This window comes from Devosia algicola, assembly GCF_028816455.1.
Lineage (GTDB): Bacteria > Pseudomonadota > Alphaproteobacteria > Rhizobiales > Devosiaceae > Devosia > Devosia algicola.
This window is the reverse complement of sequence record NZ_CP118246.1, coordinates 168,627-399,312: the sequence shown is the minus strand read 5'-3', so window position 1 is coordinate 399,312 and position 230,686 is coordinate 168,627. Positions and strand designations below refer to the sequence as shown.

205 protein-coding genes, 1 tRNA gene, 25 pseudogenes and 1 riboswitch (2 of these 232 only partly in view) are annotated in these 230,686 nt (G+C 57.8%); of the genes and pseudogenes, 113 read left to right on the top strand and 118 right to left on the bottom strand.

From position 1 onward, the window contains the following. The 3 pseudogenes from PSQ19_RS02070 to PSQ19_RS02060 all read left to right on the top strand — a co-directional run. Positions 1-520: pseudogene (locus tag PSQ19_RS02070) on the top strand (ABC transporter substrate-binding protein) (it extends 808 nt beyond the left edge of the window). A 64-nt stretch (positions 521-584) separates the two neighbouring features. Then, a pseudogene (locus PSQ19_RS02065) lies at positions 585-1,461 on the top strand (carbohydrate ABC transporter permease). Then, positions 1,458-2,280 (top strand): annotated as a pseudogene (locus PSQ19_RS02060) (carbohydrate ABC transporter permease). The pseudogenes PSQ19_RS02065 and PSQ19_RS02060 overlap by 4 nt, the downstream one beginning before the upstream one ends. Here PSQ19_RS02060 and PSQ19_RS02055 read toward each other — a convergent pair. After that, the gene (locus PSQ19_RS02055; RefSeq protein ID WP_282219420.1) at positions 2,270-4,375 is read right to left on the bottom strand and encodes a CHASE2 domain-containing protein; all 2,106 of its coding nucleotides are present in this window, start codon (positions 4,373-4,375) and stop codon (positions 2,270-2,272) included. The pseudogene PSQ19_RS02060 and the gene PSQ19_RS02055 sit on opposite strands and share 11 nt — an antisense overlap. A 26-nt stretch (positions 4,376-4,401) precedes the next feature. After that, positions 4,402-5,368 (bottom strand): annotated as a pseudogene (locus tag PSQ19_RS02050) (helix-turn-helix domain-containing protein). 180 nt (positions 5,369-5,548) lie between these two features. Between PSQ19_RS02050 and PSQ19_RS02045 the strand changes: the two are divergent. The 4 genes from PSQ19_RS02045 to PSQ19_RS02030 all read left to right on the top strand — a co-directional run bounded on the left by PSQ19_RS02045 (position 5,549) and on the right by PSQ19_RS02030 (position 10,523). After that, the gene (locus PSQ19_RS02045) at positions 5,549-7,558 is read left to right on the top strand and encodes an aldo/keto reductase (protein WP_282219419.1); all 2,010 of its coding nucleotides are present in this window, start codon (positions 5,549-5,551) and stop codon (positions 7,556-7,558) included. A 730-nt stretch (positions 7,559-8,288) separates the two neighbouring features. Then, a complete protein-coding gene (locus tag PSQ19_RS02040; RefSeq protein ID WP_282219418.1) occupies positions 8,289-8,957 on the top strand; it encodes a L,D-transpeptidase in 669 nt (222 codons plus the stop codon). 89 nt (positions 8,958-9,046) lie between these two features. Then, a riboswitch (FMN riboswitch) is annotated at positions 9,047-9,195 on the top strand. 113 nt (positions 9,196-9,308) lie between these two features. Next, entirely contained in the window at positions 9,309-10,202 is an 894-nt protein-coding gene (locus PSQ19_RS02035; RefSeq protein ID WP_282220775.1) for a DMT family transporter, read from the top strand. 102 nt (positions 10,203-10,304) lie between these two features. Next, a complete protein-coding gene (locus tag PSQ19_RS02030; protein WP_282219417.1) occupies positions 10,305-10,523 on the top strand; it encodes a DUF3329 domain-containing protein in 219 nt (72 codons plus the stop codon). A 6-nt stretch (positions 10,524-10,529) separates the two neighbouring features. Here the strand turns inward: PSQ19_RS02030 and PSQ19_RS02025 are convergent, their stop codons facing one another. Then, positions 10,530-11,465: an AEC family transporter gene (locus tag PSQ19_RS02025; RefSeq protein WP_282219416.1), complete on the bottom strand. Its 936-nt coding sequence runs from the start codon at positions 11,463-11,465 to the stop codon at positions 10,530-10,532. A 193-nt stretch (positions 11,466-11,658) separates the two neighbouring features. Here PSQ19_RS02025 and glpD point away from each other — a divergent pair. Then, a pseudogene (glpD, locus tag PSQ19_RS02020) lies at positions 11,659-13,207 on the top strand (glycerol-3-phosphate dehydrogenase). Continuing rightward, a pseudogene (glpK, locus tag PSQ19_RS02015) lies at positions 13,182-14,670 on the top strand (glycerol kinase GlpK). The pseudogenes glpD and glpK overlap by 26 nt, the downstream one beginning before the upstream one ends. A 24-nt stretch (positions 14,671-14,694) precedes the next feature. Here glpK and PSQ19_RS02010 read toward each other — a convergent pair. From PSQ19_RS02010 to PSQ19_RS01985, 6 genes are all read right to left on the bottom strand, one after another. After that, a complete protein-coding gene (locus tag PSQ19_RS02010) occupies positions 14,695-15,156 on the bottom strand; it encodes a MerR family transcriptional regulator (RefSeq protein ID WP_282219415.1) in 462 nt (153 codons plus the stop codon). A 24-nt stretch (positions 15,157-15,180) separates the two neighbouring features. After that, the gene (locus tag PSQ19_RS02005) at positions 15,181-15,492 is read right to left on the bottom strand and encodes an integration host factor subunit alpha (RefSeq protein WP_282219414.1); all 312 of its coding nucleotides are present in this window, start codon (positions 15,490-15,492) and stop codon (positions 15,181-15,183) included. A 227-nt stretch (positions 15,493-15,719) separates the two neighbouring features. Next, positions 15,720-16,682: a beta-ketoacyl-ACP synthase III gene (locus PSQ19_RS02000; protein ID WP_282219413.1), complete on the bottom strand. Its 963-nt coding sequence runs from the start codon at positions 16,680-16,682 to the stop codon at positions 15,720-15,722. Beyond that, on the bottom strand, positions 16,679-17,749 hold the full coding sequence (plsX, locus tag PSQ19_RS01995; RefSeq protein WP_282219412.1) for a phosphate acyltransferase PlsX: 1,071 nt from the start codon (positions 17,747-17,749) through the stop codon (positions 16,679-16,681). The genes PSQ19_RS02000 and plsX overlap by 4 nt, the downstream gene beginning before the upstream one ends. A 97-nt stretch (positions 17,750-17,846) precedes the next feature. After that, a complete protein-coding gene (locus PSQ19_RS01990; RefSeq protein WP_282219411.1) occupies positions 17,847-18,395 on the bottom strand; it encodes a YceD family protein in 549 nt (182 codons plus the stop codon). Further along, positions 18,392-18,919, bottom strand: coding sequence for a ubiquinol-cytochrome C chaperone family protein (locus PSQ19_RS01985; RefSeq protein WP_282219410.1), 528 nt, complete (start codon positions 18,917-18,919; stop codon positions 18,392-18,394). The genes PSQ19_RS01990 and PSQ19_RS01985 overlap by 4 nt, the downstream gene beginning before the upstream one ends. Positions 18,920-19,087: 168 nt before the next feature. Between PSQ19_RS01985 and PSQ19_RS01980 the strand changes: the two genes are divergently transcribed. Then, a complete protein-coding gene (locus PSQ19_RS01980) occupies positions 19,088-19,537 on the top strand; it encodes an outer membrane protein assembly factor BamE (RefSeq protein WP_282219409.1) in 450 nt (149 codons plus the stop codon). Between the two features lie 49 nt (positions 19,538-19,586). Here the strand turns inward: PSQ19_RS01980 and nusB are convergent. The 10 genes and pseudogenes from nusB to PSQ19_RS01935 all read right to left on the bottom strand — a co-directional run bounded on the left by nusB (position 19,587) and on the right by PSQ19_RS01935 (position 26,657). After that, positions 19,587-20,104: pseudogene (gene nusB / locus PSQ19_RS01975) on the bottom strand (transcription antitermination factor NusB). Next, positions 20,101-20,580 carry a 6,7-dimethyl-8-ribityllumazine synthase gene (locus PSQ19_RS01970; RefSeq protein WP_282219408.1) on the bottom strand — a complete coding sequence of 160 codons (480 nt, stop codon included), beginning with the start codon at positions 20,578-20,580 and terminating at the stop codon, positions 20,101-20,103. The pseudogene nusB and the gene PSQ19_RS01970 overlap by 4 nt, the downstream one beginning before the upstream one ends. 272 nt (positions 20,581-20,852) lie before the next feature. Then, positions 20,853-21,677 (bottom strand): oxidoreductase, encoded by an 825-nt coding sequence (locus tag PSQ19_RS01965; RefSeq protein WP_282219407.1) that lies wholly within the window; start codon positions 21,675-21,677, stop codon positions 20,853-20,855. Positions 21,678-21,724: 47 nt separating this feature from the next. Then, a complete protein-coding gene (locus PSQ19_RS01960) occupies positions 21,725-22,351 on the bottom strand; it encodes a riboflavin synthase (RefSeq protein ID WP_282219406.1) in 627 nt (208 codons plus the stop codon). A 2-nt stretch (positions 22,352-22,353) separates the two neighbouring features. After that, positions 22,354-23,457, bottom strand: a complete 1,104-nt coding sequence (ribD, locus tag PSQ19_RS01955) for a bifunctional diaminohydroxyphosphoribosylaminopyrimidine deaminase/5-amino-6-(5-phosphoribosylamino)uracil reductase RibD (protein WP_282219405.1) — start codon at positions 23,455-23,457, stop codon at positions 22,354-22,356. Then, positions 23,454-23,936, bottom strand: a complete 483-nt coding sequence (gene nrdR, locus PSQ19_RS01950; protein WP_282219404.1) for a transcriptional regulator NrdR — start codon at positions 23,934-23,936, stop codon at positions 23,454-23,456. The genes ribD and nrdR overlap by 4 nt, the downstream gene beginning before the upstream one ends. Positions 23,937-23,945: 9 nt before the next feature. Further along, entirely contained in the window at positions 23,946-25,241 is a 1,296-nt protein-coding gene (gene glyA / locus PSQ19_RS01945; RefSeq protein WP_282220774.1) for a serine hydroxymethyltransferase, read from the bottom strand. A gap of 157 nt (positions 25,242-25,398) precedes the next feature. Then, positions 25,399-25,560 (bottom strand): DUF6898 family protein, encoded by a 162-nt coding sequence (locus tag PSQ19_RS19625; protein WP_407649191.1) that lies wholly within the window; start codon positions 25,558-25,560, stop codon positions 25,399-25,401. 196 nt (positions 25,561-25,756) lie between these two features. After that, positions 25,757-25,936, bottom strand: coding sequence for a hypothetical protein (locus PSQ19_RS01940; RefSeq protein ID WP_282219403.1), 180 nt, complete (start codon positions 25,934-25,936; stop codon positions 25,757-25,759). Further along, the gene (locus tag PSQ19_RS01935) at positions 25,905-26,657 is read right to left on the bottom strand and encodes a L,D-transpeptidase family protein (protein WP_328517714.1); all 753 of its coding nucleotides are present in this window, start codon (positions 26,655-26,657) and stop codon (positions 25,905-25,907) included. Before PSQ19_RS01935 ends, PSQ19_RS01940 begins: the two co-directional genes overlap by 32 nt. Between PSQ19_RS01935 and PSQ19_RS01930 the strand changes: the two genes are divergently transcribed. After that, on the top strand, positions 26,602-27,000 hold the full coding sequence (locus PSQ19_RS01930) for a hypothetical protein (protein ID WP_282219401.1): 399 nt from the start codon (positions 26,602-26,604) through the stop codon (positions 26,998-27,000). The two genes, PSQ19_RS01935 and PSQ19_RS01930, sit on opposite strands and share 56 nt — an antisense overlap. 275 nt (positions 27,001-27,275) lie before the next feature. Here PSQ19_RS01930 and ldtR read toward each other — a convergent pair. Together ldtR and PSQ19_RS01920 are read right to left on the bottom strand one after the other, a co-directional pair. After that, positions 27,276-27,786, bottom strand: a pseudogene (gene ldtR, locus PSQ19_RS01925) (transcriptional regulator LdtR). 210 nt (positions 27,787-27,996) lie between these two features. After that, positions 27,997-28,386, bottom strand: a complete 390-nt coding sequence (locus tag PSQ19_RS01920) for a hypothetical protein (protein ID WP_282219400.1) — start codon at positions 28,384-28,386, stop codon at positions 27,997-27,999. A gap of 100 nt (positions 28,387-28,486) precedes the next feature. Between PSQ19_RS01920 and hemB the strand changes: the two genes are divergently transcribed. The 4 genes from hemB (at position 28,487) to PSQ19_RS01900 (ending at position 31,958) form a co-directional block, all read left to right on the top strand. Continuing rightward, on the top strand, positions 28,487-29,500 hold the full coding sequence (gene hemB, locus PSQ19_RS01915; protein ID WP_282219399.1) for a porphobilinogen synthase: 1,014 nt from the start codon (positions 28,487-28,489) through the stop codon (positions 29,498-29,500). A gap of 156 nt (positions 29,501-29,656) precedes the next feature. After that, positions 29,657-30,100, top strand: coding sequence for an RDD family protein (locus PSQ19_RS01910; RefSeq protein WP_282219398.1), 444 nt, complete (start codon positions 29,657-29,659; stop codon positions 30,098-30,100). 59 nt (positions 30,101-30,159) lie between these two features. After that, a complete protein-coding gene (locus PSQ19_RS01905; protein ID WP_282219397.1) occupies positions 30,160-30,888 on the top strand; it encodes an arginyltransferase in 729 nt (242 codons plus the stop codon). A gap of 65 nt (positions 30,889-30,953) precedes the next feature. After that, on the top strand, positions 30,954-31,958 hold the full coding sequence (locus PSQ19_RS01900) for an endonuclease/exonuclease/phosphatase family protein (RefSeq protein WP_282219396.1): 1,005 nt from the start codon (positions 30,954-30,956) through the stop codon (positions 31,956-31,958). On the opposite strand, the gene PSQ19_RS01895 is transcribed toward PSQ19_RS01900, so the two are convergent. From PSQ19_RS01895 to rpoZ, 10 genes and pseudogenes are all read right to left on the bottom strand, one after another. After that, positions 31,955-32,263: a Dabb family protein gene (locus PSQ19_RS01895; RefSeq protein WP_282219395.1), complete on the bottom strand. Its 309-nt coding sequence runs from the start codon at positions 32,261-32,263 to the stop codon at positions 31,955-31,957. The genes PSQ19_RS01900 and PSQ19_RS01895 overlap by 4 nt on opposite strands. A gap of 5 nt (positions 32,264-32,268) precedes the next feature. Beyond that, on the bottom strand, positions 32,269-34,548 hold the full coding sequence (gene parC, locus PSQ19_RS01890; RefSeq protein WP_282219394.1) for a DNA topoisomerase IV subunit A: 2,280 nt from the start codon (positions 34,546-34,548) through the stop codon (positions 32,269-32,271). 87 nt (positions 34,549-34,635) lie between these two features. After that, a complete protein-coding gene (recO, locus tag PSQ19_RS01885; protein WP_282219393.1) occupies positions 34,636-35,457 on the bottom strand; it encodes a DNA repair protein RecO in 822 nt (273 codons plus the stop codon). A 13-nt stretch (positions 35,458-35,470) separates the two neighbouring features. Next, positions 35,471-35,881: a YkvA family protein gene (locus PSQ19_RS01880; protein ID WP_282219392.1), complete on the bottom strand. Its 411-nt coding sequence runs from the start codon at positions 35,879-35,881 to the stop codon at positions 35,471-35,473. Beyond that, a pseudogene (gene era / locus PSQ19_RS01875) lies at positions 35,868-36,786 on the bottom strand (GTPase Era). The gene PSQ19_RS01880 and the pseudogene era overlap by 14 nt, the downstream one beginning before the upstream one ends. After that, positions 36,783-38,282 (bottom strand): ribonuclease III, encoded by a 1,500-nt coding sequence (gene rnc / locus PSQ19_RS19265; RefSeq protein WP_328517713.1) that lies wholly within the window; start codon positions 38,280-38,282, stop codon positions 36,783-36,785. Before rnc ends, era begins: the two are co-directional and overlap by 4 nt. A 28-nt stretch (positions 38,283-38,310) precedes the next feature. Further along, a complete protein-coding gene (acpS, locus tag PSQ19_RS01860) occupies positions 38,311-38,730 on the bottom strand; it encodes a holo-ACP synthase (RefSeq protein WP_282219390.1) in 420 nt (139 codons plus the stop codon). Continuing rightward, a complete protein-coding gene (pyrE, locus tag PSQ19_RS01855; protein WP_282219389.1) occupies positions 38,727-39,323 on the bottom strand; it encodes an orotate phosphoribosyltransferase in 597 nt (198 codons plus the stop codon). The genes acpS and pyrE overlap by 4 nt, the downstream gene beginning before the upstream one ends. Positions 39,324-39,325: 2 nt before the next feature. Next, positions 39,326-41,596 (bottom strand): annotated as a pseudogene (locus tag PSQ19_RS01850) (RelA/SpoT family protein). Between the two features lie 413 nt (positions 41,597-42,009). Further along, positions 42,010-42,381, bottom strand: a complete 372-nt coding sequence (rpoZ, locus tag PSQ19_RS01845) for a DNA-directed RNA polymerase subunit omega (RefSeq protein ID WP_282219388.1) — start codon at positions 42,379-42,381, stop codon at positions 42,010-42,012. Between the two features lie 214 nt (positions 42,382-42,595). On the opposite strand from rpoZ, the gene PSQ19_RS01840 reads away from it, so the two are divergent. Further along, complete coding sequence (locus tag PSQ19_RS01840) at positions 42,596-43,168, top strand: LabA-like NYN domain-containing protein (RefSeq protein ID WP_282219387.1); 573 nt, start codon at positions 42,596-42,598, stop codon at positions 43,166-43,168. Positions 43,169-43,186: 18 nt separating this feature from the next. Here PSQ19_RS01840 and smpB read toward each other — a convergent pair whose 3' ends face one another. Both smpB and dapA read right to left on the bottom strand, forming a co-directional pair. Continuing rightward, positions 43,187-43,684 (bottom strand): SsrA-binding protein SmpB, encoded by a 498-nt coding sequence (gene smpB, locus PSQ19_RS01835; protein WP_282219386.1) that lies wholly within the window; start codon positions 43,682-43,684, stop codon positions 43,187-43,189. A gap of 7 nt (positions 43,685-43,691) precedes the next feature. Then, a complete protein-coding gene (gene dapA, locus PSQ19_RS01830) occupies positions 43,692-44,567 on the bottom strand; it encodes a 4-hydroxy-tetrahydrodipicolinate synthase (protein ID WP_282219385.1) in 876 nt (291 codons plus the stop codon). A gap of 264 nt (positions 44,568-44,831) precedes the next feature. Here dapA and PSQ19_RS01825 point away from each other — a divergent pair, with 264 nt between their 5' ends. The 3 genes from PSQ19_RS01825 to PSQ19_RS01815 are packed head-to-tail and all read left to right on the top strand — an operon-like array spanning position 44,832 to position 47,877. Further along, positions 44,832-45,761, top strand: a complete 930-nt coding sequence (locus PSQ19_RS01825; protein WP_282219384.1) for a hypothetical protein — start codon at positions 44,832-44,834, stop codon at positions 45,759-45,761. Beyond that, positions 45,683-46,855, top strand: a complete 1,173-nt coding sequence (locus tag PSQ19_RS01820) for a lytic transglycosylase domain-containing protein (RefSeq protein ID WP_282219383.1) — start codon at positions 45,683-45,685, stop codon at positions 46,853-46,855. The genes PSQ19_RS01825 and PSQ19_RS01820 overlap by 79 nt, the downstream gene beginning before the upstream one ends. Positions 46,856-46,866: 11 nt before the next feature. Beyond that, positions 46,867-47,877 (top strand): alpha/beta fold hydrolase, encoded by a 1,011-nt coding sequence (locus PSQ19_RS01815; protein ID WP_282219382.1) that lies wholly within the window; start codon positions 46,867-46,869, stop codon positions 47,875-47,877. A gap of 25 nt (positions 47,878-47,902) precedes the next feature. Here the strand turns inward: PSQ19_RS01815 and PSQ19_RS01810 are convergent, their stop codons facing one another. The 3 genes from PSQ19_RS01810 to PSQ19_RS01800 form a co-directional block, all read right to left on the bottom strand. After that, positions 47,903-48,295, bottom strand: a complete 393-nt coding sequence (locus PSQ19_RS01810) for a hypothetical protein (protein ID WP_282219381.1) — start codon at positions 48,293-48,295, stop codon at positions 47,903-47,905. Positions 48,296-48,719: 424 nt separating this feature from the next. Then, positions 48,720-51,929 (bottom strand): OmpA family protein, encoded by a 3,210-nt coding sequence (locus PSQ19_RS01805; protein WP_282219380.1) that lies wholly within the window; start codon positions 51,927-51,929, stop codon positions 48,720-48,722. A gap of 233 nt (positions 51,930-52,162) precedes the next feature. Beyond that, positions 52,163-53,680, bottom strand: coding sequence for a hypothetical protein (locus PSQ19_RS01800; protein WP_282219379.1), 1,518 nt, complete (start codon positions 53,678-53,680; stop codon positions 52,163-52,165). Here PSQ19_RS01800 and PSQ19_RS01795 point away from each other — a divergent pair. From PSQ19_RS01795 to PSQ19_RS01785, 3 genes are all read left to right on the top strand, one after another. After that, entirely contained in the window at positions 53,670-54,083 is a 414-nt protein-coding gene (locus PSQ19_RS01795; RefSeq protein WP_282219378.1) for a hypothetical protein, read from the top strand. The genes PSQ19_RS01800 and PSQ19_RS01795 overlap by 11 nt on opposite strands. A 21-nt stretch (positions 54,084-54,104) precedes the next feature. Further along, positions 54,105-54,845 carry an SDR family oxidoreductase gene (locus tag PSQ19_RS01790; protein ID WP_282219377.1) on the top strand — a complete coding sequence of 247 codons (741 nt, stop codon included), beginning with the start codon at positions 54,105-54,107 and terminating at the stop codon, positions 54,843-54,845. A gap of 175 nt (positions 54,846-55,020) precedes the next feature. Continuing rightward, on the top strand, positions 55,021-55,158 hold the full coding sequence (locus PSQ19_RS01785) for a DUF1127 domain-containing protein (RefSeq protein ID WP_282219376.1): 138 nt from the start codon (positions 55,021-55,023) through the stop codon (positions 55,156-55,158). Positions 55,159-55,278: 120 nt separating this feature from the next. Here PSQ19_RS01785 and PSQ19_RS01780 read toward each other — a convergent pair whose 3' ends face one another. The 3 genes from PSQ19_RS01780 to PSQ19_RS01770 all read right to left on the bottom strand — a co-directional run bounded on the left by PSQ19_RS01780 (position 55,279) and on the right by PSQ19_RS01770 (position 57,240). Further along, a complete protein-coding gene (locus PSQ19_RS01780; protein WP_282219375.1) occupies positions 55,279-56,049 on the bottom strand; it encodes an AfsR/SARP family transcriptional regulator in 771 nt (256 codons plus the stop codon). 152 nt (positions 56,050-56,201) lie between these two features. After that, a complete protein-coding gene (locus PSQ19_RS01775; RefSeq protein WP_282219374.1) occupies positions 56,202-56,684 on the bottom strand; it encodes a hypothetical protein in 483 nt (160 codons plus the stop codon). Between the two features lie 4 nt (positions 56,685-56,688). Then, positions 56,689-57,240 carry a helix-turn-helix transcriptional regulator gene (locus PSQ19_RS01770; RefSeq protein ID WP_282219373.1) on the bottom strand — a complete coding sequence of 184 codons (552 nt, stop codon included), beginning with the start codon at positions 57,238-57,240 and terminating at the stop codon, positions 56,689-56,691. Between PSQ19_RS01770 and PSQ19_RS01765 the strand changes: the two genes are divergently transcribed. From PSQ19_RS01765 to PSQ19_RS01745, 5 genes and pseudogenes are all read left to right on the top strand, one after another. Further along, on the top strand, positions 57,224-57,568 hold the full coding sequence (locus PSQ19_RS01765; RefSeq protein WP_282219372.1) for a hypothetical protein: 345 nt from the start codon (positions 57,224-57,226) through the stop codon (positions 57,566-57,568). The two genes, PSQ19_RS01770 and PSQ19_RS01765, sit on opposite strands and share 17 nt — an antisense overlap. A gap of 622 nt (positions 57,569-58,190) precedes the next feature. Beyond that, on the top strand, positions 58,191-59,861 hold the full coding sequence (locus PSQ19_RS01760; RefSeq protein WP_282219371.1) for a hypothetical protein: 1,671 nt from the start codon (positions 58,191-58,193) through the stop codon (positions 59,859-59,861). Positions 59,862-60,101: 240 nt separating this feature from the next. Beyond that, positions 60,102-61,973 (top strand): hypothetical protein, encoded by a 1,872-nt coding sequence (locus PSQ19_RS01755; protein ID WP_282219370.1) that lies wholly within the window; start codon positions 60,102-60,104, stop codon positions 61,971-61,973. Between the two features lie 247 nt (positions 61,974-62,220). Beyond that, positions 62,221-64,606, top strand: a pseudogene (locus PSQ19_RS01750) (type I secretion system permease/ATPase). Positions 64,607-64,608: 2 nt separating this feature from the next. Further along, positions 64,609-65,943: an HlyD family type I secretion periplasmic adaptor subunit gene (locus PSQ19_RS01745; RefSeq protein ID WP_282219369.1), complete on the top strand. Its 1,335-nt coding sequence runs from the start codon at positions 64,609-64,611 to the stop codon at positions 65,941-65,943. A gap of 61 nt (positions 65,944-66,004) precedes the next feature. On the opposite strand, the gene PSQ19_RS01740 is transcribed toward PSQ19_RS01745, so the two are convergent. Then, positions 66,005-66,430 carry a VOC family protein gene (locus PSQ19_RS01740; RefSeq protein ID WP_282219368.1) on the bottom strand — a complete coding sequence of 142 codons (426 nt, stop codon included), beginning with the start codon at positions 66,428-66,430 and terminating at the stop codon, positions 66,005-66,007. 82 nt (positions 66,431-66,512) lie between these two features. Here PSQ19_RS01740 and PSQ19_RS01735 point away from each other — a divergent pair, with 82 nt between their 5' ends. After that, on the top strand, positions 66,513-67,115 hold the full coding sequence (locus PSQ19_RS01735) for a TetR/AcrR family transcriptional regulator (protein WP_282220773.1): 603 nt from the start codon (positions 66,513-66,515) through the stop codon (positions 67,113-67,115). A 380-nt stretch (positions 67,116-67,495) separates the two neighbouring features. On the opposite strand, the gene PSQ19_RS01730 is transcribed toward PSQ19_RS01735, so the two are convergent. Continuing rightward, the gene (locus PSQ19_RS01730; RefSeq protein WP_282219367.1) at positions 67,496-68,080 is read right to left on the bottom strand and encodes a LysR family transcriptional regulator; all 585 of its coding nucleotides are present in this window, start codon (positions 68,078-68,080) and stop codon (positions 67,496-67,498) included. A 123-nt stretch (positions 68,081-68,203) separates the two neighbouring features. On the opposite strand from PSQ19_RS01730, the gene PSQ19_RS01725 reads away from it, so the two are divergent. Next, complete coding sequence (locus PSQ19_RS01725; protein ID WP_282219366.1) at positions 68,204-69,100, top strand: sulfotransferase domain-containing protein; 897 nt, start codon at positions 68,204-68,206, stop codon at positions 69,098-69,100. Between the two features lie 149 nt (positions 69,101-69,249). On the opposite strand, the gene guaA is transcribed toward PSQ19_RS01725, so the two are convergent. The 5 genes and pseudogenes from guaA to guaB all read right to left on the bottom strand — a co-directional run bounded on the left by guaA (position 69,250) and on the right by guaB (position 74,723). Continuing rightward, entirely contained in the window at positions 69,250-70,818 is a 1,569-nt protein-coding gene (gene guaA, locus PSQ19_RS01720; protein ID WP_282219365.1) for a glutamine-hydrolyzing GMP synthase, read from the bottom strand. Continuing rightward, positions 70,815-71,396: a TspO/MBR family protein gene (locus PSQ19_RS20115; protein WP_456077515.1), complete on the bottom strand. Its 582-nt coding sequence runs from the start codon at positions 71,394-71,396 to the stop codon at positions 70,815-70,817. Before PSQ19_RS20115 ends, guaA begins: the two co-directional genes overlap by 4 nt. Before the next feature lie 56 nt (positions 71,397-71,452). After that, positions 71,453-72,743, bottom strand: a pseudogene (locus tag PSQ19_RS01710) (RsmB/NOP family class I SAM-dependent RNA methyltransferase). Positions 72,744-72,787: 44 nt separating this feature from the next. Then, positions 72,788-73,213, bottom strand: coding sequence for an MAPEG family protein (locus tag PSQ19_RS01705; RefSeq protein WP_282219364.1), 426 nt, complete (start codon positions 73,211-73,213; stop codon positions 72,788-72,790). A gap of 7 nt (positions 73,214-73,220) precedes the next feature. Beyond that, a complete protein-coding gene (guaB, locus tag PSQ19_RS01700; protein ID WP_282219363.1) occupies positions 73,221-74,723 on the bottom strand; it encodes an IMP dehydrogenase in 1,503 nt (500 codons plus the stop codon). Between the two features lie 300 nt (positions 74,724-75,023). Between guaB and PSQ19_RS01695 the strand changes: the two are divergent. Further along, positions 75,024-76,383, top strand: a pseudogene (locus tag PSQ19_RS01695) (MDR family MFS transporter). Between the two features lie 10 nt (positions 76,384-76,393). On the opposite strand, the gene PSQ19_RS01690 reads toward PSQ19_RS01695, so the two are convergent. After that, positions 76,394-77,128 carry an RlmE family RNA methyltransferase gene (locus tag PSQ19_RS01690; RefSeq protein WP_282219362.1) on the bottom strand — a complete coding sequence of 245 codons (735 nt, stop codon included), beginning with the start codon at positions 77,126-77,128 and terminating at the stop codon, positions 76,394-76,396. Next, positions 77,121-78,314: a Ppx/GppA phosphatase family protein gene (locus PSQ19_RS01685; protein ID WP_282219361.1), complete on the bottom strand. Its 1,194-nt coding sequence runs from the start codon at positions 78,312-78,314 to the stop codon at positions 77,121-77,123. The genes PSQ19_RS01690 and PSQ19_RS01685 overlap by 8 nt, the downstream gene beginning before the upstream one ends. 244 nt (positions 78,315-78,558) lie before the next feature. On the opposite strand from PSQ19_RS01685, the gene PSQ19_RS01680 reads away from it, so the two are divergent. Beyond that, a tRNA-Gln gene (locus tag PSQ19_RS01680) sits at positions 78,559-78,632 on the top strand. A gap of 220 nt (positions 78,633-78,852) precedes the next feature. After that, the gene (locus PSQ19_RS01675) at positions 78,853-79,668 is read left to right on the top strand and encodes a type I restriction-modification enzyme R subunit C-terminal domain-containing protein (RefSeq protein WP_282219360.1); all 816 of its coding nucleotides are present in this window, start codon (positions 78,853-78,855) and stop codon (positions 79,666-79,668) included. A gap of 198 nt (positions 79,669-79,866) precedes the next feature. On the opposite strand, the gene PSQ19_RS01670 is transcribed toward PSQ19_RS01675, so the two are convergent. Next, positions 79,867-80,193 carry a hypothetical protein gene (locus tag PSQ19_RS01670; protein ID WP_282219359.1) on the bottom strand — a complete coding sequence of 109 codons (327 nt, stop codon included), beginning with the start codon at positions 80,191-80,193 and terminating at the stop codon, positions 79,867-79,869. A 140-nt stretch (positions 80,194-80,333) separates the two neighbouring features. Here PSQ19_RS01670 and PSQ19_RS01665 point away from each other — a divergent pair. From PSQ19_RS01665 to PSQ19_RS01655, 3 genes and pseudogenes are all read left to right on the top strand, one after another. Beyond that, positions 80,334-80,692 (top strand): annotated as a pseudogene (locus tag PSQ19_RS01665) (transposase); the annotation flags it as partial. 155 nt (positions 80,693-80,847) lie between these two features. Beyond that, positions 80,848-81,414: a hypothetical protein gene (locus PSQ19_RS01660; RefSeq protein ID WP_282219358.1), complete on the top strand. Its 567-nt coding sequence runs from the start codon at positions 80,848-80,850 to the stop codon at positions 81,412-81,414. A gap of 192 nt (positions 81,415-81,606) precedes the next feature. Next, entirely contained in the window at positions 81,607-82,644 is a 1,038-nt protein-coding gene (locus tag PSQ19_RS01655; protein ID WP_282219357.1) for an L-idonate 5-dehydrogenase, read from the top strand. Between the two features lie 29 nt (positions 82,645-82,673). Here the strand turns inward: PSQ19_RS01655 and PSQ19_RS01650 are convergent, their stop codons facing one another. The 7 genes and pseudogenes from PSQ19_RS01650 to PSQ19_RS01620 form a co-directional block, all read right to left on the bottom strand. Then, positions 82,674-84,068 (bottom strand): HlyD family type I secretion periplasmic adaptor subunit, encoded by a 1,395-nt coding sequence (locus PSQ19_RS01650; protein WP_282219356.1) that lies wholly within the window; start codon positions 84,066-84,068, stop codon positions 82,674-82,676. Next, positions 84,065-86,214, bottom strand: a pseudogene (locus PSQ19_RS01645) (peptidase domain-containing ABC transporter). Before PSQ19_RS01645 ends, PSQ19_RS01650 begins: the two are co-directional and overlap by 4 nt. Positions 86,215-86,232: 18 nt before the next feature. Continuing rightward, positions 86,233-86,553: a hypothetical protein gene (locus PSQ19_RS01640; RefSeq protein WP_282219355.1), complete on the bottom strand. Its 321-nt coding sequence runs from the start codon at positions 86,551-86,553 to the stop codon at positions 86,233-86,235. Positions 86,554-86,581: 28 nt separating this feature from the next. Further along, on the bottom strand, positions 86,582-89,212 hold the full coding sequence (locus PSQ19_RS01635) for a DUF4082 domain-containing protein (protein WP_282219354.1): 2,631 nt from the start codon (positions 89,210-89,212) through the stop codon (positions 86,582-86,584). Then, positions 89,142-92,024, bottom strand: coding sequence for a N,N-dimethylformamidase beta subunit family domain-containing protein (locus tag PSQ19_RS01630; protein WP_282219353.1), 2,883 nt, complete (start codon positions 92,022-92,024; stop codon positions 89,142-89,144). Before PSQ19_RS01630 ends, PSQ19_RS01635 begins: the two co-directional genes overlap by 71 nt. 277 nt (positions 92,025-92,301) lie before the next feature. Then, the gene (locus PSQ19_RS01625; RefSeq protein WP_282219352.1) at positions 92,302-93,051 is read right to left on the bottom strand and encodes a glycosyltransferase family protein; all 750 of its coding nucleotides are present in this window, start codon (positions 93,049-93,051) and stop codon (positions 92,302-92,304) included. Next, positions 93,029-93,253, bottom strand: a complete 225-nt coding sequence (locus tag PSQ19_RS01620; RefSeq protein WP_282219351.1) for a glycosyltransferase family 2 protein — start codon at positions 93,251-93,253, stop codon at positions 93,029-93,031. Before PSQ19_RS01620 ends, PSQ19_RS01625 begins: the two co-directional genes overlap by 23 nt. 435 nt (positions 93,254-93,688) lie before the next feature. Here PSQ19_RS01620 and PSQ19_RS01615 point away from each other — a divergent pair, with 435 nt between their 5' ends. The 3 genes from PSQ19_RS01615 to PSQ19_RS01605 all read left to right on the top strand — a co-directional run bounded on the left by PSQ19_RS01615 (position 93,689) and on the right by PSQ19_RS01605 (position 96,844). Next, a complete protein-coding gene (locus PSQ19_RS01615) occupies positions 93,689-94,375 on the top strand; it encodes an acyltransferase (protein WP_282219350.1) in 687 nt (228 codons plus the stop codon). Positions 94,376-94,531: 156 nt separating this feature from the next. After that, positions 94,532-95,455 carry a glycosyltransferase gene (locus tag PSQ19_RS01610; RefSeq protein ID WP_282219349.1) on the top strand — a complete coding sequence of 308 codons (924 nt, stop codon included), beginning with the start codon at positions 94,532-94,534 and terminating at the stop codon, positions 95,453-95,455. A 165-nt stretch (positions 95,456-95,620) separates the two neighbouring features. Continuing rightward, positions 95,621-96,844 (top strand): hypothetical protein, encoded by a 1,224-nt coding sequence (locus PSQ19_RS01605; protein ID WP_282219348.1) that lies wholly within the window; start codon positions 95,621-95,623, stop codon positions 96,842-96,844. A 4-nt stretch (positions 96,845-96,848) separates the two neighbouring features. On the opposite strand, the gene rfbC is transcribed toward PSQ19_RS01605, so the two are convergent. The 4 genes and pseudogenes from rfbC to rfbB all read right to left on the bottom strand — a co-directional run bounded on the left by rfbC (position 96,849) and on the right by rfbB (position 100,210). After that, positions 96,849-97,349 carry a dTDP-4-dehydrorhamnose 3,5-epimerase gene (gene rfbC / locus PSQ19_RS01600; RefSeq protein WP_328517712.1) on the bottom strand — a complete coding sequence of 167 codons (501 nt, stop codon included), beginning with the start codon at positions 97,347-97,349 and terminating at the stop codon, positions 96,849-96,851. A 57-nt stretch (positions 97,350-97,406) separates the two neighbouring features. Then, positions 97,407-98,288, bottom strand: coding sequence for a glucose-1-phosphate thymidylyltransferase RfbA (gene rfbA / locus PSQ19_RS01595; RefSeq protein ID WP_282220772.1), 882 nt, complete (start codon positions 98,286-98,288; stop codon positions 97,407-97,409). A 27-nt stretch (positions 98,289-98,315) separates the two neighbouring features. Continuing rightward, positions 98,316-99,170: pseudogene (gene rfbD, locus PSQ19_RS01590) on the bottom strand (dTDP-4-dehydrorhamnose reductase); the annotation flags it as partial. After that, the gene (rfbB, locus tag PSQ19_RS01585; RefSeq protein WP_282219347.1) at positions 99,167-100,210 is read right to left on the bottom strand and encodes a dTDP-glucose 4,6-dehydratase; all 1,044 of its coding nucleotides are present in this window, start codon (positions 100,208-100,210) and stop codon (positions 99,167-99,169) included. The pseudogene rfbD and the gene rfbB, both read right to left, overlap by 4 nt. A gap of 243 nt (positions 100,211-100,453) precedes the next feature. On the opposite strand from rfbB, the gene PSQ19_RS01580 reads away from it, so the two are divergent. After that, entirely contained in the window at positions 100,454-101,062 is a 609-nt protein-coding gene (locus PSQ19_RS01580; protein WP_282219346.1) for a hypothetical protein, read from the top strand. After that, a complete protein-coding gene (locus tag PSQ19_RS01575; protein ID WP_282219345.1) occupies positions 100,983-101,909 on the top strand; it encodes an O-antigen ligase family protein in 927 nt (308 codons plus the stop codon). The genes PSQ19_RS01580 and PSQ19_RS01575 overlap by 80 nt, the downstream gene beginning before the upstream one ends. On the opposite strand, the gene PSQ19_RS01570 is transcribed toward PSQ19_RS01575, so the two are convergent. Next, complete coding sequence (locus tag PSQ19_RS01570) at positions 101,906-103,075, bottom strand: rhamnosyltransferase WsaF family glycosyltransferase (RefSeq protein WP_282219344.1); 1,170 nt, start codon at positions 103,073-103,075, stop codon at positions 101,906-101,908. The two genes, PSQ19_RS01575 and PSQ19_RS01570, sit on opposite strands and share 4 nt — an antisense overlap. A gap of 100 nt (positions 103,076-103,175) precedes the next feature. Beyond that, on the bottom strand, positions 103,176-104,111 hold the full coding sequence (locus PSQ19_RS01565) for a glycosyltransferase (RefSeq protein WP_282219343.1): 936 nt from the start codon (positions 104,109-104,111) through the stop codon (positions 103,176-103,178). A 241-nt stretch (positions 104,112-104,352) separates the two neighbouring features. Here PSQ19_RS01565 and PSQ19_RS01560 point away from each other — a divergent pair, with 241 nt between their 5' ends. Next, positions 104,353-105,228 carry a WecB/TagA/CpsF family glycosyltransferase gene (locus tag PSQ19_RS01560; protein ID WP_282219342.1) on the top strand — a complete coding sequence of 292 codons (876 nt, stop codon included), beginning with the start codon at positions 104,353-104,355 and terminating at the stop codon, positions 105,226-105,228. Beyond that, positions 105,225-106,487 (top strand): UDP-N-acetyl-D-mannosamine dehydrogenase, encoded by a 1,263-nt coding sequence (gene wecC / locus PSQ19_RS01555; protein ID WP_282219341.1) that lies wholly within the window; start codon positions 105,225-105,227, stop codon positions 106,485-106,487. The genes PSQ19_RS01560 and wecC overlap by 4 nt, the downstream gene beginning before the upstream one ends. Here the strand turns inward: wecC and wecB are convergent. Next, a complete protein-coding gene (gene wecB, locus PSQ19_RS01550) occupies positions 106,460-107,635 on the bottom strand; it encodes a non-hydrolyzing UDP-N-acetylglucosamine 2-epimerase (protein ID WP_282219340.1) in 1,176 nt (391 codons plus the stop codon). The two genes, wecC and wecB, sit on opposite strands and share 28 nt — an antisense overlap. Before the next feature lie 458 nt (positions 107,636-108,093). On the opposite strand from wecB, the gene PSQ19_RS01545 reads away from it, so the two are divergent. Further along, positions 108,094-108,777, top strand: a complete 684-nt coding sequence (locus tag PSQ19_RS01545) for a sugar transferase (RefSeq protein ID WP_282219339.1) — start codon at positions 108,094-108,096, stop codon at positions 108,775-108,777. Positions 108,778-108,788: 11 nt separating this feature from the next. Here the strand turns inward: PSQ19_RS01545 and PSQ19_RS01540 are convergent, their stop codons facing one another. Next, positions 108,789-109,472, bottom strand: a complete 684-nt coding sequence (locus tag PSQ19_RS01540) for a hypothetical protein (protein WP_282219338.1) — start codon at positions 109,470-109,472, stop codon at positions 108,789-108,791. Beyond that, positions 109,444-110,100, bottom strand: a complete 657-nt coding sequence (locus PSQ19_RS01535; RefSeq protein WP_282219337.1) for a polysaccharide biosynthesis/export family protein — start codon at positions 110,098-110,100, stop codon at positions 109,444-109,446. The genes PSQ19_RS01540 and PSQ19_RS01535 overlap by 29 nt, the downstream gene beginning before the upstream one ends. Before the next feature lie 195 nt (positions 110,101-110,295). Between PSQ19_RS01535 and PSQ19_RS01530 the strand changes: the two genes are divergently transcribed. The 3 genes from PSQ19_RS01530 to PSQ19_RS01520 all read left to right on the top strand — a co-directional run bounded on the left by PSQ19_RS01530 (position 110,296) and on the right by PSQ19_RS01520 (position 112,630). Further along, on the top strand, positions 110,296-111,063 hold the full coding sequence (locus PSQ19_RS01530; RefSeq protein WP_282219336.1) for a Wzz/FepE/Etk N-terminal domain-containing protein: 768 nt from the start codon (positions 110,296-110,298) through the stop codon (positions 111,061-111,063). Between the two features lie 338 nt (positions 111,064-111,401). Continuing rightward, on the top strand, positions 111,402-111,848 hold the full coding sequence (locus PSQ19_RS01525; RefSeq protein ID WP_282219335.1) for a hypothetical protein: 447 nt from the start codon (positions 111,402-111,404) through the stop codon (positions 111,846-111,848). Then, positions 111,845-112,630: a CpsD/CapB family tyrosine-protein kinase gene (locus PSQ19_RS01520; RefSeq protein WP_282219334.1), complete on the top strand. Its 786-nt coding sequence runs from the start codon at positions 111,845-111,847 to the stop codon at positions 112,628-112,630. Before PSQ19_RS01525 ends, PSQ19_RS01520 begins: the two co-directional genes overlap by 4 nt. A gap of 3 nt (positions 112,631-112,633) precedes the next feature. On the opposite strand, the gene PSQ19_RS01515 is transcribed toward PSQ19_RS01520, so the two are convergent. The 6 genes from PSQ19_RS01515 to PSQ19_RS01490 form a co-directional block, all read right to left on the bottom strand. Continuing rightward, the gene (locus tag PSQ19_RS01515; RefSeq protein ID WP_328517789.1) at positions 112,634-113,215 is read right to left on the bottom strand and encodes an HlyD family efflux transporter periplasmic adaptor subunit; all 582 of its coding nucleotides are present in this window, start codon (positions 113,213-113,215) and stop codon (positions 112,634-112,636) included. Positions 113,216-113,265: 50 nt separating this feature from the next. Further along, positions 113,266-113,523 carry a hypothetical protein gene (locus tag PSQ19_RS01510; RefSeq protein ID WP_282219332.1) on the bottom strand — a complete coding sequence of 86 codons (258 nt, stop codon included), beginning with the start codon at positions 113,521-113,523 and terminating at the stop codon, positions 113,266-113,268. A gap of 133 nt (positions 113,524-113,656) precedes the next feature. Continuing rightward, positions 113,657-113,983 (bottom strand): biotin/lipoyl-binding protein, encoded by a 327-nt coding sequence (locus tag PSQ19_RS01505; RefSeq protein WP_282219331.1) that lies wholly within the window; start codon positions 113,981-113,983, stop codon positions 113,657-113,659. Then, positions 113,976-114,869 (bottom strand): ATP-binding cassette domain-containing protein, encoded by an 894-nt coding sequence (locus PSQ19_RS01500; RefSeq protein WP_282219330.1) that lies wholly within the window; start codon positions 114,867-114,869, stop codon positions 113,976-113,978. The genes PSQ19_RS01505 and PSQ19_RS01500 overlap by 8 nt, the downstream gene beginning before the upstream one ends. Further along, positions 114,869-115,066: a 6TM ABC transporter family protein gene (locus tag PSQ19_RS01495; protein ID WP_282219329.1), complete on the bottom strand. Its 198-nt coding sequence runs from the start codon at positions 115,064-115,066 to the stop codon at positions 114,869-114,871. Before PSQ19_RS01495 ends, PSQ19_RS01500 begins: the two co-directional genes overlap by 1 nt. A 7-nt stretch (positions 115,067-115,073) precedes the next feature. Continuing rightward, complete coding sequence (locus tag PSQ19_RS01490) at positions 115,074-115,694, bottom strand: type I secretion system permease/ATPase (protein WP_282219328.1); 621 nt, start codon at positions 115,692-115,694, stop codon at positions 115,074-115,076. Positions 115,695-116,068: 374 nt separating this feature from the next. On the opposite strand from PSQ19_RS01490, the gene PSQ19_RS01485 reads away from it, so the two are divergent. From PSQ19_RS01485 to PSQ19_RS01465, 5 genes and pseudogenes are all read left to right on the top strand, one after another. Then, positions 116,069-116,569: an acyltransferase gene (locus PSQ19_RS01485; protein ID WP_282219327.1), complete on the top strand. Its 501-nt coding sequence runs from the start codon at positions 116,069-116,071 to the stop codon at positions 116,567-116,569. Further along, positions 116,566-117,604 (top strand): annotated as a pseudogene (locus tag PSQ19_RS01480) (Gfo/Idh/MocA family protein). Before PSQ19_RS01485 ends, PSQ19_RS01480 begins: the two are co-directional and overlap by 4 nt. Then, on the top strand, positions 117,601-118,704 hold the full coding sequence (locus tag PSQ19_RS01475) for a DegT/DnrJ/EryC1/StrS family aminotransferase (protein ID WP_282219326.1): 1,104 nt from the start codon (positions 117,601-117,603) through the stop codon (positions 118,702-118,704). Before PSQ19_RS01480 ends, PSQ19_RS01475 begins: the two are co-directional and overlap by 4 nt. A 68-nt stretch (positions 118,705-118,772) precedes the next feature. After that, a complete protein-coding gene (locus PSQ19_RS01470; RefSeq protein ID WP_282220771.1) occupies positions 118,773-119,747 on the top strand; it encodes an NAD-dependent epimerase/dehydratase family protein in 975 nt (324 codons plus the stop codon). Next, a complete protein-coding gene (locus PSQ19_RS01465; protein ID WP_282219325.1) occupies positions 119,744-120,928 on the top strand; it encodes a DegT/DnrJ/EryC1/StrS family aminotransferase in 1,185 nt (394 codons plus the stop codon). Before PSQ19_RS01470 ends, PSQ19_RS01465 begins: the two co-directional genes overlap by 4 nt. Here PSQ19_RS01465 and PSQ19_RS01460 read toward each other — a convergent pair. After that, a complete protein-coding gene (locus tag PSQ19_RS01460) occupies positions 120,925-122,472 on the bottom strand; it encodes an O-antigen translocase (RefSeq protein ID WP_282219324.1) in 1,548 nt (515 codons plus the stop codon). The two genes, PSQ19_RS01465 and PSQ19_RS01460, sit on opposite strands and share 4 nt — an antisense overlap. A gap of 433 nt (positions 122,473-122,905) precedes the next feature. Here PSQ19_RS01460 and PSQ19_RS01455 point away from each other — a divergent pair, with 433 nt between their 5' ends. Continuing rightward, positions 122,906-123,631: a right-handed parallel beta-helix repeat-containing protein gene (locus PSQ19_RS01455; protein WP_282219323.1), complete on the top strand. Its 726-nt coding sequence runs from the start codon at positions 122,906-122,908 to the stop codon at positions 123,629-123,631. Beyond that, a complete protein-coding gene (locus PSQ19_RS01450) occupies positions 123,570-124,823 on the top strand; it encodes a M10 family metallopeptidase C-terminal domain-containing protein (protein WP_282219322.1) in 1,254 nt (417 codons plus the stop codon). The genes PSQ19_RS01455 and PSQ19_RS01450 overlap by 62 nt, the downstream gene beginning before the upstream one ends. A gap of 24 nt (positions 124,824-124,847) precedes the next feature. Here the strand turns inward: PSQ19_RS01450 and PSQ19_RS01445 are convergent, their stop codons facing one another. Further along, positions 124,848-125,828, bottom strand: a complete 981-nt coding sequence (locus tag PSQ19_RS01445; RefSeq protein ID WP_282219321.1) for an FkbM family methyltransferase — start codon at positions 125,826-125,828, stop codon at positions 124,848-124,850. Positions 125,829-126,345: 517 nt separating this feature from the next. On the opposite strand from PSQ19_RS01445, the gene PSQ19_RS01440 reads away from it, so the two are divergent. Further along, on the top strand, positions 126,346-126,696 hold the full coding sequence (locus PSQ19_RS01440; RefSeq protein ID WP_282219320.1) for a helix-turn-helix domain-containing protein: 351 nt from the start codon (positions 126,346-126,348) through the stop codon (positions 126,694-126,696). After that, positions 126,623-126,820, top strand: a complete 198-nt coding sequence (locus tag PSQ19_RS19620) for a LuxR C-terminal-related transcriptional regulator (RefSeq protein WP_407649058.1) — start codon at positions 126,623-126,625, stop codon at positions 126,818-126,820. The genes PSQ19_RS01440 and PSQ19_RS19620 overlap by 74 nt, the downstream gene beginning before the upstream one ends. 100 nt (positions 126,821-126,920) lie before the next feature. Here the strand turns inward: PSQ19_RS19620 and PSQ19_RS01435 are convergent, their stop codons facing one another. Both PSQ19_RS01435 and PSQ19_RS01430 read right to left on the bottom strand, forming a co-directional pair. Next, positions 126,921-127,316 (bottom strand): DUF930 domain-containing protein, encoded by a 396-nt coding sequence (locus PSQ19_RS01435; protein ID WP_282219319.1) that lies wholly within the window; start codon positions 127,314-127,316, stop codon positions 126,921-126,923. A gap of 4 nt (positions 127,317-127,320) precedes the next feature. After that, positions 127,321-127,737: a hypothetical protein gene (locus tag PSQ19_RS01430; protein ID WP_282219318.1), complete on the bottom strand. Its 417-nt coding sequence runs from the start codon at positions 127,735-127,737 to the stop codon at positions 127,321-127,323. Between the two features lie 321 nt (positions 127,738-128,058). Between PSQ19_RS01430 and PSQ19_RS01425 the strand changes: the two genes are divergently transcribed. From PSQ19_RS01425 to PSQ19_RS01385, 9 genes are all read left to right on the top strand, one after another. After that, entirely contained in the window at positions 128,059-129,117 is a 1,059-nt protein-coding gene (locus tag PSQ19_RS01425) for an ABC transporter ATP-binding protein (RefSeq protein WP_282219317.1), read from the top strand. Between the two features lie 194 nt (positions 129,118-129,311). Continuing rightward, on the top strand, positions 129,312-129,974 hold the full coding sequence (locus tag PSQ19_RS01420; RefSeq protein ID WP_328517788.1) for an extracellular solute-binding protein: 663 nt from the start codon (positions 129,312-129,314) through the stop codon (positions 129,972-129,974). 1 nt (position 129,975) lies between these two features. Further along, positions 129,976-130,425, top strand: a complete 450-nt coding sequence (locus PSQ19_RS01415; RefSeq protein ID WP_282219316.1) for a type 2 periplasmic-binding domain-containing protein — start codon at positions 129,976-129,978, stop codon at positions 130,423-130,425. Between the two features lie 71 nt (positions 130,426-130,496). Continuing rightward, the gene (locus tag PSQ19_RS01410) at positions 130,497-131,417 is read left to right on the top strand and encodes a carbohydrate ABC transporter permease (RefSeq protein WP_282219315.1); all 921 of its coding nucleotides are present in this window, start codon (positions 130,497-130,499) and stop codon (positions 131,415-131,417) included. Continuing rightward, positions 131,414-132,277 carry a carbohydrate ABC transporter permease gene (locus PSQ19_RS01405; RefSeq protein ID WP_282219314.1) on the top strand — a complete coding sequence of 288 codons (864 nt, stop codon included), beginning with the start codon at positions 131,414-131,416 and terminating at the stop codon, positions 132,275-132,277. The genes PSQ19_RS01410 and PSQ19_RS01405 overlap by 4 nt, the downstream gene beginning before the upstream one ends. Beyond that, positions 132,274-132,951: an N-acetylmannosamine-6-phosphate 2-epimerase gene (locus tag PSQ19_RS01400; protein ID WP_282219313.1), complete on the top strand. Its 678-nt coding sequence runs from the start codon at positions 132,274-132,276 to the stop codon at positions 132,949-132,951. The genes PSQ19_RS01405 and PSQ19_RS01400 overlap by 4 nt, the downstream gene beginning before the upstream one ends. After that, positions 132,948-133,763: a BadF/BadG/BcrA/BcrD ATPase family protein gene (locus PSQ19_RS01395; RefSeq protein WP_282219312.1), complete on the top strand. Its 816-nt coding sequence runs from the start codon at positions 132,948-132,950 to the stop codon at positions 133,761-133,763. The genes PSQ19_RS01400 and PSQ19_RS01395 overlap by 4 nt, the downstream gene beginning before the upstream one ends. A gap of 87 nt (positions 133,764-133,850) precedes the next feature. Next, a complete protein-coding gene (locus PSQ19_RS01390; RefSeq protein WP_282219311.1) occupies positions 133,851-135,107 on the top strand; it encodes an N-acetylmuramic acid 6-phosphate etherase in 1,257 nt (418 codons plus the stop codon). Positions 135,108-135,155: 48 nt separating this feature from the next. After that, positions 135,156-136,043, top strand: coding sequence for a DMT family transporter (locus tag PSQ19_RS01385; RefSeq protein WP_282219310.1), 888 nt, complete (start codon positions 135,156-135,158; stop codon positions 136,041-136,043). On the opposite strand, the gene PSQ19_RS01380 is transcribed toward PSQ19_RS01385, so the two are convergent. Genes PSQ19_RS01380 through PSQ19_RS01370 form a run of 3 tightly spaced genes read right to left on the bottom strand, consistent with a single transcriptional unit; the run spans position 136,040 to position 140,071 of the window. Next, positions 136,040-137,155 (bottom strand): anhydro-N-acetylmuramic acid kinase, encoded by a 1,116-nt coding sequence (locus PSQ19_RS01380; RefSeq protein WP_282219309.1) that lies wholly within the window; start codon positions 137,153-137,155, stop codon positions 136,040-136,042. The two genes, PSQ19_RS01385 and PSQ19_RS01380, sit on opposite strands and share 4 nt — an antisense overlap. Then, positions 137,070-138,161, bottom strand: a complete 1,092-nt coding sequence (locus PSQ19_RS01375) for a serine hydrolase domain-containing protein (protein WP_282219308.1) — start codon at positions 138,159-138,161, stop codon at positions 137,070-137,072. Before PSQ19_RS01375 ends, PSQ19_RS01380 begins: the two co-directional genes overlap by 86 nt. Beyond that, positions 138,158-140,071, bottom strand: coding sequence for an ABC transporter ATP-binding protein (locus PSQ19_RS01370; RefSeq protein WP_282219307.1), 1,914 nt, complete (start codon positions 140,069-140,071; stop codon positions 138,158-138,160). Before PSQ19_RS01370 ends, PSQ19_RS01375 begins: the two co-directional genes overlap by 4 nt. 327 nt (positions 140,072-140,398) lie before the next feature. Here PSQ19_RS01370 and PSQ19_RS01365 point away from each other — a divergent pair, with 327 nt between their 5' ends. From PSQ19_RS01365 to PSQ19_RS01345, 5 genes and pseudogenes are all read left to right on the top strand, one after another. After that, positions 140,399-141,898 carry an ABC transporter substrate-binding protein gene (locus PSQ19_RS01365; protein ID WP_282219306.1) on the top strand — a complete coding sequence of 500 codons (1,500 nt, stop codon included), beginning with the start codon at positions 140,399-140,401 and terminating at the stop codon, positions 141,896-141,898. Positions 141,899-141,973: 75 nt separating this feature from the next. Then, a complete protein-coding gene (locus PSQ19_RS01360; protein WP_282219305.1) occupies positions 141,974-142,924 on the top strand; it encodes an ABC transporter permease in 951 nt (316 codons plus the stop codon). Next, positions 142,921-143,748, top strand: a complete 828-nt coding sequence (locus PSQ19_RS01355; protein ID WP_282219304.1) for an ABC transporter permease — start codon at positions 142,921-142,923, stop codon at positions 143,746-143,748. Before PSQ19_RS01360 ends, PSQ19_RS01355 begins: the two co-directional genes overlap by 4 nt. 3 nt (positions 143,749-143,751) lie before the next feature. Continuing rightward, positions 143,752-144,749 (top strand): annotated as a pseudogene (gene dgcA / locus PSQ19_RS01350) (N-acetyl-D-Glu racemase DgcA). 196 nt (positions 144,750-144,945) lie between these two features. After that, positions 144,946-146,586 (top strand): BCCT family transporter, encoded by a 1,641-nt coding sequence (locus tag PSQ19_RS01345; RefSeq protein WP_282219303.1) that lies wholly within the window; start codon positions 144,946-144,948, stop codon positions 146,584-146,586. A gap of 74 nt (positions 146,587-146,660) precedes the next feature. Here the strand turns inward: PSQ19_RS01345 and PSQ19_RS01340 are convergent, their stop codons facing one another. The 10 genes from PSQ19_RS01340 to PSQ19_RS01295 all read right to left on the bottom strand — a co-directional run bounded on the left by PSQ19_RS01340 (position 146,661) and on the right by PSQ19_RS01295 (position 155,925). Further along, positions 146,661-147,719 (bottom strand): dihydrodipicolinate synthase family protein, encoded by a 1,059-nt coding sequence (locus tag PSQ19_RS01340; protein WP_282219302.1) that lies wholly within the window; start codon positions 147,717-147,719, stop codon positions 146,661-146,663. A gap of 37 nt (positions 147,720-147,756) precedes the next feature. Beyond that, a complete protein-coding gene (locus PSQ19_RS01335; protein ID WP_282219301.1) occupies positions 147,757-148,110 on the bottom strand; it encodes a hypothetical protein in 354 nt (117 codons plus the stop codon). Then, positions 148,094-148,396 (bottom strand): TetR/AcrR family transcriptional regulator, encoded by a 303-nt coding sequence (locus tag PSQ19_RS01330; protein WP_282219300.1) that lies wholly within the window; start codon positions 148,394-148,396, stop codon positions 148,094-148,096. The genes PSQ19_RS01335 and PSQ19_RS01330 overlap by 17 nt, the downstream gene beginning before the upstream one ends. Continuing rightward, on the bottom strand, positions 148,396-149,436 hold the full coding sequence (locus tag PSQ19_RS01325; protein ID WP_282219299.1) for an NAD-dependent epimerase/dehydratase family protein: 1,041 nt from the start codon (positions 149,434-149,436) through the stop codon (positions 148,396-148,398). The genes PSQ19_RS01330 and PSQ19_RS01325 overlap by 1 nt, the downstream gene beginning before the upstream one ends. Then, a complete protein-coding gene (locus PSQ19_RS01320) occupies positions 149,433-150,887 on the bottom strand; it encodes an enolase-like domain-containing protein (protein WP_282219298.1) in 1,455 nt (484 codons plus the stop codon). The genes PSQ19_RS01325 and PSQ19_RS01320 overlap by 4 nt, the downstream gene beginning before the upstream one ends. After that, a complete protein-coding gene (locus PSQ19_RS01315) occupies positions 150,888-151,655 on the bottom strand; it encodes a sugar phosphate isomerase/epimerase family protein (protein ID WP_282219297.1) in 768 nt (255 codons plus the stop codon). It abuts the gene before it with no gap. After that, positions 151,565-152,239 (bottom strand): tripartite tricarboxylate transporter TctB family protein, encoded by a 675-nt coding sequence (locus PSQ19_RS01310; RefSeq protein WP_282219296.1) that lies wholly within the window; start codon positions 152,237-152,239, stop codon positions 151,565-151,567. Before PSQ19_RS01310 ends, PSQ19_RS01315 begins: the two co-directional genes overlap by 91 nt. Continuing rightward, the gene (locus PSQ19_RS01305; RefSeq protein ID WP_282219295.1) at positions 152,236-153,753 is read right to left on the bottom strand and encodes a tripartite tricarboxylate transporter permease; all 1,518 of its coding nucleotides are present in this window, start codon (positions 153,751-153,753) and stop codon (positions 152,236-152,238) included. The genes PSQ19_RS01310 and PSQ19_RS01305 overlap by 4 nt, the downstream gene beginning before the upstream one ends. Before the next feature lie 102 nt (positions 153,754-153,855). Then, positions 153,856-154,866 (bottom strand): Bug family tripartite tricarboxylate transporter substrate binding protein, encoded by a 1,011-nt coding sequence (locus PSQ19_RS01300; protein WP_282219294.1) that lies wholly within the window; start codon positions 154,864-154,866, stop codon positions 153,856-153,858. Between the two features lie 201 nt (positions 154,867-155,067). Next, positions 155,068-155,925, bottom strand: coding sequence for a sugar phosphate isomerase/epimerase family protein (locus PSQ19_RS01295; RefSeq protein WP_282219293.1), 858 nt, complete (start codon positions 155,923-155,925; stop codon positions 155,068-155,070). Positions 155,926-156,129: 204 nt separating this feature from the next. Between PSQ19_RS01295 and PSQ19_RS01290 the strand changes: the two are divergent. Beyond that, positions 156,130-158,477, top strand: a pseudogene (locus PSQ19_RS01290) (heavy metal translocating P-type ATPase). A 29-nt stretch (positions 158,478-158,506) separates the two neighbouring features. On the opposite strand, the gene PSQ19_RS01285 reads toward PSQ19_RS01290, so the two are convergent. Together PSQ19_RS01285 and PSQ19_RS01280 are read right to left on the bottom strand one after the other, a co-directional pair. Then, a complete protein-coding gene (locus PSQ19_RS01285; RefSeq protein WP_282219292.1) occupies positions 158,507-158,953 on the bottom strand; it encodes a DUF302 domain-containing protein in 447 nt (148 codons plus the stop codon). 66 nt (positions 158,954-159,019) lie between these two features. After that, entirely contained in the window at positions 159,020-160,234 is a 1,215-nt protein-coding gene (locus PSQ19_RS01280; protein WP_282219291.1) for an MFS transporter, read from the bottom strand. Between the two features lie 126 nt (positions 160,235-160,360). On the opposite strand from PSQ19_RS01280, the gene PSQ19_RS01275 reads away from it, so the two are divergent. From PSQ19_RS01275 to PSQ19_RS01235, 9 genes are all read left to right on the top strand, one after another. Continuing rightward, positions 160,361-161,536: a thiolase family protein gene (locus PSQ19_RS01275; RefSeq protein WP_282219290.1), complete on the top strand. Its 1,176-nt coding sequence runs from the start codon at positions 160,361-160,363 to the stop codon at positions 161,534-161,536. Then, positions 161,533-161,913 (top strand): Zn-ribbon domain-containing OB-fold protein, encoded by a 381-nt coding sequence (locus tag PSQ19_RS01270; protein ID WP_282219289.1) that lies wholly within the window; start codon positions 161,533-161,535, stop codon positions 161,911-161,913. The genes PSQ19_RS01275 and PSQ19_RS01270 overlap by 4 nt, the downstream gene beginning before the upstream one ends. After that, a complete protein-coding gene (locus tag PSQ19_RS01265; protein WP_282219288.1) occupies positions 161,910-162,335 on the top strand; it encodes an AMP-binding protein in 426 nt (141 codons plus the stop codon). The genes PSQ19_RS01270 and PSQ19_RS01265 overlap by 4 nt, the downstream gene beginning before the upstream one ends. Before the next feature lie 87 nt (positions 162,336-162,422). Continuing rightward, the gene (locus PSQ19_RS01260) at positions 162,423-163,586 is read left to right on the top strand and encodes an AMP-binding protein (RefSeq protein WP_282219287.1); all 1,164 of its coding nucleotides are present in this window, start codon (positions 162,423-162,425) and stop codon (positions 163,584-163,586) included. After that, positions 163,583-164,404: an aldehyde dehydrogenase family protein gene (locus PSQ19_RS01255; protein WP_282219286.1), complete on the top strand. Its 822-nt coding sequence runs from the start codon at positions 163,583-163,585 to the stop codon at positions 164,402-164,404. The genes PSQ19_RS01260 and PSQ19_RS01255 overlap by 4 nt, the downstream gene beginning before the upstream one ends. Then, entirely contained in the window at positions 164,373-165,047 is a 675-nt protein-coding gene (locus PSQ19_RS01250) for an aldehyde dehydrogenase family protein (RefSeq protein WP_328517787.1), read from the top strand. The genes PSQ19_RS01255 and PSQ19_RS01250 overlap by 32 nt, the downstream gene beginning before the upstream one ends. Next, positions 165,047-165,814: a GntR family transcriptional regulator gene (locus tag PSQ19_RS01245; protein ID WP_282219285.1), complete on the top strand. Its 768-nt coding sequence runs from the start codon at positions 165,047-165,049 to the stop codon at positions 165,812-165,814. Before PSQ19_RS01250 ends, PSQ19_RS01245 begins: the two co-directional genes overlap by 1 nt. A 7-nt stretch (positions 165,815-165,821) precedes the next feature. Continuing rightward, the gene (locus PSQ19_RS01240) at positions 165,822-166,208 is read left to right on the top strand and encodes a hypothetical protein (protein WP_282219284.1); all 387 of its coding nucleotides are present in this window, start codon (positions 165,822-165,824) and stop codon (positions 166,206-166,208) included. 51 nt (positions 166,209-166,259) lie between these two features. After that, entirely contained in the window at positions 166,260-166,898 is a 639-nt protein-coding gene (locus PSQ19_RS01235) for a nucleoside hydrolase (RefSeq protein WP_407649056.1), read from the top strand. On the opposite strand, the gene PSQ19_RS01230 is transcribed toward PSQ19_RS01235, so the two are convergent. From PSQ19_RS01230 to PSQ19_RS01145, 18 genes and pseudogenes are all read right to left on the bottom strand, one after another. Continuing rightward, a complete protein-coding gene (locus PSQ19_RS01230; protein ID WP_282219282.1) occupies positions 166,891-168,174 on the bottom strand; it encodes an L-fucose/L-arabinose isomerase family protein in 1,284 nt (427 codons plus the stop codon). The two genes, PSQ19_RS01235 and PSQ19_RS01230, sit on opposite strands and share 8 nt — an antisense overlap. Positions 168,175-168,339: 165 nt before the next feature. Continuing rightward, positions 168,340-169,101 carry an SDR family oxidoreductase gene (locus tag PSQ19_RS01225; RefSeq protein ID WP_282219281.1) on the bottom strand — a complete coding sequence of 254 codons (762 nt, stop codon included), beginning with the start codon at positions 169,099-169,101 and terminating at the stop codon, positions 168,340-168,342. A 13-nt stretch (positions 169,102-169,114) separates the two neighbouring features. After that, the gene (locus PSQ19_RS01220) at positions 169,115-171,037 is read right to left on the bottom strand and encodes a tagatose 1,6-diphosphate aldolase (RefSeq protein WP_282219280.1); all 1,923 of its coding nucleotides are present in this window, start codon (positions 171,035-171,037) and stop codon (positions 169,115-169,117) included. After that, positions 171,034-171,585, bottom strand: a complete 552-nt coding sequence (locus tag PSQ19_RS01215) for a DAK2 domain-containing protein (protein WP_282219279.1) — start codon at positions 171,583-171,585, stop codon at positions 171,034-171,036. Before PSQ19_RS01215 ends, PSQ19_RS01220 begins: the two co-directional genes overlap by 4 nt. After that, positions 171,582-172,418, bottom strand: coding sequence for a sugar phosphate isomerase/epimerase family protein (locus PSQ19_RS01210; RefSeq protein ID WP_282219278.1), 837 nt, complete (start codon positions 172,416-172,418; stop codon positions 171,582-171,584). Before PSQ19_RS01210 ends, PSQ19_RS01215 begins: the two co-directional genes overlap by 4 nt. Before the next feature lie 13 nt (positions 172,419-172,431). Next, positions 172,432-173,466 carry an ABC transporter ATP-binding protein gene (locus PSQ19_RS01205; RefSeq protein ID WP_282219277.1) on the bottom strand — a complete coding sequence of 345 codons (1,035 nt, stop codon included), beginning with the start codon at positions 173,464-173,466 and terminating at the stop codon, positions 172,432-172,434. Further along, positions 173,463-174,284 carry an ABC transporter permease gene (locus PSQ19_RS01200; RefSeq protein WP_282219276.1) on the bottom strand — a complete coding sequence of 274 codons (822 nt, stop codon included), beginning with the start codon at positions 174,282-174,284 and terminating at the stop codon, positions 173,463-173,465. The genes PSQ19_RS01205 and PSQ19_RS01200 overlap by 4 nt, the downstream gene beginning before the upstream one ends. 3 nt (positions 174,285-174,287) lie before the next feature. Continuing rightward, positions 174,288-175,145 carry an ABC transporter permease gene (locus PSQ19_RS01195; RefSeq protein WP_282219275.1) on the bottom strand — a complete coding sequence of 286 codons (858 nt, stop codon included), beginning with the start codon at positions 175,143-175,145 and terminating at the stop codon, positions 174,288-174,290. Positions 175,146-175,224: 79 nt separating this feature from the next. Further along, positions 175,225-176,454: an ABC transporter substrate-binding protein gene (locus PSQ19_RS01190; protein ID WP_282219274.1), complete on the bottom strand. Its 1,230-nt coding sequence runs from the start codon at positions 176,452-176,454 to the stop codon at positions 175,225-175,227. A 54-nt stretch (positions 176,455-176,508) separates the two neighbouring features. Further along, entirely contained in the window at positions 176,509-177,270 is a 762-nt protein-coding gene (locus PSQ19_RS01185) for a phosphorylase family protein (protein WP_282219273.1), read from the bottom strand. Between the two features lie 327 nt (positions 177,271-177,597). Next, positions 177,598-179,714 (bottom strand): annotated as a pseudogene (locus PSQ19_RS01180) (beta-galactosidase). A gap of 90 nt (positions 179,715-179,804) precedes the next feature. Continuing rightward, a complete protein-coding gene (locus PSQ19_RS01175) occupies positions 179,805-180,680 on the bottom strand; it encodes a 2-hydroxy-3-oxopropionate reductase (protein WP_282219272.1) in 876 nt (291 codons plus the stop codon). 10 nt (positions 180,681-180,690) lie between these two features. Then, positions 180,691-181,467 (bottom strand): hydroxypyruvate isomerase, encoded by a 777-nt coding sequence (gene hyi, locus PSQ19_RS01170; RefSeq protein ID WP_282219271.1) that lies wholly within the window; start codon positions 181,465-181,467, stop codon positions 180,691-180,693. Positions 181,468-181,471: 4 nt separating this feature from the next. Further along, a complete protein-coding gene (locus PSQ19_RS01165; RefSeq protein WP_282219270.1) occupies positions 181,472-183,214 on the bottom strand; it encodes an ABC transporter ATP-binding protein in 1,743 nt (580 codons plus the stop codon). An 11-nt stretch (positions 183,215-183,225) separates the two neighbouring features. Further along, positions 183,226-184,401 (bottom strand): ABC transporter permease, encoded by a 1,176-nt coding sequence (locus PSQ19_RS01160; protein WP_282219269.1) that lies wholly within the window; start codon positions 184,399-184,401, stop codon positions 183,226-183,228. Next, positions 184,401-185,387 carry an ABC transporter permease gene (locus tag PSQ19_RS01155; protein ID WP_282219268.1) on the bottom strand — a complete coding sequence of 329 codons (987 nt, stop codon included), beginning with the start codon at positions 185,385-185,387 and terminating at the stop codon, positions 184,401-184,403. The genes PSQ19_RS01160 and PSQ19_RS01155 overlap by 1 nt, the downstream gene beginning before the upstream one ends. A 24-nt stretch (positions 185,388-185,411) precedes the next feature. Beyond that, positions 185,412-187,520: a family 10 glycosylhydrolase gene (locus tag PSQ19_RS01150; protein WP_282219267.1), complete on the bottom strand. Its 2,109-nt coding sequence runs from the start codon at positions 187,518-187,520 to the stop codon at positions 185,412-185,414. Between the two features lie 86 nt (positions 187,521-187,606). Then, positions 187,607-189,535, bottom strand: a complete 1,929-nt coding sequence (locus PSQ19_RS01145; protein ID WP_282219266.1) for an ABC transporter substrate-binding protein — start codon at positions 189,533-189,535, stop codon at positions 187,607-187,609. A gap of 233 nt (positions 189,536-189,768) precedes the next feature. On the opposite strand from PSQ19_RS01145, the gene PSQ19_RS19250 reads away from it, so the two are divergent. Together PSQ19_RS19250 and PSQ19_RS19245 are read left to right on the top strand one after the other, a co-directional pair. Then, complete coding sequence (locus tag PSQ19_RS19250; protein ID WP_328517711.1) at positions 189,769-190,374, top strand: LacI family DNA-binding transcriptional regulator; 606 nt, start codon at positions 189,769-189,771, stop codon at positions 190,372-190,374. After that, positions 190,268-190,837 carry a substrate-binding domain-containing protein gene (locus PSQ19_RS19245; RefSeq protein WP_328517785.1) on the top strand — a complete coding sequence of 190 codons (570 nt, stop codon included), beginning with the start codon at positions 190,268-190,270 and terminating at the stop codon, positions 190,835-190,837. Before PSQ19_RS19250 ends, PSQ19_RS19245 begins: the two co-directional genes overlap by 107 nt. A 28-nt stretch (positions 190,838-190,865) precedes the next feature. Here the strand turns inward: PSQ19_RS19245 and PSQ19_RS01135 are convergent, their stop codons facing one another. From PSQ19_RS01135 to PSQ19_RS01130, 3 genes are read right to left on the bottom strand one after another with little or no spacing between them, the layout of a single operon-like run. Next, the gene (locus tag PSQ19_RS01135; RefSeq protein ID WP_282219265.1) at positions 190,866-191,303 is read right to left on the bottom strand and encodes a hypothetical protein; all 438 of its coding nucleotides are present in this window, start codon (positions 191,301-191,303) and stop codon (positions 190,866-190,868) included. 8 nt (positions 191,304-191,311) lie between these two features. Next, positions 191,312-191,455, bottom strand: coding sequence for a helix-turn-helix domain-containing protein (locus PSQ19_RS19615; RefSeq protein ID WP_407649189.1), 144 nt, complete (start codon positions 191,453-191,455; stop codon positions 191,312-191,314). Then, positions 191,388-191,993: a cyclic nucleotide-binding domain-containing protein gene (locus PSQ19_RS01130; RefSeq protein ID WP_282219264.1), complete on the bottom strand. Its 606-nt coding sequence runs from the start codon at positions 191,991-191,993 to the stop codon at positions 191,388-191,390. The genes PSQ19_RS19615 and PSQ19_RS01130 overlap by 68 nt, the downstream gene beginning before the upstream one ends. Before the next feature lie 116 nt (positions 191,994-192,109). Here PSQ19_RS01130 and PSQ19_RS01125 point away from each other — a divergent pair, with 116 nt between their 5' ends. Continuing rightward, complete coding sequence (locus PSQ19_RS01125; RefSeq protein WP_282219263.1) at positions 192,110-192,841, top strand: response regulator; 732 nt, start codon at positions 192,110-192,112, stop codon at positions 192,839-192,841. Here PSQ19_RS01125 and PSQ19_RS01120 read toward each other — a convergent pair whose 3' ends face one another. Further along, a complete protein-coding gene (locus PSQ19_RS01120; protein WP_282219262.1) occupies positions 192,842-194,500 on the bottom strand; it encodes a PAS domain S-box protein in 1,659 nt (552 codons plus the stop codon). It lies immediately after the preceding gene. Between the two features lie 105 nt (positions 194,501-194,605). On the opposite strand from PSQ19_RS01120, the pseudogene ccoN reads away from it, so the two are divergent. From ccoN to ccoS, 8 genes and pseudogenes are all read left to right on the top strand, one after another. Further along, positions 194,606-196,254: pseudogene (gene ccoN, locus PSQ19_RS01115) on the top strand (cytochrome-c oxidase, cbb3-type subunit I). 4 nt (positions 196,255-196,258) lie between these two features. Next, positions 196,259-196,990 (top strand): annotated as a pseudogene (gene ccoO, locus PSQ19_RS01110) (cytochrome-c oxidase, cbb3-type subunit II). 1 nt (position 196,991) lies between these two features. Next, the gene (locus PSQ19_RS01105) at positions 196,992-197,165 is read left to right on the top strand and encodes a cbb3-type cytochrome c oxidase subunit 3 (protein ID WP_282219261.1); all 174 of its coding nucleotides are present in this window, start codon (positions 196,992-196,994) and stop codon (positions 197,163-197,165) included. Further along, positions 197,156-198,037 (top strand): cytochrome-c oxidase, cbb3-type subunit III, encoded by an 882-nt coding sequence (gene ccoP / locus PSQ19_RS01100; protein WP_282219260.1) that lies wholly within the window; start codon positions 197,156-197,158, stop codon positions 198,035-198,037. Before PSQ19_RS01105 ends, ccoP begins: the two co-directional genes overlap by 10 nt. Continuing rightward, on the top strand, positions 198,034-198,237 hold the full coding sequence (locus PSQ19_RS01095) for a hypothetical protein (RefSeq protein ID WP_282219259.1): 204 nt from the start codon (positions 198,034-198,036) through the stop codon (positions 198,235-198,237). Before ccoP ends, PSQ19_RS01095 begins: the two co-directional genes overlap by 4 nt. A gap of 24 nt (positions 198,238-198,261) precedes the next feature. After that, complete coding sequence (locus PSQ19_RS01090; protein WP_282219258.1) at positions 198,262-199,059, top strand: DUF2189 domain-containing protein; 798 nt, start codon at positions 198,262-198,264, stop codon at positions 199,057-199,059. 3 nt (positions 199,060-199,062) lie between these two features. Next, a pseudogene (locus PSQ19_RS01085) lies at positions 199,063-201,310 on the top strand (heavy metal translocating P-type ATPase). Then, complete coding sequence (ccoS, locus tag PSQ19_RS01080) at positions 201,307-201,480, top strand: cbb3-type cytochrome oxidase assembly protein CcoS (protein WP_282219257.1); 174 nt, start codon at positions 201,307-201,309, stop codon at positions 201,478-201,480. The pseudogene PSQ19_RS01085 and the gene ccoS overlap by 4 nt, the downstream one beginning before the upstream one ends. Here ccoS and PSQ19_RS01075 read toward each other — a convergent pair. Both PSQ19_RS01075 and PSQ19_RS01070 read right to left on the bottom strand, forming a co-directional pair. After that, a complete protein-coding gene (locus tag PSQ19_RS01075) occupies positions 201,463-202,074 on the bottom strand; it encodes a CDP-alcohol phosphatidyltransferase family protein (RefSeq protein WP_282219256.1) in 612 nt (203 codons plus the stop codon). The genes ccoS and PSQ19_RS01075 overlap by 18 nt on opposite strands. Before the next feature lie 90 nt (positions 202,075-202,164). After that, positions 202,165-202,608 carry a DUF6789 family protein gene (locus tag PSQ19_RS01070; RefSeq protein ID WP_282219255.1) on the bottom strand — a complete coding sequence of 148 codons (444 nt, stop codon included), beginning with the start codon at positions 202,606-202,608 and terminating at the stop codon, positions 202,165-202,167. Between the two features lie 179 nt (positions 202,609-202,787). Between PSQ19_RS01070 and PSQ19_RS01065 the strand changes: the two genes are divergently transcribed. The 5 genes from PSQ19_RS01065 (at position 202,788) to PSQ19_RS01045 (ending at position 206,884) form a co-directional block, all read left to right on the top strand. Next, positions 202,788-203,441 (top strand): RNA polymerase sigma factor, encoded by a 654-nt coding sequence (locus PSQ19_RS01065; RefSeq protein ID WP_282219254.1) that lies wholly within the window; start codon positions 202,788-202,790, stop codon positions 203,439-203,441. A gap of 97 nt (positions 203,442-203,538) precedes the next feature. After that, a complete protein-coding gene (locus tag PSQ19_RS01060; RefSeq protein ID WP_282219253.1) occupies positions 203,539-203,778 on the top strand; it encodes a zf-HC2 domain-containing protein in 240 nt (79 codons plus the stop codon). Between the two features lie 13 nt (positions 203,779-203,791). Then, positions 203,792-204,610, top strand: a complete 819-nt coding sequence (locus PSQ19_RS01055) for a sterol desaturase family protein (protein WP_282219252.1) — start codon at positions 203,792-203,794, stop codon at positions 204,608-204,610. A 23-nt stretch (positions 204,611-204,633) separates the two neighbouring features. Continuing rightward, on the top strand, positions 204,634-205,380 hold the full coding sequence (locus PSQ19_RS01050) for a TVP38/TMEM64 family protein (RefSeq protein ID WP_282219251.1): 747 nt from the start codon (positions 204,634-204,636) through the stop codon (positions 205,378-205,380). Positions 205,381-205,435: 55 nt separating this feature from the next. Next, complete coding sequence (locus PSQ19_RS01045) at positions 205,436-206,884, top strand: dihydrolipoyl dehydrogenase family protein (RefSeq protein ID WP_282219250.1); 1,449 nt, start codon at positions 205,436-205,438, stop codon at positions 206,882-206,884. 18 nt (positions 206,885-206,902) lie between these two features. Here PSQ19_RS01045 and PSQ19_RS01040 read toward each other — a convergent pair whose 3' ends face one another. Beyond that, on the bottom strand, positions 206,903-207,445 hold the full coding sequence (locus PSQ19_RS01040) for an arylesterase (protein WP_328517784.1): 543 nt from the start codon (positions 207,443-207,445) through the stop codon (positions 206,903-206,905). 214 nt (positions 207,446-207,659) lie between these two features. On the opposite strand from PSQ19_RS01040, the gene PSQ19_RS01035 reads away from it, so the two are divergent. From PSQ19_RS01035 to PSQ19_RS00985, 11 genes are all read left to right on the top strand, one after another. After that, a complete protein-coding gene (locus PSQ19_RS01035) occupies positions 207,660-208,250 on the top strand; it encodes an ABC transporter ATP-binding protein (protein WP_282219249.1) in 591 nt (196 codons plus the stop codon). Next, the gene (locus PSQ19_RS01030; RefSeq protein ID WP_282219248.1) at positions 208,247-208,753 is read left to right on the top strand and encodes a hypothetical protein; all 507 of its coding nucleotides are present in this window, start codon (positions 208,247-208,249) and stop codon (positions 208,751-208,753) included. Before PSQ19_RS01035 ends, PSQ19_RS01030 begins: the two co-directional genes overlap by 4 nt. Then, positions 208,728-210,797 (top strand): ABC transporter permease, encoded by a 2,070-nt coding sequence (locus PSQ19_RS01025; protein WP_328517783.1) that lies wholly within the window; start codon positions 208,728-208,730, stop codon positions 210,795-210,797. The genes PSQ19_RS01030 and PSQ19_RS01025 overlap by 26 nt, the downstream gene beginning before the upstream one ends. Before the next feature lie 70 nt (positions 210,798-210,867). Then, a complete protein-coding gene (locus tag PSQ19_RS01020) occupies positions 210,868-212,274 on the top strand; it encodes a sigma-54 interaction domain-containing protein (protein ID WP_282219247.1) in 1,407 nt (468 codons plus the stop codon). Between the two features lie 171 nt (positions 212,275-212,445). Then, a complete protein-coding gene (locus tag PSQ19_RS01015; protein WP_282219246.1) occupies positions 212,446-213,231 on the top strand; it encodes a 3-hydroxybutyrate dehydrogenase in 786 nt (261 codons plus the stop codon). Continuing rightward, positions 213,228-214,013, top strand: coding sequence for an ABC transporter ATP-binding protein (locus tag PSQ19_RS01010; RefSeq protein WP_282219245.1), 786 nt, complete (start codon positions 213,228-213,230; stop codon positions 214,011-214,013). The genes PSQ19_RS01015 and PSQ19_RS01010 overlap by 4 nt, the downstream gene beginning before the upstream one ends. Then, complete coding sequence (locus tag PSQ19_RS01005) at positions 214,006-214,749, top strand: ABC transporter ATP-binding protein (RefSeq protein ID WP_282219244.1); 744 nt, start codon at positions 214,006-214,008, stop codon at positions 214,747-214,749. The genes PSQ19_RS01010 and PSQ19_RS01005 overlap by 8 nt, the downstream gene beginning before the upstream one ends. A gap of 45 nt (positions 214,750-214,794) precedes the next feature. Further along, the gene (locus PSQ19_RS01000) at positions 214,795-215,994 is read left to right on the top strand and encodes an ABC transporter substrate-binding protein (protein ID WP_282219243.1); all 1,200 of its coding nucleotides are present in this window, start codon (positions 214,795-214,797) and stop codon (positions 215,992-215,994) included. A 63-nt stretch (positions 215,995-216,057) separates the two neighbouring features. Next, on the top strand, positions 216,058-216,948 hold the full coding sequence (locus PSQ19_RS00995) for a branched-chain amino acid ABC transporter permease (protein WP_282219242.1): 891 nt from the start codon (positions 216,058-216,060) through the stop codon (positions 216,946-216,948). Beyond that, positions 216,945-217,919 carry a branched-chain amino acid ABC transporter permease gene (locus PSQ19_RS00990; RefSeq protein ID WP_282219241.1) on the top strand — a complete coding sequence of 325 codons (975 nt, stop codon included), beginning with the start codon at positions 216,945-216,947 and terminating at the stop codon, positions 217,917-217,919. Before PSQ19_RS00995 ends, PSQ19_RS00990 begins: the two co-directional genes overlap by 4 nt. 48 nt (positions 217,920-217,967) lie before the next feature. Continuing rightward, positions 217,968-218,363 carry a VOC family protein gene (locus PSQ19_RS00985; RefSeq protein ID WP_282219240.1) on the top strand — a complete coding sequence of 132 codons (396 nt, stop codon included), beginning with the start codon at positions 217,968-217,970 and terminating at the stop codon, positions 218,361-218,363. A 51-nt stretch (positions 218,364-218,414) separates the two neighbouring features. Here PSQ19_RS00985 and PSQ19_RS00980 read toward each other — a convergent pair. Then, positions 218,415-219,199: pseudogene (locus PSQ19_RS00980) on the bottom strand (class I SAM-dependent methyltransferase). 115 nt (positions 219,200-219,314) lie between these two features. Between PSQ19_RS00980 and PSQ19_RS00975 the strand changes: the two are divergent. The 6 genes from PSQ19_RS00975 to PSQ19_RS00950 all read left to right on the top strand — a co-directional run bounded on the left by PSQ19_RS00975 (position 219,315) and on the right by PSQ19_RS00950 (position 226,909). Then, positions 219,315-220,451, top strand: coding sequence for an ABC transporter substrate-binding protein (locus PSQ19_RS00975; protein ID WP_282219239.1), 1,137 nt, complete (start codon positions 219,315-219,317; stop codon positions 220,449-220,451). A 2-nt stretch (positions 220,452-220,453) separates the two neighbouring features. Next, positions 220,454-221,530 carry a FecCD family ABC transporter permease gene (locus tag PSQ19_RS00970; protein WP_282219238.1) on the top strand — a complete coding sequence of 359 codons (1,077 nt, stop codon included), beginning with the start codon at positions 220,454-220,456 and terminating at the stop codon, positions 221,528-221,530. Next, on the top strand, positions 221,524-222,279 hold the full coding sequence (locus tag PSQ19_RS00965; protein ID WP_282219237.1) for an ABC transporter ATP-binding protein: 756 nt from the start codon (positions 221,524-221,526) through the stop codon (positions 222,277-222,279). The genes PSQ19_RS00970 and PSQ19_RS00965 overlap by 7 nt, the downstream gene beginning before the upstream one ends. Positions 222,280-222,378: 99 nt before the next feature. Further along, positions 222,379-224,124: an ABC transporter ATP-binding protein gene (locus PSQ19_RS00960; protein ID WP_282219236.1), complete on the top strand. Its 1,746-nt coding sequence runs from the start codon at positions 222,379-222,381 to the stop codon at positions 224,122-224,124. Then, positions 224,108-225,865, top strand: a complete 1,758-nt coding sequence (locus PSQ19_RS00955; RefSeq protein WP_282219235.1) for an ABC transporter ATP-binding protein — start codon at positions 224,108-224,110, stop codon at positions 225,863-225,865. Before PSQ19_RS00960 ends, PSQ19_RS00955 begins: the two co-directional genes overlap by 17 nt. A gap of 84 nt (positions 225,866-225,949) precedes the next feature. Beyond that, complete coding sequence (locus PSQ19_RS00950; RefSeq protein WP_282219234.1) at positions 225,950-226,909, top strand: nucleoside hydrolase; 960 nt, start codon at positions 225,950-225,952, stop codon at positions 226,907-226,909. A 13-nt stretch (positions 226,910-226,922) separates the two neighbouring features. On the opposite strand, the gene PSQ19_RS00945 is transcribed toward PSQ19_RS00950, so the two are convergent. Beyond that, positions 226,923-227,180, bottom strand: a complete 258-nt coding sequence (locus PSQ19_RS00945; RefSeq protein ID WP_282219233.1) for a DUF2934 domain-containing protein — start codon at positions 227,178-227,180, stop codon at positions 226,923-226,925. A 63-nt stretch (positions 227,181-227,243) separates the two neighbouring features. After that, positions 227,244-227,639, bottom strand: coding sequence for a PRC-barrel domain-containing protein (locus PSQ19_RS00940; protein WP_282219232.1), 396 nt, complete (start codon positions 227,637-227,639; stop codon positions 227,244-227,246). 302 nt (positions 227,640-227,941) lie between these two features. On the opposite strand from PSQ19_RS00940, the pseudogene PSQ19_RS00935 reads away from it, so the two are divergent. Further along, positions 227,942-230,686, top strand: a pseudogene (locus PSQ19_RS00935) (NAD-glutamate dehydrogenase) (its annotated part continues 696 nt past the right edge of the window); the annotation flags it as partial.

Below are 230,686 nucleotides of genomic sequence, written 5' to 3'. Positions count from 1 at the left end.
TGAATATGCCGAAACCAACGCAGCGTTCGGTGCCGGTCAGGCGGCAACCGCCTTGCAGTGGAACGCGGCGGCGGGTGAGTTGACCGACCCTGAGAAATCGCCTGCGGTGGCTGACAATGTCGGCATTGTCGCGCCACCGACCGGTCCTGATGGTCGCGCTGATCATATTCACGGCCTTGGCCTGGGCTTGAACAAGAACGCCAAGAACAAGGAAGGCGCGCTAAAGTTTCTCAAATGGCTGGCGACTGAAGATGCCGCCCTTGAGTATGCGCGCAATGGCGGATCGCCTGCGTTGGCACCCGATGTGGTCGCCAAGGTTGCCGATGACCGTCCTGATCTGGTCCAGCTTGGCCAGTTTGCCGACGCCTATGGCTATGTGATGACCGGCGGCACCTCGGCCAAGGCACTAGCAGTGTATGAACTGCAGGCAAAAGAGTTCACCGGCTATTGGTCGGGTCAGCAGAGCCTCGACGAGGCTTTGGCCAAGACCAAGGCCGGCATGGAAGAACTGTTGAAGTAACCGACGATTTTGGGCGGGCGATCAGCAGATTGCCCGCTCGCAACGCTTGTTTACAGGACCGTCAATGATCGCCACGAAGAATTTGGACTGGAAATTGCTGAACACGCCGCTGGTGTTGTTTCTTTTGCTGTTTCTGGGCTTTCCGGTGATCGTGAACCTTTATTATTCGCTCTCCGAGGTCAGTTTTGAGACGTTGCGCGCGCCTGAACTGGAAGGCGTTGGCAATTATCTGATCGTTTTGACGGACGGCGCCTTTTGGCAGGCGAGTTGGTTCTCGCTCCGGTTCGGGATTGTCACGGCGGTCGCGGAATGCGCCATCGGACTGGGGTTGGCGATTTTTCTGGCGCCGCTGATTGAAAAGCATTCGGCCATGATGGCGCCACTGATGCTACCGCTAATGGTGGCACCGGCAATGGTGGGGCTGATGTATCGTCTGGTCCTGCACGAATTTGTCGGACCGGTACCGTTTTATCTCTATGAATGGTTTGGCAACAGTCCTTCGTTCCTCAATGCCACCAATGCCTTCTGGACATTGTCGGTGGTTGAAACATTGCAATGGACGCCGTTCGCCTTCTTGCTGTTTTACATGGCCTATGAGGCCATTCCCGACGAAGTGCGGCAGGCTGCAGCCATCGATGGTGCGGGGCCGCTGCAACTATTGTTCCTGATTGAGCCTGCCGTTGATGGCGCCGACGTTGATTATCGCGTTTTTTATCCGCTTCATCGATGGTTTCCGGGTGTTTGACAATGTTTACACGCTTACCGGGTCCGGGCCCGGTGGCTCTACAACGTCGCTGCCGATCTATATTTATGAAGCGTTTTTCAAACAGGGGGCGATTGGCAAGGCCGTTGCCGCATCGGTGGTGCTGTTTCTGGCATCCTTCGTCGTTCTGTTCGCCCTGAACTGGCTATCCAACCATCGCGCGGGACTAGCAAAATGATAACCGCTCTGCGTTGGATTGTGTTCGGTATCGCCGCCCTTGCATTGAATTTTCCGGTGATCGTGACGCTGATCACCTCGTTCAAAAGCGCCAAGGAGCCTGTCGACCAATCCGGGATTCTGGATCGCGCAACCGACATTGGATAATTATGCCAGTGTGTTGCAGGTCACCGACCGTCTCAATATTTTTGGCTATCTGGGCAATTCACTGGCGGCGGCCTTGATTGGCACAACACTGGCACTGGTGCTGGCGCTGCCTGCCGCATTTGCGATTGCGCGTGGTGGGATTGGGCGCCGTTTGCTGATGCCGGCCATTGTCAATTTGCGCGCCGTTCCGCTGATCATTTTCGCCATTCCGCTCTACATGATGTTTCAGTGGCTGGGGCTATTGGACACCCAGATCGGGCTAGGCTTGATCCTCACTATCGTCAATCTGCCGCTGGCGCTGGTCATCCTGGTGAACGCCATTTCGGACCTGCCGCTTGAGCTGGATGAGGCCGCTCGTATTGACGGGGCCAACACGTTCCAGATCCTGGCGCAGGTGATCGCGCCGGTGTGTCGTCCGGCGATTGTCACAAGTTTCATTTTCGGCTTCATAACCGCCTGGAACGAATTCCTGTTTGGCTTGATGCTGACCACCAGCAAGGCAGTGCCGATGACGGTTGGCGCGTCGTTCTTTTTCGCGGCGTCGGGCGGCGGCGTGCAGTGGGGGTTGGCCTCGGCAGTCATGATCGTGGGGGCCCTGCCGCCAATGTTGCTCGGCCTGATCATGTACAAGCAGATTTCGGGATCGATGACGGCCGGCGCGGTCAAGGGCTAGTGGCTTTATCCGGGCAGAAGTCGGCGGTTCGTTCGGCTATGCGGGCATAAAACGACATCAGTCCCGGTTCGACCTGTTTGGCGACGGCCCGACACTGGTCAAGCGCCATGGTTGAGGCGGTTTTGTCGCCCAGGGTCAGCAGCAATTGTTCATGGTGGCCGGTCAGCGACTTGAAATTGGCAGATGCGGCCAGCGATGCATCGCCGACCAGAATATAGACGGGTTCTCGGCTCGATATGCCTTTTAGGGCAAGCGATCCGGCGGGCAGATAGGCCAAGTCCGGTGCCAGATCACGGACGGCTTTGGTTACAAGAATGTCGTAGCCGACCGCCCGACAGGCACCTTCGATGCGGCTCGACAGATTGACGGTTTCGCCGATGCAGGAGTAATCGAACCGCGATTCCAGGCCCATATTGCCGATCAGCGCCGGACCAGTGGCGATACCGATACCGACCGCAACCGGTTCGCCACCGAGGCCAGGATGGTTGTGGCGATTGAGGGTGGTGAGGGCCACGCGCATGGCGAGGGCCGCGGTGCAGGCATGGCGAGGATGATCGGGAACTGCAATCGGGGCGTTCCAGAAGGCCATCACCGCATCGCCCATGAATTTGTCGATGGTGCCTAATTGTCCGGTGATTTCATCACCCATCGCGCCGAAGATCGTATTGAGCAGGCGGACTAGCGCGGCAGGTGGCAAGCGCTCGCTGATCCCGGTGAAATTGCGCACATCGGAAAACAGCACCGTCAGTTCGCGAATTTCGCCCCCGAGGCGGAGTTCGCCAGGGTTATTCTCGATCTGGGTCAGCAGGGTTGGCGCAACATAGTGGCCGAATGCATTGCGGATTTTTCGCCTGTCAGCATCGGTGCTGGCGAACTGAAAGAAGGCCATGGCTGCATAGACGGTCAGGGCGCCCAAAAAGGTAAAGCTGGGATCGATCAACAGGCCCCACTGGGAGAAGGCCAACCAGCAGGCGGTAACTGCCAACGCCGTGGCGACAAGCGAAAACACCAGACCGACAATAGGGCCCGACATTGTAGTCAGAACTGTAATTGCAAGGCCGGTCAGGGCGAACAGGGCCATTTCCAAACCGCCAACCCAGTCGGCGCGATTAAGAAATTTGCCGCTGAGCATTTGTTCTATTGCCTGTGCGTGGATTGAGACGCCCGAGACATCTGCACCCAGGGCACCAGCGCGCACGTCACCGAGCCCGGTGGCGGACGCCCCGACGAGCACAATATGCCCGCTGATTTCTGGTGCCAATGCATCAGAATCTTCGTCAAGAACGGCGGCCGCAGAAATGCTCATGGCAGGATCGAGACGGCGATAATAAAGCCAGAGGCTGCCATCGGCCGTGGTGGGAACTGTCAGATCGCCGATACGCAAGCCATCAATCGCGGCGGCGCCTGTGGTATCGCCCAGTACCACCAAGGTGGATACGCCCATGGCAATGCGCAATGCTTCAACCGAAAGCGCCGGGTAAACCTGGCCCTGACTTTGCCACAAAAGCGGCAAGCGTCGAACGACACCGCCGCCCGCACCTTGCGCCAGGCTGACGACGCCCATGCCATCGGTTGCATCGAGCAGTTGGGGCAGCGGCAGGGTCGCGCCAGTTATGGTGGGCAAGGCCGCCAAAGGAGCATCGCCAGTCAGTGCAATGCCTGATTTTGGTTGGGCAGGCAGTTTTTGACTACCGGCATTGTCGCCCAATCCAAGGATGGAGGGCGACTGGCCTAGCGCCTTGGCGAAGGCGGCATCACCGCCCTGCCCGCGATCGGCGCTATCACGCCGGTCCGGTTCGGCAAACAGGATATCGAAAGCAATCGCGGCGGCGCCCAGTTCGGTCAGGCGATCGGTCAGGTTTGCAAGAATTGTGCGCTTCCATGGCCATTGGCCGAGCGCCGCCATCGAGGCTTCGTCGATATCGACAATGCGGACAGGCAGGTCGAGCGGCGGGCGCGGCTGGATCTGTTGAAACAGATCAAAGGTCGCCTCACGCGCAACTCGGAGCGGATAAGGATCAGTGGCGCGCAAAATGGTCAAAAGCCCCACGAGGACGATGCCAAGCACGAATGCAGTTGATCGCCAATTTCCCATAGCGCTTCCGGCCACACCGGCTTTTCTCAGTGTGGCTGTGCGGCCTCCCCGGCTGGTCGAAAATCGGCTAAATCGGGACGAGTCCGACAGTCGCGGCGGAAATCGCTGGGTGACATGCCCGCCAGCTTGCGGAATGTCTTGTTAAAGGCGCTGAGCGAGCCAAAGCCGCTTTCCATGGCAACATGAAGCACATTGACGTCATCCTGCATCAACAGGGCCTGCGCGTAGCTCAGGCGTAGCAAATTGACATATTCATTGATGGTCATGCCCGTCGATTTCTTAAAGATACTCATGGCATATTTTGGGTGGATATCAACGGACGCAGCAATATCGACACTGTCGATATCGTTTCGGAAGTTGTCAGCGATATAGTCGCAGATGCTGGCGATATTGGCAAAGCCCTGGGGGTCGCCGCCCGTACTGGCGGATGCATCGTGTCCGTTGGCACCGACCATGGCGAACTGCTCGAAACGAACACGCTCGATGCGCAGCAATAGTTCGTTGATGGCGTGGTCGGCGCGGGCGGCATCGCCGTGGCGCATATAGCTTGACCAGCGATCAAAATTTGCTGCGTCTGAACCATCTTCGGAGGTGGTGACCAGCGTGGCGCCATGGATCAGCCGATCATGCAGGGTGGCGGGCAAACGCAGGCGAAAGAAGTGAATCAAGGGCAAGTGCGCAACGAAATAAAACGCATCGTCTGAGGTATCGACCATCTGATGGGGCAAACCGCCCCAGAACATGCAGAGACTCGTTTTGCCGGAGGGTAAATTTTTGCCCATTCATGACGTAGTCCACCCAGCCGCGGAACAGGAAATTGACTTCGACCTGTGCGTGCCAGTGGGGCACATGCATGATACCGGGCTGACCATGGGCGACCAGAAGCGCGTTTGGCGCGCGCCCGGTGGTGCTGAGGGAGCCTATCCCAGAAGCGTTTGGTGAGGTTCTTACTTTCCAACAAGTTATTGTTCCCAATGGGGAGGACGCGGGCAGGTTTGACGCTAATCTAGAAAGCGCTCCGGCCAAGAGCAAACGAAAAGGGAGAAATGGGTGCCTTGGCGCCCTGTCGGCATGGCGATGCCAGGCTTGCGGTAGTTACCCAAGCGGAGGCGCGAATGTCGAATTCGCTTGGCGGCAGGCCGGTTAATCGACAGGTTTCAAAGGAACACATATATGTCAGCATCACGCATTCGCTGGGGCATTATCGGGCCGGGAGGGATCGCCAAGGCGTTTCAGGGCGGTCTGGCAGGCTCCAAGAACGGCGAACTTGTGGCTATCGCCACGCGCGATCCGTCCAAGCCTGGACTGGCTGAAGATTTCCCCGGTGCGCGCATTGTGAAGGGCTATGACGCCTTGCTCAGTGATGATCAGGTCGATGCGATTTATGTCGCCCTGCCCCATCCAATGCATGCCGAATGGGCAATCAAGGCGGCCGAAGCGGGTAAGCACGTGCTGATCGAAAAGCCGATGGCACTGTCAGCTTTCGAGATCGACGCTGTACTGCATGCGCATCGCAAGGCCGGCACTTTTGCCGGTGAAGCCTTCATGTATCGGCTGCACCCGCAGACGCAGAAGCTGGCGGACCTGATTTCCTCGGGCACGATTGGTGACGTGCGGATGATCCAGTCGAGCTTTGGCTTTCAGATGCCGGGGTTCAAACCCGACCATCGCCTGTTTGCCAATGATCTGGCGGGTGGGGCCATTCTGGATGTCGGCGGTTATCCGGTTTCCATGTCGCGCTTTATCGCGGGTGTTGCCACAGGCAAACCGTTCCTTGACCCTATCAAGGTCGTGGGCACCGCCAAACTCAACGAGGAGGGCACCGACGATTGGGCCGCTGCCGTCCTGACCTTCGAGAACGGCATTGTCGCACAGGTATCGTGTGCCGTAATGGCCCAGCTCGACAATGTGTTGCGTATCCACGGCTCAAAGGGCCGCATCGAAGTGCCCGATTTCTGGTTCGCGGGCGGCAACCGCGACCAGGGGTTGGGCAAGATCGATGTCATCCTGCATGACGGCACGACCGACAGCATCAGTGTCAATGAAACCGGGCATGTCTATTCGTTTGAGGCCGATGCGGCGGCAGCGGCCATATTTGCCAAGCAGCAGGAATTTTCCGCGCCGGGCATGAGTTGGGCCGATAGTCTGGGCAATGCGCGCGTTCTGGACAAATGGCGCCGGGACGCAGGTATCGAGTTCAACATTGAAAAGGCCAGCATTCGCAAGCTGACACTATCGGGCCGCAAGCTCGGATCGAATGGTGCCACCATTCCCAAGCGCGATATAGCAGGGGTGACCAAGAAAGCTTCGGCGGTTGCCCTGGGTTTTGAGGCATTTGACAGCTTTTCGAGCGGCGCCATCCTGCTGGACGCGTTTTATGAGGCAGGCGGCAATCTGTTCGACACCGCCTTTGTTTATGCCAGTGGCTATACCGAAAAACTATTTGGTGAATGGCACACCAATCGCGGCACGCGCGAACAATCAGTGCTCATCGGCAAGGGTGCGCATTCGCCGCTTTGCTATCCGGATCAGATTGGCAAACAGCTGACCCAGTCGCTGGATCGGCTGCAGACCGACTATGTCGACGTTTATTTCATGCACCGGGACAATCTGGATGTGCCGGTGGGCGAATTTGTCGATGCCATGGATGCGGAGGTCAAGGCTGGCCGGATCAGAGGGCCATTTGGTGGCTCCAACTGGACGCGCGAGCGCATGGACGAAGCGATAGCCTATGCTGAGCGTACCGGCAAACAAAGGCCGGGCGCCCTTTCGAACAATTTTGCGCTGGCAGAAATGCAGGACGTAATCTGGGCGGGGTGCGTGACGTCGTCGGACGATCAATGGAAGGCATGGCTCAAGGAGCGCCAAATTCCCAATTTTTCATGGTCGAGCCAAGGGCGCGGCTTCTTCACCGACCGGGCGGGTCGCAACAAGATGGACAATGAGGAGTTGGTGCGCGTCTGGTATAATGAGAAGAATTTTGGCCGACGTGATCGCGCAATAGAGTTGGCCAACAAGCTCGGCAAAAGTCCGATCCACATTGCGCTGGCCTATGTGCTGGCGCAGCCATTCCCCGTTGTACCGTTGATTGGCCCCCGGACCGTGCAGGAACTGGATGACAGTATTCAGGCGCTCGATATCAAGCTGTCACCGACCGATATTGCCTGGCTCGAGAACGGTTAAGACTTCACATTGTCGCGATGCAATCGCCCCGATCCGACGTGATCGGGGCGGTGATATTTGGCACGGACGGTGTGGTCGGACGCCAAGACGCATCGACCGCGCCATCAGACATCGAGTTAACGTATTGATATTTAACATTATAGCTTGTTGCCGGTTACTCACTGTCCTTGGGCGTGCGGTCGTACGGAGCGGCAAATTGGCGGCGCGGGAACAAGTGAGGCATTTTGGGCACGCTCGGGGCGGATAGTACCGTACGGCCTCGCCAAGTAGCGTCGCAAAAACTACATGTAGCTCATGAGGTCGATATTTATTGCCATGGCGATGATTTGCGCACTCGCTTTTGCGTTGGGCGCCGGTGTGCCGACCGCATCGGCAATGCATGTGCAGACATCGATATCGCAGGGTAGCGAACTATGTCGGGTCGCCAGCGGACACGATAGCCACGCAGTGAGCCTTCAAACCGTGTAGCAAGAAGATCAACGGCCAGGCCGTGCCATGCCACCAAAGTTACGCGGTGGTGCCCGAAGTGCCGGAAGCCTGTTCGCCCCAGGCAAAATTTTTGTTCCACAGAGCCGCTGAAGCGCGACCACCTCATATGGTGGGGGAACCCAGGTTCAGACCGCCTAGACGGACGATCAGCGCTTAAGCGCGTGCCGCATTTGGCCGCGGCCAATTCCTCCCTTTCCAGATATGAAGACGGTGGCTGCATGGCTGCCCGGAAGTTAGTTCAATGACACAATCAGTTTTATCTCGACGCCACATGATGGTGGGCGCAACCAGCCTTGCAGCGCTTGCCCTGACGGGTTGCACCACCACCCAAAGCCGCCCAAAAATTGCGGAACGTCCCGCGATTGCCCCGCAATATCTGAGCATGTATGGGCCGGTTCTTGATGAAAAGTTCCCGATTCCGGCCGCCCGCATCGATCTGCTCGATCCGAAATACTATCGACAGATGGTTGCCGACCCCACCGGGGAGCGTCCTGGCACCGTCGTGGTCGATACACCCAACCGCTTTTTGTATTGGACGATGGGCGATGGTCAGGCCGTGCGCTATGGCGTGGGGATCGGACGGGAAGGTTTTGCGTGGGGTGGACGCGCCAAAATCGCCTATAAGCGCAAATGGCCGACCTGGACGCCACCGGCAGAAATGATCAAACGGCAACCGGAGCTGGAACAATACCGGCACGGAATGGAACCGGGGCTGGAAAATCCATTGGGCGCCCGCGCGCTTTACATTTTCGAGGACGGCAAGGACACGCTCTATCGCCTGCACGGCAATATGGACGTCCACTCCATCGGCAGGGCCATTTCGAGCGGCTGCGTGCGCCTGCTGTTTCAGGACGTGATCGATTTGTATCAGCGCGTGCCGGATGGTTCACCGATATTGGTGGTGCAGTAGGCAAGCCTCGACCGGACGGTTACATCGGTGTGACTCCTTGCGCGCGCCGGTGTGATCGCCTACCTACCGCTTGTGCAGGATTTTCTGCATTTCGTTCTCAGGGCGGGGTGAAACTCCCCACCGGCGGTAGTGAGGGAAACCTTTAGCCCGCGAGCGCCTTTTCCGCATGGAGAAGGGTCAGCAGATTTCGGTGAGATTCCGAAGCCGACGGTCATAGTCCGGATGAGAGAGAACGGGCATGGATTTGGCTTATGGATGTCCTCATTTCGTGTGGACAGCATTTGCTGGTTCGATCCCCGTAACCCTGAGGTATTTGGGCGTTACGCGAAAGGATCGAACATCGTGACCCACATTACCTCCCCCACCAATACGATACCGTCTGTCCCACTTCGCGGCGCCGCGTTCATGTTCGCGGCCGGACTGGCGTTTGCCGGCGTCAATGTCGCAACCCAATGGGCAGGAATGGTTGAGGGCCTATCCTCAACAGCCATTGCATTCTGGCAGTATTTTATCGCCTTTTTGTTCGCCCTGCCCCTGATCTGGCGCGAGGGACCCAAGGCACTGGCAACCAATCACCTTGGCCAACACATCCTGCGGGTGCTGCTGGCGGCCGGTGGGGTGCAGGTTTGGGTCTTTGCACTCACCCATGTCGCCATCTGGCAAGTTATCGCGCTGTCGATGACGTCGCCATTTTTCGTGATCGCTGGCGCTGGCCTGTTTCTGGGCGAGCGGATTACGCTGACGCGGCTTGGGACAACGCTGGTCGGTTTTACCGGCGCGCTGATCATTATTGCGCCATGGTCCGAGACGTTCTCGGTCTACTCGCTGTTGCCGGTCTTGGCGGCGGCCCTGTGGGCCGGAACCTCGCTATTGACCAAACGGCTGACACGGGACGAAGCACCGGCAAGCATTGCCATCTATCTGTTATTGCTGCTGACCCCGATCAACGCAGCGCTGTGGATTGGATCGGGATTTGACATGCCACCGATCAGCGCCTGGGCAGTGTTGGCGGTGACCGGCGTTTTGACTGCCATGGCACAATATTTCATGACGCGCGCCTATGCAGTTGCCGACGCTGCCTATTTGCAACCGTTCGATGATCTCAAGCTGCCGCTCAATGTCATATTGGGCTGGCTGGTGTTCGCCGCAGCGCCAAGTCTCAATTTCTGGCCCGGTGCTTTACTGATTGTAGGCGCTTCGCTGTTTCTGATGCGGCAGGAGGACACAAGAAAGTCCATGGCCTGATGCCCCTTGTCCGGGCCCTGCGGGGCCCGGATGATAAAAAGGGTTGGTGCATCGGGGCGTGGCCGTTACAAACGTAGTCATATCCAACGCAAGGACCACGTCTTGAAGGAAAACGATCTGATCTGGTTTCGTCCCCTGTGGCGGCGCGTTGCCATTACATCATTTGTCGCCATCTGGTGTGCCTGGGAATGGCTGGGTACCAAGGACCAGTTCTGGGGCACGCTAACCGCGTTTGCCTTGGCCTATTCGCTCTATACATTTTTTTACGCCTATCCCCGGGCAGGCAAAGACGATGACACGCCGCCGCCGCCCGAATCCTGAACTGGCTCAGGTGGAAAATATATAGAGCCAGAACGAGATGGTAATTGCCGACGAAATGGTGCCGATCAGCACCGCGTTGGCAGCGACACTGACGCCGCGATTGTAGTAGGTGGCAAAAATATAAGTGTTGATCCCGGCAGGCATTGCCGCCAGCACGATGCCATATCGGGCAATGGATATGTCTATATGCAGGATTGGCACCATCAATATATAGGCAATGGTGGGGTGTATCATTAGCTTGATAACCGAGACGACAAGCGCTTGAGCCCAACTTTCTGACAATCTGTATTCATTGAGCGCGCCGCCAATGCCGAACAGTGCAACGGGCACGACCGCCTGCGAAATAATCCGCAAAAAAGCGTCGACGGGCTCGATCAGCGTTACCCCGGCAAACACGCTGATGATGCCAGCAGCAATTCCCCAGATCAAAGGGTTTGTAGCGATGCGCCTGAGCGCGCCAAGAATTGCCGGGCCGAGCGGACTACCATCGCGCCGCGCCATTTCCATAGTCATCATCGCGGTTGTCATCAGCACAGCGCCGTGAATGCCAATGATGGACAGCACAATCGGGATCGCCGCGTCACCATAGGCGCGTTGCATGATCGGCAGCCCGACAAGTACAGTGTTGCTGAAGGTCGCGGTGAATCCAGCGGATACGGCCTCGCCGGGCGTGTTGCGGAACGTTTTCAACCCGACAAAAATAGCGATGAGAAAGCAGGCGAAGGCACCCAAATAAAACGGCCCGATTATGCCGAGATTAAATGCGGCGCGGAAATCGCCGGTCAGGATGGAGCGGAATAACAAGCAGGGGGTGGCGAAATTGTTGACGAAGGCGATGAGTGCCTTGATGCCCTCCTGGGGATAGAATTTGAGACGCACCGCGCCATAGCCAAGCGCCATCAGCGCAAAGATCGGAGCAATTACATTGAGGATGGCAAACATGGCCGAAGTCCGGGGCCGCAGGAGAGATATGGCAGTTAAACTGCCCGAGTTCGGCCAGCAATGACACCACAATCACCGGTCGAGCATGCAATAATGTGGTCGATGGTGACGCGAAAGTTTATTGTTCTCACTCGAAACCAATTCGACTATAAACGAATGCAATACGCGCAGGGCAGGTAAGGAACCGAAATTCATGGTCGAAGCGGCAATGGTTGATGTTTTCGTCATCGGCGGGGGAATCAATGGCACCAGCGTTGCCCGCGATGCGATTGGACGCGGGTTTTCGGTGATGCTGGCGGAGATGAATGATCTGGCCTCGGGCACCTCGTCGGCGGCAACAAAACTGGTTCATGGCGGCCTGCGCTATCTTGAACATTACGAGTTTCGGCTGGTGCATGAGGCGCTGGCGGAACGTGAAGTGTTGTGGGCGGCAGCGCCACACATCATCTGGCCCTTACGGTTCGTGCTGCCGCATCACCGGGGACTACGGCCCGCCATGGTGCTGCGGGCCGGATTGGCGATGTATGATTATATGGGGGGCCGCAAACTGCTGCCGCCAACCAAATCGCTGGATTTGCGCACGCATGAAACCGGAAAGGCACTGAAGCCCGGCTATCGGCTCGGATTTGAGTATTCCGATTGCTGGGTGGATGATGCGCGCTTCGTGGTTTTGAATGCGCGCGACGCGGCCGACAAGGGTGCGACGATCAATACGCGGACCAAGGTGATTTCCGCGCGTCGGCTGGACGGCGTCTGGCAGGTGGAGACTGAAACCGAAGACGGCACACGCGACGAAGTTCGGGCGCGATTGTTGGTCAATGCGGCGGGCCCCTGGGTCGATGAGGTCATCGGTGGGGCGCTCGGCAAGCGCGGCGCGCACAATGTGCGGCTGGTCAAGGGTAGCCACATCGTGGTCAAGAAACAATTTGAGCATGATCGCTGCTACATTTTTCAAAACAGCGACGGCCGCATAATATTCGCCATTCCCTATGAGCATGATTTTACGCTGATCGGGACGACCGACGAGGATTTCCACGGCGATCCGCGAGATGTCAGGATCAGCGAACAGGAAACCAACTATCTTTGTGCGGCGGCCAGTGAATATTTCCTGAATCCGATAGGCCGGGACCAGATTGTCTGGAGCCTATTCAGGTGTTCGCCCGCTATTCAACGATGGCGCCAGCGCCGCGCAGGAGGCGACGCGCGACTATGTGCTCAAGACCGACGGCACGGCCGAAGAAGGCGCAGTGATCAATGTGTTTGGCGGCAAGTTGACAACGTCACGGCGGTTGGCGGAATCCGTGCTTGAGCGCGTTGAACAGGTTTTGGGCGAACGACAACCAGCCTGGACAAAGCAGGCAAAATTGCCAGGTGGCGACTTCGAACCATTGGCTTTCGAGGCCGAAACGCGGCGCCTGCACAAGGACTACAGTGAATTGCCGACCGCCCTCACGACCCGGTTGACGCGGCTATATGGCACGCTGGCGCGGGATCTGCTGGGTGATGCGCGTCAGATTGGGGACCTTGGCGAACATTTCGGCGCTGATCTTTATGCATGCGAGGTGGACTATCTGGTTGCCCATGAATGGGCACACACCGCGACCGACATTTTGTGGCGGCGAACCAAGCTGGGGTTACGTGTCCAGCCTGAAGACGTTATCAAGCTGGAAAAATATCTGACGACAAAGACCGCATTGGACGGCAGCGGGGGACAGTATGAGCGGCTACATTCTCGCGATTGACCAGGGCACGACATCGAGCCGGGCGATCATTTTCGATGCAGCACGACAAATAGTTGGGTTGGGACAGCAGGAGTTTCGCCAGATTTTTCCGCACGATGGCTGGGTGGAGCATGACCCGGAAGAAATCTGGCAGAGCGTCGTCGCAACTATTCAAGACGCGTTGCGCAAGGCTGGTATCGAGTCGCAGGAAATCGCGGCGATTGGCATTACCAACCAGCGCGAAACCACGTTGATCTGGGACCGGGAGACCGGCGAGCCAATTCACAATGCCATAGTCTGGCAGGACCGACGTACCAGCGCCTATTGCGCGTCCCTACGCGTGACGGGCAAGGAGAAACTCTTTACCGACAAGACGGGCCTGCTGCTCGATCCCTATTTTTCAGGCACCAAAATCAAGTGGCTGCTGGACAATGTGGAGGGCGCTCGGGAACGTGCCGAAAAAGGCGCGTTGGCGTTTGGCACCATTGACAGTTTTCTCATCTGGCGGCTAACCGGCGGCACCGTGCATGCGACCGACGCGACCAATGCCTGTCGCACCTTGATCTACAATATCGAGGACAATGACTGGGACGAGGAATTGCTGGGCGTGCTGGATATTCCGGCCAGCCTGCTACCCGAAATCAAGGATTGCGCCGATGATTTCGGCGTCGCCGACAGCGCGCTGTTCGGGGCGGCAATACCGATATGCGGGGTGGCCGGTGACCAGCATGCGGCCACCATTGGCCAGGCCTGCTTTGAGCCGGGCATGTTGAAATCCACCTATGGCACGGGGTGCTTTGCACTCCTTAATACTGGCAGCGATCTGGTGCGATCCCAAAACCGGCTGCTGACCACCATCGCCTATCGTCTCGATGGCAAAACGAGCCTATGCGCTTGAAGGCTCGATATTTATCGCCGGAGCGGCTGTGCAGTGGCTGCGTGATGGGCTGGGACTGGTCAAATCGGCCAGTGAAACCGGACCCTTGGCGCGCTCAGCCGATCCCAGCCAGAATGTCTATATGGTCCCAGCTTTCGTGGGCCTTGGGGCGCCCTGGTGGGATTCCGAGGCACGTGGGGCCATTTATGGGCTGACCCGCAATTCCGGCCCGGCCGAGATCGCCAAGGCGGTGCTTGAGGCGGTTTGCTACCAAACGCGCGACCTGCTGAGCGCCATGCGCAAGGATTGGGCAAGTCACGGCGATACAGTGTTGCGGGTGGATGGCGGCATGGTCGCTTCCAACTGGACCATGCAATTTCTGGCAGACATATTGAATGCGCCGGTTGATCGCCCGACCATTCTGGAAACCACCGCTGTTGGTGCGGCGTGGCTCGCCGGGTCCAAGGTCGGGGTGTGGCCGGGCCAGGCCGAGTTTGCGGCGAGTTGGGAGCGCGATACGCGGTTCGAACCGCAGATGGACGAGGCTAATCGTATCGACAAGCTGGCTGGATGGGATCTGGCGGTTCGACGGACGTTGCTCACCTGAGCGGACGCGATCTGGCGCGGGCTATCAGTTTTCGCGCGCCCGTTCGAGCAACCGCTTGCAATCGAGCAGTTCCTTGAGCACCGAGGACAGCTTGTCCCGATCCTCCTGATCGAGCACGCGGCCACCGGGCGGAGAATTTGTCGGCTGAGTGGTCAGTGCCTGATTTTCGGCGTCCTCGGCGGCATCGAGCATCGGCATGATGTCATCGATGGATTTGCCTTCGCCAACGGCAATAACATAGCGACTGCCCTGATCCTTGAGGATGCGCTGCACGCCCTTGATGGTGAAGCCCTGATCGTAAAGCAGGTGTCGGATGCCCTTGAGCAACATGACATCTTCGGGGCGATAGTAGCGTCGTCCCCCGCCCCGCTTCAATGGTTTGATGGTGGCGAAGCGCGTTTCCCAGAAGCGCAGGACGTGCTGCGGCAAATCCAGCTCATCGGCGGCTTCAGAGATCGTGCGGAAGGCGTCAGGTGATTTTTCCACCAAGGCTCCCCATGGGAGAAAGTGTTATTTTCCAGAACCAACCATAGATTTGTTGATCTTGGATTTCAACACATTGCTTGGTTTGAACACAAGAACCCGTCGCGGCAAGATGGGCACTTCCTCGCCAGTCTTGGGATTGCGGCCAATCCGCTCGTTTTTGGAGCGAACTTGAAAGGAGCCGAATGAGGAGAGTTTTACATTGCCCCCGGTGATCAACGCGTCGCCAATCAATTCGAGCACACGTTCCACCAGTTCCGCCGATTCGGTTCGGGACAGACCCACGCTGCCATAGACCGCTTCGGCCAAATCTGCCCGCGTTACCGTTTTTTGCGCCATCTCCATCCCCACATTGCCAAAGGGCTGTTATCGTGTTGCGGACCCGTTCTCGTGGCCCCACTTGTTCTGGCTTGCGGTAGGTATATGCCGCCGCTACGGAACCATGCGACCCGGTCTGCGGTATTGCCCCGACCCCAGCGACAAGGATTTGTCGGCTGGTGCACAGGTTTGCAGACTTGAGGGAGACTAACGCCTTGAAACGTCACAGGTCAATGCGCCTGATGTGACTACCAGCGAATGAGGGAGGCGCCCCAGGTGAAGCCGCCGCCCATGGCCTCGATCATGACCAGATCGCCCGGTTTGATCCGACCGTCGACAACCGCAGTATTAAGCGCGAGCGGAACCGAGGCCGCAGATGTGTTTGCATGGGTATCGACGGTGACCACGACCTTGTCTGGCGCGAGGCCCAGCTTGTTGCCAACCCCGTCAATAATGCGCTTGTTGGCCTGGTGGGGAACAAACCAGTCCAGATCATCAACGGTCAAGCCGGACTGTTCCAGCGCCGTGTAGACCACATCAGAGATCATGCCGACCGCGTGTTTGAATACTTCGCGCCCCTCCATTCGGACGTGACCGACCGTCTGGGTGGACGATGGACCACCATCGACATAGAGCTTGTCCCAGAAGTGGCCATCAGACCGCAGGCTCGTTGCGAGAATACCGCGGTCGTTTTCATCAGCGAGTTCCAGGACCACCGCCCCGGCACCATCGCCGAACAGCACGCAGGTGGCGCGGTCGGTCCAATCAAGGATGCGCGAATTTGTTTCGGCACCGATGACGAGTGCGCGTCGCCCCATACCATTCTTGAGATGGCTGTCGGCGGTGGCAATCGCGTAGACGAAGCCCGAGCAGACCGCTTGTATGTCGAAGGCAAAGCCATGGTGCATACCCAGCTTTTGCTGCACGATGGTTGCGGCGGCGGGGTAGGTCATGTCGGGCGTCGTGGTGGCCACAATGACAATATCGATATCGTCGATGCTCATATTGGCCCGGGCGAGCGCTTCCCTGGCGGCGGCGGTTGCCAGATCCGAGGTCACCTCATCATCAGCGGCAATGTAGCGCTGTTTGATGCCGGTACGCTGTACGATCCATTCGTCGGATGTATCAACCGTTTCAGACAATTTTTGATTGGTCACAAGATTGGCAGGAAGATAACCGCCGGTACCCCGGATTATAGCACGCTTGGTCACGCCGGCTTGTCCTCTGTCTGGTGGCTGGTATTGCCGGTTACGGCGCTGATCGGAAACTGCCGCATGCCTTCGCCAATCTTGTCGATCAAGCGGCTTCGCGCCATTTCATAGGCCAGATTAACGGCGCTTTTATAGCCAATTTCATCAGTGCCGCCATGCGACTTGATGACAATGCCATTCAGGCCAAGGAAAACGCCGCCATTGACGGTGCGCGGGTCCATTCTCTGACGCAGCGCCGACAAGGCCGAACTGGCAAGTAAGGCGCCCAGTTTGCTCATCAGGTTGGCACTCAGGGCATTGCGCAGGTAGGCGCCGACCTGACGCGCGGTACCCTCGGCGGTCTTGAGCGCGATATTGCCGGTAAAGCCCTCGGTGACGATGACATCGACCGTACCCTTGCCCAAATCATCACCCTCGACAAAACCGTGATAGGTGAACCCCGAACCAGAGGCTGCAGCCAGTATTTTTCCGGCGTCCTTGATCGAATCGAGGCCCTTGACCTCTTCAGTACCAATATTGAGCAGGCCAACGCTCGGTTTGTCGCGTGCAAACAAGGCGCGGGCAAGCGCGGTACCAAGGATTGAAAAATCCACCAATTGCTGGGCGTCACCGCCAATGGTTGCGCCAACATCGAGTACAACGATGTTGGACCGCATAGTTGGCCAGATGGCGGCAATTGCCGGACGGGAAATGCCTTCGATCGGGCGAAGACAAAAGGTTGCCATTGCCATCAGCGCACCAGTATTGCCGCCAGAAACGGCGACATCGGCCTCGTCGTCCTTGACCGACTGCAACGCATTCCACATCGATGAGGTACCCTTGCCCTTGCGAAGTGCCTGGCTGGGCTTTTCGTCCATGGCGATCACCACATCGCAGTCGCGAATGATCGATACCGGTTTCAAATCGGGAAACTCATCCAGGAGCGGCGTGAGCGTTGCTGTCGGGCCATGGAAGACAAAACTGGCGTCGCTGTGCTCTTTCAGGGCCAGCATTGCCCCGTGAAGAGCAACGCGCGGGCCGTTGTCTCCGCCCATGGCGTCCACAGAAATTCTTATGGTTTCGATCATTTCCGCCCGTGATTCAGCCCATCATGCGGGCGTCGTTCAACATATCCCATCATCGGGGGTGTGCAACCCCCACTCCAAAAGCCGCCTTGGCACGGCATTATTGCTTACCTGACGGATCTTTGAACACCTTGAGGCTGGCGAAGGGAGAGGTCACTTCGTCATTTACCGCCACGCCAAGGGTTTCAAGAGATTCGCCTGATCGGCGGGGATAGGGGTCGATGGCCAGTGCGATGGTCTCGATCAACAAGTCGGTCAGATCAAGATCAGGGCCCTCGAGCGGGTCGGGAATGTCGCCCTCCAGATCAACAAAGATTTCGGCGCCAGCAGCCGGATTGGCTGGCTTGCTCGCGCCGGGCATGAAGACGCGGTCAATCGGTTCGTCGATATCCTGATAGACGGGCTCGAAGCTGACGACCGAGGGCTGTTCGATGCGAGCGCGGAGCGATCCTGTAACATGCACGCCACCGCGCACGGGGGCGACCAAAGCAGTAGCGTCAAAACGCTCGACCGCCGTGACCTTGAGAATTTCTGCCAATTCATCGAGCCGCGTTCCGGCAGTTGAAACACTTACATCACGCCCCGGTGCGTGCAATTTGTCGACGCGGACAATAGCGTCAAGAAACAATGGTTCGCTCTTGTGAGTCACGCAGCAACCTCGAATGCAATTGCGCCTTCAATAATAGTGCGCGCCGATTGCGCGGCAAGCAAATTATCCTGCGCGATTACATAGCTGGCAAAGGCTGCGATAGAAGGCGGCGCTGCGCCCTCAAAAATATTGCGACTCAAGACCTCAGCGACCGCGTCGGCGTCACCGTGGTCGATTGCCTTGTTGAGCGCGGCCAGCAGCCCAAAAAATATATTACCCATTTGTTGAATTTTCTTGGGGACAGCCAGATCCCCTGCCCCCATTTCGCGCAGCGAGCGGTCCATGTCCCTAAAAAACAGATCAAACACGCTTTGGCTGAATTTTTTGTATTCGGCGTCTTCGGCACGCAGGCGGCGAAACAGCAGCGCCAAATGCAGCGAGATCATGTCAAAGCGCCCAGTCACCGTATCGGGGACGAACCATTCGGCGTAGAACCGCTCCTGCCGGGATTGTGCCACAATGGCATTGTAGACGGCAAAAACAGCATCGCTCGGGGCGTTCTTGCGAAACAGTGACAGGATCATGGATTGCTTTCAGACTCGTGATCGTTCGCCACTTTGCATTTGTTCGCACTGGCCTTAAGAACTTGCCAGATTGGTGCGTTGGCAGCTAAACAGTCGACGCGTATTGTGCGCAAAGTTTGGCGCAACGCAGTGTGCCTATAGTCGAGAGCCATCGGGAAAGTCAAATTCATGGCATTGAAGCTTCTGACCCGGCGTGTCGCGCCGATCGTGACCGCCACCGCCCTTGCGCTGATCTTGGCAGGCTGTTCCAGCAGCGGCGGCATCGTGACCCGGCATACCCAAGGGTATGAAATTTCTGAATCGGCGCTCAAGCAGGTGCGACCCGGTCAGAGTCAGGAACTGGTGACACTGGTGCTGGGGTCTCCACAATCCACCAACACTTTTGGTGAACAGTCTGCGTATTACTACGTCCAGACCAAAATCGAAGAAACAGCGTTCGGCCTCAAGATGATCAAGTCGCGTACTGTGTTGGCGGTGTATTTCGACAAGAACAAAAAGGTTGTCGACAAGGCTGTGTACACGCTTGAAGATGGCAAGGTGATTGCGATCGAAACCCGCCGGACCGCCTCATTCGGCGAAGACCGCTCATTTATCGATCAGATATTGCAGTCCTTCTAGGAACCACGCTCAAGATTGACAAAGCCCCGACATCAAACCGGGGCTTTTTTCATGGCTGCGGTGGCGTTTTCCAGGTGGTTTGGCCCAGATCGGTGCCGGCCGCGCGGGCCATATTGTCGAGTACGCCATTGACCATGCCGGTCGCATCATCCTCATAAAATGCCTTGGCAATGTCGACATATTCGGTGATGACGACACGCGGCGGGATGTCTTTTCGGCGCAGGAGACTCAAAGGCAGCGGCACGCAGTATGGCACGCAAGGTTGCATCAACGCGCTCGACGGGCCAACTGTCGACAAGAGCCTTGTCAATGGCCGGGTCAATTTCGAGCCTGATGCTTGGCAACCCCGGCGAGGATCTGGCGGAAGAAATCGGCGTCGGCGGGCAGATATTGGTCACCTTCAATTTCACGGCCGAGATGAAAGGCGCTGAATTGGGCCAACGTGTCTTCCAGCGATACCCGGCCGATATCCATCTGGTAGAGCGCTTGGACAGCAGCAAGCCGGGCGGCACCACGCTGATTGGCTGTACGATCTGCTCCCTCGGTGCGTTTTGGGATGTCGCTCATGCCTCGTCGCCCAATCGTGCCTTGAGTGCGGCCATAGCCAACGCTGCATTGGCAGCACCACCACCCTTGTTCTGTTCGCTGACCCGCGCGCGCGCCCAAGCCTGCGCTTCGTTTTCAACCGTCAGGATGCCATTGCCAAGGGGTAACGCGTCAACAACCGAGATTTCCATCAGCGCGCGGGCGCTTTCGCCAGACACAATCTCATAATGCGTTGTTTCGCCCCGAATAACAGTGCCCAGCGCGATGTAGCCATCGTAGTCGCCGGTTTCCAGCGCCATGGCAATTGCGGCCGGGATTTCGAGCGCGCCGGGCACGGTAATGACATCATGGTCAGCGCCGGCAGCTTTGAGCGCCTGCTTGGCACCGGCAAGCAGTTCGTCAGCCAGATCAGCATAGTAGCGCGCCTCGACAATAAGAAAGCGCTGGCCCTGGGCACTGCCCGGCTCGATGGATATGGAAGTGCCTGACGAGGCCATGGATCAGTCCTTACTAGCGCGTGTCGCCAAGGATCTCACAGAAAATGAAAACCCGGCCGTTCCGACACATAAGTTAAACCTGCCGCTCAGCTTGCTGCCCGATTTGGCCGGTGCCTCAAACCGCATTTATTGCAGACCATGCGTGCAATCACCTCGCAGTGAAGGTGATGGGCCGAGTGGGTATATCGCCCAAAGGCCATACACTCAACCTCCATCCATGGCGATCTTGCCTGTTCCGATTGCTGGAAGGGCGTAACTGAAAGCGGTGGGCGTTAGCCCACCACACTCATGACAATGCGATCGAATATGCGATCACCGAGCCATTTGCGCAGATTGATCAGCAGCTTGGCGTATTTGCCTGCCGCATAGCGGGTTTTGGGGCGCGACGACTTGATGGCGCGACTGACAATATCGGCGATGATCTGGGGCGATGAGGCGCCGCCGGGCTTATATGACTCCGCGGTTGCGCGCGCGACTCGTGCTGCCAGTTCCTTATATGGACCGGTGCCTGAATGTTTCAGCATCGGGCCTTCGACGACATCGCCGAACTCGGTTTCAATCAGACCCGGCTCAACGACCACCACATCAATTCCGAACTGGGAAAGTTCGAGGCGCAGACAGTCCGACATGCCTTCGAGGGCGTGTTTGGTCGCGTGATACCATGCACCGAGCGGCGTATAGATTTTGCCACCGACCGACGAGATGTTGATGATCTTACCGGCCCTGCGTTCGCGCATGTAGGGCACCAGAAGTTGAGTCAGGTGAGCCAAGCCAAAAACATTGACCTCGAACTGATAGCGCGCATCGTGCATCGGCACGTCCTCGAGCGCGCCGTAGAGGCCGAAGCCGGCATTATTGACCAAAACATCCACCCCACCGAAGCGTTCCCTGATGATGTGGACGGCCTCGGTAATGCTCTCTTCTTTTGAAATATCGAGCGCAATTGGATGGGCCCCCAATCCTTCGAGGTCATCCATTTTTCCCACCCGGCGCGCCGCGACGATGACGGTCAACCCGTCCTTGATGAGTTGTTTGGCAATGACCTTACCCATGCCCGACGATGCACCGGTGACGAGCGCTATCTGCTGACCATTCATGATGTATTCCTTGTAAGAAGACTACCGAGGGCCCTCAGATAGCTGATTCATTTTGCCGGGCGTGGCGGGATGGTGCCAAGGGTTTCAAAGAGCCGCGCGGCATAGCGCGCCATCGGATCGACCTCGATATTGACGTGATCGCCGACCCCATAGTCGCCCCACGATGTTTCAGCGACGGTATAGGGGATCAAGTGTACGCTAAAATTGTTACCATCGACGCTATTGACGGTGAGCGAAGTTCCATTGAGCGCAACGCTGCCCTTTTTCGCGATGAAAGGGGCAATTGCATCACCGACGGCAAAACTGAAGGTGATCTGATCGCTGGTATCGTGCCGCTCGATGATCTCGGCCATGCCGTCGATGTGGCCCGACACGATGTGACCGCCCAGTTCATCGCCGATCCTGAGTGACCGCTCCAGATTGATCCGCCGACCATTCTGCCAGTTACCAACTTGGGTAACGCTGAGCGTTTCGGTGGCGGCGAAAACGTCGAACCAATCGGTTTGGTCGCGGCCCTTGGCGGTCACGGTCAAACAAATGCCGTCGCAGGTAATAGAGGCGCCCAGATCGATTCCCGATGCGTCATAACGCGTACCGATCCGCAGGCGACGGCCATCATTGCGGTCTTCGGTTTCGAGCAGGCGGCCGACGTCAGTTACAATTCCGGTGAACATTTCTAGTCCCTGGCGCGCTTTTCAAAGGTGTGCAACATGTCGTCGCCGAGCGAATGCACGTCAACTTCGCTCATGCCTGCGGTAGCAAGGCGTTTTTCCATGTCGCCGTTTTCGGTCGCCCGAATACCGGATTTTCCGACCATGATGCTGCTGGTTAACAGTTCGAACCTGTCGACAAGATGTTCGTCCAACAGAGCTTCGCTCAGCTTGGCGCCTCCTTCGACCAGCAGGTGAACAATGCCCATTTTCGACAGCGCCGTCAGCATGGCACCGAGGTTTGGACGACCATTGACGCCGGGCACCCTGATCACAGATATTGATGGCGGAACAGAAATTTCGGCGTCAGGAGTTGCAATGATTGCAACACGATAGCCGGTAAATCCGACAATTAGATTCAACTTTTCATCGAGCCCCTCAGCGCCGACAAGCACCAGGCGCAGCGGGGATCGGCGCTCCAGCCCCTTGATGCGAACGGTCAGTTTGGGATCATCGGCCTTGGCGGTCGCGGCACCGATCAGTACGGCATCGGCAAAGGCACGCTGCATGTGGGTCCATTGGCGGGCGGGTTCGCCGGTGATCGAAAGATTGCCCCAGTCGGGCAGACCGATGCGTCCGTCGGCAGACACCGCAAGTTTGGCGGTTACAAATGGTTGTCCGCGCACCTGCCGTTTGGCGTGCCCCTCGTGCAGGCGCGCTGACGGCCGGTGATCGGCCTGGACGATTTCGATCCCGGCCTCGATCAGGCGCTGTGCAGTTTTTCCCGATGTTCTGGGATCGGCATCTTTGGTACCGATGACGACGCGGGCAATGCCGGCGCGAATTATCGCATCAACGCATGGGGGCGTTCTACCCCAGTGGTTGCAGGGTTCGAGCGTGACATAAAGGGTTTTGCCCCTGGCGCGGCCGCCTGCGGCCTCGAGCGCCTGAGGCTCGGCATGGGGTCGACCGCCGGGGGCGGTAATGGCACGCGAGATGAGGGTATTGTGTTCGGGGTCAACGATCAGGGCGGCGACGGCGGGATTGTCAGCGGTAGTGCCGCGAAATGGCTCGGCGAAGCGAACCGCCGCATCGAGCCAGCGCAGGTCCTCTGCTGACGCCCGGCTCAATCGTCATCCACCTGAATGTCACGCTCATCACTGTGTGCCAATTCGCTGAGGAACGAGCGGAAGTCGTCGGCGGCCGAGAAATTCTTGTATACTGAGGCAAACCGAACGAATGCCACGTCGTCGAGTCCTTTCAAGCCCTCCATTGCGTAGTCGCCGATCTGGTCCGATGTGATTTCAACATCGCCTAGACTTTCCAGTTGCCGGACGATCCCTGACAGCATGCGTTCGACCCGCTCGGGATCCACCGACCGCTTGCGCAGGGCGGTAAACACTGAGCGGGAAAGCTTTTCGCGGTCGAACGGCACCTTGCGGCCCGACTTCTTGACCACGGTCAGATCGCGCAGCTGCACGCGCTCGAAAGTGGTGAATCGGCCACCGCAGGCATTGCAGATCCGGCGACGGCGAATTGCCCCCGAATCCTCGGTTGGTCGGCTGTCCTTGACCTGCGTATCGTCGTTGCCGCAATAGGGACACCGCATGGCTGGTCCTCAGGCTTGCGGATAGATGGGAAAACGGCTGGTCAATGCCTTGACCTTGTCGCGCACCGCGGCTTCCACGACGGCGTTGCCTTCGTCGGAATTGGCTTCGCGCAAGCCGTCGAGCACTTCGACAATATATTCGCCGATCTGACGATATTCAGCTTCGCCAAAGCCGCGTGTCGTCCCGGCGGGGGTACCCAGCCGAATGCCCGAGGTTACAAATGGCTTTTCGGGATCGAAAGGAATGCCGTTCTTGTTGCAAGTGATGTAGGCGCGGCCAAGGCCCTGCTCGGCCCGTTTGCCGGTGGCGTTCTTTTTGCGCAGATCAACCAGCAGAAGGTGATTGTCGGTGCCGCCCGAGACAACTTCAAGTCCGTGCTCAACCAGGGTCGCGGCCAACGTCCGGGCATTGCGGACAACCTGCTGGGCATAGGCCTTGAATTCAGGTTGCAGGGCTTCCTTGAAGGCGACGGCCTTGGCGGCAATGACATGCATCAAGGGACCACCCTGCAGCCCGGGGAAAACCGCCGAGTTGATTTTTTTGGCAATCGCCTCGTCATTGGTCAAAATCATGCCACCGCGCGGACCGCGCAACGATTTGTGGGTGGTGGTGGTGGTGACATGAGCGTGCGGTACCGGCGAAGGATGAACGCCCCCCGCCACCAATCCAGCGATATGGGCCATATCAACCATGAGATAGGCGCCCACTTCATCAGCAATTTCGCGGAAGCGCGCCCAGTCCCAGACGCGCGAATATGCCGTGCCGCCCGCCAGAATCAGCTTGGGCTTGTGCTCGCGCGCGAGGCGGGCGACTTCGTCCATATCAAGCAGGTGATCGTCGCGACGCACACCATAGGACACAACGTTGAACCATTTGCCGCTCATGTTAACCGGCGAACCGTGTGTCAGGTGACCACCCGAATTCAAATCGAGACCCATAAAAGTGTCGCCGGGCTGGAGCAATGCGAGAAAAACCGCCTGATTCATCTGGCTGCCCGAGTTGGGTTGCACATTGGCAAAACCGGCGCCGAACAACTGCTTTGCGCGCTCAATGGCCAGTGTCTCGGCGACATCCACAAACTGACAACCGCCGTAATAGCGCTTTCCGGGATAGCCCTCAGCGTATTTGTTGGTCATGATCGAGCCCTGTGCCTCCAGCACGGCGCGCGAGACAATATTTTCCGAGGCTATAAGCTCGATTTCGTCTTGTTGACGGCCAAGTTCATTCTGAATTGAGGCGGCGATTTCAGGATCTGCATTCGCCAAACTATTGGTGAAAAACTTTGGGTATAGCGGCTGGGACATTGCTGCGCTCATGTTCGGCTCCTGGGGAAACCCGAGATGTTGTGCTGGAGTGTTGGTTCGACGCAGCCTGTAGCATAGGTGCGCCAGCCTATCCAAGCGTTCTCACACGCAAATTCCGCAAGCATGGCACCATCCAAACGCCCTGCCCTTTCGGGCGCTATTGCGTCGACATTTTCTTTCGTAGCTTTGCCAAGGCCAATTGCTGCATCTGGGCGCGCGACGCTGAGGTGGGCACGATAACAATTACTTCAGTGCCGCTTGCCCCATGGATTGCGGCGACCCGCGTCTGTGGCCCTACCCGGACAAATTCGAAAAGCACCTCGGAATTGCTCACGGCACTCCAGACCTAAGGTTGTGAATCAGAATCGGATTATAGCCTTAACCCGCTGATTCAAATCAACTAACCTCAATATTTTCGCAGTATAGCGCAAACCGGGTTCTCGGCCATACACGAAAAATACGCCCCCGGCTTGCGGGGGCGCTTGTCTGGGACTGAATGCCTGAGATCAGGCCAATCAAATATCGTCGAACGTCACCCGGCCCTGAGCGTCGAACTCATAGACGTCATCACGGAAGGACACCGAACCATACCGGTTTGCCCATGCGGTAATGTAGGTGGTGTGAATGGGCACCGGCTTTTTGATGTCCACATCGAGGCGTTCGTTAGAGTTGAAGGCGCCGTCGACATTGTTCAAATCCCAACCGCCATTGTCGCGCAGCAACCAGGACACGAGTCTCATTGACCGCGCTAACCCGGACGCACCCTGACGAGTGGAATCGTGCGTTCTGACCAAACAGGGATTTGGTCGGCGTATCGTGCAGGTACACATCATACTTGTTGTGGAAGTTGATTTTTACGTGGCCCATTGAGTTTTCAGCGCCCGGCTCCTGACGGAACATGTAATTGACCGCCTCTTCCGTGGTCCAGTCAATCTGATTCGCCTGAATCTCGTTGCCCTTGCTATCGTATATATGGATGCGGAACTTGGTCAGATATTCGGGGTCTTCCTGCATGTATTTTGTCAGATCACGGCGAATGATCGACTTGGGCACATGCCAGTACGGATTGAAATTGATCTGATAGATCTTGCTGTCCAGTATCGGGGTGGCCCTATCGGCCCGCCCGACAACAGCAGTATGGCGCTGGGCGACCGTACCAAGTTCGACAGCCTCGATGGAAGCGGCCGGAATGTTGACGACGACATATCGATCCGACAGGTTCGGCGCGAGGCGCTGAACTCGTTGCAGGTTTAGATATAGCTGATTGAGGCGGTCTGCGGCGGGCACCGACATGGCATAAAAGGTCGCCTCGTCGACTTCGCCGGTCACAATAAGACCGTGACGCGCCTGGAAAGCTCGAATGGCGCGATCGGTATCGGCGTCCACTGTCTCGTCCAGCCTTGCTGTAGTGGGCATATCGCCCGATTCCATCAGGCGGCGCTTCAGTGAGACTGCAGGCTCGGCGACTGGTGCCAAGCTTGAGGCGATAGGCGTCGCGCGGAATTTCTTCCCAACCACCGGCGGCAACGAATGGCTCGTACTGCGAAATTGCCAGTTGCAGATTGTTGGCGGTATCGAACGACATGAGCGGTTCGGGCGTGTTGACCAATGCCTTGGCTTCGGCGGTCGCCTCGATGTCATCCCCATCGCGCAGGACACGATCCCGCGAAAACATGTCGGCCAACGACTCGGTGGCGTTGGCACGCAAAACCGCTGGCATTGCAAGCGTAGCCCCTGCCACTGCCATGGTCCGGAGTAGATTTCGTCGATCGAGCCGCATCAGTTCACCCAAATTGTCGCTGCAATTGCACAGCGCGCTTTTATCAACCGCCCCCCCGTCTCACAACGGCAGTAAACCAGCCGTGATCTGCGGAGCCGAAGTCAGTTCGGCGGAAATGTTCCGGGAACGGCTTCTATACCATACTTGGCAGCTATTTGCGGTGATTTGCGGCACAAATAAGAAACGCCGGCACAAGGCCGACGTTTAAGAATGTGATGTGGCTCCAGCGCAACAGCCGCAGGACGGCGACGCTCTCAGAGCTTATACAGGATCTGATCGACCCAGAAGCGCTCCAGACGGGCCAGCGATTTGTTGAGATCGCCAAAGGCATCGTCGCCAAGGCCACCAACCTTGTCGATGGATTTCAAGTGACGATCATATAATTCGTCAATCACTTCAGCGACTTCCTCGCCCTTAGGTGTCAGTTTGATGCGCACCGAGCGACGATCTGAACGCGAACGTTCCTGGAAGATGTAACCGGTGTCGACCAGCTTTTTGAGATTGTAGGACACGTTTGAGCCAAGATAGTAGCCGCGCGACCGCAATTCACCGGCCGTGAGACTCGGCATCGCCAATGTTGAACATGAGAAGTGCCTGGACCGGGTTGATGTCGTCCCAACCCATGCGGTCGAATTCGTCCTTGATCAGGTCGAGCAAGCGACGGTGCAAGCGTTCGACCCGCGACACGGCTTCTAGATAGAGCGGTTTCAGGCTCTGGGTAGTGCCGGGAACCATTGCCTCGGCGGCGTTGGATTTGACTGCCATTTCTGCCTCACACTGTTTTCTTACTGCGCGATTGATCGCGTCTCGTAGGGCTAAACTAGGGCAGCCCACCTAAGATCACCCTAAGCAGCACACTTAAAACTATCTTACTGAAAAAGTTCGCGAATCTGGCTTTATGAATGGTTACACTGTGTCAGAAAATTGTAACCTAAACGCGGTGTAAACAGGTTGAAACTGTTTACCATGCGCCCTCTAGTCGTGCGCCCGAGCGCGCCGGTAGCGCACGCCGAGGGCAAAAATGACCACGATGCTGATCAACAGGACCAGACGGACGGCAAATCCCAGCGCCGACATTTGCACCGCCTCATTGCCCGTCACGTAGAGGATCAGTTCCGCGGCTGTGGCGCCCACCAAAAGCACAGCGCCCCAGCTGGCATTGATCCACAGGCCAACGGCGGCAAACAGACGACAGAGGGCAAAGATGCCCAACAGAATAAAACCCTGGGCGCCGAATTCGGCAATGGGACTGGCCGAGCCAAGTTGAACACCAAGCAGCCTTCCGGCGTCGTTGAGGCCGAGGAGCAGGCTAAGCAGAGCGACGACGCGCACGTAAGGGCCGATATAGGGAGCAGTGAAATCCATGTTGTATCTCTAACCGGCGCCACGCGCTGCGACAAGCGGGGCTATAGGCGTGCCCACTATTGGCTGATAAACATCGCCTCAGGAACGACAGGAGAATAGAATGGCGGCGGATTGGGCCAAACACGACATGGCTTTTTTGGATGGACGCAGACTACGTCGTCCGCGCGCAGCCGCCTGGAGCCGCGCCATGGTGCGCGAAACCAGCCTGTCAACTGCGGACCTGATCTGGCCAATATTTGTCATTGACGGACAGAACGAGCGCACGGCGATCAAGACCATGCCGGGCGTGGAACGGTTGAGCATCGATTTGGCGGTGGCGGCGGCCAAGGCCGCGCGCGATGCCGGCATTCCTGCAATGGCGCTGTTTCCCAACACGCCGGGCCATATGCGCAGCGAAGGCGGGGAAGAGGCTTTCAATCCGGGCAATCTGATGTGTCGGGCGCTCGCTGCCATCAAGAGCGCCGTGCCCGACATCGGCCTGATCGCCGATGTAGCGTTGGACGAATATTCCAGCGACGGACAGGATGGGCTGGTGCGGGACGGCCATGTGCTCAATGATGAAACCATCGCGGTCATGGTGCAGTCAGCCCTGGTACAGGCCAAAGCCGGTGCGGACATTATTGCGCCATCAGACATGATGGACGGCCGGGTTTTCGCCATCCGGCAGGCTTTGGACCAAAGCGGGTTCGACCATGTGCAAATCATGTCGTACGCGGCCAAATATGCGTCGTGTTTTTATGGACCGTTCCGCGAGGCTGTAGGTACAGGCGCCCGGCTGAAGGGTGACAAACGCACCTATCAGATGGATTTTGCCAATTCCGACGAGGCAATGCGTGAGATCGCGCAGGATATTGATGAGGGCGCGGACAGCATAATGGTCAAACCCGGCCTGCCCTATCTGGATATCGTTCGCCGCGCCAAGGACAATTTCAATGTACCGATCTATGCCTATCAAGTGTCTGGCGAATACGCGATGATCGAATTTGCGAGCGCCGCTGGCAGTTTTGACAGGCAAGCGGCGATGGTTGAGAGCCTCACCGCTTTCAAGCGCGCGGGTTGTGATGGCGTCCTGAGCTATTTCGCGCTTGAGGCAGCGCGGTTGCTGAACGAATAAGTCGCCTCGAGCGCCCACTTTTGATACCAAAATTGATATTTGCTCTTGCACCGGACTTTAATCGTGCAAATCTATTGGCCATGAGGACAAACGACACAAACAAGCGCCCCCAACTTCCAGATCCTTCAACGGCCCCCGAGCCTGTTCGAAGGGCTGTTGCTGCGGCGCGCTGCCGCCTATCTCATCGACCTGTTCATCATCGGGGCGCTGATCACCAGCATTACCATTGTGGGTGTTGTCGTCGGGTTTTTGACGTTCGGGCTGGCATGGGGCGCCTTGTTGCTGGTGCTTCCGATCTCGGTCGTGATGTATTACGGCGCAACGCTTGGCTCGTTCAAACGCGCGACGCTGGGCATGCAGATGATGGATATCGTTTTGACGCCGACGCGCGGGCAGCCGCTAGATGGGTGGTTGGCGATTATTCATGCCCTGGTATTTTGGGTTACGATATGGATTTCGTGGCCGGTTTCCCTATTGTTTGTACTGTTCACGCCACGCCAACAGATGATTCATGACCTGATCGTCGGCACATTGATGTTGCGCCGGTCGCCAATGGCGCGGCACTGGGCACGTAGCCAGGCGGGTTCGACGTCGTATTGAACATTGCGCCAGATCGTGCGCAGTATTAGACTGCACCGATGGGCGGAACAGGGCTCTCGATGACAGACCAGACACCAGAAAATACCCAGCTGTTCATGACAGCATCAATGCCCTGCCCTTATCTGCCGGATCGGCGGGAAAGAAAGCTGTTTACCCACCTGACCGGTCGGCGCGCCTCAGCCCTACATCACCTGTTGAGCGAAAACGGCTTTCGGCGCAGTCAGAACCTGATCTATCGCCCCGCCTGCGAAGGCTGCAACGAGTGTCGGTCGGTGCGGATCGTGGCCAATGATTTCTCACCATCAGCGCGGTTTCGCCGCGTGCTCAGGACCAATGCCGATATCAATGTGACTACCTGCCCTCCTGTCGCCAGTAGCGAACAGTATGACTTGTTCAAGCGCTATCTGGAGACCCGCCACGAAGGTGGGGGCATGACCCAAATGTCCTATGCCGACTATGAATATATGGTGGAGGACACCCCGGTGCAGTCGGCGGTGGTGGAATATCGATTGGCGGACGACCCAAATCAGCGGCTGGTGGCAGTAGCTCTGACCGATATCATGCCGGACGGGTTATCGATGGTGTATAGTTTTTACGACCCGGACCTGCAGCACCGGGGACTGGGAAATTTTCTGATCCTTGATCATGTCTCGCAGACGCGCGCGGCCGGGCTGCAATATGTATATCTCGGCTATTGGGTCAAAGACTCCCAGAAAATGGCCTACAAGGCTCAATTTTCTCCCCTTGAGGTACAATCCGGCTCCAGTGGCTGGCAGTTGCTGGGCTAGGCACGGCTTGAGTGAAACGCAGAATCGGCGGACACGTCGTATCAGCGTCTGAGTGCAGGATTTTCATGTCTTCAATAATAAAGCTGTTGCGCCTGGGATTGTTGTCCGGCGCGTTGGGGGGCGGCGCGATTGCGATTCTGGCCTTTTTCGGGTTTGCGGTGCCAGCGTTCGACCTGTTCAATCATGGCCAGATTTTTCTGCTGCCTGCGTCACTGCTCGGCGTATTCATCGTTGCCATATTGCTGCGCGGTCGACGGCGATTGGTTGCGGTGGGAATTGTGGGGCTTGGGCTGGCAGCATCCGCCAGCATTCTGGTGCCTGAATATCTGGCAGGCGTTCAGCAACGCCCCACCGAACCCCGTGATCGGCCCGTCATAACCATGATGACGCACAATCTGTTCGGGCTGAACTACAATATGAAAGAAGTGCTGGCGGCGATCCTGGCTGACAAGCCCGACATCATCGTGCTGCAGGAGTATTTTGGCGAGCAGGCCAGCGACCTCGATCCATTGCTCAAACCCGCCTATCCCTATTCTGTGCGATGTCGCGGCGGCAAGCGCGCCAATATAGCACTCTATTCAAAGCTCAAATTTGAACAGGTTCTGGACGGCAATTGTCCCGACAATGCCTATGTGACACGACGCACCGCTCATATCACTGCCAAATTCACACTTAAAGACGGTACAGCTTTCACGGTGATGACCACACATATGGATTGGCCATTGCCGATCGCCAGACAGCACGACGAGTTGGACAGGCTGAGCGCAGCGGTCGAATTGGTAAAGGGGCCGCTGGTTCTGGCAGGCGACTTCAATTCGGCACCGTGGGCCTATGCGTTGCGCGGTTTTATCGAGGGAAACGGCTTTACCCGCCAGACGCTCAATCTGGTGACCTATCCGATGCGCTGGTACTATTTTGGGGCCTGGCGCGACACAATCCCGTTTTTGCCACTGGATCAGGTGCTAACACGCAACGGCATTGTGGTGCATTCGCTCAAGGCAGGCCAGCGCACCGCCAGCGATCATTTGCCGGTGGTGTTTCGGTTTTCGGTTCAGGCTCCGGCGGGTTAAAGTTCGAGATCGAAGACCACTACGCCATCCCCACCACCCTCGAGCGCTGCAATGAGATTGACAGCAGCGGCCTTGTGAACCGGGGCGACTAGGTAAGCGTCACGCGCGTTCGCGTCTCGAAAGTCCATGGTAAAACCGTGAGCGTAGCCGCGCCCCAAGCCCTCAGGGCTGACATTGCTGCCAATATGGCAATTGACCATGCCTTCGACTGCATCCTTGAGCGCTGCGACTTCGGCAAAGATGGTATCGCGGGCCGCCTGGTCGACATCGGGACGGAATTTTACAAAGACGCAGTGTCTGATCATCGGGGCTATCCAACAAATTTGTTGTTGCGGGGGAAACCGTTGGGCGGCTGGCGACCAGCGGCAGCGCGATCGCCAAGCCATTCGGTCAATTCTTCCATCGGCTTGGAGAAGGTGCGACCCGAACTGTTGGTCCATGTCAGACCATCGGCGGCGAAGAACGTCTTGATGTCGGAAATGCCGCCATCCTTGTAGCGCTGCAAGCGAACGCCTTTGCCGCGCCCCATGGTCGCCAACTGCGCCAATGGGAATACAAGCAGTTTCCTGTTCTGCCCGATAACGGCGACACGATCGCCATCGACCGGCACCATCAGGCGTGCTTCGACAGCGCCGGAAACATTAAGAATCTGCTTGCCCTTGCGGGTATTGGCGATCATATCGTCTTCGGCCACAACAAAGCCGTAGCCCGCTGACGAGGCAATAATGCGCTTGGCCCCCGGTCGGTAGAGGACGATATCGACAATGTCATGGCCCTCGTCAATATCGACCATGATGCGCACCGGCTCGCCCTGCCCGCGTCCGCCGGGCAATTTATCACCACCGATAGTATAGACCTTACCACCGGTGGTCAGCATCAACAGCTTGTCGGTTGTTTCAGCGTGCAAGGACAATTTGAGACTGTCGCCAGCCTTGAAGCCTTTTTCGTCAACTTCGGTGGTGTGGCCCTTGAGTGCGCGAATCCAGCCTTTTTCGGACAGGATTATCGTGATCGGCTCGCGCTCGATAAAGGCTTCGGTGATTTCGGCCAGATTGGTATCGGGTGCGGCGGCGAGCAGGGTACGGCGGGCACCGAGCGCAGTCTGCTTGCCGTAGTCGGCCTTGAGATCGGTGATCTGGGCAGCAATGACACCCCATTGGCGTTTTTCGGACGCCAATAGAGTTTCGATATGCTTTTGCTCCTCGGCCAAATTGGCGTGTTCTTTGCGCAGCTCGATTTCCTCGAGTTTGCGCAAGGAGCGCAGGCGCATATTGAGAATGGCTTCAGCCTGCACATCAGTCAGGTCGAACGTTGCCATCAGGCTGACCTTGGCGTCATCTTCCTCGCGGATGATGCGGATGACCTCATCCAGATTAAGGTAGGCAATGATATAGCCACCAAGGACCTCGAGCCGGTGGGCGATCTGACCGAGGCGGAAGTTCGAGCGGCGCACTAGCACTTCCTTGCGGTGCTCCAGCCACGCTTTCAACGCCTGGGCAAGGCTCATGACCTTGGGCACGGCGCCTTTATCGAGAACGTTGAGATTGAGCGAAAAACGCGATTCAAGATCGGTGACCTTGAACAATTGCTCCATCAATATGGTGGCATCGACGGTACGTGCGCGCGGTTCGAGCACCAGACGAATATCGTCCGAGCTTTCGTCCCGCACATCCTTGAGTAGTGGCAGTTTCTTGGCGAGCAGCAGTTCGGCGATCTTTTCGACCAGTCGCGACTTCTGGATGCCATAAGGGATTTCGGTGACCACGATCAGGTAGACGCCGCGACCGGTTTCCTCGACCTCCCATTTGGCCCGCACCCGGAAGGCACCACGGCCGGTCTTGTAGGCGTTGATCATTGCCTCGCGGCTTTCCACCATGACGCCGCCGGTCGGGAAATCAGGGCCGCGCAGCAAATCATCCTGGTGGGATGGCGTGGAGAGATCCTCGTGGATGAGGTCCTCAATTTCGGCTTTGGGATTGTTGATGAGCTTTAGCGCCGCATTGCACAATTCGGCGACATTGTGCGGCGGGATGGACGTTGCCATACCCACAGCAATGCCGGTTGACCCGTTGGCGAGCAAATTGGGGAAGTTGGACGGCAGCACGACGGGCTCTTCGTCTTCCCCATCGTATGTCGCCTTGAAATCAATGGCGTTTTCGGTGATGCCTTCGAGCAGCCGCGTTGCCACATCGGTCATGCGGCTTTCTGTGTAACGCATGGCGGCAGCGTTATCGCCATCAATATTGCCGAAATTTCCCTGACCATCGACAAGTGGATAACGCAGCGCAAAATCCTGCGCCAGACGTACCAGGGCGTCATAGATTGACTGATCGCCATGCGGGTGGAATTTACCGATGACGTCGCCGACAATGCGGGCCGACTTTTTGTAGCCCTGATTGGGATCGAGCTTGAGCAGGCGCATGGCGTGGATGATTCGCCGATGCACCGGCTTTAGCCCATCGCGGGCGTCTGGCAGGGCGCGCTGGGTGATGGTGGAGAGCGCATAGCTCAAATACCGCTCTTCCAGCGCCCGGCGCAAATCGACAACGCGCTGGTCGTCGGCGGGAGGCAGAGTTGCGTTATCGGCCATTACGGGGGTTTCCACGGGAACGAATCAGGAAGCCACTATAGCGACTTGGCACAAAAAACGCAGGAAACGCAGCAGCTTTGGCCGGTTTTACCCGGCTATTTGCGGGTTTTTCATGATCAGTCGCCATCGAAAGGGGCCCTCATCGGTAACTCGCGCGAGGGGGTCGGCTTCGGGTACACTGCGTGGAACCAAATGCGCGATCAATTTGGCTTGGTTAGCAGTGCAACAAGCGAGTCGCGGGTTGCAGGGGGATCGAGCCTGGCGCGGGCCCCAGACGTGCAGATCAAGAAAGTGACCGGTCAGGCGGAATGCCGCCGCGAGATCGTCAGGGGTCGCCGCGTCGGTGCTAGTCAGGCATTTTGGCAGGGGCAACAGGCGGTCGAGATAAGGCCGGGCCGCCGCATTTGAAACAGCGCGTCCGGATTTGGGCGACACATGGGTAAGATTGGTGGTCGCACCGGTGGCAGCGCAGACGCTCAAATCGAGGCCAAAGCCCAGTTCATCGAGAAGGCTGATTTCAAAACGGGCAATGGCGACGGCATCGATTGGTTGATCGAGAAGAGCGAAGGCCATCGCCAACAGGCGATCATGAGCATCACGCTCGGGCAAGAGGTGCATGAGTTCGCAGATCAGTTGGCTGAGATAGAGGCGTTTGCGATCAACGATAAGTTCGGCAGCGCGCGCTTGCAGCAATTCGACCGTGAAGGTGCCCAGATTGTCTTCCAGGCGCGAACGCCAAACCAATTGCACCGAATTGCCCGGTTGCAAGGTGGCGGCATGGCGATGCGAGCGGCCACCGCGGACCAGTCCGAGATGACGACCTCGCCCGACCACCATGGCTTCAGCAATAACGCTGCTTTCACCGAAGCGCCGGACACCGATCAAGAGGCCTTCGCCGGTCCATTCCATCGCGATATTGCCCCTACCAAAAGTCTGTCAGCAAGGCGATGCTGGCGTAGATGGCGAGGCACCATAGCAACAGAACGACTATCGCACCCAAGCGACTGGTGGGGCGTTCGGCGCGGTGCGCTGCGGTTTGGCGAAACTCGACCATCAACGGCGCTGGCACGAGTTTGATCACCGCCAGAATGCCAAGCGGCACGATGAGCAGGTCGTCAAGATATCCCAGTACCGGAATAAAGTCTGGGATCAAGTCAATCGGGGACAGGGCGTAGGCGGCGATGGCGGCCGCCAGAATGCGGGCCGTCCATGGCGTGCGTCGGTCACGCGCGGCCAGCCATATGGCGATCACGTCGCGCTTTATGGCTTTGGCCCAACGCCTGGCGCGCAGCAGAAGCGTGTCCGGTTTTGACGGTGTGTCAGCTTTTTCCATGCGGGTAGTCCAGGCCCATCTCGCGGTATCGCTCTGGATCATCGGCCCATTTTTCGCGTACCTTGACGAACAAGAACAGGTGAACCGGCACCTCGAAAATCTCCATCAGGCTCCTTGCGCGATTCCGCACCAATGGCCTTGATTGTCTGCCCGCCTGCACCCAGCACGATTTTTTTGTGGGTATTGCGGGTAACATACACCACCTGATCGATCCGGTAGGAGCCATCCTTCTGGATCTTGAAACTCTCGGTTTCAACCGTGGCGTTGTAGGGAATTTCGTCGTGGATGCGCAGGAACAGTTTTTCGCGTGTCACTTCGGCCGAGGTTATCGCCATGGTCAGATCGGTCAGATGGTCTTCCGGAAAATGCCAGGGACCGGGAGGAATGTGCTTGACGCACCAATCCATCAGGTCGGCGACGCCATCTCCCCGCAGCGCCGAAATCATGAAGGTGGCCTCAAATCGCAACTTCTCGTTGATGGCCTCGGAAATTTTGAGCAGGTGCTCGCGTTTGACGGCATCAACCTTGTTGAGAATAAGGATTTTGGGATGACGCACATTCGCCAAGCCCTCAAGAAGTGATTCAAGGTCGGGCGTTAAACCCCTTTCAGCGTCAACGATAAATCCAACGAGGTCAGCATCGCCGGCTCCACCCCAGGCACTATCGACCATGGCGCGATCAAGGCGTCGTTTGGGCGCAAAAATGCCTGGGGTGTCAATGAACACCAATTGGGCATTGTCGACTGTAACGACGCCCCGCACCTGCGAGCGGGTGGTTTGCGCCTTGTGGGTGACGATTGAAACCTTGGTGCCGACCAGCGCATTGAGCAGGGTGGATTTACCGGCGTTGGGCGCACCGACCAGCGCTATGAATCCGCAACTGGTTTGATCAGGTTCAGGTGTCATGCCGGTTCTTTCCAGACTTTCTGGCGTACCAGGAATATTTCTGCGGCCTTATGTTCGGCGATTTTCTTGGAGGGGCCGATGGCGCTTATTGGTTCATGGGTGCCGACGACGACGGCGATGGTAAATTCGGGGGCGTGATCGGGACCAGTGCGCTCGATCTGTGTGTAGGTGGGTGGCTCCAATCCACGAGCCTGCGCCCATTCCTGAAGCGTGGTTTTGGCATCGGCCCGGTCCGCCTGCCCTACGGTAAAATGATCACCGAACATGCGCTCAACGAACTCATATGCCTTGCCCAAACCGCCGTCGCAAAAAATGGCACCAATCACGGCTTCGGTCACATCGCCGAGAATGGCGTCCTTTTCGGCACCGCCGGTGCGCGCTTCGCTGTCGCCCAGATTGATCTCGCGGCCGAGATCAAGCGTTCGTGCAATAATGGCGCAGGTTTCCTTGCGCACCAAGGTATTGAGTGTGCGCGAAAGTTCGCCCTCGTTGGCCTTTGGCAGTTTGCGAAACAGCATGTCGGCAACAACGAGACCCAAAACTCGGTCCCCAAGGAATTCGAGCCGCTGATAGGAATGTTCGATCCGTTTGCTGGGCGAAATGGCACTGGAATGGGTCAATGCCCGATCCAATAGATCGGGATCGGCGAATTGATAGCCCAATCGTTGTTCAAGGCCCGATCGGGAGCGCGCGCGTGACCTCATTGATAGACGGATTGGAACATTCTGTTCCAGCGCACATTGGCGGGCCACTGCCAGATCTGCCAGGGTGGGATATTGTCCTTGATCGAGAAGAACCGAGCCTTCGGCCTTGGCGACCAGATTGGTTTCGGGAACAAAACCCACGGCCGAGAGAACCCGGCTATCGGCGGAACGATCCCGATTGTCGCCCATCATGAAGAAGTGGCCAGCGGGAACAACATATTCCTGGGTATTGTCGAGCGGACCATTGTCCGAAATTTCCTGGATTGTATGGCTAGTGCCCTCGGGGAAGGTTTCGCGGTAAACCGTTACTTCGCGCGTATCACCGCTGCTATCGGTATCCTCAGCCGTGCCGATTTTTTCGCGTTCGACCATGACGTCATTAATGTAAAGCCGCCCCTGCTTCATCTGGATCCGGTCACCGGGCAGGCCCACGACGCGCTTAATATATTCAACCGTCTGCGGGACGGGACGGAAAACGGCGACATCGCCGCGATTGGGCGAGCGGCCCAGGATTCTGCCTGAGATTGGCAGTTCAAAATCAAGCAGGGTAAAATTGCCGTAACGTCCCAGCGAAAACGAATGTTTGCCATATCCCCAGACAAACTTGTTGGCGACGAAATAGTCGCCAATCATCAGTGTTTGCTGCATCGACGCGGTCGGAATGGAAAAAGGCTGGTAGAGAAACGAGCGCAGGACGATTGCGATCAGCAGCGCTTCAACCACAACGACGATGGTCTCCCATGCTTCGCCTGCGGCGGACTTGGGAGCAGCTTTGTGGGTCGATTGGCTCATGGATATCCCCGAATTACAGGCGTTGTGGTTAGAACTTTGCGCCGCTTGGGTCAACTGGAAGCGCCTCGATGATGACAAAGGCCTGCGCAAGCCCGGCATCGTCGGTAATCGTCAAATGTATGTGGGGCACATGCCCGGGTGGCACAAGGCGGGCCAGTGCGCTGGCCGCGCCGTTGGTCAGGGCCATGGTTGGTTTGCCGGTAGGCAGGTTGACCACGCCCATATCACGCCAGTAAACGCCAAAATTTAGACCGGTTCCCAACGCCTTGGAACAGGCTTCCTTGGCGGCGAACCGCTTGGCATATGAGGCGGCGCGCTGGGCACGTCGGTCGGACTTGCGACGCTCAATCTCGGTAAAGCATCGGCTGGTAAAGCGGTCACCAAAGCGGGCAAGGGTTTGTTCGACGCGTTTGATCTGGCAGAGATCGGAGCCCAGCCCGATGATCACGCCCCTACCCCCTGAATACCACGGCTGCCGGGTTTGACGGGCGGGATCGCGGCCAGTTCAGGCGGGAGATCGTCCGGTGAGTAGGCCTTAACCTCATATTCAATAAGCGACACGAGCGGCACGCCGATGTCGGCCTTGCCCTGCGAGCGATCAATGATACAGGCGGCGGCAACCACGTCGGCACCCAGTGCCTTGATGGTGTCGATACATTCGCAGATTGAAAGGCCGGTGGAGACAATGTCTTCAACCACTATGACCTTTTCGCCGGGTGCCACCGAAAAATTGCGCCGCAGCTCGAATTTACCGTCAACCCGCTCGGTATAAATGGCAGGCAGGCCAAGATGGCGGGCCGTTTCATAGCCCGGAATGATGCCACCGACGGCAGGGGACACCACCTGGGTAATATCATTGTAGCCAGCGGCGCGGATTTTTTCGGCCAGTGCCTTGCACAGAATTTCAGTTTTGTCCGGTTGGCGGAAGACCAGAGTCTTTTGGAGAAACGTGGCCGAACGCAGGCCGGAGGACAGAATGAAGTGACCCTCGAGAATGGCGTCACAGGAGCGGAACACCGCCAAAACTTCGTCCTTGGTCATGCCTATTTCTCCATCTCGCTGGCGCCGTCCCACTCAAGGGTCGAAATCATGCTGGCTTCGCTGACGCTGGCACGCTGTGCCGCAGAGATGCCGGGGCTTCGTTTGAGCGTTGCCAACACATCCGTCAACTGGGCCAAATCGCGCACCTCGATCTCAAAGATCATGTGGTGGAAATCCGGGGAGATCATGCGCATGACCAGATTGTTGATATTAGCGTCACAGGCCGCAATTGCCGAAGAAATCTGCGCCAGAGAACCGGGTCGGTTGACCGACTCCATGGTGACGACGACCGGATAGAGATGATCACTGTCGCCAATGTCCCAGCGCACATCAACCCATGCGACGTCGCTATCATGCATGGCGACAAGCGCGTCCGAATGGATGGGGAAGATGCGCAGCGGCATGTCGGGCTGCATAATGCCGACGAGCCGATCGCCGGGCACGACCCCCTCGCTGGAAATTTCGATCTGCTGGTGAAAATCCAGTTGCGCCAGTGCGGCCTTGGCGCGTGGACCGGAGCGTTGGCCGCCGGGCACGCGGAACTTGAACTGATCAGTGGCGCGCAGCGCGAACCAGCCGTCAGCGGTGTTGGCGACGGGCAAATCCATCTTGCGGCGACGTTTACGCAAGCCCTTGACCGCCGCCAGTTCCTCGGCGAGTGGTTCGGCACCGATCTTGCCCTCGCCCACCGCAATCAACAGATCGCGCTTAGTTGGAAAGCCAAGCGCTTCGGCCAAATTTTTGCCTTCCTCGTCGTCGAGCAAAACGCCTTCGCGTTCCAGCATCATGCCGAGAACATGTTCGCCCAAAGCATTGGCGCGTTGGGCGGCGGCATTGCGAACAGCGCGACGAATGGCGGCGCGAGCCTTGCCGGTTGCGGCAATGCCAATCCAGTTGGATGGCGGCAAATGGTTTTGGTCGCGGATGATTTCCACTTCATCGCCGGAGCGCAACTGCGTCACCAGCGGCAGGATCGAGCCATTGATCTTGGCGCCAACGCAGGTATCACCAATGTCAGTGTGCAGGGCGTATGCAAAGTCGATCGGGGTGGCGCCGCGTGGCAGGGCAATAAGGCGACCGCGAGGGGTAAAGCAGAAAACCTGATCCTGGAACAGCTCAAGCTTTGTATATTCGAGGAAATCCTCGCTCGAAGCGCCGGCGGTCAAGTGCCCGATGGTCGTACGCAGCGAGCCATAGGCGTGACTCTCCTGCTCCAGACGGCTCATGTCAGCGGATGCACCATCCTTGTATAGCGCGTGCGCGGCGATACCGAATTCGGCGATGCGGTCCATTTCCTCGGTACGGATTTGCAGGCTCGGCGCGCTGGCGACCGGGGCCGACGATGGTGGTATGAATGGAGCGATAGTCATTATGCTTGGGAACAGAGATATAGTCCTTGAAGCGACCCGGCACGACCTTCCATTTGGTGTGGATGACGCCAACGGTACGGTAGCAATCCTCTACCGTGCCGACGATGACGCGGAAACCGATCATGTCGGAGAGCTGTTCCAGGGCGATGGATTTGCGGTCGATCTTGGTAAAAATCGAGAACGGTGATTTGACGCGCGCCTTGACCCGTCCGACGATGCCTTCGGCGTCCAGGCGTTCCATCAACTCCTCATTGATCGAGGCAATCGTCTCGCTATATTCCGACTGCATTTCGGACAGGCGCGCCGTGATGGCGTTATAATGGTCGGGTTGGAGGATGCGAAAAGCGATGTCCTCCAGGCTCATTGCGCATGTCCTGCATACCCATGCGCCCGGCGAGCGGGGCATAGATATCCATGGTTTCCTGAGCAATGCGGTCGCGTTTTTCGACCGGCATGAAATGAAGCGTGCGCATATTGTGCAGGCGGTCCGCGAGCCTTGACCAGCAGTACACGGACGTCCTTGGAAATCGCCAGCAACAGTTTGCGCAGATTTTCGGCCTGAGCCTCCTCGCGCGACACCAGATTGAGTCGGTCAATCTTGGTCAGCCCGTCGACAATGGCGCCGATTTCGGCGCCGAACATTGTGTCGATCTCGGTGCGGGTAGCGTCGGTATCCTCAATGGTATCGTGTAGCAGGGCGACAGCAATGGACGCATCGTCAAGCTTGAGATCGGTCAGGATTGCCGCCACTTCAAGGGGATGGTTGAAGTACGGATCGCCCGAGGCGCGCTTCTGCGAGCCGTGCTTTTGCATGGCATAGACATAGGCTTTATTCAAAAGCTGCTCGTCGACGTTCGGGTTATAAGCCTGAACTCGTTCGACAAGTTCGTATTGACGCATCATGGGTGGGCGCTCTTGCTAACATCCCAACTTAACCGTTGATCGCGCAAACGAAAAGGGCACCAGACCAGAGTCTGATGCCCTTTTTCATTTATCTTGACCGACCGATGCGTCGCCAACCAAAATGGCCATAAATCGCTCCACTGGAGCGATTTCCCACCTGCGGTCTGGAACTCGCCCTGCGAGCATAGGCTCTGCGGGCCTAACCACCTTAAATCGCTCCACTGGAGCGATTTCCCACCTGCGGTCTGGAACTCGCCCTGCGAGCATAGCTCTGCGGGCCTAACCACCTTAAATCGCTCCACTGGAGCGATTTCCCACCTGCGGTCTGGAACTCGCCCTGCGAGCATAGCTCTACGGGCCTAACCACCTTAAATCGCTCCACTGGAGCGATTTCCACCTGCGGTGGACGGTGGTTAGTCATCACGTCGTTCGGGTGGGGCGAGGCTTTCAATACCGCGCAACAGCTCGTCTTCGCTAATGGTGTCGAAGGTGATCGAATCATCATTGTCAGAACCGGCACCCAGGCGCGGTGCTGCATGTTCTTCGGGTTCGTCAACTTCAACGTATTTCTGCAGCGAATGGATAAGGTCTTCGTGCAAATCTTCAGGCGAAATGGCTCCATCACCAATTTCACGCAAGGCAACGACCGGGTTCTTGTCATTGTCGCGGCTTACGGTAATCTGTGCGCCAGAGGAGATCATGCGCGCGCGATGGGCGGCCATGAGTACTAAATCGAAGCGGTTCTCGATCTTTTCAATGCAGTCTTCAACGGTGACGCGGGCCACGGACGTCTCCAATATTTATGGAAAGAGCGCCCTCCATACACGAGCGCCCTAGCAATGACAAGTTTTCTTGGCCTCATGGCGTACTTGCTATAGATGACGGTAATGTGCGAATAGCGAATTTAAGCGATGTTGCAAATTGCAACCATTCCAACCTATTATCCGAGACATAAGCTGGGTCGTCGGGAATTTTAAGATGACACAGTCAGGAGGCTAGATGGCCATAGACCCCCGTGAAAAGATTGTTCTGTTTATTGATGGAGCTAATCTATATGCCACATCAAAAGCTATTGGCACGGACATCGATTATCGTCGGTTACTGACCGAGTTTCAGTCCAAAGCCTATATGCTACGGGCCTACTACTACACCGCACTGATTGAAGATCAGGAATACTCATCAATACGACCGCTGATCGACTGGCTTGACTATAATGGCTATACAGTTGTGACCAAGGCAGCCAAGGAATTCACCGATGCGACAGGGCGGCGCAAGGTGAAGGGCAATATGGACATTGAGCTGGCGGTGGATGCCCTCGAGATGGCCCCCCACTTCGATCATATGGTGCTGTTTTCTGGCGATGGTGACTTTACCGCGTTGGTTGCGGCACTACAGCGCAAGGGCAAGCGGGTCACCGTGGTGTCAACGCTGACAACCTCAACGCCGATGATTTCGGATGATCTGCGCCGGCAGGCAGATTTCTTCCTCGATGTCGCAGACCTTGCCAAGACCGTGGGGCGGGCTGCGGTTCCCTATCAGGACCGCAATATTGCCGCCACTGAGGACGATTAAGAATGCGCTGAGGTCGGGTCAGCCTCGTCCGCCGTCTTTCATGATTCTCGCCTTGTCGCGATTCCAGTCGCGCTTGCGTTCCGTTTCGCGCTTGTCGTAGTTTTTCTTGCCCTTGCCCAAGCCAATCAGGAGTTTGGCGCGCCCCTGATCATTAAAATAGAGCTTTAGCGGCACGATCGTATTGCCGGCGCGCGACACAGCAGCGTCCAGACGCGTCAGTTCCTTTTGTGACACCAGTAACTTGCGGTGACGTTTTTCGTCGTGATTGAAGCGATTGGCCTGGACGAACTCTGGAATATGGCAATTGATCAACCAAAGCTCGCCCCCTTCGGGCGACGCGTAGGATTCGGTGATTTGTGCCTTACCCAACCGCAGTGATTTGACTTCACTCCCGGTCAGAACCAAGCCAGCTTCGAGCGTGTCGATGATCTCATAATCATAGCGTGCGCGTCGATTTTCAGCCACGAGGCCGTGACTGATAACGCCAGATTTTGATTTGTCATTTTTGGGGGCCATCCGAGGCTCAGATCAGTCCGGCGTGCGCTAGCGCGGCGTCGATTGTTTGCTCGGTCGACCGGGCAATGGGCACCAGTGGCAGGCGCAACTCATTCTTGCACAGACCAAGGCGCTCGGCGGCGTATTTGATGCCCGTTGGATTTGGCTCAATAAATATCGCACGGTGCAGATGCACCAACTTGTCCTGAATTTGAATGGCACTAGGAAAATCGCCGGCCAGTGTTGCCTCCTGCATCTGGGAGCACAGGTTCGGCGCAAGATTGGCGGTGACCGATATGCAACCGGTGCCGCCGTGCGCATTGAAACCCAGGGCAGTCATGTCTTCACCCGAGAGCATGATGAAATCATTGCCAAGGCGGGCACGGGTCAGGCTGGCACGACCAAGATCGGCGGTGGCATCCTTGACGCCAATGATGTTGGAATGCGCCTCGTGCAGGCGCGCAATCGTATCGACGGTCAGATCCACCACGGTGCGACCGGGCACGCTATAAAGTACGATGGGCAGGCCGATGGCGCCCGCAATCGCGGAAAAATGGTGGAACAATCCCTCTTGATTGGGACGATTATAATAGGGCACGACGCACAATACCGCGTCGGCGCCTGCGGCTTCGGCAAATTTGGCAAGAGAAGTGGCTTCGGCGGTCGAATTGGAACCGGCACCAGCGACAACAGGCACGCGCTTGTTGGTCACCTCGATGCAGATTTCAACAATCCGGCGATGTTCTTCATGGGTAACGGTAGGACTTTCACCCGTCGTGCCCACCGGCACCAGGCCATGCGAGCCCTGTTGTATCTGCCAGTCGACAAATGCCGAGAAGGCTTTCTCATCAACGGCCCCGTTTGAGAAGGGGGTCATGAGTGCCGGAATAGAACCTCGGAGCATTTGTCTGCTTTTCCTTGATGTGCGCCACACTTGTGCCGCGGGGTAATGTCAATTTGGCGGCTGCGCCAGGTCGGCGCAACCAAGTGGCGCACCATACTTTTTGTTATGATGCACCACAAGGGAAGGCAAGCAACATCGAGCAGGCGACGCGCACTGGGTGGTGCCGATGCAACCATATCTTCACTCAGATAGCGTAAATCAGGATTTAACCGCAAGGCTGGGGGCAACCTGTCGGTCACGAGTTTGAAACTGGAACGACACCGAATGAAATACCGTGTTGCAGGTCCATTGCTTGTATTGTTGCTCGGCGCCACGTGCCTGGTGCCCCTGCCCGTCGCAGTATCCAACGAGACCGTTGACCCCACAGTTACCGGCAGCATCAACGCCAATGCGAGTATTCCAAAGGTGGTACCCCAGGCATCTGCCGGGTTCAGCACGGCGCTGGAGTTGCTCGACAATGGCAATGCGGCCGAGGCCTATGCGAGCGCCAAAGGCCTCGCCAACAACGCTGAGAGACGTGCCATTCAGTGGGCCGCAATCTATTTTAACGCTGGCAAAATCGATTCCGACAGCATTGAGCGCTTTGCCAAGGATGCGCCCGACTTTTCCTCGCCCGGCCTTTACCAGACGCGGATAGAACAGTCGCTGACCACCGAGTCGCCGACCGCGGAAAATGTCATAAAGCATCTTGGCGGCGTGGTGCCCAACACGATCGACGGGCAGATCGCCTTGGCGTCGGCCTATCTGGAGGCTGGCCAAACCGAGCGCGCCGCCAAGCTGACCCGCAGCATTTGGGTCGACAATTATCTGACGGGCGCGCAGGAGTCCGAGGTTTTGAGCGACTTGGGCGGTCTTTTGGACCGGGATGCGCATTGGGCGCGCGCCGTCCATTTGATGATGAACGACCGGGCCAGCGGCAGCGAACGGCTGATGCCGTTTTTGAGTGCCGCGCAACAATCGCTGGTTGTGGCGCGCGCCGCCGTCTCGCGAAACGACGCGAACGCCAAGGCCCTGCTCGACAAGGTTGATCCCAGCCTTCAGACCAATCCAGTCTATATTTTTCGCGAGTACAACGCGCGCGACAGGCTGGACTTTTCGACAGCGCGGTGGACTGGTTGGCCAAGGCAACTGGCGAACTGCCGGACGCTGAGGACTGGTGGTATGAGCGGCGCACCTTATTGCGTGCGGCATTGAGTGCGGGCAAGGCGACCACAGCCTATGTAGCGGCTGCTGGCTACGCCGACGGGCCCGAAGGGCGCATGGTGGATGCGAGTTTTCACGCCGGGTGGATTGCGCTGTCATTTTTGCATGACGCCAATAGCGCCAAAGCGCATTTCCTCAAGATGCGCACCATGTCGACGCTGCCCGACACCATCACCCAATCCAACTACTGGCTAGGCCGCGCCGAGGCACAATTGGGCGATGCGGCTGGCGCCAAGGCCGCATACGAAAAAGCTGCCCAGTACGGCATGGTATACTATGGACTGCTGGCGCGGGCCGAGCTTGGACTGCATGGTGTTGCGCTACGCCCCCTACCCGCCTGGCGGCAGAGTGAAAGCATCTTCAATAGCCGCGAAGTGGTGCGCGCAGTAAAGCTGTTTGCCGCCAACGGGCACGACAATCTGGCGGAGCCATTGCTGCGCTATTTCGGCACCAATCTGACCGATGGCGGCGAACTATTGCTGGCGGCGCGATTGGCGCAGGAGATTGGGGCCCACCAATTGGCGATTTCAATTGCCGATGCCGCCGAACAACGAGGTATTCCGCTGGATCTGTTCAGCTATCCCAAAGACGGCATTCCCGCCGATGCACAGGTATTTGCAGATCGCGCGGCCGTTTATGCCGTCACCCGGCAGGAATCGCGCTTTCAGATCGATGCCGTTTCAAGATCAGGTGCGCGCGGATTGATGCAACTCATGCCGGGCACGGCCAAGGATACGGCCAAAGCTGCGGGTGTCGATTATTCGCAGGCCAAACTCACCAGCGACGCTCGATATAACGCATTGCTGGGCTCGACTTATCTCGGCGCCCAACTGACGCGTTATGATGGATCGCTGGTATTGGCGGCAGCCGCCTATAATGCGGGGCCGGGCAACGCCAACAAATGGATACGTGCATTTGGCGATCCGCGGCTGGACAATGTTGACCCGGTCATCTGGGTGGAACTCATTCCGTTTCAGGAAACACGCAAATATGTGCAGCGTGTGCTGGGCAATTACCTTGTCTATCGGGAGCGGCTTGGACACAATGATCTGACCATTACCCAGGCGTTGCGCAAGATCGAATAATCGACGCCAGTTTGACATTTATCCAGCCAATGGCGGCTTGCCTGACCGCTGCGGGCAAGGGTAAGCCTTTGATGGTGTTCATCAGCAAAGCGATCCCGATGGCCCGTAAGCGCAAAATTCCCGCCGATCATACTGCCTTTGCCGGGTTGCCCGTACAAATGGTTACGCTGGACAAGGGTGCAGCTACGGTGGCGGTGCATGTCTCTGGCACGCTTTCCAGCGACACCGTGCCTCTGATCTGCCTGGCTGGCTATCATCGCAATATGAGCGATTTCACCCAGTTTCGAACGCTCTACCATCATGGGGCGGGCACGAAACAGCCGCTGGTGTTGCTTGATTTGCGGGGGCGCGGGCGCTCGAGTGATCGGGCCGACAAGAAGGAGTATGGCTCGCCACGGGACGCGCGCGATGTTGGCGATGTCGCAAACGCGCTCGGCATAGAGCGAGCAGTGTTTCTGGGACAGGGTTATGGCGGCCAAGTCAGCATGCTCTTGGGGTCGCAACGCCCCGGACTTGTTGCGGGCATGGTGCTGGTCGACATCGGACCGGTTACCGATTCTCGTGGACTGGTGCGGCTGCGCCAAAATGTGCAGCACATCGAGAGTTTGCGGGGCACCGGTGCCGTATCACAGGGTTTTCGACGCATGTTGCAGGGCGACTACCCCGGCGCCAACGACACACATGTCCAAATATTGATGGGGCGCAGCCATTATCTGGATAAACGCGGTCGCGCGCGGCCGCTTTATGATCCACGGCTCATTACCGCTCTGGAAGCGTTCCACCATGATGATGTGCTGGTGGCGCAATGGCAATATTTTGACGCATTGGCGCGCGTGCCGCTGATGCTCATGCGCACCCAACTCACCGATCAGGTCCGGCGCGATACATTTGACCAAATGACCAAACGACGCCCGGACGCACGGGTTTTTTCGATTCAGGGGCAAGGCTCGCCTGCCCTATTCGATCAATTGGACGAGGTGCAAGCGGTGGCGCAATTCGTTGCCGAGATCGAACGGTCCTGATCGACACGGTGCCTGGCGGCACAAGCTATTTTGTCTTGGCCAGCTTTTTGGCCTGAGAAATCCAGTCTTCGCGAGCGACCCGTCCCTTGAAGCTGAGATGAGTATCCATCCACTCGGCGTTAGCCTTGGTCCATTTTCCGATCTGGTCAAAATGGAAGACACCCAGATCATTTAGCGTTGATTCAATTTTTGGACCGATCCCCTTGATTTTCTTGAGGTCATCCTTGCCCGCTGCGCGGGGTGCTTTGAGTGACGCTGGCTTCGGGTCCATCGGTTTTGCGGCTCGCCGTGGCTTGGCCTGTGCGGCTTTGAGTTTTCTCGCGGTCTTTTTCTTTTCGGCCTTGAGCGGATCGGCAGGCGATGGTGCCGATGTTTTCGATGCTTCAGGTGTCGGATCTGTGGCCACGCTTGCAGGCACAGTCTCAGCCGGCGGAGGCGGTATGGTATCGGGTTCAGGGGGAGAACTCATCGCTAACCTGACTGCGGCGCTACGCGGTCGATCACGTGCAGGCGCAGGCTCCGCCCTTGGTGTTGGCACCGGCGTTGCGACCGGTTTGGGCGCCGGCGCCGGTGCTGGCGCGGTAGATGGTTGCGTTTTGACAACTCGTGGCTCTGATAATCGGCGCAGAACAAAACCTATCAGGCAACCGAGCAAATAGGCCACCAACAGCAGCAGGGCAGTTTCAGCGAGATAGGCGAAATTGAACATCTGGTTTGCCCTAGGCCCGTGATTTACCGTTACGCCAACCGACAACGAGGCCGACGACGGCAGCGACTGCAAGAAATGGCCACATATGCTGCGCCAGATAGAGCAGTGCGTTCATATTCACATCGTCACCCAATCAATAATGCTGATCGAGAATTGTCACACCAATGCGGCGGTTTTGCCGTCGGCCAGCAGTGGTGTCGTTGGACGCAATCGGCTGGCTCTCACCGAAACCGACTGCATAAAGACGCGCGGCGAGAACGTGGCGCTCGATCAAGGCGGCAACGACAGCCTCGGCACGAGCCACTGACAAGGCAAGATTGAGTGAGGCATCACCTTCGTCGTCAGTATGCCCTTCGATCTGCACAATCGTGTCGGGGCACATGGCCAGGTCAGCCGCCAGAATATCCAGCGCAGCCTTTGAATTGGCGGAAATCAGCGCGGCGCCGGACTGGAACAGAATTGACTGCTGTGTTGAAAAATCGAGAACGGTGGCGCGACAGTTTTCCAGCGCGGTCGGCGCGGCAATATCGACGGTCCAGTCGGCAGCATTTGGCAGGGCCGCCAGATTGGACCTCGCGGTCTCCGCCCCCACCTCGTTCGGCGCCTTTCCGGCCAGTGACCACGCGCCACCCTTAAGGCTCAGGGTGCCATTGGACAGGGTCATCAGGGTGCGCAGACCGACCTCGGCAGCGCGAAGAAAAGCTTCTGGCGCGTCCGGCGCAATGTCAAGATTTTGCGTAGATGCGGTTGATATGACGCCAAAATAGCTTCTCGCCGCCGCCGTAGGCACGGTACCGGTCAAGTTGACGTTGCCGTCTGAATCGCGGCTGGCGCCAAATTGATAATTTTGGTCAATTTCGGGCGCTGAGGGGACCGGTTTGACTATCGGCTTGGCTTCAGCAGATTCAGCAGGCAGATCAACCTTAGCCTCCATTTGCGGTGCCACGATTTCGGGCGTGATTTTGATATTAAGGGTCCAGTCGATCGCTGGTGTTGCCGCGGCGGATAACGAGGCGTCAACGCCTGCCCGGCCCGCTTCGGTCGCCTGGCCATTGATCGACCACGCGGTCCCGTCAAAGGCAACAATACCGCTATCAAGTTGGCCCAGCGCATCGAGCGCCGCCAGCGTGTCGTCGCTAAAATGGTCGGGCGCATCGGCAGCTATGGTCAAATCGTTCTGACTCTCGTCGCCTGCCCGTACCGCCAGGAATCGTTTCAGGCTGTCAGTCGGAACCATTCCGCTTAATTTTACCCTGCCGTCCGCGTCTCGGCTTGCTGACCAGACATAGGGTTTGGCCGGGGCTGGAGCTGGCTTCGCTTCTAGCTGACTGATGTCCACTGTCCAGGCCGCGATATCGACGTCCGACGCAAGTTCGGGAAGCAGGTCGGTTGCGACGGTCTCATCGGCGTCACCGGCGAGCGTCCACCGCGTACCATCAAATTTAAGTGCGCCACTATCCAATTGCATCAAGGCACGCAGTCCAGCACTGGCACTGGCAGCGAAGTTGTCGGGTGCACCGACAGAAACTGCTGAAGTATCAGTAGGTTGGTCGCCAGATCTGAGATAGAGATTCCGCTTCAAGTCAGCGCTTGCCACATTTCCGGAGAGGGTTACCGCGCCGTCGGCAGCGCGCGTTGCGGACCAGATATAGGGGGTGACTGCAACGGGTTCAGGGCCGGTCAGGGACAGTGTCCAACCCGCACTATCCAGGCCCTGTGCAGCAAAAGCTGCTTGCAGGTCAGCGATTTGAGCGTCGTTGGCGAGTTGACCCGACAGACTCCAATTGTTGCCGTCAAAGGCAAGCGAGCCTAGCTCTACCTCGTTGAGCAGGCTCAACCCGGTTAGCGCCGAGGATATAAAGTCGTTTGGGGCGCCGGATGCAAGTTCGGTCTGATCGGCCTCCAAGGATGCCACTGCAGCAACGACTTTTGACTGCGTTTTTTCATCAGGAAAGTAGCCCGACAAGTCGACCGCCCCAGATAACCGCTTATCGGCGGTCCATAAAAATGGATCTGCGACCGGTGCGGTAATATCGAAACCAACGAACTCAAAGCCCTGCGGCGCCCCGTTTTTTTGCAACTGCAACAGCGCCTTGTAATTTGCCGATGTATCGGCGGTGCCGTTTAGTCCTATTGCCTGCCCCCGCACTTCAAAATGTCCAGTGGACATTTTCTGCAGCGCCGCGACGCCAAAATCCAGTGCGGATTGGAAATATTGCGGCGCATTGCGGCCCAGTGAAACCCGGCTGACGTCCGCGCCCGGCAGATTCGACAGGCGTTCCCGGGTCGCCTCATCAGGCGCATAACCTTCAAACAGGAGTTGTCCATCGGCGTTTCGAGTTGCGTTAAGCTGATAATTTTTGACGTTAGGCGGTTCCAGAACGACAATCGTACCGCTTGGCTTCAACTCATCGGTGATGATTTCAGCGGTTCGCGCGTCTGGCGGCGCGCCGGTCAGCGTGCGGTGACCATCGATAATAGTGGCCGTACCATGATCAAGCCGGATTAAATTTTTCAGCAGCAATTGGGTATTGCGCGCAAAATCCGCCGGGGCGCCTGAGGCCAGTGCAATGCCGGTGGCGACGGGAAATCCTGAACTGTCGGCCACACGGAAACGTTCAACCAGGTTTTCATCGGGGGCATAGCCACTAATCGCGATCGTATTGCCATCAAACCGGGCAGACCATTCATAGGGAGTGGCCAATGGCGGTGCAATGGTGACATCGCCCAGGGCAATTCCGGCAGGGGTATCGCGTTGAAGTGACGCCAATATTTCGCCGTAGGCGCGTTCGGTTTTTGCGCGGCCGGAGACCCGCAGGGTCAGATCCGATAGTTCGACTTTGCCCTCATCAAGAGATTGCAATTTTTGCAGGGCGAAATGGACTCCAGATTGCCATTTGTCCCGTTCGGGTGCGCCAGAGCGCACAGCGAGCAAATCGCTTGAGGGCTTTGCGATAGCAACCAACTGGTCACGCACCGCAATATTGGGGACGCCACCGGCCAGAGTTACCGAGCCGGCGTCCAACGAGGCCGAAATGGTGAACGGCTTGGCGAGTGGAGCGATTTCGATGTCGGTTGCGACAGTACGGATGCCGAAAAGACTGGCGACAACGGATTTTGCTGCGGCGGCGGTCGGCTGGTCGGTGGTGGTGCCCGCCAGCACAGCATCTTGTCCCCTGACCTGCAACTCAGCCCAGTCGAAACCGTGGGACGACAGGTCGGCGGCAGCGCGGGTCTGCAAGTCGGTCGCGACGCTGCCCTCAGTTGCAAGCGTCGACAAGGCGGTACCGCCCAGAACGACCACGACACCGGGGACGATCCATCGAGCAAAGGTCTTGAACATTTGAAATCCGAACAGCTAGCCGCAACGGTGCTAGGCTAATGCATTTTGCCGGTAAATTAAATCAAAATGATAGACGTAACATATTGATAGATATGGATTAAATTGCTGAGTATGCGCTGGAATTGCGCAGGGCCGAATTTGCAAGAGAATCAATGATTCTGGCAATCGGTCGCACAAAAAAGAGAAAGGCCCGGCTTGCGCCGGGCCTTTCAATTCGCCAAAGCGAGTCAGGCTTATTCGAAGGACTTTGCAGCCTTGAAGGTAACCTTGTAAGCGCCGTTCTGGTGCGCTTCGCCCTTGAGGGACGAAGTGAAACCACCACCTGGAGCCCAAGCAAGCTGAGCCGAACCGTAGAAGTCGGTCTGGCTGGTGTTGCCTGGATTTGGTACGGGGTTGTTGGTGCCGTATACGCCGATCTCACCAGTAGCGGTAAGCGTTTCGGTAACAGCAGCGACCAACTGAGCAGCGACCTGGTAGCCGTCAAAGCCGGCGCCATTGTTGCTGTTGTAGTAACGACCGCCAAGGTTGATCTTGACGCCGTCGGTAACAGTTGCACCAACCGAACCACCGATACCGTAGTCTGTATTACGGGCGGTAGCACCGGCAAATTCACCCGAGAGGGCGATGGTGAACATGTCGAACGTGCCCTGAGCGGACAGCAGACCGTTCCAGTAGGTGAGATTGGCTGCATTGTTGTGGTTGGCAGCAAATGCGCCACGAACCTTGAACGCATCGAACGTGCCGGTGATACCGGCATGCATTGCGTAGTCTTCGATGTTGCCATCAAGAACGCCGCCAGCAAGAGCGGTCAAGTGAGCCGAAAGGTTTTCGCCAGCGTAGGAAACTACACCAACAATGGTACCAGCGTTAGCGGCGGTGCCATCGTCGAGGTTTTCAAGGCCAAGACCAACCTTCACGCCGTTGCCGACATCGGAAACGATCTGAATGGAGATTTCGCCTTCCTTGGGCTTGTCCTTGTTGAACATAACGCCGGTGTCGGCTTCGCTCGAATTGAACAGGCCGAGGAAGTTGAATGGCTCGTCGTCGCCGAAGTTGGCAATCGAGGACTTCTTACCAGCCATGATGACAGTGGAGTCACCGACCTGGACGTAGGCTTCGTCAACCTTCCAGAGGCCCTTATCGGTATTGATGTTGCCGTTCAGTGCGGTTGCACCGGCACCGGTATCATCATCCGAACTGATTTCCATCTCGTTCTGGATACGGGTTTCGGTAACGGACTTAAGCTTGATAACGGCCTTGGCAGCACCGAAGTCGCTGTCGGCAGTGCCAACAAACTTCAACCATGCTTCAAGCTGTGATTCCCAGTCATTATCAAGACCGGCTGGAACTGCGGCTTTTGCAGGAACGACAATTGTCGCGCCAGCAGGCAGGACCGCACCGAATGCGTAAGGCGTTGCTACACCGGTTGTAGGATCTACGTAAGAACCCATGGTAGCTGCTGCAGCGGCGGACACGTCAGAAGCGTCTGGCCCCTGATTGTTGTTGTTGTCAAAATCGTCAGCAGCAGTGTTGGTGACGATGTACTTGCCCTTGTAGTTACCCCAGTTGAATTCATACGAAACGCCGCCAGAGATCTGCAGGCAGTTGGTTTCGGAAGAAATCGTCAGGCCGGAAAGGCCGAGCGCGTCACAGACGTCGAGCGAGGTGAGGACACCCAGATCAGCAGCATAACCTGCAGTCGAGAGACCGACAGCAGCGACAGAACCGAGAATAAGGCTCTTGAGTTTCATTATTGACCTCCAAAGTCAGTCATTTGATACCGGGTTGTCCGGTGGTTTGTCGAAACGCGACCACACTTATATTAACGTGGTGCAGTGTGTTGCCGTCGCGCTGCGACCGACAAACGATCCCATGCATGGATTCGCAAGACCCACTCTACGCATGCAGAACGCGTACGCAATCACGCAAAGGTGGTTTTGGGGCTTTCCCACGTTGGTTGCCAATCCGCTGTTGCAAATTCAGCACATAAACGGCAACGAGCTGTTAACCGGCGTCAATGAAAGGTTAAAAATTCAGGGTTTCCGGGGATTTATTGAATTGAAGCGCAACGCGCTGATATTCGTTTGGGTTGGAGACTGGTCGATTCCCGGGCGACCGGACTTGCGTCGTTGCAAAGGGATGGTGATTAATTGAGCCCAGCAGGGGAGCGCATTGATGTCTGAAAGCAAAGTAATTTTGATCACTGGCGGCAGTTCGGGAATCGGTCGCGCCGCGGCGATCGGGTTCGGCAAGGCCGGGTACCAGGTGGCGATCTGCGGACGGCGACCTGATGCACTGAAGGCGGCAAGTGAGGCAAGCGGGGCGCGGGCCTTTACCTGCGACGTAACGGTTCCACAGGATGTTGCGCGTCTTCTTGGATCGGTCGAAAGCGCTTTTGGGCGACTGGATGTGTTGTTTAACAATGCGGGTCAGGCGGCACCGGCCGTCAATTTTGGCGACCTAGACGTCGAGAAATGGCGTTCGATGATCGACACCAATCTTAATGGTGCCTTTTATGTGGCGCGCGAGGCCTTTCGCCTGATGCGTGCGCAAAGCCCGCAAGGCGGGCGTATCATCAATAATGGCTCGATCTCCGCCTATGTGCCGCGCCCCGGGGCCGCTCACTACTCCGCCTCCAAAAATGCGATCACCGGGCTGACGCGCTCGATCGCGCTGGATGGACGCCAGTTTGGCATCGCCTGTGGGCAGATCGACATCGGCAATACCGCTACCGACATGACGGGGGATATGAGTGGGGGCGTGTTGCAAGCCGATGGTAGCACGATGCCCGAGCCGACGTTCAGCGTTGCCCACGTTGTGGACGCGTTGCTTTACATGGCGGGGCTACCGCTGGAAGCCAACGTTCAGTTCATGACGGTGATGGCCACAAAAATGCCCTATATCGGACGCGGCTGAGGCGTTCCATAAGATTAACATTATGTGCGCGTTGAGTTGGCGATTGACCAACATTTCGCACCACAACATGCTGTTGGTGCTACGCGGAAAACGCATGCCTCTTTTGCAATCATATGACTACTCATTTGGTAGGCATTCCACATATCTAGTGCGTAACGCCTGAAGGGGACCTGAAATGAGCATTCGCAAAAAAATCGCATCCTATGTTGCACAACGCCGCGCCGTTCGTGAATTGAGCGCAATGGACGCACGCCAGCTGAACGATCTCGGCATTACCCGCGCCGACATTCCCAACGCTGTTCGCGGCCTGTAATCGCCCTGCCCGCTTGTCGGGCACAGTGAGACAGATGACAGCCGGTACCCTGGGTGCCGGCTTTGTCGTTTCTGGCAGATGATATTGACAATCGACCGACTGAAACGTTCGGCGGCGGCGCTACCGTCTGGACGACGAGGCGCGAATGTTCTGGTTCATCAGCTGATGATAAAGCAGCTGGGTTTCGGCGCTCGGGGCAATGCCCAGCTCAGTGGCCAGCAACGTTCTCAGATTGGTATATAAGAGGTGCAACTGGTCGAGATGATGATGCTCTGCAGCGTCACGCATCAGGAACTGGCAGGCATCTTCATGATAGGGGTCAATGCTGAGCAGGCGGGCCGCGCAGCGGCTACGATCAGCGCGCGAATATGACTCAGAGGAAACCGCATTGGCGAGTTTTTCGCTGAAGACCATGTGAAAATAGTGCCGGTGCCCGGCGGTCCAATCTTCCAGTTCCTCGCTGGCGCCTTCGAGGCCGGCAAGTAGATCGCCGCGATATAGGTCGCACAATGCACCGGGCGGCGATTCCTTCTGCTCGTCAATTATGTGCTGAAGTTCCAAAAGGTCGCAGCGAATGGAGTCCTGGCGCTTCAGGTGCAGGGTCACCGGGCCGGTTTCGATCAGCTCGAAGCCATGTTGGGTTTGGAGATTTCGAATGCGCACCAAAGCCTGCCGCAAATTTGCCGCTGCCTTGGCCTCGCCTCTTTCACCCCAGATGATTGTATGAATTCGACGTCGGGTGACGCTGCCGTGCCTGCCGCCCGCTAATGCCAGATAGGCAACGATGCGAAAAAAATTGGCGGGTACACTTTCAATGGGGTGCCCGTCGACGGCCAAGGAACAATCCCCCAGCAGCGTCAATTCAACTTCTCTGGCTGCCCGTTCCCCCATACCCAAACTCACAAATTGCCAATTTAACTGTTACATCGCCCAAAGGGCGGATCAAAAAATTACGCTTGACGTCATGTGCATGTCCCAGGCGTTCCGATGAATTTTAAGTTCGGGAACATTACACATAACAATTTCCCATCTGGTCTGCATGATCATGCAACAATACCGTTGCCACGGATAAAACGCCACATGGCCTTGTTCACTTCTGTCACAGAAGTAATGGCAGATTGAATTCTACGGATCTCGTCGTCATCCAAGCTTTCCACCTTTCCATACTTCATGTTGTTGTTGAATTCCGCGATCCTCATTAGTTGTGTAGTGCCAAATTCACCATTTTCATCGAATGAATAAATGCAGTGATTGTACTTATTCCGAAGTTTGGCTTCTTTTTTTAGCTGCGACATTAGCGATCCGACTTCTGATTGCATTTCTTTCGGAACAGCGCTTGTTTTAGACAATCGTTCCAGCAAATCTATTCTTGCTCTTGTCGTATTCAGAGTAAGAAATATGACAATTGAAGCTTCTTTGTTGGTTTTTGTCATAATTTCTATCAAATAGATGAACAGTGACTCCGTGTTTGTCCAAACATAATTGAGTTGCCCGACCAGCCTGAGAACATCATCAATGCGGGCCATGGCGTTAACTACGGTACCTTCCAGCAACACTTAATGCTGGCTGGAGGCGCGGCGCGAACTGCGGCTGCTCTGCGCCGGCAAGAAACAGTGCCGCCGCCTGCGTCCGATTGCTGACCCGCAATTTGGCGATCAGGTTGTGAACATGGGCCTTGACGGTATGTTCGGACAACGACATGCGGTGGGCAATGAGCTTGTTCTGACACCCTTCCGATACAAGGCTGAGAATTTGCCGCTCACGGGTTGTCAGGGATTCAACGGCGGAACATTGCTCAGCAACGTCCGCCTCATCTTCGACAGCAACTTCTGTGTTGCCGCCTGGCTGGGCGCGAAATGAGCCCAGTACCGACCGTGGCACTGGCGCCTGGCGATATTGGGTGGGCTCATGATAGAGGCGCGCCCCCAAGCTGGCACCACGCTCAGCATGATCGGAGGGCGCGGGATGTACAATGTCGGCGGGAAAGTACTCACCGCCGGACAATAGCAGCGAGGTTACCGCCAACCAGACATCCAATGGCAAATTGAGTGGCAGCATGCCCTGAATGAGCCGATCGGACACAAGGCGTTCGAGTCTCTGGTCCAAATGCACTGTCGGGCTCGACCATCAGGCAGATCGCCGCATTGGGGAAGAACTGCCGACATTCGACCAATTCGTCGAAACCGATCTGATCCCGACTATTGTCAATCAAGATGAGACGAACAAATTCCCGACGCTCTGTGTGACGCGGACATTGCTCAGCAAAGACTACATGGAAAGCAGGGAAGTGGCGCTGGACTTCGTGATGCAGCCCCTGGAACGCGGCACCTTGCGGGGCCAACAGAAAGATCTGGGCGGCAGTTTCTTGTCCCACTCCAGAACCCGGCGGATTCCCGAGGTGCGGATTTGATCCGATATTCACCGTCATCTTCATTCCCCCAATACTAACTACACATTTGGTCCGCAACTATCCCCCAAGGCTGAACCAAGACCCCTGCACTTAAGTTACCAAGTCGTTAACATGACAGCCGTGACTCGAACGTGACTCCACGTGCATTTTGTCTAGATCATTGGAGTAAATCTGCATGATGGGAGCCTAGATACCGACTTTGTGATCAGATCCCGGAAGCACTGGAATCGCTGCTATTTCTGAGTCAGCCGCAGCTAAATATTTGGCCAGATGGTCAAAAATTTAGCTTCCGATGTTGAAGCAATGATGTGATCGTCCGGACGACCAGTTGATCGAAATGTTTAGTCAACACTGCAATCTGATTGCGATCCAATTGCTGTCTATCACCAGGCGCCAGTAGCAGACCAATATCGGCAGGCTTGACCCGCATTGGATGGGTCGGGTTTCAAGATTGAGCCCTTCGACAAACGCCGCGTTTTCCAGTTGAGTTTGTACAGTAGCGTGATGTGCTGGAAATGACGTCTCCAAGGGAATGGCCTTGAATAACCGCGGTGCAGCTAGTTAGCCTCATTAAAAATGCATGGAGGCTCGGCCAATCCGCTCCTATAGATGGGAGACAGCTATGGCTGACAACGATTATAACGACAACACCCGATCGTTTAACGACAATTCGAACGACCTCGATGTTGATGTAAGTGATATCGCCAACGACAAGTCCAATACCAATAACGACAATTCCAGCAATCTGGATGTCGCTGTGGATGATGTGGCTAACAACAAGTCAACGAACGACTCCAACAACGACAATTCCAGCGATCTGGACGTTGACGTTGATGATGTTGCCAACAACAAGTCGACAAACGACTCGATGAACGACAATTCCACCGATCTTGATGTCGATGTGGATGACGTTGCGAATAACAAATCGACAAACGACTCAAACAACGACAACTCCACTAGTAATGATTTGGACGTTGACGTTGACGATGTTGCAAACAATAAGTCGACTAACGACAGCAACAACTCACTTGATGTCGATGTGGATGATGTTGCGAACAACAAGTCGACAAACGACTCGATGAACGACAACTCCACAGACGTCGATGTTGACGATGTTGCCAACAACAAATCGACAAACGACTCGATGAACGACAACTCCACCAATAACGATCTGGATGTTGACGTTGACGATGTCGCTAACAACAAGTCGACTAACGACTCCAACAACGACAACTCGACAAACAATGATCTAGATCTGGATGTCGACGTTGATGATGTTGCGAACAACAAGTCGACAAATGACTCCAACAACGACAACTCAACAGACGTTGATGTTGACGATGTTGCCAACAACAAGTCGACTAACGACTCCAACAACGACAATTCATCGGCATTCGATATTGACGTTGATGATGTTGCCAACGACAAGTCGAACACCAACTCGAACAATGTTCAGACGTTTGCTCTCGACAATTCGGCAACCGACTCGGGCAACAACAGTTCGACCAACGACTCCAACAACGACAACTCCACGCATACCGATCTGGATGTTGCCGTTGACGATGTCGCCAATGACAAGTCGATCAACGACTCGATGAACGACAACTCGACGAACCTGGACCTCAATGTCGAGGACGTCGCCAACGACAAGTCGAACACCAACTCGAACAACGACAACTCCAACCACTCACAGCACGATTCGAACAACGACAATTCAATCGATGCTGATTTGGATCTGGATGTCGCTATCGCCAACGCGTTCAACTCGTCGGATGACGACATTTCCAATGCGTTCAACTCCGATGATGATGCATCCAACTCGTTCAACTCCGACGATGACTTTGCCGATCTCGATATCGGTACCGCCACGATGGACAGCATGTTCATCAATAGCGGCACGCTCGACTTCAATCCGGGTGATGACGTCAACTTCGAGAATGTCTTCAACGGCGCCTTCGCGGGCGGCGGCGGCGACACCGGGTTTGCCATCAATCAGGTTGCCGATCTTGTCGACAATGACACCCTGAGCAACGTCCAGAGCAACAATGGCGGCTCGGACTTCCATGCCAAGGCATGGGGCGGTGACTCGCAGGCTGATGGCAATAGCTTCGACGCGGCTGCCGACAATAATGCGGACGGCACCAACACTGCCGATTCTCATGCTTCGATGTCGGCCAGTGCGTTCAATATGGAACTGGTGCTTGGCGCCAACCTCCAGCAGAACGCAGTCGATGCCACAGTTGTCGGGGGCGACAACTCAATGGGCAACGACGCCAGCCACGACGACGTCTAAACCACTCTCTCAACTCCGGTCTGCGCGAAACGCGCAGACCATCCGATTTTGAGTAACGCGGCTCAGCAAGCGGAGGTCCATCCGCGATTTTGGGAGGTGCCGCAATGTTTTTTCCGACCGATAGCACCAACGAAATCGTTGCGCACTTTCTCGGCTATTTTGCGATGAGCCTGGAGGAAATGAAACTCCGGGTGAGCCTACGAAGAATATTTGCAGGCTGCCGCCCAGGGCGCCCAGAACTTGGATCTCAAACAAATTTCCGCCGACGTCGCGCAATCCTTGCAGCTTGAAGCCTATTTGCCGGGATTGGCCTATGCGCCCCCGATCTGGCAAATTGTGGGACGGGGCGGGGCCGACTGGTCTGCTCATACCGCCCCAAGCCGTGCCCATGTTCTCGACGCGGGCGATGGACCGGCAATAGTAACCCCGGTTTTCAAGTCCCCCACCACCTCCCCCGCGCCCACGCCGCTTGAAGGCGACGAGCCGGGTTCGGTTGCGGCGATTATCGCGCAGGAGACCACTTTGATCGATAATGATCTGGTGGTGCTGAGTGATTATGACGGGCCAATCAGTTTTCAGTCCGGTGCGCCGCAAGCCCTGCATGAGATGACGCTGGCGGTTGAGGCGATTTCGGGACCTATAACCAGTATTGCGGGCCTGCACACTATCGAGGACATTCCGCGTTTCATCGAGGGTAGTGCCGCCGTTTTCCATGCAATGGCTGATGGTGAAACAAGCAACGAGAACACTACGATTGTCGAGGTTGATGCGCTTTCAGGGACCTATGTCAACGGCCAGCAGGCCGACGAAGCGCCAGAGCTGGAAGAGAATTTGCCGATGCGATTGCGCGAACAGGTGCAATCGGACGAGGCCGATGATGATCCAGGACCGCTGACCGAGACTTTGTCGGGTGACGACTATCCCGATACGGTTACACTTCACAGTGGCGGCAATTTGCTGGTCAATGAAGCCGCGATCATGAATGCGAGCCTGACACCGACCTTTCTGGCGGTCGCGGGCGACCATCACCAGCTTGACGCCATCATCCAGACCAATGCCTATAGCGACCATGACCAGGTGGGCGCCGGAGTGCCTGGTGCGTCGAGCAATGCGGCCGACACGACGGTGGCCAAGAATATTGCAACATTTGAGCATGACCAGCGCGATACAGCGGCCATAGCCGCCGAGCACCGACCCGATGTGCTGCCCCACAACTGGCAGATTTCAACAGTTGCGGGCGATCTGGTTTTTACCGAATGGTTGTCACAATATCATTTCGCCTATGATGAGGACGTCCACGTTCTCTCATCCACCGGCGCGACAACGACAGTCACAAGCGGCGAAAATGTCGGCTTGAATGGCGTCAGCTTCCATAATCTCGGTCTTCAGTTTGATCTGGTGATGGTCGGGGGCAATCTCTATGACGCAAATATCATCGTTCAGAACAATATCCTTTACGACAATGATAGTGTCGAGGTTCTAGGCGGTGGTGGCATCGACACCGGCACTGGCTCGCTGGCCACCAGCGGCAATCTGCTGTGGAACGAGGCCAATATCGTCAATGTCGGCCCCACGCAAATCCATACGGGCATGCCAGGCCAGTATTACGACGCCATGAACGCGCTTGATGCGGGCAATCGCGCGATGCCCGATGCCTTCAAGTTCGACAATATGTTCGAGGGTTTCCCGATGCTTCGGGCCCTCTATGTCAGCGGTGACATCTACGATTTGCGTTATGTCCAGCAAACCAACGTATTGGGCGATGCCGATTATGTTGCGATCGAGGAGGCTCGCGTCGCCGCCAGCCATCCAGAATATACGCTGAACACGGGTGCCAACGCGCTGGCCAATATCGCGACGATCTATGATTACGACAATCTGGGCACCACCACGTTTGTCGGCGGGCAGAGTTATTCAGACAGCGTGCTTATTCAGGCCGACATCATGGCCGCCAATGACGAGGCAGAGGACGACAATGCGCTGGTGAGCGAGGTTATCGCCTTTCTTGATCTGGATGGCGACTATGTCATCCCCGCGGGCGACGATCTATCGCCCAACACCATTACCGCCGACGGTCCGTCCCTGGACGTCATGCAAACCATGCTCGCTTAGATGAACATGGGGAATGGCGATGCGATATGACAGCGACATTGCAGACGATGACTCCCCATCCCGCGGGCGCCTGCCGCAACATGAAATTGCCCGTACCGCCAAACTTGACCGCTTGCAGTTCGAAATCAGTTCGGCTGCGGCACGACTTGACGAACTGGCTTCGGAAGAAACCGACGACACAGAAATCGAGACCGAGGGCGGCACAGAAGTGCCGAGCGCGGCGGAGACCGAAGGTAACGACGCAGACATGGATGATAGATCGCTGAATGATAATGAGTCGGCCATCGATGAGACGATGTCGACGATTCAGACCTATAGCCCGGATCGAGCAGATGAGGCGGAAGTCACGCCAGTTGACCGCACGGCACCAATATCAACGCCCGTGGCTGAGGCTCCGGTAGTCGAAAAAAGCGTTATCGCGCCGATCAGGCTTGGCCAGCAGCGCGCTACTGTTCACGAAGAATGGCAAAAGCTCACCTCCCCGAGGATTGCCGAGACCAAGCCTGCGGGTCCGTCCTGCCCGATCAATAATGCAAAACCCAGCACAGCAGAGCCCGAAAAAGCCGTTGAGCCACAGGCCAAGGCTGAGGCGCCGCGCTCAGAGCAGGTGTGGGCCGACGAGCCATCAACCATTGTTAAAACCAAGCCAACAGATGCGCCGACGCCGAAGCCCATGGTGGCCAAGGCCCCGGCAACCGAGGCGCGCGAGACGACACTGCGCGAACCCGATACACGCGGCAAAACCAGCGTTCCACCCATCATCGAGGCCGACCGTGGTCCGCTCAAGGGCGGCAAGGCACCGGCGCGTGACAGCGGCGGCGGCAGCGATAATGGCGGCAAAGGCGGTGGCAATGGCGGATCCGGCGGCGGCGGTAACCAGAGCTTTCACAAACGCGCCGCAGCCCCGAACTTTGCCCAGAGCTTTCAGAACGGCATCAATGTCGTTCGCACCAATCTTTTGATCGTCCTGTTCTTTACGGTGTTCCTGAACGTTCTGGTGCTGGCCATTCCGATCTATCTGTTCCAGATTTCGGATCGGGTGCTGACCAGCCGATCGCTGGATACGCTGGTGATGCTGACGGCGGTTATCGTTGGCGCCGTGATCATGCAGGCGATACTGGATGCGGTGCGCCGGTTTATTTTGATGCGGACCGCCGTTGAAGTTGCCGTGCAGTTGGGTGCGCCGATCCTGAGTGCGGCGGCCCGAGCATCGCTTAACGGCAATGGCCGTGACTATCAGGTGCTTGGCGACCTGCAGCAGGTGCGCGCCTTCATTACCTCAGGCACATTGCTGGCGTTCTTTGATGCGCCAATGGCACCGTTCTTTGTGCTGGCGGTGTTTTTGATCCATCCCGAGCTTGGCTATATCGTGGTTGCGGCGGCGTTCGGATTGCTGATCGTGGCGCTGATCAACCAGCGCTTGACGGGGAAGCATTTTGCCGAGGCCAATGGCTATCTGAGCCGCACGACGATGCATCTGGATTCGATGTCCCGCAATTCGCAGATCATCAACGCCTTGGCGATGATCCCGGAGGCGGTCAAGATCTGGGGCCGTGACTCGGCGTCCTCTATGCAAGCCCAGGTTCGCGCGCAGGACAGAAATATCATCATGTCCAGCATTTCCAAAGGCTTGCGGCTTTTGACTCAGGTATCAATGCTGGGATGGGGTGCCTTTCTGGCCATTGGTGGCGAGATGACTGGCGGCATGGTGATTGCTGCATCGATCATTGCCAGCCGCGCCCTGTCACCGATTGAAGGGGCGATTGAAGGTTGGAGTTCATTCACCCAGTTCCGGTCCTCGTTCGGCAAAATTCGTAATCTGCTCCAGTCCTCGCCGTTCAATTTTGAAAAGCTGATGCTACCCAATCCCAAGGGACGGTTGGACGTTGAACGCATCCTGTTCGTGCCGCCGCCCAACAAGAAGGTGCTGCTCAACGGGATCAGTTTTTCATTGCAGCCCGGCGAGTCGCTGGCGATCATCGGCAATTCGGGTGCCGGCAAAACGACTTTGGGAAAAATGCTGGTCGGATCAGTACTGCCAACCTCGGGCAGCGTGCGGCTGGACCTGATGGATTTGCGCAACTGGGATCAACGCCAGTTTGGCGAAAGCATCGGCTATTTGCCGCAGGACGTTCAACTGTTCCCCGGCACGATCAAGGCCAATATTGCCCGCATGCGCGAGGATGTCAGTGATCGCGCCATATTTGATGCGGCGGTGCTGGCAGACGTTCACGAGCCTGATCGCTTCATTTCCGCAAGGATATGAAACCTATGTCGCGGGCGACGGCGCGCCGCTATCGGGCGGACAAAAACAGCGCATCGCCCTGGCGCGGGCCTTTTTCGGCGACCCCAAGCTGGTGGTGCTGGACGAGCCGAACTCAAACCTCGACTCCCTGGGCGAAAACGCGCTGGCCAAGGCTTTACTGCACGCCCGCAAGCAGAAGATCACGGTTGTGACCATTACCCAGCGCCCTGCCCTGCTCAACGTCGTCGACAAGATCCTGGTGCTCAACAATGGTTCGGTTTCGATGTTTGGCTCACGCACGGAAGTAATGGCGGCACTGACGATCAAAAAGCCGGGCCTTGAAAAGGGCGGCAATGGCGCACTGATACCTGACGCCGGGGGAGAATAGCCATGGCTGGACAGGTGGCACTGCAAAATCTGGAATGGTATTCGGGCGTTCCCCGCTCCATTCGCAAGCAATCGATCATCGGGATCGGGTTGATCATCCTGACCTTTGGCGGGTTTGGCAGCTGGGCCGCATTTGCGCCGCTGGCAGCGGCGGTCATTGCGCCGGGCAGCTTTGTCGCCACCGGCGAAAACAAGATCGTGCAGCATTTCGAGGGCGGTATCGTCAAGGACATGCTGGTGCGTGAGGGCGACAAGGTAACGGTCGGGCAGGAAATGGTGCTGCTCGATGAAACTGCCGCCCGCGCCAATGCCCAGCAATTGCAATTACGCCTGGTGCGGCTCGAAACCATATGGGCGCGACTGAATGCCGAGTCCAAGGGGGCGCTGATCTACTCCCCGCCTGCCGCCGTATTGCAATTGCTGAGCGATCCAGAAGTCGCCTCGATCAATGCCAGCCAGCGCAATAATTTTGAAGCCGCGCGCGACAAATTGCTCAATGAAATTGAACTGATGGAGCAAAATGTCGTCACCTTGCAATATCGCATTGCTGGGCGCGAGGAGCAGGTTGCCTCGATGGAGCGACAGATGTCGCTGCTCAAGGAAGATCGCGACGTGATCACCAGTCTGCAATCCAAGGGGGTCACTACGAGATCAGCGGTTCGTAATGCGGAACGCGCCATTGCCGATGGCGAAGGCGACATGGCTCGACTGCGCTCGGAAATATCTGAGTCCCAATCACAGATAATCAAATATCAACGCGAGATCATCCAGGCACGAGACGCAGCAAAACAGGCCGCACTGGACGAAATTCAGGGTGTTGAATCCGAGTTGGATGCGGTGCGAGAGCAGATATTGCAAGCCAACAACGTGCTGCAACGCACCTCGATCATTGCACCCGTCAGCGGCACTATCGTGCGCATGTTCTACCATACAACGGGTGGCGTGATTGAAAGCGGCAAGCCGATCATGGAGATTTTGCCAGCGGACGTGCCGCTGATTGTTGAAGTGAAAATTCCGCGCCTGCAGATCGACGAGGTCCGAAAGGGCCAGGAGGCGACGATTCGCCTTACCGCCTTGAACCAGCGTACGACGCCGGTTTTGACGGGCGACGTAATATATGTGTCGGCCGACACGGTATCTGATGCCGGTAGCGCCGGCCGGGAGATTTACGTGGCGCGAATCAATATTGATCCCTCGCAGCTACAGCGGGTGGAGAATTTTACCCCAACGCCAGGGATGCCGGCGGAAGTGTTCGTTCAAACCCGCGAACGGACATTTTTTGAATATCTGACCAAGCCCATAGTCGACAGCATGTCCCGCGCCTTTCACGAGCGGTGAACGAGATGGCGCGATTGCACCCTGTTTGGGCGCAACCGCGGCACCGGCCAGAACCGTTTGCCTACTGTGGCAGCGCAGCTGAATCATAAAGCGCTGCAAATTCCGGGCTTGGCGGAATCGGTTTGACGACGTCAATAAGCACACCATTTGGATATTGTGTGATGAAGTGACGCTGGCCGAAATCTTCGTCGCGGATGGCGCGAACCATCGGCAGCCCGGCTTTGAGCATGTCGCCATAGACCGCATCCACATCTTCCACCTCAAAGTTCAGCAGCAGCCCCGATGCCGTGCCGCGCACCGGCGGCGGCACTGTTTCATGCGCGCCGTCCAGAATGGCGAGCGATACAGCGTCGTTATCCATTGACTGAAGATGAACGTACCAATCGCTTGAAAACGGCGGTGTGAACCGTAGGTGACGCTCATAAAAGGCTACGGTGCCTGCCACGTCGTTCGTCATGATGACTGGATAGTAGCTGGTTATTTTCATCTTTCCTTCTCCCGATTGATTGCATACATTGTGTATGTATTGTGCTATAACAAACATACAGAATGTATGTCAAGGAAGAATGATGGCCCGCAGCAACCCCGAACGCAGTCAAGCGACGCGGCTCGCCTTAATGGACGCAGCCAAGGACCTGTTCATCAAGAAAGGCTTTGCCGACACCGCCACGCCCGACATCGTCAGGGCGGCCGGGGTCACTCGCGGGGCGCTCTATCATCATTTCGAGGACAAGAAGGCGCTGCTAACGGCGATCGTTGAGCGTGAAGCGGAAGCGGTGGCGCAGCAGATAGCCGACATGTCGGTGCGGGCAAAATCACCCAGTGAGGCCCTGCTCAGGGGCGCTGCCGCCTATTTTGACGCCATGAACACACCGGGACGCACGCGGCTGTTGCTGCTGGAGGCCCCCGCCATCCTCGGCGCGGCGGCCACCGGAGCGATAGACCGGGGCAATGCAGGCAGCACGCTGGAAACCGGCCTTATTGAACTTTTGGGGCCAGACGCCAACCGCGACTGGATCGCGGCAACGACAAATATGCTTTCGGCCGCCTTTGATTGTGCAGCGCTGGCAATTGCGGGTGGTGCTGATCGTTCGGTCTACGAGCGTAGTATTGCCGTTCTGATCGACGGTCTGGCCGGCCAAAATTGGCAATATCGTTCGAAGCGCGAATGATAACACCGGTTGCGACTGCCCTGCGTGAGGATGACCGTCGCGACCTCGCTTTGATTGGTTGGGCATTAAGTCAAAACGTCGCTGCCTTTCCATCTCGTGGAAAATGCTCGCCGAGGAACGTCATGAACTTTCGCACTCTGGGCTCCTGGTAGGCCTCTTTTGAAGCCACGAGCCAGAGTCCGCTGGACAGGTCCTCAGTCGTGAAGCACATGACAAGATCGGGCAATGGGTCACCTTCAACGCATGGAAGCACACCGATTGCCTCTTCTGTCCGAAGGGAGGCCGACATGGTTATGACGGAATCTACTGTGCTGACAATCTTTGATCTATCCACATGTTGATCCAGCCACCGCATGAGCTTCACGCCTTTCACCATCGCATCAGGGTAGGCTCAGGACCGGGTGATGGATCAGTTCATCTATTGAACGCGGCATCCCGTTCGCCGCCAGATAGGCTTTGCTGCAATAGACCCCCCACCTTACAGGCGGCAGCTTGCGAACGATCAGGGTATCGCCCTCGATTTTGTCGCTGGCGCGAATGGCAATATCCGCCTCGCCACTTTCCAAGGATACATATTGCTCGGACGCATTAGTCTCAAAATGAGTGTTCGGATTGTGCTTTCGAAATTCCGAGATCAATGGAAGCACCCAGTGGGTCATGCTGGAATGCGCCGCCGTGACCCGAATTATCCCATCTGATGTACGCTTCAAATGGTCGGCCCGCGTCAGGACTTTATCGGCGGCGCCCTCCATGCCCGCGGCAACTTCAAACAATGCACTCCCGTGAGCGGTCAACGCGTACCCCCGCGTGTCGCGCTCAAACAAGGTCAGGCCCAAAGCAGTTTCCAGCGCGTGCATCCGTCTGCCGACGGTCGTCTGGTTGATGTTCAATTTCCTTGAAGCGGCCAGCGTCGACCCTTCACGCGCAACGGAAAGGAATGTGCGTATGTCGTTCCAATCAAGCATAAGCCAAGCGCCTCCGAGAGCATTCTGCACGTATGCCTAGCCGTTCTGCAAGTGCAGAGATACCGACCGGTCCGCGGCGGGGTCATGCTGACGGTGCAACCCATTCAACTCAGGAGACAGAAAATGGTCGCTTTGCCAGTTAAGACCCGCGAGATGCACAATCATCACATCGACAGCACCGTCTGGAATGATATCGATTTCCGGGACGATGACATTGTCATTGCGACGTATGCCAAATCTGGCACATCGTGGATGCAGCAGATTGTCAGCCAGTTGATATTTCAAGGTCAGGAAGGATTGCCTGTCGCCGAGATGTCGCCCTGGGTCGACCTTCGGGTACCGCCCAAAGAGGTCAAGCTGCCAGCGATTGCAGCACAAACGCATCGGCGATTTCTGAAAACCCATCTGCCGGTCGATGCCCTGGTGTTCTCCGACAAGGCCAAATACCTCTATGTCGGCCGGGATGCACGCGATGTGATGTGGTCATTGCACAACCACCACGCGACCGCGAACGAAGCCTGGTATGACGCGCTGAACAACACGCCGGGACGCATCGGTCCCGAGATCGGCAAACCGCCTGAAAGTACAGTCGAATATTTCACCCACTGGCTGGACAATGACGGCGCGCCGTTTTGGCCCTATTGGGAAAATGTGCGGAGCTGGTGGGCGTTGCGCGATCTTGCCAATGTAAAATTGATCCACTTTGCCGATCTCAAACGCGATCTGCCTGGCCAAATTCGCGACATCGCGGCGTTTCTTGACATCGACCTGGTGCCGGACACGATGAACGGCATCCTGCATCACTGTTCGTTCAACTACATGAAGGAAAATGCCTCTGACTCAGTGCCATTGGGCGGTGCATTCTGGGACGGTGGCGCGAAGACATTCATTCACAAAGGCACAAACGGTCGTTGGCGCGACCAACTCGGCGCCGACGTGAGTGAACGGTATCTGGCACGCGCCGAGCAAGAATTGGGTCGCGATTGCGCCCGGTGGCTGGCAGAAGGATCAGTTGGCTGAGCCAAATCCCGGAAGGCGGGCCAATGTGGCCCGTCTGCCTGTGTCTGGCTGCCTACGAGGTCTCAGGCATTTCGCCGCGCTCAGCCCGCTTGAACTGGCCCACTTGAACAATTTCCCTCCGACTGGCTCGGCCAATCAAAGGACGTGTCTCACTCCCACTCGATCGTGCCTGGGGGTTTTGAGGTGACATCGTAGACGACGCGATTGATGCCGCGGACTTCGTTGATGATGCGGGTGGCGGTGCGGCCGAGGAAATTCATGTCGAACTGATAGAAATCGGCGGTCATGCCATCGACCGAGGTGACGGCGCGCAGCGCGCAGACGAATTCATAGGTGCGACCATCGCCCATGACGCCAACGGTCTGGACCGGTAGCAGGACAGCAAAGGCCTGCCATATCATATCGTACTGACCCGACTTGCGGATTTCGTCGAGGTAGATTGCGTCGGCCTGACGCAGAATGTCGAGCTTTTCGGGCGTGATGCCGCCGGGGCAGCGAATGGCCAGACCCGGACCGGGGAATGGATGGCGTCCGATGAAGCTTTCGGGCAGCCCCAGTTCGCGACCGAGCGCGCGCACTTCGTCCTTGAACAGTTCACGCAGCGGTTCGACCAGTTGCATATTCATGCGGGCTGGCAGGCCGCCAACATTATGGTGGCTCTTGATGGTGACCGAGGGCCCTCCGGTGATGGAAACGCTTTCGATCACATCGGGATAAAGCGTGCCTTGCGCCAGGAACTCGGCGCCGCCAAGCTTTTTGGCTTCAGCCTCAAAAGTTTCGATGAACAGGCGGCCAATGATCTTGCGCTTGGTCTCGGGATCGCTTTGGCCATCAAGCTCGCGCAGGAACACTTCGGACGCGTCCACATGGACCAGCGGAATGTTGTATTCATCGCGAAACATGGTGACGACCTGCTCGCTCTCATTGAGGCGCATGAGACCGTGGTCGACATAGATACAGGTTAGCTGGTCGCCAATTGCTTCATGAATGAGGACGGCGGCAACTGAGGAGTCCACGCCACCGGAAAGACCGCAGATGACCTTGCCGGTGCCAACCTGATCGCGGATTTTTTCGATCATCTTGTTGCGGTAGGCGGCCATGGTCCAGGAGGCGTCAACGCCGCAGATATTGTGGACGAAATTGGCATAGAGGCGTGCGCCATCGGGCGTGTGAACCACTTCGGGGTGGAATTGTACGCCCCAGATGCGACGTTCCTCATTGGCGATCATGGCGAAGGGTGCGCCGGTGGAGGTGCCAACCACCTCAAAACCCTGCGGCAGTTCTACCACGCGGTCACCATGGCTCATCCAGACCTGATGATCGGTGCCCAGATCCCAGACGCCGTCATAAAGCGACGCGGGCTTTTTGACGGTCACTTCGGCACGGCCAAATTCTCGATGGTGCCCCGCTTCGACCTTGCCACCAAGTGCTACGCAGAGCGCCTGCTGCCCGTAGCAAATGCCCAAAATTGGCACGCCTGCCTCGATCAGCGCCGGATCAATCGTGGGGGCGTTTTGATCGAGTGCGGAGGCGGGACTGCCTGAGAGCACGATGCCCTTGGGCTGGAGCGCGCGCAGCGCCTCGCCTGCCGTGGTGAAGGGATGGATTTCGCAATAAACCCCTGTCTCGCGTATTCGGCGCGCGATCAATTGGGTGACTTGCGAACCGAAGTCAACGATCAGGATGGATGGCGGGGTGGTTTCAGCGTGCTCACTCATGGCGAGGCTTTAGCGTCCGCGCCAGATTTAGGCAAGATGAAGAAGTGCAAAGCGGGGATGCGACAATGCAATCCCCAACTTTGGCGGCGGACTAGTTGAGAATACCGATGGATAAATTGAGAAGGCTGGCAAACGCAACCCATGCCAGATAGGGCACGAAAAGCCATGCCGCGGTCGGATCGAGGCGACGGGCGGTCGCGATAAAAGCGATGATCAGCGCCAGAATGGCGAGGATAATGGCGAAAGCGGGCCAGACGAGCCTGAGCGATGAACCAAACCGGGGACCAGGCCCAGTTCAGCACCATCTGGCCATACCAGATTTTCATGGCAGGGCTGGTAGGGTCAATCATGTAGATGCGCCATCCGGCGACGGCGATCATGATGTAAAGCGCGAACCAGACGGGGCCAAAAATCCAGTTGGGCGGATTGAAGGGCGGCTTGTTGAGGCTTTGGTACCATTCGCCGGGCACGGACTGGGTGCCGATGAGCCCGCCCACCCCAATGACAACAACCAGAAACACCGCCAGAATGATCCAGGGGCGTGGCGTCTTGTAGTCGGCAAGTGAGGCGGAGGCCATGTCACCAATCCAGTTTGGTACTACTGACCATTGAACGCGGAAAAAGTTGAAATGGTTCACTCATTGCGGGTCAAAGCGATAAAATAAAATCCGTCCGTCTGGGTCCGGTGTGGCGTCAGCGTAATGCCACCGGCAGCGGTTGCGAGGGATGTCGGCATTGGCGCGGTCGTGGCAGCCTGCCAATGCGCAGTGATATCGGCAGGCAAAAAGCCGCTATGGCGGGCGAGAAAGGCCATGGCCTGATCATCATTTTCCTCAGGCAGAATCGAGCAGGTTATATAAATGAGGGTGCCGCCGGGCTTAACGAAAGCAGCGGCCTCGTCGAGAATGGCACTTTGTTCGGCCTGGCGTGTGGCCAATAGGCTCGGGCGTGAGTTTCCATTTGGTGTCGGGCCGACGTCGCCAGGTGCCGGTGCCGGTGCAGGGTGCGTCGACAATGACGCGATCCATCTTGCCGATGAGATCCGCCAGCGCGCCGTCCTGAGGCGCGCGGACCTGAACGTTGCGAGCGCCGTTTCGCTTGAGACGGTCGTATATCGGGGCGAGGCGATTGCGATCGCTATCATAGGCAAAAATCTGGCCCTTATTGGCCATGTCGGCGGCCAGTGCCAGCGTTTTGCCGCCAGCGCCGGCGCAGAGGTCTAGGACCTGATTGCCCGGCCTGGCACCAGCCAGCGCCGCCACGATCTGGCTACCCTGATCCTGCACTTCGAACCAGCCTTTGAGGTAGCCCTCATCTGTTGTCACATTTGGGGTGCGGCTATCACGCTCGCCCGGCGGAATGGTGACACCGTTGGGCGCGAACGGCGTCGGGATGGCGTTGAAACGCTTGAGATTTTTTAGCACGCGTTCGCGGTTGGATTTGAGGGCATTAACCCGCATATCGAGTGAGGGACGTCCTGCCATGGCCTGGCCCTCGCCAATCCAGTCGGGGCCGAAAGCACGCTGGAGCGATGGCGCGAGCCATTCTGGCATGTCGGCAGGGATATGGTCGGGGGCATCAGCAAGGTCAGTTTGCAGACGGGCAATTTCGGCGTCAGAAAGTTGTGCGGGCGCGTGAGCATCGTCAGCAAATGCCGCGTTGAGCGTTTCGGGGGGTTGGTGCCAATCGCGCACCGCCACAGCCAGTACCAGTGGGCGGGCGCTGTCATCGCCCATGACAAACGCATGGGAGGCACGGCGGCGCAGTGCGTCGTACACCAAATTGCCAATAGCGGCGCGGTCGCCTGCCCCGGCAAACCGATTGGCCAGACCCCATGCCTTGAGTGCCTCGGAAACCGGGCGCTTGCGGGCTTCGACATCGCCCAGAACTTCGATGGCGGCGGAAAGACGACCGGGAAGACGCATAGGAATACTCAGACGGGTTTGAGGAACGGTGCCGTTTGAACCCCTCAGGGCAGCAGCAGGCAGAGGCGGATGACAAGCCACAGCCACAACAGGGCCAGGACCAGCATACCCATAGCATAGACGGCAAAGCGGCGATGCACGCGGTTGGTGGTGACGTGAATGATACTGTGGACGTAGCGCAGCGCGACAAATAACCAGGCCAGGATTACGTCGAACCATCCGGTGTCACCTGCCGACAGACTGAGTATACAGGCAACATAGAACAGCACCGGAAGCTGGAACTGATTGTCAAAATTATTGGAAAGAAGCCGGGCCTTTAGCGGATAGGCATCGCGCTCGACCGCAATGTCCTTGACCGCAATTTCACCGCTCATCACCCGCGGCACCCGCTCGCGCCCCAGCAGCATGAGCACCGCGAACGTCAGGAAAACCTGCGCGGCCATAGCTAGAAACAGGGCTTTATCGAGCAAAGGCATTCTATCTGCCGCCGCGATAGTTTGGCGCCTCGCGAGTGATCGAGACGTCATGGACGTGGCTTTCGCTAAGCGCCGCGCCAGAGATTTTCACAAAGACCGAATTGTCCCGAAATTCCTGCAGATTATGGGCGCCGGTATAGCCCATCGATGCGCGAAGGCCGCCGGCCAATTGGTGCAATACGGCACCTGCTGCACCCTTGTAGGGTACCTGCCCTTCAATGCCCTCGGGCACCAGTTTCATCTGGTCGCGCACGTCCTGCTGGAAATAGCGATCGGCCGACCCCGACCCCATGGCCCCAACCGAGCCCATGCCGCGATAGGATTTATAGGAACGACCCTGATAAAGATAAACTTCGCCGGGGCTTTCGTCTGTGCCAGCCAAAAGCGAACCGACCATGACGCAAGAAGCGCCACCCGCCAAGGCCTTAGCCATATCTCCTGAGAATTTGATTCCGCCGTCGGCGATAACCGGAACGCCCTGTTTGGCACCCTCCTCCGCACACGCCATGACCGCGGCAAGCTGGGGCACGCCAACACCGGCAACAATGCGGGTGGTGCAGATCGAGCCGGGACCAATGCCGACCTTGATCGAATCCGCGCCGGCATCGATCAGTGCCTTTACCGCTTCAGCAGTTGCAACATTGCCAGCCACGATGCGCGTTGAATTGCTTTCGCGTTTGACCTTTTCCACCGCCTCGGCGACGCGCACGGAATGGCCGTGGGCCGTGTCGATGACCAGCAAGTCAACACCGGCCTCGATCAGCGCCAGCGAGCGCTCAAACCCCGAATCGCCGACGGTCGATGCCGCGGCGACGCGCAGGCGGCCCTGATCATCCTTGACCGCATGTGGATTGAGTTGGGCCTTTTCGATATCCTTGACGGTTATCAGGCCGACGCAACGATAATCTTCGTCCACGACCAGCAGTTTTTCAATGCGGTGCTTATGCAGCAAGCGCTTGGCGTCGTCCTTGGAAACGCCATCGCGCACGGTGACCAGATTGTCATGGGTCATCAATTCGGCAATTGGCTGGCCGGGATTTGAGGCAAAGCGCACATCGCGGTTGGTCATGATGCCAACCAGCTTACCGATGGCGCGACCGCCCTTGCCACCATTTTCGACGACGGGAATGCCAGAAATATTGTTCATCTGCATCAGCGACAGGGCGTCGGCCAGCGTGGCGTCGGGGCCGATGGTGATCGGATTGACCACCATGCCGCTCTCAAAACTCTTTACCTGCCGGACCTGCTCGGCTTGCTCACTGGCGGTGAGATTTTTATGGATGACACCCATGCCACCGGCCTGAGCCATGGCAATTGCCATGGCACTCTCGGTTACCGTATCCATCGCCGAGGACAGAATCGGCAATTTGAGTGCAATATCCTTGGTTACGTAGCTGCTGATATCGGTTTCCGTCGGCAACACGTCGGAGCGCGCGGGCTGCAACAGCACGTCATCAAATGTAAGTGCGGCATCGCCCGTGATGGTGGTGATGATTTTAGCCAAGGCCAGACCTTTCCGTGCCTTCTGATCGCGATCAGAAAATGTTGGAGCTTGAACCGGGCGGAGATGACTCACCGGGTACAGGTTGGCGAGGGTCAATAGCACCGGCGTGCTGTCTTGCATAGTGGGGGGTACACGCATTGCCGGCCTGCGATGGCAGCCGATATCGACAAATGGGGGCGCGGGGCTTTGCATCGCCGACAAGCGCGTCCATAATTGGCTGGCGCATTCGCGCCCTATTCGATTCCCGCAGCAAGTAGTTTGACCGTGATCCGCGTCACCCCGCTCGTATTGGCTGTTGCAATGTTCATGGAGCGTATGGACTCAACGGTTATCGCCACCTCCCTGCCCGCCATCGCAACCGACATCGGGACGGAGCCCGTCGCACTCAAACTGGCGCTGACCAGCTATTTTGTGGCGTTGGCAATTTTCATTCCTGTCAGCGGATGGATGGCGGACCGATTTGGCGCCAAGAATATTTTTCGGCTGGCCATTTTTGTATTCATGCTGGGCTCGCTCGCCTGCTCATTCTCCTATTCGCTTGAAACCTTTGTTGTTTCACGTTTTTTCCAAGGCATTGGCGCGTCGATGATGACACCAATCGGTCGATTGTTACTGGTGCGGTCAACGCCGAGAAACGAGTTGGTGGCGGCCATGGCCTGGTTGACCGTGCCGGCGTTGCTGGGACCGATAACCGGCCCGGTGGTCGGGGGATTTTTGACCACCTATCTGAGCTGGCACTGGATTTTCTGGATCAATATTCCGATCGGGCTGGCAGGCATTGCGTTGGCGACGCGATTCTTGAAAATTATTGACGAGCGCAATCCACGGCCTATCGACTTTGTCGGTTTCGGCCTTCTGGCGGTGGCGTTTTCGGGCAGCATCTTTGGCCTGTCGGTCATCAGCCTGCCCGCCCTGCCGATCATTTATGGCTATCTGACCATTTCGGTGGGGGTTGTCAGTGGCATATTGTATTTTTTGCACGCCAGACGGGCGAAATTTCCGCTGCTGGACCCCGAACTGTTCCGGCATCGGCTGTTCCGCTCAGCGATCATTGGCGGGTCAGTTTTCAGGGTCGGCGTTGGCGCCGTGCCTTTCCTATTGCCACTGATGTTGCAGGCTCGGGTTCGGGCTGTCGCCATTTGCCTCCGGCCTGATCACCTTTATCGGCGCTGTCGGTGCCATAGTCTCAAAATTCATGACCGAGAAGGTGTTCGCCAAATTCGGATTCAAACCGGTGCTGACCCTTTGCGGCGTTGTCGGCGGCGCGCTTATTGCCTTGCAGGGGCAGATTGATATTTCCGCCTCGCCGGTGCCGCTGATGGCGATCCTGCTGATCGGCGGCATTTGCCGATCATTCTTTTTCACCGGCTGCAACGTTTTGGGCTACGCCGATGTGGACAATGAAGAAGCCAGCCAGGCGACCGCAATTACTGCCGTGTGCCAGCAACTCAGCATTGCCTCGGGCGTTGCCGTTGCCGGTGGCATTCTGGAGATAAGCACACATCTGCACGGCGGGCCGCTATCGCTGTTCGACTTCAAGATCGCCTTTTTGGCGGTGGGCCTATTGAGCGCTGCGGGCGGACTGCTTTATCTAAGATTGCCAAAAGGCTCCGGGGATGACGTTTCGGGTTTTCAAAAAGCCGGGGCACAAAAGACCTGAACAGGCACGCCTAGCGATTATCGTCCTGGTCGCTCGGTTCACGACTGCCCTTGAAACCCTTGGCGATCAGATAGGCTTCGGCCGAGTCGGCACGGCTTGATGGCGGCTTGGCATGGTGGGTGCTGCGGAAATGCCGCTTGAGCATGGCCAGCAATTGATGCTCGGTGCCGCCCTGAAAGACCTTGGCGACAAATGCACCATTGGGCGCCAACACGTCCAACGCGAAATCGGCTGCAATTTCAATAAGATGTACGATTCGCAAGTGATCGGTGGGTCGGTGACCGGTGGTCGGCCACGCCATATCCGACATCACCAGGTCTGCCTTTTTGCCACCCATGGCGTCGATCAGCATGGCCGGAGCGTCCTCATCTGTGAAATCCTTTTGCAATAGAACAACGCCAGGGATGGGGTCCATTTCGAGATAGTCGATGCCAACGATCAATGGATTTTTGTCGGTCGATCCCGTCGCAGTGGCGGCGATTTGCGACCAGCCACCCGGTGCCGCCCCCAGATCCACCACCCGCATGCCGCGCCGAAACAGTTTGTGCTTCTGGTCCATCTCCCGAATCTTGAAGGCGGCGCGCGACCGCAATCCCTCGGCGCGGGCCCGCGCCACATAGGGGTCGTTCAACTGGCGTTCGAGCCAGATCGTTGAGGATACCTTGCGTCCCTTGCCGGTCTTGACGCGGATTTTCAGGTCTTTGTCGGACTTGCGGCCGCCCGAGCCGAGCGCTTTATCAGCCATTGGTGCGGCTCCTGGGATATTTTCGTGCCGGTCTGTTATGAACGCGGTCAACGTCCATGAGCGAAATCAGAATGCCCTCACGCAAGCCTCGATCTGCAACGCGCACCCGCTCGGTGGGCCATTCACGCCGGATCGCTTCAAAAATCGCACAACCGGGTAGCACCAGATCGGCCCGGTCCTTGCCAATGCAGGCATGGGCAACCCGACGGTCGTAGGTCATGCCCAACAGGGCGCGCATAGTGTGATCGACTTCATCGCGCCGCATCCACAGACCATCGACTTTTTGACGTTCGTAACGCTCAAGCCCCAGATGCAGACCGGCCAATGTCGTGACCGTGCCTGAGGTGCCGATAAGGTGGACCGGATGGGTCGCAATCATCTGGCGCAGCTTTTCGCGGCCACGGAACTGGCGAAGGTGCTCGGAAACATGGTTGACCATCGCCTCGAAAATGGCAGGCGTCACATCGACGCCGCCAAACTTTTCAGCAATGGACACAACGCCGACCGGCAGCGACTGCCAGGAGCGGATCGCGGCTGGCATGCGGCCCTGGCTCTTGGGTCGACCACCGCGAAAATCCAGCCAGGCCAGTTCCGATGAGCCGCCGCCAATATCGAACATGAGGGCACCCGCGGCACTTGCCTCGATCAGGTCAGCACAGCCAGTCACCGCCAGCGACGCTTCCGTGCGACGATCGACGATTTCGAGTTCGAGCCCGATCTCGTTCTTGATTTTTTCAAGAAAACTGGGGCCATTCTCGGCTGCCCGACAGGCTTCGGTGGCGATCAGGCGCATGCGGGCGGGCTGATGCTCGCGCAGCTTGTTGCGACATTGGCGCAGGGCGTCGATGGTGCGATCCATCGCCGCCTGCCCTAGGCGGCCCGTGGTCGATACGCCCTCGCCCAGACGGACGATGCGTGTGTAGCCATCGATGACACGGAAGCCATGATCGTGCGGCCGGGCAATCAACAGGCGGCAATTATTGGTGCCCAGATCAAGCGCTGCGTAGACAGGGCCACGGTGCCGCCGTGTTGGACTTTGTGCGTTGCCTGTCCGCTGTTCCGCCGGGCGTCCGAGAGGCATTGCCTCTCCCAGCCCATGCCCGGCGCGATCCGTCGCTGCCCGGCTGCGGAGTGCCGATTCGTCCTGCGACGAAGGTGCGGCCGCGGACCGATTTTCATCGGTCACATATTCTCCTATCTGCGTGGTCGCCGCTCCCGGTTTCCCGACACGCGCCCATCGCAGCTCAATTGCATTGTCGAGAGTGACGGTAAAGCAAGGCGCAGATCAGCGCAATGACAACGATCCACACAACAACCCCCGCCCAAACGCTTGCATTCGCCAGCGGCTTTGTTTATGCAGTGCCAACGTTGGGCATGTCACGAAAGTGGCAGGCTTCAATCATCGCTTAGCACCTGCGATCTGTGCTCGGTGGGGAATAGTTCAATGGTAGAACTGCGGACTCTGACTCCGTCAATCTTGGTTCGAATCCAGGTTCCCCAGCCAATTCTATTTTATTATTAAAGCTAATGACTTAGGCTCATTGTCGTAGCAGGCAATCGTAGCAGCCTTTGGTAGCAGTTCGGGGTGTGTAAAATATCATGCGCGGACTGATGTTGCGCCACGGCGAACTGATGGATTCGATCACGAACCGGCCTAGTGGCGAAATGACGTAAAACGTGCCGCCTTGACCGTAGCCAGATAGCACTTTCTCTGAGACCAGACCTTGAGCGATAAGGTCGCGCCAAATCACCGGGATGAACGGGTCACTGGGGTCCAGCCCTCTTGGAGGATCGGCCTCGATATGCTCTCGAAAGAACTGCGAGACCGCACCGTCTGCAAGTTCGCCCTCCGCCTTTCCGCGCAGCAAGAACTGATCCTCGAAATCCAGACCGAGTCCTGGTGGGAAGGCATCACCGTGCCGCTACTCGAGTTGGTGCGCCTGCGGCTGCGCAACTTGGTCCAGCACGTCGAAAAATCCAAACGCTGTATCGTCTACTCTGATTTTAAGGATGAGCTAGGCGAGGGCAATAGCGTCGACCTGCCGGAAATCGGTTCGGTCGATTTCATCCGCTTCAAGCGCAAGGCGAGACATTTTCTGCGCGAGCATGAAGATAATTTGAGCCTGCAGAAACTACGGCGTGGACTGCCGTTGACGCCGACTGACATCGAGCAATTGCAAGAGCTGTTGCTATCGGCCGGTATTGGCGATCAGACACAAATAGAAACCGCAGCCAAGTTAAGTCACGGGTTAGGACGGTTCATTCGATCTCTTGTAGGACTTGAACGCGCTGCGGTCGCCGAAGCCTTTAGCAGGTTCATAGCCGAAGGGCCCACCAATGCTGATCAAATCGAATTCGTCGATCTGGTGATCGAGCACCTGACCGAGAAAGGCGTCATGGACCCCAAGCTTCTCTACACAGGCCCGTTCATAGAGGTTGCGCCATCTGGGCCGGAACATGTGTTTTCTCTTGAACGCACGAACAGTCTCATTGACGTGATCAAACGGATCAACATCAGTGCTGGTGACCAGGTGGCCTGACGACGTTACTCGCTTCGCTCGCCTCCGCGGCCTTCGGCCTTGGCGGTCGCCTTCGGCGCCCACTAGTATCTGATGTTGTGGTTTGAATTTTCCATAGCATACAATTGCGCACCTCTCGGCGCGCATTGGTGGGATCAAACATGCCCCAAGCTACTAGCCGCCCCCGAGTTTCGGGCGACGACATCGCGGGTCCTGGAACTACTTAGTCAAGAATTCATCCGGAACTATGAAGTGATCGTAATTTACCTGAAGGCACAGTGACCTTGCAACGTAAGAAATGTATTCGGCGTGCGTTTTCATAGACTTGACTTCGGCAGTTCCGGCAGGGACCAGCTTCCTCCATATAGCTTCCGCATTCTCGTCAAAGACATCTCCCTGTCTCGCGCGCTCTGCCGCATCTGCGCCAAAAAAGCTGACCAGTCCATGCCAATGTGGGTTCGTCGTGATCTTTTCGGCCGCAAAAAAATGAAAAATCCGATTGTCAGGACGCTTGAGCCAGTCCCGTCCAACGAGTTTTCGATTCATTCTTGCATCCCAATCTCTGAGCCGACCCCGCATTTCGATTGCGATACTTGATGCAGAACGGTAATCCCGCGGTAATCCCCCCACTGATTAATCGGGTTCAAAAGTAGAATTTTCTCGGCAATATGAACGAGGAGATTTTGATGAAGATGACGAGATATAGCGAACCTCAGATCCTAGCGATCCTGCGCCAAGCCGAAGGCGGTGTTCCGGTGGCTGATTTGTGCCGTGAGCACGGAATGAGCACTGCCTCATTTTACAAATGGCGGGCAAAATACGGCGGCATGGATGCGTCGATGATCAGCCAGATGAAGGCTTTGGAAGACGAAAACCGTCGGCTCAAGAAGATGTATGCCGAGATGAGTATGCAGGCCGAGCTTCTCAAAGATGCCCTTGGAAAGAAATGACGCGGCCATCTCAACGCCGAGCGATGGCCGCCAAAGCGGTGGCGCAACATGGGACGGGCATTTCACTAGCTTGTCGCACCTTTGGTGTCAGCCAGAGGGTCATCCCCCGCTTTAAGCGGAAAAATTTAATGGAAAGCGTCCAACGGCTTCGGTACATGAATTGTGCCCAATAGATAATTACGTAAGCTTCCGCTACCCGTGGTCGGATTCGGCGCAAGTTGAATGGGCCAACAAAACAAGGGAAGAGGATATGGATAGTGTTACGGTTGCGTTCGAATTGATGCGAATGGAACTTGACGCTGAAGTCGAGAATTTGAATACCGAAGGAGCAAAATTCTTCCGGGCGTCAATGTATACCGAAGCAGAAGATTTGACCAAGAAAGGCAACGCACTACAAGCATTCCTTGACAAGGTTCGGACACTTGAGATGGAGTGGACGCACTCATTCGCCGCGACTGAAGTTGCAGAACCTGCTGATCAAGCGATCGAGAAGGCTGCTCGTAAGATTCTTTCAAGTTCCAAATCGTCAAAGACCGCGCTTCTGGTTCGTTTTCCAAACGGAAATGTGCTGGCGAAGGAGAAGGCGGCTGACACACTGATCGCTGTTATTCAGCACGCTGGGATGGAGCGAGTTGCAAATATCGGGCTCATGGTCAATGGGGAGAACATCGTCTCTCGATCGCCATCAAAGAAGTACAACGAGGCTCCCGTCCCACCATACTTCGTTAAGACCCACAGCAGTACAGCCCAAAAGAAGCGAAATATCGAGCAGATCTCAGACGAATTGAATCTTGGCCTCATGGTCGAGATCATCTGACAGTGATCATGTCTAAGCCACTACATCGAACTGGCTACCTTGAAATAGGAATGGCCGAAGTTCAAGCGCTTTCCCCTCCCGCAACTGGACAATGAATTGTTGTACAGCCATCATGGTGGGGCATGTCGGCGCGTGGCGACGAGGGTGGCTGGGCGCGGGGGAAAGTACCAATAATCCAACTTCGGTACGGTGATGAAAGCAATTGTAATTCACGCGGCTCATGATCTGCGGATCGACGAGGTTTCTGCCGAGCGTCCCGGGCCGCGGGACGTGTCGCTTCGCCTTGCCAATGGCGGGGTTTGCGGGTCGGACCTGCATTATTATCATGATGGCGGGTTTGGTCCGGTCAAGCTGCGCGAACCAATGATACTCGGGCACGAAGTATCGGCTTATGTCGAGGACATCGGCGCGGGTGTTAAAACGCTAAAGCCGGGCCAATTGGTTTCGGTGTCGCCATCGCGCCCGTGCGGCAGCTGCAGCTATTGTCAGGAGGGGCAGCGTAATCACTGTCTCAATATGCGGTTTTACGGTTCAGCGATTCCATTTCCCCATATCCAGGGCGCCTTCCGGGAACGGTTGGTGGCGCTCGCTGACCAGTGCATTCCGGCCGATGGCCTAACGCCCGGCGAAGCGGCGATGGCCGAGCCATTGGCGGTGGTATTGCACGCAACGCGACGGGCCGGGCAGATGGTTGGCAAAAAGGTGTTGGTCACGGGTTGTGGACCAATCGGTGTCTTGGCGATCCTTGCGGCGCGGCGCGCGGGAGCGGCAGAAATTGTGGCGACGGATCTGTCCGACTATACGCTGGCGATTGCCAGAGCCGTTGGTGCGGACCGGACCATCAACATGGTCAGCGCCCCGGACGGACTTGCCGACTATGGTGCAGACAAGGGTCATTTCGACATTCTCTATGAATGCTCTGGCGCTGCACCCGCGCTGATTTCGGGCATTGGCGCGCTGCGACCCCGGGGCATAATCTTGCAGCTAGGACTGGGTGGTGACATGAGTTTGCCGATGCAGGCAATCACCAGCAAGGAACTCGACCTGCGCGGCTCCTTCCGCTTCCATGAGGAGTTTGCCGTCGGGGTCGAGTTGATGCGCAAGGGGCTGATCGATGTCAAACCGCTCATCAGCCACACAGTGCCGCTGGAGGCAGCCGAAGAGGCATTTACGCTTGCCTCCGACCGCTCAGTGGCCATGAAAACGCAGATAGTTTTTTCTGGGGCCTGAGCGGCACATTTGGCGCCCGCGCCGGATTATCAGGGTTCTCGCAGGCTTTCGTCGAGGCCCCGGATCAATGGATAAAGGAAATATGAAATGACGCTGCGGTCGCCGGCATGGATTTCGGCGGAAACCGTCATGCCGGGCAACATGCGGAATGTCGCCGGGACATTGCGCAACTCGCCGTCGCCAAGGGCGATGCGGACCTTATAGAAGGCCGCACCGCCTGCCGGATCGGCATTGGCCTGCTTGGCAAAGGAGTTTTCGCTGATGGAGGTTACGTGACCATCGACGGTCCCGTGTTTCTGGAACGGAAAGGCGTCAAACTTGATGCGTGCCGCGTCCCCGGTTGTCAAATGGCCGATATCATTGCTTGCGACCGTGACCTCAACATCAAGCGGCACATTGAGCGGCACGAGGGTAATCAACGGTTCGGCCGGTTGCACCACCGAGGCAACCGAGCGCTGTGCAACCTCGAGTACGGCGGCATCCGCTGGCGCAAACAATTGGGACATTGAGGTGCGCAAATCCACCTTGCGCAATTCCTCGCTGGCGCCGGCCTGCTTGTCCATCAGGTCGACCAGTTCTTCCATGGCGACCCGCCGATAATCTTCGATAAAATTCTGGCGCTCGGCGCGGGTCTGTTCGATCTGTTGCGCGGCTTCTGCCGCCTGTCCTCGCGTCTGGGTCAATGACACTTCGATATCAAGGCTGACGTCGCGACTTTGCAGATAGGTCAGGCGGGATCCGCTGCCGGTATCCGACAGTTTGGCGTACATATTCTGGATTTCCTCAAGCCCAGTGAGGCGTTCGCCAAGGGTTTGCTCCTGGGCAACTGTCTTGTCGACAATGGCTTGACCATGGGCGATCTGCGCGTCGAAATCGGCCAATCTGGATTTATAGGCCACCAGGCGTTGCGCGGCCAGTTGACCTTGCATGATCGCTTCGGGGGAAGCATCGGACGGCGGCTGGTAGATTGTACCCGCCAATTCGGCGTTGATGCGGGCGATCTGGGCCTGGAAACCATCGAGTTTGGCCTGCAACTGCCCTGAATCGGCGGCGGCAAACGTGGGATCGAGCGTGGCCAGCAATTCGCCCTTTTTGACGATATCGCCCGGCTTGACGTCCATCTGGCGAATGATCGAGGTTTCAAAGGGCTGCATCACCAAGGTCGGCTCGCTGGTGGCAAGTTTGCCGGTGGCTACGACGATTTCATCGAGTTTGGATACGCTGGCCCAATATATGCCGCACCCGATGGCCGCCGCGACGACATAAAGCGTCATGCGCGCCGAAAAGGGCGGGCGGCGTTCCTCCAGCGCAATGGCGTCGCTCTGGAATTCGGAAATGGTGGCGGACTTGACCGACTGCACCGGCTTGGGTTGGTGCTGTTTGGACGGTTTGACCAATTTTGGTTTTGTCTGTGCCTGGCTCATCCGACTAGCTTCATTTGCTGGTTCCACAATTGCCGGTAGGTGGTGCAACGCGACACCAACTGGCCGTGGGGGCCGATATCGACCAGGCGACCTCGATCAACCACAAGGATATTGTCAGCGTCGGTGAGCATCGACAGACGGTGGGAAACGATAACGACAGTGCGACCTGCGGCAATGCCCTTGATACTGCGCTTGACGATGGCCTCGCTCTCGGGATCAAGGGCGCTGGTGGCCTCATCTAGGATCAGGATTCTGGGGTTTGTCACCAGGGCGCGGGCGATGGACAGGCGCTGTCGCTGGCCGCCGGACAGGTTTTCCGCCCCCTCCTCTATCAGCGTGTCATAGCCTCTCGGCAGTTGCTCGATAAATTCCACGGCCCCGGCAAGTTTGGCAGCATTTACCACCTCTTCAAAACTGGCGTCAGGCTTGGCGGCGGCAATGTTTTCCCGCACGGTGCCACGGAACAGGAAATTGTCCTGCAGCACGACGCCAACATTGCGGCGCAGATGGTTGAGGTCAATTTCCCGGACGTCGTGCCCGCCGATACGAATAAGTCCCTGCTGCACCGGATACAAACCTTGAATGAGACGGGTAATCGTACTCTTGCCCGAGCCGCTGCGCCCGACGACGCCGAATACGCTGCCAGCCGGTATTTCAAAAGACATTTCATCGAGCGCGAAGGCGCCGTCCTGACGATAGCGGAAGGCGACATTTTCGAAATCGATCGAACCCGCAATTTCAGGTCGTAACCCTTCGGTACGCCCGGCGCGCTCGACTTTTTGGTTCATGACTTCACCAAGCATGCGCACCGAGAGCGCTACCTCCTGATATTCATGCACCATGGTGACGATCTGCACCAAAGGACCCGACACCCGGCCGGCCAGCATGTTGAAGGCGATCAGTGCACCGACGGTCATCGACCCATCAAAAACGAACAGTGCGCCAACGCCGATGATGGCGACCGCCATCAATTTTTCCAACAGGCCAGTGACGGCCTGGGCGGTGATCGAGATGGTTTCAACCTTGAAGCGCGTGGTGATGGTCTGGGCGGACCGATCATCCCACACCCGGCGCTGCAAGGGTTCCATGGCCAGCGATTTAAGGGTGCGAATGCCGTGGACGGTTTCAACCAGCAGTCCCTGACGCCCGCCTTCTGCGGCATAGAGTGCGGCGAGGCGTTTGCGGAATGGCGCCACCAGCATGGCAACGACCAGCCCGATCAGGGCGCTGAAGCCCAGAACGATCAGTGAGAGCGTGGTGCTGTAGAGCATCAGAACCGGCACGAAAACCAGCAGTGACAGCGCATCGAGAAGCGTAAGGAACAGGCGACCGGTGAGAAATTCGCGGATGCGGCTGGATTGCTGCATATGCTTGACCAGAACGCCGGCCGAGGACTGCTCGAAAAAGAAATAGGCAGATCCAGCAAATGCCGGAACGTACGTGTGGCGACCCGAATATCAATGCGATTGGTGGCATAGATCAGCAGATATCGACGCAGAAAAACAAAGACCGCTTCGAACAGCAGCGCCACCCCGACGCCGACAGCCAGCACCATCAGGGTGGTATAACTCTGGTGCACCAGCACCTTGTCGATAACCAACTGGAAGAATATCGGCGTCGCCAGCCCCAGCGCGTAAAGGAACAGCGCCGCGACGGCGACATCCATGAACAGGCGGCGCTGATGCAGTATCTCGGGGATGAACCAGCGAAATCCAAAGGGCTGTTCGGGATCAGTGAGGCCAAAACTGCGTTTGGCCAGCAACAATTCGCCGCGCCAGCGTTTGCTGAATTGATCAAGGCTGACGGTGATCAAGCCGCCTGAATCTTTGGCAAGGGGATCGAAAAGCCGCAGCATGACCGTGCCGGTCTGATCGGTTTCAGCGCCAAGCACTGTGACCCAGTTGCCGTTTTCCAATCTGGCGAGCGCCGGGTAGGCCTGGCCAAGGCGGAGGATGGTTTTGCGATTGACCCGGGTACGGCGAGACTTAAGGCCAGCGTCGCGCGCCATTCGCAACATCAGATCGTAGCCGATCCCCTCGTTGCGGATGGCGTAGTCCGCAATCAACCGCTCAGTACTAATATCAATGCCGTGATGGCGCAGGGTCGCCGAAAGGCACGCCGGGCCGGTCGTGGATTTGTCGTTCATGGTGACGCCGATACTAAGTTACTCGAAATTCGGAGACCCATTGTGGCTTTTGGCTGTGCCATTGGTCTGTCCGCCCTTGGTGGGCACAACGATATTGTCTGCATTGGTGTCAGTGCGGTGAATCGCACCCGCCTCGATCAGCCCATTCATGGCCTTTTGCAGCACGTCAAAACTATTGGCAAAGCCCTCAAGGGACATGATAACGCGCTGGCGATGCTCGGGCGCGGGCTGGCCGGTATCGTCGCGCCGCGTCGCTGACAGGCTCACCAAGTCAATACGCACAACTGTTCCGGTGACTGTGATCTCGCCAATGGCGTCAGCATAGAGTTCGTCTTGCATAGTCTAACCCCTTGATAACTCACTGGCACTAGGACGCCAGCTGTCCGTTGAAAATTACGTCGACATAATAATTGGAGGCATTGTAGCTGTTGGTCGGGAATGCACTGGCGCCGCCATAGGCATAAAGTCCATTGCCACCGCTCGAGGCGCTGGAAGGCGCGGTAAGCGGACCAGAGGTCACCTCGGAGCCAAACCCGTTTGGCGTGGCCGAATAGAAGCCATTGCTATGATAGGAGGCGACATAGGTGGTGTTGGCATCGATGGCGATCGGGCTGGCAAAGGAAGCGGTTTGCCAGCCACTGGCCGTCTCGCCCTGGAATGTCAGCGTGCCCAACGCCGTGCCCGTGGCGCTCCACAGGGTGCCGGTATGGGTGCCGGTGTTTTGCGGCCCTTTGTAGAAGCGCAGACCGGTGATGGTTCCAGCCTCGGAACTGGTAAATTTCATACCAAGTTCAACGCCGTTGGGATCATTGACCGTGGTCGTCGCCGGCGTGGCAGCGGCGCTGAACAGAGATGTTCCAACAGGTGCCGCCGTCACCGTCAGGGCAACATTTGCTGACGACGTGCCGCCTCGGCCGTCGGATATGGCATAGGTGAACCCGGCAGCGCCCGAATAGTCAGTGGTTGGCGTGAAGGTGATGGTGCTTGTCTGTGCGTCAAAACTCACTGTGCCATTGGTAGGAGCGCTTACGCCGGTAACCGACAGCGGATCGCCATTGCCATCGGTATCATTGGCCAGCAGGCTGGACGCCGCCAGTTGCAGCGCGGCGTTGCTCTGTCCGGTGAACCCACTGTCATTGTTGGCGACCGGCGCGACATTCGCCCCTGGTTCGTAATAGACATCGACCCAATAGTTGGAGGCATTGTAGGTGTCAGTGGGAAACAGCGTTCCAGTTCCGTAGGCATAGAGTCCATTGCCGCTACCGGTAGTGCTTGCGGGCGCGGTGAGAGGTCCATTGTTGGTGGCAGTGCTAAAATATCCGCTGTTGGCGGCGTAGTAACCGCTATCGGTATGGTAGGACACAACATAGCTGGTGCCGCCGGAGACAGCGATCGGACTGGAAAAGCTTGCCGACTGCCAGCCAGACGCGCTTTCGTTGCCGAAAGTAACCGTGCCCAACTGTGTGCCGGTCGCCGTCCACAGCGTCCCGGTGTGCGGCCCAACATTCTGAGCACCCTTGTAGAACCTGACGCCGCTAATCGAGCCACTTGAAGCGACTGTGAATCGCATGCCCAATTCCACCGAGTTGGGGTCATTGACAGAAGCGACAGCGGGGGTTGCATTGGCGGCAAAGAGGCCGGTACCAGTGGGTGGCGGGGTTACCGACAGCGTCACACCAGTTGACGAGGTGCCTCCTCGTCCATCGGAAATGGCATAAGTGAAACCAGCCGCGCCCGTATAATTGGCGGTAGGCGTAAAACTTACAACATTGCTCTGGGCGTCGAAGCTGACGGTGCCATTTTGCGCGGCGCTGACGCCAGTGATGGTTAGCGGGTCACCATCTGGGTCGGTATCGTTGGCCAAGAGGGCTGCCGCCCCGATCTGCAGGACAAGATCACGCTGTGTCGACAAGCCGGTGTCGGCGGTGGCGGTCGGCGGATTGTTGGGGGCTGCCTCAACGATCAAGCCAACGGTGGCGCTGGCGGTGCCGCCACGACCATCAGAAATCGCGTACACAAACGAGGCGGCGCCGGAATAGCCGGTGGTTGGCGTGAACACGACATTATTGGTCTGAGCATCAAAAGTTGCCACGCCATTGACCGCGCCGCTAACGCCGGTGACCGAAATCGGATCGGCGTCGGGGTCATTGTCGTTGGCGAGCAATGCGGCGGCGGTCAAGCTCAGTGCGGTGTTGCGGGGCGTTGTGTAGCCGCTGTCAGCATTGGCAATCGGGGCCTGGTTGGGGCTGGCAGTAGAGGTCATCACCACATCGACCCAGTAGTTAGTCGCGTTAAAACTCTCGGCGGGGAAGATATTGGTGCTGCCATAGGCAAAAACGCCGTTGGCGGCCGCAGGCGCGGTGAGCAGACCACTGACCTTGTCGGTGGTGAAATAGTTCGGTGTCAGGGCGTAATTGCCATTGCTGTGGTAGCTGGCAACGTAAGTCGTGCCGGCGGCAATCGGGACGGGATTGCTGAAGGTGAGTTCCTGCCAGCCGCTCGCCGTTTCATTGGCGAAGGTAGCCGATGCCAGCAGCGTTCCGGTGCTGGACCAGAGCGATCCGGTATGGGTGCCATTATCGTTGGCGCTCTTGAAATATTTGATGCCGGTTATCGACCCACCGGCCGAGGCAACGAATTTCACGCCCAGATTGACCTGGCCCGGATCGGTGCTGCTCAATTCGGACGGTGTGTCGGCGGGATTGAACAAGGAACTGGTGCTGACTGACGCGGCAACGTCCATATTGACAAGGGCCGAGCCGACGCCGCCGCGTCCATCCGAAATGGAATAGGCAAAGGAAGCAGGGCCGGTAAAACCTGCAGTAGGTGTGAAGGTGACAGTTTGTGCCTGTGCATCGAAACTGACCGTGCCGCCGGTGGGATTGTTGACCCCGGTTAGCGTCAGCTGGTCGTTGTTGGGGTCGGTGTCATTGCTGAGCAGCGTTGCCGCGGCGAACGTGATCGAGCCTATCGCGCGCCACCAGGAATCCGTCGTCATTGTTGCCAATGGGCGCTTCATTGGGCGTGGGCACACCACTGAACACAACATCTACCCAATAGTTGGCACCGGACGCGGATTGATTGGGAAATGCGGTTGAGTCAGCATAGGCGTAGACGCCATCGGTCGCCGTCAGGGCGCCCTTGGTGTGCGGGGTGGCAAAGTAGTTTGAGGTGACAGCGTAGCCGAACAAGCCGGAGTAGCTGGCCACATAGTTGGTGCCCGCCGTTATGGATACGGGTGCATCAAAGATAACGGTCTGCCAGCCACTCGTCGTCTCGTTCTGGAACGTCGCTGAACTCAGCAACGTCCCGGTCGAGGTCCAAAGCGACCCGACATGCTGACCAGTATTTCCGGTGCCCTTATAGTAACGAAGCCCGACAATTTCCCCGGACTGCGTGGAACTGAAGGTGACGCCGACATTGACCGGCGTATTGTCCTGGACGAAGGGCGCGGTCGGGACGTCGGCTGGCGCGAAGAAATTACCGGCACCGCCCTGGTCGACATTCACCGTCAGGCCAGCGCCCGGAACTTCAAGATTGATGCTGTCATCGACGGCGCGGGTGAGGATGGTATAGTCGCCGCCAACCAAGGGCGTCCAACTATAGGTCCAGTTGTCGTACCCTGTCGCCCGGTGCCAAGTGGCGCCATTGTCGGTAGAAACTTCAACCACGGCAACCAGCCCGCCACCAGCGTCGGTCGCGGTACCCGTAATTGATATTGTCTGCGCCGCCGTCAACCCGGTGCCACCTGACGGCGTGGTGATGACCGAGGTTGGCGATAAATTGTCGGTGGACTGGTTGGCCACCGCAAGGCTTTGCATCAAGGTCGCGGGCTGAACGCCCATGTCGGCGAACAGGTTGATCATGGCCTGTTGCACATTGGGATCAGTCGGCGTGGCTTCCAGATCGTGATTTTCGTCCAGGCCCCAGGTCCAGTAGACGGTGCCGGCCCCAAATACCAATGCCCCGCTTGGTGCGCGATACAGCGTCAAACTGTGTGAGGCTGTGCCAGCGCCAACATTGCGGCCATAGTCGAGAAGCAGCGAGTCTACATCAATGGTGGTTGATGAGAGCGGCACCAGACCGTCCGGTCGGAAACCGTTGTCGAGATCGGAATCCCACTCGTAACCAAGCAGGTTCTGGGTAAGCGTGTGGGTTTCGCCCGGCTGCAGGTCCGCCACTTCGGTATTGCGCCAAAAACGCAGTTTGGACATGTCGTAGGGGACGGTAATGGCGTCCAGTCGATAGGAGTCGACAGTGAACATGGTGCCGGTCAGGGCGTTTTCGGGATTGCCCGACCCCAGGACCGGGTCACGCCATGTCGATGTCGTACCGTTGACATCGGAGTTTTCGTTGTCCCAGATTTCCTTGTAGGTAACCAGTGTCTTGTAAGGCGTGCCAGTACCGTCGATGCTGGCTTCCCAGCGGGTTTCCCAATAGACCTCGTTACCACTCCAGAACGAGAGATTTACGCCGGCATCCCGCGCCGCTTCGACATTTGAACGCTGATCACTAGACCAATATTCGTCGTGGCCGACGGACAAAAATATCTTGCTGTTGAGCAATTGCGCGGCGTTGGAGGCGGTATCGATGCCCGAAATATAGTTGATATCGTAGCCGTTTTGCTCAAGGAAACGGATCGCGGAATATTCCGCACCAAATATGTAGTCCTGTGGACCAGCCGCAAAGCCGCCGTCTCGGGTAATGATTGGACGATTATAGCTGACTGCGCTGGCGCGACCGTCATTGCCGCCTTCGTCTACGCCACCATAAAAATTGTAGCCACCCCACCAATTATAGGCCTGCCATGTCGTGTCGGCCGTCTGGAAGGTGATATCGCTGGGGGCCTCATCGTCCCGGACGATGAATGGAATCATGTTCTCGCCGCCCGAGCCGTCGAAACGCGTCAGCCTGGCGAAATACACGCCGGAAACGGCATCCTGGGGAATGTCCCAGGACGCTGTGACTGACCAGTTTCCGGCATCAACCAGCCTGGTGGTGGGGTCGAATATCGGGACTGGCTGGGTCGCGGCCGTACTCAGGTTCTTGTCGATGGTGGCAACTTTGCGGGCGCCGTCACCACCATAATAGCCGAGGCGATAGATATCGATCCTGTAGTTGGTTGAATCGGTATCGATCTTGAAGTCGACGGTTTGGCCATGATTGATGGTGAACTGTTGGGCGAAGCCCTCGATTGAGGCATCGGCCTCGCCGATCATCCAGACGTTTTCAGGTGTGCCCTGCTTCTGATTTTCCAGGACGATTGGGTTGACCAGATTTGCTTCGCTCAGGGCGGGCACATTGGTGGTGGGAGTCGCTGAGGGTTGAAAATAGACGGGTGTGATGGATTCTTCATCGTGCGAACCCCCAGCACCGTCGGACTGCGTTGCGCCACCGGATATCCAAGTCGCTTTCCAATCCGCCAAGGTCGGTTCGCTTGTCCCCTCTTGTGCGGTTTCGGGCGCAGAAGGCTCAGGCGCGTTGCCCGGCGTGGCAGGCGTGTGATCTGGCCGCCAATGCCGACTGGTCCAACTTGTTGGTGTCCCGTGCTGCAACGGCAGGTTAGCGGTGTGACGATGAAAGTCGGGGCGATAAGTCGGCCCTGAATTGGCGGGGGAGTCGTGGCCCGCGTCCTGGCTCGAACCCGTGGGCGGGAGCGGACTGTTGGTATCGTTGGAGGCGAAGAACCGTTGGCCATGACCGCCAAATATTGCTGCTGCATGGCCGAGCCTTGGCGACCAGGGTGGGCAGCGCATGCCGATTATATGAATTTGCCAGCGCCGCAGCCCAAGGCGCAGCACTAGCGTCATCGCGGAACCGGGATATCACGGCGGCATGGCTACCATCGTGCTGCCGATGTTGCATCAAAAGCGCCGGCTGCATGGCCACGTTCTGGTACAATGTCGACTGGCCGCGAACTGTGTTTGAGTACGTTTTCACGCGAGCCCCCAATATCTGACTGAGGGACAGTTTGGCACGCCCTACGGGCCGCCGAAATCAATCGAAGGATTACTGCGGGACTAGTCCGTTTTCTTGAAGTAAAGTTGACCAATATCCAGGCAATCAAGCCGGGATTACCAGCCGCAATCAGTTTTGGTTCGGAATTGACTGGCGCGGCAATAGTCGTTTGACGAGCAATTTCAGCCACTGCATGGACAGGCGCGCCCTGGGCGAAATCGACAGTCCATAGAGCCGAAAATCTGTGGCTGCGTGCGCGTCGCCGCGATTGAGCGCCATGCTCGCATGACGAAAAGCTTCGCCAGCAAGTTGACTTTGGCATTTGCGCTGAAGGCCGCCGGTGGGGTCGATTTTTCGGGCGCCGTCGGCAAAAAAGACATTCAAGGCCTTTTCGCGCGCCTGCAGATCCGCCAAGCCCTCATAGGTGACCGACATATTGGCGCCATGCATGCGATAGACGGCCTGGTCCGCATCGACATAGCCAACGCGACCATAAGCCGCCAGCCGCAACCACATTTCCATATCACCGGTATGGGGCAGATCGGGACGATAGCCACCCGCGTCGAGTTGCACGCTGGTGCGCACGATAGCGGTCGGTGTGGGTACGATATTCCGCGCAGCGGTAAGTTCTACAAAACGCCGTCCGCTCATGACCTGATCGGGCGCTGTGGACGGGAGGGGCGAGAGCCGTTCGGGCGGACCATGATCACCGCTCAACAGGGCGCGGCCAAATACAAAGCTGACGTCGCGTTGCTTGTCCATCAAGCTGGTGGCTCGATAGAGCGCGTCGGGCAGCAGGTGATCATCGGCAGACAGCAGGAGAAAATAATCGCTGTTCAGATCGGCAATGCCGTCATTATAGGTGGCAATGTGGCCCATATTGGTGTGGTGACGGCGGTATTTCACGGTCGGGTGGATGCGCGCCAGGCTCGAAGCCGACTTCGGCGGAGTTGTCGGTCGAGCAATCGTCGATGATCAAAACGCGCACCGACACTTTTTGCTGCGACAACACGCTTTCTACGCATTGCCCGAGGTAGCGCGCATAGTTGTAGCAAGGAACAACGATGTCGACTGTTGTCATGCGGGTTCCCTGTTGCGCTGGGCGATACGGGCTGGATTGCCTGAGCTGACGTTAGCCCGGCAGGCAGGAACAGTGAACTACGGATATTTATCTAGAGGGGCCGAATATTATTTAGCGGCAGATGATCCTGGACTGCCGCATATAATTTCGGCCTGTCGTCACGCGCCATTTTTTACCGACAGTTCTTGAGTTTAGAGCCCAAAACGGCGCCGATCATGTCGAAAGCGACAGGATTTCGCGCCAAAAATAGATCACTCTATCTAGATTGTTTTCGTTTGAGCTAGGCAGTTGGTCGCCAGTAGATCAAGAGTTGCATGGGCGAATGGAACAATAGGCTCCATTGAGAAATTGCCGCCCGCCTCGGTCCTGCTAACCTTCCAATATCAGGTGCCCAGACGAAGGGAACGCCGATAGACGGGTTTGGGGGTAGTGCTGATGACGACTGAAACCAAGCTTGCGAGCCGCCAGATCCAACCTGTTCATGGTCGTCGACCCATCGAGGATGATCCCGAGTTTGAGGACGGCCTAGCCGCGTGGATGCGCCAAAGCTATGGCGGCGATTCACTCCAGGATGTCTATGCGCGTTTTGCGACCGGGGACGGCAAGCTGGATTGCCTGATGCGAAAAATGGTGTGGAAATGCGGGGCACGCCAGTGCGGACCCGGACTGCAGATCGGCAGCCAGGCGGGCTTCAAACATCTCGAAACCTTTGTGATCGGTGCCAATGTCTTTATCGGTGCCGGAGCCTATATTCAGGGGCGTTTTGATGGCACCTGCGAGATCGGGGACAAGGTATGGATTGGCCCGCACGCCTTTCTTGATGCCCGCAATCTGGTCCTCGGCGACAATGTAGGTTGGGGACCTGGCGCCAAGGTGCTGGGATCTCAGCACACCGGTTTACCGCTGGACGTGCCGGTCATCGCAACAGAGCCCGAGATCAAGCCTGTTCGGGTCGGCGCGGGCGCGGATATAGGCACCAATGCAAGTATCCTGCCGGGGGTGACGATCGGGGAAGGCGCCATCATCGGCGCCGGCGCGGTCGTTACGACCGACATTCCCGCATATGCCATTGCGGCGGGCGTGCCGGCGCGCGTGTTGCGGATGCGCGGCGACCCCGATTGATGCGCCTGTGATTGGGAGCGCGATATGGTGGTCGGTTCCCCCCGTAGCACATAGAGCTATCGGTTCTCAAAACTCGGCTAATTGCGATCGCGTAAGTCTGCCCCGAAAATGGGTCTCTGGCCATGGTTCGGCGAGATTTTCGGGAGGGCAGTGACGATGGCGACGCAGTTCGATATCAGTGTTATTATCCCGCACCTTAACGAACCTGATGATTTGAGACTGTGCCTTATGGGCCTGAATGCTCAGGACGTCGGGGATTGCCAGTTCGAGATTATCGTCGTGGACAATGGCTCGGCACAGATGCCCGAGTTTGTGCGGTCCATGACGCCCAACGTGCAGTTGGTTCGCGAGTTGACGCCTGGCCCGGGACCGGCCAGAAATCTTGGCGCGTCGCTGGCTCGTGCACCGATCCTGGCTTTTATTGACGCGGATTGCGTCCCAGCCGCCGGATGGCTGGACGCGATCGTGCGCACCTTCAAGAACCATCCCGATGTCGATTTTGCCGGTGGCGACATAGGCATACGCCCCGCCGACCCGGATCGGCTCACGGCGGTGGAATGCTACGAGAGCGTCTATAGCTACCGGGCGCGTCGTTATGTTGAGCGAGACGGCTATGCGGCAACAGGCAATATGAGTGTTCGCGCCACGATATTTCAAAAAGTGGGACCGTTTGGCGGCATTTCGACGATGGAAGATACCGAGTGGGGCCAGCGTGCCAGCGCATTGGGCTGTCGCATAACCTATATTGAAGGGGCACGGGTCAACACGCCGTCGTGCCACGGGTTTGACGAATTGGCGCGCCGTTGGGACCGTCATGTTGCCCACGAGTTTGGTGAGGCAACGGTGCGCCCGCTGGGCAAGCTGCGCTGGTTGGTAAAATGCGCCATTGTTGCCGCCTCCCCCGTTGCCGAAATCCTCACCACTGCTGGAACGTCAAAGCTATCGCGATGGCGGGACCGTTGGGCAGCGCTGGGCTGTGTCACGCGGGTACGGCTTTATCGCGCCCAACGCATGATTGAACTTATCTGGCGCGACGACGCTGCCAAACATCTGGACATGTGGAATCGTGACGATCTTTGAGCGTTGGCATGCATAAATCGGGTTAGATTTCACTGACTTCCTACACCGCGTGCAGCAGCATGAGGCAAGAATTGCATCGCATGAGCAACGTGCACATTGGGACTCATCATGGCAGGTTTATCGGATCGTGGATGACGTACGGCTAAGGGACGGGAGCCTGGCGAGGTGTCACAAGCTATGGATCAGGCTGATTTGGGGAAGGACGAGCAACCACGCCCCTCTCGGTTGCATGGGCTGAGTTCGGGCCCCTCGGAAACAGTGGCGCGCTTACCCGACTTTTGCGATCTGGCGCTGGATGGGCTGACAAAAATGCGGTTGGGCGACGGGCATTTTCCGCAAACCATGCGCAGCATCAGCAATCAAAACGGCACCGGTACCCGACCCGAGGGTGGGAATTTGCGCTATGCAATCATTGTCGCGCAGGGGCTGGGGTGGTTGCCCGAAAGCACCCAGCGGTCGGTTCTTGGCAAAACCTCTGCCGCCGAATTGGCGCTGGTTTGCGCCCATCGAGCGGCAGACGCCGACGATATCGGCGCGGTGGCGCTGGCGGCGTGGGCCGCCGCCGAAACGGCTGGCGTGTTTGCGGGTGCATTGTTTGACAGGCTGGAAACAATGTTGGCCAGCGACAATGTTGTCGAAACCGTGCCCTGTGCCTGGGCGTTGACCGCCGCGATGGCGGCGCGGCACCTTGGTCGGGTCGACAAATTAAAGATTGCGGCCACGCAGCGCCTGTTGGCGGCTCAGGGTGCCGGTTGGCTTTTTGGCCACGTCACACCGGTTGGTGCAGCCCATTGGCACCGTGCCCATCTTGGGTGTTTTGCCGACCAGGTATATCCAATTCAGGCACTCGCGCGGCTGGGCTATGCCGAGAACAATCCGGAAGCATTGCAGGCCGCTAATGCGTGCGCGGGGCGAATTGTCGAATTGCAGGGCACGGCGGGGCAATGGTGGTGGCATTACGATACGCGCGACGGCAGCGTCGTAGAGGGTTTCCCCGTTTACAGCGTCCATCAGCATGCGATGGCCCCAATGGCGCTTCTGGACCTGCGCGAGGCCGGTGGTACCGACCATCGAGCCGCCGTGGCAAGAGGGCTTGAATGGATAAACAGCCACCCCGAAACCGATGATCCAATTGTGTCGCCCGCTGATGGCATGATCTGGCGCAAGGTCGGCCGAACCGAGCCCGCAAAACTGGTGCGTTCAATGTCGGCGATCAGTACATCGCTCAAGAGAGGATGGCGATTGCCGGGTTTGAACGCCGTGTTTCCGCCGGGAAAAATCGACTATGAGTGCCGTCCCTACGAGTTGGGGTGGTTGCTATACGCCTGGCACTCGGGCGGCGTCGTCGGGCGGCTGTCACCGCCGCCGAGGGCCGACCAAATCAATTGACAAATCAGGCTGGAAGGCCTGCGGCACCCAGCACCTCGTGCAACGACCCTGCCCCAGCATCCTTGGGGGATAGCGTCGGTGCCGACGTGAGCGGCCAGTCGATTTTGATCGACGGATCGTCCCACCGGATGGTCCGTTCAAACTCGGGCGCATAATAAGCATCGGTCTTGTACAGCACTTCACAGTCGGTGAGGGCCAGAAAGCCATGGGCAAAGCCGGGCGGAATCCAGAGTTGCTTGCGGTTTTCGGCGGTGAGCGACACCCCTTCCCAGCGCCCAAAGGTATTTGAGTCTTTCCGAAGATCAACCGCGACGTCGAAAATCGCCCCGCGAACGGCCCGCACCAGCTTTCCCTGCTGTGCTGGTGCCGCCTGAAAGTGCAGGCCCCGCAGCACGCCGCGATGCGACACCGAGTGATTGTCCTGCACAAAGTCGGGCGTGGTGCCGACCAGATCGGCAAACACAGCGCTGTTGAAGGCTCTCGAAAAATGCGCCGCGCGCATCATCGAAAATAGCGGGTTCCAATAGGATGAGCCCCTCCGGGCCAAGCCTTGTCGATTTCATCACGCCAACCCCTCCGCCACCAGTGCGCGCAAATAGCGGCCATAACCACTATGTTCGAGTGCCGTGGCCAAGGCGAGCAGTTCGGGTGTGTCGATCCAGCCCTGGCGCCAGGCGATTTCCTCAGGACAGGCGATTTTTTGCCCTTGGCGCCGTTCGACGGTAGCGATGAACTGCCCGGCGTCCAGCAATGAATCATGGGTACCGGTGTCGAGCCAGGCGTAGCCCCGCCCCATCATCTCGACGTGGAGTTCGCCCTTTTCCAGGTAGAGCGCATTGAGATCGGTTATTTCGAGTTCCCCTCGCGCCGACGGTTTCAGGCTCTTGGCCAACTCGACAACTTGCGCATCATAAAAATAGAGCCCGGTGACAGCGTAGTTCGACTTTGGTTTTTTGGGTTTCTCTTCGATGCCGATGACCAATCCGTCCTTGTTGAACTCGGCCACGCCGTAGCGGCTTGGATCATTGACATGATAGGCGAAAACCGTCGCCCCGTGTTTGCTGGCGTCAGCGTGACGGAGCAGCGCCTGAAAATCATGCCCGAAAAACAGATTGTCGCCCAACACCAATGCGCTTGAACGGTCGCCGATAAATTCCTCGCCGATGACAAAGGCCTGCGCCAATCCGTTCGGTTCGGGCTGCTCGGCATATGAAAACGACACGCCCCACTGCCCGCCATCGCCAAGCAGGCGACGAAATCTGGGCAGGTCTTCGGGGGTCGAAATCAACAGCATCTCTCGAATACCGGCCAACATCAGCGTCGTCATCGAGTAGTAGATCATCGGTTTGTCGTAGACCGGCAGGAGTTGCTTGGACATGGCAAAGGTTGCCGGATGCAGGCGCGTACCATTACCCCCGGCCAGAATAATACCGCGTCGGGTCATGAGACTCACCTGTTCGGTTACAGTACGGCGAACACCAAACTGCCAGTCGGGCAAGGTGAGGCCAAAGGTTTGTCGCAGCATGTGGGTATCCAGACGAGAATTTAGCGGCCGCTTGGCCGGCGTCTCATATTCTGCAGTCATGATCGGCTCGATGGCACCCGGCGACAGCTTGAGCACGCGCCCTTGCCGGGTCGCCTCGCCCACCACGAACCGGGCGATTTCATGCCAGCTTGTCTCGCCCGACGCCGCGAGGTGATAAACACCGGACCTGGCGCCACTCTCGCGCACGCGCGTCAAGAGATGGGCCGTGACATCGGCGATGAGTTCGGCGCTGGTAGGGGCACCATGTTGGTCGGCCACAATGCGCAGACTATCGCGTTCCTGTGCAAGTTCGAGAATGCGACCAATGAAATTGCGACCGCGCGCGGCGTGCACCCATGAGGTGCGCAAAATCAAATGGTTGCAGCCAGAGGCGGTGATGGATTCATCGCCTGCCAGCTTGCTGCGGCCATAGATATTCAGCGGCTTTGTGGGTTCGGTTTCCCGGTATGGCAGGACGCCGGACCCGTCATAGACATAGTCGGACGAATAGTGGACGAGCCAACAGCCCCGCTCGGCGACGGCCCTGGCGAGGGCATCGACCGCCCGATGATTTATCGCATCCGCAAGATCGGGGTTGGCTTCAGCGGCGTCAACGGCAGTGTAGGCGGCGGCATTGACCACGGCATCCGGCTTTTGGCTCAACACAATATCGTCGATGGCGTCAGAGGTGCCCAGATCGAGGATAGAGCGCGGCAGGATCACCAACTCGCCCAGCGGGGCCAGCGCACGTTGCAATTCCCAACCAACCTGCCCTGATCCCCCCAGGATCAATATTTTCATGAATATTGCCTCGCGATCCAGTCGCGATATGTTCCCGAGGTGATCGCTTCGACCCATCCGGGATGGCTGAGGTACCATTGGACGGTTTTGCCGATACCATCATCAAAATTCTCGAGCGGCGCCCAACCAAGTTCATTGCGCAGTTTGGTGCTGTTTATGGCATAGCGCCGGTCGTGGCCGGGCCGATCCCTGACAAGCACGATCTGGTCGCTGTAGGAGCGCCCCCGTTCCAATGGCTGTTGCCTGTCGAGCGCCGCGCAGACGGTTCGAGCGACCTCGATATTCTGCCGTTCGGCATTACCACCAATATTGTAGGTTGTGCCGGGCTGACCATCGGCCAGGACAAGGCGAAGTGCACGGCAGTGGTCTGAAACATATAGCCAATCACGCACCTGCCTGCCATCGCCATAGAGCGGCAGATCCTTTCCCGATGTTGCATTGTGTATCAGCAACGGGATCAGCTTTTCAGGAAAGTGGTGCGGCCCGTAATTGTTTGAACAATGGGTTGTCAGGACCGGCAAGCCGTAAGTCTGGCCGTAGGCGCGGACCAGATGATCGGACGCCGCCTTGCTCGCGGCATAGGGACTATTGGGCAAATAAGGACTGGATTCGACAAAAGGCGGGTCGTCTGGCTCCAAAGAACCAAAGACCTCATCGGTCGAGACATGCAGAAACCGGATATTTTGACCATGCTGCCAACGCTCCAGGGCTGCCTGGAGCAGTTGGGCCGTCCCCACGACGTTGGTCTGGACGAACTGATCTGGTCCGGTAATCGACCGGTCCACATGGCTTTCGGCGGCAAAATGAACTATGGCGCGCACTTCATGGCCTGCCAGCAATGATCGCACGCGGTCGGTATCCAGAATGTCGCCCTGGACGAAGGTATAACGTGGCGAAGCCTCGACATGTCTCAAGTTGTCGAGATTGCCGGCATAGGTGAGCTTATCGAGATTGATAACCGGCTCGTTGACCAGATCAATCCAGTCGCGAATAAAATTCGACCCGATAAAGCCGGCGCCCCCTGTAACCAATATTGTCATCGCCGTTACCCTTCGCTGCCAGTCGCAGTCGAGAACACATATTGGTAAAAGTAGAGCGTGAATTGGCAGAGGCGACAATTGCCGTAGTTGCTTAAGCCAATGTAGTTACTTCCGGTTTTTGGCGTTGGACGCCTAGACGGGCAGCTTCGAGCACTGGGTGTTTTTAGTGCCTAGGCTCCTATTAGCAATCGCCCGTTGCCGGGTATCCCAATAGTCTTGTGGGTGAAGATTGAGATCGCACCCATGTCGACACTCACCGCCAGTCGCGCTGACGCACGCCCGGAACGCACCCGCCTCAATCGCGGGGGCGATAGGCGCCCTGCCCGTGACGCGGACGTTGTGGACACCCACGCTGCAGTGCCTGGCGCGGTGATTTTTCTGCTCATCGCCTGGCTATTGCCGTGGGAATTTTACCTCGGATCCCTTCGGGTGACGCCCTATCGGCTGGTTCTGATCGGGCTGTTTGTGCCGTGCCTGATCTGGCTGGCACAGGGGCGTGCCGGCCGTCTCAGACTGGCGGACACGTTGCTTTTTGCCTTTTCATTCTGGTGTGTGGTCAGCCTGGGCATACTGCACGGCGCGGCCACGGCTATACAGACCGGCGGCATCCAGCTGCTGGAAACTGTGACGCCGTACCTGATCACGCGGTGCTGCATCAGAAACGCCGATGATTTCCGGGCGCTTGCGCGGCTGTTGACCTGGATTGTGCTGGCGCTGTTGCCGTTCGCGCTCCTTGAGTCCATATCCGGACGCAACATTTATCTCGAGTCTCATGTCGCAGGTCTTTCCCAGTATCGAAATTTCGTACAAGGAACCCCGTTGGGGCCTGCGGCGCGCGCAACTGTTTTTTGAACATCCCATCCTGATGGGGGTGTGCCTGGGCAGTGTACTGGCGCTGACGCATATGGTGGCGGGCCGGGACATGCGCTTCAGCCGCCGCTGGATGCACTCGACAATGGTTGCCTTTACCGCAGCGCTCTCCCTGTCGTCAGGACCGATGAGCGGCGTACTACTGCAATATTTGCTGATCGGCTGGAACTGGATGCTGAGCCAGATCAAGGCACGCTGGGGCATTCTTATCGCGCTCATCCTGATGTTCATTGTAGCGGTGCAGCTGTTTGCCAAACGTCCCCTGCCAAACATTCTGGTGTCCTTCGCCTTTGAGCAGGATTCTGGGTATTTTCGCATATTGATCTGGGAATTTGGCACGCAGTCGGTTGCCCGACATCCACTGCTTGGGGTTGGCTTGGGCAGTTGGGACCGACCCTCGTGGATGCCGCCAAGCATTGACATGTTCTGGCTCTACAACGCCATCATCTTTGGCCTGCCCGGCGGTCTGCTGATGATGGGATTTTTCATCGCCGCCGTTATTGCCATCGGCCGCGTGCGCAATCTGGATCAACGTCATTATGACTACCGCGCCGCATATTTGATTACCATGGCATCGTTTTTCGTGACCGGCTGGATGGTCCACTTCTGGAACGGCACATATGTGTTCTTCCTGTTCATGGTTGGGGCCGGGATGTGGATTCTTGATGCGCCACGGGCGGCCGAGGCACCCGCTATCGAGGGGAACACGAGGTCGAGACCGTCACGCGTCCAGCCACGAGCGGCGACTGGCAGGGGGACACCTGCTGAGCGGCGAACGCCACGTTCGCCGAGGACTCGCAGTCGTAACAGGGAGCGTTTGGCGCGCTAAGGCCCGGCGTTGAGCACACGTCGGATAGCCTGATCCACGACCGCGCCCGCGCTCTCCCAATCCAGACGATCCTGGCTTTCGGATGCAGCACGGGCATAGGTGTAAAAATCTGGCATGTCGACGATCTCGCTCAACGATCTGGCCAATGCCTGCGGGGTCGCGGCTGCATAATGTACATAGGGCGATTCGATGACCATGCGGTTATGGTAGGCATCATTGAGCACCGGGATGCAGCCGGCTGCCAGCATTTCGAGTGGTACAAGCGAGACGTTGGTCAGAGACAGGCTGAGGCCGGCAAAGCATTTATTATATATCTCGTTCAATTGCTCGGGTCTGACGAGGCCATGATTGATGGCACGGAATGGCAGTGGCCCCACATCCTCCCCATAGAGATGAATATCGATTTCGGGATGTTTGGCCGCGAAGGAACGCAGCGCCAATAAGCCAAGTTCATAGCCGCGACGCGGTGTGCCGGGGCGCGCGTAGAACGCTATGCCGTTGCGCGGGCCGTGCCGGTTTGAGTATTTTGTCGTGTCACAGCCGAACTCGAATGCGTCGGCGTTCATGGCGAAGTCATTGCCGAGCTTTTCGGCCAACCATCGACCAGCCGTAATGGCATGAAAACCCATGCGATAGGTGTTTTCAGCAAGAATTCTATCGGTGCTGACCGCATAAAAATCGGGTTCATAGTCTTGCACGAAGTAAAACCGCTTACCGCTGCTGGGCGTGGCGCAGGATGCGTATGCGGTAGGCCAGCTGGTGGCAAAAACGCCGTGAGCGTCGGCCAGTGATCCGTCGAAGCGCTCGACGGGTCCGTGAAACCCGTAATAATCGCGCAGAGCGTGAACATATTGATCAATGCTGCCAAGGCGCGCATCGTAAAAATAGACCCGATTGTGGTACCCATTGGCCTCAAGGTAGCGGATAATCCGGAATATGGTGGTGTGCCCGCCCGACCCCGGGTTTGGCGCCGTCATCAGCCAGTTCAGCGTGATTGCCTCGTCGGGTCCGGGTTTGGCGAACGAAGGCACAAACTGCTCGTCGAGGTCAGCGTTCAAAATATCGTCGTCGCGCACAATGCGGCGCGTGGTTGCCGGCTCTATAGCCGATGCGAGCCTGGCGCGAGTTCGATCAAGGGCACCAGCAAGACCCTCGTTGCGCAGCACCCACAACAATCGCCTTGCGCCGAGACTCAGCGGGTTTTTTCGCAATGACGATGTCATTTTATCACCGATCGCACGGTCCGCACTCCCGCCAACAGGCCGCTCAAGCATCGTGGGTACCAACGCGAAGCGTTGCCTTGACACCGGCGCGGTGCACCGCCGAACCGCCGACACTGCGGAGTGCCTCGCCAGTTAATACTGCGAGCCGAAACATTGTCGTCGCGATCGGGCCGTGGTGGCGTGCAAAATCCTTGATTCGATTGGCTGTCAGTATGGCATAGAGGCGACTGTTTTGAGCATAATCACCGCCGATGTGGAGAACCTCGGCGTCAGGTGCAAAAACAATTTCCAGGCCCGCAGCGCGTACACGCCGTTGAAAATCGACCTCTTCACTATAAAGAAAAAAGGTCTCGTCCCATAGGCCGACCAAATTGCGTGCCTCTGCCGAAATTGCCAAAGCGGCGCCACTTGCCCAGTCAACGGGTCGGGCACCGCTATAGTGGTCGCTGTTGCAGACGCACTCGCCCAAATCGAGGCCAGCACCCAGCCTGGTGCCGAGCAGCGCGTCCGCCCATGCGGTGCAAAGCGAGGGTTCGCGTCGAAGTGACAAGGTCAGGCTGCCATCTTCGTGCACCATTCTGGGTGCCGCGACACCGACACCGGAACGTCTTAGCGCCGCCACGAGCCGGGCGGCGACGCCAGGTGACAGGCGAATGTCGGGATTCAGCAGCAAGATGTCAGCGTCTTTATCGATGGTTTCCAAGGCAGCATTGATGCCAGCGGCATAGCCACCATTGTAACCGGTGCGGATAATGCGGGTGGCCAGGGGATGGGATTGCGCGATTGCCAGCGAATTGTCCGAGGACGCGTTGTCGGCGATGACAATTTCGGTTTGCGAGATGCCCTCAAGCCCCGTCGAAAGAGTGTCAAGCAGGCCCCCAAGCGTATCGGCGCTGTTATAGGTGACGATAACCACCGCCAACGTTCGATCGCTTGTGTCACCGATAACCGCACTGTCGACGCTGGTTTTTGGACTCACACTTTCCCCTTCCCGTTGATCTTTCAAAACTATTGTTGAGGCGACACGGGGTGAACTACGGATTTTAGGCTAGATTGCTGCCGTTCTGCTTAGCCACTACATAAGGTGAGGCACGCTGGCCGGTCCTGCGACCTAATCTTGGGCTAAGGGGCATCAATATTACTCCCCTTGCAGACCGGAGCGATTGATTGCTGACCTATGGCACCTCCTCCTAACCTCACCATCAAATTGGGAGGCTTGGATGTCATTGAATCTGAACGCATCGGGGGAGTTATCAGCCGTTGATGGTTCAGCGCATGGCCCACGCAGGTTGCTTTACGGCCTTTATGTCGATGGCATGCGCATGGAGGAGACGGTCGAACGCTGCAAGCAGGCGATCCAGAGCCACACGCCGTTGCTCGTTGGCGTGCTGAACGCGGCAAAAATTGTCAATCTTCGCCGCGACCCAGGTCTGCGTGAGGCGATCCTTGATTGTGACCTGCTGTTGGCTGACGGACAATCGATTGTCTGGGCCAGCCGATTGCTGGGTAAACCACTGCCCGAGCGCGTGACCGGTATCGATCTGTTTGAGCAATTGCTTGCACTGGCCGATGAACAGCGGCGCGGTATCTATCTTCTTGGCGCCAAGCCTGAGGTTTTGACGGCGCTTGAGGCCAATATCGGCAAGCGCTGGCCCGGCGTCCGAATTGCTGGCAGCCATCACGGGTATTACAGCGACGGCGAGGCTACGAACATTGCAGAAGACATTCGCACCTCTGGCGCCGATATGCTGTTTCTCGGCATGGCCTCGCCGAAAAAGGAAATTTTTCTCAAACGGTTCCGCCATGAACTCAATGTGCCGGTGCTGCACGGGGTTGGTGGCTCGTTTGATGTTCTTGCCGGCCTGACAAAACGCGCACCGGCGAGTTGGCGACGGCTTGGCCTCGAATGGGCCTATCGGCTGGTGCAGGAGCCGGGCCGACTGTGGAAACGCTATTTAATGACCAATAGCGCCTTTTTGGCGTTGACATTGCGCGAGGCGATACGGCCAGCGGCACCGCTTGATCCTGGTGTTCCGCGCCGTCAGACCAGCGCAGCCTCCCCCTTGATATTGAACGCACACCTTAGGATGACATGATGTTGAACGAAGTATTCAGTGGCACTCTGGTGGTGGTTGGAATGGGCTATATCGGCCTGCCCACAGCGACGGTTCTGGCAACGCGCGGCGTCAAGGTGATCGGGGTGGACGTCAATCCACGCATCGTTGAAGCGATATCACGCGGTGAAACGCCGTTTATCGAACCGGACCTCGCCGTGGCCGTCAGTGGCGCGGTCGCCATGGGGCGGCTATCGATGTCGCAGGACGTTCCAGAGGCTGATGCCTATATCATTGCCGTTCCGACACCATTCCTCGACGATCACACTGCGGATCTTTCCTATATCCAGTCAGCCGCCGAGCAGATCGCCCCGCACCTGAAGCCCGGCGCAATCGTGGTGCTGGAATCGACTAGTCCGCCCGGCACGACCGAGAAAGTGAGCCGCTGGATCGGCGCGCTACGACCCGATCTCAAAATGCCCCATGTTGCCGGTAGCATTGCCGATATATCTGTAGCCCATTGTCCCGAGCGCGTGCTGCCGGGTCGTATCATGATCGAAATGATCACCAATAACCGAGTCGTTGGCGGGTTAACCTCGCAGTGCGCAGCCAGGGCGGCGAGTATCTATCGGGTGTTCTCACAGGGTGAAATCCTGTTGACCGACGCCGCCAGCGCCGAAATGGCCAAATTGGTCGAAAACTCTTATCGCGACGTCAATATCGCTTTCGCCAATGAGTTGTCGCTGATCTCGGAGTCGCTGGGGCTGGACGTTTGGGAAGTGATAAAACTCGCCAACCAGCACCCGCGCGTCAATGTGCTGTCGCCGGGTCCGGGCGTTGGCGGGCACTGCATACCGGTCGATCCGTGGTTTATCGTGGCCGCAGCGCCAGAACTGGCTCGACTGATCAGAACCGCCCGCGAAGTGAATGATCACAAACCACATCATGTGGCGGATCAGGTCATCGCCAAGGCGCGGCGCTTTGTGTCGCCTTCGATCGCCTGCCTGGGGCTGACGTTCAAGGCGAATGTCGACGACGTTCGCGAGAGCGCCGCTGTCGAGGTTGTTGGCTTGATTGCCAGCGCACTGCCCGAGTTCGAGATCATGGTGGCGGACCCCTATGTGGATGAATTACCGCCAAAGCTGACCAGCAATGCCAATCTTCGCCTGGCCAATGCCGGTGAAGCCGCAGATGCCGCTGACATTATCGTATTGCTGGTCGAGCACGAGGCCTTCAGGCCGCTCCGTCACCTTCGGCAGAATGGCAAGGTGGTTTACGACACGCGTGGTGCCTGGGCGTGAGCCTCGTTGGTGCTGGCAATAAAATCTCGCGGTCGCATGGCGTGGCCGAAATAATGCTCAATTGACTGTACGCAGCGATCTGCCGCGTGGCCGTCGCCATATGGATTTACCGCCTTTGCCATGGCGTTATAGGCGGCCTTGTCGGTCAGCAGCTTGCTGACCTCATCAATGATAAGCGCTTCGTTTGTTCCCACCAACTTGACGGTACCCGCCGATACCGCCTCGGGCCGTTCGGTCGTTTCGCGCAAGACCAGCACTGGTTTGCCAAGACTCGGCGCTTCTTCCTGCACGCCGCCGCTATCAGTCAGGACAAGTTCGGCCGTGCGCATGGCACCGACAAAATCACTGTAGCTGAGCGGCTCTGTGATCAGTACATTGTCGAGTGATTCAAGCGGGGGCAGCAGAATTTCGCGTACGACCGGATTCAGGTGGACAGGCAAGACCAGATGCACATCGGGAAATCGACGGGCGATCTCGGCCATCGCCCGCGCCGTGCGTCGCATCGGTTCGCCCCAAGACTCCCGCCGATGGGCTGTAAAAACTATGGTGCGCTTGCCCATGATCTTGCGTAGATCGGGATTATCAGGCGGCAGTCGCCGCGCGGCGATTTCAAGCAGGGCATCAATAACGGTATTGCCAGTGACACTTATGCGCTCGGCGGGAATGGCTTCTCGCAGCAGATTCTGACGCGATATATCGGTCGGTGCCAAATGGAGCGAGGCGAGTTTGGACACCATGCCGCGATTCATTTCCTCGGGGAACGGATTGTAGATATCGCCGGTCCTCAAGCCCGCCTCGACGTGGATGACGGGCACTTTTTGATAAAAGGCAGCCAGTGCCGCCGCAAAGCATGTTGTTGTGTCACCCTGAACCATCACCGCATCGGGCTTTTCCAGTGCGATCACGTCCGACACGCCTTCAAGAGCGCGACAGGTGATGCCCTGCAATTGCTGCCGTTCGGCGATGATATTGAGGTCGTGCCGGGGCTGGATGCCAAACAGCTGATTGACCTGGTCCAGCATCTGACGATGTTGACCGGTCACGGCCGCCACGACGTTGAGATATCTGGAACCGTTCATGGCGGCAATCAGAGGCGCGACCTTGATCGCCTCAGGCCGTGTTCCATAGATGACAAGGATTTTGCGCATGGCTTACTCCCCATTCGGGCCCCGGCAGGGGCAGCATGAAGGGTAGAGCGGCGATTTCGCCTGAAAAATACGCCGATGGCACTATGCGGTTGGGCTGGCGCGGTTCGTGTGGTGCCACCGCCTACATCGCTGCCATCTATCGGCTAGGTAAGGGCACGCCATCCTGTTTGATCGGGGTAGCGATGGTATGGTTAATAAATCGTTAAGGCTATCTCTGAGGCTCCCAGCCGCTCGAACAAAGTAGCGAACAGAGAAATATAGTAATAAATTCAGTGACATCCCACCGAGCACCAGCGCTGCGTAATCCAATATGTTCGGTATTCCAATTTTATGGAAAGTCTAAGCTTTGGGCACAATAGGTGCTCGATAGCATTGAAATTCAGAGGTGCGCGGCAACTCGCCGAGCGCACAAAATCTGAAACCAAAGCATCGCTGCGCCGCCATGACGCGAGGGCGAGATGCTTTACGAGCTACCCTGGAAACAGACGAATGCCGGCATTGTGCTGGCGTCGGGAAAACCGACGACGAAGCGCGGTGTCATATTCTATGGCGTTTTCAAGCGTGTTCTTGATATCACCCTGGTCATACTCGCACTGCCTGCGGTGTTGCCGGTCGTGATCATACTGGGCGTGCTGGTTGCCGCTGATGGCGGCCCTGCCCTCTACAGCCAGCCCCGCGTTGGTCGCAATGGCAAAATCTTCAAATTCTGGAAATTGCGTTCCATGGTGCCCAACGCCAAGTTGGAATTGGAACGTTATTTGGAGCGCAGCCCCGAGGCGCGCGAAGAATGGGAAACAACCCAAAAGCTCAAATGCGATCCAAGACTGACCTTTGTCGGGCGATATCTGCGGCGTTATTCGCTCGATGAATTGCCCCAGCTATGGAACGTGTTGGTGGGCGACATGAGCCTTGTCGGTCCGCGACCAATGATGCCCGAGCAGCGCACGCTATATCCAGGCACAGCCTATTATAGTCTGCGTCCAGGCCTCACGGGCCTGTGGCAGATCAGTGCCCGGAACTGCAGTTCCTTTGCGGCGCGTGCCGAATATGACAATAGCTATGCGATGACGGTTTCGGCGAGCACTGACATCAACATCCTGTTCAGAACGGTGTCGGTGGTATTCCGGGGAACGGGCTGCTGAGGCAAACGGCTTTACGCAGTTTTTCCTATTGGTCCACCGGCATTGCCGTGGCGTCGCTGCCGGGCTGCACCATCTGAGTTGTAACTCGGACAAGATCGCCCGGCATCAGCAGGCTGGTATCGGTTGCGTCCAGCACGCGCGATCCCCCGTCCTCCTGTCGCACAAGGGCAAAGCTCAGACTGATCTGCACGAGTCTCTGCGAGCTTGGCGCTTTCCTCAAACTCTACCGATTGGCGCATCATGCGCATCGTTGTTACCTGACTGAGCGTGAGCCTTTCGAGCGACGCCTGTTCGGCTTGTAGCTGGATTGACGCCTCCGATTGCTGCTCGTCCTGCAATTTGGCCAGATCACGCTGCGACCGGTTGAGGTTTTCACGCGCGGTCATGGTGGCAATGAGGTTGTCCAGCTTGTCAGAGCGGAGGTCAGCAAGGATACGTTCGGCGTCCGAGAGGCGGGACACGGTCGCTGAGCCTGCATTGACCAACCCTTGTATAGCGTCCACCTGCTTTTGCGCCCTGGCAATTTGTTCGTCGATTGCCTGCTCTTTCTGGCCAAGCGCATCAATTTCAGCATTGTAAAGTTCTGCGAGTTGCACCAGCCCGGTCTGCTGACGTTCAAACCCGTTCATATGGGCGAGAAAAATCCGGCGTTCCTGCTCCATAAGTTCAGCGACAGTGGGGTCTTGAGGGTCCAATTCGGTTGGAAAGGCTCAGCGTCTCCTGGCGAGCGAATTCGCTCTTGAGCCGTCCGAGCCGCGCCTTGGTGCGTAAAATGTCGCGCCCATAGCCGTTCAAGTCGGCCTCAAGCTTGATCGTATCGGAAAGCCGGTCAGTGGATTGGGTGCGGCGCTCCCCACCGGCAAGTGCCAGTGCCTGAGCCACAGTCATACCGGGTCGGAACGGATATTGACCGGGCTTATCGACGCCGCCAACCACATAGACAGGCGGATATTCGACTATCTGGACCGAGGCGTCCGGCGCATCGAGCAGACCCAATTTGTCTTTCAGTCGCTGACCAATTTCGATACCCAGTGCCTGGGCGCTGAGGCCGCCGACATCAATTGTGCCGAGCGTTGGCACCGCCACGGTGCCATCCGGCCCCACTTCCAGATCACCGCCCAGCGCATCCCAGCGCTTGTAGTCGCCGGTGGCTGGCACAAATTGAACGACGGCCAGCCGCAGCTTGGTTAATGGCACGAGGCCAATTGTTTCAGCGGCGAGGATTGCCGTGGAGGATGCTGCCATAAGCAGCCCGGCCAAGAGAAAGCGGCATGAACCCGCCTGAAACTGGCGCTTTGACCACATGAAAAGTCCCTCACTCACTACCACAATGCCGCCCTAGAGTACTTCGCCTGCTCGCAATAAAGAACCGACTAGAGGGGATTAACTCGTTTGACCTAAAGGAGTGCCCGCATCGCCCGTGTTGACGATAGATGCGCTCTAGTCCGTTGAATAAGGTCGTCATTTGTTGGGTTTGCATTGATGGCAAATCGCGTGGCATGAAACGGATGAACGACAGTGAACGCCCTTAGTAACATCGACCTCAGATTCTATATGTGGCTGTTCGTTCGCCGCCTGCCACTATTCCTATTTGTGGCGGTTGTGACCGGCGCCGTTGCAATTGCCTTGACGCTCTATTTGCCGCGCTCATATCAGGCAACGGCAAAAGTTTTGGTGGAATCGCCGCAAATTCCGACGGACATGGCGAAATCGACGGTACCCACAGGCGCCGCCGAGCGGTTCCAGATTATCCAGGAAGACGTATTGTCTCGCCATAGCCTGCTGGCGTTGGCAGACCGATTTGATGTCTATGAAAACATGGCCGAGATGACCAGTACGGACATGTACGATGATATGCTGACCCGAACGAGCATCACCCCGGTGCCTGTCGAGGTGCCAAGCGGGGGGAGCGCGGCAACCGTGTTTCATATCTCGTTCAAGTCGGATCAGCCTGAGGCGGCCGCCAGGCTGGTGAATGATCTGGTGGCAACAATTTTGGAGAAGGATGTTGAACTGCGTACCGCGAGGGCAACTGATACCGTTGCCTTTTTCAGTCGCGAGACGCAACGGCTCGATGACGCATTGCGGAGTGTCGACAGCCGTATCCTGGCGTTCAAAAACGAGCATATAAACGCTTTGCCGGACAGCGTCGATTTCAGACGCAACCAGCAAACAGGCTCAACAGCAGCGCCTTCTGGCGCTCACCCAGGAAGAAGCGATATTGAACAAACGGCTGGTGGATATGCCACTGCGTCCGTTCGACAGTGCGATACCGGCCTCCCCTGAGCAACAAACGCTTCAGACACTGCGTCAGTCGCTGGCCCAGCAGCAGGCGCTTTATTCGGACGACAGCCCGACAATCAGGGCGTTGCGGGATCGGATATCGACGCTTGAAAGCTACATTGTAGAGCGGGCTAACGCTAGCCAGGGCATTTCCGGCCAGCCCTCAAGTCCGCGCGATTTCGAGATCGCTGATATCAAGGACAGGATCGCGGTGATTGCAAACGAGCGCCGCACAATCGATCAAACCATATCTGATTTGGGCAATTCGATTGCCCAGACTCCGACCAATGAGACCGCTCTTAACTCGCTGCAGCGGGACCATCAAAACCTGCAGGCGCAGTATGACGCCGCGGTGTCGCGTCTCGCTGAAGCCTCTACGGGGCAGCAGATCGAGCCTGTTGTTCAAGGGCGAACGGCTGTCATTGATCGAATCGGCCATGCCGCCGCAGCAGCCGCTTGGGCCGAAACGACGGGTTTTGCTTCTGGCCAGTGCCGCTGCTGCATTGTTCATGGGACTGGTCGCGGTGGCTGTCCCCGAATTTCTCAATCGGCGGATACGGCGACCGGAGGATCTCAGCAACAAATTGCAGATCGTGCCGTTTATCACGGTACCCTACATCGAACGCCGGTCCTTTGGCCCCATGCGACTGGCAATGTTGATCGGCATTATCGCCATATCTGCGCTGGTCCTGGTAACGGAAACCAATTTCGCACCGGTCAACACCCTGATGAGTCAGACGAGCGCCAACTTCCTACCTTCATTTGATACCGCCGAGGACACGCCATGATCAGCGAACGCATGACAGAGGCGAGAGCCGAGCTTGGCACGAAAGTCAGCCCAATCGGTTCGATGCCAGTGCCTTGGCCGCGGCTGGAATCCCTATCGGTGGATCCCAAATGGATGGATAGCCAACGGTTGGTATCGTTCAGGCGCAATAATCCGGCGGCCGTCAGCTTCGACATCATGCGCACCAAGGTGCTGAGAAGCGCCCATGAGAAGGGCTGGCGAACCCTTGGGGTTACCGCACCAACGAGCGGCACCGGCAAATCCACAGTCACCGCCAATCTGGCGATTAGCCTCGCCAAGCACGAAAAAATAAAGGTTGGCCTGATTGACCTTGACCTACGCCGACCCCGTATCGCTCGACTGTTTGCCCATTCTTGCCAATATGGCACTGATGAATTCCTGCGCGGTGAATGTCTGATCGAGGACTTTTTTGTTCGGCTAGGCGACAATCTGGCGATTGGTGCCAGCCAGCATGCCGGTGGCAGGGATGCTGCCGAAGTTCTTCACGGGCAAAGCGCTGTACAGGTGTTGAAGCGGGTTCGAGAGGAACTCGGGGCCGATATCATCCTATATAACCTGCCGCCGCTGTTGGCGGGTGACGACTGCATCGGCCTGTTGCCACGCATGGAGGCCACTTTATTGGTCGTGGGTGCAGAATCCAGCACCGTTGCTGATATTGACGTTTGCGAGCGCGAGTTACAAACCCATACCAACCTACTCGGCGTTGTGCTCAACAAGTGTCGTTACAAGGCAGACCAGAACAACAATTTTCAGGAGCCTTGAGGCCTAATTTTCGCGGAATGTGCGGCTAAAGCGTTCTTCGATTGGCGCCATGAGATAGGACCATACGGTTCGCTCCCCGGTCTGAAAGAAACTCTCCGCCGGCATGCCGGGAACCAACGCCGCGTCGCCGGGGAGCTTGTCGCGTTCATTATCCGCAATGTCGATGCGAACGCTGAAATATTGCGCCCCAGTAGCCGCATCCCGGATCAGGTCGGGTGAGATAGTGTTGACGCTGCCTACCAGATTTGGCGTGGTGCGCGGGTCGAAACTGAGCATTCGAACCTCGGCCTCCTGACCAACATGCAACTTGTTAATTTCGAGCGGGCTAACACGCATATCGACCAGCAAGTGCTCCTCTTCGGGCACGATCAGCATTAACGTATCGGCGGGCGCTATGACGCCGCCCACGGTCTGGACAATGGATTCGTGGACAGTGCCGGCGATAGGCGCACGGATTTCCAGACGCGACAGCCGCGCCTTTGTGGCAATCATCTTTTGCATCAACTCGGCAACGGTCTGCGACGTGGTTTGAAGATCGGCAAGCGCTTTTGCCTGAAATTCGCTCGTTACTTGACCTGCCTGTATTTCCAGTTCTGAAATAGATGCCCTGGTTGCCGCGATGGTGGCCTGTACGCTCAGGATCTGGCCGGAAAGTTCGGCCTCGCTGCGCCTTTGCTCGTTAAGCCGCTGATTTGAGCTAAGTTTTTTTCAAACAGCGCTGCCTGCTGTGCAATTTCTTCCTGAACCAGTTTCATCTGCCCATTGTAGGCGGTCAGCTGTGCCTCATAGCCATCAATGACGGATCGTTTTTCATCAATCAGCTGTTTGAACCGTGACACTTCGTTCTCGAGTGCCCTGCGACGAGACTGGCGCAGGGTTTGCTGATCGGCCATGACAATGGACAGTTTTGGGTCGGGCGGCCAGTTTTCGGCAACGGCGGGCACCAAAATCATTGATTCACCGCTAGCTTCCGCCGCGAGCCGGGCCCGATTGCCGATGCCTTCGCGAAGCTGGGAAAGAATGACCTCAAGGCTCTGCCCGAATGGACACATCGTCCAGTTGGATCAAGACTTGACCGGCCTCGACGTGCTGGTTGTTGTGGACCAAAATCTCGCGAACGATACCGCCCTCGGAATATTGGACTTTTCGGGAGCCCCCTTCAGCCACCACGACGCCGTTGGCAATCACTGCGCCTTCAACGTTTGTTGTCACGGCCCAGCCACCAAGTCCGATAACGAGCGCAACCAATACACCAACGCCCAGCAGCGCGTGATTTTTCAGGCTGGTAAAATTACCGCTGGCAGTCGGCACTTGTGCATTCTCATTGCCGCTGCCCATCAATTGCTTAAGCACTTTGTCTCCTATCGATGGTGGGCGGCGCGGAAATCTGGCTCAGCACGGCATCCTTGTTGCCGAAGGCGACCTGTCGGCCCTCACGCATAAACAGAACCTTATTAAGGGCGGCAATGGCGCTGGGTCGATGGGCGACCACAACGACAATGGCGCCGCGACCGCGTGCATCGGCGATGGCTTCGGTTAGTGCCTGATCGCCGTCCATGTCGAGATTTGAGTTCGGCTCATCCAGCACCAGAAGAAACGGGTCGCCATAGAGGGCGCGCGCCAGCCCGATGCGCTGGCGCTGGCCAGCGGACAATATAGAACCATTTTCGCCAACCCGGGTTTCGTAGCCATCGGGCATAGTAACAATCAGATCATGCACCCTTGCGGCGCGTGCCGCCCGCAGGATGGCTTCGGTGTCGTGGCTGGCACTGAACCGTCCAATATTGTCGGCGACGGTACCCTCGAGCAATTGCACTGTCTGGGGCAAATACCCGATGGCGGCGCCCAGCCGAACGGGATCGAAGTGGGCCAATTCCGAGCCATCAAGGCGTATCGAGCCGCGCAACACTGGCCAGACGCCAACAAGGGCCCGCGCAATTGAGGATTTTCCCGAACCCGATGGGCCGATTATGCCGAGTCCATCACCGGCGTTGAGGGTCAGATTAACGTCAAAAACCACCGGACTGCGCCGTGCGTCCGGTCCAGTGAACAACCATTCCAGTGTCAGTTTCTCAGTTGGTAACGGCAGTTGGGTCGGGCGCTGCGCCACGGCGCTGAGCGCCAGGACCTGCACCAATCGCGCGGTCGCGTGACGGGCATTTACGAAATTGCGCCATTGCGAAACCACCTGTTCTATGGGTGCGAGCGCCCGGGAGGTAAGAATTGACGCGGCGATCATCAGACCGCCGGTGATTTCCCCCGGATCACCAGATATGCACCCACCGCCAGCACGGCCGATTGAAGAAGATAGCGAACGCCCTTGGTCAGTGATGCGTAGAAGGCGGTCCGGTCGGAGGATCTTTGCTGGGACTGCGCGTACTGGTGCGCGGCACGCTCCCACCGCGATGTCACGCCGGTGATCATGCCCATCGCCATGATCGATTCAGCGTTCGTTTCCGCATCGTTGGTCAGGCCACCTCGCTCGATGGCGGCGGCCGTGGTTGCATTGGCCGGGCGACGCGAATGCAGGCTCGTTGATGACCAAAAGGCCCGCGATCAGCACGCCCCCCCCAATGTAAACGCGCCAAGCAAGGGATGCAGCATGAACGCGACCATTACATATATGGGAATCCAGGGCAGATCGAGCAGAGCCTATCGGGCCCGGGCCGGATATGAACGCCCGCAAAACATCGAGATCATGAATTGGATTTACGCGGCCGGCCTGTGTCGACACCAGCCGCAGCCGAACAGCTGCCTGAAACAGGGATTGCGCGAACCGGTCGTGAATCAGCCCGCCGAGGCGAATTGCCATCCGCGCGCGGATCCATTCAATCAACGCATAAAACCCGTACAGCACGATTACCAGCGTTGTCAGGGCGATCAACGTGTCGGTTGAACGGCTCGGCAGCACACGATCATAGACCTGCAGCATGAATACCGAGCCGGTAAGCATAAGGATGTTTGAGGTGACGCTGAGCGCAAACAGTACAATGATCTGGCCACGCGCCAGCGCGATCAGGCCGAACACCGGTCGGGATTCAACACCGCTTTGAATGGTCGCCAACTGCCGTCCTTTCGACTGCTCCGGTAGAGACGGTACCGAGCGGGTGCTCATTAAGTGCCAAATCATGTCTCAATTGAGGACACCAGAGCGTGAACCGGATATTTCCCGAACTCCATAAATTGAAGAAACTAGACTGGCACTGTTGGCATCGCCCAAAAGGAGTCGAGGTGTGACGACTAAATCCGATGGGCTATAAATTGGCTTGTGTTGCTGCTCCGATACCAAAACTTTAGCTAGAGCGCCCCCAAAACTAGCCTAACCCCATAGGCTCTATTGAGAAATTGCGATAAGCGCCGAGCCTGATAGCCTTTTGAACGCAACCGGAAAGTTATCAAACCGCGCGCGCAGATTGATGGGGGCTTGGGGAATACCAGATGCTAGAGCGCGTTTCGCTGGGAGAAGGAGTGGTCATCCACAAACCCGAACTCGTCAATCTCTATGACTGTTCAATCGGCGCTGGTAGCCGGGTCGGCACCTTCGTTGAAATTCAAAAGAACGCCCAAATCGGTCGAAACTGCAAGATTTCGAGTCACAGCTTCATCTGTGAAGGCGTGACCATCGAGGATGGCGTGTTCATTGGTCACGGGGTGATGTTCACCAACGACCCCTACCCCCACGCCACCAACGATGCGGGGCAATTGCAGGGTAGTGGTGACTGGCAGGTAATTGGCACACTGGTTCGTACCAACGCATCGATTGGCAGCAACGCCACAATTCTCGCGGGCATAACGATTGGCGAAGGCGCCCTGGTGGGCGCTGGCGCCGTCGTGACGCACGATGTTGCGCCTGGCGCCGTGGTCGCCGGGGTGCCCGCCAAACAGATTGCACAAAACACATCCACGCCAACCAAACGGGCCGGAGGGCTACAGCGATGATCGGGATCGGGGTTATTGGCTACGGATATTGGGGGCCAAACCTGGTTCGTAATTTCTGTGATATTCCAGGGGTGCAGGTGCGTTGGGTATGCGACCTGAGAACCGAAAGGCTGGCCGGGTTGCGCCTTCGCTATCCCGCCGTGGGCATTACTGAAGAAGTTGATGAGGTTCTGCGCGATCCCAAGGTGGATGCGGTTGCCATTGCAACGCCGGTCTCGTCGCATTTTGACTTGGCAATGCGTGCCCTTCGCGCTGGGAAGCACGTCTTTGTGGAAAAGCCGATCACCGCCACTGCCGAACAGGCAGAACGGTTGAATGACGAGGCCGACCGCCGAGGCCTGACGATCGCGGTGGATCATACGTTCATTCACACCGGCGCGGTCAAGAAATTGCGCGATCTGATCAAGAACGATCTGGGCGACGTCTATTATTATGACTCGGTCCGGGTAAATCTGGGAATTTTCCAGCGCGATGTCAGCGTCATGTGGGACCTGGCGGTACACGATCTCTCGATCATGGATTTCGTACTCGACGCCCGGCCGCGCGCCGTTTCGGCCATCGGCATGTCTCATGTTGCGGGGGTGCCGGAGAACATCGCCTATTTGAACCTGCATTTTGACTGCAAGCTGATGGCGCATGTACATGTGAATTGGCTGGCACCGGTCAAAGTTCGGCGCACCCTAATCGGGGGCAGCAACAAGATGATCGTCTATGATGATCTGGAGCCGAGCGAAAAAATAAAAGTCTATGATCGCGGCATTACCGTGGACCCCATGGCACCGCGCGCCAGCGAGCGCATCAACCAGATGCGGATCGGCTATCGGGCTGGCGATATGTTCGCCCCGCAGGCTCGACGTTACCGAGGCATTGGGCTGCGAGCTGCGCGAGTTCGCCGCCTGTATCGAGAATGGCACGCGACCAACCGCCGATGGGGCCGCCGGATTGCGGGTGGTACGCATTCTGGAAGCTGCCAGCCAGTCCATGGCAAAAGGTGGTCAAGCAATTGAACTGCCCAAAGAGCTGGTGCCCGCATGATCCCGTTTCTTGATCTCAAAGCGCAATATGCAACCATTGGCAAGGATATCGAGGCTGCGGCGCTCAGGGTGCTTCGGTCGGGCCGCTATGTGTTGGGCGACGAGGTGACAGCGCTCGAAGAGGCGTTTGCCGCGTATTGTGGCGTCAAGCACGCCATCGCGGTCAATACTGGCACCAGCGCCCTGCATCTGGCATTGCTGGCAGCGGGCGTCGGCAAGGGCGACGAGGTGATCACCACCCCGTTTACCTTTATCGCCACGGCCGCGGCCATCCGATATATCGGCGCGCGGCCGGTATTCGTCGACATCGACCCGGAAACCTTCAACATCGATCCGGAGCGTATTGAGGAGGCGATTACGCCGCGAACGCGGGCTATCGTGCCGGTTCACCTCTACGGACAAATGGCAGAGATGGACGCGATTTTGTCTATCGCCAGAAAGCATGATCTGGCTGTTGTTGAAGACGCCTGCCAGGCACATGGCGCGCAATATGATGGCCATATGGCCGGTAGCATGGGGCTTTCTGGTTGCTTCAGTTTCTATCCGGGCAAGAATCTGGGCGCATGCGGCGAAGGCGGCATGGTGGTTACCAGTAGCGACGAGCAAGCGCAAAAAATCCGCATGTTGCGCGATTGGGGACAAGACCGGCGCTATCATCATATTGTTGAGGGCTACAACTATCGGATGGATGCCGTTCAGGGCGCCGTTCTCGCGGTTAAATTGGGCCAACTCGAGAGTTGGATCGAGGCGCGCCGGACACGGGCGCGACTATATGGCCGAGTGCTTGCCGGTTCGGGCCTGGGCGTGCCGCTCGAGGCGGACGGTCGGCGCCATGTCTGGCACATTTTTGCAGTCCGGACGCAGGATCGCGAACAGTTGCAGAAAATGCTCGCACGCGAAGGCGTTGAAACCGGGCTGCATTATCCGGTGCCGGTTCACCTGCAACCAGCATTTGCCGACCTGAAACTTGGGCGGGGCAGCTTTCCGATGGCAGAGGCGGCGGCCGACAGCGTGCTGTCGCTACCGCTTTATCCGGAAATGGATTTGCAGTCGGTCGAAATCGTCGGTGCGCTCCTGCAACAAGACGAATTTGCCGCTTGAGGCAATAGCTACAATTGCGGCCAAACGGAACGAAATTGAACGTGCGACAATCAACAGAGGGCAAGATCATGCAGGGCAAGCGGATACTGATCACCGGAGGTGCGGGTCTGATCGGCTCTCATATCGCAGATCTTGTGGCACAACAGGCGCCAGCCGAAATTATCATTTTCGACAATTTCGTGCGCGGCCGTCGCGAAAATTTGGCCCACGCACAGTCGATTACGCCGCTTACGATAATCGATGGCGACATTCGCGATGCGCAATTGCTGACCAAGACCATGGATGGGGTTCATCTGGTTTTTCATCAAGCCGCCATACGCATCACCCAGTGCGCCGAGGAACCACGGTTGGCTCATGATGTGCTCGCCACCGGCACCTTCAATGTGCTTGAGGCGGCGGTAGAGGCAGGTGTCGAAAAAGTCGTGGCAGCGTCGTCGGCCTCGGTACTGGGGGCCGCCGACATTTTTCCGACCGACGAAACGCATCATCCCTATAACAACAGGACGATCTATGGGGCAGCCAAGGCCTATAATGAGGGCTTGCTGCGCAGTTTCAATGAAATGCATGGCCTTAAATATGTAGCCTTGCGATATTTCAACGTTTATGGCCCCCGCATGGACGTATACGGGGCCTATACCGAAGTGCTGATCCGTTGGATGGAGCGCATTGCGGAGGGTTTGCCGCCGATTGTCATGGGCGACGGCAAGCAGACCATGGATTTTGTGCATGTGGCTGATATCGCCCGAGCCAACGTGCTGGCGGCGGCGTCTGATGAATCAGACGCGGTATTCAATGTTGCCAGCGGCGCGGAAACCGGCCTTGGCGATCTCGCAACGGCGCTGCTGAGTATCATGGGGTCATCGCTTGAACCGATCCACCAGCCCGCTCGCAAGGTCAATCCGGTCCCACGGCGTCTGGCCGTGACAGAAAATGCCGAGCGGGCACTCGGCTTTAAAGCAGAAATTTCAATGGAACAGGGGCTAAGGGACTTGGTCGCGTGGTGGAAAGCCGAGCGGCAGACCGAACGGGATAACGTTGCATGACCACCCCCTTTCGTCAGATCCCGGTTGCCAAGCCCGTATTGGGCGAAGCAGAAGCGGACGCTGCCCGCCGGGCCATCCTGTCGGGTTGGGTGACCCAGGGCCCCGAAGTTGGCCACTTCGAAAATGAGTTCGCCGCCTATGTAGGCGCGCCGAATGCGTGCGCTGTTTCCAATTGTACAACGGCGCTGCATCTGGCGCTGATGGCCGTGGGGGTTGAGGCCGGTGACGAAGTGATCACTGTCAGCCACTCCTTCATCGCCACGCCAAATGCAATACGCTATTGCAGGGCGACCCCGGTGTTTGTGGACATCGAAACGGATGGTTTCAACATTGATCCCGACGCTATCGTTGCGGCGATTACGCCAAAAACACGCGCCATTCTGTGTGTGCATCAGCTTGGTATGCCCTGCGATCTGCGACAGATCATGAAAATTGCGCGCCAGCACGGCCTCAAGGTGGTGGAAGACGCCGCCTGCGCAACCGGTAGCGAGATTATTTGGGACGGAAAGTGGGAGCGCATCGGCAAGCCACATGCTGACATCGCCTGCTTCTCGTTTCATCCACGCAAGGTGGTTACAACCGGCGACGGCGGCATGCTGACAACGGCAAATCCGGACTACGACCGCAAGTTTCGGCTATTGCGACAGCATGCGATGAATGTTCCGGACACAGTTCGGCATGGTTCCAAGCAGGTGATATTCGAAGAGTATGACAGTGTTGGCTACAATTATCGCATGACCGATGTTCAGGCGGCGATTGGCCGCTCCCAGATCGAGCGGTTGCCCGATATAATATCGGCACGCCGTCGCCTCGCCGCGCTTTATACCGCGCAACTGTCGCAAATTGAGGGGATTCGGCCCCCGACTGAGCCAGCGTGGGCACGCAGCAACTGGCAAAGCTATTGCGTCGGGCTGCCACGGCAAGCCGATCAGGTCGTGACAATGCAGGCCTTGCTTGATCGCGGCATTGCCACGCGTCGGGGCGTAATGAACGCCCATATCGAGCCAGCCTATCGCGGCCAAAATCTCAGCCGGAGCGCAGGATCACTGGAGAACTCTTTGGTTGCGCAAGGCTCGTCGATCATGCTGCCGCTATTTGTGCAGATGAGTGGTGACGATGTGCACTATGTCACCTCGGCACTCGAAGAGGCCTTGAGCGAGATTTTAGTGCCGGCGCTCTAAGCGCGCCCTGGCGCTAATTTGGGTTGATGGCGCAACAGAAAATATATCAGCGGCCGCAGCGATTCCGGTATCCACTTTTGTGGCACCAACCCGATCAGTTGCGAGGACGAAATCCAGCATGCCAAAATTGTCCCGGCCATGGCGATTGCCAGACCGAGCCAATATGGCGCCATTTCGACAGCGATCAGCACAATAATGGTCAAGCCAAGGAACAGGGATCCGAGCGCGAAATTTTCCTTCGACCAGCGAAATCCCGACATGCGGCGCACCAGCAGGTAAATCAGCAAGCTGTGCCAGATATAAAGCCCGACAAACGCAACCCCTGCCCCCGCCAAACCAAATGTGCCAAGCAGCAGCCATGCCAGCCCGACATGAACGGTGCTGGCTGCCACCTCGGTCCAGAAAAACATCGTCTGCGCGCCCTTGGCCAAGATAATGAACCCCATGGGCCAGGAGACAACCCGCAGCAACATTCCAAGGCAAAACCACCGAAGTAGAGGGACCGCGTCGGCGAACTGTGCGGTGTAAAAAATCGACATGACCAGCGGTGCCAATGCCAAGGTGCCGAGCAAGCCTGGACCAGCCAGAAGAATGCTGACTCGCGCCTGCTCGTTGACGGTGCGATTACAGGCTTTGTTGTCGTCGCTGATGGCAGAGAGGCGGGGATAGAAATCCGTGCCCATCGCCTGGAGGATGAACCCTATATAGATTCCCGCTAGTGCCCAGGCCGCCTGATAATTGCCGGCAGCGTCGACACCGTGCTGCTGCACAATGAGAATGCGGATGACAAACGCCGCACCCGCCGTCAGGAAGCCACTGGCCATGAAGGCGAAGCCGAGCTTTAGGAGGGCGCCGGTCTCAGCGGTAAACTCGGGCAGTGTCAGTTTGACCTTTGGCAGCTGGATTTTTCGGCAATACCAGAGCGCGGCTACCCAGGTGGTCAACCCCAGTGCCAGCAGCGACGGCACGATGCCCGCCTCGCCGAAAAAGTAGACCAAGGGAATGGCAGCAAGAGTATTGAGAAGCGCGCCGGCGATGGTCATCCGGGCAAGGTCCCCGATCCGCCTATTGCCTTGTATGATGGCGATTGGCGCACCCGCAAGGATACGAAGCAGCACCGCGCCGCCGATCAGCATCACCGCCGATGCCCGCACGTCCGTGCCGAAGGTGATTGTTGAAATGGGTGCGGCGAGCGCGACAACCAGCAGCGCGCCGATAATGCCGAGCACCAATGAGGCAACTCTGAGCACCTTTGCAATCTTGGCAACCTTGACCAGATCGCCACTGGCGGTCGCCACCGCGACCTGTCGCACACCGCTGGACTGAATACCGAACCCGGCCAGATTGGCGCAGAGGTCAACGACAACGAAATAGAGGCCAAACAGACCCACACCCGCCGGTCCGAGCAGCACCGCCAGCACTTTGAGGCGCACTACCGACAATATCATGCTGACGACCGAGGAGGCGCCGATCAGCGAGGTCGATCTCAGGATATTCCGGTAGGGCGAGTCGTCATCTTCCTGCTCAATTGTGTCGTCAGCCACCCTATTCCCCAACCTTGGCGCATACCGCACAAGTGTCGCAACACTGGGGATCGACCGCAATCGCCAGAAAATAGCGAACAAGAAGAATTGCTTAGATCAAATGGCTTAGCGCAATTGGAAAAAATTAGCGCGAAATAGCTATTATTGAGAATGATAACCCAAAAGAGCTAGTTTTGTTGCTTACTGGCAACACAAAAGGTCTATAACGTCGGAATTCGCAGGAAATCCCCAGAAATGTGTCGGTGATTGTCCGCGAATCAATCACAAATTTGCGATGAGCCTTCAAACGCTTATGCGGACCGATCGGTTCCATCCGGATCGAAATTTGTCAGAAGCAGGGCACATTGTCTGCATTCTGGGCAAAAACTGTCCTCTGCTGGCCCGATTCCTCCACCAGATAATGCGGCGTGATCAACACAAAGAGGATTATTAAATGGCTGGATGGCCGGATTCAACAAACACTGGCGTACCCGACGGCGTAACCTTGTTACCGTCGGGTTCGATCATCGTAACCAAGCCCGGGACCGTTATCTCGGGTCTAGACATCAAGGGCACCGTATACATCGATGCGGATAATGTAACGATCGAGAACTGCAAGATCACCTCGAGTAGTTATTCGGTAGTGCAGATTAAAACAGGCAGCAATGGCGTTGTCGTTCAGGACTGCGAGATCAACGGCGTTGGCTCCAACAATGACGGCAGCCACGGCATTAACGGCGTTGGCACCTTCTTGCGCAACGACATCTACAATGTGGAAAATGGCATCAATGTCGGGGCCGGTAGCGGCACCGTTATTGAAGGCAACTATATTCACGATCTGAAGGCTACCGGCTCGCCGCATTATGATGGCATTCAGATCGATGGGGGCCAGTCCGATATCCTCATTCAGAACAACACTGTCATCAACGATCACGGCCAGACCGCCGCGGTCATGATCGACAATTATTTCGGTAGTGTCTCGAACGTTGTCGTCACGAACAATCTCCTTGTGGGCGGCGGCTACACCATATATTCGGACGGCCAATTTGGCGGCGGCAAGCTTTCGGGCATCGAAATCACCAACAACCACATCGGTGGGGGTTATTATGGTGATCTCAATGCCAACAGCAGGCTCGCCGGTCTATACCGGCAACATTCTGAACGCCGAAGGCATCGTTGACACGCTTAACGGCAATGGCAATGACACCAGCGGGGGGCCTGACGTTAGCCCACCAGTTACCGAACCGGTCCAGCCACCGGTCACGGAACCCGCGCAACCGCCAGTAACCGAGCCAACCCAGCCGCCTGTCGATAACACTTCCTCAGCCACTAATGGCGCGGATCATCTTGTCGGCGACGCTGGCAACAATACCATCGACGGCAAAGGCGGCGACGACTTTATCGACGGTGGTGCAGGCGTTGACACGCTGACCGGTGGCACCGGCCGCGATACATTTGCGTTCCACAGTGTCAACGATATTGGTGCCAGCCCCGGTGTCCGAGACGTCATCACTGACTTCGCCCAAGGACAGGACAAGATCGATTTGTCGGCCATTGATGCCAACAGCGATTTGTCTGGCCATCAGGGCTTTACCTTCATTGCGGAGGACAATGGCAGTTTCACCAAGACTGCGGGCGAACTTGCCTGGCATACCGACGACAATGGACACACCCTCATCCAAGGTGACGTTAACGGCGATGGCTACCATGATTTCGAACTTGAGCTGACCGGAGAAATATCCCTGACGGCCAACGATTTCATTGGCTTGAACGGCGGCAACAATAGTTCCCAGTCCGGCGGCGGTTCGCAATCGGGTGGTGGTGATGCGGTGACCCCTCCTCCGGTGTCTCCACCCGTAACGCCCCCTGTTACGGCGCCTGATGTTACGCATGAGCTGGTGTCAGGCACGTCACACAACGATCGGCTTAAGGGCGGATCAGGCGATCAGCATCTCGAGGGCCTATCCGGCAACGACCGCCTCATTGGCGGTGCGGGTAACGATATTCTTGATGGCGGCACTGGCCGTGACGTCATGACGGGCGGTGCGGGCAACGATGTGTTCCTGTTCAAAGCCGTGTCCGATATGGGCACATGGAGCAGTTCGCGGGACATGATCCGCGACTTTACCCAAGGCGAAGACAAGATCGACCTTTCGGGGATCGACGCCAATACGCTGTCGTCCGGTGATCAGGGCTTCACGCTCTTGGCGGGGGACAATCAGGCGTTCAGCCATACGGCTGGAGAACTGGCCTGGCGCACGGCGGGAAACAAGACGATTATCCAGGGCGATATTGACGGCGACGGTGTGCACGATTTTGAGATCGGCCTCAACGGCTCGATCCATCTCGACGCCGGTGACTTCATTTTATAGTCCAACAATTATTCAGTGGCCGGCTCATTTGCTGGCCACTGGCATATGTTCGCCCTGAGTGCGAGGTTTGCCCGTGTCCAGCGGGCGTATCATTACCTTGCCGCCGACCAAGTCCTCCACAGTTTCAGAGCGTATGGCAATAATATGCCGAGCCGGCCATGGCCGATGCGCCAGCACCGAATTTGCATCAAACGCGGTCACCTCAAACAGGGTGACATCGGGCGGATGGTAATAGAAGAAACGATAGCCCAGCTTGGCGATGGTTTCGTAGATGCCCAGTGACGGCAATCCCAACAGCATGATCAATATATCGGCCTGACCGGCAGCAAAGCACGGCATTGCCCCTTCAAGCACGGCTGGTTCAAAGCCGGCGACATTGATCTTGAGTACATTGACGTGCTCTAGCCCCAATGAGTGCAATGTCGCTTCCAAGGTATTCACCGGTACTAGTTCGCTTGACCTATCGCCGTCGTCGGCGCTGACCAATTGGCTCATCCATGTCTTTGGTGCCGTTTCAAACCGCCCCATTTCCTGCCGGTTCGATAGCGCTGCCTGATGCACCGTCACCTTCGACGCTACGCCATTGCGAGCAAGGTTGCGTTCAAGGGTGGCGATATTGGCGCTACTTGGCTCGAAGGCGTGGACGATGGCGTTCGGCAATGCCATGGCCGCAAATAACGAAAACTGGCCAATCGCAGCGCCGACATCGATAATTTGCCAATCTGGCTGCCCAATTGTCCGCAAGAAAGCGAATTCCGGGTCAATATAGTCGCCAAAAGTCACCAGCGTTGGGGGGAACTGTCCTGGATAGTCGAACTCCAGTGTCGGCCCCGACTTCAGTTGCACTTCTGCGTGAACGGGCCGACGAAACCAAAGTTTGGTAAATCGTACGATCCCACGTGCGGTAGCCAATGGGCCCACAGCGCGGACGCCCCAACCAAATTTTCCACCCGCAACGCGCAGGCGCGCTGCCATCGTTAACACATTTTTAATGTTAATTTTCATCACCTTAGCCTGCACAGCCTTGAGCGCAAGTGACCATCCCCAAGTTGTATCGGGTGCCGCTGTCAGTTCAGAGTAGTGGGTGGGCCATAAGGTGTAGCGCTATAGGTCAAAGTCGACCCGAGTCACGGCTGTGTCACGCTGAATGCAGTAAGTTGGTCAGGTCAAAGGTAGATTAACTACCAGACGCCATTGGGGAGAATTGTTATGAGTGAACAAAATGGCTTTAATACGGAAACGGGGATTTACGCTGTTTGGGATACGACTCCCTCACAAGATCCAGAAGGTCGCGACGGCATCTTGATGCTTGCCGACACAGGGGTAACATTTCAGAGCCTTACTTAAGTCGGCTCAGCAGGGTTTTCCGCATCTAGGCGTTACGCTGTGCAACCAGCTGCCGGACGAGGACCCGGCTCAATTTACGCCTCGCCTGATCCTTCTGGATGCGCTGGCGTTTCGCAATATCACCAGCTTGCTGTCACAGTGCCGCGAATACTATCCGAACACACCAATCGCTCTGATGGTTGAGGGCGGGTGGAACGAAGATCCGGCACTGCGCGCCATCGTGGCAGAGCGAGCGATCCAGGGATTGCTTCCATTCAATCTTCAGATGAACGTCTGGCTTGCTGCTGTTTGGCTGCTACTGAACGGGGGAGAATATTTTCCCAGTTCGATTGGTCCGAAGTCGGCAGCGCGAAGCTTTCTGACCCGGCGTCAGCAACATTTGAGTTCAGACCGTTCGGCGACCGAAACCATGTTGTCGACCCGCGAGGCCGAAGTGCTCGAGTTTGTGTCCGATGGGCTGCAAAACAAGATCATTGCCGCCAAGATGGAGCCTGTCGGAGCACACGGTGAAGGTGCATGTGCATAATATCATTCGCAAGTTGAAAGTACACAATCGTACCCAGGCGGCCGCAGTATTTCGGTCGTTTGATCGACGCGCGGGCCATGAAATAATGCCCAGCAACCAGACCAGCGCCATGCGGTCCAGCTAAGAAAACAGGTGAGCACGGCGGATATTCGGCCTGGTAATCGGAGTCAGAAGCGCAAGCTTTTGCCCGAGCACCAGGCCGAAACGCGTTGACGGGTTGTGGGTTAATCGTCGTCAAAATCTTCGGCGATGAGATTATGTTCTTCCCATTGGTTTTGGGGAATTGCATCACCAACCCTAAAGCTGAAATCCGCGACGCTTTGTAAATCCGGCGCAGCGGTGCAAATGAGACTGATTTGATACCATTTGCGGTTGGACCGAAACGCCCCGTCTGGCGCCGTCAGCGTTAAATCGGTCAACCGGGTTTCCCCAAAGGCCGCCGGGGCCAAGGAGTCGGCCTGATATTGCGGGTCCCACAGGCGAATTTGCTCAAGCGCTTCGATATTGCAGAGTTGGGTAACGCGTTCTTCCGGCCCCAATAATGGCAAGGTATCGCGAATTTCCCGGTTCTTCGGATCGGCCAGTATGTCACCGGAGAAATAGGTCGTGGCATGAACCATCTGCTCAGATTTCGGCTGATCCGGCGGTGGCGCTGGAGGGCTGACCGATTCTGACCGGTGAGGGTGTCTCGATGGCGTCGGCCGGCACAGCCATGGGCGTTGGGCCAGGCGCGGTAGCAGCTTCATATTGGCCGGGCGAGACGATCTCCACGACAATGGGGCGGTCGCGCGGGCGTTCCAGCGGGCGTGACGGCAGAGAGAGCCCGATGGCCAATAGCAACAGGTGCACAACGCCAGATACGAGGAGCAATTTGACCGGCATGCCGAGTACATGATTGTGGCTGTGCTCTGGTCCTGATGGGGTGGCACCGCCCAAAAGATCGCCGAGACCACCAAAAGATAGTGCATAGACGGCACCCGGCATTGCAGTGGCAAGCAGAGTACGGGGGCGCAATCGCGTGATCCATCCCGGTACAGCCATCAACTTTTTTCCGGCGTTTGTTGGTGTGGCATGCTAACGTTCGGGATCGGCGTAGCGGACATATTGAGGGCCGATAGCGACAACGCCAACCAATAATACAGCGCGTTGTATGGGGCAAACGGGCGTGGAGCAATACCCTCGCCACTGCACGAACAAGTGCGCGGTATCACGGTGGATTGTTGGCGAGACCAATTTCTTCATTGATTGGTTAGAATCCACGCGGAATTGCGGCGACCCCCTTTACACCGGGCGCTGAGTGGTCAATGAATAGGTATTAGATTGGTATTGCATTCGGCTTGAATTGGTTTGAGGTGTGAGCATTTGGCACGACTAGTCCTGCGTGGGGTAAAAAAGCGGTTCAAGACCACCGATGTACTGCATGGCATTGATCTGGAGATCGGTGACCGGGAGTTCGTCGTTTTCGTTGGTCCATCGGGCTGCGGAAAGTCAACCCTGCTGCGGCTGATCGCCGGGCTTGATCCGATTACAGAGGGCGAATTTTTCCTCAACGAGCAGCGTATGAACGATGTTGCGCCCTCCAAACGCGGCATTGCCATGGTGTTCCAGTCCTATGCGCTATATCCGCATATGGATGTCTACGAAAACATGGCGTTCGGCGCCCGCCTCATGGGACTCGACAAGACCGAGGTCGAGGCGCGCATTGCCGAGGCCTCCCGTATGTTGCGGCTTGACGAATTGCTCAAGCGCAAGCCGCGCGAATTGTCGGGTGGCCAGCGCCAGCGTGTCGCCATCGGCCGGGCGCTTGTGCGCAAACCCGAGGTGTTCCTGCTTGATGAACCGTTGTCCAACCTGGATGCGGCACTGCGCTCCGACGTTCGGCTGGAAATAGCGCGCCTGCATCGCAGCATTGGTGGCACCATGATCTATGTAACGCATGATCAGGTCGAAGCGATGACGCTGGCTGACCGGATCGTCGTAATGAATTTGGGCCGCATTGAGCAGGTCGGTTCGCCGCGTGAACTCTATGAAACGCCTGCCAACACCTTTGTAGCAACCTTTATCGGGTCGCCCAAAATGGCGCTGATAGATGTTATCCGGCAGGGCGATCGCGTGGGGATCGCAGACGGCGGGAGCATCGGGCTGTCCAACATGCCTGATGCTGGTGACCGGCTCAAAATCGGGCTGCGCCCCGATGCATTGACCATTAGCCCGGACATGGACTCCGAGGGTTTTTCGGCGTCCGTAGTCTATACCGAATATCTGGGTGACAATGCCTATGCCTATGCGCGCTTGGCCGACGGCACCTTGATCAGCGTGCGCACGCCCCCAACCAGCTCTATGAACCGGATGAGACCGTGCGGGTGTCGGTCATCGAGCCAGCGGCACATTTCTTTTCCGCCGAAGATGGTCGGCGACTGAGCGTTTGATGACGCTCACCGATTCAACCCATCGCCAATAGTGAATAATCAGGAGAGGAATTAGACCCATGAATACCAACATAATTCGACTTGGCGCCCTGCTTGGCGCTGCACTGGTCGCCATGCCCACGTTTGCCCAGGATCTGACCCTTTGGAGCCTGGCGCCAGGAAGACCGCGCCCAATATGAACAGTTCATTGGCGCGTTCGAGGCCGAAAATCCCGGCATCACGGTAAAGTTCGAAACCTTCGAGGCCGCCAACTATAATACCATCCTGTCGACCGCTCTGGCGGGTGGCACCGGCCCCGACCTGATGATGGTACGCGCCTATGGTGGCCTGGAAAATGTTGCCTCGGCTGGGTATCTGATGCCGATCAGCGCCGAGAACGTGCCTGCTCTGGCTGATTTCGCACCCGCTGCTGTTGAAGCGGAAACCATGCGCTCGGACGGCAAGATTTACGCCGTGCCATTCGCCAGTCAGACCATGCTGGTGATCTACAACAAGAAAATGTTTGCCGACCTGGGGCTGGAAGAGCCGAAAACCTGGGACGAGTTCATCGCCCTCAGCCAGAAAATCAAGGATAGCGGCGTCATGCCATTTGCCAACGGCACGGCAACAGCGTGGCAAAACGAAACCATCGTTTCGGCGTTGACCTCGTCGATCATGGGCAAGGGCTTTTACGATGATCTGGTTGCCGGCAAAGCCGATTTTACCGATTCTCGCTATATCGAAGCGCTGACCAAGTTGAAGGACATCAGCGCCTTCTTCCCTGACGGGTTCATTGGTCTGGACTACGCGTCGTCCCAGCAATTGTTCAGGCTCTGGTCTAGCGGCAATGTTCGCCGGTGGATCGTTTGAGTTGGCAACATTCAAAACGCTCAACCCTGATCTTGATCTTGGCGTGTTTGCGGCCCCCGGCATGTCGGCGGACGATGCCAAGCTGGTTGGTGTGTTCTTTGATGGTGGCTATGCCGCCAACGCCAACGGCGAGCACAAGGAAGCCGCTGTCAAGTTCTTGAACTACGTGGCCAGCAAGGAATTTGGACAGGCGTTCGCCGACTCTCTCAACAATATTTCTACGGTTCCAGGCGTGACCTTCTCGAACCCGCTACTGCAGGAAGTCTCTGATCTCAACAAATCGGCTATTCCCTACATCATGCTGGTTCACTTCCGTTACGACGAACCCTCCGGCTCCGTATTGCTGCAGGGGGAAGTGCAAAAGCTGATGGCAGACCAGACAACACCTGAAGCTATTGGCACCGCGCTCACCGATGGTCTGGCTGCCTGGTACAAGCCTTTCCAGAAGTAAGGACGAACAGGCTGGCCGGACTGCACGCGCGTTCGGCCAGCGCCTGTTCTATTGATCGATGAGAGAATAACATGGCCCGATTGCGCCTGACCGGACGCGGCATGTGGATCACTGCATTGATCGTGCCGCCGCTCGCCTTTGTGGCACTGTTCATTGTCTATCCGATCATTTCGGCATTTGCCTATGCATTTTACGACTGGCAGGGCCTGTTGCGCGGTGATTTTGTCTGGTTCGATAATTTTCACAAGGTGTTGTTCGTCGAGCCCTATGCTAGCTGGACCCGCAACGCGTTCACCCACAATATCATGGTATTTTTCGCGCTGATGGTGCTGCAGAACGGCGTTGGCTTCTTGCTGGCGTATGCCTTGTGGCGCGAACTGCCGGGTGCGCGCTTTCACCGGATCGCGGTGTTTCTGCCCGTGGTTTTATCGACCATCATTGTCGGCTATTTGTGGAAACTGTTCCTGCATCCACTGTTTGGCGTGGTCAATCAGAGCGCGCGCGCCATCGGCCTGCCCTGGCTGGCGCAACCCTGGCTGGGACAGGATTCAACCGCGCTCTGGGCGCTGATCTTTGCCAATGCCTGGCATATGGTCGGCTTTCCGACCCTGGTGTTTCTGGCTGGCATGCAGCGCATCCCCACCGAAATTCTCGATGCGGTACGCATGGAAACCCAGAGCGAATGGGTAAAGATCCGCAAGATCGTCTGGCCGCTGGTAGCGCCAAGTGCGACCGTTGTATTTGTTCTTTTGTTCGTTGGGGCGTTCAACTGGTTCGAACTGCCCTATATCATGGCGGGTCTGGACGGTTCGCCTTACGGCTCAACTGACGTTCTGGGCCTTTATTTCTACCGAACAGCCTTTGGCAACGTATCGTCGGGTCAACAGGATTTCGGGCTGGGCAGCGCCTTGGCCGTCCTGATCTTTGTGTTCATCGCTGCTGTCGCCAGCGTCATCACGGTCCGCCTGCGGGCGCGGGAGATACAGGTATGAGCGCGACCGCGACGACCTATTATGATCGCAAGGGCATCATCGGCACGCTCGGTCGCGATGGCCTGCTCCAGATCATACTGGTTGCCAATACATTCATCATGCTGGCGCCGATCATCATCATGATATTCTCGGCGTTCAAATCCAACATGGAAATATTCCAAGCCCCCTTCGCCCTGCCCGACTTTGGCAATGTGGGAAATTTTGTGAAGATATGGACCCAGACCAATTTCGTCCGCTATCTGTTCAACTCGTTTCTGGTGACCGGCAGTTCGATGGTGTTGATCCTGACACTGGGGACAATGGCGGCCTATGCCATCGCGCGGTACCAGTTTTTCGGCGCCAGCTTCATCCTGATGTTTTTCATCGCCGGGCTGACGCTGCCGCTCAAGCTGGCGATCATTCCGCTATTCATGCTGATGCGGGACATCGGCATTCTCAACAACCAGCTTTCGCTGATTTTCGTTTATACCGCCATGGGGTTGCCCACCACGGTGTTCATCATGACCGGTTTTATCCGCACCTTGCCCAATGAGTTGGAGGACGCGGCGCGCATGGATGGGGCCAGCGAGGCGCGCATCATGTGGTCGGTCATGTTACCACTTGTGCGCCCGGCCATGGTGATCGCGGGTATTCAAAATGTGGTGCCGATCTGGAACGATTTCTTCTTTCCGCTGGTCTTCATCCAGAATGACGATCTCAAAACCCTGCCTCAGGGATTGACAACTTTCATGGGCGAGTACAACACCGACTGGGGCGTCTTGTTCTCCGGGCTGACACTATCAGCGGCGCCAATTATCCTGATCTATATCGTTTTGTCGCGGCAGTTCATCAGCGGTATGACCTCGGGAGCGATCAAGTGAGTGTGCTTTTAAAGCGCGATGGCTTGATCGTTTCGTGCCAGGCCCGCGCCGACAATCCGCTGCATGGTCCCAGTTTCATGGGCGCAATGGCGCTCGCGGCGCGCGACGGCGGCGCTGTTGGCATTCGCGCTAATGGTGCACAAGATGTTCAGGCCTGCAAAGCCGCGGGATTGCCGGTGATCGGCATAAGCAAAGTGTTCACCGATGGCGTACCGGTCTATATTACGCCAAGCCGCGAGGCGGCTGAAGAACTGGCAAAAGCGGGGGCCGATATCGTGGCGCTCGACTGCACACCGCGTGAACGGCGCGGCGATGCCCCCGAGACGCTGGTGCGCTACATTCGAAACGATTTGGGTCTTGAGGTTTTTGCCGATATTTCAACCTTCGATGAAGGCCTTGCCGCCGAACAGATGGGGGCGACCTATATTTCCACTACGCTTTCTGGATATACCAGCTATACCGAACCCAAGCCTGAGGGACCGGATCTGGCGTTGATCGAGGCGCTGGCGTCGCGGCTGTCGACGCCCATCGTTGCCGAGGGCCGCTTCAACACACCACAATTGGCGCGTAGTGCGCTCGTTGCGGGTGCCCACGCCGTGGTTGTCGGCACCATGATCACCAATCCGCGCGAGATTACCCGCGCCTTTGCCCAGTCCCTCGCGGCGCGGCCATGAGCGGCAGATTTATCGGCATTGATATTGGCGGCACGGCATCGCGCTGGGCGGTCGTTGATCAAGACGGGGAACTGATCGCGCGCGGGGCAGCCGCCGGGGCGACAGGCCATATATTCAACCCGATTGAAAGGGCGCGCCTGACAATGACGCTGCAAGCGATTGGGCAAGAATGCGGCGCGCACTTACCCCTGGATCAAGCTAGCCTGGGTATTACCGGCTACGGCTCGGGCGCACAGGGCGAGATTGCCGCGCTGGTTGGCTCGACGCTTAACATCGAGCCGAAACGGGTTGCAATCAGTGACGACATGGAGTTGGCCTATCGCGCCGCCTTTGCACCCGGCACCGGCCATCTGATTTCGGCAGGTACCGGATCGATTGGCTTGCATATCGCCCGGGACAATTCGGTCATTCGCGTCGGTGGCCGTGGATTGCTGATCGACGATGGCGGTTCGGGCACATGGATAGCGCTGGAGGCCCTCAACCAGCTTTATCGTCGCATTGACGAGACGGGCGGTCCGGCCGACGCTGCCATTCTCGCCGAGGAACTGTTTGACGCCATGGGTGGCGCGGATTGGGACGCGGTGCGCACTTATATCTATGGTGGCGACCGGGGCCGGATCGGTGCATTGGCACCGGCTGTAGCCACGGCGGCGTCGCGGGGTGATCAGGTCAGCTTGGCAATTTTGACCGACGCTGGTGTGGAGCCTGGCCCGCCTTGGCCGGGCTCTTGCCGGTCGAACCGGATCAATGCCAATCGGCTATGTGGGTGGCATTGTGAGCTTGCATCCTGCCCTCAAACAAAGCCTGATTGATGCATTACAGGATTACCAAATAATCTTTCCGCAGATTGACGCGGCACTGGCGGCCGCCAAACGCGCCGCAAAACAACAGGAAACAAGATGAGCAGCACAGAATCCGCGTCGCAGCGTTTTGCCGGTATTGAGGACTGGGATAGTACCGATCTGGTCGATGGCATGGTGGAGGGGCAGTTTGCCGCCATCAGCGCGGTGCGCAGTGCGTGCCCGGCACTGGCGCAGGCGATTGACCTTGCAACGGAGCGCCTGGCGCGCGGCGGGCGGCTGATCTATATGGGCGCGGGCACTTCGGGCCGTATTGCGGCGCAGGACGCGGCGGAGTTGCCACCAACGTTCAACTGGCCGTATGAGCGGGCTCTTGTCCTGATGGCGGGCGGCAATGACGCGTTCTTCCTTGCAGCGGAAGGCGCCGAAGACAGCGAAGCGCTTGCGACCGAGGCGCTAGACAAGGCCAATGTTGGTCCCAACGATGTGGTGATCGCCCTAGCGGCGAGTGGACGCACGCCCTACGCCATTGCCGGGCTGGTTCACGCCCGCACCGTCGGTGCGCTGACAATCGGGATATACAATAATAGCGGCGGCAAGCTGGGCGAAGCATGCGACATTCCCGTCCTTCTTGATACCGGTGCCGAGTTCCTGGCGGGCTCGACGCGCATGAAAGCGGGAACAGCGCAGAAGGCCGCTTTGAACAGCTTGTCGACCGGGGTCATGATCAAGCTGGGCTATGTCTATCGCGGCCTGATGGTGGAAATGCTGCCTACCAATATCAAACTGGTGGATCGCGCCGCCAAAATGATCGCCGAGCCTGACCGACTCCCCTATGACAGGGCGCGTGAAACGCTTGAAATAGCGGGGGGCAGCATAAAGCTCGCCACCGTCATGCTCAACAAATCGATGTCCAAGGCCGAGGCGGAGAGCCAACTGGCGGCTGTCGGTGGCAGTTTGCGCCAAGGCTCTGGGCTAGGAATGAGCGTGCGCCTGGAAACCGTTGCAAACCCCGATCCGGCGGCGCTCGCTGCCATCGGCACGGGGCTTGGTCAGTTCAACGATACCGAGGTAGGACCCGCCGGGCGTCAAGCATTGGCCGTGCTGGTTCGCGGCCAGGGCGATGCCGTCGTGGGTGGCCTTAATGGTTACACGGCTTGGGGCTGGCTCTATGTGCAATGGTTATGGCTTGACGAGGCTCATCGCGGGCATGGTCTGGCAGGGCGATTGCTGGAGATGGCCGAAGCCGAAGCGTTGTTGCGCGGCAGCCATGGCGCTCATATCGACACTTTCAATCCGCAGGCGCTCAGGGTCTATTTGCGTGCTGGCTATGCCATATTCGGGCAGGCTCAATGATTTTCCCAAGGGTCGCACCCGTTATTTCCTACAAAAGCGATTGGCCTGATGGATATCAAACTAGTCGGCATTCTGCTTGGCGTTGGCGGCGTCATGGTGCTTAGCGCGATGGACAGCGTCGCCAAATCGCTCGGTGCCAGTCTCAATATTTTCGTGCTGGTTTTCGTGAGATATCTTGGTGCGGCACTCTGGCTGGCTCTCTATATGGCGATCACCGGACGCGCCTGGCCTCAGCGCAAGAACTATCGCCGCCACCTGCTGCGTGGCGCGACAATGGCGTCGACCGCCTGCCTGTTTTTTTATGGCGTGACCCATCTGCCGCTGGCCGTCGCCTCGGCGCTGGCCATGAGTGCGCCACTCTATATATCGTTGTTCGGCATTGTGTTGCTCAAGGAAAAATTCTCCGCATCCCTCGGCCTTGCCATCATAGTGGGCATCGTCGGATCGCTAATAGTAGTGCTCGGTGGAGCCCCGATTGTTGTTACGGGTTCGGCCGATATACTGGCTTGGGGTGCCGCCATACTGGCGCCGGTCAGCTATGCCAGCGCTATCGTTCTGCTCAAACATCACGCCACGGACGAGGGCGCGGCGTCCATGACACTAGCTCAATCACTTGTGGCGGCCGTCATCGTTCTGCCGCTGGCAATCGTCAATTTCACGCTGCCCGCCGGTTTGGCCTGGTTGCAGGTGGGTGGGATCGGACTATTGGGCGCCATCGGATTTCTGTTGCTGATCGCCGGACTGCGCCGCATACCAGCATCGGTTTTCGCCGTGGTCGACTATACGGGCCTGTTGTGGGCGGGAATGTTTGGCTATCTGTTTTTCGCCGAAGTGCCGCCGCCCCAACTTTGGATAGGCGGAACCTTGATCATTTCGGCTTGCGCCATCGGCACGCGCGGCCACCGGCCCCCGCGCATCAAACCAGCCAAAGTCTAGCCGGCGATCCTGCCGCCGGTCATCGGTTTCGCCACGCCCGTGGTGGTTGGAAAACTTATCGGCAGGTCGCGCAACGTTCGAACGGCAAGGTAGGCGAAACATTCGGCTTCAATGGCATCACCGCGCCAGCCGACCGTTTCGGCGGGGACGGCTTCGACACGGGCGCGCGTCGCCAACATCTGCATGATTGCGGAGTTGCGTCGACCGCCGCCGCACACAATCAGCTTGTTGGGCCGCCGGGGCAGCAGGTCCAACCCACATCCCACCGCAGACGTTGTAAACGCGGTCAGCAGCGCCGCGCCATCGTCAACAGTGCACCCGTCGGCCATTGCGGCGGTAAAATCGAACCGATCCAGCGACTTTGGATAGGCAGCCCTGAGGTACGGGTGGTCCAGCAATTGTGACAGACGCGCTTCATCAACGGTTCCGGCAAGCGCCAGCGCGCCATCGCGATCCATTTCGCCGTGGCCATGGGCCATGACAAAATCGTTGATCGGCGCGTTGGCGGGACCGGTATCGAAGGCGACGATCTGGTCCTTACCGTCCCACCAGGTAATGTTGGCGACTCCGCCGAGATTGAGTATGGCGTAGGTGCCGTCGGCCCCAAGCCCATGCATCAGCGCTGTATGATAAATTGCCGATAGCGGTGCGCCCTGCCCGCCCGAGGCGACGTCGGCGCTGCGAAAATCATAGGCAACCCGTGTGCTCAGACGCTCGGCCATAAGTGCGCCATCCCCCAATTGCCGCGTTGCGCCAATTCGACCGGGCTGCGGCGCACGATGCAAAACGCTCTGGCCATGAAACCCGACGATGCCGATATCGGCCATTGTCATGCCTTGATTGGCAACAAAGTCAGCGACCGCATCGGATTGGGCAATGGTTAGCGCCCGTTCAGCCTCGGCAAATATCGCCGGCTCCCGTCCCTCAAAATTCCATTCTTGGGCCGCGTTCAGTGTTGCCACCAACAACGCCCGCAAGTCTTCGCCATAGGGCGCGAGCGTATAGGTACCAAACTCGGCAACCGTCTCACCATCCGTCTTGAGCAGCGCGATGTCGATATTGCCGTCCAGCACCGTGCCAGTCATCAGGCCGATTGCCCAGATGGGTTCCATGGAAGTGTCCTAGGCTCAAATTGATGGCGTCGCCGACGGTGCGGCGGAGGTCGATGATGCCACTATCGAAATGGCGGGTGGGGTGCACGCGGTTGGTCAACAGGGTCCATGCGCGGCCAGCCGAAAAGTCCAGCCATAGTCCGGTGCCGGTAAAGCCGGTGTGCCCGATCGTGTCGTTGCTGCAATTTTGCCCGCCGGACCAGCCATCATAAGGTCGCTCCCAACCATGGGTGCGGCGGCTCGAAAGAGGCGTTCTTATCAGGGCGATGGCAGTTGGCGACGCACCGGAGCCATCAAGAAGTCCTTGGGCGAAGTTCAGCACCGAGTCGACAGTGCCGAAAAGTCCGGCATGGCCCGAGCCCTGCAACGCCGAGCAATTGTCGTCGTGAACCTCGCCGCACAGTACGCGATTGCGCCAGGTACAATCTTCGGTGGCAGCGCAATTTTGCGGGTCTGCCGACCATGCAAAGCCGGGACCGGGGTCCTGTTGCCGAATGGTCTTTTTGGCCAACCGTTCGAGCGCGAAGCCGAGCAGGATGAAATTGATATCAGAGTAAACGGAGGGTCCGGCACGCCATTCCCGTTGCAGTATGAAGGCGCGCAGCAGTTCAGGGTCGCGTCCATAGGTGTAGATTGGCTCCACCGCCGGAAACGGCGTCTGATGGCCCAGGCATTGGCGAAAGGTAATCTTTCGCTCCCAAGCGTCGGGATTGTATTGGCGGAAATCGGGCAGCACTGAAGTGAGCGGTGCGTCGAGGTCAATAGTGCCCTCATCGGCCAAGGACAGCATGCGGGAGGTGGTAAATATGGTCTTGGTCAGCGATGCCAGATCGAACCATGTATTTTCCGTCATCGGGCGAACGACTGGCGTTGTTTGTGCCTGCCCCAGATGGCGTATGGTGCGCGCGCCATCGCGATCCACTATTCCCAGCACAGCGCCGGGAATTTTTCCTGCGTTTACCGCGGCGGCAACTGGCGCGAACGCGGCTTCAAATCTGGGATTCATGCTTGATCCTGATAGAGATGGCAGGCCACCTGGCCCGTTGTTGGCGATCCCGTAGGGTGCTCCAGCACCGGGCGCACCGAATGGCAAATATCCATGACCATGGGGCAACGGGTATGAAAGGCGCAGCCCTTGGGCGGCTTGGTTGGATCGGGCAGTTCCCCCTGCAACACCACTCGTTTTTGGCGCGCCACGCCGGGCCGGGGAATGGCCGACAATAGGGCCTGGGTATAGGGGTGCTGAGGCTTGTTCATGATGGTCTCTGTGGGACCAATTTCAACAATTCGGCCAAGATACATCACTGCGATGCGGTCGCTGACATGGCGAATGACTGACAAATCGTGGCTGATGAACAGGATCGACAGGTTGAGGCGTTTCTGCAATTGGGCGATCAGATTGATGATCTGGCTCTGGATCGAAACGTCTAGCGCCGATACCGCTTCGTCCGCCACCAGCAGTTTGGGATCGAGCGCAAGGGCGCGCGCAATGGCGATGCGTTGGCGCTGACCGCCGGAAAATTCATGCGGATAGCGTCGGCCTGCATCAGGGGGCAGCCCGACCAGCGCCAGCAACTCGTCGACCCGCGCGTCACGGCTTGCCTGATCGCCGACGCCATGCACGATGAGCGGTTCGCCAATGATATAGCCAACGCTATGGCGCGGATTGAGCGAACCGAAGGGGTCCTGAAAAATCACCTGCAGATCGCGCCGCACCGCCTTCATTTGATGACGATCGAGTGCCGTCAAATCCTTACCGTCAAACAGGATTTGGCCGCCACTTGGCTCTACCAGCCGCAGCAGCGTCCGCCCCAATGTCGATTTTCCGCATCCGGACTCGCCGACGACGCCGAGCACTTCTCCCGCCGCAATATCAAGCGACACGTCGGAAACGGCCTGCACCACCGCGCCCTTGGCGCCCGGATAGGTTGTCGAGAGATGGTTGAGTTCGAGCAGGCTCATGCGGCGGGATTCCAACAGCGAGTCAGATGAAGGCTCGCCGGTTAACTCGGGCATGGTGCGCGGGCAGGCGTCGACCACAGCGTGACAGCGGGGATGAAATGTGCAGCCGCTTGGCCGCTGCCCCGGCGGCGGGACGGTGCCGGGAATAGCGGGCAACTCCGTTCCCGGCGCGTTTGACGCCGGGATAGTGCGCAGCAACGCCTCGGTATAGCGATGGCGGGGGTGGGCGAAAAGATCACTGGCGGCAGCCTGTTCGACAATGCGCCCTCCATACATTACCGCCACCCGATCGCAATATTGGGACACAACGCCCAAATCATGGGTAATCAACAGCACGGCCATGCCCGTCTCGCGGCGGAGATCATCGAGCAGGTCGAGGATTTGAGCCTGTACGGTAACATCGAGTGCGGTGGTCGGCTCATCGGCAACGAGCAATTGGGGATCGCATGCCAGCGCCATGGCAATCATAACGCGCTGGCGCTGGCCACCCGACATCTGATGGGGATAGCGGGTGAGCGCGGTATCGGGTGTTGGAATGCCAACTCGTCCCAACAGTTCAAGCGCCCGCGCCATTGCCACTTCCCGTGATATGGCGCGATGCAGCGTAACCACCTCGGCTATCTGGTCGCCGACGGTAAAGACCGGATTGAGCGAGGTCATCGGTTCCTGAAAGATCATGGCGATCTGGTCGCCACGCAGCGCCTCAAGTGCAGGGCCATCCAGATCGAGCACGTTGGCACCGCCGAATGCGATGCTGCCGCTATCGATGTGCATTGGCGGCTCGGCCAGCAAGCGCATGATTGACAGCGCCGTAACCGACTTGCCACAGCCGGACTCACCGACCAGCCCGAGCATCTCGCCGGGGGCAATGTCGAGTGACACCCCTTCTATCACGGGCCGGGAACCAACCGAAATGTGCAGATCCTTGATGCTTAGCAGCGCCGGGTCGGGCATTTCGGCTCCAGAAAACTGTCCCAATCGGCGCGCTCACCAACCCCAGCGCGCTCGATCAAGGGATATTGCCTTTGTTCCAGACCTAATACGTTTGGGCATGCAAAGTCCATACTGGTCTTATATTGGCCTGCAAATTTGCCGATATTCACGGAGCTGGCGGTGCAGCGGTGCTAATAGATAGAATCCTGATTTGTCGTTATGGATCGGCAAACGCTTGCACATATTCGGTGAGTGACATAGCGTAGGAGATACCAAGATTGGTCTTACATTGGCCTGCACCACGATTGGCTCGTCGTGCGCCCTGACACCGTAGGTTCTGGAGGAAACATGTCACTCAAAAAACTCAGCGCTGCGCTTCTCGCGACCAGCATTCTGGTCAGCACCGCCTCTGCCGCAACACTTAATATTGCCATTGATTCCTCGCCCGCCGGGCTGGACCCGCATTTGATTACGGCATTCAACTCGGTGGTTATTGTTCAGGACAATATCTATGAAGGCCTGACGGCAATTGACAAGGATCAGGCCGTCGTGCCGGGCCTCGCCGAGTCTTGGGAAATTTCGGACGATGGCCTGACCTACACATTCAAGTTGCGCTCTGGCGTGACCTTCCACGATGGATCGGCAATGGATGCGGAGGATGTTGCCGCCTCGATCCGTCGGGTGCAATCCGAGGCGGTGGCATCGCCGCTCGCCAGCCGCGTCAGCCCGATCGTGGATATCAAGATTATCGATCCAACAACCGTGGCGCTGGTTCTGGACGCGCCATTCGCACCTATCCTCTCCTCGCTGGCGGGCATCGCCATTGTGCCAGCGGAGATGGAAAAGGACGTGGACGCGCTTCAGCAGACACCGGACGGCACCGGGCCATTCAAGTTTGCCGAGTGGCAGCCAAATGGCTTTATCAGCCTCGACAAGAACGACGCCTATTATCGTGAGGGTGAGCCGAAGCTGGACGAGGTGGTGTTCAATTTCGTGCCCGAAGCGGCAACGCGGCAAGTGGGCATAACCAGCGGCGAATATGATCTGTTGCCCGGCATTGATCCGGCCACAGCGCTGCAATTGCAGGGCCAGGCAGGTGTTACGGTTCAACAAACCCGTGACCTTTCCTACACGCTGTTGGGCATGAATGTCAGCCGTCCGCCATTCGACAAGGTTGAGGTGCGCGAGGCGGTCAATATGCTGCTTAACCGACAGGAAATCATTGACGGAGCGCTGTTTGGCTCAGGCGTGCCGGCCGGACCGCTGTCGCCAGCCCTGACCGAATGGGCGCTCGATCCGAGCACTTTTAGTTGCTACACCACCAATGTAGATGGCGCCAAAGCGCTGCTTAAGGAGGCCGGCGTGGAAACGCCGATCAAGCTGACGATGAACGTGTTGCCGCGTCAGGATACGCGCGATATTGCCCAGGTCATTCAGCAGGAGTTGGCGGCCGGCGGCATCGAGGTTGAACTGATCAATCAGGAAATCGGTCAATTCGTTCAGGATTGGCGCAATTCCAATTTTGACATGTTCGTTTCGGCCAATGGCGGCAGCCCCGATCCGGATGGGTATTTCTATCGCACTTTCATCGGTGGCGGTTCGACCAATGTGTTCAAATATGATGATGCCGAGGTCGATAGCTGGCTCAATGAGGGCCGCGTCGAAACCGATCAGGCGGCGCGCAAGGCAATCTATGACAAGCTGCAGACCAAGCTGGCGTGCGACGGTCCGGTTGCCCACATCGCCTATGGGACGCTCAACACCGCTGTCAGCGACAAGGTCAAAGGCTTTGAAATTTATGCCAATGGCCGACTGACCAGCCTCGTCAATGTAACTGTCGACGAATAAGTATTGCCGGTGCGTTGCCATGGGTGACGCACCGTTTTTCCTGCGGTTCATGCCGCCCGAATTGCGGATCGCCTCATGTCCCAGCGTTTTTTGCTGAGCCGCTTCATCGACCTGCTGGTTGTGCTGTTTGGCGTATCTATCATTGTGTTCCTGATGATCCGTCTGATCCCCGGCGATGCTGTGGCGATCATGCTGGGCGCCAATACTGAAATCACCCCCGATCGTATTGCCGAGTTGAAATCGCGCATCGGACTGGATCAACCTATTCTGATTCAATATGGCCGCTGGATATGGGGCGCGGTTCAGGGCGATTTGGGCACGTCAATCTGGACCGGGCGCCCGGTCATGCAGGAAATCGGCGCCAATATCTGGCCAACCATTGAGCTGACGTTGCTCTCGGTGCTGGTTGGTGCCGGGCTTTCCATACCGTTGGGCGCTTTTATGGCCGAAGCACGCGGCAAGGGTGCTGAAGTATTTGTTCGTATTGGCGCGATTGCCGGGCTGACCATACCGTCCTTCTGGTTGGGCATCGTCTCCATCTTCATGGTCGCCAAGTTCCTGCCCGGCGTTCAGGCGCTAGGCTATGTGCCATTTTCAGAGGACCCGCTAGGCAATCTGCAACGCATGATCCTGCCGGTGATCGCGCTGTCGCTACCAATGCTGGCCAACCTGTCGCGACTGGTACGCTCGGCAATGCTGGATGCGCTCAGTCAGGATTATATCCGCACCGCCAAGGCCAAAGGGGCAAATCGGCGGCGGATCATCTACAAGCATGCCTTGCGAAATGCGCTTATTCCGTTCATCACCAGCGTTGGGGTTTCGGCGGGCTACCTGCTTGGTGGCGCCATCGTCATCGAGCAGGTTTTCGCCATTCCTGGGCTGGGTCGATTGGTGCTCGGGGCGATTGCGGAACGGAATTATCCCCTGGTGCAGGCCACCATTTTGGTGATGACCACGGCCTTTGTGTTGGTCAATTTTTTGGTCGACATGCTCTATGCCGTCATTGACCCAAGGGTGTCGCGATGATTGGTTTCGCGCGCCAGAACAGACTTTTCAGCTTCGCTGTGGTCTTTGTCGCACTTCAAGTTTTGCTGGCGGTTTTTGCCCCGGCGCTGGGGCTACAGGACCCCTATGCACAGATCATGGTGCAGCGGCTCAAGGGACCGAGCCCGGTTAATTGGCTGGGCACCGATCAACTCGGGCGCGACATTCTTTCGCGCATTATCTATGGCTATCGCACGTCGCTGCTCACCTGCGTCACCGCGGTGATTTTGTCGTTGCTGGCGGGGGGCACGCTTGGCATGCTGGCTGCCTATTATCGCGGCTGGTTCGACCGGATCGTCATGCGCCTGATGGATGTGCTGTTTGCCTTTCCCATCCTGCTGCTGGCCATCGCCGTGATAGCAGTGCTTGGTCCCAGTATCTGGGGCGCAGCCATCGCCATCGCCATTGTCTATACGCCGATTTTTTCCCGCCTGCTGCGCGGCCCAGCGCTAGTGATCTGCGAAAGCGAGTATGTGACCGGTGCCAAGGCTATCGGGGCGGGTGACATGCGCATCATTTTTCTGCACCTGCTGCCAAATCTGGCCTCCGTTGTGCTGGTGCAAACCAGCCTGCTGCTGTCTGCCGCTATACTGGTTGAAGCGTCACTGTCGTTTCTGGGTCTTGGCGCGCAACCGCCGACGCCGTCACTGGGCCTGATGCTATCAGAGGGGCGTAATTTTTTGTTGCTGGCGCCGTGGCCAGCCATTTTTGCCGGTTTTGCCATCCTGTTTCTGTCCTTCGGCTTCAATCTTTTGGGCGACGCCTTGCGCGACACACTGGACCCCCGACTACGCAAAGAAAGCTAGAACATGGCCGGCACCACGCTGACCGTTTATTCGGAACGCTTCGCGATAAAGGGTGGCTTTGCCATTTCGCGCGGCAGCAAGACCGAAGCCGAAGTGGTGACTGTCAAACTCACGCAAAACGGCAAAACCGGCTGGGGCGAATGCGTCCCCTACCCCCGATATGGCGAGAGCGTGCCCAGCACGCTTGAATCGATCAAGGCGCTGGAGGCGGATATTGCCAATGGGTTGACCCGGCAGGCACTGCAATCGCGCCTGCCACCCGGCGCCGCGCGGAATGGCCTGGACTGCGCCATGTGGGACCTTGATGCCAAGGCTCGCCGGGCGTAGCGTCGCCGACCTCGCGGGACTTTCTGTCCCACCGCATATCACCACGGCCTTTACCATCAGCCTCGACACACCCGAGCGGATGGCAACCGCAGCGGCGCAGGCGAGTAGATGGCCACTGCTCAAGGCTCAAGCTGGGCGGCGATGGGGACTGCGAACGCATAGAGGCAGTGCGGCGCGCTGTGCCGTGGGCGCGGCTTATCGTTGATGCCAATGAGGCGTGGTCAGCGACAGATATTGTGACCAATTTGCAGGCCTGCCAACGCGCCAATGTCGAGTTGGTAGAGCAACCGCTTCGGGCCGGTAATGATCAGGTGCTGAACCATATCCAGTCACCTGTGCCGATTTGCGCCGATGAAAGTGCCCATGTGGCAACCGGGCTGGCGAGTATCGCGACGCGTTACCAGGCGATCAATATCAAACTGGACAAGACCGGCGGCCTGACCGAAGCGATTGTGCTGATCGCTGCGGCGCGGGCACACGGCATACAGATCATGCTAGGCTGCATGGTCTGCACGTCCCTGTCTATCGCCCCCATCGCACTGCTGGCCACGGCGGCGAACTGGTGCGATCTGGATGGCCCATTCCTTTTGACAGAGGACCGACCGCACGGATTTCGCAGCGTTAACGGCGTCGTTTTGGCAAAGAGCGCCCAATTGTGGGGCCTGCCCGCATAGCGATCGCTGGGCGAAAAATTCTTGATGCTGAAGACAGAGGTCCGTTGGGCGCTACGATCGAACAATTACCCAATTGGGGCGCAAAGGTGACGTCGGGGGTCCGGTCTGTTAGCCTTGGTAATCACATTTGCTGCGACTCGACCCGGCTTGGACATTCCGAGCCGCCATGTCTTATCCAAACAACATCGGAATCCCAATGGCCACAGACAATGACGAACTCGAGGAAATCCGAGCGCCCGAGGGGCCGACCGAGATCATCGAGACGGACTATTCTGTCGGCCAGGACAATATCGCGTCCAAGATTGGCGCGCTCAAGATTGACATCCACAATCCTGTCTTTCTGATCTCAGGCGTGTCGATTGTCGCGTTCGTGGCATTGACCATGGTGTTCGGCACGACAGCCACCGACTGGTTCATTGGCCTGCGGGATTTCCTGACAGCCCGATTTGACTGGTTCTTCCTGTTGGCGGGCAACATATTCGTGCTGCTGTGCCTGGGCCTGATTGTTTCGCCGCTCGGCAAAATCCGCATTGGCGGCCGCGATGCAACTCCGGACTACTCCTATGCCGGGTGGTTGGCCATGCTATTTGCGGCAGGTATGGGCATTGGCCTCGTATTCTATGGGGTTTCCGAGCCTGTTTCCCATTTCACCTCGTCGCTCGGCGGGATCGCGAGTGAAGGCGGCATTCGCTCAGATTGGGCGCCGCTTGGCGGGGCGATTGGCGATGCCGACGGCGCACGGCGCCTGGCCATGGCCGCGACCATATTTCACTGGGGGCTTCACCCCTGGGCGATCTATGCCGTTGTGGCGCTGGCGCTGGCGATCTTTTCGTATAACAAGGGCTTGCCGCTGACGATGCGCTCGATATTTTATCCCGTTCTGGGCGAGCGCATCTGGGGATGGCCGGGCCACATCATCGATATCCTGGCGGTGTTCGCGACCCTGTTCGGGTTGGCGACCTCGCTAGGGATCGGCGCCGGGCAAGCCAGCGCGGGCCTCAACTTCCTGTTCGGGTTGCCCATCAACAACGTCACCATGGTCGTGCTGATCATTGCCATAACCGGAATTGCGCTCGTCTCGGTTGTTGCGGGGCTCGATGCCGGGGTAAAGCGGCTATCGGAGATCAATATGGTGCTGGCCGCCCTCCTGCTGCTTTTCGTTATTGCGGTGGGGCCAACTATTCAGATCCTCAATGGATTTTTCGCCAATCTTTGGTCCTACGCCAGTCACTTACCGGCTCTGTCCAACCCATTCGGTCGCACCGATGATAATTTCCGGCATGGGTGGACCTCCTTTTACTGGGCGTGGTGGATATCCTGGTCGCCATTTGTGGGGATGTTCATCGCGCGAGTTAGCCGCGGCCGGACGGTGCGCGAATTCCTGATCTGCGTGATGCTCATCCCGGCGCTGGCCAGCGTTTTGTGGATGACAACATTCGGGGGCACCGCCATCAGCCAGATCGTCAATGACGGCTATCAGGCGGTTGCCGATGCCAGTCTTGAACTGCAGTTATTCCAGATGCTGGCGGCGCTGCCCTTGACCCAGATCGCCTCGTTCATCGGGATCATACTGGTGGTCGTGTTTTTTGTGACCTCGTCCGATTCAGGATCATTGGTGATCGACACGATCACTGCGGGCGGCAAGACCAACTCGCCGGTGGGCCAGCGCGTATTCTGGGCTGCATTCGAGGGTCTGGTGGCCATTGCACTGCTGTTAGGAGGTGGCCTTGCGGCGCTTCAGGCAATGGCGGTGTCGACCGGCTTCCCCTTCGCGATCATCTTGCTAATAGGCAGCGTGGCATTGGTAAAGGGATTATTAGACGAACCGCGATCCTGACCGTTCAATCGGCCCGCCCGGTCTTGTGACCGCGCGGGCCAACCAACACCAACTAGTTCGGCTACAATCCGGCTCTAGCCGTCCAACCACCGCTCGAGATTGTCAGCGACGAACCGATCGTCGTTCAAAGCGGGATAGGCACGATAAACGCGGTCAATTTCGTCCGCCTGCCCCTTTCCCATGCCTTCGTTGGGATCCAGGCACAAGATGTTCTCAAGCAGGCCCTGACGGCGCAGCACTTCGTGCAGTCCGGCAATAACGCCATCAAAATTATTGGCGGCGTCGAAGAAGGCGGCATTGCTGTCGGTTACGGCGGCATCACGGGTCCACCAACTTTGATCGATTTTGCCCGATGGCGGCAGGGCGTGAACGTCGTTGAGTAGTTGAACCGCTTTTAGGGTCCAAACTGACCAATGCCCCAATAATCCGCCTTTGATGCGGATATGGTCGGTGCCGTTGTCGGATTCCACCGGAAAGGGCGTCAACAAATCTCCCACGATATGATCGTCATTGCCGGTATAAAGGGTCACTCGTGATTGTGCGCCTGCCGCGGCGACACCCCGGACGACATCGAGCGTCTTGTAGCGGTTAAACGGGGCGATCTTGATGCCGATGACATTTTCAATTTTGGCAAATCGGTGCCAAAAATTGTAGGACAGGTCGCGCCCACCAACGGCGGCCTGCAGGTAAAAGCCAATGATCGGCATGATTTTGGCAACGCTGGCGCAATGGGCGATCAATTGGTCCTCGTCAGCTGCCCCCATGGCGCCCAATCCCAATAGCGCTGCGTGGTAACCCAGACCGCGCGCAAGTTCGGCCTCGGCGATAGCCTGACGGGTCTGGCCCATAACCCCCGCGACCATGAAGGGGGTCTGTGCAACCCAGCCCTCTGCCTCCTCCATGGCGATGCGCAGGATCGGTTCGTATAGGCCAACATCGCGGATGGCGAATTGGGTGGTGTGAACGCCAACAGCAAGCCCACCCGATCCTGCATCCAAATAATAGCGGGTAAGCGCGCGCTGACGGCGATTATCGAGTTCGCGTTTATGGGTCAGTGCCAAGGGATGGGCAGGAATGACGCAACCAGCACGAAACTGTTTTAGGGCGTCCGACTCGATATCCTCGATCAACATTGAAAATCTCCGCTAGACGGGCGTTTGCAGGGGCTTGTCACGGGCGTAAATACCCCAGGATCACATCCGCCACGTGTGCGCGACGCAACGCAATCTCGTCGGGGGCGCTCAGATTGCGCGAAAAGATGGCCGAGAGCGTGCGGCGGTTGGAAAAATAGAAATAGCACACACCAGCAATCGAAATATAAAGTTCGACCGGATCGACGCCGGCTCGCATCTGGCCGCTGGCGACGCCGCGCTTGAGCAGGTCGGATATTGTGTCGACCAACGGTGTGCTGAGGCGACGAACCGCCTCGGAGGATTCGGCATGCACCGCGTTGAGCAGATTTTCTGCATTCAGAATAGGGATGAAGGCGGGGTTGTTGACAAACCAGTCAAAGCTGAAGACCACGAGACTCGGCCATGGCCTCCATTGGGTCGCGCGATGTCAGTTCCAGCGCTTTTTCGGCATCGCGGATTTCGGCATATGTTCGCTCAAGTACGGCCTGAAACAGCCCATCCTTATTGTTGAAATAATGGTAGGGCATGCGCTTGGAGACATTGGCGCGACGGGCGATATCGTCGGTCGTTGCGCCCTCAAAGCCATTGGCAGCAAATTCGTGGCGCGCCGCTTCGAGTATTTGTTCGCGGGTGCGGGTCCGGTCTCTGGTGCGTGGTTTGGGATCGTCCAGAGCCACTAGTATTTTCCGTCGCTGACTTCAAAGTGAGTTGGCTTACCCAGGCTGGCCTGACCACGCGACACCCAGTCGGCGGTCCAGGCGATCAACCTTGCCAACGGAATTTGAGGATAACCGAACAATTTCTGCTGTTGATCGGTATTGACCAACCAGCTTGTAGGTCCTTCCTCGCCGACAAAAACGGGCTTGCGGTCAAAATATTGGCCGAAACGGTTGGCAACGGCGCGGATACTGACGATTTCGGGGCCGGACAGGTTCAGCGGGGTTGTCGGCGTGGTGGTATGGGCCAGTGCTCTCAGCGCGATTGCGTTGGCGTCGCCCTGCCAGATGACGTTGGCGTGGCCCATTACCAGTGGAATTTCCGTGCCCTTCAGTACGCTTTGGGCAACATCGTGCAAAACGCCATAGCGCATATCAATGGCATAGGAGAGCCGCAGCAAGCGACCGGGGGTGCCGTGCTGACCTGAAAAATGCTGAAACATCCGCTCCCGACCGACACAGGAGTTGGCGTATTCGCCCACTGGTGTTGGCGCCACATCCTCGCGGGCACCTTGATGGCGAATGTCAACGAAAGGATAGACACAGGCGGTGGAGAAGGCGACGATGCGGCTGGTAATAAAATGGTCGGCAATGAGGGCTGGCACATGCGCGTTCATGGCCCAGGTCAACGGCTCGTTGCCCGAGGCGCCAAACTTCATGCCCGCCATAAAAATGACATTGGGCGTCACTTCCAGCTTGGCTACTGCGGCTTTGTCCAAAAGATCGCAGGTGATTGTTTCAACCCCGGCATCATCCAGCTTTTGCCGGGCCGCTGCGTCAGAAAACCGCGCAACACCTATGACGCGCCGGGCGGGGTCGGCGCGCTTAGCCATGACGGCAAGAGAGGGGCCCATCTTTCCGCCGACCCCAAGGATGGTCAAAGCGCCGGGTGCCTTGGCCAGATCGGCGGCAAGGCCGGGCATCGGGCGGGTCATGAAGGCTTCAAGTTCATCCTCGCTGGCAAAGCGCTCCGGCAGATCGCCCAGTTCCCAATCGGTCATGTTTGCGTCTCCAGCATGGAAAATTGCCAATCCTGCTCGGCAATGGCGTTGTTCAAATCGGGATTATCGACAACCCCGAGACCGGGCACCTGAAGTGATGCGATATTGAGGATGCCGTTAGAAATACGCAGGCGCCCGCCGTCCTCAGCTGTTTCATAGAGATCATCATGACGCGCCAAGGCGGCGGCGCGCTCGGTCTGCGGCAGATGGTCCAGGCCGGCAAAATAGTGGTGACCATTGCGCTCGACATGGGAGATGCCAAGTGTCGCGACGACCGCGAGGTCGGCCTGCAGGGGCACGACTGCGAGATTTGTTAGATCTTCCGCAGATTGAAAATAGCGTTTTTGCCCAAGGGTTTTGTTGTGAACGCTGGCAAGACCAGCGTTAAGCAAGGAGTGAAACACGCCTTTGCAGTTTTTGTGGCTAACCCCTTCATAACCAAGATCAATTGCTTCATTGAACGCCGTAATCCAGCCGTCAGCCTCGTCGATCAACAACGGGCGGCCTATCGCCGCCTTGGCACCGGCAGGTAGCGGCGTTGTCATTGCCGTGTCGCGGTGGAGCGGTTGTTCGATAAACAAGATCGACGACCACAGTGACGCCAACGCGGGACGGCTCTGAATTTGTTCGGCCAAGGCGACGAAGTCGTCTATGTGGCCAAACTGCTCATTGCCATCAAGGGTAATTTTGATGTCGCGGCCCGATGCCGCAATGACGGCGGCGGTCCGGGTCAGGCGCTCAAGGTCATGGTCCCTGTCGCCACCAACCTTGATCTTGAGATAATTGAGTTGATCGACAGCTATGTAGCGTTCGAGTGACACCGGCAAGCCGTCCATAGGGGCGTCGACCCCCAGTTCGGCGTCGGTCAGTGGATCGATCATACCGACCGTGTGACGGAGCGCTACCTGATTGGATGGACGATTAGGCAGGCTGGCCAGAATATCGTCGAAACCAAGTGTCGGAAAGACTGCCTCAGGGCGGATACCCAAGGCGTTCGAGCGCACCATCTGGTCAAAGCTCAGGCCGATATGGCGCCCAAGTGCGTCGATGAGGGCGCGTTCCAGCATCGAATTGGCAAAGGCAGCGATCAACCGGTTGCCACCCGCATCCAATACCGCTCTCTCTATTTCGGTGTCAGCGGCGAGCCATAGATCGAAAGGCGTGGCCGCTGGCAGTTCTTGATAGATTTGACGCGCAGCGCGCAGCGCCTGCAAGAGCTCCGCAACATTGTCAGCCGGGGATTTTTTCGGGTTTTTATCAAACCATTTGTAGGCCAGCATATCGCTCGAAACGCCGGCGGCGCGTTTACCATCGTTAAATTCGACCTCGACTTCGAGAATAGCGACAGCCGACGCTTCCATTGTCACAGCGCCGAAGCGGAACGGCAAACGGGTGAAGACATTGCGGATGGCCAGTTTGGAATTGCACAGGCGAAGGTGCGGCGCGTCCATCTAGATGCCCTCCAGAATGGCGCGCATATAGCCAGCCGACGCCGCTGCGGTAGTGGGACCGTCCGGCTCATAAACGAATGGTTCAACCGCTATAATTCCGTCGTAGCCAGCCCGTTTCAGTGCCGCGAATACGGGGCCAAACCGAGTGTCCCCCTGCCCCGGCCCGCGCAGGTTGGTGTCATTGACCTGAACATGGGCGAGTTGCCCACTCGGCCAATATTTATCAATGGTATCAGCGACGCCCAAAGGTTCCTCGATACCCGACGAGGAGGTGTCGATCATGGTCCTGAAGGCGGGAGAATTGATCTGCTCAACGAGGGCGATAGCCTCCGCGATTGTATTGATGAAGTCGGTTTGAGCGCTCGACAATGGTTCAATGCAATAGGTTACCCCGGCATTGTCGGCGTGACGGGCGATCTGTTGGAACAAAGCGAGCGCGTTGGTTTTGGCGGCCTCGGGTGTGGCGGCGTCGGTCAAAAGGCGTTGTTTGGGTGAACCGTGCACCAGGACCGAGCCGCCAAGGAGCGCGCAAATTTCGACCAGTCGGGTCATGAGCGAGAGCGTGCGGTCTCGCACCGTCTTGTCGCTTGAGGTAACTGAAAGACCATCGGGCGCAATCAGCAGCCAGTGCAGACCGGTGACGACCAGTCCATGATCGCTGGCGGTTTCGCGGACCTTCAACAGCTGTTGATCGCTGAGCGAAAAGGGATCGGCAGCCAGCGTGAACGGGGCAATTTCAAGCCCCTGGTAGCCAAGTTGAGCGGCCATTTTGCATTGATCTGGAAAGCTGAGGTCGCGCAGGACTTCATTGCACAGGCTAAGCAACATGTTCTCACCCTCCCGGAAGTTGGACATAGAACAGGCTCCTGGAACACATAGCCGATCGCCAGTCCTGCCAGGATAGCCAGTACGAGGCCAGTCACCAGTGCCTGCCATTTAGGCCAACGCCCCAGCGCCATGGCTTCCGCCGTTACGATAAAGGCGAAGACAAAGAGCGGTGTGGAGAAACGAAACGGCACCTGGGGGAACAGCACCAGCGCATAACCCAGCGTAAGCACCAAAGTGACGGCGCTACGCTGAACGGGGCCGGACCGGGCCCAACTCGCGGTATTCTGGCCCGTCAGTCCCAACCGCCAGCCCCCGCGCCTGATTGAACGTACGAGGATAGCGAGACCGCAGATGGCCAGTAGCAGGCCTAGAACACCGGGCACAATGCCGGGCACGGTAAAGGGATTTACCTTGAGGTGTTCAAGGCGCGGCAAGCGGAGACTTTCGACCAACACGCCGACGCCGAATATGGTCAGGACCAGTGAGGAGACGAAATCAAGTTTGTCCATCTGGGTCGGATTCATGAGTCTTGTCCCGACGGTTTTTGGCCAATAAGGCGGCCCAATAGTCGGCGCACTGAAGGCATGGTGAGCACTATGAACCCGAGTGCCGAGATCCAGAGCACCATGGAGATCGGGCGGACAAAAAACGCGGTAAAATCACCATCAGACAAGACCAGCCCGCGGCGCAGGCTCTTGTCGAGAATGTCGCCAAGCACAATGCCCAGAATCAGCGGCGCCATCGGGTATTTCAACTCGCGCAGAACAAAACCGAAGAGGCCGAAGAACACCATTATCCATACATCGAACGTGCGGCTGGCGATGGCAAAGGCGCCGACGGTACAGAGTACAAAGATGATGGGCATCAACCGCTCGCGCGCCACCCGCAGCACCATGATCAAGGGGCGCGTCAACAACAGGCCCAATATGCCCATGGCGATGGTTGCCATGAACACCATGGCGACGACGGAAAAGACGAAGTCGGGCGACTCGATCATGATCAGGGGCCCGGGCCGAATGCCGTGAATAATCATGGCGGCCAGTAGGACGGCGGCGGGCGCTGAACCCGGTACACCCAAGGTCAGAACGGGGATCAGGGCGCCGGGCACCGCCGCGTTATTACCAGTTTCGGCGGCGAGCAGACCCTCGACCGACCCCTTGCCGAATTCATCCTTGTTCTTTGAGGCCTGCCGGGCCGCCGCATAGGACGCCCAGGAGCCCATGTCTTCGCCAACACCGGGGATCAGTCCCATGAAAGTGCCGATCAGACCCGAACGCAGGGCGGTGAATTTGTACTTGTAGGATTCGCGGATACCTCCCCAGACGCTGTCGACTTTGGAGTGGACGACGGTATAGGCCTCCTGCCGCATGACCGTGAGAATTTCCGCAAAACCAAAGGCGCCCACCATGGCTGGCAGCAGACCAATGCCACCCGCCATATCAGTCGAGCCATATGCAAAACGCGGTACGCCATGTATCCCTTCACGCCCGATCATGGCAACGAACAGGCCCAAAAATCCGGCGATCCAGCCCTTGATTGGATCATCGAGCGAGGTGAGTTGCCCGGCCACCAGCACGCCGAACACGGCCAGCCAGAAAAACTCATAGGCGCCAAAGGACAGCGCAAATTCAGCCAGAACTGGCGCAATGAACGCCAGCGCCACCATGCCGACCATGCCGCCAAACACTGAACCGGTCGTGGCAATGGCCATGGCCGACCCGGCCTTGCCGGCGCGCGCCAGCGGATAGCCATCAAGCGAGGTTGCCGCGTTGGCGGGCGTGCCGGGGATATTAAGCAAGATGGCGCTGCGCGAGCCGCCATAAATAGCACCGACATACATGCAGATCAGGATCAATATTGCCTGATCGGTTCCCATCTTGAAGGTCAGCGTCGTCATCAGGGCAACGCCCAGGGTTGCCGTCAATCCCGGCAACATGCCGACGATGATACCAAGCAAGGTCGCCCAAACCACGTCTATAATGGCCCAGGAAGTCACGATGGATTCGAGCGCACCAAGGAAAGAATAAAAGCCGTCCATATGCGGGCACCCATTGTTCGAGCCGTCGGCGAAGCAAAATTTCGCGAAAAAAGAGGCTCTGGCGCTCGTGGCGCCAGAGTTATCAGTTAGGGATCGGCGGCGTTATGGCCGCTCGAAGCCGTAGTCAGCCGGGTTGTTTTCGGCCTTGCCACCATCAAACATCAGCCAGACGTTCTGGGTGAGTGCAGGCATGGCAGCGGCGATGGCCGCGTCACCGCTTGACGGATCAAGAATCGCGCCACGCTGGCCCGCATAGTCGCTAAGGGCCTTGGAATTGGCGATATTGTCGGCCCAAATCTCATTCATGGTTTCGAGCACTTCGGGTGGCACGTCCTTGGGCGTCCAGATGCCAAAGTAGTTGTTGGCGGTCTTGATGTCGGGGATCCACTTGGTGATCGAAGGCACTTCGCCAAAACCTTCAATGTTGAGCGGTGTATCGGCCAGCACGGCCAATGGAATGATACGACCGGCACGGATCATTTCTGCCTGTTCGGACGCCAACTGGGTCGTGACCTGCGTTTCCCCGGAAACGGTCGCCAACACGGCCGGGTTGCCGCCATCATAGCTGACGTGGCGATATTCAACACCTGCGGTCTGCGCGATGGATTCCATGGCGTTATGACCACCCGAGGTCACACCGGCGGTTGCAACGGTGATTTCACCGGGTTTGTCCTTCATGGCGGCGAGCAGTTCACCGAAATCGGCAAAGCCGGCGTCGGGGTTGACTCCAACCACAGCCACATTGGCGATGTGCAGGTAAACCGCCCAATCGGTGATCGGCACGTCCAGCATGCCCAGAACCTGGTATGTGCCCAGATCGAGCGCCGCGCCTGCGGCCCAGGTCATGCCATCATGATCGGCATTCCACGCATCGGTGGTGCCGACGGACCCGGCTGCCCCGGGCTGGTTGACGACAACGACGGTCTGGCCAAGCGCTTCTTCAAGATCGCCGGCCAGAACACGGGTTACGCTGTCGGTCGATCCGCCTGCCGACCACGGCACGATGATGGTGACGGGCTTGTCGGGTTTCCAACTATGTTCAGCGGCGACGGCGGCGCCGGCCACTATTGTCGAAAGCGCCAGTGCGGTTCCCAGTAGCTTCAAGCAATGCATTTATCGTTCCTCCCTCGATTTAAGTAACCTGCTGGATACTAAAGGGGAGACTGTGGTCAAGGTCAGGTGTTTGTCAAGCGCGCGGGCTGGCACCCTCACCGCGCATTTCTGTAACCGGGAAACGAATTGCCGTGAAAATCGGCGCGCCCTCGTGCGCCAAACCATTGCCAGAAAACAGTTAACCTGGACAGCCGATGGCAGCTATTTGGCCGTCGCCGCTGCCCAACCAGAGCGCATATAGTTGATCGATTCGACAAAAAGCGTGTCAAAATCGGGAAACAATGGACGCCATACGCGCGTCGCGGCGGCGAGTTCGGGCAGCCCCGCCCCGAAGGCTTCAAGCGTAATCCAGCCGTCAAAATTTTGACGGCGCACCGCCGTAAACACTTCAGCAAAATCGATGTGTCCGCGCCCCGGTATGCCACGGTCATTCTCGGAAATATGCAGCGCACCCAGGCCATCACCTAGCGTGGCAATGGCACGTGCCTGGTTTTGCTCTTCGATATTGGCGTGAAATGTATCGTACATAATACGGAAAGCTGGATGATCCACCATCGCCCGATAGTGGCGGGCTTGCTCCATGGTGTTCAGAAAATAGGTTTCGAAGCGGTTGAGATGCTCAAGCGCCAGGTAGATGCCATTTGCCATCGCACGCTCGGCCATGGCGTGGTGCGCCTCGGCACCATGGGCCAGTTCATCGGTCGTCGGCCCTGCCCCGGTAAAATGGCCAATCGGTGCGTGAAACGGGCCGCCGACGCACTCGGCGCCTAGCGCAATGGCGCAATCGAGGGCCCAATCCAGATGGGCAATGCCAGCCTTGCGGATCTCTGCGGTCCCACCAACCGGGTTGGCATGTGGAGAGGGCACGACCGACGTCGTCGTGCGGCGCAGGCCGAGACTGTCCAACTCCCGACCCAGCCAAGCATAGTGGGCGACATCGCCGCGTAATACCGGGATTTCTACTCCGTCATAGCCAATGTCCCGGATTCGCCGGATCCATGGCAAGTGCTCGCGCTCTATAAATCCATTGAGGCAGAGCAGGTTGATACTGAACTTCACTATGCCCCCTCGGCCACGCTCGCTGCAGTTTTGTAAGTGTAGTGCAAAAATTTCATGTCCAGGAAAGGAATAATCACAACGGAAACATATGGGTTGGGTGCGCCGATCGCGACTGCGACCGCATGCACGATTGGCTATTGACCTTCCCATCATTGGAAGGCCTACAAATGGTGGCAACACCAAAAATTTGTGCGGAGCGCCCAAATGACTGATCATGACCATGCGCACCATCATCATGGCGCGGAACAAGTCGACACCGAAACGCTTGCACGCGATCCCGTGTGCGGCATGAAGGTCCGTCCCAACGCGGGCAAGCCGCAATTTGAGCATGAGGGGCAGACCTACCATTTTTGCAGCAAGGGTTGTGCGGCCAAATTTGAAGCGGCGCCGCAGGACTATATTGGTGAGAAAAAAAGCCCGAGGCGATGCCAAAGGGGACGCAATATACCTGCCCGATGCATCCTCAGATCATCCGGGACGCGCCGGGAGACTGCCCTATTTGCGGCATGTCGCTCGAACCGATGGGGGTTCCCGCTGAAGACGATGGCCCCAACCCGGAACTGGTAGATTTTACCCATCGTTTCTGGGTCAGCGCTGCTTTGTCGATTCCACTGCTGATCCTTACCATGGGCCCAATGGTTGGCCTGCCAATCCGGCATTGGATGGGCGAGACAAGCGCAGTCTGGACCGAATTAGTGCTTGCCACACCAGTGGTGCTATGGGCGGCCTTGCCGTTTTTCAAGCGCGCCTGGAACTCCGTTCTCAATCGCAGTCCCAATATGTGGACGCTCATTGGGCTGGGCGTGAGCGCGTCCTATCTTTATAGCGTTGTTGCCACCATTTTCCCCGGCCTATTTCCCGACTCGTTTAGAAGCCATGGCGGCGCGGTCGGTGTCTATTTTGAAGCAGCAGCGGTCATTGTAGCCCTGGTCTTTCTTGGGCAGGTACTTGAGTTGAGGGCGCGTGAACGAACCGGTTCCGCAATCCGGGCGCTGCTTGACCTGGCGCCCAAGACGGCGCGCCGCATCGACAAGGATGGCAACGACGAGGAGGTGCCGCTCGATGAAGTCGAGTCGGGCGATCTGTTGCGTGTTCGGCCTGGGGACAGCGTGCCTGTTGACGGTATCGTCACCGAAGGCCGCACCGCGATTGATGAATCCATGTTGTCTGGCGAGCCGCTGCCGGTCGAAAAGACCGAAGGCGACGCTGTTACGGGTGGTACGCTCAACAAGAACGGATCGCTGGTCATCAAGGCAGAAAAAGTCGGCGCTGATACTGTGCTGTCGCAGATCGTTGAGATGGTGGCCAAGGCCCAGCGGTCGCGCGCACCGATTCAGGGATTGGCCGACCGCGTCGCCTCCTATTTCGTGCCCAGCGTCGTGGCAGTCGCTATCCTGTCCTTCATTGTTTGGGCAATCTTTGGGCCGGAGCCCGCCATGACCTACGCCATCGTATCGGCGGTGTCGGTTCTGATCATTGCCTGTCCGTGTGCTCTGGGGCTGGCCACGCCCATGTCGATCATGACCGCCACGGGTCGGGGCGCCCATGCCGGGGTTTTGATCAAGGACGCGGCAGCGCTCGAGCGTTTTTCCAAGGTCGACATTCTCATTGTGGACAAGACCGGCACCTTGACCGAAGGCAAGCCGCAATTGACTGACGTCATCGCGGCCGACGGGTTCGACGAGGCCGATATTCTCAACCTTGCCGCAAGCCTCGAGCGTGGGTCGGAGCATCCATTGGCCGAGGCTATCGTGGCCGGTGCCAAGGAACGCGGTGCCAAGGCGGTCGACGCCGAGGCGTTCAATGCGATTACCGGCAAGGGCGTCGAGGGTCGTGTCGACGGCAAGGCCATTGCGCTTGGCAACAAAGCCATGCTGGTCGACAAGGGCGCCGACAGCGCGCCTTTGCAGGCCGAGGCAGACAGGCTGGCTGAGGATGGCAAGACAGCCATGTTCGTGGTGGTCGACGGCAAATTGGCGGGTATTGTCGCGGTAGCTGACCGGATCAAGCCGACAAGTGCTGATGCCATCCGGCAGTTGCATGAGACTGGTCTCAAGATCATCATGGCAACCGGGGACAATGAGCGCACCGCGCGCGCCGTGGCCGCCGAACTTGGTATTGACGAAGTGCGGGCCGAAGTCCTGCCTGCGGACAAACAGCAGTTGGTCGAAGATCTGCGAGCCAAGGGCGGCATTGTCGCCATGGCAGGCGATGGGGTCAATGATGCCCCTGCGCTGGCGGCGGCCGATGTCGGAATCGCGATGGGCACGGGCGCCGACGTGGCGGTCGAAAGTGCGGGCATTACCCTGCTCAAGGGCGATCTGACCGGGATCGTCAAGGCACGAACCCTATCTCTGGCGACGATCAAAAACATCAAGCAGAACTTGTTTTTTGCCTTTATTTACAATGTTGTGGGCGTGCCAGTTGCCGCAGGGATTCTATATCCTGTGTTTGGCCTGTTGCTATCGCCCATGATTGCGGCGGCGGCGATGAGTCTGAGTTCGGTGTCCGTTATCGGCAATGCCTTGCGGCTACGCAATCTCGATATCTGAGGTCACGCAGCCGAACCGGACTGTCGCGGCTATTGCGCTGCGGCGGTGGTAAGTTTGTCCAGTGCACCCGTCATTGCGGCAAAGGCATCGTCAGCCCCCTCGATGCCGTAACGTGCCTTGAGGGCGCCCGGATCTTCGTAGCCGATTTGGGTCTCATCATTTTCGGCCCAGACCAGCACACGCAATGGCAGATCCAAGCCGGCACGTCGGTCGGCCTTGATAATCGGCGTGCCAATCTTGGGATTGCCAAAGATCACCAGGACGGTTGGAGGCAGTTCGTCGCCAACGGCCCTCGCCCCGGCGGCATGATCGACCGTGGCAAAGACCGTGGCCCCTGCTCCCTCGACGGCCGCCGTCAGCTTGGCGACGGTTTCATCAACTGAAGTGGCGCTTGGTTTTACGACCCACTCCTCGGCGGCATAACTAGGCACGACGAGAATCATCAGGACGGCTATGGCGGCAACGATGCGTTTCATGACGCTTCCTCTGGCTTTTGATGGCTGGATTTCTGCTAAAGAGTAACCGCGCCTACCAGACAGGGTTCAATCACCATGGCGTGATGTGGCCCGGCCTGATGCAAAGGGCGAAGTGCTGCGGGCATAAAGGGCAATTGCGGTCAGGGCAATGACCGTGCTGGCGAGGCCGAAATAGAGCGCGCCAGTGAAGCTGCCAGTGAGGTCGAAACTGGCACCGGCGAGCCATGGCGACACCAGACCGGCAACGCCCCAGGCGGTAAAAACGAGTGAAAATGTGTGACCAAATGTTAGCGTTGAGGTTATCGCGCGCGTCAAAACCGGCACCGCGGACGCCATCAGGCCATAGCTGAGCGCAACCAGGGTCAAGCCGATGCCACCGACATAGAGTTTAGGCGAGATGATCATTGTCAAAAGGCCGATCCCTGCCAACGCCGGGGAAAGGCTCGCGATCAATATAGGGGACAGCCACCGTCCCAGCGCGCTCACCGACAATCGACCGCCAGTATTAGCCAAGGCAACGGCGGCCAGAACGGTGGCTGAGAATGTAGCGGTAGCGCCACGATCCTCGATGATGGCGGAGGCCAAACCCAGAATCATCAGGCCTGCACCAGAACCGAAGGCAAAAATCGTCCACAGGAACGCAACTTGAGAGAAGCGCACGGGTGCGGCGGTGGTGATATCCGGCGCTGTTTGATCAGGCGTCGACGTCGTGGTGAGGCGCGACGGGAACGCCAATACCAGCCCGGTGGCGGCCAGCAGGGTCAGTGCTACGGGCAGCAGCGCCATGAGCTGCCAATCGAGGGCGACCAGGGCGCGAATGGCTGGTCCAAAGACGACACCGCCCAAGCCGAATGCGGCGACCATCATGGGTGTGAGGATGGCAGGCGCCGCCGATTTTGCTGCCAATTCAACGGTTTGAATATAGATAATGCCGCTCATGGCGCCGAAGCCAAGACTATAGCAGATAAGGAATATGCCGAAATTTGGCGCCATGGTGGCTGCAGCGAGTGAAATAGACGCCAACAGGCCCGCTCCTGCCGCGCCATGCGAACTTTTCAATGCGATTGGCAGATGCGGAAATATCAACACGGCAAGGGAAAAGGCGACGATGGCGACCGAAAACACCTGACCGGCCTGTTGCACACCAACACCGTAGCGCGCCAGCAGTGCCGGGATCATCGAACTCCATGCATAAAGGCTGCCAGCGGCAAAACAAAGCAGCGCCGCCGCGAGCATGGAGGGACTGGCTTTGGCGGTTATTGGGGACACTGCAATATCCATTGGCGGGCGCCCGATGTGGCGACGAGATAAGACTTGTATGAACAAATTAAATAAGTCAATAATGTATCACACACGCCAGGAGCGGACGACGGGCAAGGCGAAAAGCCAGTTCGGGTGGGGAGAAGAATGTTGCAGATGGCCGCCGTTACTGGCAGCGCACAGACGCGGTTCAGCCGACGCACCGACGGTTCTTCATTCAGGGATTGGGCAGGCGAAGCCTTTGAGGCGGCACTGGCAATGTCCGGCCTCGAACACGCGGATATCGATGCGCTGATCGTCGCCTCGGAAAGCGACTTTTTTACCCTGCAACTCAACCCCGCATCCATTCTCGCTGACGATCTGGGCCTGATCGGTGCAGCGACGATGCGCGTGGAAGGCGGCGGGGCCTCCGGTCAGTTGGCGGTGCATGCCGGCGTACAGGCCATTGCCTCGGGTCGGGCGCGCCATGTGGCGGTCGTGGGCGTTGACCCATCCGCCTCACAGCTACCGGCGGCGACGGTCAAACTGCTCTATGGCTATTCATTTGACGCCTGGACCGATGGCATGACCGGCGCAACGGCAACCGTTCTTTACGCCCTATCCTATCGGGCCTTTGCCGCCCGGATCGGCATTGGTGTGGCGTGTCTTGACCAAATCGCCCGGCAGAACCGGGCTAATGCAATGCATAATCCGAATGCACATTTGCCGCGCCAGCACAAACTGGCCGAGATTGCGGAGTCGCCCCTTATCGCCGCGCCATACCGTCGCCTACACTGTTCGCCCCTTAGCGACGGCGCTGCCGCCATCATCCTGTCGCATCCCGACGCCGTGCCCAGCGCCAGAAGCGGCGCGCCACGCATAAGCGGCATTGGGGCGGCGTCGGACCATGCCCAATTGGGCGCGCGTCAAGACGCTGGTACATTTACCGCCAAGCGGGAAGCCATGCAGTGGGCCTGCCAGCAGGCAGGGGTTACACCTGCCGATATCGATGTTGCCGAGGTTTACGACGCCTATGCCGGGGCCCAATTGCAGGCGCTCAATGCACTGGGATTGAGCGAAACGCTGGCCGATGACCTCGAGGCGGGGCATTTTGCGGCAGACGGCCGCCTGCCGATCAATCTGTCGGGGGGCTTATTGGGCCAGGGAGCACCGGTCGGGGCGATCGGGGTGGCGCAAACGGCCACCTGCGCATTGTTGCTCGAGGGGCGATACCACCCGGCACTCCAGCCGCAACGGCAATTGCGTCACGCGTTGGCCGACACCCATGGCGGGGTTTGCACCACGGCCGCAGTGACGGTGCTCAGTCAGGCAGGCGCATCATGATATCATATGAACTCACCCTGCCCTATTCACTGGCACCGGGATGGCTCGCTCCTTATGTCGAAGGGTTGCAAAAGGGCCGCGCCATGGGCCGGAGCTGCACCAAATGCGGCACGGTCAGTTTTCCACCCCAGCGCCGGTGCCAATGTGGCAATCCGGACGCCAAGTGGGTCCGGCTCTCCGGCAAGGCCAGCATCGAGTTGCGCACCGATGGCAGCGATGGTGCTTTTGGTCTGGTGCAGTTTGAAGGGGCGGCCAACAGGGCGGTGACGCGGCTGGAAGGGTTTTCGCCCGACCAGAGTACCGGCCAATTGATTGTCCCACCCACCGATGTTCCCGCGCTTGTTCTTGCGCCCTCCAAACCAAGGTCCACGTCGTGAACCCTTTTGACGACCTTTCCGAATCCCGACTTGCGAGGCTCAATCTTCGCCGACAGGGCGACGATTTAGCCATTGTCTGGCCTGCCGACACCAATATCTATCATTTGACGCTGGGGCGGCATTTGGGAACAGGTGCCCGGGATCTTGCGGCCGTTACATTCGAGGCTGCCGACGGGACTGTCACCCGCCAAAGTTTTGCTGAAGTGGAACGGGCAGCCAGTGGGCTGGCGGCGCGGCTACGTGGTCTTGGATATGGACGGGGCGATCTCGTTGTCATTCACACCGGCCAACACCCCGATACGGCGGTGGCTCATATGGCGGTTTGCAAGGCTCGGCGGCACGGCGGTCACGCTATCCCAGCTTTATGGTCCAGACACACTGGCGCATGCCGTGGCGGATTGCGGTGCCAAGGCTCATTTTGACCGACGCGGCGGCCTGGGAAGCGCTGCGGGGCGAGGCGGCAGAGCCTATTTCCAAGCCTGAGCCATGTGTTTTTGCGTGACCCAGGGGTGGGCGAGCTGGACCTAGCCGAAGCCTTTGCAACCGACATTTCCGGGTTTGAACCCGACTATGGCGGCGCCGACGACCCGGCTCTGTTGATGTACACATCGGGTTCGACCGGCAAGCCCAAGGGCATTTTGCACGGGCACCGGGTGCTGGCCTCCTACACCCCCTCGATCAATCTGTTCTTTAATCTGACGATGGACGATTCTGACGCCGTATACTGGTCGCCCTCGGACTGGGCCTGGGTTGGCGGACTGCTGGACATGCTGTTTCCAGCCTGGATGGCGGGGCGCCCGATTGTAACATCTATGGACCGGTTCAAGGCCGATTGGGCCTATGAGTTCATGGCGCGCCACAAGGTTACCCATACATTTCTGGCGCCGACAGCGATCAAACGGTTGGCGCAGACGACTGAACCGCGCAAGCGCTACGATCTGGCGCTACGGGTGATCTGCACAGGAGGCGAAGCCCTCGCCGCGGAAACGCTTGAATGGGCGGAAAAGCGGCTTGGCGTGGTGTGCAACGAGTTTTATGGCATGACCGAAGTCAATCATCTGATCGGCAATTGCGCGGCGCTATATCCACGCAAGCCCGGGTCGATGGGCCGAGCCTATCCCGGCCATGTGGTGCGGCTGGTCGACGGCGACGGCAACGATGTTGCCGAAGGCGAGGCCGGCGAGATTGTTACCCCGATGACGGCGCCGACCCGGTTTCTGGGTTATCTCAACAATCCGGGCAAGGAAAAGGAAATGCAGTTGGGCGATAGCCTGCGCACCTTCGATTTGGCAGAACGCGATGAGGACGGCTATTTCTGGTATAAGGGACGGTCCGATGATTTGATAAAATCCTCGGGCTTTCGCATCGGCCCGGCCGAAATCGAGGACTGCCTTCTCGCGCATCCAGCGGTTGCCGAAACGGCAATTGTCGGCAAACCGGACGCGGATCGCGGCTCGATCGTCAAGGCCTTTATCAAGCTGCGACAGGGTTTTACGCCAAGTTCTGAACTATCTGATTCATTGACCGTGCACGTGCGCGAGCGCTTGGCGGGCTATAAAGCGCCGCGCGAAATCGAGTATGTCGACGAATTTGAAATGACGTCTTCGGGCAAGATCAACCGGCGGGCGCTGCGCGATGCGGAAAAAGCCAAGGCGCCGGGAGCAACGCAATGAGCCAGATACCCCTCACCCCGTTTGTTGCCAACTTCATCGCCACCGCGCAGCCATTGCGGATTGGCGGCAAGATGCTGGCGAGCACCGAAACCCTTGAGGTCATCAACCCCTCGACCGGAAACGCCTTGGCACAGGTCGCACGCGCGGGCAAGGCGGAGATTGATCTGGCAGTTGCGGCGGCAAAGGACGCGTTTGAGAATGGAGCATGGACGCGGATGCTGCCAAACGAGCGCAGTCGCATTCTGTGGCGTCTGGCGGATTTGATTGAGGAACGGGCGGACATTTTCGGGCAACTTGATGCCCTCGACAATGGCAAGCCCTTTCACGTCGTTCGCGATGTCGATGCCCACTGGTCGGCGCGGCACTTTCGCTATTTTGCCGGGTGGGCCGACAAGATCGAAGGGGCGACTATTCCGGTGGGAACGCCGGACAGGCTGACCTATACCAAGGCCGAGCCGCTGGGCGTATGTGGGTTGATTACCCCTTGGAACTATCCATTATTGATGGCGGCATGGAAGCTGGCGCCAGCGCTGGCGGCGGGCAATAGTATTGTGCTCAAGCCGTCCGAGGAAACGCCACTGTCGGCGCTTTATCTGGCGGATCTGGCGCTGGAAGCCGGACTGCCACCGGGGGTGCTCAATGTTGTGCCGGGCTATGGCCATGATGCGGGGGCGGCGCTGGCGGCGCATCCCGATGTCGCCAAGATCGGCTTCACCGGCAGCACTGCCACCGGACGACGGATTGTCGAGGCGTCGGTGGGCAATCTGAAAAAAGTGTCGCTCGAGCCTGGGCGGCAAGGCGGCCAATATCATTTTTGACGATGCCGATCTCGACAAGGCGATCGCGGGGGCATTCTGGGCCAATTTCGGCAATAATGGCCAAAGCTGCACGGCGGGATCGCGGCTGTTCGTGCATAAATCCATATACGACAAGGTTTTGGACGGATTGGCCGCGATTGCGCCCACGGTGTCGGTCGGACCGGGGCTGGATGATCCCGCCCACGATCTGGGGCCGGTGATCAGCCAAACCCAATTGAGCAAGGTTTTGGGCTTTCTTCAAGGCGGTGAGGGTCGGGTGGTGACTGGTGGGGCGCGACTGGATCGCGACGGCTGGTTTGTACCGCCGACGATTATTGCCGATGTGAGTGACGACATGCGGCTGGCACGCGAGGAAGTGTTTGGGCCAGTGCTGGCGGTGCTGCCATTTGAGGGCGAAGACGACGTGCTGGGCCGGGCCAACGCCAGCCCCTATGGACTGGCGGCCGGGCTCTGGTCGCGCGACGTAAGCCGGGTGCGCCGGATCGCGGACAGGCTGCAGGCCGGGACCGTTTGGGTCAATTGCTGGGGCGATACGGACGCGGCCGCGCCCTTTGGCGGCGTCAAGCAATCGGGCTATGGGCGCGAAATGGGGCGCGAGGCAATCTCGCTTTACACGCAGACAAAATGTGTTTGGATCAACTGATGAAGGCAACAGGCATGGGCGCGCTCAGCGACGTCCCGAAATATGAGCAGGCCTATCGAGTCATTCTGGACCGGTTGAAGGCAGGGCGCTACCCGATTGGCGGTCGCATGCCGACCGAGGGTGAATTGAGCGAGCATTTCAAGGTCAGCCGTGTGACCATTCGGCGGGCACTGGATATGCTGGTGCAGGACGGCTATGTCGAAAGTCGGCAAGGGAGCGGGTATCGGGTTATTACGCTGTCACCCGCATCGGACACCTGCCTGACCTCTTTTACCGATGCGATGTTGCGCGCCGGGCTGGAGCCGACTTCGCAACTATTGTCGCTTGTGACCTTTGAGGCGGGCAATGCGGCCTTGGCCCATTTGCCCGCCGACATGCAGGCGCGCGCCATCACCCGGGTCAATCGATTGCGGCTGGTGGATGGCAAGCCCAGAATGTTGGTGATGTCGCATGCACCGGCAGAGTTGCTGCAGGGCGCGACGGCGGCTGATTTTCCTGAAAGCGGGCCGGCGCAATCGATTTTGCGCATTCTGGCGCAGCGCTTCAAGCTGGAATGGTCGGCGGCGTGCGAGGATATCAGCCCGGTCGTCGCCGACGCTGAAATGGCCGGTCTCTTCGGTATAGACGCCGGTAGCCCGATCCTGCGGCAGGCCTGCTCGGCATTCGATGATGATGGCAGCACGGTATTCCACGAGGACGTGTTTCGCACCGGCGCGGTCAGCTTCACGCTATCCAAGCAGCACCGGCAACCCAACCATTTACCCTAGAGGCACTATGACCGATTTTCCCAAGCTGACCCAAGCGCAGATGCTGGAGCGGCTCTCGCCGCCGACGGACACGGTGCGGGTGGTGATCGACAGCGACACAGCCAACGAGATCGACGATCAATATGCGCTGGCATGGGCGCTGTTGTCGCCGGAGAAATTGAGCGTTGAGGCGGTCACGGCCGAGCCGTTTTCGTTTGCGCATCATTTGCCGGTCTTGCGGGAGGCCGAGGCGGCGATGTTGTCGGGCAAGCCCTATCCAGAGCATGTGGTGGGCGGGTTTCAAGGGTGGCTGACGCGATTGCACAATCAGGGGCGGCGAGTCGATGATCTGAAGCTGGTCGGGCCGGACAAGGGTGTGGAGCCTGAGCTACCAGGAGATACTGACGGTTTATGAAAAGCTCGGCATGTCAAGCAAGGGCAAGGTATTCCGGGGGCGCCGCGCTATATGACGGCGCCGGACGATTGCGTGAAGACCGAAGCTGCCGAGGCCATTGTCGATCTGGCCAAGAGCGGTGATAGCCCGCTTTATGTGGCGGCGATGGGGTGCGTGACCAATGTGGCGGCAGCGCTGTTGATGGCGCCCGAAATCGTCAAGGATATGGTGGTGATCTGGACCTCGGGCTACCCGTCGTCGGCGCCGCATTCAAACCGTCCGTCGCTCAATCTGGTGCAGGATGTGCATGCATCGCGATTGCTGTTCGATTGCGGCGTGCCCCATATCTATCTGCCGGGCTACCATGTCGGGGCGCAACTCAATATCTCGTTGCCCGAAATGGAGCAATTCGTGCGTGGACGCGGGGCGATGGGCGATTACCTCTATCACCTCTATACCAATAATCCGCTGCACAAGATGTTCGCGCTCGAGGATACGGCGCGGCGTACCTGGGTTATCTGGGACATCATCAATATTGCCTGGCTGATCAATCCCGAATGGGTTCCGACCTATCTGACCTCATCGCCGATCCTGACCGAGGATCTGCATATGCAGACCGATCCGAACCGGCACGCCATGGCCGAGGCCCATGACGTGCAGCGCGACGACATCTTTATCGATTTTTACGACAAGCTGGCGACACTTAGCTGAAGTCCGATGCCCGCAAATGATCACGCATCGGCCTGCGGGTGAGGCTGTCCATACCGGTCCAGGAGCCAAATTCGGCCAGAACGGCGGCAAAGTCGCCGGGTACGAGGACGAAATGGTGCTCAAGACCATGAGCCATGACAGTAGCGACGACGTCTTCAAGCGTAGCGCTGTCACCAGCGATGGCGAAATTTTCAAGCCATCCCCGGCAGCCGGTAAAGCCGGACGTTTCGCGGCCCGAGACACTGGCGGTCATGGTGAACAGCGCGCTGGCGTCGCGGGCGATCCGCAATATGCTCACCGGACCGTCGCGGAAGACCAGATCGGCAATGGCGCCAAATTGGGGGCCCTGGGGCGTACCGCGACCGATCATTGGATGGTTGATCCATCGGGCGCCGCCAGCGTCGGCCAGATAAAGCGGACCGCCGCCGCCATGCCACATCAGCAACTGTTTGGCGTCGAGGTCAGGTTCGGTCATGTCGAGCAGATAGCCCACCCGACCAGTGACTGATTTGGCGACCAATTGGGTTATGGCGCCGAGCACATCGCCTTCCGAGGCGACGGGCAGATTGTCCTTTTCCTCAAGCATGGTGAAGGCGGCACCCGGATGCATGCCCGGTCGATCTTGCAAAGCAGGCCAGTCGCTGACGGTTAACGCGGCATAATCGAACTGCTTGGCAATATCACGCAGAGCGAGCGCACAGCGGGCGGTCAGCGCCATTTGGGCATTGGAAACACCATCGATTTTGGCAGTCTGGCGAAATTTTTCAACTTCGTTCCAAACCCTCGTGTCGTCCATAGAGTCCATGCGATCGGTCAATTCGTGCATGTCGTGATGGGACACTTCCACCCCAAGGTGCGCGCGCAGGGCATTGGTGGAGACTTCCATATTGTAAAAGGTCATCGCCAGCCCGCCGATAGTGCCGATGCGGGCGCCTTCGAGTTCGCAAGTGGCCTTTAGCGCCATCAGTGACGTGCGCAAGCGTTGCTGCAGTGCCGGGCTTTCGGGTGCGCCATGGTACCATTGAACGGGCTCGATACGCAGGTCGCGAACCTGGCGCGCTATCGACATCGACATATTGAGCGAGACGAAATTGTTAAGTTGGATATCGCCGGTGCGCACCGGTTCGGGTACGGACCAGAAACCCGCCTTCACAGGGGCGGCGGCAATGGTGCGGGCGACATCGCCCATGGTAAAACCGCCATGGAGCAGCAGGATGAAATCGGCACCGCCCGATTGGCATTCGGCTAGCGCCCTGCCCGCGCCGATGGCGTCCATCGGAATTTCCGAGGCGACGACCAGCCTGATGCCAAGCGCAGCGCACAAGGCCTGCAGTGTATTTTCGGCGCGCGACCAGACCGCGTGGTTTTCCGGAAAATAGCCTCGGCAGCGAAGCGCGGATGAGACCGACGGTCAGGGTTTTGGGCACGGTGCCTCCAAAAATTAGATGCGCAGATAGCCGCCATCGACAACAAGCGAAGTGCCCATGACATATTTGGCCATATCCGAGGCCAGATAAACGCAGGCATCGGCCACTTCGCCGGGTTCTCCCCAGCGTCGCGCCGGGATCATATCAAGATAGCCTTCGCCCGTCGCGGTGCCGATGACCGGATCATCCTCAATATTCATCTGGGTGCGCATGATCCCTGGGTTGACGTTATTGACCCTGATCCCCATTGGTCCAAGTTCATCGGCCAGCGAGTAGGTCAGAAGCCGCACGGCACCCTTGGTCAGATTATAATGGCTGAAGCCGCCAGTGCCGCGCATACCGGCGATCGAGCACATATTGATGATGACACCGGCCTTGCGCTTCACCATGACGCGGGCCGCAGCCTGGGAGCCGAAATAGACGCTCTTGACGTTGACATCGAGCATTTTTTGAAACACGTCCTCGGTCGCCTCGAGGATCGGCTGTTTGAGCAGGATACCGGCATTGTTGACCATAATGTCCAACCCGCCCCAATCCTCGGCCGCCTCGACCAGTGTCGCCAGCTGATCGACTTTGGAAACGTCGCATTTGACAAAACGGGCATGATTTGCAAATTCGGCATTGATAGTGTCAACCACCGTTGGCCCGCCTTCGCGCCCGACCGGATCGAGATCGGCAACAATAACCCTGGCGCCCTGGCGCACAAAGGTTTCGGCAATAGCGCGGCCATTCCCACTGGCGCCACCGGTCACGATTGCGATCTTGTTCTTGAGCATTGGGTAGCCTCGCTTATTGTGTAACTTCGATTAACCGCTTGAGGCGCGTCAAGCCGATATCGGCCAGCCAATCGCGCACGGCCTGTTCACCGTCGGCACCAAAAACGCCGACCGCTTCGGACCAGATGGAGCGGCCACACATGAAACCGGCGTAATCGACGCCCGCCTCGCGGGCCATTTGCAGCGAGGCACTGAACCAGTCAAACGGCACACCGGCGCTGAGATAGACGATGGGCAAACCGTTGGCGGGCGCCGCCGCATCGCGGAAAGCGGCCAGTGCGGCGTCGCGGCCCATCTGTGGTTCGCCAAATCCGGCGACAAAATTGAGATCCACCGGCACTTCCAGCTTGAGAATGGCGACATTGTAGCGGGGTTGGGCAAATACCTCGACAGCGCGCCGCACCAATTCGGGTTTGATCGCGGCAAAGCTGGCGGTGCCGGGCTGTTCGTCTGGATGGTAGATCAATGGTTCCATCAGGAAATTCAGATTGTTGGCGGCACATTGTTTGCCGACAAGCTCGACCAGATCGTGTTTGCGGGCATTAAGCGCTGGATCATCGTCGGGCGCATAATACATGAAGAATTTGAGTTGCTTGACGCCAAGGCGCGGGAAGTCCGCGACGTCAAGATTGTCCGGCAGCACGGTGATGCGATCAGCGTCGGAAATATGATAGACGTCCGCCTCATAGGCCATCATGGGCTGGCAGCTTGCCGGATAATCAGCAAGCAGGTCCGGTCCGCAATTGGCATCAACCAGGACCGTTGACGCGCTGGGGCCAAGCGTTGTCAGCACGGCGCGCTTGAAGGTCAAGAGGTCGTCGGGTTGGGCCGAAGCGCCGCGTGCCGACTTGATCGCCGCCGCAAGGCCGCTGCCAGCGTCGACGGCAACACCGCGAATTTGCAGATCGTGGTTGCTCATGTCCCCGCCCCTTTGTGGATGACGGGAAAATTCGGGGTGGACTGTGGGGCCTGCCACAGGCTCCAGCATTTCGGGCGTTGGCGTAAGCAGCGAGATGGAGAAACCGGCCATTTCCTGGGTGGTGGAAAATGAACCGATCATCGGTGAGATATTGGGAATACCCAGCTTGTCCAAGCCCGTGGCGACCTCATTGAAAACGGTCAGCAATTCCATCTGCGTGGTGCCGCCCGATCCATTGACGAGAACGATGGTCGGTGTGTCGGCGGCAATAGGCCGGTCCTCAAGCAATTCACCGAGCATGAAGGCAATTAGGTCGCGCGCCGGGCCAACTTTTCGACGGCCAACGCCCGGTTCGCCATGCACGCCCATGCCGATATATATTTCATCGTCGGGCAGCGAGAACATTGGTTCGCCGGTCAGCGGTGAGATGCCGGGGGCGACGGCTGCGGCCAGCGTGCGGGTTCGTGACCGCACATCCTCGCCCAGTTGCACCAATTCATCCAAGGCCCTGCCTGCCTCGGCAGCGGCACCGAGAATTTTATAGACAAAGATGGTGCCAGCGGCGCCGCGGCGCTCGTCTTCAGAGCCTTTCGGCGCCGAAGAAATATCATCGTACATCAGCAGGGGTACGACCTTGAGATTCTCGTCTTCGGCCATCATTGCGGCGGCATTGCCGTTGATGACATCGCCCTCGTGCCGGGAAATCAGCAGGACCGCACCAGCCTTGCCGGTGACCTCGCGAATGCCCTCCAGGATGAGATCGGGCGATGGGGCGGCAAAGACGTCGCCGACCACATTGGCGTCGAGCAGGCCGGGACCAACAAAGCCCATGGCGATGGGTTCGTGCCCACAGCCATTGCCGATCAACAGGACGGTTTTGCTGTCACGATCCTTGGGTTGAGCGCGGCGCACAATTCGTGGATTGGCCCCGCGCGCCACAATGCCAGGATAGGCTGCGACAAAGCCATCGATCATGTCGTCGGGCATGCGATCGCGGGAATTAATGAGCTTTTTCATGATCGTTCCCCGAACTTCTTACCAAATAGAGTCAAGATTTCGGCGACTGAAAACGCCCCGGCATCGAGATGGCCGACGCCGCCACCTTCAACATATCTGGCCCGGCCACGTTTGGCCTGCATGGGCTTGGTGGCCTCGGCACCCGCACGCGCGGCTTCGGCGGCAGCACCCGGCGCACTGGCGGGGTTTGCGCTGGCCGCTTCCGCCGCTGGAATCAATGCGTCCAGCATGGTCTTGTCGCCCGCTTTGGCCTGGCCAAGCTGGCTGATCTTTTTGGCAGCGGTGGCAAGTGCCTCACCCAATGTGGCTGGATCGGACTCGGCCCTTTCAAGGGCCCCGATCACCAGACTGAACAGCGACCCAGACGCGCCCCCTGCCGCCATGCGAAAGGCGGGCACGGGTTTTTCTGGTGCGGCAGCGGCGGCGCGCATTCCTTTAAGAATTGTGCCGCCGTGATCGCCATCACCGGTTGCGGCGTCGAGCTTGTTCAACTGGCTTTCGAGTTCTTCAAAGCGGGTAACGAGATCAGACAAAAACTCCTGATTCATGTGAATGTCCGCTGCATGAATTGGAGCGCCTGTTTCGCGGCACCCTGGGCGTCGGGTTCGATATTGCGCCAGATATTGAGATCGGCGCTGGCGGGATTGCCGGCCAGGACGAACATTTCTGCGACGATCCAACCATCGTAGCCCATGGTCTTGAGGCTCGACCGCACCACATCCCAAGGGACATGGCCGGAACCGGGCACGCCCCGATCATTATCGGACACGTGAAAATGGGCCAGCTTGTCACCGGCCGCGATAATGGCCTTGCCGATGTCCTTTTCCTCAATGTTGAGATGAAAAGTATCGAGCAGCGCACCGATGTGGTCGGAGCCGGTTGCCCGCGCCAGAGCCACAGCCTCGGCGGCAGTATTGACGAGGTCGGTTTCAAAGCGGTTGATCGCCTCGATGCCAAGCGTGACGCCGTCGTTAGCGAGGTCAGCATCGAGTTGGCCGAGCATGTGAGCGGAACGGGCCGTGCGGTCGGCCTTGTTGAGGGGATCGAAAACGCCCCAGGGGGCATAGACCACCCCCGCGAGGCCGCGTGACCCCAGGGTGGCGCAGGTTCGCACCGCCCAGCGCAGATGTTCCAATCCGGCCTGCTGCACGGCCGGGTCGGTCGAGGTGATGTCAGCTTCGCGCGACAGGCCATCCGAACAGGTGACTTCGAGGCCATGATCGCGGATCTGGCTGGCCAGCGCAGCGGCCTTGTCGTCGTTCATGCCGAGCAGGGAAATTTCCACACCATCATAACCGAGATCGGCGACATGCTTGAGTATCGGGGCAATTTCATCGGTCCATCGGGCCATCCAGAGCCCGGCGTGAATGCCAAATTTCATGGTTGGCCCCTCCTCATTGCAGCACCCAGAGGGTTTGTGGCGGCAGGTGGATGGGCACAGGACCGCCGACATCGAAACCGCCGACCTCGTCGGGGTTGGCGATGGCTTCGATCATGGTGTCGCCGACGCGTAACCGCAGCCGCGTCTGGGTGCCGAGATAAATCCGGTCCTCAAGCGTGGCATTCAAACTATTGGATTGGCCCTCGCCGATCTTGACGTTTTCGGGCCGGAAGGTGAGCGTGCCCTTGCCGGCGATGGCGCCCTGGGGCAGAGTCAACTGTCCCAGGGGACTGTCAAACGCCGCGCCGGTGGATTGGCCGGCGATGAAGTTCTGGCCGCCGAAAAACCGGGCCACCGCCTCATTGGCCGGGCGTTTGTAAAAGACGTCCGCCTGATCATATTGGCACAGTCGTCCTTCAAGGATCAGCGCCACCTTGTCGGCAAGAACCACGGCTTCTTCCTGATCGTGGGTGACGAAAATGGTGGTGATGCCCATTTCCTGCTGCAGGGAGCGGATCAGGTCACGCATTTCAAAGCGCAGATGGGCGTCAAGGTTCGACAAAGGCTCGTCGAGCAGCAGCACTTTTGGCTGCACGATGAGGGCGCGGGCGAGCGCGACGCGCTGTTGCTGACCGCCCGACAATTCGGACGGGCGGCGCTTACCCAGATCGGGCAGCTTGACCAGATCGAGAATCTCGCCAACGCGACGGTCGATTTCGGCTTTATCGACTTTGCGCATTTTGAGACCGAACCCGATATTGTCGGCTACGCTCATATAGGGAAACAGCAGATAGTTCTGGAACACCATGACGACGCCGCGATGTTCGGGCTTTTCGCGCAGGATCGAACGGTCATCGAAGGTCACGTCGCCCGAGGTTGGGGTCAAAAGACCAGCAATCATTTTCATCGTCGTGGTCTTGCCGCACCCGGATGGGCCGAGCAGCGCCGTCAGTTCGCCGGTGGGAATTTCTAGCGACAGACGGTCGAGCGATGGCACCTTGGAGCCGGGATAGACTTTGGTCAGGTCCTTGAGCGAAACATGGGTCATATGCGTCCAAACCCTCCGACAGCACCGTTGCGGCCGGACAGGTGCCGTGCGGTAAGAATGAGAATGATGATGCCGGGCAGGATGTAGACAATACCGATGGCGCCGGTGATGTCGTTGCGACCCGAGGTGGCGAAGTTGAACAGCAGCAGCGGCAAGGTGACCACCCTGCCCCCGCCGATCAGCAGCGTCAGGATATATTGGCTCCACGACACAAGAAAGGCGAACAGGCCCCCGACAATGATGCCGGGCAAAATGGCAGGAAAGGTCACATACCAGAAGGTTTTCAGCCAGGAAGCGCCAAGGCTGCGGGCCTGAGATTCAAAGGCCGGGTCATAGTTGGCAAAAATGCCGGACATGACCAGCACCATATAGGGCAAGGTGGGGACCAGATGCACCAGCACCACGCCGCCGACGGTGTTGTTGAGCCCCAGCGTAATGAAAACGCTATGGATTCCCAGCGCCACGGCGATACCGGGCACGATGGTGGGGGCCAGGATCAGCAGTTCGACCAGTTCCTTGCCGCGAAATTTATAAAGACCCAGGGCGCGTCCGGCGGGCACGCCGACGAGGATGGACAGCGCCGTTGCCGCCAGCGAGATGCCGATGGTCAGGCCAAGGCTGTCGATGACGCCGGCCCGTTCGGATAGGGCATATTCCCATGCCGACAAAGTCCATTGCTTGGGCAGGATATCGGGGAAGAACCAACCGCGCGCAAATGACCAGATGGCGAGTGGTACCAGCGGCAGCACCAGCCAGACGATCAGGACAGCGCCGGCAAGACCCCTAAATGCGCGTAACCAGGGTGAATCGTTATGCATGGTTCAGCTCCGGATATTTCGGCGCGAGATGCGGACATAAAAGAAGATCATCAAGGCGCTGAGCAAGGCGATGATAATGGCCATGGCCATGGCTTCGGGGCGCGCTTCGAGATCGACGTCGGTATATTTGCGATAGGCCAGTACCGGCAGGGCCGCCGGATAATTGGGGCCAAGGATGGCTGGAATTTCGTACGCGCCGAAGGTAAAGGCAAAAACCATGACCGACGCGGACAGCAAGCCCGGAAAAATCAGCGGCAGCAGGACGTGACGGAAGGCCTGCCAGCGATTGGCCCCAAGCGAGCGGGCAACACTTTCATAGTCCTCGCCCAGCGCCTGCATGTTGGCGAGCAGGATAACGCCGATAAAGGGCACTTCCTTCCACACATATTGCAGGATAATGCCGATGGCATAAGGATCAAAGACCAGCGCCGGAAAGTCGCCGGGTCGGCTGATCATGCCCCATTCGGCGGCAAGACGAGCAAAGCTGCCCGATTGCGAGAACAGATAAAGAATGCCGATGGCGCCAACCAGATGAGGCACCGTCAGGTTCAATTGAAACAGAAAATTGATGATGGCGCGCCCGATAAACTGGCGGCGAAGCAGCAGAGCCGCACCGATGGCCAGCACCGAGGACAGGACGGTCGAGGTAAAGGAAATGTGGAAGGTCAGGAGGAACGAGAGATAGAATTCCTGCGACGTGAAAACGGTCCAGTACGCGTCGAAGTTGGGATCGACCAAGCCGATCACCGGCATATAGTTGAGCGAACGGGCAAGGCCGATACCCAGCCCGCCCATGAACAGCACGATAATGGCGGTCAAGGCAGGCGCCAGCAGGAGGAATATTTTCAAGCGATCAGACATGGCTGGTCCGCTGCCTTTCGACTCAGGAATGGAACAAATATCCCTGCGATGCATGCATCGCAGGGATTGTCGGGCGGCGTTAGCGGCCTACGTTTTCCAGCCAACCCTGCTCGATGGCAGAGATCCAACTGGCCTGAAGTTCTGGCAGGGCAGCCTTGCCCAGTTCCTCGGAAGAAACGACCGATTCCGGCTGCACAATGGAGGCGAACTCGGCCTGGATTTCAGGCGACGTCCGGTCGACTTCAATGGCCGGAGAAGTTCCCCAGACGTCCGGACGAGCTTTTTCGTATTGGGCCTCGCCTGACAGCAGAACATTTTGCAACACCAGCGCTGCCGCCTTGTTGGGCGAATTGTATGGGATCAGCGTATAGTTGGTGTTGCCGATGGTGCCGTCAGTCAAACCATAGGAGCGCACGCTTTCTGGGAATGTGCCATCCTGAACGGCAATGCCGAACTGGGAAGGCTCATAGTTGAAATAGAGGGCGACTTCCTGGTTGGCGAACAATTGCTGCATGGCATTGATCGAGGTGGGATAAGTCTGTCCCTCGCGCCACAAATATGGCTCCATGTCGTTGAGAATTTTCCAAGTCTTGGCAGCGACCTCGTCGAATTTGGCTTGATCGAACGGTCCGAGCAACTGATCGGCGCCACCGGCAGCGTAATAAAAGACGTGCCGGACGAAAACGGCGCCGTTAAAATCAGGCGGTGCAGGATAGGTAAACTGGCCAGGATTTTCCTTGACCCAGTCGATGAGCTCACCGATGGATTTAGGCGGGTTTTCGGTGCGGGCGCTATCATAGGCAAAAGCGAACTGGGCACGCGACCAGGGCACTTCACAACCCTCAACGGGCACGCCAAAGTCATTGGCGATGGCGGGATTGTCCCAATTGACCAACTCATTGTTGGGCAGAATGTCGGTATAGCCGCAATAGACCATGTCACCCTGCATCATGGTGCGGAAGTTTTCGCCATTGATCCAGATCATGTCGACCGAGCCATTGTCGTTGACCCCAGCTTCGCGCTCGCCCAGGACGATGTTGACGACTTCCACGGTGTCGGACACACCGACGCGGTTTAGGGTTATGTCATATTGGTCCTTGAGAATGCCGCCAATATAGTCGGACACGTACTGGTTGATATTGTCAGCACCGCCCCAGAGGAACCAGTTGACCTCGCTGCCGCGGGCCATTTCGACAATTTCATCCCAGCCCATAGCATTGACGGCATCGCCGTCGGCGGTATCGGCGTAGGCAATTGGCGCATAGCTAAGCGCTACCGATAGCAGCGCCCATTTCATTACTTTTTTCATTATCGTCCTCCCATTTGATTGTTGTTTCAGCGCTTGATCAAGTCAGCGCTGGTGTCAGGCGGCACGGCGCAGGGCGACCTCCGTTGCCAATTGCAGTGCGACTTCGAATATTTTGGTATTGGCGCGGGTCAGTTCGGCAGCTTGCTCAGGCGCCAGCGGATCGAGAAAAGTCTTGCCAGAAGCCAATTCATCCCAAACTGAGAGCAGCGAAACAGCCGACACGCCGAATTTTTGCGCAATGGCAGCAACGACCGAGGTTTCCATATCGACCGTCAGCAGCCCCTCCTCTGCCCATTGCCGAGACATGTCATCGGATTGCGCAAAAAGGCTTGGCCAGGTCAGATGACGGCCACGCAGGGTTTGCAGATTTTCTTTCGCCAGTAATCGCTCGGCGCGATCAATCCAGACCGGATCCAGTTCAACGTCGGGGCCACATCCATAATACTGGGAAACGCCATCACGGGCGGCGCAACTTTCGGGCAGCATGACACTGCCGGGGCGTGCATCAGGAATGAAGGCGCCGCAGGTGCCCAACTGAATGAGCAGCGGGGTGCCCATCTGGGCAAAAATGTGAGCGGGTTCGACAGCGCGCGCCGCCCCGTAGGCGCAGCAATAGGCAATTCGAACGCCCTGCCACTCTCCGATATAGATATCTGGAAACGCGGTTTCGCTGACGTTGTCGAGAAGGGCAAGACGCGATTTCTCGGCGGCAGCACGCCACCATGTACCTTCGAGGATCAGCGCGGCGGGTTCCTCACCCGCCGCCATCTTTAACGCATCGCGCCAAACGCGCGCCGTCACCTCCAGCACCGCCATTGGGCACCCTCTCCCCTTGTGATCTCGCCAGCGAACCTTCGAGTCCCATATTTGTCCGTACAAATTGTTTAGAATAACAAGATTTGTCAAGCGCACAATTCTGCTGGCCGACGATTCATTGTCTCGCAGACGCCATGACGGTCTGGGCAGGCAGCTGGCAGAAATGGAAATAACGCAAGCATAACCAAGCGTTATGCGGGACTTGTCTGGCCGGGGTGTTTGGGAAGGGATTTGCGGCGCGTTCAGCGGCTCGATGCCAAACCGTTCAAAATAGATTGAACCGAAAAAATGGTCGGGCGACAGATCCGCCGCCCGAGCCGGTGTGCATCAGGTCAATGGCACCACAACGACGCCACGTGGCGGCACGGTAACCGTACCCGCTTCGAGCTTGGTGCCCTCGTCGGCCCAGCTTGGCTTACCGAAGCTGACCGACCCCGACTGGCCGCCCATCGAAACCGTGCTTTTCTGAGCCTCACGGGTGTGATTGATCAGCCAGAGATAGCTGCCATCATCGCCGTCATGCACGCGCGCCTGAAGCAGATTGTTGCTGAGCGTGGTGTGTTGGGTCTTGCCGGTCCAGGCAAAGACGTCGGCAAAAAAGGCGCGATTGGCATCCTGGGACGTGCGGAAGTAAGTGATCGAGGGATTGCTACCCAATAGCAGGGTCTGGCCTGACCCGGCGCTATTTTCAACCACCGCCAGCCGACCATCGGTGAACTTGCCTTTTTCCTTGCCGCCTTCAAGTCGGTAGGATTGCAGCATTCCGCCACCGGTCACGGTTTGACCGTCATGCTGAAAAGCGACGCGGTCGCCAATATCGGGCATGAATTCGACTTCAACTTCGCGGGCACCAAAGATGGCATCGAGGCCATTGTTGGGTTGGACAGTTCCCACCTTACCATTGTCGCCAAAATAGCCTGGGCAGGATTCGCTTATCAGCTTGCCACCGGCCTTGACCCATTTGGCAAGACGTTCGGCATTGGCGCTGGTCAATTTGATCGGATATGGCGCGTAGATGGCGTCATATTGTTCGATATCGTCGATATGAACCCAGTCGGCCTGAATGCCATTGTCGAAAAAGCCGCGATAGGCGCCCCACATCGCCGCTGCGTAGGTATCTGGCTGGTGCTTGTAGTTGAGCAGATAGTCCCAGGCCTGAGCCTTCAGGAATAACCAGAATGCCGATATCGCCCTTGCGAGGACGGGCTTTGAAGACGGCGGTCTGTTCGGGCGCATTGGCCCATTTCGCCATGGAGCCTGGCCATGTCCGAGCGCGGGGTGCGAGAGCCGTCCATGCCATAGGAGCCAAAGGCACCGAACAGGGAGCCGTCGAGCAATGGCCGAAAACGGAGGTTGAGCACGCCAGTTGCACCCGCGGCAAATGAGGTCATGGTCCAGACCTTGATGTCATCGGGTTCGGCGACCCGACCATCATCCTTGTCGCGTCCCAGAACCTGGGGCTGCATCCACAGAGGACCGCCCTGGCGTTCGGCATGCCAGAAGGGCTTGCCGCGCGATGCGGAGCGGGTCAAATCTGCGGCGTAGAAATGACGCCAAGGCTGATTGCCCTTACGCGCGGCTATCCAGGTCATGCCGTAAATCTCGACCTTGGAGGCGGCCAACCAATCATCGCATCCGCGATCAATCATATTGGGGATGGCACTGGCAATGCCATGGGCCGCAATCAGGCAATCGGGGTCGATTTCGCGGACCAGGTCAATGCGCCACTGCATCTGGCCATAGTAATTGTCCCGCTTGAACTCGAGCCAGTCATAACTTTCGCAATAGGGGCCGAGTTCAACAGGTGGCTCGACATCGTCCCATTCGGCATGACTATAGCGATGCCAGGCTTTGCTCAAGGCTTCGAGATCGCCATATTTGGCCTTGAGCCAATCGCGGAAGGCGGCCTTGCTATATTCGGAGTAGTCGACGGAAGGCGAATAGTTACATTCGTTCCAGACGTCGTAGCCGAGCAGGCCCTTGTGACCCTTATAGCGGGTGACCAGTGCCTTGAGGAAATTGCCCGCCGCTTCCTTGACTTCCGGGCAATTAAGGGTCAGCGCTCCGGCGCCGCCGCTATTGTTAGCAAAGCCACCGGTGGCAGACGACTGACCCATGATCGAGGGCAGCGGGGTGCCGTCGCCGCGCAGCTGGCGGGCGTGGGCAAATTTACGCATTGCCCAATCGGGCACGCTGTGGATCAGTTCTGCAACGACAGTCTTGATATTGTTTTCAGCTGCAAGATCCATCTGGCGATCAAATTCTTCCCAGTCATATTCACCGGGCTTGCGCTCAATCGATCCCCACATGAACCAATGGCGAAAGATGTTGAGCCCGTCGTCGGCAGCAACCTTGTAATCGCGCTCCCAATCTTCGCGCGGGGGATTGGATTTGCGGAAATAGACCGCGCCAAAGGGGACTTGCGGGACGGCTTTTGTAGACATTGCTGTACTCCTTTAAGGCAAAGCTTGAGTGGTCGGCAAAATGATATTTTGCCGTGCCAGGTGGTTGATTTTCGGTCGGGCCTGGTGGGGCTAGCTTTTCTGGCCGGCCAGCGCCTCCAGGGTTTGAATAAGGGCCGAATGGTCCTTGTCGCCATCGCCTCGGGCAATGGCAGCGTTCATCAGCTGTTGGGTCGCAGCGGTGTTGGGAAGCGACAGGTTGAGGGCCTTGGCCCCGTCGACTGCCAGACTCATATCCTTGCGATGCAGCTGAATGCGGAATCCGGGATCAAAGGTGCGCTTGACCATGCGCTCGCCGTGCACTTCGAGAATGCGTGATGAGGCAAAGCCGCCCATGAGGGCCTCACGTACCTTGGCCGGATCGGCCCCGGCAGATTTTGCGAACACCAGCGCTTCGCTGACCGCCGCGATGGTCAAGCCAACAATGATCTGATTGGCAACCTTGGTAGTTTGTCCGGCCCCAACATCGCCGACAAGGGTGATGTTCTTGCCCATCAGTTCAAACAGGGGACGGGCGCGTTCAAAAGCTTGTTCAGAACCGCCACACATGATGGTGAGGGCTGCGTTCTTGGCGCCGACATCACCACCCGAAACCGGAGCATCGACATAATCGCAACCGAGGTCAGCGATGCGTATGGCGAAGTTTTGGGTTTCGACCGGCGAGATCGAACTCATATCGATGACCAGTTTGCCCTTGGACAGCCCGTCGGCAACACCATTGGCGTCAAACAGCACCGCCTGCACGTCGGGGGTGTCAGGCAGCATCAAAATGATGACGTCAGCGGCTTCCGCAACCGCCTTGGCGCTATCGAGCGCCTTGCCACCTTCTTCCACGAGATGCTGGGAGGCAGCTTTGACGCGATGCAGGAAGACGGTGTGACCAGCAGCAATCAAATGGCTTGCCATGGGGCGCCCCATGACGCCAAGACCGATAAATCCGATATTCATATTCTTGCCCTTACAGATATGGTTTCATCCAGCCCAGACCAGCACTCGTGCCCGCCAGAGGCTTGTATTCGCAGCCGATCCAGCCGTCGTATCCGAGACGGTCAAGGGCCGAAAAAATATTCGGATAATTGAGTTCGCCGGTGCCCGGTTCGTTACGGCCGGGGTTATCGGCGATCTGTATATGGGCGATGCGCTTGGCCAGCTTTTCGTAGGTCGCCAGCAAATCGCCCTGCATGATCTGGGTGTGGTAGATGTCGTATTGCAGATAGACATTGTCTGAGCCAACAGCATCGAGAATGCGTAAGGCATGATCCGTATGCGAGACGAAAAAGCCCGGGATATCGCGCAGATTGATCGGCTCGAGCAGCAATTTGACCCCGGCGTCAGCGAAGCGCGGTGCCGCATAGGCGAGATTGTCGACCAGGGTCTTGTCCAGAGCCGCCCTGTCGACGCCCTCGGGAGCGATACCGGCGAGGCAATTGATTTTGGGGCAGTTGAGCGCTTTGGCGTATTTTATGGCCCGATCGACACCGGTCCGAAACTCCTCGACGCGATCCGGCAAACAACCAATGCCACGCTCGCCACCGGCCCAATCGCCGGCTGGCAGATTGAACAGGGCTTGTTCAAGTTTGTGCTCTTTGAGCAGCGCCGCAATGGCATCGGGGGTTTCGGCGTAGGGGCCGACATATTCCACCGCGCCAAAGCCATCCTTGGCGGCGGCGTTGAAGCGATCCAGAAATGGCAGGTCGGCATACAGAAATGACAGATTGGCGGCAAAACGGGGCAATGGACTATCCTTGAGCAGTAAAACGGGTGCGATGCATCATGCGTTTGTGGCGCGGGTCGGGGTTTGGCACCGCTGAGATCAGGCTTTTGGTGTACGCTTCGACCGGGGCGGTGCAGATTTGTTCGGCATCGCCGAGTTCGACAATTTTGCCACGATGCATGACTGCAACACGGTCACAGAAATAACGCACCACCGAAATGTCGTGCGAAATGAAGATAAAACTGAGTTGCAGACGCTTTTGAATATCGAGCAGCAGATCAAGGATCTGGGCCCGAATTGAAACATCGAGCGCGGCAGTGGCCTCATCGGCAATGATAACGCGCGGATCGAGCGCCAGGGCGCGGGCGATGCCGATACGTTGCCGCTGGCCGCCGGAAAATGCGTGGGGATAACGCTCCATGGTCAGCGGATCGAGGCCAACCAGTTCAAGCAGTTCAGCAACGCGCTGCTCCAACGCCTTGCCACGGTGGGTGCCACTAACAATCATCGGATCGGCAACGATCTGGCGCACGGTCATGCGCGGATTTAGTGAGGCAAACGGGTCCTGAAATATCAGCCGCACGTCGCGGTGAAATTCACGCATGCCAGCCTGATCCAGCTCGGTGACCTGCTTTTCCTGCCCATCGGCATCATGATAGGCCACCGCGCCCGACGTCGGTTCGACCGTGCGCAGGATCAGGCGCCCGAGCGTGGTTTTGCCGGAGCCACTTTCGCCGACAATGCCGAGATTTTCACCGGGCATCAGGTCAAAGCTGACATCATCGACGGCTTTTAAGGCAAAGGTTGACTTCCCCAACCAGCCTGTCGCGCTGCCATAGACTTTTGTCAGATTGCGCACCTGTAAAACAGGTTCGGCCTTCTCAGGCGCGGCAGCCTCGTCGCGCTCAAGGTGGCTCTGTTCGAGCTTGACCGTCGAGGCGAGCAGCCGCTTGGTATAGGGATGCTTGGCGTTGTGGAAAATATCCTCCACCCCGCCCTGCTCGACGATCCGGCCGAAATGCATGACCGCCACGGCGTCGGCGACTTCGGCGACGACACCCATATCGTGGGTGATGAGCAGCATGGCCATGCCGCGACTGACCTGAAGGCGGCGGATCAGATCCAGGATTTCGGCCTGCGTGGTAACATCAAGCGCCGTGGTGGGTTCGTCGGCAATCAGAATTTCGGGATCGGCAGCGAGCGCCATGGCGATCATGGCCCGCTGGCGCATGCCGCCGGAAAATTCAAAAGTGTAGCGGTCGATCATCTTGTCGGGGTTGGGTATTTCAACCTGGCGCAACAATTCGATGGCCTCTTCGCGGGCCTCCTTTTTACTCATTGCGCGGTGCAGCAGGACCGCTTCGATGATTTGCGAGCCGATGGTGTGAACAGGCGAGAGCGAACTCATCGGTTCCTGGAAAATCAGCCCGACGCGACCGCCGCGAATGTGCAGCAATTCCTTGCTGCGCTCGGTCAGCGGCGCAATGTCGATTTCGTCTTCCTTGCCACGGAGCAGGATCTTGCCGTTGGTAATGGTGCCGTTCTTATCGAGAATGCGCAGCAGGGCGCGCGCCGTAACGCTTTTGCCTGAGCCGCTTTCGCCCACCAGACACAAAGTCTGCCCACGCCGCAGAACAAAGCTGACATCGCGAACAGCGTGCAGCACATTGGTTCGCAGGTGAAAGTCGAGGCTGAGATGCTCGACCGACATGACAATCTCGGCGGCGTCATCGGTGGCGTGGGTCAAATGGTCAGTCACTGCTTGCATGGCTTTCGACCTCACGACTCGTAGGGGTCGGCGGCATCGCGCATGCCGTCACCAAGGAAGTTGAAGGACAGGACGGCAATCACAACCGCACCGGCGGGCCAGATCAGCAGCCATGGCGCCGTGGCAATAGTGCGCACATTTTGGGCATCCTGAAGCAACACGCCCCAGGAAACCACCGGCGGTTTGAGGCCAATGCCGAGAAAGCTCAGCGCCGTTTCGGCAACGATCATGGTGGGCAACGCCAGCGTCACTACCGCCAGAATATGACTGGTCAGCGAGGGCAGGATGTGACGGAAAATCAGGCGGCGTTCGCGTGAACCGTCAAGGCGAGCCGCGGTGACAAAGTCTTCTGTACGCAGCGCAAAGAACCGCCCGCGCACCTCGCGCGCCAGTCCGGTCCAACCAAACAGCGAGACGATCAGCGTTATGATGAAATAGACTTGAAGCGGTGACCAGGTAATGGGAATTGCAGCGGCTAGACCCAGCCAAAGCGGGATGGTGGGCATGGAGCTGATGATTTCGATGCCACGCTGAATAATCATGTCGACCCAGCCGCCATAGAAGCCGGAAAGACTGCCCAGGGTTACCCCCAGCACCAGACTGAACAACACCCCGATCAGGCCAATAGACATGGAAATTCGAGTGCCATAAATCAGGCGGCTCAACAGATCACGTCCCAGCTTGTCGCTGCCCATCAGATACATGGTGTCAGTGGATTTGAGTGGTCCGAGCAGATGCAGATCGGTGTCGAACAGGCCCCACATCCTGTATTTCGGTCCGTGAACGAAAAAGCCAATGGGCACGACGAGTGAGTCGTCGACCACAAAAGTGCGGCGCAACGAGGCTTGATCGACGGTTTGGGTATAACCCTGAACATGCGGCAAAAATTGCGTGCTGCCGTCTTCGGCGGTTGCGAAGAAGGAAATCGCCTGGGGCGGTGCATACGTAAATTGAGGTCGCGATGCCTCGGGCAGCGCCGGGGCAAGAAACTCGGCAAATATGGCGACAAAATAGAGAAACAGGATAACGGCGCCGGCAAAAATGGCGACCTTGTTCTGACGGAATTTGTGCCAGATCAGCGTCCACTGACCGGCGGCTGCCGTGGTTTCGACCGCTTCGCCGGTGCGCAGGGCGCTGATGGCGGGTGCCGTTTCCAGTTCATCATCGATAAAGCTGTGAACGGTCATCAGTTGAACCTTATTCTTGGGTCAAGCAGCGCCAGTAGAATGTCGGAAATGAGCATGCCGACCAAAGTCAGCGACCCCATGAGCAGGATGAAGCTACCGGCCAGATACATATCCTGCGAGATCAGCGCGCGTAGCAGCAGAGGGCCAGCCGTGGGCAAGTTGAGCACGATGGCGGTGATGGTGACGCCTGAAATCAGGTTGGGCAGCACCCAGCCGATGGCCGACACGAAGGGATTGAGCGCAATACGAACCGGATATTTGAGCACAACCTTATATTCAGGCAATCCCTTGGCCTTGGCGGTGATCACATAGGGCTTGGAGAGTTCGTCGGTCAGATTGGCCCGCAAAATTCGGATCAGCGAGGCGGTGCCGGCAGTACCAATGACCACAACGGGGATCCAGAGGTGAGCCAGCAGATCAACAAATTTGGCCCAGGACGCAGGTGCGTCGATAAATTCCTGTGACTGCAGGCCGCCGACATTCTGGCCAAGATATTTGTAGGACACATACATCAGCGTCAGCGCCAGGATGAAATTGGGAATGGCCAGACCAATGAAACCGAAAAAGGTCGCAATATGATCGCCGACCGAGTGGCGCCGCATGGCCGAATAGATCCCGATCGGCAGTGAGACCGCCCACACAAATAATAGCGCGGCCAGCGACACGGACAGGGTGGCGCCCATACGTTGCCAGATCAATTCCGAAACCGGGCGGTTCCACTCAAACGAATAGCCAAAATCGCCGCGCAGCAGAATGCCGGTGATCCATTTGAAATATTGCACCCAGATCGGATCGTCAAAACCATATATCGCCCGCATTTGCGCAATTTGGGCCGGATCGACATTCTCCCCGTTCTGGGTCATGCGCGAAATAAGCGAGGTCAGATAGTCGCCCGGCGGCAATTGGATGATCACAAAGGCGATCATTGAAATGCCGAGCAGCGTCGGGATCATGTAGAGCAGGCGTTTGATGATGTATCTCAGCATGGTAATCCAGCGAAAATGCCGCTCCTAACCCCAGACCACATGAACAGCTTCCAGCACATCGATGCCGGGAATTTTGATGCGCACCCGATCGCCATGAACTGTGGCGGTCGCATCCGCCGCGTCAACAAGCAGGCGGGCCGATTTGAAGGTTCGGCCTTGTGGCACCGCAATATCGAGCGTTTGTTCGCCAACCGGGAATACGTCGCGGATCGGCCCGTGCATCATCATCGGATTGGTCAAATTGAATAGCATGACTGCCAGGCCGTCGGCATTTTCACGCACCGCAACGTCCAGCACCGAACGCCCCTCGAATTCGACGGAGGGACGCCGGTTCAATGCCCAACGGATGGCATTGGTCATCAATCGGGAATGGTCCGGAGTCTGAACTTCGTTGAAGATGGCACCAATATTCCACGGAATATAGACAGTGCGCCCGCCCCCATCATGCTCTCGCGCGACCAGCGCCGATCCCTTGGGGTCTTCGCGCGGATAGACTTCTTCCATCGGCAAATCGGGGAAATCGGGCACATAGAGTACTGGAGACACAGTATCGGCGGCCGGTTCGACTGCCATCATTCTCGTACCGCCGCTAATCCGCGCAGCGTCGCCAAAGCCTTCGGTAATCGGATGGTGGCCGCTAAAGGAGACATAGGAATTTTGAACGGGACCGCGTGCTGGACTGGTCATCTGCACGCCGAGCAGGTCGCCCAGCGCAATGGCGTTGCGTGGTTGATTGCCCTGATCGCGGGTTGAGGTTTCGTTGGCAGCGACCACAGAGCCGCCGCGCCCGACATAGGCGGTGAGCATGGCGCACTGCTCGTCAGACAGGCAGGTTGCATTGGCCAGAATGATGACCTTGAAACGGTCCAGCATCGTCGGCGTCATCGCCTGATCCGATACCAGCTCAAACGGCAGTTTTGCTTCGATCAATGCCTGATAAAAGCCCAAATCGTCGGCTTCGGCAGCGGCGCGGGTTTCGTGGCTGTGATGGCGTAAGGTTGTTGCGGGATCGAGCAAGGCGATTTCGGCGGTCGGGGTCATTTTGGCCAGAACCGGCTCAAGCCGAGCATGCAACGCAAAGCTTTGCGCCACCGGCTCTACCCACCGCTGATCGGGCACTACGCCATTGAATTTGGTAAACCATGGCAGCAGGCCATGGGTCACGCCGTTGGTAATCCAGGCTTGAATTTCGGGGCCTGTGGTGACGGCGTCCTTCCAGCGATACTTTACTTCGGGACCAATGGAGGTAATCAAAATGGCCGGACGTTCGGGGAACGTGGCGCGCATGCGCTTGCCATTGCGACCGGCCATCCAGATCGCCTCGGTGCCTTTTCGCCCCTGATCGTCAACGACCAGGAAGGGGCAGTGTTTTTCGATCAGTGACAGGTCGAATTCGGCCAGCGAAACGCCACCCATATTGGGAATGAAACTGGCGTTGGGCTTGATGGCCTTGACCACATCGTCCCAATCCACCACCAGTTTGGTCAGAACCTGACGTCGCCAAGCGCTCCAGGCTAGCCATTCCGGCGCTTCAACATCAGCGGTCTGGGGGAGATCAAAGCCCGAGGCGGCCTTGAATCGCGTCTTGCAGCTTTGACAATAGCAAACACCGTGCCCCTGCCAGCGATTGGCAAAGACCGCGTCGATATCATAATTGCGGGTAATTTCGCTGATTACCTGCGGCATGAATTGTTGGTTGTAATCACCATAGGCGCAGGTAACCCAAACGTCGGGATAGGCCCAATGGCGACGCTTGTTACCGTGCTTGTCCACCGCGATCCATTCGGGGTGGGCGTCGGCGGCATCCTGATGGATGGCGTGAGGATCGACGCGGGCCATGACATGCATGTTCAGTTTGCGGGCACCATCGACCAACGTACCGAACGGATCGGTATCACCGATGAATTTGGAGACGTAATGGTACTGCACCTTACTGGGGTAGTAGGCGACATAACCACCGGCACTAAGACAGGTTGCATTGGACTTGGTGCGTTTGAAAACGTCAATCCAGAAAGCCGGATCGTATTTGACCGGATCATCCTCGGCCAGCGTCAACTGGGTCCAGCGGGTCGCTGATTTGTACCAATTGGATTGGCGCAAATGCGAACTAGATTGGGCATTTACGTCGTCCATGATGGCCTCTTGGGTGCGCAACTTTAGGGAGCCGACGCTGACCCTATTGGGTCAGCGTCGGCAGTGATTGATGGTTTCCAAGCCAATCAGGACTTGAAGAACTGCTCGGGCCGTGTTGGTGCATATGTTGGCCAGATAAAGGAGTTGGGCATGGTCCTGGTGATATTGACCATGTCGTTCTTGACCACACCGTAGCCATCTGGCGGCAGGCTTACCCCAAATACCAGGAATTGATCAGCAGCGTTCTCAAGGATTTGCGCCATGATTTCGTTCTGTTTTTCGGTACTGCCTGTCGTCAGCAATGTGCGATAGAGATCCTGCTGTGCCTTTACGTCGGCAGGTGGCTCGATGGCCTGAGGATTGTCCGGCTCGGTATAATAAAGGTTCCAACCGGGCGCGTAGAGTGCATTGGAATTAAATGGCACAAAATAGCGGGCGTCCAGCATGGCAGCGATACCGCCATTGGCACCGAACTGATGGCAGGTGGCATCATATTCGCGGCCATTGCGCACCCGGGTTTCCCAGAGCGAGCGGTCCATGGTGCGCACCTGCGCATCAATGCCGACCGCCTGGAACATCGGCACAGCCAACTGAAGCATGTCGATGAAGGTGGAACGGGACTGGTCGATTTCGAAAATTACCGACAAGCGGCGCCCTTCAGCATCAAGGCGATAGCCAGCGCTGTCCTTTTCGGGCACGAGTTTGTCCAGAATGGCGTTAGCCGCATCAGGATCAAATTCGGTATGCTGGGTTGCCAGACGTTCGTTATAGAGCGGATCGTCGGGATTAATGCTCGGCTGGGCCGGAGCACCCTGCCCCACGAACACTGCATCGAGCAGCGCCTGCCGATCAACGGCAATCGACATGGCCTGACGGAACTCGCGATTGTTGAACAGCGCGTTCTTGGTTTCATCGGTGTGGTTGAGATTTAGCTGGAAAACCATGACATTGGCGGCGGTTTCCTTGAGCGTGTAGAAGCCGTAATTGCCTGCCTCCTGTCCGTCGAACAGCACCGGTTTGTTGGTTGGTGTGGCGATGTACTGATCCATCATGTCAATCTCGCCCTGAAGTGTTTTGAGCAACAGAACTTCAGGATCGGCGACCATCTGATAGACGATGCGATCGAAATAAGGGAGCTGGGTGCCCTCGGTATCAACCTTGAAATAATAGGGGTTGCGGACGGCGATTGCCTGCTCGGTATTTTCACCGGGCGCGGACTGCCACATCCACGCCATAAGCGTGGGGCGTTTTGAATTTTGATGGAACGTATTGATATCGTTCAAGCCGTTCTCGCGCTGGAAGTTGGCGACCCAACTATCCAAGCCAGCCTCCTGGGCCAATTTGTCGGCGTCAGGATTGTACCTTTTGTGGAATTTCTCGAGATAGTGGCGCGGCACCCGGGTCGTTGGGTCCGAGACCTCGGACGCCATACGCTGGACGAAGAAGCCATTCGGCTCAGAAAAGGCAACCTTGAAAGTGACATCGTCAATGACAGTGAGTTTGCCAGGCTCGCCATTTACGTTCCAGTAGTCTGAGTTGCCCTGGGTCGTTTCGGTGTCGGTAAAGATAGCATCATACCAAAACTGCACGTCTGCGGTAGTGTATGGCTCGCCATCCGACCATTTCATCCCCTTGCGCAGATAGAATGTGTATTCAGTCGAATCGTCGTTGACCTCATATTTTTCAGCGGCATTGGGGGTCAGGCCGGACCAATCGGGATTAAAGCGGATCAGGGGCTCATAGTCCTGATAGCGCACGATCATTGACAGTGAACCGCCCCCCACAAGGGCATGATTCCAGTCCCCACCTTGCTTGCCGGGGCGGTCTGTCGGGGTGATGACCAGTGGATTTTCGGGCAGGCGCTCAGCGATTGGCGGCAGAGCACCGCTGTCAACGTCGGCCTGTAGCGATGTTGATTCCTTGATATCTTGAGCGCGTACAAAGCTGGGAATTGCCAGAGCCCCAACGAAGGCGGAACTCGCGGCGACAAACGCGCGGCGGCTTATTCTAACCATATTGATTTCCTCCTGCAGCCATATTGTCCATTAACATGTTAGTGGCTAAGCGCAGGCTCGCGTATATGATTTGTTAGGTAAAGCGTTATGTTGGAAAACGGCGCAAAAATTTGAAATTTGGGCAGCATGGCTGCCATTTTCAGTATTTTCTTGCCATGCGCGCCAAGTCTCTGTCTATTGGCAGACCTAACGTTAGGTTATTATTCGTTACGTGTTATTTGAGAGAACTTGGCATGAGCCGAATAACAATGGCCAGAATTGCCCAAGAGACTGGCCTGTCTAAATTTGCTGTTTCGCGGGCGCTGTCAGGCAAAAGCGGGGTCAGCGACGAGACCCGGGCTCGCGTTGCGGCCGTCGCCAAATCTCTTGGATTTGAGCGTGCGCCACCCAAAGCGGACGTGCCAAGCATGGGGGTCATCTTTCATGATGCGGACCTGATCAATAGCGAGTTGCACATGCTGATCCAGAGCGGTGTGCAGGCCGAGGCGCACCGAGCCGGATATCGAGTGCAAATGCGGTGGACCCATGAAGCGGGTGAAATCGAAGCGGTAATTGGGGCTAGCCGTGGCGCCATACTGGTCGGTCCGCATGATCAGCAGACGCTGGCGCGCGCATACGCGGTTGGCAAGCCGCTGGTGCGTACCGGATGGCTCGAACCCCTGGAACAGGTTGATCAGGTGTGTGCCACCGACCACGAGGCGGGTTCTGCTGTCGCCAATTTTCTATTGGAGCCTGGGGCACCGCTCGATAGCCTACATTCAGGGAACACCGGGTTATCGCGGGCGTGTCGAACGACATTACGGGGCCCGGGAAGTGTTCGAGCGCCATGGCGATATTGAGTTCAAAAACCTCAAGTTTGATCGCGAGAACCGGTTTCTGGATGTGCTGTCTGCGCTGCATGAGCAAGGCACCGTGCCAACCGTGTTCTTTTGTGCCCACGACGGATTGGCCGTAACGATCATCTCGGAACTGCTGCGATTGGGCTATCACATTCCAGAGGATATATCGGTTATTGGATTTGGCGACTATTCCATTGCCCAGCAAATCTCTCCATCCCTTACAACGGTCAGGACGAACGGGCGCGAAATTGGTGAAAGTTGTGTCCGACTGCTTGAGGATAGAATAAACAATCGCCTGCCAAATCGACCGATCAGACTTCAGATCGCCAATGAACTCATCGTGCGCCAATCCAGCGGGCCGGCCAACCCGGAAGCCGCTCTGCGTCGCAGTCGTGAAAGGCCCCGTTTGTCCGGTGGGCTCAGCGCGAAACCGACCACGAGCGACAAGCCGACGCCGGCCTGAGACGTGGCAGACAATCGCGGGCCAAGTCTCATGACACCACGAGGTCGTGCAGTTGGACACTGGTGGCGGCGGAGTCCAAAAGTGTCTGAATGATACGCGGCGCTGCCGGTGACATGTCGAGCCGGACAAGAAAGACGATTGCGCCTTCGCCCATGGCCAGTCTGAGGTCGCTGGCAGCGGGACCGGTCAGCCAATTGTCAAACCGTGCCCAAGCTGGTGCTAAGGTGTTGGATTTAAGCTGACTATAGGCGCCATCCGGCGTTGGTCCGGTAAACCATTGGTCGGCGATGTGGTCGGGCCAGCAATTTAGCGCATTCCCCTGTTCGAGTGCGGCGGGCGAACGCTCCGCCAGAACAACCAGATCATCGGCAGTAACACCGGTTGCAAGCAGGTGCTCGAGGAGTGGCAAAATATCGTTGGTTTGCCTGAATGTCGACAAGGCGACTCGCGGCTTTGCTACATGCATATTCACCCTCAGTTTCCCGTTTCGCCGTCGCACTGCGCCAGAAATTGCAACCGGGGCATGTCACGGACGATGAAGCCGGTCCGGTCAGGCAGGTCGATGACGCGAAGGGCACGCAGCTTGGTCAAGGTGCGGCTGACTGTTTCGATGGTCAGGCCTAAAAAGTCCGCAATGTCGGCGCGGCACATGGGCAGGGAACGCCGCCCGTCTGATGCAACCGATCTCGTTGCGCCTGGTCATGCTCACCAGAAAGCTGGCAATGCGCTCGACCGCGGTCTTGCGGCACAGCAGAATGGAAAGATCCCGCATGTTGGCAACTTCATCAGCGGCAATTTCAAGCAGCTTTTCACCAAGACCCGGCTGGTCGTGCATGGCTCGTAGCAGCGACGATTTTGGAATGGCCCGCAGGCGCGTGGCCGCGATGGTATCGCAATCAAAGCGATAGTGATCACCATGGCCAAAGCCAACAATGTCGCCAGCGAATGCAAACGAGACAATCTGGCGGCGCCCGTCCGGAAAAATCTTGAAAGCCCGCACGCAGCCGTCGAGCACTTCGTAGAAATGGGTAGCCGGATCGCGCTCCCGGAAAAGCGGCGAATAAGCTGCGAGCGAACGAACACCATTGCTGGCAAAAGCTTCATCTGACCAGATTGGATGATGGTCAGCGCTTGGCTCAATCGTAGAAATCAGCATATTCATATCCCCGAACCGACAATAAAGGCGTCGCGAGGATGACATTCTCATAGTGATGTAAGAGGTATGCGGGCGCGCGGTAAGAAATTGTAACGAAATGTATCCGGATCGAGGCAATGGCAGAGCATCAACATCATATATTGGTGGTTGACGATGACGAGCAAATCCGGCGCTTGCTGCGCAGGTGCCTTGAATCTGAAGGTTATCGAGTCAGTGAGGCGCAAGACCAACCGGGGGTTGAAGCCCACCTTGGGACGGACGTTGATCTGATTACACTCGATCTTGGTCTGGGTCGCACGGATGGCCTGTCGATCGCCCGGACGGTGCGCCAGCGTTCCAATGTTCCCATCATCATGATCACCGGCAAAGGGGACATGATCGACCGCATCGTCGGGTTGGAAGTGGGCGCAGATGATTATATTGCCAAGCCGTTTCACCTGCGCGAAGTCTTGGCACGGGTCCGCTCGGTGTTACGTCGCGCCGCGCCGCTCGACAATGGCACGGCAAAGCAAGCGCCTGGCACGCCCAATCAGGTCCGTTTTGATCAATTCGTCCTGGACCTCGACCGTCGCGAACTGATGGGGCCGGAGGGCCGCGAACGCCAACTGACGAGCGGCGCGTTCGATTTGCTGACAATGTTTGTCCAGCATCCACACCGTGTGCTCAGCCGCGATCAGATCATGGACCTGCTCAAGGGACAGGACTGGGCGCCCAATGACCGCAGTATCGACAATCGGATCGCCCGGTTACGCAAGGTGATAGAGGACGATCCACGTGTGCCACGCCTGCTCAAGACCGTGCGCGGCGCGGGATATAGTTTTACGCCGCACACAATCGAAGCGGGCTGATCAGGGCGCCATTGCATTGCCGATGGCTGCCGCCAATTCAGCCTGCCGATAGGGTTTGCGCAGCACTTTGAGTTGTTCAGCGGCCAGCAGGTCGCCATGGGCCAGAACATCAGCAAAGCCCGATGTCAGGAGCATGCGCACACCGGGATAATTGGCGCGCACATTGGCGCTCAACTCATAGCCGGAGATGCCGCCAGGCATGACCAGATCGGTAAACACCAAATCAATATGAGGCTCGGTTTCCAACAGGATCAGGGCATCTGCGCCACTGGCGGCTTCGAGTACCCGGTAGCCTAGTTGGGTCAGGCGGGACACCGTCAGTTTACGCACGCGCGGGTCGTCCTCGACCGCCAGTATCACCTGACCCCGACCCGGCGTCGCCCGTTCGGGCGTATTGGACATGCCCGTGTCCGCAGCCCGTTGCTGATAGCGCGGCAAGAAAATATTGACGGTCGTGCCGTTGCCCGGTTCGCTCTGGATGCTGGCGTGGCCGCCAGACTGCTTGGCGAAACCATAGATCATTGACAGGCCAAGACCCGTGCCACGGCCCTGCTCTTTAGTGGTAAAGAACGGCTCGAACGCCTTGTCGCGCGTTTCATGGCTCATGCCGGTACCGGTGTCGGAGACGGTAAGGCGCACATAATCGCCCTGGGGCAGACCGTCGAGGTTCATACTCATCGCCTCATCTACACGGACATTGGCAGTCTCGACCAGAAGGCGGCCACCGTCAGGCATGGCATCGCGCGAATTGACGGCGAGATTGACAATGGCGCTTTCGACCTGTGATGGATCGACCCTTGCAGACCACAGGTTGGGACTGAGTGTATTGGACAGATAGATGGTTGCGCCAAGGGTGCGGTGCAGCATCTCTGTCAGTCCGACCACGAAACTGTTCAGATTGACCACTTCGGGCTCAAGGTGTGAACGCCGCGCGAAGGCCAGCAAACGGGCGGTCAGGCGCGCGCCAAGATCGGCGGCCTCCAGCGCCTCGGCGGCAAGTTCGTGCTGGAGCGGGGTTGTCAGCTTGCCTTCAAGCATTTCGAGATTGCCAATGATGACGGTCAGCAGATTGTTGAAATCATGGGCGATACCGCCGGTCAGTTGGCCCATTGATTCCATTTTCTGGGCCTGATGCAGGGCGATTTCAGTGGCTTTGTGGGCCGACAAATCGTGAATGATGCCGGTAAAATGAACCTGTCCGTCCATGGCAAATTCACTGACCGCCAGATGCATGGGAAACAAGGTGCCGTCGCTTCGGCGACCGGTAACTTCGCGCCCCTTGCCAATGATCTTGCGGTTGCCGGTCGCAATATAGTTGGCGATGTAGCTGTCATGCTCGGAATGGTAGGGCTCGGGCATCAGGAAATGTACATTGCGCCCAATGAATGCCGCCTGATCATAGCCGAACAGGCGCGCGGCGGCCGGATTGACCGAATTGATGGCGCCCTTTGAATCAATTGTAATGATAGCATCCACTGCGGATTCCAGAATTGCCTGTAGCTTTTCGGCCTGGCCACGCAAAAATGGTGATGCTGACGTCTGATTTGTCAAAGTTTCTACCACGCGAATTTTGGAGGGGACCCTAGTCCTGGCGCGTGATTGTTTCAAGTTTTGCGGGACTTGGCGGATCAAATTGCGCCTAAAAAAATTCGTTGGCATTAGCGCCTGTCTTTGCGCTGAATCAAAGACTGCGAAAAACTTTTCATTAGGCATGGGTGGCAGCGCGGTGGGCGCGTCCCGTGATAGCCAAAGGATTGGGCAAAGATGATTGCAGACATGACACGGACCGAGCGGACCGGCGCCATGATCATTCTGGGCGGACTGGCACTGGTCGGATTGGCCATGGCGGTTGGTGGACGCAACGACCTGCTGGGCGTTCATGGATGGATGGTGATGATTGCCGGCCTGACTGGATTTGCCGTTATGATCCGCCAGTACGATGCCCCCGAGCCCGACCCCGAACGGCTACAGCATTATTATGATGCGCCGACGCGTGCCGGTATCATCCTGACGCTATTTTGGGGGGTGATTGGCATGTTTGTGGGCCTTTGGGTCGCGACGCTGCTGGCCTATCCCGACCTGACGTTTGACGCGGCATGGGCAAGTTTTGGGCGGTTGCGCCCGGTCCATACCAGTGGCGTCATATTCGGCTTTGGCGGCAATGCGCTGATCGCAACCTCGTTTCACGTATTGCAACGCACGACTCGCGCCCGACTGCCCGACCAGATCAGTCCGTGGTTCGTGCTTCTGGGCTACAATCTTTTCTGCGTAATTGCCGCCAGCGGCTACATGATGGGGCTGACGCAATCCAAGGAATATGCCGAGCCCGAATGGTATGCCGATATCTGGCTGACCATTGTCTGGGTGGTCTATTTCTCAATCTATATCCGGACGCTGATACGTCGCAAGGAGCCGCATATCTATGTGGCCAACTGGTACTATATGGCGTTCATTCTGGTGGTGGCGATGCTGCACATCATCAACAATCTGGCGGTGCCGATTTCGTTGGGCAGCGCCAAGAGCCTACTCGCTATTTTCCGGCGTTCAGGATGCCATGACCCAGTGGTGGTATGGCCATAATGCGGTGGCGTTCTTCCTGACCTCGGGATTTCTCGGCATGATGTATTATTATCTGCCCAAGCGGGCCGGGCGACCGATCTTTTCCTATCGCCTGTCGATCATCAGTTTTTGGGGCATCACCTTCCTATATATGTGGGCCGGCTCGCACCATTTGCACTATACCGCCCTGCCCCAATGGGTGCAGACGCTGGGTATGGCATTTTCGGTGGTGTTGCTGGTGCCATCATGGGCGTCGGCGGGCAATGCGCTGATGACGCTCAACGGGGCCTGGCACAAGGTGCGCGATGACGCGGTGCTGCGGTTCATGGCGCTGGCAGTGATCTTTTACGGCCTGACCACACTGGAAGGCTCGTTCATGGCCATTCAGGCGGTTAATTCGCTGTCTCACTATACTGACTGGACCATCGGGCATGTCCATGCCGGTGCACTGGGGTGGGTTGCCATGATCATCTTTGGTTCGCTCTATGCACTGGTGCCGACAATGTGGAAACGACCACAGGCTCTATTCGGCAAAACTGGTCGAGGTGCATTTCTGGCTCGCCCTCACCGGCACGCTTATCTACGTATTTGCGATGTGGAACTCGGGGGTAACCCAGGGGCTGATGTGGCGCACATATAATGAAAGCGGGGCGCTGACCTATTCGTTCATCGACAGTCTCGTGGCCATGCACCCCTATTATATTGCGCGGGCGATTGGTGGCTTGCTGTTCCTGCTTGGTGCGCTTGTGGCCTCCTACAATATCGCCATGACCATTCGCTCGCCTCTGCCAGAGACCAGCGATGACGCAGGGCAGGATTTACCTGCCCAACCAGCCCTGCAAGCCGGAGAATAAGCCAATGTTCGGCCTACACTACAATCTTGAACGCAATGCCATCGGACTGGTACTGGCCATCGTGGTGGTTGCTGGTATTGGCGGCTTCATTGAGATTGCTCCGCTTTTCACCATTGATGAAACAGTTGAACAAGACGCCGACATGCGGGTTTACACCCCGCTCGAGGTGGCGGGCCGCAATATCTACATCCGCGAGGGATGCTATGCGTGTCACTCGCAGATGATCCGCACCCTGCGCGATGATGTGGACCGCTATGGCCCCTATTCGCTGGCGGTGGAAAGCCAATATGACCACCCCATGCTCTGGGGGTCCAAGCGCACCGGGCCGGATCTGGCCCGCGTCGGCGACAAATATTCGGACGCCTGGAATACAGCGCATCTCTACAATCCCCGCGATCTGGTACCGGAATCCAAAATGCCGGCCTATCGCTGGTTGCTGCGCAATGAGCCTGAGAACCGACGATCTGGGGCTGCATCTGGCGGCGCTGCGCAAGGTTGGTGTGCCCTATAGCGATGAGATGATCGCCAATGCCTCGATCGATGCGTTTGCTCAGGCCAATCCGGACACCGAGGGGGCGTCGGGCGTGGCGGAGCGCTATGGCGATGCCACCAATATCCGCATGTTTGACGGCGATGGCGCACGGCTGACCGAAATGGATGCGCTGGTCGCCTATTTGCAGATTCTGGCAAAATGACTGACGCCGCCCAACAACCCGACTTGCCGGAGGCCAATTAATATGCCGTTTGATCACGACACGCTGGTTGGTTTTTCCAAGTCCTTTGGACTGTTCTATCTGATCGCGATGAGTATTGGGGTGCTGATTTATACCTTCTGGCCGTCCAACCAGAAGCGATTTCAGCAGGCTGCCAAAGACGCCATCTCGAATGAGGATGACAAGCCATGGCACTAAGTGAGCGCGACAAAGTCTCGGGTCATATGACGACGGGCCATGAGTGGAACGGGATCAAGGAACTCAATACGCCGGTACCCCGGATTGTCTATTTCTTCTTGATCACCACGACGGTGTTTGCCGTGGTCTGGACCATTTTAATGCCGAGTTGGCCGGGCGTGACTGGCTATTTTCGCGGGCTTCTAGGCGCGGACCAGCGAACCGCCGTCAAGCTGAGTGTTGCGGAAGGGGCAGCGGAGCGCGCCAGTTGGACCAACGCCATTCTCGACGAGGATTTTGCCACCATTCAGGCCGACCCGGCATTGATGGAGACGGTACGGGAGACGGGCAAGACCCTGTTTGTGGACAATTGCGCGGGTTGCCACGGCGCCGAGGGTTTGGGTAATCCGGGCTTTCCCAATATTGCACAGGCACCCACGATGTGGGGCGGCGATCCGGCAACCATAATGGAAACAATCCGGGTTGGTATCAATGCGAGCCATGACGAGACGCGCTATGGGCAAATGCTGGCTTTTGGCCGCGATCAAATGCTCGATCTTGGTGATGTCGACAAGGTCGTGACCTATGTGCAGTCGTTGAGCGATCCCGCCATTGCCACGCCCGACAATACCGATGAGATCAGCGAAGGCGCCACCATTTTTGCCGACAATTGTGCCGCGTGCCATGGCGAAACCGGCGCGGGCATGCTGGACACTGGCGCGCCGAACCTGAGGGATCAGTATTGGACCTATGGCGGTGACCGCGCCTCCCTTCGTCACTCCATATATTTTGGGCGCCAAGGATTGATGCCAACATGGGAAGGGCGGCTAACTCCGGCCTATATCAAACTTTTGGCGCTTTATGTGGCCGACATGCGAACGGCCGCCAAATGAGCGGTGGTACCATCGGCACACGGCGGTCGACCCGGCTAGGCATGGTCCTTGTGGCCCTGCTGGTGGCTGGCGGATTCTTGGTCGTGGCAGGCAACACTCAACTATTTTATGCCGCGTTCATCTCAAAGCCGCAATGCGTTGACCATCTCAAGACCAAAGGCCCTTCGGGCACCTATCAGGCGGCAAAACCGGCCTGCTGACCGAAACAGATATGGACACTATCCATGGCAAAGCAATTCGTGCAAATACCGGCCACCGTTCCACCGCTTCCCAGAATGGTCGATCATCGTCGGGACCTGCCCCTGGGTTCAGCGTTCGTCTGGCTCGGCGCGGGATGGCGGGACTTGATGGTCAATCCGATGCCCAGCCTGATTTACGGGCTTGGTGTCGCCTTTCTCTCGGCCATCATCCTATGGGCGATGAGCCTGATGGGTTGGGAACAGGTTCTGTTTCCCGCCCTTGCCGGTTTCTTGATCGTAGCGCCGCTGCTGGCAACCGGACTGTACGAGAAAAGTCGACGGCTAGAGGCAGGCGAATCGGTGTCGCTTGGCGTCATGCTGTTTCCCAAGCGCGGTGGCGGCCAGCACCTGCTTTATGTCGGCGCCATTCTGGGGTTGCTGATGATGGTCTGGATGCGGGCAGCAGTATTGCTTTATGCGCTGTTTTTCGGGCTGCATCCATTTCCGGGGTTCGATCACATTCTCGAATTGCTGTTCAAGACACCAACGGGCATAGCCCTGCTGATTACCGGAACACTGGTTGGCGGCTTGTTTGCCGCATTTGCCTTCGCCATCAGCGCCCTGTCGATCCCCATGATGCTGGACAAGCGCATGGACGCTTTTTCTGCCATGGCGACCAGCATGTCGATGGTATGGAACAATCTGTCGGCCATGCTGGTGTGGGCCATTATCGTGCTGGTGCTGACCCTAGTGAGCCTTGGCACCGCACTGGTCGGACTTATCGTGATTTTCCCCCTGTTGGGCCATGCCACCTGGCACGCCTATGTGAGCACCCGGCGGTAGAGAATGAGTTGCTGCGTGCCCCCGGCCGAAATGGTTGACGCAGTGGGAACACAAATGCCCACCGCAGCATTTGACGGCGAACTGGTGCTGGCGAGCCGGGAATTGCCGGGCGGGTTGAGGCAGACCGACCTGTCGGTGCCCGGCATTCACTGCGGCAATTGCGTGCGCTCGATCGAAAAAGCGCTAAATGGCCTTGATGGCGTTGAAAACGCGCGGGTTAATCTGTCGACCAAGCGCGTCGGCGTGCGCTGGCGCGGTGAGCAGTCGCCGCCACCGCTGATCGAGACCCTCACCAATCTGGGCTTTGATTCGCACCTGTATGATAATGGCGTTGAGCCGCGCGATACGGTGCTGACCGGCCTGATCAGGGCCCTTGCTGTTGCGGGCTTTGCGGCGATGAATATCATGATGCTGGCTGGTTCGGTCTGGGCCGGCGCCGACCCGGCAACGCGCGATTTGTTGCACTGGATTTGCGCCGGACTGGCGTTGCCAACTCTGCTTTATTCGGGGCGCATTTTTTATAGCTCGGCCTGGAACGCGCTTCGCCACGGACGCACCAACATGGATGTACCGATCAGTATTGGCATCACGCTGGCATTTTTGCTGAGCCTTTATGATACCACCCAGTCGGGTGAACAGGTCTATTTCGACGCCAGCGTCTCACTGGTGTTTTTCCTGTTGATCGGACGCACGCTAGATCATTTGATGCGCGAGAGGGCGCGCACGGCGGTCAAGGGACTGGCGCGAATGGCGCCACGTGGTGCGCTGGTAATCCAGCCTGACGGTGCGCGCGAATATCTGCCGGTTGGCGAAATCGAGCCGGGCACGATGATCTTCTTGGCGGCGGGCGAGCGCGTACCTGTCGACGCTGTTGTCATTTCGGGCGCCTCGGTCCTTGATCGCAGTCTGGTCAGCGGCGAAAGTGTACCAGTTGCCGTGGGGCCAGATGCGCGGCTAGAGGCAGGCACCATCAATCTGACCGGCCCGTTGACCATCCGTGCCGTCGCTGCCGAACAGGATTCGACATTGGCCGCTATGATCCGCCTGATGGAAGTGGCAGAGGGCGGACGCAGCCAGTATCGACGCCTCGCCGACAGGGCCGCGGCGCTCTATTCCCCGGTTGTACATCTGACGGCGCTTGCTACCTTTATTGGCTGGATGACGCTGGCAGGTGATTTGCACCAGTCCGCAACCATTGCCATTTCGGTCCTGATCATCACCTGCCCCTGCGCCCTGGGACTGGCGGTGCCGATGGTGCAAATGGTTGCCGCGCGCCGGTTGTTTGCCGCCGGGATTATGGTCAAGGACGGCTCGGCGCTGGAGCGGCTGGTCGAGATCGATACGGTGGCGTTTGACAAGACCGGCACGCTGACCTCGGGAACACCCCAATTGACCAATATCGCCGACATTGAGCCTGCGCATCTGGCTCTGGCGGCGGCGATGGCAAGTCATTCGCGTCATCCCTATTCGTTGGCGATTGCCCGGCACCGGGGCACAGAGGCGGTCGAGCCTGACCGATATCAGGGAAGTTTCGGGGTCCGGGATGGAAGCGCGTCAGGGCATGCAACGTTACCGTTTGGGGCGTGCCGACTGGGCGCTGACCGATAATGATGGCGCGGGCGGCACCGTTTTAAGTCGTGATGGCGTATTGCTGGCAGTGTTCGACTTTGCCGACAGCCTCCGCCCCGGGGCGAAACTGGCAATAGCGGCACTTGCCAAACAGGGCTTGTCACTTGAAATCCTCTCCGGCGATCAACCCGCCATGGTTGCGGCAATCGCGAGCGATTTGAACATCACCAGCCATGCTGGTGCCATGCTTCCGGCAGAAAAGTCGGCGCGGATCGCAGCGCTGGCGGCGGCCGGACACAAGACCCTAATGGTTGGGGACGGCTTAAACGACGCGCCAGCGCTGGTTGCCGCCCATGTGTCGATGGCGCCGGGTAGTGCCATGGATGTCGGCCGCAACGCCGCCGATTTCGTGTTTTTGCACCAAAACCTAGCGGCTGTGCCGCAGGCAATTGCCGTGGCGCGGCAGGCGCAGCGTCTGGTGCAGCAAAATTTTGCTCTGGCAATCCTTTATAACGCTATCGCCCTGCCGATTGCCATTTCAGGTCATGTCAGCCCATTCATCGCCGCCATTGCGATGTCGGGCTCATCCATCGTGGTGGTGTTGAATGCCTTGCGATTGAGCCGTGGTGGTCGGGACAAGGCTGCTGTGGCAACGGTCCGGCCCGCCGGGGCGGTGACATGAGTAGTCTGTATTTTCTGATCCCGATTTCGATCCTGTCGGGCGCTGCGGCGTTGGCGATTTTTTTCTGGTCGCTCCGCAATGGCCAGTATGAGGATCTGGATGGGGCCGCAGAGCGCATTTTGGACGAGGATGACGACCCCTTGCCCGATCGGTCACGGCATGGAGAATGATCTCCAGCCCCACCACCAGCGGGTTAGCGTGGTAATCAGCGCCAGCACCGCAAAGATCGTGGCCAACAGGACAAAGGCTTGCGGGACGACGCAAATCAGGGCGAACAACATTATTGTTTCAGCGCCTTCGGTAATGCCGCCTAGATAATACAGTCCCTTTTTGGGCATGCTGAGAGATTTCAATCCCCGCCGCTCGGCAATTATGGCAAAGGCAAGAAAGCTGGTGCCGGTGCCGATAAATGACAGTAGCAGGAACGCGCCCGCCAAGCCGTTGGCGACCGGGTCCGCCAGCACAAAGGCGAACGGAATGGCGGCATAAAAGAAGAAATCGAGCGCAATATCGAGAAAGGCGCCGCGATCGGTGGGGCCGCGCTGGCGCGCGATTGCCCCATCCAGACCGTCCATGAGCCGATTAAGGGCAATAAAAACCAGTCCAAGCCAATAATGGTGCAGGGCAATGGCCGGGACCGCCAGCAAGCCAACCGCAAAACCGGTGATGGTAACGCCATTGGCGGTTGCACCGAGCCGGGCCAAAAGACGCGCTGGAACAGCGAGTACACGCTCTTGCGGGGGGATCAGAACGCTATCAAACATGCTCGTTCGCTTCCTTTTGTCGCCTATGTCAGGGACTTTGGACTACGGGTCCGCCAATTGCGGACCCGCATCACATGGACTGTGGGCGTATTAGGCCGCTGCGGCATTGCTGTTGCTGTGAGCCATAGCATGAAAGACCAGACCAAGCACCGCGCCGTAAATCAGGTGCAATATCAGCGTCATGACCGGGGCCATCATGCCCATATTCATGCCGAACAGACCGGCGCCTGCCATTGGCATTATCAGAATCATCATCAGCAACCAGGCACCAGCACCAAAAATCATGCCGCTGACGGCGGGGCTGCCGGGTATCCTGTCACGAATGAGAGCGTAAGCACCGCCCCAGACTATGCTACCGATAATGAAATGCATCAGCCAGCCGAACAGGATCGATGGCAGACCGAGCATGTTGGTGAGCATGGCCGCTACATCCAACTCAGGCATCAGCCCCATCATGGATTTCATGACCATGAGGGCAGACAATACGACCGTCGCAGCAAAGCCTGCGACAACGCCTTTGTATATCACTGACATTTTTGTCTCCTTGCTTAAATTACCTATGCTTTAAGCTGGCACAGGGGTTGCCTGTCCAACGTGGCAGTGCAGTTATGTCTATTGGCGGCGTGCGGCGTTACACATCAATGATTTCAATGCTGTCGCTGACGGCGGATGCGCGTGCCGCGAAGCGAATCGTGGAACCTATCGGGACGTAGATGAAACGCCATAAACCAAATGCCGAAATGAGCGATGAGCTACTTGTCGTTGCTCTTAAGAAAGGCGATGAGGCCGCGTTCCGGCAAATTTTTGCGCGCGAGAACGCGGCATTGCTGGCGTTTGCCCGCAATTTCGTGCGGGAAAGCGCGGCCGCCGAGGAAGCGGTGCAGGATACCTGGGTTGCGGTCATCGGGGGCATCGGGCGTTTCGAGGGGCGCTCAACGCTTAGAAGCTGGATTTTTTCTGTACTGGCCAATATTGCCCGAACCAAGGCCAAGCGCGATGGTCGGATATTGTCGTTTTCCGATATGGGGTTCAATGACCCGGCGGTTGATCCGGACCGGTTCAGCGGCGATGGCACCTGGCTATCGCCTCCGGGCCGCTGGTCCGAAATCAATCCCGAACGCATTGTGGGCGGGCGCCAGCTGTTTGCCCATGCCATGGTGGTTATGGAAGAATTGCCGCCCAATCAGCGCGCCGTGGTGCAATTGCGCGACATTGAAGGGCTGAGTGCGCCCGACGCGTGCGATATTTTGGGCATCACCGAGGCCAACCAACGCATCCTACTGCATCGCGGCCGCTCGAAAATTCGCGCTGCCATCGAAGTGCTGATGGACCCCGACAGTGGCGGACAGGTCGGCCCGGCGAAATAGGAACTCGGGGACGTGTAACAAAACCGCCCGAGAACAAACTAACCAAGTGTCACAGGCCGGACGATATGTTGGCCCGAGGCAATTGCAGGAGAAGAAAATGCTCACATGTCGAGAGATTGGCGAACGCGCCAGCGACTATCTTGATAACGATATGAACTGGCGTAACCGCGTATCGGTACGGCTGCATCTGATGATGTGCAAGCATTGCCGCGCCTATGTGGATCAACTCGCCAAAACAGTGCAGTTGCTGCGGAATGGCATTTTTACCGGCGACGCAAGCGAACCCGATGCCGAACTGATCGCGCTATTGGCAACACGCCCAGACGAAACTAAATGAGCATGGTGGCGGCATGAATGCTCTCGAGTTGCCCCTACCCGAACCGGTCATCCGCCTCGGCTCTTTCCTGATCATTTTTGGTATACTTGCCGTCTTCGAATTGACGTCGCCACGGCTCGAGCGGCCCGAAATGATCGCCGCGCTTAAATCGCGGCGTTGGTTCACTAATGTTTCGGTGCTGGTACTGTCCTCTATCAGCCTGCGGATCATTTTTCCCGTCGCGGCGGTTGGCACCGCGCTATGGGCGGAAACGCAAGGGTGGGGACTGTTAAATCAGTTGGCCGTACCGGGGTGGCTGGCGGGGATCGTGGCCATTATTGTGCTGGATTTTGCGGTGTGGCTCGAGCATGTGCTGAGCCACAAACTGCCCTGGCTCTGGCGCATTCACCGCATGCATCATTCCGATACCGGATTTGACGTGACTACCGCCCTGCGCTTCCATCCACTCGAAATCGTGCTTTCGATGTTTTGGAAAGCGGCGATCGTCATTTCGCTTGGTGCGCCAGCTTGGTCAGTCCTGGTATTTGAAGTGGTGCTCAATGGCACTGCCATGTTCAACCACTCCAATGTGTCCATTCCCCAGTGGGCAGATCGCCTCTTGCGCAAATTCATCGTTACGCCAGACATGCATCGTGTGCACCATTCCAGTACACCTATGGAGACCGACAGCAATTACGGGTTCAACCTATCAATCTGGGATCGGTGGTTTTCGACCTACACCGCTCAACCGGCAGCGGGGCATGACGGCATGGAAATCGGTCTAAAAGCCTATCGCGGCAAGGCACCGTCGGGTCTTTGGTGGATACTCAAACTGCCGTTCGCCAAGCGCTAGACGCGCCTTCAAGGAAAAATTTCATGGCCGAGAACGCGACTAAACCAGCCGGGCGCCGACTCCTGCGCTTTCTGCCGTTCGGTATTCTGGCGGGCATATTGATCGTTGGACTGCTGCTGGGATGGCAGCATTACTTCACGCTCGATTATCTCGCCGAAATCCGTACCACCATCAAATCCTTTGCCGCCGAACAGGGCATAGTTGCCGTATTGAGCTATGTGCTGGCCTATGGCATCGCCGTAGCGGTGGCATTTCCCGCAACATGGCTGCTGACGCTGATTGGCGGTTTCATTTATGGTTGGCTGTTTGGCGGGCTGATGGCGGCGGTTGGCGCCACGATAGGTGCAACCGTGTTGTTCTGGGCGGCGCGCACTGCCTTTGGCGACGGACTGCGAGAGCGTGCCAAGGGAACGGCAAACAAAATGGCGAGCGGGTTCGAGGGCAATGCCTTCAGCTACCTTTTGGCAATGCGCCTCCTGCCGATCCTGCCCTTTGCGCTGGTCAATATTGTGCCCGCTCTGTTCAAAATTCCGACCGGCATCTATGTGGCCGCCACATTTTTAGGCATTTTACCCGGTGTATTCATCTATGCCTATCTCGGCCAGGGCATCGAGGGGGTTTTATCGGTGGCGGCTGAAAGCGGCACGACGGTTGGGCTGGGCGATCTGGTCACGCCCGAGATAACGCTGGGGCTCATGGGGATGGCGCTACTGGCCTGCGTCGCACCGGTCTACAAGTTCATCCGCTCACGAAAGCAGCCCGCCAGCTAGTCACCGACTCCAGATCAACGCGCTGCATCACCGCCCCAGTCAAACAGGTTTTTCTATGTCAAATGCTACTTCGCATGCCCCAACCATAGAATGCGATCTTTGCATTATCGGTGGTGGATCAGCCGGTCTCACCGCCGCCGCCGGTGCCGCTCAGCTTGGCGCCAAGGTGGTGCTGATCGAAAGCGGCGAAATGGGTGGCGATTGCCTTAATACCGGTTGCGTGCCGTCGAAATCATTGATTGCCGCCGCCCATATGGCTCATGGTTTTACTGCTGGCCTGAAAATGGGTGTCGGCGAGGGCATCGCGCCGCGCATCGACTTTCAGGCGGTGCACGACCATATTCACGGGGTCATCGGCCAGATAGCACCGCACGACAGTGTTGAGCGTTTTGAATCACTTGGCGTGCAGGTTCTCAAGGAACGCGCGAAGTTTACGGGGCCGGACGAATTGGTGGCGGGTCCCCATACCGTCAAGGCCCGCCGCTTTGTGGTAGCGACCGGGTCGCGGGCGGTAGTGCCCCCGGTGCCGGGGTTGCGCGAGATGGAGCCGCTGACCAATGAAACCGTGTTTGATATCACTGAGCAGCCCGAACATTTGCTCATTGTAGGTGGTGGTCCTATCGGGCTTGAAATGGCACAGGCATTTATGCGGCTCGGCTCCAAAGTCACCGTGGTTGATGTTGCCGAAATCTTGCCGCGAGACGAGCCCGAGGCGGCGACGCTGGCCCGCAAGCTATTGCAGGACGACGGGATCACGCTGTTCGAGAACGCAAAACTCGTCGATCCCAAACGGACGGCATCAGGGATAGTGGCAAGCGTTGAGGTAAATGGCGACAAGCATGAGCTTGCAGCATCCCAAATTCTGGTTGCGGCAGGGCGCGCTGCCAATGTCAATGATATCGGGCTCGATGCGGCGGGCGTGGATTTTTCCCCCAAAGGCATCAATGTTGATCGTCGGTTGCGCACCAGCAATCGCAAGATCTTTGCTATTGGCGACGTGGCGGGCGGGCCGCAATTCACCCATATTGCTGGTTATCACGCCGGTATTGTGATTCGTAATGCGCTGTTTGGCCTTCCAGCCAAGGTGGACTATGCCGCCCTGCCCTGGGTGACCTATCTCGATCCTGAAATTGCCCATGTGGGTCTGGTGGAGTCCGAAGCGCGAAAGCAGCACGAGGACGTCCAGACCCTTGTTGAGCATTTTGCCGAGAATGACCGTGCCCAGACCGAGAAGCGGGTCGAGGGCTTTATCAAGCTGGTGCTGACCAATCGGGGCAAGGTGGTGGGCGCGACAATCGTCGCTCCCCATGCGGGCGAACTCATTGGCCTTTGGGGGCTGGTAATCTCGGGTAAATTGTCATTGTCCGCCGTGGCGGGCATGATTGCGCCCTACCCCACCATGGCCGAAATTTCAAAACGTGCGGCTGGCAGCTACTATAAGCCCAAACTTTTCAGTCCGTTGACTCAGAATTTTGTCAAACTGATTCAACGCTGGCTACCGTGAAATTGAGACGATGAATATTTATGGCCGCTCGAGCAAGCGGGCGACGTAGGGCAAAATGGCGGCGACAATTTTGTTGACCCCTGCGGCGTTGGGATGGCGCAGATCGGGCTGGTTGAGCGCCGGGTCGAGTGCCACGCCATCGAGATAGAACGGGTAAAGGATTGCACCATATTGTTCTGCAAGGTCTGGATAGATGGCATCAAATTTTGTGACATAGTCATGACCAAGGGCGCGATTGGCCATCATGCCCGCAAGCAGGACCGGCACTTTTTTGGTGTCGAGCGTCGCCAGAATTTGCGACAGATTTTTTCGCACCAGATCAGGAGAAATGCCCTGCAGCATATCGTTGGCACCAAGACCGAGAATGACAGCGTCGGGTGTATCGGCCAACGCCCAATCCAGGCGCTCAAGGCCATCACCGGAGGTGTCCCCCGAAACGCTGGCATTGATCACGCGCACATCGATGTTTTGGGCGTCGAGCGCTGTCTGCAATTGGGCCATGAATGCATCATTTTGTGATAGCCCATAGCCAGCGAGCAAAGAGTCCCCATATAGGAGCAGGGTTTTTCGGCCGCCAGGGTCGGCGAGACCAGCAAGATCAGCAAGGCAAATGCTGCTGTCCATCCTCGAGCGAGCCAATTTCGCAAATACAGGCCTGACTTCATGACAAATTCCATAGCGGATACGGAGGGGATGAACCTGCACCTCACCTCGGGCAAGGCGCAGGCTCCATATTCTCAAGGATATCACGTTCGATATCAAACCGGGCGAGGTTGTGGCGGTCGTCGGCCCGTCGGGCAGCGGCAAGACGTCACTGTTGATGGTCATGGCCGGTCTTGAACGCGCCACCGGGGGCAAGGTTGCGATTGCCGGCGCGGCTCTTGATCAGCTCAACGAGGACCAATTGGCCATCGTTCGGCGAAAAAATATCGGCATCCTGTTTCAGAATTTTCATCTGATCCCCTCAATGACAGCGCTTGAAAATGTCGCGCTGGCCTTGGAAATTGCTGCAGACGACACCCCAATTGCCGACATCAAGGCACAAGCGGCAGAGGCGCTAAAAAGCGTTGGGTTGGGTGCCCGGCTCGATCATTTGCCCAGCGCGCTTTCGGGCGGCGAGCAGCAACGGGTGGGGTTGGCCCGGGCAATCGTGGGGCAACCCAAACTTTTGCTGGCAGATGAGCCAACGGGCAATCTCGATCAGGAAACCGCTGCCACGGCGATTGATCTGCTGTTTGCCCATGCGCATGCCGACAAGACAGCGATGCTGCTGATTACTCATGACATGGCGCTGGCGCGCCGCGCCGACCGGGTTATGAGGATGGATCATGGCACATTGCACGAAATCGACATGGTCCCCTCATGAATCGGTATGCCGACTGGCTCAGAGTCGCGCTGATTGACCTGAGGGGCAGCACCAAACGCTTTGTCATCCTGATCGCCTGTCTGGCACTGGGTATTGCCGCGATTGGCGTGATCAGTTCGGTCAGTGCGGCGATCAATGGCGCTATCGTGCGCGACGCGCGGGTTATTCTAGGCGGCGATCTGGAGTTACGCGCCTCCAACAAGGATATTGGAGCGGCGGAAAAAGCGGCGTTGGCCGCACTTGGACCGGTAAGCCGCGAAGTTGAACTCAATGCCCGTGCGACAAAAGGCGACCTGAGTGCCTTCTTGTCGCTCCGTGCGGTCAGCGACCTGTTTCCGCTGGTTGGGTCGGTGACATTGGCGCCCGATGGCAGTGCGGGCAATATGGCTGAGCCTGCTCGGGCAGCAGAATGGCGTTTTCGGGGCGTTGCTGGCACCACAGGCAACGCAGCGGTTGGGGGTTGCCCCCGGCGATATTGTGCGCATTGGCAGTCTCGATTTTGAGCTACGTGGGATTATCGACACCGTCCCGGACCAGGCCGCGCAAGGGTTTCAACTGGGCATACCGGCGTTTATTTCGGATGCGGCGCTGGCCCCCGCAGGACTGAGCCAGGAAGGCGCGCTCAATCGGTTCCATTACAAGATTGACCTGGGCGATAAGAGCTTCTCGGTGGCCAAAGCCGCGCTGGAGGAACAATTTCCCGACCATGAATGGCGGCTGCGGGCACCACGAGATGCCAGCGCCAGCATCGCGCGGTTTCTCGACATTTTTGGCAATTTCCTGTTGCTGGTGGCTCTATCGTCGCTGGTGGTGGGCGGATTGGGTATTTCCAACGCCGTGACGGCCTATGTTGGCGAGCGGCAGATGTCGATTGCCACCATGCGTTCGCTCGGCGCCAGCAATCATCGACTGCTATTTCATTTCGTTGCCCAGATTTTGGTGCTGTCCTTGGTGGGCCTGGTCATCGGCTTGCTGGTTGTTGCCGGCGCATCGCTGATCCTGCTGCCTTGGCTATCGGGTGCGCTGGGTCTTGCGCTGCCGCCGGGCATTGATATTTGCTCGATGCTGGCGGCGGCTGCAATCGGGCTGACCACGGCCCTGTTGTTTGCATGGTTGCCGTTGGGCATGGTGCAATCAATCCGCCCGGCTTTGCTGTTTCGCTCGGCCTCGGCAGGTAGCACCACGCAATTGGCCTGGCGCGATGTGTTGCATTGGCAGCGGGGCTTGCCCCTGCTCGCAGGTCTTGCGGTGTTGCTGGGCTTGACGGTTGTGATAACCGGCAATGTGGTTCTGGTGCTGATCTATTTTGCGGCGACGGCCTTGGCTTTGTGCCTGTTGCTGCTGGCCGCCACGCTGCTCGCGACGTTGCTGACGCGGATGCCGACACCGTCAAACCGGGCATGGCGCTTCGCTATTGCCGCTATCCAGCGGCCCGGGGCGCCGACCGCCACGGTTGTGGTGTCCCTGGGCATGGGGCTATCGCTGCTACTGTTCATCATTTTGACGCAAGGCAACCTTACGAGCCAGATTGCCGCAGAAGTCACCAATGATGCGCCAGCCTTTGTGCTGCTCGATGTTGACAAGACAACCCGGTCCGAACTTGAGGCAATGGCGGCAGGCAGTGATCAGATCAGTTCGGTTGAACTGGTGCCGATGCTGCGGGGCACGATTGTTGGACTCAACGGCAGGCCAGCGCCCGACCCCGCTGATTTGCCACGCGATGTCGCCGACATGTTCCGCGGGGATACGGCATTGACCTGGTCGACGACAATGCCGGCCGACACTGTCGTTGCATCGGGCGATTGGTGGCCTTCCGATTATTCGGGCGACACGCTGGTATCGCTGAGTACGGAAATGCAGGATGATCTCGGCCTCAAGCTCGGCGATACAATGGAAATGACAATTCTTGGGCGACCGCTGATGCTGACCATTGCCAGTTTCCGTGCCATCGACTGGCGCGCACCGACATTCAATTTTCGCATGATCCTGTCGCCGGGCGTCATCGACAAGGCACCACAATCCTATATGGGCACGATCAAGGTTGCCGACGGCGCGGCGCCCGCGGTTGAACAGCAGTTGGTCAAGGCGTTTCCGCTCCTCACTTTCATCCCGGTTGGCGACGCGATCGCGCGGGCGCAATCGATTTTGCAGACACTGATACAGGCGGTCACGCTGGTCAGCGGCTTGGCCTTGGTGGCCGGCATGCTGGTGTTGGCAGGTGCGCTCAGCGTTGGCCGCAGCCAGCGCGAGGCCGATGCGGTGGTAATGAAAGTACTCGGCGCCACGCGTCGCGACGTGATCAGCCTGTTCCTGCTCGAATATCTGCTGCTGGGGGCACTGGCGATGGTACTCGCGACGCTGATTGCTGCGCTCGGCGCCTGGGCCGTCAGCCAATATCTGCTCGAAATCGGCTTTACCATCAATGTCGGGGTGATTTTGGCGGTGGCGATCGGTGTTATTGTCCTGACCGTGGGCACGGGGGCGCTGACCACATGGGCGGCAATGTCGGCGCGACCAGCAAGTCGGTTGCGGGCGGAAACGCAATAGCACCCGCCCATGGCTCTAGAGCTTTTGCCGCAAGCCGAGTAGCATGGCACGGCACTGCCCGGAGATGAATTTGACCACGCCACCGAGTCCCGCCGACACCGATCACACCATCGAACACGCTGTCGATGCGTTCAGCCAGTTGCGTGACTATTTCGAGGGCGCAATTGTTGTGGACAGCCAAACCCGGATTACCTGGATTGATACGCGCTATCGGCAGTTGCTCAAGCTCGATCCGGCCTTTGATCCGTTGGGGTTGCATGTTGAAGAGATTATCCCCCACTCGCTCTTGCGGCGGGTGGTAGAGACGGGTCAGCCGATCCTTCTCGACATCATGAATTTTGACGACCGGCAATTTGTCGTGTGCCGAATTCCGCTCAAGGACGATGATGGCACCGTGCAGGGCGCCGTGGGTTTCGTTTTTTACGACAATGTCAATTATCTCGCGCCAATCCTCGAAAAGTTCGAGCATTTGCAACGCCAGTTGAGCCGGGCGCAGGCGGCATTGACGCGCGAGCGCAAAACCAAATATTCGCTCTCCAGCTTTGTGGGGTTCAGCGACACGGTCAAGGAACTCAAATCGGTGGTGCGTCGCTTTGCCCTGCGCGACGGCGCGGCGCTGATCCTGGGTGAAACCGGTACCGGCAAGGAATTGTTGGCGCACGCCATGCACCAGCAATCGGACCGCGCCGACGGGCCGTTCGTCGCGGTTAATGTGGCTGCCATTCCTGAATCCCTGTTGGAAGCCGAATTTTTCGGCGTTGCCCCGGGTGCCTTTACCGGGGCAGACCGCAAAGCACGACCCGGCAAGTTCGAACTGGCCCATAGCGGCACGCTATTTCTCGATGAAATCGGCGACATGCCCGCTGCGCTGCAAGCCAAATTGTTGCGCGCCCTACAGGAGGGTGAGTTTGAGCCGTTGGGCTCCAACACGGTCAAAAAGGTGGATGTGCGCATTATCGCGGCTACCTCGCAGGATCTCGAAGATCGGGTTGCCGACAAATCCTTCCGTGCCGACTTATATTATCGCATTGCGGTGCTGACCGTTCATGTGCCGCCGCTGCGGGCGCGACTCGACGACATCGCCCCGCTCTGCGATGCGCTTTTGGAGCAGACACCACGCGGCGCCAAGCAGCATGGGTGGATCATCACGCCAGACGCCGTCGAGGCGCTGCAAGGCCACGATTGGCCCGGCAATGTACGCGAACTGCGCAATGTTCTGGAACGTGCAGCGGCGCTGGCGACCAGTGAAACGCTGGACGGAACGGTGGTGCGCCGCGCCATGCCGCGCCGAGTTGGTACATCGCCGCCGCCCCATGCACAGCCAGATCTTGCAGCCACTAAGGCCGGTGCCGAACGGCAAGCCATCGTTGATGCGCTGGCAGCCAGCAACGGCCAAAAAACGGCGGCAGCGGCGAGCTTAGGCATCTCCCGGTCGCAGTTTTACGAAAAACTGCGCCGCCATAGCATTGATGGCTAATGTCCGGTTTTCCGGACGCTGTCGCACACACCGTCCCATATTTCGGACATTTTGGCGGGTGATGATCGCTTGAAAGCTGCCGAACTCCAGCAAAACCTGGACTGGCACGGAACTTGATAGTGTTAGGCCAAAAGACCGAGCCGAAAAGGCTTGTAACAGGGCGGAGCAAGAGTGACTGAGACCAGACGCGTCGCGTTGGTAACGGGTTCGACGAGCGGCATCGGACTGGCCATTGCCAAAAAATTTGCGACCATCGGATATGATGTCGCCGTCAACAGCTTTGAAGACGAGGCCGACGTTGCCGAGGCGATGGCGGACGTTTGTGCACTCGGTTCGGGGCAAATCGCCTATTTTCGGGCCGACCTGGCTGATCCTACCGACAGTTTCGAACTGGTACAGTCTGTCGTTGCCCGATTTGGTCAACTTGACGTGCTGGTCAACAATGCCGGAATCCAGAAAGTCGCCCCGATCGAAGAACTCCCGCCTGCCGACTGGGACCGCATTCTGGCGATCAGCCTCGATTCCGCATTTCATACCATCCGCGCCGCCATTCCGGGCATGACGGAGCGCGGCTGGGGGCGCATCATCAATGTTGCGTCGGCGCATGGTCTGCGCGCCTCGCCGTTCAAATCAGCCTATGTCGCCACAAAGCATGCAGTGGTCGGGCTTACCAAGACGGTGGCGCTGGAAACGGCGGAAAAGGGCGTTACCGCCAATGCAATCTGTCCGGGCTATGTCTGGACGCCACTGGCGGCGACCCAGGTTGCCGATCAGGCCCGGGCGCATAATCTGAGCGAAGAGCAGGTCATCCGGCAGGTCATGCTGGCGCCCCAGCCAACGCGACAGTTTGTGCAACCTGAGGAAATCGCCGAGATGGCCGCCTATCTCTGCACGGACATGGCCCGCTCGATCACCGGATCGACCATTTCCATTGATGGCGGGTGGACCGCCAAATGATCGAAGCGTTTGAGCCAAATCCGGACACAAAGGGCGACATCATCCTGTCTGCCCGCGATTTGACCAAGCGTTTTGCCGGGTTTGTTGCGGTCAATGGGGTGAATTTGGATATTGAGCGTGGCTCGATCCACGCGCTGATCGGACCTAACGGCGCGGGCAAGACAACCTGCTTTAACCTGCTCACCAAGTTTTTGCAGCCCAGTTCGGGAACAATCCATTTCAACGGACGCAATATTACCGACCTGCCCTCGGCTGATATTGCGCGGCTTGGCGTGGTGCGCTCATTTCAGATTTCGGCGGTATTTCCGCGCATGAGCGTGGCGGAAAATGTGCGTATTGCCTTGCAGCGGCGACGCGGCGACAGTTTTGATTTCTGGCGGGCACAGCGTGTGCTGAGTGATTTTGACGATGAAGCGCTGCGGCGTGTCGATGAAGTGGGGCTTAGCGAATTTTCCCATGTCATGGCGGGTGACCTGTCCTATGGACGCAAGCGAGCGCTGGAAATTGCCACGACACTGGCGCTCGAGCCGGAAATGATGCTGCTGGACGAGCCGATGGCGGGTATGGCGCAGGAAGATGTGACGCGCATTTCGGCGCTGATCCGCACCATTTCGGCCAATCGCACCATATTGATGGTCGAGCACAATCTGTCCGTTGTTGCCGATCTTTCCGACCGCATCACTGTTCTGGCGCGCGGCGAAGTGTTGGCCGAGGGCAGCTATGACGAGGTTTCCAAGCATCCCGGCGTTGTCGAAGCCTATATCGGGGCCAGCCATGAGTGAGGCGATGCGCGCAGGACATGAGGCGATGACCGACGACGCGCCGATGCTCAAGGTGGAAAACCTCGAGGGTTGGTACGCAGAAAGCCATGTCTTGCACGGTGTTTCCTTTGATGTACGGCCCGGCGAGGTGGTAACGCTTCTCGGCCGCAATGGTGCGGGTAAGACCACAACACTGCGCGCCATCATGGGAATATTGTCCAAGCGGCAGGGGTCGGTACAGTTTGACGGTCGTGAGCTGATCAAGTTGGCGCCGCGTGATATTGCGCGTGCCGGCATTGCTTTTTGCCCTGAAGAGCGTGGGATTTTTTCCAGCCTTTCGGTCGATGAAAACCTGATGCTGCCGCCGCAGGTCAAATCGGGTGGATTAAGTCGCGAAGAAATTCTGGACATGTTCCCCAATTTGCGCGAGCGACTTTCGAGCCAGGGCACCAAGCTTTCGGGCGGCGAACAGCAGATGCTGGCCATCGGGCGCATTTTGCGCACCGGCGCAAAATTCCTGCTGCTGGATGAACCCACCGAAGGGCTGGCGCCGGTCATCGTGCAGCAGATCGGCAAAACACTGGTCGATCTCAAGGCGCGCGGCTTCACCATCGTGCTGGTGGAGCAGAATTTCAGGTTTGCAGCTTCGGTCGCAGACCGTCACTTCGTTGTAGAACAAGGGCGGGTCATCGACATGATCCCCAACCATGACATCAACAACAACATCGAAAAACTGCACACCTATCTGGGTGTGTAAGGAACAGCCGGCAATTGGGCTGGTGTAATTGGGAGGATATCAAACATGAAATTGAGAACTTTGGCACTGGCCTCGTTGGCCGCAATACTCATGGCGGGTTCGGCCATGGCGCAAACGTCGGTCAAGATCGGCGTCCTTAATGACCGGTCGGGCATTTATGCCGATCTGTCCGGTGAAGGCTCGGTAATTGCTGCCAAGATGGCGGTCGAGGATTTTGACGCTGCCGCCAAAGGCATCAATGTCGAAATCGTGTCGGCAGATCATCAGAACAAGCCCGACATCGCCTCCAACATTGCCCGTCAGTGGTATGATCAGGATGGTGTAGACGCCATTTTTGACGTGCCGACCTCATCGGCGGCGCTGGCCGTGGCTGAAATCAGCCGCGACAAGAACAAGATATTCATGGATTCGGGCGCTGGTTCGGCCGATCTGACGGGCAAGGCCTGTTCGCCCAATACCGTGCACTGGACTTATGATACCTGGGCGCTGGCGCACGGCACCGGCTCGGCACTGGTCAAGGAAGGCTTCAAGAAATGGTTCTTCCTGACTGCTGACTATGCCTTCGGGCAGGCGCTGGAAAAAGATACCAGCGCGGTGGTCACCGAAAATGGTGGTGAAGTGGTTGGCGCCGTGCGGCACCCCTTCCCCGGCACTGACTTCTCGTCTTATCTGCTTCAGGCTCAGGCCTCTGGCGCTGACGTTATCGGGCTGGCCAATGCTGGTGGCGACACCGTCAACGCCATCAAGCAGGCTGCCGAGTTCGGCATCACCCAAGCCGGTCAGAAACTGGCCGCGCTGCTGATCTTCATCACCGACGTGCATGCCCTTGGCCTGGAGACTGCTCAGGGTCTGGTACTGACTGAATCCTTCTATTGGGACATGAACGATCAGACCCGCGCATGGTCCAAGCGCTTTGCCGAACAGAACGGGGGCAATATGCCAACCATGGTGCATGCCGGTGTTTATGCCAGCGTCCTGCACTATCTCAAGGCCGTTGAAGCAACGGGTGGCACAGACGCCACTGCCGTTATGGCCAAGATGAAGGAAATGCCAACTGACGATCCGCTGTTTGGCAAGGGCGAAATCCGCGCTGATGGCCGTCACATTCACGATATGTATCTGTTCCAGGTCAAGTCCCCTGAAGAATCCAAGGGCCCATGGGACTATTACAAGCTGCTCGCAACCATCCCTGCCAAGGACGCCTTCCGTCCGCTGGCTGATGGCGGCTGCGATCTGGTCAAATAAAGTCTGAAACTGACGCTCCCGCGCTGCGGGGGCGTCTCCCTATTTACAAGGCAGGATCACTTCATGTTCGAGCTTTTGGGCATTTCACCTCAGGTGCTCTTCGGGCAATTGCTGCTTGGGCTGATCAATGGCTCGTTTTATGCCCTTCTCAGTCTCGGCCTCGCCGTGATCTTTGGCCTGTTGAACATCATCAATTTCAGCCATGGCGCCCAATATATGATGGGTGCGTTCGTTGCGTGGATGCTGCTGACCTATACCGGCATCAATTACTGGTGGGCGTTGGCGCTGGTACCAATCATTGTCGGAGCCTTTGGCGTTGGTATCGAGCGGCTGATGATTTCAAAACTCTATCACCTCGACCATCTTTATGGCCTGCTGCTGACCTTCGGTCTGGCGCTGATCATTCAAGGTGTCTTCCGCAATGAGTATGGCGTTTCTGGCCTGCCTTATTCCATCCCCGCCGAACTGTCGGGCGGGCAAAATCTGGGTTTCATGTTCCTGCCCAATTACCGCGCCTGGGTGATCTTTGCTTCGGCCATTGTCTGCTTTTGCACCTGGTTTGCCATTGAGCGCACGCGGCTGGGAGCCTATTTGCGCGCCGCGACGGAAAACCCGACGCTGGTCGGCGCCTTCGGCATCAACGTACCGCGCATGATTACGCTGACCTACGGGTTTGGTGTTGCGTTGGCGGCATTTGCCGGGGTGCTCGCGGCGCCAATCTATTCGGTCAATCCCAATATGGGAGCGGATCTGATCATCGTGGTGTTCGCGGTTGTGGTTATTGGCGGCATGGGATCGATCCTGGGCGCTATTCTGACCGGTTTTGGACTGGGGATCGTGGAAGGGCTGACCCGCGTATTTTATCCTGAAGGGTCTGCCGTGGTCATATTTGTCATCATGGCCATCGTGCTGCTGCTCAAGCCCGCAGGTCTGTTCGGAAGGGCCGCATCATGAGTGTTGAAACCCAAGTGCGAAGCCAGGCCGAGGCCCTGCCCGTGGGCACGCCACGACTGCACATCATCATTTTTGCGGTGCTGCTGGTGCTGCTGTTGATCGCGCCCTTCGTGCTTTACCCGGTCTTTTTGATGAAAGTCTTGTGCTTTGCCCTGTTTGCCAGTGCGCTCAACCTTCTGTTGGGCTTTGGGGGTCTGCTCTCGTTTGGCCACGCGGCGTTTTTCGGGTCAGCCAGCTATATAACCGCTTACGCCGCCAAAGACTGGGGCCTATCGCCAGAGTTGGCCATATTGCTGGGCACCGCCGCCGCAGCAGCACTGGGGCTTGGTATAGGCGCGCTGGCCATTCGCCGCCAAGGCATCTATTTTGCCATGGTGACGCTGGCCTTCGCGCAAATGGTGTTCTTCTTTGCGGTGCAGGCACCCTTCACCGGCGGCGAAGACGGCATACAGGCCGTGCCGCGCGGGCACATGTTCGGCTTTATCGACCTATCGTCAGACCTGACGCTTTATTTCGTCGTGCTGGTCATTGTTTTCGGCGGCCTGCTAGGCATCTACCGGATCATCCACTCGCCCTTCGGGCAGGTGCTGAAGGCCATTCGCGACAATGAACCGCGGCTGATTTCGTTGGGCTACAAGGTGCAGCGCTACAAGCTGGCAGTGTTCGTCATGTCCGCCACGCTGGCTGGACTGGCCGGAGCAACCAAGGCGCTGGTGTTTCAGCTTGCCTCGCTCACCGACGTTTACTGGACCATGTCGGGGGAGGTTGTGCTGATGACGCTTCTGGGCGGTATGGGCACCGTGTTCGGCCCATTGGTGGGTGCAGCGGCGCTGGTCACCATGGAGAACTATTTCGCCGGGCTGGGTGCATGGGTTACCGTGCTACAAGGCGTCATCTTCGTTATCAGCGTGCTGCTGTTCCGGGAGGGCATTGTGGGGGTTATTGCCCGCCTCACCAAAAAGTCACTTTAGACTTGCAATATCACGGCCCGGCTTTCGAAAGCGAGAAAGGATACGGGCGTGAGAATCTATGTGACGAGTGTTTTTGTCAGTGATCAGGCAATGGCGCTGAAATTCTATACTGATGTCCTTGGCTTTGCCGTCAAAACCGACGTGCCAGCAGGGGAGTATCGTTGGTTGACTGTTGTGGCGAAAGACGAGCCCGATGGCACCGAATTGCTGCTGGAGCCAAGCGAACACCCGGCGGTTGGCCCCTATCGGACGGCCTTGGTACAGGACGGTATTCCGGCAGCCTCGTTTCAGGTGCCCGACCTTGATGCAGAGGTCGCAAGGCTTGTCGACCTTGGGGTCAAATTTACCCAAAAGCCCGTCGATGCCGGGGCCGTAAAAATGGCGGTCTTGGATGATACCTGCGGCAATCTGATTCAACTGGTCGAGATGACGCCGGGGCAATAGCAGCGCCAGGCGCCACATCATGCTTTTGCACGATCAATTCGCGGCACCGCTCTACGGTTTGGTGACGCAAATGGCGTAACGGTCCTGCACCAGCCGCTCCAACCCCTGCAACGGTTTCATCTTGCGGGCCTGCGCCCAATGGATGTCGCCCAGTTTGCGGTCGATAACCGGATCGACGAGATCCTGCGTCCTGAAGCAGTGTAACCACCGCCTCGGCAGGCATCGCTCCTGAAAAATGCACTTGCGTGCGAATAGTGGCCAGACGCGCCGCCATCGCCGGGGCCAGATGCTGCCTTGGTTGGGTCAGCGACAATCGCTCCAGTATGGCGCGCAGATGAGACACCCAGGCTCTTCCGGCCCATATTGGCATCAACGATCAGCAGTTTGCCACCGGGCCTGAGCAGCGCGAACCATTCGGCAAAGGCGGCTCTGGGGTCGACCAGCGTCCAGACCAGGTGGCGATTGGTGATGACATCATAGCTTTGGCGCGGCTCCATGGTGTTTTCGGCATCGCGCAGAATGAAGCGAATGTTGGCACGCCGATTTGCAGCCTTGTTTCGGGCCTGTTCAAGCATCGCCTCGGACCAGTCGGCGCCGGTGACGGCAAATCCGGCATCGTGCAGCAAATGGGAAATGACGCCGGTGCCGCTGGCCAGATCCAGGGCGTTTCGCCCTGCCCCGTCGCCCAAATGTCTGGCGAGTAACCGCTGCCAGCCCCGCCGCTCGGCGTCAGAAAAAATCTCGTGTCCGACGCTTTGGTCAAAGGTTTCGGCACGCTCGGACCAAAATGCCTGGATTTCATCGCGAATAGAATAGTTTGAGCCGGTACTGCTCATGCTCGTCTCGTCGGTCAAAGTGCTATCACCTTGGAATTGCTCTAAAAGATATAACTTGATATTACGCATCATGTTTTATATCGCAGCGACGTAGCACTAATTCTGCGAGATGGAAATGACCTTTTTACGTCGGCTTTCGACTTCAGCAATCATACTGACCACCCTGTTCGCCGGCCCGGCGTTTGCCCAGGCGTTCAGCGTAACCGACATTGCCGGGCGTGAAGTCAAATTCGACAAGCCTGTTGAGCGTATCGTTCTGGGTGAAGGGCGGATGATTTATGCCATCGCCTCGGTGACCAAAGGCGATCCGTTCGCCAAAATTGTCGGCTGGCGCAATGATTTGTGGACCACTGACGTCACCAGCTTCGATCAATATGCGGCCAAATTTACAGAGGTCAAAGCCCTACCCTTCGTCGGCAATATAGAGGATGGCACCTTGCAGACCGAGGCGGTAGTGGCGCTGCATCCCGATCTGCTGTTGCTGCCGATCGGCGCCAGGGAAGCCGTCGACGAGACCAAGTTGCAAAGCGTTCTCGACGGTGTCGGAGTCAAAATAGTCTTTGTGGATTTTCGCGAGCATATCCTTTCCAACACCGAGCCCAGCCTGGAAATTCTGGGCAAGATATTTGGCACACAGGATCGCGCCGAAGCGGTGATCAAGTTCCGTCGCGAGCAGTTGGCTCGGGTCACCGACGTCATTGCGGCCCATAATCCGCCCCGCCCCGAGGTATTCATGTATCGGGCCGCCGGGTTAGTGGAATGCTGCGGCACTTTCGGCGCCGACAATTTCGGCAAAATGGTGGATATGGCTGGCGGCAATAATCTGGGATCGCAGTTCCTGCCCGGCTATACCGGCTCGATCAATCCAGAACAGGTCATTGCCTCGAACCCCGATGTGGTGGTGGTTACCGGATCGGACTGGACCCATATTGCCAATGGCAAGTCCTTTGTCAGCGTTGGTCCGGGCACAGAGGGTGTCGCAGATGCGAGCCGAGCGGCGCTCAAGGCGCTGGTAGAGGCTCCGGCGTTTACCGGCTCAACGGCGCTCAAGACCAATAATGTGCACGCGATCTGGCACCAGTTCTATAACAGCCCCTATCACTTTGTGGCGGTGCAGCAATTGGCCAAATGGTTCCACCCGGAGCCTTTTGGAGACCTTGACCCGGAGGCGACGTTCAAGGAATTTTCTGAAAAATTCCTGCCGATTGACTTCAAGCCTGGCTATTGGCTCTCGCTGGATGATGGTGCCTAGTCATGGCGGCAATCGAAGCCTATGGCGATGAGATCACGGCCCTGTCCGGGCGCGCGCTGTACCGCGTGCACACGCGCCGAAAATTGATCATTCTCGGCCTGATGGCCTTGGCCCTATGCTTGAGCTTTGCCATCGATCTGGCCTGGGGTCCGGCCCACTATGGACTGGATCAGGTCATCATCGCGCTATTTGATCCCGGTGCCGTATCCGATCAGGTTCGCACCGTGGTCTGGGATATTCGCCTGCCGGTTGCGGTGATGGCGATTGTGGTTGGCGCGGCCCTGTCACTGGCCGGTGCGCAGATGCAGACCATACTGGCGAATCCGTTAGCCAGTCCGTTTACGCTGGGCATTTCTGCGGCGGCCAGCTTTGGTGCAGGGCTGGCCATTGTCACCAGCGTGCCGTTGCTGCCGGTTGCCGCCAGCCTGATTGTGCCTGCCAACGCCTTTGTCGCCGCGCTCGGGGCGACGCTGTTCATCTATCTGATTTCGCAGGCGCGCGGGGTTTCCGTGCAGACCATCGTGCTGTTGGGCATTGCACTGGTCTTCACCTTTAATGCACTTTTGGCGTTTTTACAATTCCTGGCCTCGGAACAGGCGCTGTCGGCAGTGGTGTTCTGGACCATGGGCAGTCTTGCAAAGGCGACATGGCCGAAGATCGCGGTGACCCTGGCGGTGCTGCTGATCGCGCTTCCCCTGTTTGCGCGCAATGCCTGGGCGCTGACCGCTATCCGGCTGGGCGACGACAAGGCCGCCAGTTTTGGTGTCAATGTGCGGCGCATTCGGCTTGAAACAATGTTGATGGTATCTTTGCTGACCTCGGTACCGGTCAGTTTTGTTGGCACAATCGGTTTTGTCGGGCTGGTGGGACCGCATATCGCGCGGATGATCCTTGGCGAGGATCAACGGTTCTTCCTGCCCGGCTCGGTACTGGCCGGGGCACTATTATTGTCGCTGACCTCGATTGTTTCCAAATCCATCATTCCGGGCGTGGTGTTTCCCATCGGCATCATCACGGCGCTGGTTGGTGTGCCCTTCTTCTTTTCCCTGATCATCACAACGATGAGAAAGTCATGGTAAGTTTGCAGCTGGACAATGTTGGCGCTGCCTACGGCCGAAAAGCCATCGTGTCGGGCGTGTCCGTTCCCGCGATTGGCGCCGGTGCCGTCGTGGCGGTGATCGGCCCTAATGCTGCAGGAAAATCCACCCTGTTCAAGCGCATTGCCGGACTGGTCAAAGGGCCAGGTGCGGTGCGCGTATCCGGCAGCGGCAAGGGGCGCAACGCCATCGGTTACATGCCTCAGGACAGCGCGGCCAATGCGGTGTTGAGCGTTTATGAATCGCTATTGCTGGCGCGCAAGCAAGGATCGTCGTGGTCGGTGGCCGACGATGATCTTGTTTATATCGACGGCGTGCTACACGCGCTCAATATCGCTGAATTGAGCTTTCTTGATCTGGGCGTCCTCAGTGGCGGCCAGCGCCAGCTGGTTTCAATGGCGCAGGCGCTGGTGCGCGAGCCTGACATTTTGCTGATGGACGAACCGACCAGTGCGCTCGACCTGCACCGGCAGGTCGAAGTGCTGGAGTTTGTGCGCCGACAGGCCCGCGAGCGCGGGATGATCGTGATGATTGCCCTGCATGACCTCAATCAGGCGTTACGGTTTGCCGACACTGTGCTGCTGATTGATCAGGGCGCGATGCGGGCCTGCGGCGCCCCGAGTGCGGTTATCACGGCCACGATGTTGCGTCAGATTTACCGGGTCGAGGCGCGGATCGAAAAATGTTCGCGCAACCTGGACCATGTGATCGTGGACACAGCCGCCGCCTGATCAACCGGCAAATCGTCGCGTGCGAACAGTTGCGGGTTTCAATGGCGGCGCGGCGTGATAGGAATGTGCCGACTCAAAATCAGTGCGGATAGTGCACGAATGCCGTCATCCAACAGCGTCAGAACCCGTCCCAACTCAGGTAAACTGCTTAGTTTGCTGACGCCCTACTGGCGCTGGATTGCCCTGCTTGTTGGCCTGACCATTGCCAGCAACGCGCTTAATCTGGTCGGCCCGCAACTGATTTCGCGGGCGATTGATAGCGGGGGGACCGATTACTCGCTTCTCACCCTGACGGAACAGTTTCTGGGGCTGGCGGCTGGTGTTTTCGTTCTGACCTACGGCCAGTCGATTGTTCAAACATTCGCGGCAGAGAAGGTGGCGCGCGACCTTCGCGCCAAGCTGATCGCAACCATATCCGGCCAGGATTTTGCCTATGTTCAAAAGGTAACCGCTGCCCGTTTGCTGACCAATCTTACCTCGGATGTCGATGCGGTAAAATCCTTTGTTTCCCAGGCCATATCGTCAATCGTTTCCTCGCTGTTCCTGATTTTAGGCGCCAGTATATTGTTGATCCTGATCGACTGGCAGTTGGCGCTGATCGTGCTGATGGTGGTGCCGATCATCGGGTTCTCGTTCTTTTTTGTGCTCAGCCGTGTACGCCCGCTGTTTCGCAGTGGGCAAGAAGCGCTGGACTGGCTCAACAAGGTCATCAATGAGAGCATTCTTGGCTCGTCGCTGATCCGACTGATCAATTCCCAGGCGCTTGAATATGACAAATTCATTGCCGCCAATGGCGAATCCAAGGCGATCGGGTTGCGGATCGTGGGGATGTTTTCGGCGCTGATCCCGATCATCATTTTCATGACCAATCTGGCAACGCTGGCAATTGTCGCCTTTGGTGGCCATCTGGTGATTTCAGGCACCATGTCGCTGGGCGATTTTACCGCGTTCAACAGCTATCTGGGCATTTTGATTTTTCCCATCCTGATCATCGGCTTCATGAGCAATGTGGTGGCGCAGGCCTCGGCCTCCTACGAGCGCATCGGAACGGTGCTGGCCAGCCCACCGCCCGAACCATGGGGCGCGCGCGACAAAGCCTTGCGTGGCGATATTGAGGTCAGCGCCCTGACGGTGCGCTATGGCGACAAACTGGCGCTCGACAATGTGAGCTTTTCGGTGCCTGCGGGTACGCGCACCGCCGTCATCGGCCCGACAGCGGCGGGCAAGACCCAGTTGCTATATGCCATGAGTGGCCTGATTGCCCCGGAAAGCGGGCATGTTCGCTATGACGGACACACTATCACTGACTATGACAGGCAGGCGTTGCACCAGCAGGTCGGGCTTGTGTTTCAGGACAGTGTGACCTTTGCCCTCAGCCTGCGGGAAAATATCGCCTTTTCCAATACCGTGGATGATAGCAGCATCGACCTGGCGGTTCGCACCGCCGAGTTGCAGGATTTTGTCGCCTCCCTGCCCGGCGGTCTCGATACAATCATTTCCGAACGCGGCACCAGCCTGTCGGGTGGTCAAAAACAGCGCATCATGCTGGCGCGGGCGCTGGCGCTCAATCCCAAGGTGTTGTTGCTCGACGATTTTACCGCGCGTGTTGATACCCGCACCGAGCGCAAGATCTTGGCCAACGTTGCGGCCAATTATCCGGGGCTGACCCTGGTATCGGTTACCCAGAAAATCGGCCCGATAGAAGACTATGATCAGGTGGTGGTGTTGATGGAGGGCGCAGCGCTTGCCGTCGGCACGCATGCCGAACTGATCCACACCTCACCAGAATATGTGCAGATCCACAATTCGCAGCAAAGCACAGACGACTATGCATTACAGGCTTAACACCAAGGACACCAACCAGTCCAAAGAGCCGCTGCGCGTCGGGCTGACGCGCCTGTTGCCGGTCATGGCAGGTGAAGGGCGCAATGTGGCGCTGGCTTTTTTCGCCATCATCGTCTCCTCGTCGACAACGCTGACGGCGCCCCTGATCATTGCCCATATCGTTGATCGATTCATCGCGACGGGAGACTATCAGGGCGTGTTTGTCTGGTCGGGGATATTGCTCGGAATCTATCTGATCGGGCTGGTTTCATCCTATGTTCAAAGCCGCACCATGGGCCGGGTCGGCAGGCGCATCCTGTTTAACCTGCGCAATGCCATATTCACCAAGTTGCAGGAATTGCCGGTCGCCTTTTTCAACCAGAACAAATCGGGCGACCTGATTTCGCGCATCAATAATGATACCGACAAGATCAACCAGTTTTTCGCTCAGGCGCTGATGCAGTTCCTGTCCAATGCGGCGTTGATCGTGGGGGCGGGCATTTTGCTGGTGAGCCTGAACCCCCGGCTGGGACTGGCGGCGCTGGTGCCGGCCATCGTGGTGTTAGGCGCCACCAGATTGCTCAGCGGCTGGGTCAAGCGCACCAGCTTTGCGAGCCTGCAAACGCTCGGCGGACTCAGTGGCGAAATTCAGGAGAGCCTGGCCAATTTCAAGGTCATTGTTGCCTTCAACCGGCTTGACTATTTCCGCGACAAGTTCGCCGGTGCCAACCAGGCCAATTACGCCGCCTCCGTCAAGGCCGGGGTCGCCAGCAATATCTTTTTGCCGCTCTACGGGCTTGCCGCCAATCTGGGCACGCTGATCGTTCTGGCTTATGGCATCGTGCTGATCAGCAATGGTGAACTGACCACGGGCCTGCTGATTGGCTATATTTTATACGTCACCAATTTTTATATGCCGCTGCGCCAGTTAGCGACCATCTGGGCGTCGCTGCAGTTGGCTCTGGCAGGGCTTGACCGCATCTCCGAGGTACTGGCGCTTAAATCGGACATGGCTGTCGTGCCGTCCGACAATACCAAAGGCGACGCCGTCATGGGTTTTGAGAGTGTCAGCTTTCACTATCCAGGTGGTCAGGATGTCCTGACTGACATCAATTTTTCGCTTGAACGCGGCAAGACCTATGCGCTGATCGGCCCGACGGGCGGCGGCAAGACCACAACGGCTTCGCTGATGGCGCGACTATACGATCCGAGCGCCGGCACCGTGCGGCTCAATGGGCGCGATATTCGTGCCTTCACCGCCCAGGAACGCGCCGACGCCATCGGCTTTATCCTGCAAGAGCCGTTCCTGTTCACCGGCACGGTTGGTGACAATATCAGTTATGGCAATGCCGCCTTTGCCGATCTGGCCGACGGCAAGCTTTCCCAAAAGCTGGATGAGGCGGGACTTTCGCGATTATTGAGCCGGTTCGACCAGGGGTTGGACACGCCGGTATCCGCCAGCGGCGACGCCATGAGTCTTGGGCAAAAGCAGTTGATAGCCTTCATGCGGGCGGCATTGCGCAACCCACAACTGCTGATCCTTGATGAAGCTACCGCCAATATCGATACTGTAACGGAAAAACTGCTCGAAGATATTCTGGACGCCCTGCCCGCGCAAACGACCACTGTAATCATCGCCCACCGGCTCAACACCATCAACAATGCCGACGAGATATTTTTCGTCAATGGCGGGACCGTGACGCCAGCCGGGTCGATGGAGAGTGCAGTAGACATGTTGCTCAATGGCCAGATGCGCAGCTAGCCGCAGCCGCTTTTGTTGAGGGGCTGGCGCCCGACCCGGTTTATCGTGTAGAGGGCAGGTTTACCCGCAAACAGGAAAACCCGCATGGCTCAGCATAAAGTGATTTTTGACACCGATCCTGGTGTCGACGATGCCATGGCGCTGCTGTTTCTTGATTTGCACCCAGATATTGATCTACTCGGCATCACGACCGTTTTCGGCAATGCCACCGTCGAGACCACCACGCGCAACGCGCTGTTTCTCAAGCAATTGTGGAACATTGATGCGCCGGTGGCGCGCGGCGCTGGCCGGGCCATTCACCCCGATCGCATCGAGGGGCCGCCGCCGACTTTTGTCCACGGCGACAATGGGCTTGGCAATGTCGCAGGTGTTCCCGAGACCGTTTCGATCGAACCGGATCCGCGCCCGGCGGCACAGTTCATTGTCGACATTATTCGCGCCAATCCCGGCGAGGTCAGCATCGTTGCCGTCGGTCGCATGACCAATCTAGCCTTGGCCATCGCGCTGGCGCCCGATATTGTCGATCTGGTCAAGCAAGTCGTCATCATGGGCGGTGCCTTTGACGTGCCGGGCAACCTGTCGCCTGCCGCCGAAGCCAACATTATCGGCGATCCTGAGGCGGCGGATACAATCATGACGGCGCCCTGGAAAGTCGTCGCCATTGGTCTTGATGTGACGCACCAGACGATAATGACCCGCGCCGAAATGGCCGAGATCGCCGAGGTCGGCGGGCCCAAGGCGCAATTCCTGTCTGATCTCTCGCAGTTTTACATCGACTTTTACAGTCACGTCATCAATGACGGTATGTTCGTGCATGATAGCTGTGCGGCAGTTTATGTCGTGGCGCCCGAACTGTTCACCATGCGACGCGGTGCGGTGCGCGTGTCGTGCGAGGGGATCGCGGTGGGCCAGACCATCCAGAAGCCGGACGGCACGTTTTTTCCGCCCGGACCGTGGGACGGGATGCCGAGCCAGGACGTTTGCGTTGAAATCGATGCGTCCGCAGTCATGGCACTGATCAAAAGGACCATCTCTGGACGGTAGTTTTGGGCGCAGGCTATTTGTCCAGTGCTTTTCTGGCGCGTTGCCAGATATCGCCCTCGCGACCGTGCGGTGACCCCTCGCGCAACCAGATGTCATAGGCGCGCTGGCGCAGGTGCTTTTCCTCGGCGCGCTGCCAGTAAATATCGGCCAGACCCTCGGGGGATCCGTCCTGCTCCCATAGAAAGTAGGCTGTGTTGGCGATCGCCTGATGCCAGTCGTCCAAGGCAGTTTCTTCGGCTTCGCCATTTTCAGGTTCGTCAGGGGGCGCCATGGACACTATCCGTTTGACTAAAAGCCCCGCCCAAAGGTTTGGGCGAGGCCATATATTGGTATTCTAGACCCAATATGGGGCGATACCATAATAGTCATAGACCTGACGACCACGCTCGGGCGTCCAGATAAAATCATCGTCATCGTGATATTTCGGTGCGCCCTCGAGCTGCTCCTTGTTCACATCGACGCTATAGCCATTCAAGTCCTCGTCATAGTCGAGTTTGGACCAGGGCAGCGGATAATGCTCGTGGCCCATGCCCATGAAGCCACCAAAGGCCAGAACGGCGTAGGAAACCTTGCCGCTACGTTTTTCGAGCAAAACGCGCTCAATGTGACCGATATGTTCGCCGCGCAGCGAATAAACCTTGGTGCCTTCAACCCGATCGCTGGCGATCAGATCGTGGCTTTCCTTGATGTCGGGATTCTTGTCCGAGGCATCTGCATATTGGCTTGCCATTGTCATTCTCCATTGCTGAGTGGAAGTGAGGGTACAACGGCGTGAAATCAGACAAGGTTCCGCAAATTTGATCGGGTACGGGACCGTACCAAGCGGCAGGAAACTCGGTCGACCGCGTCACAATGGACCATCTCATGGTGCCAGATATTTCGTTTGCGCGGGCAACAAACCGCCCAAACCACAAATATTGAGCCAAGACAGTGCAGAAGGGCTTTTGACAGGCCGGTATGGGCGACTAGACTGACCGCAGCAGTTGGGGGAGACAACAATTGAGCGATTCGGTGTTGAGTGGACGTGCCGACATGCTGGCGCGAGCCAAGGCGATGGAAGCCAGTGAGCCAGAATTTGCCGCGTTTCTGACCAAGGTGGTCGATGCCGCCGACGCGGACGATCTGATCGGGTTTGACCCGGCACGCATGGAACGCATCCTGAAAAGCTCGTTGGCGCATCTGGGATCAGAGGTGCTGGAGGCCAGCCAGACCTTTATCGAGAGCGATGACAATGGCGGACTGATCATCGATGTGGTCTCGCCCGACACCCCTTTTATCGTCGACAGCGTACTTGGCGCGGTGCGCGCGGCTGGCGGCACGGTGCGGATGTTCGCCCATCCGGTGTTCGAGCGGCCCGGCGGCAAGATCAGTATGCTGCATATCCATACTGACCCGGTCATCGATGTGGTCGCCTTGCGTCTCGAGATCGAAACCGCCATGGCAGAGGTCGCCAAGGCCGTTGCCGATTGGCAGCCTATGCTCGCCCGCATCAATGGCGCGGCGACGGCGCTACAACAATCGAGCACCAACATAGCGGCGGCACAGCGCGACGAAGCGGTCTATTTTCTTGGCTGGCTGACCGAGCATAATTTTACCTTCCTGGGAACGCGGGAATACCGGCTGGTCGAGGGCATGCAACTCGAGCCGATCGCCGATAGCGGGCTGGGCATATTGGCCGACCCCAACACGAAATTCCTGCGCTCAGGCCCTGACTATGTCGAAATGACACCACAACATGTGGCGTTCCTCAAATCACGTGATCCCCTGCTCGTGACCAAGGCCAACGTCCGGGCCCGCGTGCATCGGCGCGCCCATATGGATTATGTGGGCATCAAGCTTTACGACGATAATGGACAGGTTAGCGGCGAACTGCGGGTCTTGGGGCTTTATACCTCCAGAGCGCTGGCGATGCCGCATAGTGAAGTGCCGCTCATCCGCCAGAAAATCACTGCCGTGATGCACAAGTCTGGGCTGGAGCCAACCAGTCACGCCGGTCGCGCCTTGCTGAGTGCGCTCGATACCTATCCGCGTGACGAACTGTTTCAGATCGAAACCGATGCCCTGTCCGAATATGCCCATGCCATCGCCGGACTATACGACCGGCCACGCGTTCGCGTGTTGCCGCGTATCGACCAGTTTGACAATTTCGTTTCGATCCTGATTTTCCTGCCACGCGATCGCTATGACAGCGATGTACGCGTTCGGGTCAATGACTATCTCGCCGAGCGCTATGATGGCCGGATTTCAGCCTACTATCCGCATTTCCCAGAAGGCGACCTGGTGCGACTGCACCTGATCATCGGGCGCAATGGCGGGCCAACGCCGCGCCCGGATAGGGTGCAGTTGGAAGCCAGGGTTGAGGAATTGACCCGCAGCTTTGGCGACATGCTGATCGCCGCGTCCAGCGACCCCGCTGGCATCGTCGCCTATCGCGATGCGTTCTCGGCTGCCTATCAGTCGCGCAACAATCCCCAGGACGGGCTGCACGATATCGCCGTTCTGCAAGGGCTCGGCGATGACTCCCAGATTGCAATCAAACTGCGCCATCGCGAGGGGGGCGAAGGCGATTTGGGGCTAAAATTCTATCACAGCGGCAGCGCCATACCGCTGAGCGACCGCGTGCCCATGCTCGAATTTTTCGGCTTCCGGGTGATCGACGAACGCACCTACACCGTGACGCCAACCGACGGGGTGGATCGCTATATCCACGACATGGTGCTGGCGGCGGCGGACGGCCATCCCATCGACATTGCAACGGCTGCCGATCCAATTGAGGCCGGTTTGCTGGCGGTCTGGGACGGGTTGGCGGAAAGTGACGGGTTTAACGGGTTGGTCCTCAAGGCTGGACTGGCCTGGGACGACGTGGCGCTCCTTCGGGCGTTGGCGCGCTATTTGCGCCAACTCAACATTTCCTACGGCCACCGCTATCTGGCCCAGGTGATGGTCACACAGGCGAGTGCATCCGTGGCATTGGTCAAGCTGTTTCACGCGCTGCACAATCCAGATGCAGTGGATCGCGAGGCCAGTGCGAGGGCGGCACGCGACACGTTGGTCACGACGCTGGAAGCGGTTACATCGCTGGACGAAGACCGCATCGTGCGACGCTTTATCAATCTGATCGACGCATCGGTACGCACCAACGCCTATCAACGCGACGATGCCCGCGGTCGCAAGCCGGCGCTGGCGATCAAATTTGACTGTGCAAAGGTTGACGGCATGGCCGCCCCGCGCCCCTACCGCGAGATCTTTGTCTATTCGCCGCGCGTGGAAGGCGTGCATTTGCGTTTCGGCGCCATTGCGCGCGGCGGCATTCGCTGGTCGGACCGACCAGAGGATTTCCGCACCGAGGTTTTGGGCCTGGTCAAGGCCCAGCAGGTCAAGAACGCCGTTATCGTGCCGGTTGGGGCCAAGGGTGGATTCTTCCCCAAGCGCTCCACCGCCGGTCTCGCCCGCGAAGCGGTGTTGGCGGAGGGCGTTGCCAGCTACACCATCTTTATCGGCTCGTTGCTCGACGTAACCGACAATCTGGTCGGCGACAGCGTCGCGCCACCTGACAATGTGCGTCGGATGGATGGGGACGATCCTTATTTGGTGGTTGCTGCCGACAAGGGCACCGCCAGTTTTTCCGACACCGCCAACAATATCGCCATCGGGCGTAATTACTGGCTGGGCGATGCCTTCGCCTCTGGCGGTTCGGCCGGTTATGACCATAAGGAAATGGGCATTACCGCGCGCGGCGGGTGGGAAGCGGTCAAACGCCATTTCCGCGAGATGGAT

What these genes read in the sequence shown, in the direction of transcription:
- PSQ19_RS01030 (WP_282219248.1), top strand. Translation starts at nt 208,247, where the DNA reads ATGAATCGGTATGCCGACTGGCTCAGAGTCGCGCTGATTGACCTGAGG.
- PSQ19_RS01355 (WP_282219304.1), top strand. Translation starts at nt 142,921, where the DNA reads ATGATTGGTTTCGCGCGCCAGAACAGACTTTTCAGCTTCGCTGTGGTC.
- PSQ19_RS01800 (WP_282219379.1), bottom strand. Translation starts at nt 53,680, where the DNA reads ATGAAACTCAAGAGCCTTATTCTCGGTTCTGTCGCTGCTGTCGGTCTC.
- PSQ19_RS01165 (WP_282219270.1), bottom strand. Translation starts at nt 183,214, where the DNA reads ATGCAAGCAGTGACTGACCATTTGACCCACGCCACCGATGACGCCGCC.
- PSQ19_RS01225 (WP_282219281.1), bottom strand. Translation starts at nt 169,101, where the DNA reads ATGCTCAAGAACAAGATCGCAATCGTGACCGGTGGCGCCAGTGGGAAT.
- PSQ19_RS01000 (WP_282219243.1), top strand. Translation starts at nt 214,795, where the DNA reads ATGAAATTGAGAACTTTGGCACTGGCCTCGTTGGCCGCAATACTCATG.
- PSQ19_RS01785 (WP_282219376.1), top strand. Translation starts at nt 55,021, where the DNA reads ATGAGCATTCGCAAAAAAATCGCATCCTATGTTGCACAACGCCGCGCC.
- PSQ19_RS01365 (WP_282219306.1), top strand. Translation starts at nt 140,399, where the DNA reads ATGTCACTCAAAAAACTCAGCGCTGCGCTTCTCGCGACCAGCATTCTG.
- PSQ19_RS01660 (WP_282219358.1), top strand. Translation starts at nt 80,848, where the DNA reads ATGGATAGTGTTACGGTTGCGTTCGAATTGATGCGAATGGAACTTGAC.
- PSQ19_RS01510 (WP_282219332.1), bottom strand. Translation starts at nt 113,523, where the DNA reads ATGGCCGATCAGCAAACCCTGCGCCAGTCTCGTCGCAGGGCACTCGAG.
- PSQ19_RS01470 (WP_282220771.1), top strand. Translation starts at nt 118,773, where the DNA reads ATGCAGGGCAAGCGGATACTGATCACCGGAGGTGCGGGTCTGATCGGC.
- PSQ19_RS01525 (WP_282219335.1), top strand. Translation starts at nt 111,402, where the DNA reads ATGACGCCGCGGTGTCGCGTCTCGCTGAAGCCTCTACGGGGCAGCAGA.
- smpB (WP_282219386.1), bottom strand. Translation starts at nt 43,684, where the DNA reads ATGGCCCCCAAAAATGACAAATCAAAATCTGGCGTTATCAGTCACGGC.
- PSQ19_RS01205 (WP_282219277.1), bottom strand. Translation starts at nt 173,466, where the DNA reads ATGACCCATGTTTCGCTCAAGGACCTGACCAAAGTCTATCCCGGCTCC.
- wecB (WP_282219340.1), bottom strand. Translation starts at nt 107,635, where the DNA reads ATGCGCAAAATCCTTGTCATCTATGGAACACGGCCTGAGGCGATCAAG.
- ccoS (WP_282219257.1), top strand. Translation starts at nt 201,307, where the DNA reads ATGAGTAGTCTGTATTTTCTGATCCCGATTTCGATCCTGTCGGGCGCT.
- PSQ19_RS01130 (WP_282219264.1), bottom strand. Translation starts at nt 191,993, where the DNA reads ATGCTGATTTCTACGATTGAGCCAAGCGCTGACCATCATCCAATCTGG.
- PSQ19_RS01395 (WP_282219312.1), top strand. Translation starts at nt 132,948, where the DNA reads ATGAGCGGCAGATTTATCGGCATTGATATTGGCGGCACGGCATCGCGC.
- PSQ19_RS01075 (WP_282219256.1), bottom strand. Translation starts at nt 202,074, where the DNA reads ATGTTTGATAGCGTTCTGATCCCCCCGCAAGAGCGTGTACTCGCTGTT.
- PSQ19_RS00940 (WP_282219232.1), bottom strand. Translation starts at nt 227,639, where the DNA reads ATGGCAAGCCAATATGCAGATGCCTCGGACAAGAATCCCGACATCAAG.
- PSQ19_RS01740 (WP_282219368.1), bottom strand. Translation starts at nt 66,430, where the DNA reads ATGAAAATAACCAGCTACTATCCAGTCATCATGACGAACGACGTGGCA.
- PSQ19_RS01375 (WP_282219308.1), bottom strand. Translation starts at nt 138,161, where the DNA reads ATGAATCCCAGATTTGAAGCCGCGTTCGCGCCAGTTGCCGCCGCGGTA.
- PSQ19_RS01545 (WP_282219339.1), top strand. Translation starts at nt 108,094, where the DNA reads ATGCTTTACGAGCTACCCTGGAAACAGACGAATGCCGGCATTGTGCTG.
- PSQ19_RS00950 (WP_282219234.1), top strand. Translation starts at nt 225,950, where the DNA reads ATGGCTCAGCATAAAGTGATTTTTGACACCGATCCTGGTGTCGACGAT.
- PSQ19_RS01895 (WP_282219395.1), bottom strand. Translation starts at nt 32,263, where the DNA reads ATGATCAGACACTGCGTCTTTGTAAAATTCCGTCCCGATGTCGACCAG.
- PSQ19_RS01390 (WP_282219311.1), top strand. Translation starts at nt 133,851, where the DNA reads ATGAGCAGCACAGAATCCGCGTCGCAGCGTTTTGCCGGTATTGAGGAC.
- rnc (WP_328517713.1), bottom strand. Translation starts at nt 38,282, where the DNA reads ATGAGCCAATCGACCCACAAAGCTGCTCCCAAGTCCGCCGCAGGCGAA.
- PSQ19_RS01920 (WP_282219400.1), bottom strand. Translation starts at nt 28,386, where the DNA reads ATGGATTTCACTGCTCCCTATATCGGCCCTTACGTGCGCGTCGTCGCT.
- PSQ19_RS01125 (WP_282219263.1), top strand. Translation starts at nt 192,110, where the DNA reads ATGGCAGAGCATCAACATCATATATTGGTGGTTGACGATGACGAGCAA.
- PSQ19_RS01805 (WP_282219380.1), bottom strand. Translation starts at nt 51,929, where the DNA reads ATGTTCAAGACCTTTGCTCGATGGATCGTCCCCGGTGTCGTGGTCGTT.
- PSQ19_RS01455 (WP_282219323.1), top strand. Translation starts at nt 122,906, where the DNA reads ATGGCTGGATGGCCGGATTCAACAAACACTGGCGTACCCGACGGCGTA.
- PSQ19_RS01630 (WP_282219353.1), bottom strand. Translation starts at nt 92,024, where the DNA reads ATGACGCTAGTGCTGCGCCTTGGGCTGCGGCGCTGGCAAATTCATATA.
- PSQ19_RS01145 (WP_282219266.1), bottom strand. Translation starts at nt 189,535, where the DNA reads ATGGTTAGAATAAGCCGCCGCGCGTTTGTCGCCGCGAGTTCCGCCTTC.
- PSQ19_RS01930 (WP_282219401.1), top strand. Translation starts at nt 26,602, where the DNA reads ATGGCGCGATCGGTATCGGCGTCCACTGTCTCGTCCAGCCTTGCTGTA.
- PSQ19_RS01575 (WP_282219345.1), top strand. Translation starts at nt 100,983, where the DNA reads ATGTCGCAGGTCTTTCCCAGTATCGAAATTTCGTACAAGGAACCCCGT.
- PSQ19_RS02040 (WP_282219418.1), top strand. Translation starts at nt 8,289, where the DNA reads ATGACACAATCAGTTTTATCTCGACGCCACATGATGGTGGGCGCAACC.
- PSQ19_RS20115 (WP_456077515.1), bottom strand. Translation starts at nt 71,396, where the DNA reads ATGGCCTCCGCCTCACTTGCCGACTACAAGACGCCACGCCCCTGGATC.
- PSQ19_RS01970 (WP_282219408.1), bottom strand. Translation starts at nt 20,580, where the DNA reads ATGGCCTCGTCAGGCACTTCCATATCCATCGAGCCGGGCAGTGCCCAG.
- PSQ19_RS01905 (WP_282219397.1), top strand. Translation starts at nt 30,160, where the DNA reads ATGACAGACCAGACACCAGAAAATACCCAGCTGTTCATGACAGCATCA.
- ccoP (WP_282219260.1), top strand. Translation starts at nt 197,156, where the DNA reads ATGGCACTAAGTGAGCGCGACAAAGTCTCGGGTCATATGACGACGGGC.
- PSQ19_RS01155 (WP_282219268.1), bottom strand. Translation starts at nt 185,387, where the DNA reads ATGCTGAGATACATCATCAAACGCCTGCTCTACATGATCCCGACGCTG.
- PSQ19_RS01380 (WP_282219309.1), bottom strand. Translation starts at nt 137,155, where the DNA reads ATGGAACCCATCTGGGCAATCGGCCTGATGACTGGCACGGTGCTGGAC.
- PSQ19_RS00960 (WP_282219236.1), top strand. Translation starts at nt 222,379, where the DNA reads ATGCCGTCATCCAACAGCGTCAGAACCCGTCCCAACTCAGGTAAACTG.
- PSQ19_RS01105 (WP_282219261.1), top strand. Translation starts at nt 196,992, where the DNA reads ATGCCGTTTGATCACGACACGCTGGTTGGTTTTTCCAAGTCCTTTGGA.
- PSQ19_RS01730 (WP_282219367.1), bottom strand. Translation starts at nt 68,080, where the DNA reads ATGCTTGATTGGAACGACATACGCACATTCCTTTCCGTTGCGCGTGAA.
- PSQ19_RS01610 (WP_282219349.1), top strand. Translation starts at nt 94,532, where the DNA reads ATGGCGACGCAGTTCGATATCAGTGTTATTATCCCGCACCTTAACGAA.
- PSQ19_RS01495 (WP_282219329.1), bottom strand. Translation starts at nt 115,066, where the DNA reads ATGGCGATGGGCATGATCACCGGCGTGACATCGCGGTGGGAGCGTGCC.
- PSQ19_RS01010 (WP_282219245.1), top strand. Translation starts at nt 213,228, where the DNA reads ATGATCGAAGCGTTTGAGCCAAATCCGGACACAAAGGGCGACATCATC.
- PSQ19_RS01775 (WP_282219374.1), bottom strand. Translation starts at nt 56,684, where the DNA reads ATGGCCCGCATTGATGATGTTCTCAGGCTGGTCGGGCAACTCAATTAT.
- PSQ19_RS01520 (WP_282219334.1), top strand. Translation starts at nt 111,845, where the DNA reads ATGATCAGCGAACGCATGACAGAGGCGAGAGCCGAGCTTGGCACGAAA.
- PSQ19_RS01450 (WP_282219322.1), top strand. Translation starts at nt 123,570, where the DNA reads ATGCCAACAGCAGGCTCGCCGGTCTATACCGGCAACATTCTGAACGCC.
- PSQ19_RS00955 (WP_282219235.1), top strand. Translation starts at nt 224,108, where the DNA reads ATGCATTACAGGCTTAACACCAAGGACACCAACCAGTCCAAAGAGCCG.
- PSQ19_RS01300 (WP_282219294.1), bottom strand. Translation starts at nt 154,866, where the DNA reads ATGCATTGCTTGAAGCTACTGGGAACCGCACTGGCGCTTTCGACAATA.
- PSQ19_RS01410 (WP_282219315.1), top strand. Translation starts at nt 130,497, where the DNA reads ATGGCCCGATTGCGCCTGACCGGACGCGGCATGTGGATCACTGCATTG.
- PSQ19_RS01315 (WP_282219297.1), bottom strand. Translation starts at nt 151,655, where the DNA reads ATGGCCGCTCAACTTGGCTACCAGGGGCTTGAAATTGCCCCGTTCACG.
- PSQ19_RS01320 (WP_282219298.1), bottom strand. Translation starts at nt 150,887, where the DNA reads ATGGACGCGCCGCACCTTCGCCTGTGCAATTCCAAACTGGCCATCCGC.
- PSQ19_RS01005 (WP_282219244.1), top strand. Translation starts at nt 214,006, where the DNA reads ATGAGTGAGGCGATGCGCGCAGGACATGAGGCGATGACCGACGACGCG.
- PSQ19_RS01735 (WP_282220773.1), top strand. Translation starts at nt 66,513, where the DNA reads ATGGCCCGCAGCAACCCCGAACGCAGTCAAGCGACGCGGCTCGCCTTA.
- PSQ19_RS01050 (WP_282219251.1), top strand. Translation starts at nt 204,634, where the DNA reads ATGGCCGAGAACGCGACTAAACCAGCCGGGCGCCGACTCCTGCGCTTT.
- PSQ19_RS01360 (WP_282219305.1), top strand. Translation starts at nt 141,974, where the DNA reads ATGTCCCAGCGTTTTTTGCTGAGCCGCTTCATCGACCTGCTGGTTGTG.
- PSQ19_RS01275 (WP_282219290.1), top strand. Translation starts at nt 160,361, where the DNA reads ATGTTGCAGATGGCCGCCGTTACTGGCAGCGCACAGACGCGGTTCAGC.
- dapA (WP_282219385.1), bottom strand. Translation starts at nt 44,567, where the DNA reads ATGCTCCGAGGTTCTATTCCGGCACTCATGACCCCCTTCTCAAACGGG.
- PSQ19_RS00965 (WP_282219237.1), top strand. Translation starts at nt 221,524, where the DNA reads ATGGTAAGTTTGCAGCTGGACAATGTTGGCGCTGCCTACGGCCGAAAA.
- nrdR (WP_282219404.1), bottom strand. Translation starts at nt 23,936, where the DNA reads ATGCGGTGTCCCTATTGCGGCAACGACGATACGCAGGTCAAGGACAGC.
- PSQ19_RS01745 (WP_282219369.1), top strand. Translation starts at nt 64,609, where the DNA reads ATGGCTGGACAGGTGGCACTGCAAAATCTGGAATGGTATTCGGGCGTT.
- PSQ19_RS01640 (WP_282219355.1), bottom strand. Translation starts at nt 86,553, where the DNA reads ATGCAAGACGAACTCTATGCTGACGCCATTGGCGAGATCACAGTCACC.
- PSQ19_RS01090 (WP_282219258.1), top strand. Translation starts at nt 198,262, where the DNA reads ATGGCAAAGCAATTCGTGCAAATACCGGCCACCGTTCCACCGCTTCCC.
- PSQ19_RS01670 (WP_282219359.1), bottom strand. Translation starts at nt 80,193, where the DNA reads ATGAATCGAAAACTCGTTGGACGGGACTGGCTCAAGCGTCCTGACAAT.
- PSQ19_RS01445 (WP_282219321.1), bottom strand. Translation starts at nt 125,828, where the DNA reads ATGAAAATTAACATTAAAAATGTGTTAACGATGGCAGCGCGCCTGCGC.
- wecC (WP_282219341.1), top strand. Translation starts at nt 105,225, where the DNA reads ATGATGTTGAACGAAGTATTCAGTGGCACTCTGGTGGTGGTTGGAATG.
- PSQ19_RS01230 (WP_282219282.1), bottom strand. Translation starts at nt 168,174, where the DNA reads ATGGACGCCATCGGCGCGGGCAGGGCGCTAGCCGAATGCCAATCGGGC.
- recO (WP_282219393.1), bottom strand. Translation starts at nt 35,457, where the DNA reads ATGGAATGGACCGGCGAAGGCCTCTTGATCGGTGTCCGGCGCTTCGGT.
- PSQ19_RS01500 (WP_282219330.1), bottom strand. Translation starts at nt 114,869, where the DNA reads ATGATCGCCGCGTCAATTCTTACCTCCCGGGCGCTCGCACCCATAGAA.
- PSQ19_RS01825 (WP_282219384.1), top strand. Translation starts at nt 44,832, where the DNA reads ATGAAATACCGTGTTGCAGGTCCATTGCTTGTATTGTTGCTCGGCGCC.
- rfbC (WP_328517712.1), bottom strand. Translation starts at nt 97,349, where the DNA reads ATGATGCGCGCGGCGCATTTTTCGAGAGCCTTCAACAGCGCTGTGTTT.
- PSQ19_RS01440 (WP_282219320.1), top strand. Translation starts at nt 126,346, where the DNA reads ATGGTTGAGGGCGGGTGGAACGAAGATCCGGCACTGCGCGCCATCGTG.
- PSQ19_RS01270 (WP_282219289.1), top strand. Translation starts at nt 161,533, where the DNA reads ATGATATCATATGAACTCACCCTGCCCTATTCACTGGCACCGGGATGG.
- PSQ19_RS00945 (WP_282219233.1), bottom strand. Translation starts at nt 227,180, where the DNA reads ATGGCGCCCCCTGACGAACCTGAAAATGGCGAAGCCGAAGAAACTGCC.
- PSQ19_RS01060 (WP_282219253.1), top strand. Translation starts at nt 203,539, where the DNA reads ATGCTCACATGTCGAGAGATTGGCGAACGCGCCAGCGACTATCTTGAT.
- PSQ19_RS01150 (WP_282219267.1), bottom strand. Translation starts at nt 187,520, where the DNA reads ATGGACGACGTAAATGCCCAATCTAGTTCGCATTTGCGCCAATCCAAT.
- PSQ19_RS01840 (WP_282219387.1), top strand. Translation starts at nt 42,596, where the DNA reads ATGGCCATAGACCCCCGTGAAAAGATTGTTCTGTTTATTGATGGAGCT.
- PSQ19_RS01635 (WP_282219354.1), bottom strand. Translation starts at nt 89,212, where the DNA reads ATGACGACGGATTCCTGGTGGCGCGCGATAGGCTCGATCACGTTCGCC.
- PSQ19_RS01790 (WP_282219377.1), top strand. Translation starts at nt 54,105, where the DNA reads ATGTCTGAAAGCAAAGTAATTTTGATCACTGGCGGCAGTTCGGGAATC.
- PSQ19_RS01190 (WP_282219274.1), bottom strand. Translation starts at nt 176,454, where the DNA reads ATGAAAAAAGTAATGAAATGGGCGCTGCTATCGGTAGCGCTTAGCTAT.
- PSQ19_RS01900 (WP_282219396.1), top strand. Translation starts at nt 30,954, where the DNA reads ATGTCTTCAATAATAAAGCTGTTGCGCCTGGGATTGTTGTCCGGCGCG.
- PSQ19_RS01435 (WP_282219319.1), bottom strand. Translation starts at nt 127,316, where the DNA reads ATGGTTCATGCCACGACCTATTTCTCCGGTGACATACTGGCCGATCCG.
- PSQ19_RS01305 (WP_282219295.1), bottom strand. Translation starts at nt 153,753, where the DNA reads ATGGACGGCTTTTATTCTTTCCTTGGTGCGCTCGAATCCATCGTGACT.
- guaA (WP_282219365.1), bottom strand. Translation starts at nt 70,818, where the DNA reads ATGAGTGAGCACGCTGAAACCACCCCGCCATCCATCCTGATCGTTGAC.
- PSQ19_RS01160 (WP_282219269.1), bottom strand. Translation starts at nt 184,401, where the DNA reads ATGACCGTTCACAGCTTTATCGATGATGAACTGGAAACGGCACCCGCC.
- pyrE (WP_282219389.1), bottom strand. Translation starts at nt 39,323, where the DNA reads ATGACCAAGGACGAAGTTTTGGCGGTGTTCCGCTCCTGTGACGCCATT.
- PSQ19_RS01065 (WP_282219254.1), top strand. Translation starts at nt 202,788, where the DNA reads ATGAAACGCCATAAACCAAATGCCGAAATGAGCGATGAGCTACTTGTC.
- PSQ19_RS00975 (WP_282219239.1), top strand. Translation starts at nt 219,315, where the DNA reads ATGACCTTTTTACGTCGGCTTTCGACTTCAGCAATCATACTGACCACC.
- parC (WP_282219394.1), bottom strand. Translation starts at nt 34,548, where the DNA reads ATGGCCGATAACGCAACTCTGCCTCCCGCCGACGACCAGCGCGTTGTC.
- PSQ19_RS01235 (WP_407649056.1), top strand. Translation starts at nt 166,260, where the DNA reads ATGACGGCGCCGGACGATTGCGTGAAGACCGAAGCTGCCGAGGCCATT.
- PSQ19_RS00990 (WP_282219241.1), top strand. Translation starts at nt 216,945, where the DNA reads ATGAGTGTTGAAACCCAAGTGCGAAGCCAGGCCGAGGCCCTGCCCGTG.
- PSQ19_RS01560 (WP_282219342.1), top strand. Translation starts at nt 104,353, where the DNA reads ATGTCATTGAATCTGAACGCATCGGGGGAGTTATCAGCCGTTGATGGT.
- PSQ19_RS01310 (WP_282219296.1), bottom strand. Translation starts at nt 152,239, where the DNA reads ATGAATCCGACCCAGATGGACAAACTTGATTTCGTCTCCTCACTGGTC.
- PSQ19_RS01650 (WP_282219356.1), bottom strand. Translation starts at nt 84,068, where the DNA reads ATGAGCCAGGCACAGACAAAACCAAAATTGGTCAAACCGTCCAAACAG.
- PSQ19_RS01070 (WP_282219255.1), bottom strand. Translation starts at nt 202,608, where the DNA reads ATGTCAGTGATATACAAAGGCGTTGTCGCAGGCTTTGCTGCGACGGTC.
- plsX (WP_282219412.1), bottom strand. Translation starts at nt 17,749, where the DNA reads ATGATCGAAACCATAAGAATTTCTGTGGACGCCATGGGCGGAGACAAC.
- PSQ19_RS01430 (WP_282219318.1), bottom strand. Translation starts at nt 127,737, where the DNA reads ATGGCTGTACCGGGATGGATCACGCGATTGCGCCCCCGTACTCTGCTT.
- PSQ19_RS01880 (WP_282219392.1), bottom strand. Translation starts at nt 35,881, where the DNA reads ATGGAAAAAGCTGACACACCGTCAAAACCGGACACGCTTCTGCTGCGC.
- PSQ19_RS01055 (WP_282219252.1), top strand. Translation starts at nt 203,792, where the DNA reads ATGAATGCTCTCGAGTTGCCCCTACCCGAACCGGTCATCCGCCTCGGC.
- PSQ19_RS01215 (WP_282219279.1), bottom strand. Translation starts at nt 171,585, where the DNA reads ATGAATCAGGAGTTTTTGTCTGATCTCGTTACCCGCTTTGAAGAACTC.
- PSQ19_RS02005 (WP_282219414.1), bottom strand. Translation starts at nt 15,492, where the DNA reads ATGGCGCAAAAAACGGTAACGCGGGCAGATTTGGCCGAAGCGGTCTAT.
- PSQ19_RS01285 (WP_282219292.1), bottom strand. Translation starts at nt 158,953, where the DNA reads ATGAAACGCATCGTTGCCGCCATAGCCGTCCTGATGATTCTCGTCGTG.
- PSQ19_RS00995 (WP_282219242.1), top strand. Translation starts at nt 216,058, where the DNA reads ATGTTCGAGCTTTTGGGCATTTCACCTCAGGTGCTCTTCGGGCAATTG.
- PSQ19_RS01045 (WP_282219250.1), top strand. Translation starts at nt 205,436, where the DNA reads ATGTCAAATGCTACTTCGCATGCCCCAACCATAGAATGCGATCTTTGC.
- PSQ19_RS01220 (WP_282219280.1), bottom strand. Translation starts at nt 171,037, where the DNA reads ATGAAAAAGCTCATTAATTCCCGCGATCGCATGCCCGACGACATGATC.
- PSQ19_RS19250 (WP_328517711.1), top strand. Translation starts at nt 189,769, where the DNA reads ATGAGCCGAATAACAATGGCCAGAATTGCCCAAGAGACTGGCCTGTCT.
- PSQ19_RS01965 (WP_282219407.1), bottom strand. Translation starts at nt 21,677, where the DNA reads ATGAATGGTCAGCAGATAGCGCTCGTCACCGGTGCATCGTCGGGCATG.
- PSQ19_RS01615 (WP_282219350.1), top strand. Translation starts at nt 93,689, where the DNA reads ATGACGACTGAAACCAAGCTTGCGAGCCGCCAGATCCAACCTGTTCAT.
- PSQ19_RS01200 (WP_282219276.1), bottom strand. Translation starts at nt 174,284, where the DNA reads ATGCATAACGATTCACCCTGGTTACGCGCATTTAGGGGTCTTGCCGGC.
- PSQ19_RS01960 (WP_282219406.1), bottom strand. Translation starts at nt 22,351, where the DNA reads ATGTTCACCGGAATTGTAACTGACGTCGGCCGCCTGCTCGAAACCGAA.
- PSQ19_RS01325 (WP_282219299.1), bottom strand. Translation starts at nt 149,436, where the DNA reads ATGACCGATTGGGAACTGGGCGATCTGCCGGAGCGCTTTGCCAGCGAG.
- glyA (WP_282220774.1), bottom strand. Translation starts at nt 25,241, where the DNA reads ATGTCCCAGCCGCTATACCCAAAGTTTTTCACCAATAGTTTGGCGAAT.
- PSQ19_RS01465 (WP_282219325.1), top strand. Translation starts at nt 119,744, where the DNA reads ATGACCACCCCCTTTCGTCAGATCCCGGTTGCCAAGCCCGTATTGGGC.
- PSQ19_RS01175 (WP_282219272.1), bottom strand. Translation starts at nt 180,680, where the DNA reads ATGAATATCGGATTTATCGGTCTTGGCGTCATGGGGCGCCCCATGGCA.
- PSQ19_RS01120 (WP_282219262.1), bottom strand. Translation starts at nt 194,500, where the DNA reads ATGCCAACGAATTTTTTTAGGCGCAATTTGATCCGCCAAGTCCCGCAA.
- PSQ19_RS01760 (WP_282219371.1), top strand. Translation starts at nt 58,191, where the DNA reads ATGGCTGACAACGATTATAACGACAACACCCGATCGTTTAACGACAAT.
- PSQ19_RS01340 (WP_282219302.1), bottom strand. Translation starts at nt 147,719, where the DNA reads ATGTTGATCGAGGATATCGAGTCGGACGCCCTAAAACAGTTTCGTGCT.
- PSQ19_RS01405 (WP_282219314.1), top strand. Translation starts at nt 131,414, where the DNA reads ATGAGCGCGACCGCGACGACCTATTATGATCGCAAGGGCATCATCGGC.
- PSQ19_RS01620 (WP_282219351.1), bottom strand. Translation starts at nt 93,253, where the DNA reads ATGACAACAGTCGACATCGTTGTTCCTTGCTACAACTATGCGCGCTAC.
- PSQ19_RS01780 (WP_282219375.1), bottom strand. Translation starts at nt 56,049, where the DNA reads ATGGGGGAACGGGCAGCCAGAGAAGTTGAATTGACGCTGCTGGGGGAT.
- hemB (WP_282219399.1), top strand. Translation starts at nt 28,487, where the DNA reads ATGGCGGCGGATTGGGCCAAACACGACATGGCTTTTTTGGATGGACGC.
- PSQ19_RS01980 (WP_282219409.1), top strand. Translation starts at nt 19,088, where the DNA reads ATGGCATTGAAGCTTCTGACCCGGCGTGTCGCGCCGATCGTGACCGCC.
- PSQ19_RS01345 (WP_282219303.1), top strand. Translation starts at nt 144,946, where the DNA reads ATGGCCACAGACAATGACGAACTCGAGGAAATCCGAGCGCCCGAGGGG.
- PSQ19_RS19620 (WP_407649058.1), top strand. Translation starts at nt 126,623, where the DNA reads ATGGGCTGCAAAACAAGATCATTGCCGCCAAGATGGAGCCTGTCGGAG.
- PSQ19_RS01245 (WP_282219285.1), top strand. Translation starts at nt 165,047, where the DNA reads ATGAAGGCAACAGGCATGGGCGCGCTCAGCGACGTCCCGAAATATGAG.
- PSQ19_RS01985 (WP_282219410.1), bottom strand. Translation starts at nt 18,919, where the DNA reads ATGATCCTGTCACTGTTTCGCAAGAACGCCCCGAGCGATGCTGTTTTT.
- PSQ19_RS02025 (WP_282219416.1), bottom strand. Translation starts at nt 11,465, where the DNA reads ATGTTTGCCATCCTCAATGTAATTGCTCCGATCTTTGCGCTGATGGCG.
- PSQ19_RS01765 (WP_282219372.1), top strand. Translation starts at nt 57,224, where the DNA reads ATGAGCCGATCGGACACAAGGCGTTCGAGTCTCTGGTCCAAATGCACT.
- PSQ19_RS01935 (WP_328517714.1), bottom strand. Translation starts at nt 26,657, where the DNA reads ATGCCCACTACAGCAAGGCTGGACGAGACAGTGGACGCCGATACCGAT.
- rfbA (WP_282220772.1), bottom strand. Translation starts at nt 98,288, where the DNA reads ATGACCCGACGCGGTATTATTCTGGCCGGGGGTAATGGTACGCGCCTG.
- PSQ19_RS01655 (WP_282219357.1), top strand. Translation starts at nt 81,607, where the DNA reads ATGAAAGCAATTGTAATTCACGCGGCTCATGATCTGCGGATCGACGAG.
- PSQ19_RS01725 (WP_282219366.1), top strand. Translation starts at nt 68,204, where the DNA reads ATGGTCGCTTTGCCAGTTAAGACCCGCGAGATGCACAATCATCACATC.
- PSQ19_RS01280 (WP_282219291.1), bottom strand. Translation starts at nt 160,234, where the DNA reads ATGGATATTGCAGTGTCCCCAATAACCGCCAAAGCCAGTCCCTCCATG.
- PSQ19_RS01625 (WP_282219352.1), bottom strand. Translation starts at nt 93,051, where the DNA reads ATGGGCCACATTGCCACCTATAATGACGGCATTGCCGATCTGAACAGC.
- PSQ19_RS00970 (WP_282219238.1), top strand. Translation starts at nt 220,454, where the DNA reads ATGGCGGCAATCGAAGCCTATGGCGATGAGATCACGGCCCTGTCCGGG.
- PSQ19_RS01385 (WP_282219310.1), top strand. Translation starts at nt 135,156, where the DNA reads ATGGATATCAAACTAGTCGGCATTCTGCTTGGCGTTGGCGGCGTCATG.
- PSQ19_RS01485 (WP_282219327.1), top strand. Translation starts at nt 116,069, where the DNA reads ATGCTAGAGCGCGTTTCGCTGGGAGAAGGAGTGGTCATCCACAAACCC.
- PSQ19_RS01095 (WP_282219259.1), top strand. Translation starts at nt 198,034, where the DNA reads ATGAGCGGTGGTACCATCGGCACACGGCGGTCGACCCGGCTAGGCATG.
- PSQ19_RS01210 (WP_282219278.1), bottom strand. Translation starts at nt 172,418, where the DNA reads ATGAAATTTGGCATTCACGCCGGGCTCTGGATGGCCCGATGGACCGAT.
- rfbB (WP_282219347.1), bottom strand. Translation starts at nt 100,210, where the DNA reads ATGACAATATTGGTTACAGGGGGCGCCGGCTTTATCGGGTCGAATTTT.
- PSQ19_RS02045 (WP_282219419.1), top strand. Translation starts at nt 5,549, where the DNA reads ATGTCAGCATCACGCATTCGCTGGGGCATTATCGGGCCGGGAGGGATC.
- PSQ19_RS01370 (WP_282219307.1), bottom strand. Translation starts at nt 140,071, where the DNA reads ATGCCCGACCCGGCGCTGCTAAGCATCAAGGATCTGCACATTTCGGTT.
- PSQ19_RS02055 (WP_282219420.1), bottom strand. Translation starts at nt 4,375, where the DNA reads ATGGGAAATTGGCGATCAACTGCATTCGTGCTTGGCATCGTCCTCGTG.
- PSQ19_RS01580 (WP_282219346.1), top strand. Translation starts at nt 100,454, where the DNA reads ATGTCGACACTCACCGCCAGTCGCGCTGACGCACGCCCGGAACGCACC.
- PSQ19_RS01135 (WP_282219265.1), bottom strand. Translation starts at nt 191,303, where the DNA reads ATGCATGTAGCAAAGCCGCGAGTCGCCTTGTCGACATTCAGGCAAACC.
- PSQ19_RS01195 (WP_282219275.1), bottom strand. Translation starts at nt 175,145, where the DNA reads ATGTCTGATCGCTTGAAAATATTCCTCCTGCTGGCGCCTGCCTTGACC.
- PSQ19_RS01255 (WP_282219286.1), top strand. Translation starts at nt 163,583, where the DNA reads ATGAGCCAGATACCCCTCACCCCGTTTGTTGCCAACTTCATCGCCACC.
- PSQ19_RS01240 (WP_282219284.1), top strand. Translation starts at nt 165,822, where the DNA reads ATGACCGATTTTCCCAAGCTGACCCAAGCGCAGATGCTGGAGCGGCTC.
- PSQ19_RS01690 (WP_282219362.1), bottom strand. Translation starts at nt 77,128, where the DNA reads ATGGCTGATAAAGCGCTCGGCTCGGGCGGCCGCAAGTCCGACAAAGAC.
- PSQ19_RS01475 (WP_282219326.1), top strand. Translation starts at nt 117,601, where the DNA reads ATGATCCCGTTTCTTGATCTCAAAGCGCAATATGCAACCATTGGCAAG.
- PSQ19_RS01185 (WP_282219273.1), bottom strand. Translation starts at nt 177,270, where the DNA reads ATGGCGGTGCTGGAGGTGACGGCGCGCGTTTGGCGCGATGCGTTAAAG.